Source organism: Pseudomonas sp. PDM20 (assembly GCF_014852575.3).
Classification (GTDB): Bacteria; Pseudomonadota; Gammaproteobacteria; order Pseudomonadales; family Pseudomonadaceae; genus Pseudomonas.
This window is the reverse complement of record NZ_CM181224.1, coordinates 3,951,026-4,178,598: the sequence shown is the minus strand read 5'-3', so window position 1 is coordinate 4,178,598 and position 227,573 is coordinate 3,951,026. Positions and strand designations below refer to the sequence as shown.

Genomic DNA, 227,573 nt, shown 5'->3' with positions numbered 1-227,573 from the left:
ATCCCCTGGAAGTCGCCGTGCTCGCCTACGACGGTCTGTGCACCTTCGAATTCGGCATCGCCGTGGAGATGTTCGGCCTGCCGCGTCCCGAGTTCGACTTCCCCTGGTACAGCCACCGCGTCGTTGCCGTCGATGAAGGGCCCATGCGTGCATTGGGCGGCATCCGCGTGCTCGCCGACGGCGGGCTGGAGTCGCTCGATACGGCAGGCACGATCATCGTGCCGGGCTGGCGTGATCGTACCGAGGCACCGTCCGCCGAGCTGGTGCAGGCACTGCGTAAGGCCCATGACGAAGGCGCGCGGCTCCTGTCGATCTGCTCCGGTGTCTTCGTCCTGGCCGCCACCGGATTGCTGGACGGCCAGCGGGCGACCACGCACTGGCGCTATGCCGAGGAGCTGGCGACGCGCTTCCCGGCCATCGAAGTCGATGCCCAGGTGCTCTATGTAGACGCCGGGCAACTGATCACTTCCGCTGGTAGCGCGGCGGGCATCGATGCCTGCCTGCACCTGGTGGCGCGGGACTTCGGTGCGCAGGTTGCCAATACCGTCGCGCGGCGCCTGGTGATGTCGCCGCAGCGCGGCGGCGGTCAGGCGCAGTTCATCCCCGCGCCGGTGGCGCAGGCGCCCCGGCATGACCTCGCAGGGCTGCTGGACTGGGCCCGGCAACGCCTGGACCGGTCGATCAGCGTCGGCGAACTGGCGAGCCGTGTGGCCATGAGTGAGCGCACCTTTCTGCGCCGCTTCAGCGAAGCGACGGGGATGACGCCCAAGGCCTGGCTGCAGCACGAGCGCATGCTGCGCGCCCGCGAATTGCTCGAAAGCAGCGCTGACAGCATCGAGCGGATCGCCGAGCGATGTGGCTTCGGCACCGTGGAAAGCTTTCGTAATGCCTTCCGTGGTGCGGCTGGCGTAGCGCCTTCGGCTTACCGCGAGCGATTCGGGACGGCACATCTGTCCTAGCCGATGGCGGGTGTCTCGCCTTGAAAACCAAGCAAGCGCTCGGTAAGTTTCAGTCAAACCGTCTGGAGCCTTGCCATGTCCGTGTTCGCCGAATACTTCGATGACAACCACCGCCTGGTCCGCGACAGCGTGCGGCGCTTCGTCGAGCGTGAAATCCTGCCCCACGTTGCCGACTGGGAGGAGGCGGAGGAGTTTCCCCGCGAGCTGTACCGCAAGGCGGGCGAGGCCGGTATCCTCGGCATCGGCTATCCCGAGGCGTTCGGCGGCAGCCACGAGGGCGACCTGTTCGCCAAGGTGGCAGCCAGCGAGGAGCTGATGCGCTGCGGCTCCGGCGGGTTGGTCGCGGGGTTGGGCTCGCTGGATATCGGCCTGCCGCCGCTGATCAAGTGGGGCCGCCCGGAGCTGCGCGAGCGCATCGCCCCGCAGGTGCTGGCCGGCGAGAAGATCATGGCACTGGCCGTCACCGAGCCGTCCGGCGGCTCCGATGTCGCCAGCCTGAAGACCCGCGCCGTGCGCGACGGTGACCACTACCGGGTCAGCGGTAGCAAGACCTTCATCACCAGCGGTGTGCGCGCCGACTACTACACCGTGGCCGTGCGCACCGGCGGCGATGGCTTCGGCGGCGTCAGCCTGCTGCTGGTGGAGAAGGGCACGCCCGGCTTCACCGTCAGCCGCAAGCTGAAGAAGATGGGCTGGTGGGCGTCGGATACCGCCGAGCTGTTCTTCGACGACTGCAAGGTGCCGGTGGAAAACCTGATCGGCGCGGAGAACATGGGCTTCGCCTGCATCATGGCGAACTTCCAGAGCGAGCGTCTGGCCCTGGCGATCATGGCCAACATGACCGCGCAGCTGGCGCTGGACGAGGCGCTGGCCTGGAGCCGCGAGCGCGAGGCGTTCGGCAAGCCGGTCGGCAAGTTCCAGGTGCTCAAGCACCGGCTGGCGGAGATGGCTACCCAGGTCGAAGTGTCCCGCGAGTTCACCTACCGCCAGGCGGCGAAGATGGCCGCCGGCAAGAGCGTGATCAAGGAAATCTCCATGGCCAAGAACTTCGCCACCGACGTGGCCGACCGGGTGACCTACGACGCGGTGCAGGTACTGGGCGGCATGGGCTACATGCGCGAGAGCCTGGTGGAGCGGCTGTACCGCGACAACCGCATTCTCTCCATTGGCGGCGGCACGCGGGAGATCATGAACGAGATCATCGCCAAGCAGATGGGGCTCTGAGCGCCCTTACATCGACGGGCGTGCGCCGGCTGCCTGGCTGCGCCGCCAGGCCGCCGGCGGGCAGCCGTATTCGCGGCGAAAGGCGCGGCTGAAGGCCGTGTCTGTCTGATAGCCGACGTCCTCGGCGATCCGCGCCAGCGGGGCGTTGCTGCCGCGCAGCAGGTTGGCGGCCAGCAGCATTCGCCACTGAGTCAGGTACTGCATTGGCGGGCAGCCCACCAGCCCGAGGAAGCGCTCGGCCAGCACTGAGCGAGAAGTACCGGCGCAGCGCGCCAGTTCCTCCAGGCTCCAGGGATGAGCCGGTGCCTTGTGCAGGGCGCCCAGGGCGCTGCCGACTATGCGGTCGTGCAGCCCGGCCAGCCAGCCGCTGCGGTCCTCGCCCTGTTCCTCCATGTACAGGCGCAGCACCTCGATGAACAACACCTCCGCCAGCTTGGCCAGTACGCCGGCACCGCCGGGACGGGGCGAGCGCGCCTCGGCCAGCGCGTAGCGCACCGAGGACTCCAGCCAGGCGCCAGCGGCCGAGCCGCGCACGTTGACCTTCACCAGCGCCGGCAGCCCGGCGAGCAGCAGCCTCGCCAGCCGTGCGTCGCAGGCGAGGTAGCCGCAGACCAGGCGCGTCGTCGCACCACCGCCGCCATAGGCCAACTGGCGCGGCCGACGGGCCAGCACCGCGTCCAGTCGTGCTCCCGTGGCCGGTGGGACGCCGGGTTGCGAGGCCATGCGATGGGCGTGGCCCTGGGGGAAGATCACTGCATCGCCGGCCACCAGCCGCACTGGCTCGGCTCGGCCCATTTCGACGAAGCATTCTCCCTCGGTGATGAGGTGGAAGATCACCACCTGTTCGGCGCCCGGCTCCAGCAGCTCGACCACCGAATCTGCCCTTGGCGATTGATAGCACCAGGGCGCGGTGAAGCGCGCATTGATGAAAATGGCGCCGACCAACCGGACTACGCGCAGGGTCTCCGACAGTGCGTCCATCAGGGGGTGCCGCTGTCGATGTCCAGGCGCACCGGTACGGCTTCGGCCAGTGCGCTGAGCATCGGGGAGACGCGCATGGCCTGCTCGACCATCTCGCGTACTTCTGCATCCGGGGCACCCGGCACGCTGATGCTGACCTGCACGTGGACGGCCAACGGGCCGGCGGGGACGTGCTGGCCATCTTCGCGGCGCAGCCCGAGCAGGCCGTGCAGGTCGGTGTCGCTGGTGACTTGCGCCTCCAGCCGCTGTGGCTGCATTCCTCGCTCGGCGGCCAGCATGGCGATGCGTGTAACGGCGCAGGAGGCCAACGCGGCGCGCAGCAGCCAGCCGGGGCTGACACGCTCGCCATCGCCACCCAGTTCCTGCGGCAGGTCGGTATGGATCAGGTTGCCGTCCGGATGACGCGTCTGCGTCTTGCCGCCGCCTTCCCAGAGCGCGGTGGCGGGGACGTCGCGGACCTGGGCGACGCCAGGCCGCTGGCGCACCAGGCGCTCCAGGCGCTGCTGGGCGGCGAGGATGCTTTGCGTGCTCATCGAGGGGCGCCTCCGGAGCGGGGTTCTCAGTCGAAGTCTGGGCGCGAAAGCGAAGCCGTGGCGGGCCGCCGGACGATCGGACAGGCAACACCGACGCTGGAGCAGGACGGCGGCCAGGCCGCGGCGCAGCATGAAGGTGCGGGATGTCGCGGTACCCGCATCAGCCCACCCATGGAGAGTGTCATGCCGAAGTTCGTCATAGAGCGCGAGATCCCCGGCGCCGGAGCCCTGACCGACCGCGATTTCCAGGCTATCGCGCAGAAGTCCTGCAAGGTCTTGAACCAGCTGGGGCCGCAGGTGCAGTGGTTGCACAGCTACGTGGTCGCAGACCGCATCTACTGCCTGTACATAGCCCCCGACGAAGCCGCCGTGCGAGAGCACGCGCGACTGGGCGGCTTCCCGGCCAATCGGATATCGCAGGTCGTCACCACCCTCGATCCGACCACCGCCGAATGAGCGCGCCTTGCCCGTCAGGAGAACCACAAATGACTACCGCTGTAGACCTCAATGCCCTGAAACAACGCCAGATGGCCACCTGGGCCAGCGGCGACTACGCCGTGATCGGCACCACCCTGCAGATCGTCGGCGAGCGCCTGGCCGAAGCCTGCGACCTGCTCTGCGACGAGCGGGTGCTGGACGTCGCCGCCGGCAACGGCAACGTCACCCTGGCCGCCGCCCGGCGCGGATGCCGGGTGATATCCACCGACTACGTGCCGCGTTTGCTGGAGCTGGGCGCCGAGCGCGCCCGTGCGGAGCATCTGGCCGTGGAGTTCCGCGAGGCCGATGCCGAGGCGCTGCCCTTCGAAGCCGGCAGCTTCGATGCGGTGGTCTCGACCTTCGGCGTGATGTTCACCCCCGACCAGGCGAAAGCCGCGTCGGAACTGGCGCGGGTCTGCCGTTCCGGCGGACGCATCGGCCTGGCCAACTGGACGCCCGAGGGCTTCATCGGCCAGGTGTTCAAGGTGCTTTCGGGTTACATCCCGCCGGCGGCGGGTGTTCGCCCGCCGTCCGCGTGGGGACGGGAGGAGCATCTGCGCGAGCTGTTCGACGGATCGATCGGCGAGTTGCGTGCGACGCGGCAGGTCTTCAACTTCCGCTATCGCTCCGCCGCGCATTTCATCGAGGTCTTCCGCGACTGGTACGGTCCATTGCACAAGGCTTTCGCCAACCTGCCGGAAGCGGATGGGAAGTTGCTGGAGCGTGATCTGACGCAGCTGCTCGAAGCGAGCAATCGCGCGGGTCCCTCGTCGCTGGTGGTGCCCAGCGAATATCTGGAGGTGGTGCTGACCCGTCGGTGATCGCTGTCCGGCAATGATCCCTGAAAAAAACGGCGCCCATCCGGGGGTAAGGGGGATGGGCGCCGGCCCGACAGGGAAAAAGGGACTCTTTGCCTGGAAACTTCAGATTGGCGCGTTACTTGGCCTCGTAACCCTCGGCGGCGGACTTGCGCTTGGGCTTGGGAGCGAAGCGCCTGGCCAGCTTCATGCTGCCGGTGACCACCTTCTGGTACCAGACCGGCAGCAGGCGCAGCATCACGTCGATGGCGTGGGCGTCCGAGCCGATCAGGATGCGCCGCGAATCGCGCTCCACGCCGCGGATGATCACCTGTGCGGCTTTCTGCGGGGTGGTGCGCAGCAACTGGTCGTTGAACTGGGTGCGCGCCGCTTCCGCGTTCTGCCCGGTGACCTTGACCATGCTGTCGTTCATGCGCGCGGTCTTGGCGATGTTGGTCTTGATCCCGCCGGGGTGCACGCAGCTGGCGGAGACACCGCCACGTTCCATGTCCAGCTCCTGGCGCAGCGATTCGGTGAAGCCGCGCACGGCGAACTTGGTGGCGTTGTAGGCGCTCATGCCAGGCTGGGAGAACAGGCCGAACACGCTGGAGACGTTGACGATGTGGCCGTCACCGGAAGCCTTCAGGTGCGGCAGGAAGGCCTTGGTGCCGTAGACCACGCCCCAGAAGTTGATGTTGGTGATCCACTCGTACTCTTCGTAGTCGCTGGCTTCCACGGTACCGGCATGGGCGACGCCGGCGTTGTTGAACACCAGGTTGACCTTGCCGTGCTCGCGGGCGGCCTTGTCGGCCCAGGCGTGCACCTGCTCGCGGTCGGCGACGTTCACCGTGTCGATGGATACCCGCACGCCGGAGGAGGAGAGCAGTTGGCGGGTTTCCTCCAGGCCTGCGGCATTCACGTCCGCCAGGGCCAGGTGGCAACCACGGGAGGCCAGTTCCACGGCCAGGGCGCGGCCGATGCCGGAGCCTGCGCCGGTGATGGCGGCGACCTTGTTCTCGAAGTTCTTCATGCCGGCACCTCCTCGGCGTGGCGTTGCGGTTGGACGACAGGGCTGCTCAGGGGTTTGGCCTTCAGATGATAGGCGCCGGGATCGAACTGGCTGGTCAGGGCGCGGAAGCGCCAGGTGAAGCCCGGCCACAGGGTGCAGTTGCGCCCGCTCACCGGGTGCAGGTACCAGCTCTTGCAGCCGCCGGTGTTCCATACGCTGTGGTTGAGGCCGCGCTGCAGCTTCTCGTTCCAGCGTTCCTGCACGTCTTCCTTCACTTCGACGCTCTGCAGCTCGCGGCGATCCATCAGCTTGATGGCGCCCAGCACGTAGGCGATCTGCGATTCGATCATGTAGACCATCGAGTTGTGGCCCAGGCCGGTGTTCGGGCCCATGAGGAAGAACAGGTTGGGGAAGCCGCGGGTCATGGTGCCCTTGTAGGCTTCCGGGCCGTTCTTCCAGGTGTCGAGCAGGTCCACGCCGTCCCGGCCGAACACCACGCCGCGCGGGATCGGGTCGTTGGCGGTGAAGCCGGTGCCGAAGATGATCGCGTCCACCTGACGCTCGCGGCCATCGCTGGTGATGATGCTGCCGGCCTTGATCTCGCGGATGCCGTCGACGATCACCGAGGAGTTGGAGGCCGCCAGCGCCGGGTAGTAGTTGTGCGACATGAGCACGCGCTTGCAGCCGATGGTGTAGTCCGGGGTCAGCTTGCGGCGCAGGTCCGGGTCCTTGATCTGCTGGCGGATGAAGCGCTCGGCCAGTTTGCCCACCAGCTTCATTGCCCAGGGTGCGAAGGTGAAGCCCAGTACACGGCCTTCGAGCATGCTGTAGAGGGCGCCGCGCCAGAGTTTCTGCACGGCCGGGAAATGGCGGAAGCGCGCGCGCTCCTTGTCGCTGATGGCACGGTCCGGCTTGGGCAGGATCCACGGCGCGGTGCGCTGGTAGAGGTCGAGCTTGGCCACCAGCGGCTGGATTTCCGGGACGAACTGGATCGCCGAGGCGCCGGTACCGATCACCGCGACGCGCTTGCCCTTGAGGTCGTAGTCATGGTCCCACTGCTGGGAATGGAAGGCCTTGCCCTGGAAGTTCTCCAGGCCCTTGAGCGCGGGGATCGAGGGGATCGACAGTGCGCCCATGCCGGAGACTACCGCCTTGGCGGTGTAGTGGTTGCCGGCGGCGTCGAACAGGTGCCAGAGCTGCTGTTCCTCGTTCCATTCGAAGCGCGCCATCTCGGTGTTGAGCAGCGTCTTGTCTTCCAGGCGGTACTTCGCCCAGCACTTCTCCAGGTACGCGCGGATTTCCGGCTGGCGGGCGAACATGCGCGTCCAGTCCGGGTTCGGCTCGAAGGAGAAGGAGTAGACGTGGGATTGCACGTCGCAGGCGCAGCCCGGGTAGTTGTTGACCCGCCAGGTGCCACCGACGCCGGCATCCTTTTCGAACAGCAGGAAGTCATTCTCGCCTTCCTGCTTCAGGCGTATCGCCATGCCCAGCCCGGAGAACCCGGTGCCGATGATGGCGACCTTGCAGTGTCTGGGGGCAGTCTTTGGTTGGGTACTCACAACCGTACTCATGGCCACGCTCCTGTTATGATTATTGCTGGCGTATACAACTGTCTACGTGATGAAATGTAGACATCTGTATACCGCAGGAACAACCAACCTTAGGTGGGGTCGGGCGCCGGACACATGGAAATCGGACAGGAAGAACGGCCAGCGGAGGCCGCCGGCAAGCGCGCGCTGATCGACGCGGCGCTGCGCCTGGCGGCCAGCCGGCGCAGCCTGAGCAGCCTCGGGCTGCGCGAGCTGGCGCGTGAAGCGGGGCTGAACCCGAATACCTTCTACCGGCACTTCGGTGACGTGGATGATCTGGGCCTGGCGATCATTCGCGACATCGCCACTCAACTGCGCCAGCCATTGCGCGACCTGCGCCGCGAGGCCGCCGAGCGCGCGCAACCGGGGGAGGGCGCGGCCAGCGTGCCTTTCGGCCTGGACCTGGAGCGTGGCCAGCGGGTGACGCGGGAGACCGTGCGGTTGTTCTTCGACTTCGTGGAAGGCAACCCGCAGGCCTTCATCATTGGTGTGCGTGAGCTGCATGGGCCGTCGCCGGTGCTGCGCGAGGCGTTGGCGCGAGTGATGGACGAGTTCGGTGAGGACATGGCCGAGGACATCCGCCAGTTCCACCTGCTGCCGGACATCGACGAGAACGAGTTGAACCAGCTGTCGCGGCTGATCAGCCGGCAATTGTTCCAGCAGTCGCTGGACTATCTCGAGTGCCCGCCGGAGCAGCGCGGGGAAGTCTGCGCCCTGGCCGAACGACAAATCCTGTTGCTCTTCACCGGTGTCGCGGTGCTGCAGACTTTCGGCATGCTCGCTAGGCTGTAAGTCTTCTTGGGTCATAGCGGGAGCGTCAGCATGTTGCCTTTGCCCCTGTTCGGCGGCTGCGCCTGCGGCGCGGTGCGCTACCGGGTGGATGCCCAGCCGGAAGAGACCGGTTACTGCCACTGCCGCATCTGCCAGAAATCCAATGCTGCGCCGGCAGTGCCCTGGGCGGTGATTCCGCTGACGGGCTTCGCGTATACCGCCGGCGAACTGGGGATGTGGCGCTCAAGCCCGGACGGCGAGCGGCGCTTCTGCGTGAAGTGCGGCACGCCGATGGAGTTCCGCGTGCGCGACGGCGAGACGGTGGGGCTCAACACCGTGACCCTGGATGAGCCGGAGCTGATCGAGCCGCAGTGTCATGTCTGGTGTTCGTCGCAGCTTTCGTGGTTCGACACGGTGGATGATCTGCCGCGGAGGCAGGAGGGTTGAGTGTAGGAGCGCGCGCGATCGCGGGCATGGCACGCTCCTACGAGATAGCTCTGTGCTCGGGCCAGCCCTCACCCTAACCCTCTCCCAGGGGGAGAGGGGACCGTTCGGTGCAGGATGAAACCTTGGCGTCAGTCGGCTCGGACTGCCCCCTCTCCCTGAGGGAGAGGGATGGGGTGAGGGGGAAGCGCAGGCGCGGAGTTCCAGAAAAAGACAGTTGCTCCCACAGAGTGTGAAATGAAAACGCCAGGCGATTGCCTGGCGTTTTCGTGGGTACGCGACGGTCAGCCAGCGAAATCCAGCGTTTCCTTCCAGCGGGTTTCCAGCGCCTTGGTGTCATGGTCGAAGGGGTGGAAGCCGGGGCGGAAATAGTCCAGCCACGGGCGGATCAGGTTGACGAAGTAGCCGCGGCGCGGGTGCAGCAGTACGCCCAGGCCATGTTTCCAGCTGCGCCAGTTGAACAGCTGGCCGTCGCGGCGCAGCAGGTTGATCTGGAAGCCGGCGATGACGCCGAGGAAGATCCCGGTGGTCAGCAGCATCACCGCGGTGCGGGTGAAGTAGCCGCCATAGACCTGCTGGTAGACGTCGTAGGCCACCGCCTTGTGCTCGTTTTCCTCGACGGCGTGCCACATCCACAGCTTGTACATCTTGTCGGACTTCATCTGGCTGCTCAGGTCTTCACGCTTGAGCAACTGCTCGGCCATGGTCGCGGTGAAGTGTTCCAGGGCGCAGGTGATCGCCAGCTGGTGCTTCTTGGTGGTGACCTTGCTGATGGATTCGAGCAGCACCTTGATGCGCAGCTCCAGGGTTTCCAGGTCGATGCCGTGCTCGTCGGCGTACTCGTTGTAGGCCGCGTGCTCCTTGGAGTGCATGGCTTCCTGGCCGATGAAGGCGCTGACGTCCTTCTGCAGTTGCGGGTCCTGGATGCGCTCGCGCACGGCGCGCACGCTGTCGACGAAGAACTTTTCGCCATAGGGGAACAGTGAGGACAGGTTGTTCATGAAGTGGGTCATGAAGGGTTGCCCGTCCCACCAGTATTTCGGCGTTTCGCTGAAGCTGAAATCCATGCGGCGGACCGGGAAATTGGCGCGGATCGGCGTGGTGCTGGCGTTCATGACTAACTCCTTCTTGTTGTGCGGGAGGGCGCGCGCGGCAGGGGCGGCGACCCAGGCAAGCCCTGTCGTTAGTTCGCTATGCCACCTCGTAATGTGTCATTAGCTGATGTCATGTTCGGAGTCTTGTCGGACAATCGAAAGGTCATATGTGGCCGTGGCGGGGTCGAATCAGGCCAAGCGGGTCACGACCAGCCATTGGATGGGGCGTCTGAGCGGTGGGGAGGGCGGAAACGAAAACGGGCGCCGAAGCGCCCGTGTTTACCGACAGCGGTCTGTCACTGCTCGTCGAGGGCGAAGGCAGTCAGGCTGTAGGTGGGGATCTGTGCGTCATTGAGCTTGGTCGAACCGCCCAGCTCCGGCAGATCGATGATCGCGGCGGCCTCGAACACGCTGGCGCCCATCCGGCGTACCAGTTGCGCGGCGGCCAGCAGGGTACCGCCGGTGGCGATCAGGTCATCGAAGATCAGCACGCTGTCGCCTTCGCACAGGCTGTCGGCGTGGACTTCCAACAGGGCTTCGCCGTACTCGGTCTCGTAGGCCTGGGCCAGCACGTCAGCCGGCAGCTTGCCACGCTTGCGGAACAGCACCAGGGGCTTGTTCAGCTCGTAGGCGATGATCGAACCGATCAGGAAGCCGCGCGCATCCATGGCGCCGATGTGGGTGAAGTCGGCCTCGACATAACGCTGGATGAAGCTGTCGGCGACGAAGCGCAGGGCTCGCGGCGACTGGAACAGCGGGGTGATGTCGCGGAACATGACGCCGGGCTTGGGAAAGTCGGGAACGGCACGGATCACGGACTTCAGGTCGAGTTGGTTGAGGATCATGCTGGATGTGCACCTGATGCGGTTTTTGCAGAGGCCAAAGTATAACGGGCCCGCCAGTCGGCGAGCCCGTTTTCGATGACTGGAAAGTCAACCAATGGGTCAGCTTTCGTGTCTGTCAGCTTTCCAGCTGGCCGCCGGCCAGTGCGCACAGCTCGATGGAGTCGAGGATGTGCACTTCCTTGCCTTCGGCGGCGATCAGGCCGTTCTGCTGGAAGCGGGTGAACACGCGGGAGACGGTTTCCACCGCCAGGCCCAGGTAGTTGCCGATCTCGTTGCGCGACATGGCCAGGCGGAACTGTTGGGCCGAGAAGCCACGGGCGCGGAAGCGCGCGGAGAGGTTCACCAGGAAGGTGGCGATGCGCTCGTCGGCGGTCTTCTTCGACAGCAGCATCATCATCTGCTGGTCGTCGCGGATTTCACGGCTCATCACGCGCAGCAGCTGGCGGCGCAGTTGCGGCAGTTGCTCGGACAGCTCGTCCAGGCGTTCGAAGGGAATCTCGCAGACCGACGTGGTTTCCAGGGCCTGGGCCGATACCGGGTAGCTCTCGGTGTCCATGCCGGACAGGCCGACCAGTTCGCTGGGCAGGTGGAAGCCGGTGATTTGCTCCTCGCCGCCGTCGGTGATGCTGAAGGTTTTCAGGGCGCCGGAGCGCACGGCGAAGACAGAGCCGAAGGCATCGCCCTGGCGGAACAGGAACTCGCCCTTTTTCAGTGGGCGGCCGCGTTTGACGATTTCATCGAGAGCGTCCATGTCGCTGTGGTTGAGCGACAGGGGCAGGCAGAGGGGAGCCAGGCTGCAATCCTTGCAGTGCGCCTGGGGCAGGGCGCGCACTTTGATGGTTTCGGCCATGAGTGTTCCTTGAATGGGATGGCACACAAAAACCAAGGGTACCGCAGACCGCAAGTCGCGCGCCAGTTGGCGACCTGTCTGAATCGCTGGTTCCAGCGACGGGGATGAGGGTTTCGTAGGGGTTGGAGCGGTCTCGAATCCTTTCGAAAAGTGCCGGTTCAGGGCTGTTCCTACACCCTGGGATGAAGGACATATCCTGTAGCAAAGGGTGCGACAGTTGGCCCCGTACCGTCGGTCGTGCGAAGGGGAACCCGCGGGTCAGATGACCCGCGAGAAGCGTTGCAGGTTCTGCATCGGCAGGTAGCGGTCGAACAGCATGCACAGGGAGCGAACCAGCAGCCGGCCGGAGGCGCTGACATCGATGCCGCGTGGGCCGAGGCTGATCAGGCCGTCGCGGGCGAAGCGTTCGAGGTCGTCCCAGATTTCCACGAAATAGCCACGGAAATCGATGTTGTAGAGGTCCTCGATGTCCTCGAAGTCCAGCTGGAAATGGCAGATCAGCTGCTGGATCACCGCGCGGCGGATCAGGTCGTCCTTGTTGCAGTGCAGGCCCCGGCGAGTGGCGAGCTGGCCCTGGTCGAGGGTGTTCTGGTAGTCGGCGATGTCATTGCTGTTCTGGCAGTAGAGGTCGCCGATCTGGCTGATCGAGGAAACCCCGAGGCCCACCAGGTCGCAGTGACCGTGGGTGGTATAGCCCTGGAAGTTGCGTTGCAGGGTGCCGTCTTCCTGGGCCATGGCCAGTTCGTCGTCCGGCAGGGCGAAGTGGTCCATGCCGATGTAGCGGTACCCGGCGGCTTCCAGTTGCTCGGTGGTGCGTTGCAGCATCTCCAGTTTCTGTCCGGGGGAGGGCAGGTCCTCGGCCTTGATCCGCCGCTGCGGCGGGAAGCGTTCGGGGAGGTGTGCGTAGTTGAACACGGACAATCTGTTGGGCTGCAGGGCGATGACCTGCTCGACGGTGCGGGCGAAGGTGTCCGGGGTCTGCCGGGGCAGGCCGTAGATCAGGTCGATGTTGATCGAGCGGAATTGCAGCGTGCGCGCCGCGTCGATGATGGCGCGGGTCTCGTCGAGGCTTTGCAGGCGGTTGATCGCCTGCTGCACTTCCAGGTTGAAGTCCTGCACGCCAATGCTGGCGCGGTTGAAGCCCAGTTCGCGGAGCAGGCCCATGGTCGACCAGTCGGCCTCGCGCGGGTCGATCTCGATGCCGTAATCGCCGAAGTCGCCCTCGACGAAGTGGAAATGGGTGCGCAATTGCGCCATCAGCTCGCGCAACTGGCCGGGGCTCAGGAAGGTCGGGGTACCTCCACCGAAATGCAGCTGCTCGACTTGCTGCTGGCGACCCAGGTGACGGCTGACGATCTCGATTTCATGGATGAGACGGGCGAGGTAGGGGGCGCTGCGGCCACGATCCTTGGTGATGACCTTGTTGCAGGCGCAGTAGTAGCAGATGTTCGCGCAGAACGGGACGTGCACGTAGAGCGAGAGCGGGCGCTGCGCCTTCTGGCTATCGCGCAGCGCGTGCAGCAGGTCGAAGGGTCCGACTCCTTCGTGGAACTGCACGGCTGTGGGATAGGAGGTGTAGCGCGGGCCGGCCAGATCGTATCGGCGTATCAGATCTGCGTCCCAGCGAATATTGTCGAGCATGCCGATGTTCCCCGGTGGCGAGCTTTTCCTGCGCAGTCTAGGGAGAGTCCGACAGAGGCCTGTTGACCTGTATCAAGCGGCTTTATGGTGGGGAGTGGCGGCGCTGGCGTGCATGTCGTGGCCCATGATCCAGGCCTGGTGCGGGCCGGGGAGGGTCCACAGGCCAAAGAGGATCACCAGGATACCGCCGGCCATGCGTACGCTGCGTTTGCGCAACAGGGCGGTGATGCGCTCGGCGGCGAGCCCGGTGGCGAGCAGTACCGGCCAGGTGCCCAGGCCGAAGGCGAGCATCAGCAGGGCGCTGTCCACCGCCGAGCCCTGGCTGGTGGCCCAGAGCAGGGTGCTGTAGACCAGGCCGCAGGGCAGCCAGCCCCAGAGCGCGCCGAGCAGTAGTGCGCGCGGCAGCGTAGCCACCGGCAGCAGACGGCTGGCAAAGGGCTGTATGTGCTTCCACAGGCCGCGGCCCAGGGCTTCGATGCGGGTCAGGCCGCTCCACCAGCCGGCCAGGTACAGGCCCATGGCGATCAGCAGCAGGCCGGCGATCACCCGCAGCGCCGAGGCGAACGGCGTACGCGCGACGGCCCAGCCGGCGAGGCCGAGCAGAAGGCCGGCACAGGCGTAGCTGAGGATGCGGCCGAGGTTGTAGGCCAGCAGCAGGCGCAGGCGGCGCCCACGCTGCTCTGGCGGAATGGCCATGGTCAGCGCACCCATCAGGCCGCCGCACATGCCCAGGCAGTGACCGCCGCCGAGCAGGCCGAGGATCAGCGCAGACGCCAGCAGCGGCGCCAGGTCAGGCATCGCGCTTGTCCTGCTTCTGGCTGGCGTGCGCGTCGTCACCCTCGGCTTCGTCGATGCCAGCCTGGTGCCTGGGATCTTCGTCGTCGAACAGGATGCTGTGGGCCGGCCCGTCCAGGTCGTCGTACTGGCCGCTGTTCACCGCCCAGAAGAAGATCGCGATGCAGATGCCGACGATTACCACCGCGACCGGGATCATGATGTAGAGAGCGGGCATTTCAACTCCGTGGCAGCGCCTGCGCCGCTTGCGGGGCGACGGGCAGGGCAGTGGACGCTGGGGGGGCGCCGGCGCCCTTGGGCAGCCGTGTCAGGCGCAGGGCGTTGAGCACCACGGTCAGCGAACTGATCGACATGCCCACCGCGGCCCACACGGGCGTGATCCAGCCGAGGGCGGCGAAGGGCAGCATGAGCCCATTGTACAGCCCCGCCCAGATCAGGTTCTCGATGATTACCCGGCGAGTGCGACGGGCCAGGCCGAAGGCCTGTACCACGCTGTCCAGGCGATTGGAAAGCAGCACCGCGTCGGCGCTGGTCTTGGCGAGATCCGTGGCTGAGCCCATGGCGACGCTGATGTCGGCGGCGGCCAGTACCGGCACGTCGTTCACGCCGTCGCCCAGCATCAGCACGCGGCGGCCTTGCTGATGCAGCTGGCGCAGCACTTCGAGCTTGTCGTCCGGGCGCAGGCCGCCGCGGCAGTCGTCGATGCCCAATTCGGCGGCAACGCGGCCGACCATGGGCGAACTGTCGCCGGACAGCAGCAGGGTGCGCCAGCCGCGGGCACGACAGGCGTCGAGCAGGTCGGCGGCGTCATCGCGGATGCGGTCGTCCAGCACCAGCCACGCGAGGGCACCGCTTTCATCGCCCAGCAGCAACCACTGGCCGGGTTCCTGCGGGTGTTCGGGCGCGACGCTGCCGCTGAGGGCACAGACGAAGGACGGTTCGCCAATGCGCAGGCGACGCTCGCTGACCACGCCTTCCAGGCCCAGGCCGGGATGGCTCTCGACACTCTCGGCGGGCTGCGGCGCACGGCCGAAGGCGCGGGCGATGGGGTGTTCGGAGCGGTTCTCCAGCGCGGCGGCCAGGGCCAGACAGGCATCGCTGTCCAGCGCGCCCATCGGCCTTACTGCACGCAGCGTCAGGCGGCCTTCGGTAAGGGTGCCGGTCTTGTCGAAGATGACCGTGTCGATGTGGTTCAGGCCCTCCAGCACGTGGCCGCGGGTCACCAGCAGGCCGAGCTTGTGCAGGCTGCCGGTAGCGGCGGTCAGCGCGGTGGGCGTGGCCAGGGATAGCGCGCAGGGGCAGGTCGCCACCAGCATCGCCAGGACCACCCAGAAGGCGCGGGAAGCGTCGTGCTGCCACCAGAACAGGCCGACCACGGCGGCGAGCACCAGCAGGGCGACGAGGAACCATTGCGCGGCCTTGTCGGCCAGTTCGGCCAGGCGTGGCTTGTCCGACTGGGCGCGTTCGAGCAGGCGGACGATGGCGGACAGCCGGCTGTCGCCGCCCAGCGCCTTGACCTGCACGGTCAGCGGGCCTTCGACGTTGAGGGTGCCGCCGGTGACGCTGTCGCCGCTCTGGCGCGCCTGCGGCAGGTATTCGCCGGTGAGCAGGGACTCATCGACGCTGGACTGGCCCGCGAGGATCAGGCCGTCGGCCGGGATCACCGCGCCGGGCTGCACCAGCACGCGGTCGCCGACGTTCAGTTCACTGAGCAGCACGCGGCTTCCCTGGCCACTCTCATCCAGGCGCAGGCAGGACGCGGGCAACAGGTTGACCAGCTGCGCGGTGGCGGCAGCGGTGCGTTCGCGGGCGCGGCGTTCGAGGTAGCGGCCGGCGAGCAGGAACAGGGCGAACATGCCCACGGCGTCGAAGTACAGGTCGCCATGGCCGGTGACAGCGGTCCAGATGCCGGCCAGGTAGGCGCCGCCGATGGCCAGGGACACCGAGACATCCATGGTCAAGTGGCGGGTGCGCAGGTCGCGCACGGCGCCGCGGAAGAACGGCTGGCAGGAGTAGAAGACGATGGGCGTGGTGAGGAACATCGCCACCCAGCGCAGGATCTCGTGCAGCTCGGGGCTCAGGTCAATGTTGAATTCCGGCCAGGTGGCCATGGTTGCCATCATTGCCTGGAACCACAGGAGGCCGGCGACACCCAGCTGGCGCAGGGACTTGCGGTTTTCCTGGTGCAGCTGCTCGGCGGCGCGGTCCGGTTGGAACGGGTGGGCGGCGTAGCCGATCCTGCGCAGCTCGGCGAGCAGTTCGCTCAGCGGTAGCTCGCTGTCGGACCAGCGCACATGCAGGCGGTGATTGGACAGGTTGAGGCCGGCCTCGGCGACGGCGGGCAGGCCCTTGAGGTGCTTCTCGATCAGCCAGCCGCAGGCGGCGCAGCTGATGCCTTCCATGATCAGCGTGGTCTCGGCCAGTTCGCCCTGGTGCTGGACGAAGGGCTGCTGCACCTCGGGGCGGTCGAACAGCCTCAGCTCGTCGGCGAGCTGTTCGGGGAGGGCATCGGGGTTGGGCGCGGCTTCGGTGCGGTGACGGTAGTAGCCTTCCAGGCCGCCGGCCACAATGGCCTCGGCCACGGCCTGGCAGCCGGGGCAGCAGAATTCGCGGGGCTCGCCCAGGACGGGTGCAACGAAGCGGCTGCCGGGGGGAACCGGCAGCGCGCAGTGGTAACAGAGCAGCGCGGCGCTCATGGGCGCTCGGCTTCATCTCCGCTGAGGGGCTCGTCGCCGAGGTCGAAGGAGCCGCCGGGTGCGACTTTCTCTTCCTCGAACAGACGCCAGGTCTTGCCGTTCTCCTCGCCGAGCAGCTCGACGAAGCGACGACCCTTCACGGCGGCATCCAGGCTGGCGGTGTAGCGGCCCGGCTCGGCTGGGCTGGCGCGCAGCTCCAGGTGCTTGTCCTGCGACTCCAGGGTGGGGGAGAGCAGGTTCAGGGTGAGCGTGGCCGGGCGGCTGTTGCCGGTGAGGCGCAGGTCTACTTCGCCGGTCAGTTCGTCGAAGCTGATCCTGGCGCGCAGCTTGAGTTCCTGGGCCAGGTGCTCGCGGTCGAGGGAACGGTTGATGCCCTTGCCGGCTTCGTAATAGTTGTCGCTGACCAGGGAGTCCTGGTTGTTCACGGCGATGTTGACCATCGTCAGGCTGAGGGCGATCGAGGTGGCCAGCATGGCGATGATGATCCACGGCCAGAGGTGCTTGTACCAGGGTTCCACGGGCGTTTTCATGGCCGATTGCATGGTCTTTTTTCTCTCGCTGGCAGTGCCGCAGGGGCGCTGCCCGGTGAAGGGGCGGGCGAAATTCTACGTGCTTCGTTCGGTACTGGCACCCCATGCGCAACATGGGGTGCCAATTCGTTCAGCGTTGGTTCAACGAACGCGCGGGCCGATGAAGCGGCTGGTGGATTCCTTGCTGATGGACGGGTCGTCCACCGACTGGATGGTGAAGCTGATCTCGTTGGTGGTGGAGGGCAGCTTCTCCGGATCGATGGACAGTTCCACCGGCATGGTGAAGATGTCCCCGGCGGCAACCGAGATTTCCTTCTTGCCTTCCAGGATCAGGCCATCCATGCCCTTGGCGCTGAGCACGTAGGTGTGGTCTTTCTGGTCCTTGTTCATGACCTTCAGGCTGTACACGTTCTCGATGCGGCCTTCGGCGTTCTCGCGGTAGAGCACGCGGTCCTTGCTGACGTCGAAGCCCACCAGCGGGCGGATGACGACGGCGGTGATCAGCAGGCCGATCATGAGGCACAGGGCGATGGCGTAGCCGATCAGGCGCGGGCGCACCAGGTGGGTCTTCTGGCCCGACAGGTTGTGCTCGGTGGTGTAGCTGATCAGGCCGCGCGGGTAGTTCATCTTGTCCATGATGCTGTCGCAGGCGTCGATGCACGCGGCGCAGCCGATGCACTCGATCTGCAGGCCGTCGCGGATGTCGATGCCGGTCGGGCAGACCTGCACGCACATGGTGCAGTCGATGCAGTCGCCCAGGCCCTGGGCCTTGTAGTCGACGGTCTTCTTGCGCGGGCCGCGCTTCTCGCCACGACGCGGGTCGTAGGAGACGATCAGGGTGTCCTTGTCGAACATCACGCTCTGGAAGCGCGCGTAGGGGCACATGTAGATGCACACCTGCTCGCGCAGCCAGCCGGCGTTGCCGTAGGTGGCGAGGGTGAAGAAGCCGACCCAGAAGTAGGCCCAGCCGTCTGCCTGGCCGGTGACCAGATCGCTCAGCAGTTCGCGCATGGGGGCGAAGTAGCCGACGAAGGTCAGGCCGGTCACCAGGCCGATCAGCAGCCAGAGACTGTGCTTGGCGATCTTGCGCAGCAGCTTGTTGCCGCTCATGGGGGCCTTGTCGAGCTTCATGCGCTGGTTGCGGTCACCCTCGGTGACTTTCTCGCACCACATGAAGATCCAGGTCCATACGCTCTGCGGGCAGGTGTAGCCGCACCAGACGCGGCCGGCGAACACGGTGATGAAGAACAGGCCGAACGCGCTGATGATCAGCAGGCCGGAGAGGAGGATGAAGTCCTGCGGCCAGAAGGTCGCGCCAAAGATGTAGAACTTGCGCTCGGGCAGGTCCCAGAGAACCGCCTGGCGACCGTTCCAGGTCAGCCATACGGTACCGAAGTAGAGCAGGAAGAGGAGGGCGCCCCCGGCCATGCGGAGGTTGCGGAAGAACCCGGTAAAGGCTCGGGTGTAGATCTTTTCCCGGGAGGCATAAAGGTCGACGCCTTCACCCTTGCCCTTGGTGGGCGGAGTGACGTCCTGGACCGGAATTTGTTTGCTCATCAGTGCATTCCACGGCAGCGGGAGGGCGCCCTGTCGATACATGCCGAGAGGGTCAGAAATATGCTTGCACGCCTAACAATGATACGGCGTGGTGGGTGTTGCAACCGTGCGACAGTTGGTCGCGCAAGGAATTATGGACCCAGAAATAGAGCGGCGCCGGTGTAGAAACCGGCGCCGCTGGGTGTCGCTATGGGTGTAGGAAAGAGAGGCTTATTCGGCGCTCTTCTCACCTTCGCCATGGGACAGGCTGTACACGTAGGCAGCGAGCAGGTGAACCTGGTCTTTGCCCAGACGCTCCAGCTGAGCCGGCATCTGGCCCTGACGGCCGTAGCGGATGGTCTGCTGCAGCTGAGCGAAGCTCGAGCCGTAGATGAACGCAGCCGGGTGGGTCAGGTTCGGCGCGCCCATGGCGGCGGTGCCTTTGCCTTCAGCGCCGTGGCAAGCCACGCAGTTGGTGGAGAAGATCTTCTGGCCGTTGGCAACCTGCTCGTCAGTCACGCCTTCGGGCAGCTTGCGGCCGTCCAGCTTGGTGGTGACGAAGGCAGCTACGTCATGAACGCCCTGGTCGCCGATGACTTCGCCCCAGGCCGGCATGGCCGCGTGGCGACCGCCTTCGATGGTTGCGATGATGTCCTTCGGCTCGCCGCCCCAGCGCCAGTCGGCGTCGGTGAGGTTCGGGAAGCCGTGGGCACCCTTGGCGTCGGAACCGTGGCAGACGGAGCAGTTGGAAGCGAACAGGCGGTTACCCATTTTCAGGGCCTGCTCGTCCTTGGCCACTTCCTCGATCGGCATGGCGCCGAACTTGGCGTACAGCGGGCCGTACTTCTCATCGGCCTTGGCCATTTCCTTTTCCCACTGGTGCACACCGGTCCAGCCTTGTTCGCCGTTGGCGAATTCGGCCTTGTCCTGGTAGCCCGGCAGCAGGCCCTTCCAGTTGCCCAGGCCCGGGTACAGAACCAGGTAACCGAGGGCGAAGATGAAGGTGGCCACGAACAGCATGAACCACCACTTCGGCAGCGGGTTGTCGTACTCCTCGATGCCATCGAAGGCATGGCCGACGGTTTCATCGGTGGCTTCGTTGCGCTGACCGCGACGGGTGGCGAACAGCAGCCACGCCAGGGCGAAGATGGTGCCCAGGGTAAGTACGGTGACGTACAGACTCCAGAAGGTTGTCATTCTTTGTTGCTCCTAGAAGCTTGCTCTTGCTCGACGTGCTTTTTGGCGACCGGGTCATCCGCGAAGGGCAGCAGGGCGTCTTCGTCGAAGCGCTCCTTGCGTTTGCCGCCATAGGCCCAGAGCAGGACGCCGACGAAGGCGACCATGACTACGACGGTGCCGATACCGCGAATGGTCCCGATATCCATCACTGTCACCGTTTGCTCTTGATGATGGTGCCGAGGCCTTGCAGGTAGGCGACGACAGCGTCCATCTCGGTCTTGCCTTTGACGGCATCACGGGCACCGGCGATGTCTTCATCGGTGTAAGGCACGCCCAGCGTACGCAGGGCTTCCATTTTCTTCGCCGTGTCCTTGCCGTCGAGCTTGTTCTCCACCAGCCAGGGGTAGGAGGGCATCTTCGATTCCGGCACTACGTTGCGCGGGTTGTACAGGTGAGCGCGGTGCCAGTCGTCCGAGTAGCGGCCGCCGACGCGGGCCAGGTCCGGACCGGTACGCTTGGAACCCCACAGGAACGGGTGATCCCAGACGCTTTCACCGGCGACGGAGTAGTGGCCATAGCGCTCGGTCTCGGCGCGGAACGGACGGACCATCTGCGAGTGGCAGCCAACGCAGCCTTCGCGGATGTAGATGTCACGGCCTTCCAGTTCCAGCGCGGTGCGCGGCTTCATGCCCTCGACCGGCTTGTTGGTCACATCCTGGAAGAACAGCGGGACGATCTGGGTCAGACCGCCGATGCTCACCGCAATGACCATGAAGAAGGCCAGAAGGCCGATGTTCTTCTCGACTACTTCGTGCTTCATCAGTGAGCTCCTACAGCGGGGATCTGGGCAGCGGCATCGGCGTCAGCCAGTTTGAAACCGCGCACAGTACGGAAGGTGTTGTAGGCCATCAGCAGCATGCCGGAGGCGAAGAAGGCGCCGCCCAGAGCACGGACGATGAAGCCCGGGTGGCTGGCCTGCAGGGCTTCCACGAAGGAGTAGGTGAGGGTGCCGTCGGCGTTGATCGCGCGCCACATCAGGCCCTGGGTGATGCCGTTGACCCACATCGAGGCGATGTACAGAACGGTACCGATGGTGGCCAGCCAGAAGTGGGCGTTGATCAGGCCGATGCTGTGCATCTGCTCGCGACCGAAGACCTTCGGGATCAGGTGGTACAGGGAGCCGATGGAGATCATCGCAACCCAGCCCAGAGCGCCGGCGTGTACGTGGCCGATGGTCCAGTCGGTGTAGTGCGACAGGGAGTTGACGGTCTTGATCGCCATCATCGGGCCTTCGAAGGTGGACATGCCGTAGAAGGCCAGGGAAACCACCAGGAAGCGCAGGATCGGGTCGGTGCGCAGCTTATGCCAGGCGCCCGAGAGGGTCATCATGCCGTTGATCATGCCGCCCCAGCTCGGAGCCAGCAGGATCAGGGACATCACCATGCCCAGGGACTGGGCCCAGTCCGGCAGTGCGGTGTAGTGCAGGTGGTGCGGACCGGCCCAGATGTACAGGGTGATCAGCGCCCAGAAGTGCACGATGGACAGGCGATAGGAGTAGATCGGACGCTCGGCCTGCTTCGGAACGAAGTAGTACATCATCCCCAGGAAGCCGGTGGTCAGGAAGAAGCCCACGGCGTTGTGGCCGTACCACCACTGGATCATCGCGTCGGTGGCGCCGGCGTAGACCGAGTAGGACTTGAACCAGGTCACCGGCAGTTCCGCGCTGTTCACGATGTGCAGCATGGCGGTGACGAGGATGAAGCCGCCGTAGAACCAGTTGCCCACGTAGATGTGCTTGGTCTGGCGCTTGACGATGGTGCCGAAGAACACCACGGCGTAGGTGACCCAGACGATGGCCAGCAGGATGTCGATCGGCCATTCCAGCTCGGCGTACTCCTTGGAGGAGGTGTAGCCCAGCGGCAGGGTGATGCCGGCCAGCACGATCACCGCTTGCCAACCCCAGAAGGTGAAGGCCGCGAGGCTGTCAGAAATCAGGCGGGTCTGACAGGTGCGCTGTACGACGTAGTAGGAAGTTGCGAAGAGAGCACAGCCGCCGAAGGCGAAGATCACCAGGTTGGTGTGCAGCGGACGCAGGCGCCCGAAACTGGTCCAGGGAAGGTCCAGGTTCAACTGGGGCCAAACCAACTGTGAGGCGATGTAAACACCCACCCCCATTCCAAGTATCCCCCAGACCACCGTCATGATGGCGAACTGGCGGACGACCTTATAGTTATAAGCAGTCGGACTGATTGCTGTGCTCATTCTAAGGTTCCACGGTTTTTGGATTTTATGGACAAAAAAACGGCGGCAAGTATGGAGAAAGCAGGTGGCCATTGCAACGCGCCGGGCCTTGGCACGGTGCCGGTTCGACGCCTGCTCCGAAGCGCTTTGCGCCGCTGTTTGCGCCTGTTTCGAGTCGCCCGTACCAACCTGGGAAGTGGGTCAGGTTAGTCGTATTGCAGGTTTGCGAATGGAATCCAGCTTAGACGTGAACCGGAAGGGTGTGAAGAAAGGAGATAGAGAGGGTGCGACACTTCGTCGCGATATTGCGGGGGTAAGAAACTCGCGCCCGTTTTAGTGGGCGCGAGTTGGGGGCGGGGAGTTTACTTCGCCTGGCCGGAAATGTTGTAGATGTAACCGGCGAGAATGTGCACTTTGTCTTTGCCCAGGTATTGCTCCTGCGCTGGCATCTGGCCCTGGCGGCCGTGGCGGATGGTCTGCTGCAGTTGTGCGTAGCTGGAGCCGTAGATGAAGGCGCCCGGGTGGGTCAGGTCAGGCGCACCCATGATCGGGTTGCCCTTGCCTTCCGGACCATGGCAGGCGACACAGGTGGTAGCGAACAGCTTGCCGCCGTTGTCGACGTTGTCCGCAGTCACACCCTCGGGCAGCTTGCGGCCGTCGAGGTTGGCGGTGACGAACGCGGCGACGTCCTGAACGCCTTTCTCGCCCAGTACTTCGCCCCAGGCCGGCATGGCAGCGTGACGGCCACCGAGGATGGTGGTCTCGATGTCCTGGGCGGTACCGCCCCAGCGCCAGTCGCTGTCGGTCAGGTTCGGGAAACCCTGGGCGCCCTTGGCGTCCGAGCCGTGGCAGATGGAGCAGTAGGTGGCGAAGAGACGCTCGCCCATTTTCATGGCTTGCGGGTCTTTTGCCACTTCTTCCACGGGCATGGCGGCGTATTTGGCGAAGATCGGGCCATATTTTTCCTTGGCCAGGGCTTCTTCGCGCTCCCATTGCTTGTCCTGGGTCCAGCCGCCGTCGTAACCCGGCAGGATGCCTTTCCAGGTGCCCAGGCCCGGGTAGAGGACCAGGTAGCCGGCGGCGAACACGATGGTGCCGACGAACAGCAGGAACCACCACTTGGGCAGCGGGTTGTCGTATTCCTCGATGCCGTCGAAGGCATGGCCCATGGTCTGGTCGGTGGTGTTCGAGGACTGCCCGCTGCGGGTGGCGAATACCAGCCACAGCAGGGCGATCAGCGAGCCGACTGTTAGAACGGTGATGTACAGACTCCAGAAGGTAGTCATGCGTTGTTGCTCCTAGAAGCTTGCTCTTGCTCAGCGTGACGCTTGGCTGCCGGGTCATCCGCGAAGGGCAGTAGCGCGTCTTCGTCGAAGCGCTCCTTGCGTTTGCCGCCGTAAGCCCAGAGCAGTACGCCGACGAAGGCCACCATCACGATGACGGTGCCGAGGCCGCGAATGGTCCCGATATCCATGCTGTCACCGCTTGTTCTTGATGGAGGTGCCGAGGACCTGCAGGTACGCGACCACCGCGTCCATTTCGGTCTTGCCTTTGACGGAATCGCTGGCGCCAGCGATGTCGTCGTCCGTGTAGGGCACGCCCATGACACGCATCACTTCCAGTTTCTTCGCCGTGTCCTTGCCGTCGAGCTTGTTCTCGACCAGCCAGGGGTAGGCGGGCATCTTCGACTCCGGCACCACGTTGCGCGGGTTGTACAGGTGCGCGCGGTGCCAGTCGTCCGAGTAGCGGCCGCCGACGCGGGCCAGGTCCGGACCGGTACGCTTGGAGCCCCAGAGGAACGGGTGGTCCCAGACGCTTTCGCCGGCGACGGAGTAGTGGCCGTAGCGCTCGGTCTCGGCGCGGAACGGACGGATCATCTGCGAGTGGCAACCTACGCAGCCCTCGCGGATGTACACGTCACGGCCTTCCAGTTGCAGCGCGGTGTAGGGCTTCATGCCTTCCACCGGGGTGTTGGTGACGTCCTGGAAGAACAGCGGAACGATCTGGGTCAGGCCGCCGATGCTGACGGCGACGGCCATGCACAGGGCCAGCAGGCCGACGTTTTTCTCGAGTACTTCGTGTTTCATGTCGGTCTCCTCAGGCCATCTGCGCCGCGGCTTGCATTTCAGCCGGCTTGGCGGCAGCGACGGTGCGCCAGACGTTGTAGGCCATGACCAGCATGCCCAGCAGGAAGATGGCACCACCGATCATCCGCACGATGAAGCCGGGGTGGCCAGCGGCCAGGGCTTCGACGAAGGAGTAGGTGAGGGTGCCGTCGGAGTTCACTGCGCGCCACATCAGGCCCTGGGTGATGCCGTTGACCCACATCGAGGCGATGTACAGAACGGTGCCAATGGTGGCCAGCCAGAAGTGGGTGTTGATCAGGCCCACGCTGTGCATCTGCTCGCGACCGAAGACCTTCGGGATCATGTGGTAGAGCGAGCCGATGGAGACCATGGCTACCCAGCCCAGAGCGCCGGCGTGTACGTGGCCGATGGTCCAGTCGGTGTAGTGGGAGAGGGCGTTGACGGTCTTGATGGCCATCATCGGGCCTTCGAAGGTGGACATGCCGTAGAAGGCCAGGGAAACCACCAGGAAGCGCAGGATCGGGTCGGTGCGCAGCTTATGCCAGGCGCCCGAGAGGGTCATCATGCCGTTGATCATGCCACCCCAGCTCGGAGCCAGCAGGATCAGGGACATCACCATGCCCAGGGACTGAGCCCAGTCCGGCAGGGCGGTGTAGTGCAGGTGGTGCGGGCCGGCCCAGATGTAGACGGCGATCAGTGCCCAGAAGTGCACGATGGACAGGCGGTAGGAGTAGACCGGACGCTCGGCCTGCTTGGGCACGAAGTAGTACATCATCCCCAGGAAGCCGGCAGTCAGGAAGAAGCCCACGGCGTTGTGCCCGTACCACCACTGGATCATGGCGTCTGTGGCGCCCGAGTACAGCGAGTAGGACTTGGTCAGGCTGACCGGGATTTCCAGGTTGTTGACCACGTGCAGGATGGCCACGGTCAGGATGAAGCCGCCGAAGAACCAGTTGCCCACATAGATGTGCTTGGTCTTGCGCTTCATCAGCGTGCCGAAGAAGACGATGGCGTAGGAAACCCACACAATGGTGATCAGGATGTCGATCGGCCATTCCAGCTCGGCGTACTCCTTGGAGGAGGTCATGCCCAGCGGCAGGGTGATGGCGGCACACAGGATCACCAGCTGCCAACCCCAGAAGGTGAAGGAAGCGAGGGTGTCGGAGAACAGGCGGGTCTGGCAGGTACGCTGCACCGAGTAGTAGCTGGTGGCGAACAGTGCGCAGCCGCCGAAGGCGAAGATCACCGCGTTGGTATGCAGCGGACGCAGGCGGCCGAAGCTCGTCCACGGTAAGCCGAGGTTAAGGTCCGGCCACACCAGTTGCGCGGCGATCAGGACACCGACGGCCATGCCGACGATCCCCCACACCACTGTCATAATGGCGAACTGGCGGACCACCTTATAGTTATAAGCGGTCTGATTGGTTGTGCTCATTTATGGGCTTCCATCCACGGTTATGGGCTATGCCCATCCCGGCAAGGTTTTTTACGGCTTACGGCGTATGCCGCCCCTCCCCCTTGGGATAGGTACTAATTCGGAATTAGCGGAGTGAAGGATGGATAAAGGCACTTCCCGGAATATTGATTCGGATCAATTGGCACCTGAGACCCCTGTCGCGGGCGCCTGCGGTCCTTTGTCGCTGCTGCGGAACCCGGCACGGCGCGAACTGTCAGCGACGCTGGTTCTGGCGCACGGAGCGGGTGCGCCGATGGACAGTCCGTTCATGGACGACATTGCCGCGCGCCTGGCCGAAAGGGGTATCTCCGTGGTGCGCTTCGAGTTCCCCTATATGGCTATGCGCCGGGAGGATGGAAAGCGCCGTCCGCCAACCCCCCAGAAGCAGTTGCTCGAGTGCTGGCGGCAGGTTTACGCGCAGGTCCGCGCCGAGGTGCAGGGCAGGCTGGCCATTGGCGGCAAGTCCATGGGCGGGCGGATGGCCAGCCTGCTGGCGGACGAGCTTGGCGCTGATGCGCTGGTCTGTCTCGGCTACCCGTTCTACGCCGCCGGCAAGCCGGAGAAGCCTCGGGTTGCCCATCTCGCCGATCTGCAGACGCCGACCCTGATCGTGCAGGGCGAACGTGATGCGCTGGGCGATCGCCCCACGGTCAAGGGCTACTCGCTGTCGCCGGCAATCCAGCTGCAGTGGCTGGCCGCTGCCGACCACGACCTCAAACCGCTCAAGGCTTCCGGGTTGACCCACGAGCAGCATCTGGAAAGCACCGCCGCGAGGATCGAAGCTTTTCTATTGCGCTAATCGGTCCTTAATGCAGGCGTTCCTATCCTCGCCGGCGTCGGCTCTCCGCAGTCGACGCCCCGCTTCCAGAGGACAGGCCGAACGCTGCCATGAACCCCGATTACGCTGAACGCATTGCCACCCAACCCTTCCGATACGCCCCCGGCGCCGCGCGCAGCCTGTTGCTGACTGGCGCTACCGGCTTCCTTGGCGGCTCCGTTGCCGCTCACCTGATCGCCGACGGTCACAGCCTGGCGTTGCTGTTCCTCGTCCGGGCAGAAACTCCGGAGCAGGGCCTGGAGCGGCTGCGCGACAACCTGCGCCTGCACTGCGTGCCGGAGATTGCGCTGGAGGGCCTTCAAGAGAACCAGATTCTCTGCGGCGACCTGCTGGACACCGCATGGATGCAGGGCGAGCGCGCCCGCCTCATGCGTGTGGAGCAGGTGATCAACTGCGCGGCGGTGGCCTCGTTCTCGAAGAACCCGAGCATCTGGCCGGTAAACGTCGAGGGCACCTTTGCGTTTGCCCGCCTGCTCAGCCAGTCGCGCAACCTCAAGCGCTTCCTCCATGTAGGGACCGCCATGTGCTGCGGCCCGCAGCGCGAGTCGCCAGTGTGCGAGTCGTGGGATTTCCCCGACAGCGAAGAGCAACTGGTGGACTACACCGCCTCCAAGGCCGAGATCGAGCGGCGCATGCGCGAGGAACTGCCGTCGTTGCCGCTGGTGGTGGCGCGCCCGTCCATCGTGGTTGGGCACCGCGAACTGGGTTGCCGTGCGTCGGGGAGCATTTTCTGGGTGTTCCGCATGGGCTTCGCCCTGGAGAGCTTCACCTGCGGCCTGGACGAGCAGATCGATGTGATCCCGGTGGACTACTGCGCCGAAGCGCTGGTAGCCCTGGCGCTGAAGCCGACACTGAGCCACAGCCTCTACCACATCTCTGCCGGCCACGGTTCGGCGTGCACCTTCGGCGAGATCGATCGCGCCTATGCCGACGCTCGTGGCGAGGAGCCTGTGGGCGCGCGTTATCGCAAGGTCAGCAGCGAGAACCTGCGCGAATTGGCCGGCAGCTTCGAGAGCCGCATCGGCAAGGCCAATCCACGCCTGGTGCTGCGGGCGTTACGCCTATACAGCGGCTTCGCGGACCTCAACTACCTGTTCGACAACCAGCGTCTGCTGGATGAGGGCATCGCCGCGCCGCCGCGCTTTACCGACTACCTCGACGTGTGCGTGCACTCCTCGCGGGATGTCAGCATCCCGGCTCAGATGCAGTGGGACTTCAAGTAGCTAAATAGGCATCCGCTGCAGGAGCGCGCCATGCCCGCGATCGCGCGCATGGCGCGCTCCTACAAGTCGTCCAGCAGGCCCGTACTCAGCGGTTGAACCGCTCCACCAGCGAGTACTGGCGGTGCGCAGTCTGCGTCAGCTCCTCGCTGAGCAGCGCGGTGCGCTGGGCCTCGCCGGAGGTCTGGTCGGCCAGGTTGGCGATGGTGCTGATGTTGCGGTTGATCTCTTCCGCCACGGCGCTCTGTTCCTCGGCAGCGGCGGCGATCTGGGTGGCCATCTCGGTGATGTTGGCCACCGCGTCGCTGATCCCCACCAGCGCGTTATCCGCCTGCAGCACGCGCTCCACGCCTTCGTCGGCCTGGCGGCGGCCGGAGTCCATGGCGCGCACCGCCTCGGTGGCGGTGTTCTGCAGGTTGGCGATGAGCTGGTGAATCTGCCCGGTGGACTCGGCAGTGCGCTGGGCCAGGGAGCGGACTTCATCGGCGACCACGGCGAAACCGCGGCCCATCTCGCCGGCGCGGGCAGCTTCGATGGCGGCGTTGAGCGCCAGCAGGTTGGTCTGGTCGGCGATGCCCTTGATCACGTCCACCACGCCACCGATCTGCTCGCTGTCGCGGGCCAGTTGGCTGACTGCTTCACCGGTTTCGCCCACGGAGCTGGAAAGACGCTGCATGGCCTCGCGCGTCTCGGCGGCGATCTGCCGGCCTTCGGTGGTCAGGTTGTTGGCCTGGCGAGTGGCGTCGGCGGTGCGCTGCACGTTGTCGGCCACTTCCTGGGTGGTGGCGGCCATCTGGTTGACGGCGGTGGCGACCTGCTCGGTTTCCTGGCGCTGGCGGTCCAGCCCGGCGGAGCTGTGGTGGGCCAGGGAGTCGGCTTCACGGGCCTGCTCGGTGAGCGTTTCGGCGGTGTCCTGCAGGCGGGTCAGACAGGTCTTCAACCGTGCCTCTTGGCTGAGGATCGACATTTCCAGGCGCGCCTGGGCGCCACGGCTGTCGGTGTACATCTGCGCGATAAGCGGGTCGGATGTGGTCTGTTCGGCCAGGCGCAGCAGGCGTTTGAGCCCGCGTTGCTGCCAGCCCAGGCCTGCCAGGCCCAGCGGGATCGAGAGCAGTGCGGCGAGCAGGAAGCCCCAGTGGGAGTTCAGCCAGACGCCGATGAGGAAGCCGATCTGGCCGATCAGGATGAACGGCAGCCAGTCCAGCAGCACCGGCAACCAGCGGTCGCGGGCGGGGATGGCCGACTTGCCGGCATTGATCCGCGCGTACAGCGCTTCGGCGCGGCGTACCTGTTCGGCGGTGGGCTTCACTCGCACCGATTCGTAGCCGACGATCTCGTTGTGCTCGTACATCGGCGTGACGTAGGCGCTGACCCAGTAATGGTCGCCGTTCTTGCAGCGGTTCTTGACGATGCCCATCCAGGGGCGGCCTTTCTTCAGGGTCGTCCACATGTGTGCGAACACCGCCGGCGGCACGTCCGGATGGCGCACCAGGTTGTGCGCGGCACCCACCAGCTCCTCGCGGGAGAAGCCGCTGATGGCGCTGAAGGCATCGTTGACGTAGCTGATGACACCGCGGGCGTTGGTCGTGGAGATCAGCCGCTGTTCGGCGGGGAAGGTGCGTTCACGCTGGGTGATCGGCTGGTTGTTGCGCATCAGGCTGGGATCTCGGAGAAAGGCGAATTGGCACGTCTGTCCAGCTTATCGGCCGCTGGATCGAAAATTTGATGGCGATCACAGAAAAATGTCAGAAGAGTGACGCCGAGAGAATGACGATAGCGTATCGCCATCGGTCACGGAAATGAAACGAAAGAAGGAGGGCGGCGGCCCGTTGCAGGCCGCCGCACCGCTTTAGATCAGGCTGCGCAGCACGTAGTGGAGGATGCCGCCGGCCTTGAAGTACTCGACTTCGTTCTGGGTATCGATGCGGCAGAGCACCTCGAAACTGTCCTGGCTGCCGTCCTCGCGCTTCACCGTGACCTTGAGGTTCATGTGCGGCTTCAGCTCGCCCGACAGGCCGCTGATGCTCAGCACTTCCTTGCCGGTCAGCTTCAGCGCCTTGCGGTCCTGGCCGTCCTTGAACTGCAGCGGCAGCACGCCCATGCCTACCAGGTTGGAGCGGTGGATACGTTCGAAGCTTTCGGCGATCACGGCTTTCACGCCCAGAAGGTTGGTCCCCTTGGCCGCCCAGTCGCGGGACGAACCGGTGCCGTATTCCTTGCCGGCGACGATCACCAGCGGGGTGCCGTCCTGCTGGTAACGCATGGCGGCGTCGTAGATCGCCAGCTTGTCGCCGGTGGGAACGTAGAGCGTGTTGCCGCCTTCCTCGCCGCCGAGCATCTCGTTCTTGATGCGGATGTTGGCGAAGGTGCCGCGCATCATCACCTCATGGTTCCCACGGCGCGAGCCGTAGGAGTTGAAGTCGGCGTAAGCCACGCCGTGCTCGCTGAGGTAGCGGCCGGCGGGGCTGTCCTTCTTGATGTTGCCGGCGGGGGAGATGTGGTCAGTGGTCACCGAGTCGCCCAGTACCGCGAGGATGTTGGCGCCCTGGATATCCGCGACTTTCGGTGGCGCCTCGGCGATGTGCTCGAAGAACGGCGGATGCTGGATGTAGGTGGAATCGTCCTGCCAGGTGTAGGTCTGGGCGTCCGGCACCTGGATCGCACGCCATTTCTCATCGCCCTGGAAGACTTCGGCGTACTCCTTGTGGAACATCGCCGTGTCGACCTTCTGTACGGCGTCGGCGATTTCCTGCTGGGTCGGCCAGATGTCCTTCAGATAGACCGGTTGGCCATCCTTGCCGGTGCCCAGTGGGTCTTTCGTCAGGTCGGTGCGCACGGTGCCGGCCAGTGCATAGGCGACCACCAGCGGCGGCGAGGCCAGCCAGTTGGTCTTCACCAGCGGATGAACGCGGCCCTCGAAGTTGCGGTTGCCGGAGAGCACCGAGGCGACGGTCAGGTCCGCCTGCTGCACGGCCTTCTCGATGGGGTCGAGCAGCGGGCCGGAGTTGCCGATGCAGGTGGTGCAGCCGTAGCCGACCAGATCGAAGCCCAGCTCGTCGAGATAACGGGTCAGGCCGGCGGCGTGGAAGTACTCGGTGACCACCTTGGAGCCGGGAGCCAGCGAGCTCTTCACCCAGGGCTTGCGCTGCAGGCCCTTCTCCAGCGCCTTCTTCGCCAGCAGGCCGGCGGCCATCATCACGCTGGGGTTGGAGGTGTTGGTGCAGGAAGTGATGGCGGCGATCACCACCGCGCCGTTCTTCAGCCGATAGGTGTGGCCGTCGTGCTGGTAGTCAGCCTCGCCGGTCTGGGCTGCCGCGCCCACGGCGGCGCCACCACCACCCTCGCTGAGCAGGCGGCCTTCCTCGGTGGAGGCGGGTTTGATCTGCAGGCCGAGGAAGTCATCGAAGGCCTGGCTGACATGGCCGAGGGCGACGCGGTCCTGCGGGCGCTTGGGCCCGGCGAGGCTGGCCTCGACGTCGCCCATGTCCAGTTGCAGGGAGTCGGTGAATACCGGTTCGTGGCCTGTCTCGCGCCACAGGCCCTGGGCCTTGCTGTAGGCCTCCACCAGTTTGACCGCGTCGTCCGGGCGGCCGGACAGGCGCAGGTAGCCCAGGGTGATCTCGTCCACCGGGAAGAAGCCGCAGGTGGCGCCGTATTCCGGGGCCATGTTGGCGATCGTGGCGCGGTCGGCCAGCGGCAGGTCGGCGAGGCCGTCGCCATAGAACTCGACGAATTTTCCGACGACACCTTTCTTGCGCAGCATCTGGGTGACGGTCAGCACCAGGTCGGTGGCGGTAATGCCTTCCTTCAGCTTGCCGGTGAGCTTGAAGCCGATCACCTCGGGAATCAGCATCGACACCGGCTGGCCGAGCATGGCCGCTTCCGCCTCGATGCCGCCCACGCCCCAGCCGAGTACGCCGAGGCCGTTGATCATGGTGGTGTGCGAGTCGGTGCCGACCAGGGTGTCGGGGAAGGCGTAGGTACGGCCGTCCTCGTCCTTGGTCCAGACGGTGCGCCCCAGGTACTCCAGGTTGACCTGGTGGCAGATGCCGGTGCCCGGCGGCACCACGCGGAAGTTGTCGAAGGCGTTCTGCCCCCAGCGCAGGAAGGCGTAGCGCTCGCCGTTGCGCTCCATCTCGATCTCGACGTTCTGAGCGAAGGCGGACTGGCTGGCGAACTTGTCCACCATCACCGAGTGGTCGATGACCAGGTCGACGGGGGACAGTGGGTTGATCTTCTGCGGGTCGCCGCCGGCCTTGGCCATGGCGTCGCGCATGGCGGCGAGGTCGACCACCGCCGGTACGCCGGTGAAGTCCTGCATCAGCACGCGGGCGGGGCGGTACTGGATCTCGCGCTCGGAGCTGCGGGTCTTCAGCCAGCCGGCCAGGGCTTTGAGGTCGTCGCCGGTGACGGTGTTGCCGTCCTCCCAGCGCAACAGGTTTTCCAGCAGGACTTTCAGGGACATGGGCAGCTTGCCCAGGTCCCCCAGACTCTTCGCCGCTTCAGGCAGGCTGTAGTAGTGATAGGTCTTGCCGGCAACCTCAAGGGTGCGCAGGCTGTTCAGGCTATCCACTGCGGGCATGACATTCTCCTCAGGCTTGGATTCTGCTCGTGATCGGCGGCGCGGCCGAATCAACGGCGCACTGGCGATACTTGGCGAAGGAGGGCGCTAACGTCCTGATCCATCGCAGGCCTACTTCAGACAGGCCGCAATCGGGGGCAATCTTCGCCAGGCAGGGCAATCATCGGGCAGTCTTCTGGCGGGCTGGGCCAGACCACTCAAGCTAGACCGCCCGAAGGGGTATTGCCATCTGTTCTGGACCCCAGGTTCCTGAGTGGGGTTCAGAACAAGTGGCTCAGGTCGTGGGATATTTCCGGCGAATCTGCATGAAACCTTCGTGGCCAGCCTCTATAGTGCGCGGCCAAGGAGACACCCCGATGAATACCCTCTTACTGCATTGCCGTCCGGGCTTCGAGAACGAGGTCTGTGCCGAGCTGTCCGAGCACGCCGCGCGCCTGGACATCCCCGGCTACGCCCGAGCCAAGCCGGCCTCCGCCTACGCCGAGTTCATCTGCATGGACGCCGATGGCGCTGACCGCCTGATGCGCCAGCTGCGTTTCCCTGAGCTGATCTTCCCGCGTCAGTGGGCGCGTGGTAACGGCTTCACTGCGCTGCCGGAAACCGACCGTATCGGCGCGATCCTCGAAGCCCTCGCCGGCTTTGCGCAATGCGGCAGCCTCTGGCTGGAGGTGTTCGACACCAACGATGGCAAGGAACTTTCGACTTTCTGCCGCAAGTTCGAGAAGCCCCTGCGCGCCGCCCTGGTGAAAGCCGGCAAGCTGGTGGAAGACCCCAGCCTGCCGCGCCTGCTGCTGACCTTCCGTTCCGGCCGCGAGGCCTTCATCGGCCTGGCCGAGGCGCGCAACTGCGCCATGTGGCCCATGGGCATCCCGCGGCTGAAGTTCCCCCGCGAGGCGCCCAGCCGTTCGACGCTGAAACTGGAAGAGGCCTGGCACCATTTCATTCCCCGCGCCGACTGGGACCGCCGCCTGGCGCCGGACATGCTTGCCGTGGACCTGGGCGCATCGCCCGGCGGCTGGACCTGGCAGCTGGTGAACCGGGAGATGCGCGTGGTCGCCGTGGACAACGGGCCGATGGCGGAGAACCTGATGTACTCCGGGCTGGTCGAGCACCAGCGCGTTGACGGTTACGCCTTCCGTCCGCGCCAGCGCATGGACTGGATGGTCTGCGACATCGTCGAGAAGCCCGCGCGCACTGGCGCGATGATCGAAACCTGGATCGGCGAGGGGCTGTGCCGCGAGGCCATCGTCAACCTCAAGCTGCCGATGAAGCAGCGTTACGCCGAGGTGCGGCGCATCCTCGACCGCCTGGGGGAGTCCTTCCGCGAGCGCGGGCTCAAGGTGCAGATCGGCTGCAAGCAGCTCTATCACGACCGCGAGGAAGTGACCTGCCACCTGCGCCGCATTGAGAAGGGCGAGCGCTAGCGACGCGCAACTGCCCGGTCACGCCACCCGACCTTCGGTGACTTGCCGCGTCGCCCGGCATTGCCCATGCTGTGCGGCGCGAGATCTTCCGGAGACCTTCGTGAAGCGAAAGTTGCCCTCCCTCCTGGGCAGTTACAGCCGCATGCTGCTGCCACGCCGTGGCCTCGGCCAGGGCGAGCGCGTGCCCTACCTGGCGATGGATAGTCGCACCCTGAAATTCGACCTGCGCCACCTGCGCGCGTACCGCCAGCATTTCGGCCTCGACCCGACGCTGGGCGTGCCGCTGCTCTATCCGCAGGTCATCAGCCTGCCGCTGCACCTGCGCCTGCTCAGCCGCTCGCGCATGCCGCTGTCGGTGGTCGGGCTGATCCACCTGCGCAGCCATATCCAGCGCTACCGTCTGCTCGACGAGAACGAGCCGCTGCAGTTCGACTGCCGCATCCTCACCAGCCGCCGCAGCGAACTGGGCCTGGAGGTGGACGTGGTCACCGAGGCCTGGCACCACGACATGCTCTACTGGCAGTCGATCACCACCTATCTGCGCCGGGGCGACTTCCTCGATGGCGGGAGCGAGCCTGATCCGCTGCCCGAGCGTGCCCAGTGGCACACCCTGGAAGCACCGGTGCATTCCGGCGTGCAGTGGCGCGTGCCGAAGATCGTCGGCTGGCGCTACGCCGGGCTCAGCGGCGACTTCAACCCGCTGCACCTGTCGCGGCTGATGGCCTCGCACTATGGCTTCGGCAAGCCCTTCGCCCACGGCATGTGGGGCCTGGCGCGCAGCCTGACTGGCCGCCGCCTGGCCGAGAACGTGCGCCTGGACGCGCACTTCAAGGCGCCGCTGCCGCTGGGGAGCCAGGTGAAGCAGGTATACCGCCGCCTGGGCAAGAAGGAACAATGGGCGCTGCTGCCCGCCGAGGGCGATGGTCAGCCGATGCTGCTGGCGCAGCTGGACGAAGCGCCGGACGGGCCTTTGCGCTGAGGGTCCGCTCCTACAGGGAGCCCGCGACTCGTGGTTGCAGCGGGATGAGGTTGGGCAGTTGTACTTCGCCCTGCAGCTCTACCGGCGCAATTCGCCAGGAACTGTTGAACAGGTACTGGTCGCTGAACCCGCTCACCAGCAATCCGATTTCATCCCCCGGCGCGAGGCTGGCGCTGACGGCGTTCAGCCGCGTGCTGCCCTGGTTTGCCAGCGGTTTCACCTGTTCGTCCAGGCGTCGGGTGCTGCCATCGGCGCTGCGAATCGCCAGGGCGGCGAACAACTGCGCCTCGGGGCGCTCCGTCAGCGGCTGGTTCAGGCGTACTTCGGCGCTGCCGAGCAGGGCGCTGTGTTCGCTGACGCGCTGCAAGGGGATGAACCGTGAAGGCTGCAGCAGACCGCTCACTGCCGGGCGGATGGCGGTGCCCGGCAATGCCACGGTGGGGCCGGGAGCCGGCAGATCATCCAGCGCCACGCCCTGGTCAAGATCGAGGCTGATGCACAGGTCCGGCACGCCGTCGGCGGCGCCGGGGCGCTTGCGCAGCTTTTCCTCGTACCAGGCGACGATGCCGGTGTAGAGGTTGATCGCCCGCGAGCCGCAGTGGATCACCGGCTCGTTGTTGAACGGTGGCAGTCCGCTCCAGGCCTGCAACGGCGGCGGTAGGATGTGCCCGCCCTGCATGCCCAGCAGGCGCACGTCCGCCGGGCCCTGTTTCAGGCACTGGCGGATCTGCAGGCCCTGGTCCAGCGGGAACAGCGTGTCGCGCAGGCCCTGGATCAACAGGGCGTCAGCGTGGGGCCGGCGACCGGCCGCGCAATAGCTGGCAAGGCTGTTGGCATGCAGCTCCGCCTGCACCGGTGCAGCCATGCGCCCACCGGTGGTATGCAGGTAATCGGCCTGGACGAACTTGCCCAGGTCGTAGCCCGTGGCCAGCCCCAGGCTCACCAGCACGCCGCCCCAGCCGATCTTCAGCTGGCCATCCGGTGCCAGGGCATCGGCCAGGTCGTACCAGGTGGCGATGGGGACGATGGCATCGATGCGCGAGTCTTCTGCGGAGGCCAGCAGTTGCACGGCGCCGCCGTAGCTTTCGCCGAGCATGCCGACGCGCGGATCGTTCGGGCCGTCCATTGTCAGCCGCGCCAGGTGCGTGGCAGCCCAGTCGATCACCGCGCTGGCGTCCTGCACCTCGAACTGCGGGTTCATCATCTCGATGCGCCCGTCGCTGCCGCCCCAGCCGCGCTGGTCGTAGCTGACCACCCAGAAACCGGCCTTCCAGGCGCGCAGCGCGGCGCGGCCGGACATCATGTTCTTGCCGTAGTAACCATCCGGACCGGTCACCCGCCAACCGCCCCAGCCGTGGGTGTGGACGATCAGCGGGGCGTTTTCGCCGGCCTTGAGCGCCGGTTGGAACACGGTGGCGGAGAGCCTGGTGCCGTCGCGGGCGGTGATGACGGCCTCGAACCAGGTGGCCGGCAGGTCTTTGCCTTCGCTGGCGTTGAAGTCGGGGACCTGGTCGCGGGCGGCGCAGCCGGCGAGCAGCGCAAGGCACAGGCAGAGGAGGGCGCGCATCGTCATTCCTGTCGATATGGGAGCTGGGCGAATGCGCCAGCATGCCCGGCGCCCGCAGCGCCCACCCCCAACCAAGGTTCGGTGACCCGGACGGACGCGGGGTGACCGCACGGTGCGCTTTGCGCGACAATGCGCCATTGGTTTTTCTGGAGTTACGCGATGTCCCAGCCTGTCGATGCGATTCTCGACGCCACCGGCCTGAACTGCCCCGAGCCGGTCATGATGCTGCACAACAAGGTGCGCGACCTGCCGGCCGGCGGCCTGCTCAAGGTGATCGCCACCGACCCTTCCACCCGCCGCGACATCCCCAAGTTCTGCGTCTTCCTCGGCCATGAGCTGGTGGAGCAGCAGGAAGAGGCGGGGACCTACCTGTACTGGATTCGCAAGAAAGCGGAGTGATCCGCCGGGCCGCTTCGTTCCCGATTCGCAGGATGAACGCTTTGCAGGATGGGGGAGCGCAGCGATACCCATGCTGTGTGCGCAGGAAATCGATGGGTATCGCTGCACTCCACGCCATCCTACGTAGAGCTTCCCTGCGTGATTTTCGCGAGGCTGGATGGCGTATGACGTTGAGCGTCATACGCTTGGCCTTCAGCTGCCGACCGGGCGCGCGGCGATGCGCTGGGCGATCATCCGCCCGATCAGCGCGACGAAGGTCAGGGCGATCAGCACCACCGAAATGGCCGCCACGGCCGGGTCGATGTTGTCGCGCAGGCCGGACCAGATCTGCCGCGGCAGGGTGTTCACCTCGGTGCTGGTGACGAACAGGGTCACCGCGATCTCCTCCCAGCTCAGCGCGAAGCACAGTAGTGCGGTGCTCGCCACGCCCAGCTTGAGGTTCGGCAGCACCACCATGAAGGTGGTCTGGCCCAGGCTCGCGCCGAGGTTGCGCGCGGCCAGTTCGATGCGCCGGTCCAGTTGGCTCAGCGCTACCAGCATGGTCACCACACCGTAGGGCACCACCATCACGATGTGCGCGATGGTGAGGCCGAACAGGGTGTCGTAGCCCAGGCCGGGAGCGAACTGGCTGACCTTGGTTTCCATGAAGTACAGGACCATCGCCGAGATCATCGGCGGGATCGCCATGGGCAGCAGCACCAGGCCGATCAGCAGGGTCGCCAGGCGCGAGCGCAGGTACCAGATGCCGAGGCTGAAGCTCACCGCCAGCGCGGTCGCGATGATGCAGGTGGCGGTGGCGACCATCAGGCTCTGCCCGATCGCCGAGAGCCATTCCGGGCTGTCCAGCAGCGCCTGGTAATGGCGCAGCGACCAGTTGCCGTTGGGCATCGAGAGGAAGCGCTTGCTGGTGAAGGACACCGGGATCACCGCCAGCAGCGGGAAGACCATGAAGATCATCGCCATGGTCGCCAGCAGGCGGCTGGGGGCTTTGGTTTCGTGTGCGTTCATCGTTGAGTCCTCAGCCGACCAGCTTGTCGACGCGGGTCATGCGCAGCAGCGCCCAGATCATCCCGCTGACCAGCGCCAGCAGCACCACCGATAGCGCGGCACCCAGGCCCCAGTTGCTGGTCTGGAACATCTGCAGGTAGACGTACTCGGCCACCATCACGGTCTGCCCGCCGCCGAGGATCGCCGGGGTGATGAAGAAGCCCAGGCAGAACACGAAGACGATGATGAAGGCGCCGAGGATGCCGGGAATGGTCTGCGGCACGAAGATGCTCCAGAAGGTGCGCATCTGCCCGGCGCCCAGGCCGCGCGCGGCCAGCAGCACGCGCGGGTCCAGGCGGCGCATGGTCGACACCAGCGGGAACAGCGCGAAGGGCACCATGAAGTGCACCATGCCGATCACCACGCCCATCTCGTTGCGGGTGAGCTGCAACGGCTCGCTGGTGATGCCCAGGTACTGCAGCCAGTCGTTGAGCAGGCCGTTGCTGCGCAGCGCGATCAGCCAGCCGAAGGCGCGCACCAGCACCGACAGCCAGAACGGGATGAACACGCAGATTTCCACCACGCGCTGCCAGAACGGCGGGCTGTAGACCCAGCAGTAGGCCATCAGGTAGGCGATCAGCAGGGAGATCACGCTGACCGTGGTGCACAGGCGGAAGGTCCGCCAGAGCACGTCGTGGATCGCCGGGTCCGTCATGATCCGCTGGTACTGCTCGATCCCCGGCTCCGGCAGGGTCACGCTCCAGCCGAGCACGCCGAGGAAGGGCAGTACGTAGAACACGATCAGAACCACCGGCAGCGGCAGCAGCAGGGCGCCCAGCTTGAGCCGCGAGGGGGCGTTATCGGCCATGACCTGCGCTCCGCGTCACTTGGAAATGTGGGTCAGGTACTGCTCCAGGGTCGCCGCGTAGTGGTCGGTGTACCACTCGTGGCTGAGCATCACCTGCTTGGGCAGGTTGGACGGATCGGTGCAGTTCAGGTGCTTGCGGTCGTCCGGGATCAGCGCGGCGGCGGCGGGGTTGGCCGGGCCGTTGCCGAACATCTTGAACAGCTCGACCTGGGACTGCGGGTCCTGGGCGTAGGCGATGAACTTCATGGCCGCCTCGGTGCCGGCCGGGTTGCCCTTGAGCACGCCCCAGTTGCTGCAGCCCAGCAGGGCGTTGTCGAAGGTCCACTTGATGCGGCCTTCGCTGTCCTCGGTGATCACCTGGGCGCGGGTGTTCCAGATGGCGCCCATGGACACTTCGCCCTCGATCAGCAGCTGCTGGGTCTCCGCGCCCGAGCCCCAGAAGGCCAGCACGTGGGGCTTGAGCTCCTCGATCTTCTTCATGGCGCGAGCCACGTCCAGCGGGTAGAGCTTGTCCGGCGCCACGCCGTCGGCCAGCAGCGCGGCCTCGAGCATGCCGTTCATCCACTTGTAGAGGGTGCGCTTGCCGGGGAAGGTCTTCACGTCCCAGAAGTCGGCCCAGGTCTTGGGCACCTTGTCGCCGAAGCGCTCGCTGTCGTAGGCGATCACGTAGCTGAGCATGTAGTCGGCGATGCCGTATTCGTAGGCGAAGCCGGGCAGCACCTTGTCCTTCGAGACGACGTTGTAGTCGATGGCCTGCACCAGCCCTTCCTTGCCCAGGTTCTGCAGGATCGAGCTTTCCGCGTCGACCACGTCCCAGCTCACCCGGCCGCTGGACAGCTGAGTGCGGATGGCGCCTTCGGTGGGGCCGCTGCCGTCGATCTTCACCGGGATGCCGGTGGCCTTGGAGAAGCCCTCGGTCCAGGCCTTGCCGAACGCCTTGATGGCGTCGCCGCCCCAGTTCACCACCACCAGCGGCTTGTCGCCGGCAGCGAAGCTCACGCCGCTGCGCAAGGCCAGCGGCAGGGCCGCCATCAGGCCCATGCCCTTGAGGAAGGTGCGGCGGTCAATCTGCCCGCGGCGGGTCTTTTCGATGAGGACTTCGATGCAGTCTTGCTGGTGAGGATTGAACATGGGTGCAGCTCCCGATCAGGTGGGATGGCGAATAGGGGACGAACGCGTTCGGCGACTCAGGCGATCAGCAGGCTTTTCTCGATGGGCCAGCTCAGCCAGACCTTGGCGCCCTGTTCCAGGCGCGAGGCCTGGTGGTCGGCATGCACGGCCAGGCTCATCGGTTGCTTGCCCTCGCTGCCGGCACCCAGGCACAGCTCGGTGCTGGCGCCCTGGTAGGTCTTGGCGGTGAGCACCGCCTGCACCACGTTGTGGCCGTTCACCTGCGGCGGCACGCTATGCAGCTGCATGTGTTCCGGACGCACGGCCAGCAGCGGTGCTTCGGCCTGCACGGCCGGCGAGTAGCCGGCGCGCAGCTCGGCCTCGCCGAAGCGTCCGCAGGCCAGCTCGCCGGCGCGCCCCACCTGGCTCAGCGGGAACAGGTTCATCTTGCCGAGGAACTCGGCGACGAAGCGGTTGCTGGGCTGGTTGTAGATGGTCTGCGGGTCGTCGACCTGGGCCAGTTGGCCGCGGTTGAAGATGGCGATGCGGGTGGACAGGGCGAGGGCTTCGTTCTGGTCGTGGGTGACGAAGACGAAGGTGGTGCCGACCTGGCGGTGGATGCGCTGCAGTTCGGCCTGCAGCTGCTCGCGCAGGTTCTTGTCCAGTGCCGAAAGGGGTTCGTCGAGCAGCAGCATGTCTGGCTCGAACACCAGCGCCCGGGCGATGGCCACGCGTTGCTGCTGGCCGCCGGAGAGCTCGCCGGGGCGCTTGCCCAGGTGCTCGCCGAGGCCGACCACGTCGAGCATGTGGCGTACGCGGCGGTTCCGCTCCTCGGCCTTCACGCCACGGATCTTCAGCGGGAAGGCGACGTTGTCCTCGATGCTCATGTGCGGGAACAGGGCGTAGCCCTGGAACACCATGCCGAAGTTGCGCTTCTCGGCGGGGCGCCGGGTGATGTCGGCGCCGCCCTCTTCGAGCTTGCCGCGGGACGGGTCCTGGAAGCCGGCGAGGATCATCAGGAAGGTGGTCTTGCCGGAGCCCGAAGGCCCGAGGAGGGTGAGGAACTCGCCCTGCTGGATGTCGATGGACACGTTGTCCAGCGCGTTGAAACTGCCGTAGCTCTTGCCGATGCCGATGGCACGTAGTTGGGGCTGTCGCTCCACTGCACTTACCTCGATTTCTTGTTCTTGTTCGAGCGGCCGCCGGGTGAGGATCGGGGTAAAAATCAGCGGCCTTTTTTTAATGCAGTATTGTTAAATCTCTCTCCGCATCAATCGCGTTTTTTTGCCCTCATTGTTCGAAATCATTCACCTATCACGGCGCTCCGGCCGCTGTGGCGGAACTGCTCGGACATCCGCAGCTCGGCCTTCATCCAGGCCTTGAAGGCCCGCACGTCGGGGCGTTCGGACTTGGCAGGATCGGTGACGAAGTAGTAGCGATTGGGCGGTTCGATGGCGACGTTGAACAACCGCACCAACTGCCCCTTGGCCATGGCGTCGCCGCTGACCAGCGCATCGCCCATGGCCACGCCTTGCCCGGCGATGGCCGCCGACTGCACCAGGTGCGCATCGGAGAAGACGATGCCGTTGCGCACGTTGAGGTTCTTCACCCCGGCGGCGGCGGTCCACAGCAGCCAGTCGGAGTGATCGACCATGTGCAGGAAGGGCAGGCTGGCGAGGTCTTCCGGCGAGTCGAGGCCGCCGACGGAGTTGATCAGCGACGGGCTGCACACGGGAAAGGTGTCCAGGGTGGCGATCAGGTCGACGTGCAGGTCGGTCCAGTCGCCCACGCCGTAGGCGATGAACAGGTCGACGTCGCGGTCGCTGACGTCGTCGGGCACCCGCGGCGAGACCAGGTTCAGCTCCACCTGCGGGTGGGCTCGCTGGAACTTGCCGATCTGGTGGCACAGCCAGTAGGTGGCGAATCCGGGCGTGCAGCTCACGCACAGGCGGCCGGAGACTTCCTCGGCATTGGCGAAGCGCCGCGCCTCGTTGAGGATCGCCAGGGCGCGCTGGGTTTCGCGAGCGAAGCATTCGCCGTGGTAGGTCAGCGCGATGCCGCGGCCAACCCGCTCGGTGAGCGGGATGCCCAGGCAGTCTTCCAGGCTGTGCAACTGGTGGCTGACGGCGCTGCGGGTCAGGCTCAGTTCGCTGGCCGCGCCGGACAGGCTGCCCAGGCGGGCAACGGCGTCCAGCACGCGCAGGGCGGTCATCGAGGGGAAACGCATGGCTCACTCCAATTTCGAAGTGGAGCCTTTATCCCTGAGCGGGGCGGTGGTGTCGAGTGGCTGCGGGTACGGGCGGAGAGGGTGGGTGTTTCAGGGCGTTTCGCTTGGCGCCTGCAGCGGGTGCCCTGCTGCGACAGATGCTCACTTGTAGGAGCGGGCCATGCCCGCGACCAGATTGGCCCCCGCACCTGCTGCACGGCGAAGCGCGAACGTAGGATGGCGTGGAGCGCAGCGATACCCATCGATGACCGGGCACCGGCGGCATGGGTATCGCAAGCTCCACCCATCCTGCTTAGGCGTTTGCCGGCGAAGACACTGGAATGCGGTTCGCGAGCAGGCTCGCTCCTACAGGTTGACCTCGAGGCCTGGTGTCAGCGCAGCTTCTCCATCATCTGGTAGTACCACATGCCCGCGGCCAGCATCGGGTTGCCGAACACGTCGCCCATGGGCACGCGGATGTGCTTGCACTGGGCGAAGGTGTCGAATTTCTCCAGGTCGCCGGTCATCGCCGTGGCCATGATCTCGCCCATGATGTGGGTGGTCGCCACGCCGTGGCCGGAGTAGCCCTGGCAGTACCAGACGTTCTCCGACAGCTTGCCCAGCTGCGGGATGCGGTTCATCACGATGCCCATGGCGCAGCTCCACTGGAACTCGATGTCCACGCCCTTGAGCGCCGGGAAGGTGCGCTCGATGCACGGGCGCAGCTCGCCGGCGATGTCGCGCGAGTCGCGGCCGGAGTAGTTGGCGCCGCCGCCGAACAGCAGGCGGCCGTCGCCGGTCATGCGGTAGTAGTCGAGCACGAAGCGGCAGTCGTAGACCGCCAGGTCCTGCGGGTTGATGCGCTTGGCCAGCTCGCCCAGCGGCTTGGTGGTGACGATGCCGCCCATGGCCGGGAAGATCATGCCCTTGAGCTGCTTGCGCTCCAGCTTGTGGTAGACGTCGCCGGCGAGCATCACCTGCGCTGCGTTGATCCGCCCGCCGGAGGTGACCACCGCCGGGCGCGGGCCGTGGACGATGTCCAGCACTTCGGAGTGCTCGAAGATCAGTGTGCCCAGGCTGGCGGCGGCCTTGGCCTCGCCGATGCACAGGTTGAGCGGGTGCAGGTGCATGTTGCGGGTGTTCTTGATGGCACCGCAGTACAGGTCGCTTTCCAGATGCGCGCGCACGCCAGCGCCGTCCAGCAGGCTGATCTCGTCGCCCATGCCGCGACGCTTGGCGTCGTCGAAGGTGGCGTTCAGTTCGTCCATGTGCGACTGCTTCATCGCCGCGTGCAGGTGGCCGAACTTCAGGTCGCACTGGATGCCGTACTTCTCCACGCGGCTCTTGATGATCTCGTGGCCGCGCCAGCGCAGGTGCCAGATGAAGTCGTCGACGTCGTCGCCCAGCCATTGGCGCATCTGCTTCTCCATGGCGGAGTCGCCCGAGAGGCTGCCGGTGACCTGCCCGCCGTTGCGCCCGCTGGCGCCCCAGCCGACCTTGTTGGTCTCGACGATGGCGACCTTGTAGCCGCGCTCGGCCAGCTCCACGGCGGTGGCGACGCCGGTGAAGCCGCCGCCGATGATGGCGATGTCGACGTTCACCTCGCCCTGCAGCGTGGGGTAGCTGGTCTCTTCGTTGAGGCTCGCGGAGTAGTAGGACTTCGCGCGCTCGGGGGCGGGAGTGGCGGGGTTCAGTGCAGCGTTCATTTCGGTGTTCCTGTTGTTGTTCGGTTGCCCCTGCCCGATGACGGCAAGGGTTTGGCTGAGGTGCGCGGGAGCGCCCTCACGCCTGCGTCAGATACCAGCGCCAGTCCTGCTCGCCGACCTCGCCCATGAACTGGCGGTACTCGGCCTGCTTGACCTTCAGGTAGACGCCGAGGAATTCGTGGCCCAGCGCATCGCGCGCCCAGCTGGAGCGCTCCAGCGCGCGCAGCGAGGTCAGCCAGTCGGTGGGCAGCAGTTCCTTGGCCTGGGCGTAGCCGTTGCCTTCCACCGGTGCGCCCGGGTCGATCTCCTCGCGGATGCCGCGATGGATGCCGGCGAGGATGGCCGCGGCGGCCAGGTAGGGGTTGGCGTCGGCGCCGCAGATGCGGTGCTCCACATGGCGGGTATTGGCCGGGCCGCCAGGTACGCGCAGGCTCACGGTGCGGTTGTCACAGCCCCAGGTCGGCGCCAGCGGTGCGTAGCTGTTGGCCTGGAAGCGGCGGTAGGAGTTGGCGTTGGGGCAGAACAGCAGCAGCGAGTCGAGCAGGCTTTTCAGCATGCCGCCCACGGACTGGCGCAGCAGCGGGGTGCCCGCCGGATCTTCACTGGCGAAGAGGTTGTTGCCCTCGGCGTCGGCCAGGGAAACGTGCATGTGCATGCCGGTGCCGGCCAGGTCGTCGAACGGCTTGGCCATGAAACACGCCTGCATGCCGTGCTTGTGCGCCACGCCCTTCACCAGGCGCTTGTAGCGCACGGCCTGGTCCATGGCGACCAGCGCATCGCCGTGCTCCAGGGTGATTTCCACCTGGCCCGGTGCGTACTCGGAGATGGCCGTGCGCGCCGGAATGCCCTGGGCCTTGCACGCGGCATAAAGGTCGGCGAGGAAGGGTTCGATCTGCTCCAGCTCGCGCAGGCCGTAGACCTGAGTGGCACGCGGGCGGCCACCGTCGGCGTCCAGCGCTGGTTGCGGGCGGCCATGGGCGTCGCGCTTGGCGTCGAGCAGGTAGAACTCCAGCTCGCAGGCCATCACCGGGTGGTAGCCGGCGGCCTTGAGGCCGTCGATCACGTGGATCAGCACATGGCGCGGGTCGGCAATGTCCGCCGGCTTGCCTTGTTCGGGGTGCATGCTGACCTGCACCGCCGCCGTGGGAATCTGCCGCCAGGGCAGGCGCACCAGGCTGCCGGCCAGCGGGTAGGCGCGGCAGTCGATATCGCCGACGTCCCAGACCAGCCCGGAATCCTCCACATCCTCGCCATGCACGGTGAGGCCGAGGATGGTGCTGGGCAGCGGACGGCCGGACTGGTACACGGCGAGCAGCTCCTCGCGGTGCAGTAGCTTGCCGCGCGGCACGCCGTTGGCGTCGAGGATGAACAGCTCGACCATCTCGATATCGGGGTTCTGGGCCAGGAAATACTGGGCTTCTTGCACGGAGGCGAAATTCATGGGGCTCTCGTTAGCATCCACGCGGATGCGCTGACGACCTGCAGGCCAGGGCCGCGCCGACGGGCACGGGATTGAAGGCAGGCAAGCGATGCAACGGGCTACGTCTTGTTCGATGAAAAGCGTTGGCCGTGATGAGCCGAGCTCTTCGATGAATGTAGCTCCGTCGGGCGAAGTCGGGCGGGGTGCCCGGTCAGCGAGAGGTATGGTCGGGCGGGCGCGCGTGGCGGCAATGCCAGAGCGCCCAGAAGGCCAGTTCCAGAGGCAGGGTCAGCGGTTGCAGTTCGAGCCAGCGGGCATGTTTGCGCGGCAGGCGGACGACGCTGCCGGCCTTGCGGGCGGCGACGGGTTCCAGCGGTGCGGGCGAAACGAGCAGGTGCATGTCGAAGTATTTGGCTGACGATTTCCGCAGACTCGCACGGCGTATGGGTTTGTTAAATGTGATTTTCACGACGTTTGGTTTTGCCAAATCGAAACTGAATGCTCTCTCCTGATCACCACGAAGGCCGTTCCAGAGCCTTTGCGTGGCTCTTCGCGCACCTCGTCGAAGCGCCCGGAGCGCCCGCCGCGTCTGCCCTAGACTGGGGCAATCAGCGTCCGCCACGGGCTCGTCCATGTGCCGCATCGTTTTCGCCCCATCGATCCAGCGTCACGTTCCCATCGAAGAGCGCGAGTTGCCGGCGGTGAACCTCGCCGGCGCGCTGGAAGCGGTATTTGTCGAAGCACCGAAATTGCGCGGCTACCTGCTCGACGACCAGGGCGGGTTGCGCCGGCACCTGACGATCTTCATCGACGGCCTGCGCCTGCGTGACCGCGCCCGCCTCAGCGATGCGCTGGCAGCGGACAGCGAGGTCTACGTGGTCCAGGCCCTGAGCGGCGGTTGAGGGCAAGGCGGCATATCAGGAGGGCAAGATGGATGATCGATTGCTGGTGGCGACCCGCAAGGGGCTGTTCACCTTCCAGCGTGGCGCGGACGGCTGGCAGGAAACCCGCCGGGACTTCATTGGCGAGCCGCTGAGCACGGTGCTCGCCGACCCGCGCGATGAAACCCTCTACGCCGCCCTCAACCTCGGCCACTTCGGCTGCAAGCTCTGGCGTCAGCGGGCGAGCGAGGACTGGCAGGAGATCGCCGTGCCGACCTACCCGCCGCAACCCGATCCGCTGCCCGCGCCCCAGGAGGGGGAAGCCCCGCCCGCGCCCTGGGTCCTGCAGCAGATCTGGTGCCTGGAGATTGGCGGCGCCGCCGAGCCCGGCGTGCTCTGGGCCGGGACCATACCCGGCGGCCTGTTCCGCAGCAGCGACGGTGGTGATAGCTGGGAGCTCAATCGCCCGCTCTGGGACCGCCCCGAACGCTCGCACTGGATGGGCGGCGGCTACGACTGGCCGGGCATCCACTCGGTCAGCGTCGACCCGCGCGACAGCCAGCACCTGACCATTGCCGTGTCCTGCGGTGGCGTCTGGCAGAGCGACGATGGTGGTTCCAATTGGCGCCTCACCACCAGCGGCATGTACGCCGACTACATGCCGCCGGAGCTGCGCGATGAGGGCGCCATCCAGGACCCGCACCGCCTGGTGCACTGTCCCGCGCAGCCGCAGCGCCTGTGGGTGCAGCACCACAACGGCATCTTCACCTCCACCGATGGCGGCGCGCGCTGGAGCGATGTGCAGGTCAAGCCGTCGAGCTTCGGCTTCGCCGTCGCCGTCCACCCGACCCAGCCGGACACCGCCTGGTTCGTCCCCGCGGTGAAGGACGTCTGCCGGATTCCGGTGGATGCCCGCTTTGTCGTTACCCGCACCCGTGATGGCGGCGCCAGCTTCGAAGTGCTCGACAGCGGCCTGCCGCAGGGCGCGGCCTTCGACCTGGTGTACCGTCACGGCCTGGCGGTGGACGACGATGGCGTGTGCCTGGCCATGGGGTCCACCACCGGCGGACTGTGGCTGTCGGAGAACGGCGGCGATCACTGGCAATGCCTGTCGATGAACCTGCCGCCGATCTACTGCGTGCGCTTCGGCTGAGCCTTGCGCCTGGCCTGCTCGCGCACCTCGCGCGGCTTCATGCGGCGATCGAAATAGTTGATCGCGGTGCCGAACACGACGATGGCGATCAGGATGGTCAGGCCGATGTGCGTGGCTTCCATGGGGTTCTCCTTGAGGGGGATCACAGCGCCTGGCCGCGCCGCTTGAGTTCCAGGCGGCGGATGAATTCCTCCAGCACCTGGCGGTAGAGGTCGTCCTTGAGGCAGGCGTCTTCGATGCCGGCGTCGAGGTTGGGGTTGTCGTTCACCTCGATCACCACCACCTCACCGTTCGCCTCCTTGAGGTCCACGCCGTACAGGCCGTCGCCGATCAGGCTGGCGGTCTTCAGCGCCAGTTCCACCACGGCCGGCGGTGCGCTTTCCACCGGCAGGGTGCGGCATTCGCCGATCACCTCGCCGCCGGCCTTGTGCTCGACGATCTGCCAGTGCCCGCGGGACATGAAGTACTGGCAGGCGAACACCGGCTTGCGATTGAGAATGCCGATGCGCCAGTCGTACTCGGTGTAGAGGTACTCCTGGGCGAGCAGCAGCACCGAGTGCTCGAAGAGTTCGGCGCTGACGCTGCGCAGTTGCTGGGCGTCCTCGACCTTGTAGACGCCACGGGAGAAGCAGCCGTCGGGAATCTTCAGCACCAGCGGGAAGCCCAGCCGTGCACCGACGCGCTCCAGCTCCTGGGGGTTGTCCTTGTAGAGGATTTCCGTGTCCGGCATGCCCAGGCCCTGGCCGCGCAGCAGGTCGGTCAGGTAGACCTTGTTGGTGCAGCGCAGGATCGAAGCCGGGTCGTCCATCACGATCAGTCCCTCGCGTTCAGCCTTCTTGGCGAAGCGGTAGGTATGGTCGTCGACGCGGGTCGTCTCGCGGATCAGCAGCGCGTCGTACTCGGCCAGGCGCGCGTAGTCCTTCTTCTCGATCAGTTCGACGTCGATGCCCAGCTGCCGGCCGACGCGGACGAAGTTCTGCAGCGCTGCGGCATTGGAGGGCGGCAGGTTCTCCGCCGGGTTGTGCAGGATGGCCAGGTCATAGCGCGCCAGGCGCCGCGAGTTGGGCTGGCGCCAGACGCGGCGGCTGAAGCGGTCGAGGGCGTCGGCGAACTGGTCTTCCTGATTCTCCCGCAGCTTGTGCAGGGCGCCGGGGCGAACGCCGGCGATATGCCAGGCATCGGTGCGGCGGAAGTCCACCAGCAGGATCGGGCAGGGGAAGGCCTCGAACAGCTGGCGGGCGATGGGCTGCAGCGGCTCCAGGTCGGTGCGGCCGAAGTACAGGCGCAGGGTGAAGCCGTCGGTGCTGGCGCAGGGATGCTGGTCGAGGGCTTTCTCCAGGGTTTTTTCCAGGCCGTCCAGGGCCAGCCCGTAGAGGGATTTCTTCGCCAGTTCGCTGATCGTGCGTACCGATGGGATCACCTTGTGCCCGCGCGCCTCGGCGAGCAGGGAACAATAATAACCGTGGCCCAGGTATTTGTAGTTGCGACACAGATTTATCACCTGGAAGCGTTTCCCCGCTTCGAACTGGCGGGAGTCTTCCAGGTATTCCCGCGCGCTCAGCATATCTTCGCTGGGAATATACGAAGCCCAGTCTTCCTTGCGCTCGACGATGATCAGGACTTGGCTGGAGCGGGCTGAAGGCGGCTCCGCAGAGGCTTCGGTGACAGCCTGGAGGGAGCTTGCATTCAACTTTTCATGGAAGTTAGTGTGTAGCGAAGACATTGTTCACGGACCTGTCTGGAAGTTGCCGTGTGTCTATTAAGCAGCAACTTCCAGAAATGTCCCGATTCATGACGAAAGTTTTACGGAGAACCCATGCCACTGTTATACCGCCTTGCCGCCCGTGCCGATTTAGCGGCTCTTGTGGCGTTGGAGGAAGGCACTTTTCACGAGGACCGTCTGAGTGCGCGCAGCTTTCGCCAGATGATCGCCGCACCGAGTACCGAGCTGATCGTGGCGCAGGAGGGCAACGAGTTGCTCGGTTACGCCTTGCTGCTGTTTCGTCGGGGCACGAAGGTGGCGCGCCTGTATTCGCTGGCGACCTCGCAGCAGGCTCGCGGCAGGGGACTGGGCAGCGGATTGCTGGAACAGGCGGAGCGTAGTGCCGCGCGGCACGGTTGCAGGGCGTTGCGGCTCGAGGTGCGCGTCGATAACTGCATCGCCATTGGCCTCTATGAGCGGCGTGGCTATCGCCGCTTCGGCCGGATCGCCAATTTCTACGAAGACGGCGCCGATGCCTGGCGGTACGAGAAACCGCTGATCTGATGAAGGGGGAGGGGCTGGTCAGGGCGCGGAAAACAATCTATAAAAATATAGATTGTATATTGGTAGATCGTTCCCATGACCGCCACCACGCTCGAACCCGCCGACGCCCTGCGCCTGCACCAATCCGCTGAATCCGCCTGCCAGCTGCTCAAGGCGCTAGCCAACACCGACCGCCTGATGCTGCTCTGCCAGTTGGCCCAGGGCGAGCTGAACGTCGGCGAGCTGGAAGCCTGTACCGGCATCACCCAGCCTACCCTGTCGCAGCAACTGGCCGTGCTGCGCCGCGAGGAGCTGGTGGAGACCCGCCGCGATGGCAAGCAGGTCTACTACCGCATTGCCAGCCAGCAGGCACTGGCGGTGATCGAGACCTTGTACCGGCTGTTCTGCGCGGAGCAACCGACATGATCGACTGGGCTCATTTCCCGCCGTGGAGCGCCCTGGCCGGTGGCGCACTGATCGGTCTTTCGGCCGGGCTGTATGCCGCGCTCGATGGCCGTGTCGCCGGCATCAGCGGCCTGCTCGGCGGGTTGTTCAAGAGCGCCGGCTGGAAGGGCGAAGGGCTGTTCTTCCTGCTCGGAATACTGGCTGCGCCGCTGTTGTGGCTGGCGCTGCGCCCGCTGCCGGAGATTCGCTTCGAGGCCGGCTGGATGACGCTGGTGGTGGCGGGCCTGCTGGTCGGTATCGGCAGCCGGTTTGGTTCCGGCTGCACCAGTGGGCATGGCGTCTGCGGTTTGTCGCGGCTCTCCGGTCGCTCGTTGGTGGCGACGTTGTGCTTCATGGGCACCGGCTTTGCCACCGTGTTTGTCGTGCGTCATCTGCTGGGGAGTGGAGCATGAGCCGCATCGTCGCTTTGCTGGCCGGCCTGCTGTTCGGTTTCGGCCTGCTGCTGGCCGGCATGGCCAACCCGGCCAAGGTGCTGGGGTTCCTCGATCTCGCCGGGGCGTGGGACCCGTCGCTGGCGCTGGTGATGTTCGCCGCCATCGCGGTTGGTCTACCGTTTTTCACTTGGGCGCGGCGGCGGCATCGTTCGCTGCTGGGCGGCCTGATGCAGCTGCCGCAGCGCCGTGAACTGGATGGCCGACTGATCGGCGGCAGCCTGCTGTTCGGCGTTGGCTGGGGCATTGCCGGCATCTGTCCGGGGCCGGCTCTGGTGACCTTCGCTGCCGGCTACTGGCAGGGAGCGCTGTTCTGCATCGCCATGCTGGTGGGGATGGCGGGCTACGAATGGAAAATCGAGACCAGGAGGAGACCCACATGAGCGCTACCATCCAGCACTTCTTCGATCCCGCCACATCCACCTACAGCTATGTGGTGGCGGATCACAGCACTGGGCGCTGCGCCATCATCGACCCGGTGCTGGACTACGATGCCGCCGCCGGCCGCGTTGGCAACGCCGGCGCCCGCCAGATACTCGAGTACATTCGCGAGCAGGCGCTGACGGTGGAGTGGCTGCTGGAAACCCATCTGCATGCCGATCACCTGTCCGCCGCCGCCTGGCTCAAGGGCGAACTGGGCGGCCGGCTGGCCATCGGATCGAGCATCGCCCAGGTTCAGCGCACCTTCGCCGGCCTGTTCAACCTGGATGAAGATTTCCCCTGCGACGGCAGCCAGTTCGACCATCTGTTCGAAGATGGCGAGTGCTTCAGCATCGGCGAACTGCAGGCCCAGGCACTGCACACGCCCGGCCACACGCCGGCCTGCATGACCTACCTGGTTGGCGATGCGGCGTTCGTGGGTGACACCCTGTTCATGCCCGACTACGGCACTGCCCGGTGCGACTTTCCCGGCGGCGATGCACGGCAGTTGTACCGCTCGATCCAGCGACTGTTCGCCTTGCCGGACCAGACGCGGCTGTTCATGTGCCACGACTACCTGACTGCCAATCGCGATCACCATGAGTTCGAAACCAGCGTGGCGCGGCAACGCCAGGACAACGTGCACGTGCATGAGGGGGTGAGCGAAGACGCCTTCGTCAGCATGCGTCAGCAGCGCGATGCAGGGCTGCATGCGCCGGCGCTGATCTGGCCGTCGATCCAGGTGAACATGCGTGCGGGCGAGCTGCCGGAGGCGGAAGCCAACGGCGTGCGTTACCTGCGAATTCCGCTGGACCGCCTGTGAAAAAAGCCGCCCCGAAGGGCGGCAAGCACCGAGGAAGATGGTTCCCCGCGCAGGGCACGGGGAGGGTGGATCAGAAGCGCCAGTCCAGCGACAGGTTGCCCGACACCGAGTTGTAGCCGGTGCGGAACAGATCACTGGCAACCCCGGCGCCGATGTCGACGTTCTCGCTGAGCGAGTAGCGGACGTTGCCGCGCACGCCCATGGAGTCGCGGTCCATGACGGTGTTCTTGCTGCGGAACGAGGAGCCCTGGTAGGTGGCGAAGGTCGCGTCCTGGATCAGGTCGGTGTTCAGCAACTCGTGGTTCCAGGTGACCTGGCCCTCGGCCTTGATGGCGCGGCCGCCTTCGAGCGGGAAGTTCATCGCGCTGTTCAGGCCGATGCTGGAGCGCAGCGAATCGAACTGCTGCGATTCCAACTTCAGGGCCGAGCCATCGGCGCCTTTCTCGTGGGTGCCGTCGCGCCACAGGCTGGTGTAGGTCAGGGTGGCGATCGGACCCAGGCTGACGTTCTCGTTCAGCTGGAAGCGATAGCCGCCCCCGCCGACCAGCGACGCGCTGGTGCCGGTCCAGTCGGCCTTGTTGCGCGCGGAGTAGTCGTCGAAGTCGATCTTGCGCTTGAGTTCGCCGCTCTCGTAGCCGACGCGGGCGCTGCCGAGCAGGTAGCTACCCGCCATCGGGTCTGCGGCGTAGCGGGCGTGAACACCCAGCTCCAGCGCCGAGGTGTCGCCACTGCCACGCTGCGGGTCTTTCAGGCTGACGTTCTGCTTGCTGGCAGCACCGTGCAGGCCGACGATCAGCGCGCCGTCGCTGGAGGCGGCGGTTTCCGCACCGAAGATCACGCCGTAGCTGTCGGTGGTGTAGCCCACGGTATCGTGATCGCTGTTCTGCCGGGAATTGCCGCCGAAGGGCTGGATGAAGGTCTGCCACTCATCGTCACGCAGCTTGCCCGGTTCGCGGGCGCTGATGGCGTCGGCCACTTGCTGCTCGCGCTGCAGCGAACTGGCCATCATGGCGCTGTAGGCGGACGGGGAGAGCTGCTCCAGCGCCCTGGCGATGGTGCTGCCGTCGGGGTTGGAGAAGTCCAGGGTGGTGTAGAGCTTCCGGGTGTCGCTGTCGGCGTTGGCGGGGACGTCCCGGCTCAGGGCCTCGCCGACGGCGCGGCCGTTCTGGCTGGTGGCGTACTGGCTGTAGGTGTCGCTGGCGCGCTCGAAGCGCAGCAGGTAGGCGCCGTTGCTCTGCGGGGTCGCCAGCAGGGACAGGGTGGGCGATGGGGACAGGCTTTCCACCTGGTCGAAGGCGCCGCTGGTGGAGGTGGCGGTCAGCAACTGGCGGGAGCTCATCGACCATTGCGGCGAGTACCAGCCGCGCTGCGGCGCGACGCTCAGGCGACCAGCGAGGCTGGCGTTGCCGTTGACCTTCAGGGTGTCGTGCTGGCCCTTGTCGTTGACCTCCGCCAGCAATTGACCGGTGTCGGTCTGCTGGTAATCGCCGTCCACCGTCAGGGTGCCGAAGGAGTTGCCCGGCGCCACGGTGCCACGGTTGGTGAAGGCACCGTTGTCATTGATCGTGTAGGTGCTGTTGCCGGAGAGGGTTGCGCCTTCGCTCACGTTGACGGCGTAGAGCTCCTGCTCGCCGCCGAGGGAGGTCTGGCCGCCGCGCAGGTTCAGCACCAGGTTGTTGCTGCCCTGGATGTCACCGTTGTAGGTCATGCGGAAGTTCGGGTCGGCCTGGTCCAGGGCATGGCCCTGGCCGTCGTTCAGCAGACCGAAGTTCAGTTCTGTGTAGCGCCACTCGACGTTGTTCCAGGTGTTGTAATTCGAGTAGATGCCGCCCTCCAGCTGGGCGCCGGCGAGAATGTTGATCTGGTTGACCAGCGCCGAGTCCTCGATGAGGATCGCGGCGCTCCTGCCCGCCAGGCGGCCGCTGATGTCGACGTTGTTGACCAGTGCGCCCATGAGCTCCGGCAACGGATTGGGGAGCACCCTGCTGTCCTTGAACTGGAAGTAGGAGCCGCGATATTCCGAACCTTCCCCGAGGCTGCCCACCAGGTTCTGGCCGAAGCTGAACTTGGCGGCGACACCGCCTTCCCCCAGGGCCTCGATATCGCCGCGTTGGACGAACTCATGGTTCTTGCCATAGGCGAACAGGACGCCCACCCCGTTCTGGCCGTCAGCATGGATGCGCGTGCCCGGCTCGACCACCAGCGTGTTGCCTTCGCCGTCGACGCGAACACCCGCCGCACCGGCGCCGCGGGTCAGAAGATCGGCCTGCTGGAATATCTGGTTGTAGCTGCCGTAAACGTGCAGGCCCAGGCCGAGCAAGGTCTGGCTGTAACTGCCCACCAGATAGCGGGTGCCGGAAGGGTCGCGCTGGAAGTAACCATTCTGGTTGTAGATCGTCTGGTTATCGCCGTAGACCGAATAACCGAACAGGTCGCGACGGTCGATCTGGTAGCCCAGGTCCTGCAACGCCGCCAGTTCCGCCTCCATGAAGGTGGTGTAGTTGCGGTAATTCTGGTGGCTCATCAGGCTGCTCTTCAGCTCGGGGTGGCTCATGTAGTCGTCATCGACGCTGCCATCGGCGGAGCGTGCGCGGACCGGAAGGCCCGGCATGGCACCGGCCAGGACGTCGGAGACGTTCTTCCCGGTGAAGTAGCCCTGGTCCTTGCGGAGATCGAAGCCGTCCGGATCGTAGTCGTTGTCGCAGCCCGTGCAGAGCACGACCTGGTTCGGGCGGGCCGGGTTGCCATTGTCATCGCGCAGGTGGCTTTCCCAGAGGCTGAGCTGCTTGTCGAAGTAGGGGGTGTCGGAGTTTTCACCGTCCTTGTCGGCGACCGAGGTCATTACGCCTAGAGCGTGAGCCAGTTCGTGAGACGCGGTGGCAGCCAGATCGAAAGCCCCGGTGCGCGGCAATTGAGATGGCTGGTAAGACTGGGTATCGAACTTCAACTTGCCTATCAGGAAGAAGCCGTCGGCCCCGTACTGATCGGGACTGCGGCTTTTACCGGTCAGCGCGGCCTGTAACTGGGTGATGCTGGGGGATTGATCCTCGCTGTTGGGATAACTGGTGCCCGCTGCGTTATCTTCATTGAAGGTGCCAACGTTGATGGTGGCGGGGAGTTGCCCGGCGTTCGGCTTGATTACCGTTGCCCAGTATTTCACTCCCGCTTCGATCTTCGCCTTCTGGTCCGAATTCAGGTTCCAGATCGAGGAGCGGTTGTCCTTTTTCTCCGGGTCGAACATGAACACGCCATCTCCCACATCGTAGAAGTTGATCTTGAATATGGGCGCGCCTTGGGGTGTTTGAATGTCCCTGGTTTCCAGGGCGAGAACAGATGAGCCGGGCAATAAGGCTGCCAGGGATATGGCCAGGGAAATTCTATTTCTCGCAAATGCCTTCTTCATTTTTATCTCCGCTGTTTTTAGAAATACCCCTGTCGAAAAAGTCGTGGCGACTTTTTCGACTGATCAATTGCCCCTTCAAAAGTACCCGCGTCTTTCGAGAGTTGCGGAATAGAGCGGGTGCTCGAATGTGGGAGGTTGATGGGAGTTTCGAAATCACACAGTGGAGTGGCAACTGGAGAGATTGGGTAAGTTCCGTGGGTATTTTCTGATGATATGTGCTTATGGAACTATTGGTGGGGCTGATAATTTGAAGCGCGTGGGAAGTTTCTTTGATTTCTATTGAAAGGTTACTTGTGGGGAGGATAATTCGATGCGGGTGTTTTTACGGGTGAATGGGGGTTGTTGCAGGGAGGCAGAAATATGCGCCCTGATGGCTCGGGCTGAATAGCCAATCGGTTGTTTCACCCAGTTGGCCGGCTGCACACAAGAAGGAGTGGTCAGCCAATCCTGGGCGGGAGACCCGGCACAAGAGCGTGCCGGGTCGATCTGAGGGCCGGTGTGATACTCACCGGATGCGCTTACAGCAACAAGCTTCGAATATCCCCCAGCACTTCCCCCAGTCGCCGGGTGAATCGCGCTGCCGCTGCGCCGTTGATTACCCGGTGGTCGTAGGACAGCGACAGCGGCAGCATCAGCCGGGGCTGGAAGACCTTGCCGTCCCACACCGGCTGGATGGCTGCCTTGCTCACACCGAGGATCGCCACTTCCGGCGCGTTGACGATGGGGGTGAAGCCGGTACCGCCGATGTGCCCGAGGCTGGAGATGGTGAAGCAGGCACCCTGCATGGCGTCGGCGGATAGCTTCTTCGTCCGCGCTTTCTCAGCCAGCTCGGCGGCCTCCAGCGCAAGCTGCAGCAGCCCCTTCCGGTCGACGTCGCGGATAACCGGCACCAGCAGACCGTCCGGCGTGTCCACGGCGAAGCCGATGTGCACGTACTTCTTGCGGATCAACGCCTTGCCACTGGGGGCGAGCGAGCTGTTGAAGTCCGGCAGCTCGCGCAGCAGGTGGGCGCAGGCCTTGAGCAGGATCGGCAGGATGGTCAGCTTGGTACCGGCCTTTTCCGCCGCCGCCTTCTGCGCGATGCGGAAGGCCTCCGCCTCGGTGATGTCGGCGGACTCGAACTGCGTCACATGGGGCACGTTCAGCCAGCTGCGGTGCAGGTTGCTGGCGCCGACCTGCATCAGGCGGGTCATCGCCACTTCCTCGGTTTCGCCGAACTTGCTGAAGTCGATCTCCGGGATCGGCGGGATGCCTGCGCCACCGGTTGCTCCTGCAGCCGCACCGGACTTGCTGCGTTGCAGCTGCTCCTTCACGAACGCCTGCACGTCTTCCTTGAGGATGCGGCCCTTGGGCCCGCTGCCGGTGACTTGCGCCAGCTCGACACCGAACTCGCGGGCGACCATGCGCACGGCGGGGCCCGCATGCACCTTGGTGCCGTCGCGGCTGGGCGCACCCACCGGGGCGACGTCCGGCGCCTTGGGCGGTTCGGCTTTCGCCGCTGGCGCAGCGACTGGTTTTTCTGCGGCGGCTGCGGGAGCCGCCGCTGCGCCCGCCACTTCCAGGTCGAGTATCTCGTCGCCTTCCTTGAGGGTGTCGCCGATCTTCACCTTGATCGCCTTCACCACCCCGGCCTTCGGCGCGGGAATCTCCATGCTGGCCTTGTCGGATTCCAGCGTCAGCAGGCTCTGGTCGGCCTCGATGCGGTCACCCACCTTGACCATCAGTTCGATGACGTTGCCCTGGCCGTTGCCGATATCGGGCACGCGGATGCTCTCCACGCCGCCACTGGCAGTCGGGGCGGGCGTTGGCGTTTCTTCCTTCGCCGGAGCCGGAGCAGAGGCGGGCGCCGCCGCGGCCGGCGTGCTGGCCGTCGCAGCGCCGCCCTCGGTTTCCAGTTCGAGGATGTCGTCGCCTTCCTTGAGGGTGTCGCCGATCTTCACCTTGATCGCCTTCACCACGCCCGCTTTCGGCGCGGGAATCTCCATGCTGGCCTTGTCGGACTCCAGCGTCAGCAGGCTCTGGTCGGCCTCGATGCGGTCACCGACCTTGACCATCAGTTCGATGATCTCGCCCTGGCCATTGCCGATGTCCGGCACCTTGATGGTTTCCACGCCGCCGCCGGAAGGCGCAGGTTGAGGCGCCGGCGCGGCGGCGGGCTGGGGCGCCTCGGCGGCAGGTTGGGTCGGTTCCTCGGCCTTGGCTTCGGCGGCGCCGCCTTCGGCCTCGAGTTCGAGGATTTCATCGCCTTCCTTGAGGGTGTCGCCGACCTTCACCTTGATCGCCTTCACCACGCCCGCTTTCGGCGCGGGGATCTCCATGCTGGCCTTGTCGGACTCCAGCGTCAGCAGGCTCTGGTCGGCTTCGATGCGGTCGCCGACCTTGACCAGCAGTTCGATGACTTCACCCTGGCCGTTGCCGATGTCGGGTACGCGAATGGTTTCGCTCATCGTGCCTCTCCTCAGCAGTCCAGCGGGTTGGTTTTTTCCGGGTCGAGGCCGAACTTCGCGATGGCCTCGGCCACCACTTTCGGCTCGATGTCGCCGCGATCGGCCAGGGCCTCCAGCGCGGCGAGCACCACCCAGTGGCGGTCGACCTCGAAGAAGTGGCGCAGCTTGGCGCGGGTGTCGCTGCGGCCGAAGCCGTCGGTGCCCAGCACCTTGTATTCCTTGGTCGGCACCCACTGGCGAATCTGGTCGGCGTAGACCTTCATGTAGTCGGTGGACGCCACCACCGGCCCGCGCCGTCCGCCCAGGCACTGCTCGACATAGCTGGGCCGTGGCTTCTGTCCTGGATGCAGGCGGTTCCAGCGCTCCACCGCGAGGCCGTCGCGGCGCAGCTCGTTGAAGCTGGGCACCGACCAGACGTCCGCACCGATGCCGAAGTCGTCACGGAGGATTTTCGCCGCCGCTTCCACCTCGCGCAGGATGGTGCCCGAGCCGAGCAACTGCACATGGTGAGCGGCGGCACGCTTGTCCTCGTCGAGCAGGTACATGCCCTTGATGATGCCTTCCTCGGCGCCCTTGGGCAGCGGTGGGTGAGGGTAGTTCTCGTTCATCACGGTGATGTAGTAGAAGACCTCCTGCTGCTCCTGCATCATCTGCCGCACGCCTTCCTGGATGATCACCGCCAGCTCGTAGGAGTAGGTCGGGTCGTAGGTGCGGCAGTTGGGGATGACCGAAGCCAGCACGTGGCTGTGGCCGTCCTCGTGCTGCAGGCCTTCGCCGTTGAGCGTGGTGCGCCCGGCGGTGCCGCCCAGCAGGAAGCCGCGCGTCAGGCTGTCACCGGCCGCCCAGGCCAGGTCGCCGATGCGCTGGAAGCCGAACATCGAATAGAAGATGTAGAACGGCAGCATCGGCTGGCGGTAGTTGCTGTAGGCGGTGCCGGCGGCGATGAACGAGGACATGGCACCGGCCTCGGTAATGCCTTCCTCGAGGATCTGGCCCTTCTTGTCCTCGCGATAGAACATCAGCTGTTCCTTGTCGACCGGCTCGTAGAGCTGGCCCACCGAGGAGTAGATACCGAGCTGGCGGAACATGCCTTCCATGCCGAAGGTGCGTGCCTCGTCGGGAATGATCGGCACGATGCGCTGGCCCAGTTCCTTGTCCTTCACCAACTGCGAGATGATCCGCACGAAGGCCATGGTGGTGGAAATCTCGCGGTCGCCCGAGCCATCGAGCAGCGCCTTGAGCGTCTCCAGCGGCGGTGCCGGGATGCGCTGGCTGTTGCCGTGGCGGTGGGGCATGAAGCCGCCCAGGGAAGCGCGACGCTCCTTCAGGTAGCGCGCCTCGGCGCTGCCTTCGTCGGGGCGGTAGAAGGGCAGCTTGGCCAGGTCCGCGTCCTTGATCGGGATGTCGAAGCGGTCGCGGAAGGCGCGCAGGCTGTCCACGTCGATCTCGTGGATGTTGTGGGCGATGTTCTTCGCCTCGCCGGTGCCGGTGCCGTAGCCCTTGATGGTCTTGGCCAGCACTACGCTGGGCTGGCCCTTGTGGTTCACCGCGGCGTGGTAGGCGGCGTAGACCTTGTAGGGATCGTGGCCGCCGCGGTTGAGCTTCCAGATTTCCTCGTCGGAGAGGTCCTTGACCATCTCCAGCAGCTCCGGCCGCGCGCCGAAGAAGTGCTCGCGGACAAAGGCCCCGTCCTTGGCCTTGTAGTTCTGGTAGTCGCCGTCCACCGCCTCGTCCATGCGCGCCTGCATCAGGCCGGCGGTGTCCTTGGCGAACAGCGGGTCCCAGAAACGGCCCCAGATCACCTTGATCACGTTCCAGTTGGCGCCACGGAACACGCCTTCCAGTTCCTGGATGATCTTGCCGTTGCCGCGCACCGGGCCGTCCAGGCGCTGCAGGTTGCAGTTCACCACGAAGATCAGGTTGTCGAGCTTCTCGCGCCCGGCCAGGGAGATCGCGCCCAGGGATTCCGGCTCGTCGGTCTCGCCATCACCCAGGAAGCACCAGACCTTCTGCTTGCCGGCGGGAATGAAGCCGCGGCTCTCCAGGTACTTCATGAAGCGCGCCTGGTAGATCGCCTGGATCGGCCCCAGGCCCATGGACACCGTCGGGAACTGCCAGAACTTCGGCATCAGGCGTGGGTGCGGATAGGAGGAAATGCCCTTGCCGTCGACCTCCTGGCGGAAGTTCTCCAGTTGCTCGTCGGTAAGCAGGCCCTCGATGTAGGCGCGGGCGTAGAAGCCCGGCGAGGCGTGGCCCTGGAAGTAGATCAGGTCGCCGGCGTGTTCCTCGGTGGGGCCGTTGAAGAAGTAGTTGAAGCCGATGTCGTAGAGGGTCGCCGAGGAAGCGAAGGTGGAAATGTGTCCGCCCAGCGACGGGTCCTTGTGGTTGGCGCGCATCACCATGGCCAGCGCGTTCCAGCGCACCAGCGAGCGGATGCGCCGCTCCATGAACAGGTCGCCCGGCATGCGGGCTTCGTGGCCTACCGGGATGGTGTTGCGGTAAGGCGTGGTGATGGCGTAGGGCAGTTGCGTGCCGGTTCGGCTGGCCAGCTCGCCTAGGCGAGTCATCAGGTAGTGGGCGCGCTCTTCGCCTTCTTTTTCCAGTACGGATTCCAGCGCGTCCAGCCATTCCTGGGTTTCGACGGGGTCGATATCGTGCATGGTCAGGGGTCCTGGTTACGGGGTCGGCTCTACGCAATGCCGGCTCCGGGCCAGGTGATCTATCGATTTGGCGCAGTGGGCGGCAACCCTCGTGAGGCCGCCGCGCTGCCGCCGGCACGCGCGTGTGGCTATAGAGCTTAGACAGCTCTGGCGCCACTGCCCGTCCGGTTGGTCGAGTCAGGACGTCGCAGCGGGGTTAGCGAAGCGAGTCACGCCGCAGATCGTCGCCCCGACTCCAGTGCGCGGCTACCAGCCGGTCGCGCCCGGCCTGCTTGGCCTGGTAGAGCAGGCGATCCACCGCCGCGACAAAGTCCAGCGGACGGTCGCTGGAGGCGGGCACAGCGGTACCGACGCCCAGGCTGATGGTCAGCAGGTCGGAGACGGCAGACTTCTCGTGGGCAATGCGCTGCTCGCGCAGCACGCTGCGGCATCGTTCGGCGATCTGCCGCGCGGCCTCGCTGTCGGTCTCCGGCAGCACCAGCACGAACTCCTCGCCACCGAAGCGTGCGATGAAGTCCCTGGGCCGATGCAGCGCGCCGGCCAGCGCCTTGCCGACGCTGCGCAGGCAGTCGTCGCCCTGGATGTGCCCGTAGTGATCGTTGAACTGCTTGAAGTAGTCGATATCCAGCAGCACCAGCGAGATCGGCTGGCCGCTGCGCTGGGCGCTGCCCCATTCGGTGTCCAGCACCGAGTCGAACATGCGCCGGTTGGCCACGCCGGTCAGACCGTCCTTGTACGAATACTCCTCCAGCTGGCGCTGCAGCATGATCAGCTGCTCTTCGGCGCGCTTGCGCTCGCTGATGTCGAACATGAAGCCGACCAGCGAATCCACCTCGCCATTGTCGTCGCGCACCACATGCACCACGTCGCGGATCCACACGTAGTCACCGGAGGAGGTGAGGGCGCGGTAGTCCGCCTCGTGGTCGGTGCCCTCGCGGGACTGCGACACGCAGAAGTTCACCACGCGCTCGCGATCCTCCGGGTGCATGCGCTCGGCCCAGTCGTTGGCGCTGACCCAGCTGGCCTGGCTCCAGCCCAGAAGGTCTTCGATCTGTGGGCCGATGTAGGCGAAGGTCATGGATCGCCAGTCGATTTTCCAAGGAATGGCACGGGTGGATTCGAGAAGGGTCTGGTAGACGGGATTTTCCGGGGAGGCGTCGTACGGCATGGCGGCGGCTCTCTGATGGCACTGTGCCTTGTTCTACCACAGTGCGATGACCGAAAGCCGGCTGATTGCGTCAGCCGGCAGTATGAAAGCGGTGGGGCGACGGACGGTCGTTTCTGACAGAGACGGATTCTTCAGCAATTCATAACGGGTTCTTCACGAATCCGGCGATAGGGTTTGCTTGCCCGCCATCTGACAACCCCGCAGTGCGATGGTCATCCCAGGGATGGGTCGGGCCTCCCTCCTTCGAAGAGGGAACGGACGCGGACCCTTTTCCAGCTGCACGGCCTGAACCATGCCCATCCCGAAGTTCTTCAGATCACTGTCTCGCGGTTGGTTGTCCTTGCTGGCGATCCTCCCGGTGATCGCCCTGCTCAGCGGCTTCCTGCCCCTGGACTTCTCGCGGCCGACTCCGCTGGTAGGCGATGCCCAGCGCCAGGCGGAATTGCGCGAGCACTGGCAGAACGGCGACCTGATCGTGCTGGTGCGTCACGCCGAACGGTGTGACCGTTCCAGTGCGCCCTGCCTGGGCAATGTCGATGGCATCACCGTGCGTGGCGGCCAGAGTGCTCATGCCATCGGCCAGGACTTCGCCACCCTCGGCCTGGCCAATGCCGACATCCTCAGCAGTGAACAGCTGCGGGCGGTGCAGACCGCCACCTCGATGTTCGGCCGCACGCCGCAGGAGCAGCCCTGGCTGTACAAATGCGAAGGCTCGATGCTGGACCAGGCGCTGCAGCACAAGGTGGCGCACCGCAACCTGATCCTGGTGACCCACAGCGAATGCATCGAAGACCTGGAACACTCGGTGAGCGTCGACGACCCGGCAACCCCGGACTACGCCTCGACGCTCTTCGTGCTCAGTGAAACCGACAAGAGCCCGCGCCTGCTCGGCTACCTCGACGCCGACCAGTGGCCGCTGAACGTCAGCGGGCGCTGATCTGGCTGGGCGTGGCGCCCAGCCGGTAACGTTGCAACTCCTCCGGAGTCAGCACACGCATGCGCTGCGGATCGATGCTCTGCATGGTGTCGGCCAGTTCCAGCGGAATGTCCATGTCGCGGAAATAGGTGCGGGCGTTATAGCTGCCCGCCGCCTGGGACGAATCGCCGGCGGGGTAGTATGGGCGATGCAGGCCCACATAGCCGCGCACCGTGCGGTGCTTGCCGGCGGCCAGCAGGTAGACGCAGGAGCCCTGGCAGACGCTGTTGGTCGGCACCAGGGTCTCGAAGCCGGATTCGCGCAGCAGGCGGCCCATCTTGATCGATTCGGCGGCGCTGCCCCCGATGCTGTCCAGCAGGGCCACCTTGCGGGCGAACTTGCCCGGGTTGGCCATCAGCCCCTTGAACAGGCGCTCGTAGTCGCCCGGAGCGATTTCCTCGCTGATCCGTACCGCCAGCACTTCGCCCACCTTGGAATGCTGCACGGGCTTCACCTCGACCTGGGCGACGGCAAGGCCGGAGGACAGCGCAAGGGTGCAAAGCAGGGCAGCGCGAAGCATGGGGGTAAATCCTGTACGGGCGTCTTATAGGAAGGCGCTGAAGATACCCTGATACGCGGCGTCCGTCAGCCTGTCAGCTGGCCTTCAGGCAGGTGCGCAGCAGGCGGCGTGCCGACTTGTTGACCCGGCGGCGCTCCAGTTCTTCGGGCGCGAACCAGCGGCAGTCGGCGATCTCGTTCAGGGGCGTGGGCTGCTGCGCCGGGTCGACCGGCGTCTCGAACACGTAGTGCAGCGTCTGGTACAGCTCCAGCGGCGCGACGTAGTTCAGCTGTTCGATGGCCAGCCCGGTTTCCTCGATCAGCTCGCGGGTGGCGGCCTGGCCGGGGCGTTCGTCGGCCTCGATGCGGCCGCCGGGGAGGTTCCATTTCGACTTGGATTTGCGCACGAAGAGAATCTTGTCGTCGAGGCGGCAGATAACCGTTGCACGCTCTTTCAGGTTCTTAGCCATACCGGCTGCTCCTCGACATTCTTCCAACAGTATTCAGGGTAGACATTAATCAGAGATTCCCAACCAGATGAACTGGTTACGGCGTTTATGTCGACAAATGGTAAGGATTGGTCGCTGGAAAGGTATGTCAGGGCTTTCTGAAGAAATGCTCGTCCTATTCCCGACTCGTATTTCCTTCAGAGTCGACCCGTGTTCTGGGTTGAAGTGCGAACTTTCTGTCCGGCCTGGAAGACGCCTACTTAGGACATGTCGCTCTTCTCGAACTCCTCGCCCAGAAAATCGAGCAAGGTTCGTACCGATGGCAGCAAGCCGCGCCGCGAAGGGAACACCGCATGGACCACGCCGGTGCGTGGCGCCCAGTCGGGCAGCAGGTTCACCAGCTTGCCGTCATTCAGGTCATCGCAGACCACCACGGCGGGCATGTGCACCGCGCCGGCGCCCGCCAGCGCGGCCTGACGCAGGGCGACCAGATCGTCGGTGACCATTCGCGGCTGGTAGCGCACCTGCGCGCTGGCGCCCTTGGGGCCGTCCAGCAGCCACTGGTATTCGCGCTGCACCACGCCCCAATGCAGCGTCGGCAGGGCGGCCACGTCGGCGGGCGTCGGCCTGGCCGGCAGGCGCTCGCGCAAGGCCGGGGCACCCACCACACGCTGGCGGCTTTCGCCCAGCACCTTCATCACCAGGTCGCTGCTTTCCAGTGGCGGGAAGCGCACCCGCAGGGCGATATCGATGCCTTCCTGGATCAGGTCCACCTGGCGGTTGGTGCTCTGTACATGCAGCTCCACCAGCGGGTACTGCACCATGAAGCGCGCCAGCATCGGGCCGACCCAGAAGTTCAGCAGCGCCGTGGGGCAGCTCAGGTTCACCACCCCGCGCGGTTCGGAACGGTGCTGCTCGACGGCCTCGGTGGCCGCCGCCGCTTCCACCAGCATCGCCACGCAGTGCCGGTAGAACACCTGGCCTATCTCGGTCACCGAGAAGTGCCGCGTCGAACGCTGGATCAGCCTCACGCCCAGACGCTCCTCCAGCGCGGCGATGCGCCGGCTGAGCTTCGACTTGGGCTCGTCCAGGGCACGGCCGGCCGGGGTGAAACCGCCGTGCTCGACCACCTGGGCGAAGTAATAGAGGTCGTTGAGATCGTCCATTCCAGTGTTCCTCTTGTGGAACACTGATACTAATTTTTGCCGTCTACCGAGGCAATTGTTCCATCCGTATCGTGACCTCCATGCACTACAGGAGGCACCCATGAAACAGATTCTTGGCATCTACAGCGCCGCCCGGCCGCACTGGGTCGGTGACGGTTTTCCGGTTCGCACGCTGTTTTCCTACGACAGCCTGGGCGAGCACCTCAGCCCCTTTCTGCTGCTCGACCATGCCGGCCCCCACGCTTTCGGCCCCAGCACGGTGCGCCGTGGCGTCGGCCAGCACCCGCACCGGGGCTTCGAGACCGTGACCCTGGTCTATGACGGAGAACTGGAGCACCGCGACTCCAGCGGCGGTGGCGGCCGCATCGGCCCTGGCGACGTGCAGTGGATGACTGCCGGCGACGGCATCTGCCACGAGGAATACCACTCGCCGGACTTCGCCCGCAGCGGCGGCAACCTGCACATGGCCCAGCTCTGGGTGAACCTGCCGGCCCGCCACAAGCGCACCGCGCCGGCCTACCAGACGCTGCTGGCCGGTGACATCCCGCGCATCGAACTGGCCGACGGCGCCGGCAGCCTGCGGGTGATTACCGGTGACTACGCCGGCCACGCCGGCCCGGCCCACACCTTCAGCCCGCTGGATGTCTGGGACCTGCGCCTGCAGCCCGGCCGCCCGTTGGAACTGGCCGTCAAGGCGGGGCGCAACACCGCCCTGGTGGTGCTGCGCGGCAACGTCCGGCTGGGCGGCGGCGAAACGCTGCGCGAAGGCCAGTTGGCGCTGTTCGACCGGCGCGGCGACAGCCTGCAGCTGGAAGCCGAGAGCGATGCCCTGGTGCTGCTGCTCAGTGGCGAGCCGCTGGACGAGCCCATCGTCGGTTACGGCCCCTTCGTGATGAACAGCGAAAGCGAAATCCAGCAGGCCATTGCGGACGTCCAGAACGGACGTTTCGGACAGATGACCCGCTGATGTCATACCCCCGACTCAGGCCTCGCCTAGTCTGGATGAACGCCCGCGCAGGAGGCGCGGGTTTCTTGGGCCGGACGCCCCTTGTGGAGACCACGACATGAGCCACTTCAACCAGATTGCCAACTTCAACGGCCAGCGCCCGGTTATCGATCCCGACGACACCGCCATGCTGCTAATCGACCACCAGAGCGGGCTGTTCCAGACGGTCAAGGACATGCCCATGACCGAACTGCGCAATAACGCCATCACCCTGGCGAGGATCGCCACCCTGGCGAAAATCCCGGTGATCACCACCGCGTCGGTGCCGCAGGGGCCCAACGGCCCGCTGATACCCGAGATCCACGAGGCCGCGCCGCATGCTCAGTACGTGGCGCGCAAGGGCGAGATCAACGCCTGGGACAACCCCGAATTCGTCGCCGCCGTCGAGGCCACCGGCAAGAAGACCCTGGTCATCGCCGGCACCATCACCAGCGTATGCATGGCCTTCCCGGCGATTGCCGCGGTCAACGCCGGCTACCGGGTCTTCGCCGTGATCGACGCCTCCGGCACCTACTCCAAGGCCGCGCAGGAAATCACCCTGGCGCGTGTCGTCCAGGCTGGCGTGGTGCCCATGGATACCGCCGCCGTCGCCTCGGAAATCCAGCGCACCTGGAACCGCCCCGACGCCGCACAGTGGGCCGAGGCCTACAGCCTGATCTTCCCGCACTACCGCCTGCTGATCGAAAGCTACACCAAGGCCCAGCAGGTGGTGACCGAACACGAAGTGCTGGACTCCCAGCGCTGAACCGACCCTTGCCCGGCTCCGGCCGGGCTTTCACTGCAACGAGGAAACGCCATGAGCAAGCCCTACGTCCGTCTCGACAAGACCCAGGCCGCCGTACTGCTGGTCGATCACCAGGCCGGTCTGCTCTCGCTGGTGCGCGACATCGAACCGGACAAGTTCAAGAACAACGTCCTGGCCCTGGCCGACCTGGCCAAGTACTTCAAGCTGCCGACCATCCTCACCACCAGTTTCGAGAACGGCCCCAACGGCCCGCTGGTTCCCGAGCTGAAAGACCTGTTCCCCGACGCGCCCTACATCGCCCGTCCCGGCAACATCAACGCCTGGGACAACGAGGACTTCGTCAAGGCGGTGAAGGCCACCGGCAAGAAGCAGTTGATCATTGCCGGCGTGGTCACCGAGGTCTGTGTGGCCTTCCCGGCGCTGTCGGCGCTGGAAGAGGGCTTCGAGGTCTTCGTCGTCGCCGATGCCTCCGGCACCTTCAACGAAGTTACCCGCGATGCTGCCTGGCGCCGGATGGAAGCGGCCGGCGCGCAGATGATGACCTGGTTCGGCGTGGCCTGTGAGCTGCACCGCGACTGGCGCAACGACATCGAAGGGCTCGCTGCGCTGTTCTCCAACCACATCCCGGACTACCGCAACCTGATCACCAGCTACAGCACGCTCACCGCCAAGAAGTGAGGCAGCGCCGTCGGGTCGGCGCAGCGAGGCCGACCCGGCGGCGGAGCTTATCGATCCAGCGGCCCCGCCTTGTAGCCGGGGCGCTCCAGGGCCAGTTCGTAGAGTTGGCGGGCTTCGCTGACCAGTGGCGCCAAGGCGGAGGCGAGGCGGGCGGTGGCGCGGATGAGGCCGCTGTCGCTGTCGTCTTCCATCAGTTGCAGCAGGTCTTCGACCGCCGTGATGCGGCGCAGGGCGGCTTCGCGCAGGTGTTCGACCGGGGCCAGGGCGTTGATGAAGAGGACTTCTTCGCCGAATTGGCCGGTCAAGGGGACTGGGAGGAATTCACGCATGGGGCACCTCCGGGGGGAGGGTTGAAGCGTGGTGTGGTGGACGGTGGGGCGCGGGGGAGAAAGGGGGGTAGTTCATATCAGCATTTCCTCTGTCTGACTAAGGAACCGCCTATCGACCTTCCTACGGGTAAAAGAGGCGGACCGTGCAAGGGTAGGAAACCGGGACAGAGCAACCGGCAGGCCGAAGCCTCCTCACACGGGCCGCCATAGAAACACGACGTCGCAAGTCGAACTGCGCCTGCTAATCGTGGCTACGGAGCTACCGTGCCTCTGTTCGGTTGAGCCGGGTTCCTACGCCCGTCCGCGATGAACTGCGGCGAACCAGAGGCTAGGGACGGCGCTCGTAGGCCCGCAAGGCTAATGGCTCGTGGGACTTTTCGGTTGCTGGCGGCGATCCCGAGCCAGGACATTGCCGACAGAATGAAACGGGTCTCATCCGTTCCCCCAGCATGTAGGACCATTCCCCTTGCAGGAGTGGCACCCTGGTGTTCGCCCTTGGAAGACGCATAGCGCTGCAATGGATTTCGCGGAGCTGGCTTCGGGCTAAAGGATGTGCACCACAATTCTGCAATCTCGCCGGCTGTCCCTCCCGCTTCCAGGCTCCGCCCGCAGCTGCGGGGCTTAGCATCCGTGCGGTCTACCGCCACACGTTGCGAGAGGGGGCCTGCGGATGCCCGGTACCGAGTTCCAATGGCTGGCTGTCGTCTTCGGCATGTTGACGGGGCTTGGTGTCACGCGGCTGCTGTCTGGTGTTGTGGCGACGCTGCGTTCACGGGCGACCTCGAAGATCGATTGGTTGCCGCTGATCTGGAGCGCCTCGCTCTTCCTGATGCTGCTCGAATATTGGTGGAGCACCTACTCCCTGAAGTCCTTGATCCATGTCTGGACATACAACGAGTTTCTGCGACTGCTGGTATCGCCGCTGCTGCTGTTCTTCAGTGCGGCGCTCATTCTGCCGGTTCACGAGCTGAAGGCCGGCGAGACTCACCAGGAGGTGTTCGAATCCCACGGGCACTGGGCCCTCCTCGGGTTCAGCGCCTATTACGCCGAATACTTCTGGGAAGCGGCGAGGTACTGGGACAACCAATGGTTCAGCGGCTGGGGCGTCTTCATGGTGGTGATCATCCTGTTGCCGATCATCGCCTTTTTCAGCTCTCGCCGAGTCCATCTGGTCATCGCCACGGCCATTCTCGTCATTCAGGTACTGGGAATCTCAGTGGATTTTGGCGAGCTTCAGGACGTCCGTTTCTAAGGCGAAAGGCGGCCGCGACCGCCCCGCTGACCTGCAGATCAGAGCATCGAGAAGTTGTAGCTGGCGATCAGCCGCACCTCGTCCACATCGCGCGCCGACTGTTCGTAGTTGGTGCGGTAGGTGGCGTTGCGCAGGCGCAGGCTGAGGTCCTTGAAGGTGCCGGTCTGGATCACGTACTTGAACTCCACGTCGCGCTCCCATTCCTTGCCCTCGTCGCCGTTGGCCAGGGCGATGTGGTCGCCGTTGACGTAGCGGGTCATGAAGCTCAGGCCGGGCACACCGACGCTGCGCAGGTCGAAGTCGTAGCGCAGTTGCCAGGAGCGCTCCTGGGCGTTGGCGAAGTCGTTCACCTGCACGTAGTTGGCGAGGTAGGGGTTGCTGCCGTCGAGGTAGGGCATGGAACTGTCGCCGCTCATGCGCTGCCAGCCGGCGCTGAGGATGTGGCCGCCCTGGGCATAGGCCAGCAGCAGGCTCAGTGCGCGGTTGTCGATCTCCCCGGCGCGGGCCGAGCCGTCGTCGTCGCTGTCGAACCAGCGCAGGTCGGCGGTGACCTTGCCGGCACCCAACGCCTGCTTGCCGACGATGCCGACGTAGCGCTGGCGGTAGACGTTCTCCAGCCCGCCCTGGGCGTACTGCAGCAGGAGCTGGTCGTTGACCTGGTAGTCGGCCTGGTAGGAGTCGAAGCGGTTGCCGGTGGTATCGCAGGCGTAGCGCTTGTTCTTGCAGTTCAGGCGCACGTCCTGGGCATCGGTGGAGTCGCGCGCGGTGTAGCGTTCCAGACGCGTGGCGGTGAGCTTGAGGTGGGCGATTTCCTCGCTGGTCAACTGCGCGCCATGGAACATGTTGGGCAGCAGGCGGCCGTCGTTGTACTTGAGCAGCGGCATGTCCGGCAGCATCGCGCCGTACTTGAACTGGGTGTGGGAGACGCGCAGCTTGCCGGTGACGCCGGCCTTGGCGTACTGGTCCTCAGAGTGACGCGGGTCGTGGCCGCTGGAGGGCAGCAGGCCGCTGTTGCTGTCGGCGGGGCTGGAGTCGAGTTTCACGCCGAGCATGGCCAGGGCGTCGACACCGAAGCCGACGGTGCCTTCGGTGTAGCCCGATTGCAGATTGAGAATGAAGCCCTGCGCGGTTTCCTCACGCTTGGAGGCACCCTGCGGGTTGGACGAGCTGCCGTCGCGGAAGTCGCGGTTGAAGTAGAAGGTGCGCGACTCCAGGCGCGCGCTGCTGTCCTCCAGGAAGTCGGCGCTGGCCGGGGCGGCGATGCCACCGAGCAGGGCGAGGGCGCTCAGGCGGGCGAGCGGGCTGGAGGAGAGGGGCGAGGGCATGCGGTGACTCCGGGGGCGCTAAAAAAGCGCGCGAAGGTGTCACAGATGGGCGGTCGGGTCTTTGCGACCATGGTCTAGATCGGGGGTTTTCGCCTGGGCGAATCCACCGGCGGTACCGTCGGACAATCGGCTGAAACCTTCGGCGCAGTCCCGCGTCCACCGTCATGCCATTACCCGAACCGCTGGAGGTGAACATGAAAGGCCACGGTGAAATCACAGAGCGCCCGGGCGTTGCCCCTGAACGCTGGCCGGACAGGTCCGGCCCCGGCGACAAGCGTGGGCTGCCCGGCTACCCGCAGCGCCAGGTGCCCCTTGGCGGTTCGCGGCATATTGATCCGGAACTGGGTTTCGACCCGGATTCGCCGGACCTCGCCGACCCGCAGATCGACCCGCCGCATCCGCCCCACGCTCCCCACGACGGCCCGGACCCACAGCGCCAGCGACGCGTACCGGGGGACAAATATCCGCCGTATTCGGGGCACTAGAGCAACGGCAACGGCCCCTCTCCCCAACGCCGTAGCTCCCTTGAAAGCACTGGTCGGATGGGTGGAGCGCAGCGATACCCATGCTGATGGCGCGTGGACGTGATGGGTTTCGCTGCGCTCCACGCCATCCTACGTCGAGTTCAGCTGGCGAGTGATCAGCAGGCCGGTTTCCGCTGGACGCTCTTTGTAGGATGGGTGGAGCGCAGCGATACCCATGCTGATGGCGCGTGGGCGTGATGGGTATCGCTGCGCTCCACGCCATCCTACGTGGAGTTCAGCTGGTGAGTGATCAGCAGGCCTGCGGCATCTCACCCCGCGCCAGGCGCGCATTGATGTCGGCGATCACCGCCGGCAGTTCGGCGATGGTGTCAATCAGGTAGTGCGGGCGCGAGCCTTCGAACATCTGGCCGATGCGGCGGCGTTCCTGCTCCAGTTTCTCCGCCGGCAGCGCCTTGTACTGCTCATAGGTCAGACCCAGGGCGTTGCCCGAGCAGGTCAGCGCCACGGTCCACATGCCGGCACTGCGGCCTTCGAGGATGCCCGGCCAGGTGTCGTCGACCTTCACGCAGGCCGCCACGTCGTTGATGCCCAGGGCAATCACGTTGGCCAGTGCCTGGGCCGGGTGCGGACGGCCGTTGGGCACTTCATCGGTAGCGACCACATGGTCGGCGACGTAGCCGTTGGTCTTCGCCAGGGCGACGACCTTCTCCATCACCACCGCCGGATAGCCGGAGCAGGAGCCGATCTTCAGCCCTTGCTTGCGCAGTGCGGCGATGGCATCCAGCGCGCCCGGAATCAGCGCCGAGTGCTCGGCGATCTTCTCGATCTGCAGCGGCATGAAGCGCTCGTAGATGGCGGTGACGTCGTCATCGGTGGGCAGGTGGCCGAAGGCGGCGCGGTAGCGTTCGCCGATGGCGGGGATGTCGCACAGGGTGCGGATGTGGTCCCACTTGCCCATGCCCATCGGGCCACGGGCTTCTTCCAGGCTGACCTGGACGCCGAACTCGGCGAAGGCTTCGACGAAGATCTGCGTCGGCGCGAAGGAGCCGAAGTCGACCACGGTGCCGGCCCAGTCGAGGATGGCGGCCTGCAGTTGCTTGGGTTGCTGGTAGTGCATGGTGATGCTCCTGTGAGGGGGTTACTTGTGAAATCGAAGGTGAGCGCAGCCCGCCCGGCGTGGTGGCAGGCTCGCGGTTTCAGGGTTGGTCCGGGTTGAAGGTCAGGCCGTGGAGTCGAACAGCTCGGCGATGATCGGCCGCTTGCGGCGGATGCCCAGGCAGCACAGGTAGTAGCTGATGTGGAACGGGTCCTCGGCGAAGGCGATGGAGCGCGTGCCTGGCCGGTCGGCGTACTCCACCGCCGAGACGAAGCCCACGCCGATGCCGTGTACCACCGCATGCACGATGGCCTCGCGGCTGTTCAGCTGCATCGCGCAGTCCAGTTCCACGCCGTGCTGGCGACAGCCTTCCTCCACCAGCTGGCGGGTACGCGAGGCCGGCTCGCGCAGTACCACACGCTCCTTGGCGATCTCCTGCACGCTGACCGATTCCTGCCGTGCCCAGGGGTGGTCGTCGCGTACCACCGCGAGGATCGGGCAGGTGCGGTACAACTGGGTGCTCAGGCGCTGGTCGAACTCGGAGAGGGCGAGGATCGCCACGTCGATGTCGAAGTTGTACAGCCGCTCCAGGGTGCCGGCCTCGCTGGTGAAGGAAGTCTCCAGTTCGATGTCCGGGTAACGCTGCATCAGCGAGTAGGTCAGGCTCATGGCGATCGGCGGCGACACCGCGCCGAGGCGCAGCATGCCCTGCTTGCGCTGCTGGAAGCTCTGCAGCAGTTGCAGGGCTTCGTCCTCCTGGCCGAACAGGCCCTGGGTGATCGCGTAGAGTTGCTGCCCGGCCGGGCTCAGCTCGATGAAGCGGCCGCGGCGGTGGAACAGCTCCACGCAAAAGCGCTTCTCCAGCCCGCTGACCTGCTCGCTGATGGTCGGCTGGCCGACGCTCAGCAGCGCCGCGGCCTGGGTGAAGCTGCCGGTGCGGGCCACGGCATGAAAGGAGCGCAACCACTTGTGGTACTGGTACATGGCTTCTCTTTTTGTGGGGAGCGTCTGGCATCGGGGCTTGCCACATGGCCGTGCCCTCAGCGCCGGACGAACAGGGCGACCACCGCACTGCACACGCAGGCCGTGGTGACCACGATGAAGATCAGTGAAGTATTGCCGGTCGTGTCCAGCATGCGACCGATCAGGGGTTCGGCCAGACCCGCAAAGAGGTAGGAGGAGAAGTTCATGATCCCGGTGGCGGTGCCGGCGCGGCGCGCGCCGACCAGGTCCGGGCAGAGCGCCCAGAAGCTCGACGCCGGGCCGTAGACGAAGAAGCCGCAGAGGAACAGCGCGAGCAGGCCGACGCCGCTGTGTGCCGGCAGGCTCCACATCCACAGGCTGGTGAGGGCGCCCAACACCATGTAGAGCATGATCGCGCGGTAGCGCTTGCTGCCGAACAGGCGGTCGGATACCCAGCCGTTGCTCAGCGCGCCCACGGCCATGCCGACGGGCAGGGCGATGGTGATCCATTTCGGGTCGATGAAGCTCTGGCCCTTCTGCCAGTCGGCGCCGAGGAAGTGCACCGGCACCCAGACGATCAGCCCGTAGCGCGCGGCGTTCTGGAAGCCCAGCGACAGCGCTGCCACCAGCAGGCGCGGGTTCTTCAGCACGGCGAGGTAGCGTTGCGTCGAGGTCTCTTCCTCGCCGTGGGCGGCTTCGCTGGCGCGGTCCTCGGCGTTGGCCACGCCGGTGTCGGCCAGCGGCTCGAAGCCCATGTCCTGCGGGCGCTCGCGGGCCACCAGGTAGAACACGATGCCGCCAGCGAGCATCAGCAGCACCGGCAGGCGGAAGATCCAGCGCCACTCCAGGTGCATCACGTCGATCACTATCACCGAGGTGACGTAGGACAGCACCGACGCGCAGCCGGCGGCGAACACATAGAAGCCGTAGACCTTGCCGCGCTCAGCGGCGCTCCACCAGTTCGACAGGAGGCGGCTGCCCGGCGCCCAGCCCAAGGCCTGGAAGTAGCCGTTGATGCCCCAAGGCAGCACCAGGCTGACGAAGCCGCCGGCGAAGCTGGTGACCCAGTTGGCCCCGCAGGACAGCGCTGCGCCGAGGCTCATGATGCGCCGGCCGCCGAACTTGTCGGCGAGATTGCCGTTGATGGCCTGGCCGATGGCGTACATCCACAGCATGGCGCTGGAGGCCCAGCCGAGGGTTTCCTTGCTCAGGCCGAACTCGGCCTGGATGCCGGGGATGGCGAAGCCGAAGGTCTGGCGGCCGGTGTAGAAGAACAGGTAGCAGAACATCGCGGCCAGCAGCATGCGCCACTGGGCGAGGCGAAACGGGGTGACGGCGGAGACTGGCCCAGACAGGGTTTGTGCACGGTTCATGGTGTTTTCCTTCTTGTTCGCTCGCGCCGGCTGGAAGCTCGGCGTGTCGGCACTCTTATTCGGTGCAACAGGAAAAGGCGGCCGCCAGGGCCGCCCGGTGAGGAGCGGCGTCAGGCGGCCTGTGAGCCGATGAAGTTGCGGCCGCGGGCACCCTGCATGGCGAAGTCGATCATCGCTTCGGCTTCGGCGGCAGTCACGCCGTAGTCGCCGAACTCGGTCTTGACCCCGAGGCGATGGAGGAATTCACGCAGGCGCTTCTGCGCGCCGGCAAGGTCGTGGCCGAACACCCGCTGCAGGGTGCGGTCGCGGTCGGCGTCGCGGCCCCAGGCCAGGCCCAGAACCAGCGGCAGGGTGAAGGAACAGGCAATGCCGTGGGGCAGACCGTGGCGCAGGGTCATCTCATAGGAGATGGAGTGGGCGAGCGCGGTCTTGGTGTTGGAGAAGGCCATGCCGGCCTTCAGCGCGGCCAGGGCCATGCGCGAGCGCATTTCGCGGTTGGAAAGGTCCTGTTGCAGGCGTGGCAGGCAGTCGAGGATGTCCTCGATGGCGGAGAGGGCGAAGGTGTCGGAGATGGGGTTGGCGTTGTGGTTCCAGATCGATTCCAGCGCGTGGGACAGCGCGTCCAGCCCGGTGGAAACCGTCACCCCGGCGGGCACGCTGAGCATCAGGTCCGGGTCGATCAGCGCGACCTTGGGCCAGGTGCAGTCCAGGTGCAGGGAATACTTCTTCTGCTGCTGCGCGTCCCAGATGGTCGCCCAGGGCGTGACTTCGCTGCCGGTGCCGGCGGTGGTCGGCGCGGCGATCAGTGTCTTGCTGCGCGCCGGAGTGAAGGGCTTGCCGGCGGCCAGCAGATCGAGCAGTTCGTCGAAGTGCCCGGATGCGGTGCCGACGATCAGCGCCTTGGCGGTGTCGATGGCGCTGCCGCCGCCGAGGGCGAAGACGGTGCTGCAGTCCGCTGCCTCACGCCAGAAGCGCTCGTGCACATCGCGCAGCCAAGCCACGTCGGGGTTGGGCTGCACATCGTCGATGACGTAGGCGAGGCGCTCGCCGAGCAGGCTGCGGACGCGGTCGATCAGCCCCAGTTGCGCGGCTTCGGGGAAGGTCACCAGGGCGACCTTGCCTTCGCACAACTCGGCGATGTGGTCCAGGCTGCCGCCGCCGAAAACGGTGGCGACCGGATTATGGAATCGGGCAGGCATGGGCAGTTCCTTGTTGTTGTTTGAACGTGCGGCCATGCTCGGGGCCTCGTCGGTTTCGTTCCAATCGATTGATCGCAGGTGGGCATCGGCCAGACCGATAACGGCGGGTGCGGGCATCTTGGGCAAACTCCGGGCGTGCGCCTGCCCGGCGCGCGCCCGGAAGGCTGAAATAGCAGGCGCACGCGGCAGGGGGTTGGGGCGGAAGGGAGAGGCAGGGGCCGGGCGGTCAGTGCCGCCCGTTACCCTGGATGGCGTGGCGCAGGCGGTTGGACAGCAGGTCGGCAAGCACCACCATGACGGTGATGACGACGATGCAGGTGGCGGTCTCCTGGTACTTGAACAGCTTCAGGCTGCTGACCAGTTCGAAGCCCAGGCCGCCAGCACCGACCATGCCGAGCACGGTGGCCGAGCGCAGGTTGACCTCGAAGCGGTAGAGCACCACCGCGATCCACGCGGTGATCACCTGCGGCAGCACGCCGAACACGATCACCTGCAACGGCCGCGCACCGGTGGCCTGCAGCGCCTCGATGGGGCCCTGGTCGATTTCCTCGATGCTCTCGGCGAAGAACTTGCCGAGCATGCCCACGCCGTGCAGCGCCAGGGCCAGCACGCCGGGAAAGGGCCCCAGGCCCACGGCGGAGACGAACACCAGGGCGAGGATCAGTTCGTTGATGCTGCGGATGACGTTGAGCAGCTGGCGCGTGGCGAGGTACAGCCAGCGGTTGCCGTGCAGGTTGCGTGCGGCGAGAAAACCCAGCGGTACGGCGAGCACGATGCCCAGCAGGGTGCCCCAGAGGGCGATCTGTAGGGTCTCCAGCGCCGGGCCCCAGAGGCTCGGCAGGATGCTCAGGTCCGGCGGCAGCGAGCGGCTGAGGAAGTCGCCGATCTGCGGCAGGCCGCTGGCCAGTTCGCTCCAGCTCAGCTGTGCGCCCTCGGCGCTCCAGTGCAGCAGGTAGAGCACCGCCAGCACGGCGGCGCCGGTGGTCAGCCAGCCGCGCTTGGTGTGCGGCGTCTCGACCATCCACTGGTGGCTGCGCAGGTTCATGCTCCGGCTCCTGTTTCGCTGGCGTAGACCGCGCGCGCGGCCGTCTGGTAGGCAGTTGCCTCGCTGCTCGGGCGTTGCTGGTAGATGCGCCGCAGGGCCGCGTCGTCCAGTTGTTCGCGGCTGCCGTCGAACACCAGGCGGCCGTTGGCCAGGCCGACGATGCGGTCGCCGAATTCCCGCGCCAGGTCCACCTGGTGCAGGTTGCATACCACGGTGATGCCCAGCTTGCGGGTGGCCTCGCGCAGGTAGTGCATGACCAGTTGCGCAGTCTTCGGGTCTAGGCTGGCCACCGGTTCGTCGGCGAGGATCACCTGCGGCCGCTGGGCCAGCGCACGGGCGATGCCCACGCGCTGCATCTGTCCGCCGGAGAGGGAATCGGTGCGCGCTTCCGCCTTGTGTTCCAGCTCCACCCGGCGCAGGCATTCGCGGGCCAGGGCGACGTCGTCGCGGCTGAACAGCTGCAGCACCGAGGCGAGGGTGCCGACGCAGCCCAGGCGCCCGGTGAGCACGTTCTTCAGCACCGACAGGCGCGGCACCACGTTGTGGTGCTGGAAGATCATCGCCACCCGCCGACGTAGTTCGCGTTGGTCGCGCGCCTGCATGGCGTTGACGCCGGCCACCTGCAATTCGCCGCCGTCGGCCTGGGCCAGGCGGTTCATGCAGCGCAGCAGGGTGGACTTGCCGGCGCCGGACTGGCCGAGGATCACCACGAACTCGCCGGCCTCGATGCGCAGGTCGATCCCGCGCAAAACCGGGTTGTCGCCGTAGCCCTTGGTCAGTTGGGCGACGCGGATCATTTCAGGCTCCGCAGGTCGAGGTCGAGCACCTTGGCGGTGTCGCGCACGACGTTGTAGGCGGCGTCGTTGGTGGGCTGGAAGCCATTGAGCTGGCCCTGGTCGCCCCACGGCACGTCCTTGATCGAGGCGAATGCGGCGACCAGTTTCTGTTGCAGTTCCGGGTCGAGGTTCTTGCGCCAGACCATGGGCGATTCGGGGATGTCGTCGGACTTCCAGACGACCTGGATGTCGTCCAGCTTGACCTGCCCCGAGCTGATGGCGCCGGCGAGGATGCGGTCGGCCACGGCGGCGGCGTCCACCTTGCGGTTCGCCACGGCGAGGATGCTGGCGTCGTGGGAGCCGGAGAAGATCACCCGCGAGAACAGCGCCTTCGGGTCATGGCCGGACTGCTCCAGGCCGGCCTTGGGGAACAGGTGGCCGGAGGCGGAACTGGGGTCGACGAAGGCGAAGGTGTGGCCCTTGAGGTCGTCCAGGCTGCGGATGCCGCTGTCCTGACGGGCGATGATCAGGCTGTGGTAAGCGCTGGTGCCGGTCTTCTTGGTCACCGCCACGGCGAAGGCGTCGGCACCGGCGACTTGATGCGCCAGCACGTAGGAGAACGGGCCGAGATAGGCGACGTCGAGCTTGCCGGCGCGCAGCGCTTCGATCACGCCGTTGTAGTCGGTGGCCACGAAGGGCTTCACCGGCATCCCCAGGCGTTCCTGCAACTGGTCGAGCACCAGCTGGCTGCTCTTGATCATGGCCTGGGAGTCCTCGGAGGGAATCAGGCCGACGGTGAGGGCGTCCTGCGCCTGGGCGGTCGGCAGCAGGGCGGAGGCGAAGGCGAGCGGCAGCACGGCGAAGCGGAACAGTCTGGTCAGCGAAGTCATGGCGTTACCCGGAGGTTGTGTTCGGTAGCGCCAAAGCTAGGGCTGTCATGTGACAGTCACGCCATCAAATCAATATGGGTTAAAGCACTAATCCATTGATAGGAGCTATGGATGTCCACCGCCCGCCTGCGCACCTTCCTCGCCGTGGCCCGCCACGCCAGCTTCAGCGCCGGGGCCAGGGCCATCGGCCTCAGCCAGCCGACCGCGACCACGCAGATCCAGGGCCTGGAGCGCGAGTTCAACGTGGAGCTGTTCCACCGCCGTGGCCGGCGCATCGAGCTGACCGCCGTGGGCCGCGCGCTGCTGCCCATCGCCCAGCAGATGTCGATGCTCGAATCGGAAGCGACCAACCTGCTGCGCGATTCCGGCCAGCTCAATCGGGGGCAACTGAAGGTCGGCGCGGTGGGGCCGTTCCATGTGATCGAGATGGTCGACCTGTACCGCCGCGACTACCCGCAGATCGACGTGTCGATCCGCATCGGCAACTCGGCCTCGGTGCTGGCCGACCTGGAAAACTACGTCACCGACGTCGGCGTGCTCGCCGGGCTGCATGACGATCCGGCGTTCGTCGCGCAGCTGTATGCAAGGCACCCGGTGATCCTCTTCGCCCACATCGACCACCCGTTCGCGCGTAACCACGAGGTACGGCTGCAAGCCCTGCAGGGCCAGCCGCTGCTGCGCCGCGAGCAGGGCTCGACTACCCGCGTGGCGCTGGAGCGCGAGCTGGACAAGGCCGACGTGACGCCGCGCATCGCCATGGAGATCGGCAGCCGCGAAGCCCTGCGCGAGGCGGCGATCCGTGGCATCGGCATTGGCGTGGTGTCCGAGGCGGAGTACATCGCCGACCCGCGCCTGAAGGCCATCCGCATCAGCGGCGACCCGGTGTGTACCGAGACCTACCTGTACTACCTCGCCGAGCGCCGCAGCAGCCAGGTGATTGCCTCCTTCCTGCGCTCGCTCGCGCAATAGCACAGCTGCCGGCGCCGGCGTAAGGCTTGTCCTGCGGGGCGGGGCGCGGGTTATCCTGCGGCCCCCGTCGTTGTCACGAGGCTGTCATGTCGTCCGCTTCCGCGCCTGCCCTGCAGCGAGCCGACCGAGATTCGCGCAACTCCGCCCAGGTGCTCAGCCTGTGCCTGCCCAGCGACGTGCTGCTGTACCTGCTGCTGCCGATGTACGCCGCCGATTTCGGTGTGACCCTGGTGGAAGCGGGCATCCTGCTGGCGGCCAACCGGCTGGTGCGCATCGTCGGCTATGGCTGGGTGGTGCGCTTCTACGGCCGCTACGGCGACCGCGCCGCGTGCAGCCTTGCGGCCTTCGCGGCGGCGGCCTGTGCGCTGGGCAATGCGACCCTGTCCGGCTTCGCTGCGCTGCTGGTCCTTAGGCTGGTCTGGGGCCTGTGCTTCGCCACGTTCAACCTCAGTACCCAGACCCTCGCCACCGCTGAAGCACAGGGCGCCGCACGCCGCGCCGGGCGCTCGCGGGCGACTCTCTCCATCGGGCCGATGCTGTTCCTCCCGCTGGGCGCGGTAATGGCCCAGTCGCTGGGCCCGCGCAGTATCTTCTTCGTCCTCTGCGTCAGCGCCCTGTGCGGCCTCTGGCGCGCCCGCGCGCTGCCCGACAAGGCCCACGACATCCCTGCCAACAGCGGCCGCCGCCTGCGCCTGCCGGACAGCATCGCCACCTGGTCCTTCATCGAAGGCGTGACCCTCGACGGCCTGTTCATCTTCGGCCTGTCGCTCTACGCGCAGACTCACCTGGGCGGCACCGGCGTGCTGGTGGCGGGCGTGCTGATGGCGGTGCGGTATCTCAGCGAGATGCTCTTCAGCCCCTTCGGCGGGCGCCTGGCGGATCGCTTCGGCGCACTGCGCATGCTGGTCGTGTTGTCGCTGGCCACCTCGCTGGCGCTGCTGATGTTCGGCAGCTACTGGCTGTTCGTCGGTGCCTTCTTCGTGCTGGTGCTGCGGGCGTTGCAGCTGCCGCTGGTGGTCACGCTGGTGGCGCAACGCAACCCGCAGGCGCGTATCCAGGCGCTGGCGGGCAACGCGGTGTGGCGCGACATCGGCGCGGGGCTCGGGCCGATCCTGGCCGGCGTGCTGTTGCCGCAGGTGCCGGCGCTCTGGGCCTACGCGGGTGCGGCTGCGATACTGGCGCTCAGCGCGCTGGGCTGTGCCTGGCGACGTTGACTGAATCAGGATGGATTGGCACGGCATGGAAGCAGGAAAGTGAAAGCATTGTTCATCGGTCTGACCGGGATTCTGTCGCTCGCGCAGTTAGCGCCAGCCCTGGCGGATAACCTCAACGGCAAGAACCTCTTCACCCAGCGCTGTGCGGTTTGCCACGGCGCGGACATCAAGGCGACCGGGCCTCTGGCCCGCAAGAGCAACCCGCCGACGCCCGATCTCACGACGCCCGCTTTCAGGAAGCGCCTGGGTGATTATCCGGGCGTCATCGTGTCTTCGGTGGTGCTGCGCCCCAACGGCAGCCTGATCCCCCGGACCCTGCGCGAGAATGGCGTGAAGCTACCGCCGCACGCCTGGAGCATCGATGACCTGCGCGATCTGAACCAGTACATGGTCGGGGTGATTTCCAAGAGTCGCTGAGGCTGCCCGTGGGGCACGGAAATCCGCGCGCGATGGCGGCACCGAATGCGCGGATTGTTCAAGCGCGGCTTGTGGCTCGACGGGAACACTGGTGGCTCCCACCGTACTGGAGCTGCCTCATGCGATACCTCTTTGCCCCCGTATTCTTCTTCGGCTTCATCGGCCTGGCCCTGTACCTGGTCGGTGAAGGCGTCGCGCTGCTGTGCCTGCCGGCGCTGTTGCCGCTGGCAATCCTGCTTGCCTTCCTTGCCGAGCGATTCTGGCCCTATCGCGCAGGCTGGAATGAGAGCCACGGCGACGGCGCCCGCGACCTCATCCACGCGCTGGTCAATGAGACGCTGAATGCGCTGGGCATTGCGGCGATTCCGTTGATGGCCCTGTGGCTGCCGCACTTCGGCCTGTGGCCAACGGATTGGCCACTGGCGCTGCAATTGCTGGCGGCGCTGCTGATCGCCGACCTCGGCATCACCCTGGTGCACTACGCCAGCCACCGTTCGCCGCTGTTATGGCGCCTGCATGCGGTGCACCACAGTGTCACGCGCATGTATGGCTTCAACGGGCTGATGAAGCATCCGCTGCACCAGATGCTCGAAGCCCTCGGCGGCACGCTGCCGCTGCTGTTGCTGGGTGTTCCCGTGGAGGTCGCGGCGCTGCTGGCGTTCGCCATCGCTATCCAGCTGTTGCTGCAGCACAGCAACGTGGACATGCGCATCGGTGCTCTGCGCCACCTGTTCGCCTGGGCGCCGCTGCATCGCCTGCACCACTTGAAATACGGCACGGCGGGGGACGTGAATTTCGCGCTGTTCTTCAGCTTCTGGGATCGCCTGCTGGGCACTGCATTGCACCTGCCTGACTACGCGCTGGCGGAGGATGACCTGGGGATCGGCGACCGCCCTGACTACCCGGTGGCTTACTTCGATCAGCTGGCTGAGCCGTTTCGTCGCATCGATACAGCGCACTCCCCGGCACCGTTGCCGACGGAATTGCGTCGCCTGCTAGTCGAGTAGGCGCAGCTTCAGCTGGCGCAGTGTCAGGTCGGCGCGGATGCCGAACTGGCTGCGCACGCTGCGGGAGAAGTGCGCGGAATCGGCGAAGCCCGCGGTGACGGCAGCAGTGGTCAGGCTGTCGCCGGCCATGGCCAGCCGCAGTGCCTGGCGCAGCCGTTGCCAGAGCACCAGTCGGCGCACCGACAGGCCCAGCGTGCCGCTGAACAGCCGTTCCAGCTGGCTCAGTGAGAGCGAGGCTGCCTCGGCCAGCGCCTGGGCGGGCAGGGCGCCGTCGTCCAGCGTGCGGATGCGTTGCAGGGCTTTCTTCAGGCGTGGGTCGAGCTGTCGGCGCGGCAGTTCGCGCAGGCCTGATGCAAGTGCTTGAAGGTCCGGCCCGACCTGCCGGCAAAGCCGCTCCAGCTCGGCCAGCCCGAACGCCAGCGGCTCGGCGAACAGGGTGACGGCGCGCTGGTCGCTGTCGAGGATCGCGTGGCGCTGGTTGGAGGCGATCACCAGCAGCGCAGCGTGCTGCGGCTGTTCGTCGATCAGCGCGTTCACTTCACCTTCGCAGGCCATCAGCAACTGGTGCGCGTAGTGGGCGTGGGGGCGCGCATGGCCTGTGGTGCCGGCCACGAGGCAGAAGTCCGCGCCCAGCCAGAGCTCGCCCTGCCAGGCCTGCTCACGAGCGCTCATGCGCTACGACCGAAAGCGGCGATGGCGAAGTCGAGGAAGCTGCGCAGCTTGGGTGTGAGGCGCCGGTCCGGGGCGTAGAGGATGTGCATCGGCGAGGTCGGCACGCTGTATTGCGGCAGCAGCTGCACCAGCGTGCCGCTGCGCAACGCGTCACTGACCAGCTCCTGGGGTTGCAGCACCACGCCCAGCCCGGCCACCGCCGCTGCCAGCAGCGGGTCACCCTGATTGATCGTCAAACGGCTTGTAATCGGCACCTCGATGCGCCCGTCCGGCCCGTCGAAGGTCCAGCTGGAGCGGCCATCGGAAAAGGCGAAGCCCAGGCATTCGTGCTGGCTCAGGTCCTCGGGCGCGAGGATCGCCGGGCGCCGCGCGAGGTACGCTGGTGCGGCGCACAGCACGAGCCGGTAGGGCGCCAGCGGCACGGCCTTGAGGCGGCTGTCGGCCAGCTCGCCGATGCGGAAAACCACGTCGTAGCCGTCGTTGACCAGGTCCACCAGATCGTTGGAGAGCGTCAGGTCCACCGCCACTTGCGGGTAGCGCACCATGTACTCGAGCAGGCGTGGCGACAGGACGCGCATGCCGAAGGTCACCGGCGCGTTGATTCGCAGCCGCCCGCTGGGCGTGCCACGGGTGACGGCGGCGAGGCTTTCCGCCGCCTCCATGTCCGCCAGGATCAGTTTGGCACGCTGGTAAAAGGCCCGGCCGAAGTCGGTGAGGCTCTGCCGCCGCGTGGTTCGGTTGAGCAGGGACAGGCCCAGGTGCTGCTCGAGCATCTTCACCTGCTTGCCCACCAGTTGCGACGACATCTGCAGTTCTTCGGCCACCGCGCTGAAGGAGCCCAGCTCCACTGCCCTGACGAAGGTGGCCATCTGTTCGAGACGGTCCATTGCAAACCCTGTGTTTCAAGTGTCTGGCCATCCTAGGCCTTTATCCGAGCCCGGCCAACGCCTAGATTTTCCCCCTGTCGCGAACGGTCGAGCACTGCTGCCGTGACTTTCTACACTCCCATTCCGGCCTGCGCTTTCACGCTGGCCCCAGCTCTGAAGAGAGGTTTCCATGGCCCGCATTGTCAGAATCCACCAATACGGTGACGCCAGCGTCCTGAAGCTGGAGGCGGTGGACGTGCCCGCCCCGGCAGCGGACGAGGTGCAGATCGCGGTCAAGGCCATCGGCCTGAACCGCGCCGAAGTGATGTTCCGCAACCACGCCTACCTGCAGGAAGCCGAGTTCCCCAGCCGCCTGGGCTACGAGGCGGCCGGTGTGGTGAGTGCGTTGGGCAGCGCCGTGAAGGACGTCGCGGTGGGCGATGCGGTGAGCCTGATCCCGCCGCTGGATATCGCCCGCTGGGGTACCTACGGAGAAGTGGCCAACGTGCCGGCGCACCTGCTGGTGAAGTACCCGCAGAACCTCAGCTTCGAACAGGCCGCCGCGTCCTGGATGCAGTACGTGACTGCGTGGGGTGCGTTGGTGGAGCAGGCGAAGCTGTCCCGGGGCGAGTTCGTGCTGGTCACGGCGGCATCCAGCAGCGTCGGTCTCGCAGCGTTCCAGATCGCCCGCATGGTCGGCGCCACCTCGATTGCCGTGACCCGCACCCAGGCCAAGAAGCAGGCATTGCTGGACGCTGGCGCGGATCATGTGATCGTCAGCGACGACGAGGACATCGTCGAGCAGGTGATGGCGCTGACCGGCGGGCAGGGCGCCCGCGTGGTGTTCGACCCCATCGGCGGCCCCGGTTTCGAGGTGCTCACCCAGGCCATGGCGCGGGGCGGCATCCTTCTCGAATACGGTGCGCTGAGCCCGGAGCCGACGCCGTTCCCGCTGTTCACGGTGCTGGGCAAGAGCCTGACGCTGAAGGGCTACCTCTACGCCGAGATCGTTGCCGACCCGGCGGCGCTGGAGCGCGCCAAGGCGTTCATCGTCAAGGGGCTGGAGTCCGGCGCACTGAGCCCGGTGATCGCGCGGACCTTCCCGCTGGAGCAGATCCAGGACGCCCATCGCTTCCTCGAAGCCAACCAGCAGGTGGGCAAGATCGTCGTCACGGTCTGAGGTCGGTCGAGAGAAACAGGGCGCCCGGTATTGCGATGCCGGGCGCCCTTTTTTGTGCCCGGTCGATCAGAGCGGTGGCCGCTCCCACGGCGCACCGTCGGCGAACTGTGCCTCGATCCATGCCTTGAACACTTCACTGGTGGCCGAGCTGTAGCACGCCGAAGGGCGCACGAAGTAGATACCGGCAGAGGCGTCCAGTTGCCAGCCCGGCAGCACCCGCACCAGGCGGCCGGCGTCGAGGTCGTGCTTCATCAGCCATTCGCCGCCGGCGAGGATGCCCACGCCCAGGCGCGCTGCCGAGAGCAGGGCCTCGTTGTCGTTGCTGTGCAGGTTGCCGCTGACGCGAACGGTCTGCTGCCGGTTGCCGTTGGCCAGCTTCCAGTCCGGCCAGGTGTGCAGGCCGGTGAAACCCAGGCAATTGTGGGTGGCCAGCTCAGCCGGCGCTCGCGGGGTGCCGTGGCGCCCCAGGTAGTCGGGGGCGGCGCAGAGGATGCGCCGCAGGTCGCAGAGCCGGCGGGCCAGCAGGCGGCTGTCGGCCAGTTCGCCGATGCGGATGGCGGCGTCGAAGCCTTCGGCGACGAGGTCGACGAAGCGCTCCGAGTACTCCACTTCCAGCGTCACCTGCGGGTGAGCGAGGACGAAACGCGAGAGGATCGGGCTCAGCCAGAGCCGGCCCATGGCGGCCGGCACGGCGAGTTTCAGGCGGCCCTGAACCTGCGCCGCGCTGCGGGTAGCCTGATCCTGGGCCTCGGCGATCAGGCTGGCGGCCTGGCGCAGGCGCTCGACCAGGCGCAGGCCTTCGTCGGTGAAGCGCAGCTGGCGGGTGGTGCGCTCCACCAGCCGCACGCCCAGGCGTTGCTCCAGCGCGCCGAGGCGTTTGGACAACACCGATGGGTGGCGTTGCAGGGCGCGGCCGGCGGCGGCGAAGGAGCCGTGCTCGGCCAGCGCCAGGAGGGTGGCGAGTTCGTCGGCCTGGCGACTATCGAACAGATCCATAGGGCTCCTGATTCGGCGAATCCACCAGGGCGGCTCTCGCGGTGGCGGTCATGGCGTGAGTACGAGGGCGCCTTCGGAGCGGCCTTCGTGCAGGTCGGCGTGGGCCTGGACGACTTCCGCCAGCGGGTAACGACGCCACACGCGAGGCTGGATGATACCGTCCGCGACGGCCTGCAGGACGTCCTTTGCACGCTGCTGGTATTCCTCGGCAGAGGCGGTGTGCGCGGCGAGCGAGGGGCGGGTGAGGAACAGCGAGCCCTTGGCGTTCAGCGTGGCGACTTCCACGGCCGGCGGCGCGCCGGAGGCCATGCCGAAGCTCACCAGCAGGCCGCGCGGGCGCAGGCAGTCCAGCGAGGCTTCGAAAGTGGCGCGGCCAATGGGGTCGTAGACCACGTCGACCTTGTGCCCGTCGGTGATCTCGCGGGCCTGATCGGCGAGCGTCGCGGCATCGAACACCAGCACTTCATTGCAGCCGGCGGCGCGGGCGCGTTCGACGCTCTGCGGCTTCGACACCACACCGATGACGAAGGCGCCCAGGTGCCTGGCCCAGGGCACCATCAGTTGCCCCAGCGCGCCGGCGGCGCCATAGATCAGGACGCGGGAGCCGGGGCCGACCGGCCAGGTGGACTTGAGCAGGTATTGCGCGGTGATGCCCTTGAACAGCACGGCGGCGGCGTCCTCGAAGCTGACGCAGTCCGGTAGCTTCACCAGGCGCTCCGCCGGGTACAGGCGGGCGCTGGCATAGGCGCCGAGCGGCCCGGTGGCGTAGGCGACGCGGTCGCCGACCTGCACGTTGGTCACACCTGCGCCGAGGGCGGCCACGGTACCGGCGCCTTCCAGGCCGAGCGAGGAGGGCAGCGGCACCTTCACCGCGCCGGAGCGCTGGCTCAGGTCCAGTGGATTGACGCCGATGGCGGCCTGTTCCAGCCACACTTCGCCGGGGCCGGGTTGTTGCACCGGGGACTGTTCGAAGCGGAGGACTTCCGGGCCGCCGAAGGCTTGCAGTGATACGCGGGTGGGCATGGTGTTCCCCTGACTGGTGATGGTGCCCGCCAGTCTAGGGATGTCCCCGTAATGCACCAGACAGGGCTGATGCAGGACATAGCTGCACGCTGTGCAGTAATCCGCCGGGCCTGCTCAGGCTTTGGCGTGCTGGGCGAAGGCCAGGTGGTAGCCGTTGCAGTCGCGCACGCCGAATTCCTGCGAGCCGTAGGGCATGTCCTGCAGCGGCCAGGCGATCTGCGCCCGGTCCTTCACGGCGGCGAAGTAGCGTGCGACGTCGGCGAGTTGCAGGTAGATCGTGCCCGAGCAACCTGCCTCGCGGCCCCACAGGTCCTGGACGGTGAACAGCAGTCGGCAGTCCTCCAGTTGCACGGTGAGCGTGCCCTCGGCGGAGTCGGTCACGTTGAAGCCGAGCGTGTCGCGGTAATGCTCGCGGGTAAGCTCGAGGTCGTGGCAGCGCAGCAACAGGGTCAGCGGCATGGGAGCTCCGGCGGTGGGCGCGAAGCCGCGATCATGGCACAGGGGTCAGCGCAGAATCACCCGCAGCAGCGAAACCAGCGCCGCGCCGAACACGGGCGAAATCCAGATGCCGAAGGTCTGCAGGACGAACTGCCGGGCGTACGTCAGCAGTTCCATGTTCGGAGAGGGGACACCGAGGCTGTGCCGGCAGTAACCCAGGACGGCGACGATGAAGCAGGTGCCTGCCAGCACGCCAAGCGCTCGCCACATCAGCCCTCGTTCACTGGCATAGGACAGCAGGGCGCCACAGAACGCGCCGCTGAGCGCCACCAGAATCTCGAAGGTGAATTCGGGTTCGGCAAACCATCGGTTACCGTTCAGCCCGATGATATTGCCGATCTGCCAGCCGGCGAGGCTGCCCACCAGCAGCGCCAGGGCGAGCCACGGGAAATAGCGCATTACCGTGTTGTTCTGCATCGGGGAGGCCCCCTGAAAATCTTCGATGATGGCAAAAGAGCAGTATAGCGGGCGCCCCGGCGTGCGCCGGTTCAGCGACGGATGGTGGAAGCGCTCATTTGCGCAGGATATAGACCCGCACGCCGTCCACGCCGGGGACGACGTTGTAATGGCGTATCTGCGAGAAACCCAGGCGCTGGAACTCGCGCTCCAGGGAGCGGGCGCTGGCGAAGTCCGGGCCGCCGGGATGCGGATCCGGGCCGCAGGGGCAGGCCTGGTCCGTCGCGAGGGCAGGGCTGGAGTGGTCGACGCGGGCGAACAGGATCACGCTGTCGCGGGTCACGGGAATCCACTGGTTCAGCAGCCGGATGTTCTGCCGGTTGCAGGCGCTGTGCGGGATTTCCGGGAGCAACAGGCAATCGACCGAACCCTTGCGCAGTTCGGCGTTTTCCTGCGGGGCGGGCAGGTCCCTGATCCGCCGCTTCATCGCCTCGGGCAGTCGCCGGTGGGCGTCGGCCAGCGTGTCGCCGGACGGGCAGGTCGCCACGATGACGCGGTTGCTGTGCTCCAGCAGCACCGGCCAGGCGGCGCCGGGCAATTGCGAGACCTCCAGCACCAGGATCGGCTCCTCGGCCATGCGCAGGGCCAGGCGCAGCAGGCGCTTGAGGCGCCACTGACGGACGCGTTGGCAAACACCTGTGCCGAATGCGCCGTCGGCAACGACACCGTTCTCACGAGGAGTGATGGAGGAAAACACGCGCTGGGGTTCGTTCATGGAGGCGGACTCGTCAGTTGCCTCCATTGTCGAATCGCGCGATCAAGGTCTCGTCAAGGACATGTGAAAAAGACGTGGTCGCCGGGGAATTTCGAACCCTGTAGCGCCGTCGCTGAACGTGACCGGTTTCAGGTCGCCGGTAATTCACGAAACCGGCAGCTCCATTTGACGAATTCTTTTCCTTTCGACTTGTAGAGTCCCGCCCCGACTGCCGCTTTCGGCCACTTCCTGCGCTGCCTTTCGTCCAGTGCGACGGACCTTTACAAGGGACACCCCATGCAACTTTTCCGCTCGGCCCCGACGCGCTTCCTGGCGCTGGTCGCCTTGCTCTGGCTGATCGTCTTCTTCCTGACCCGCCTGGTCCTCCTGGCGAGCCACTTGCCCGAGGTGGGCGCCGGCCATGTCGGGGTCTTCGTCATCGGCCTGCTCTATGACCTGAGCTTCCTGGTCTATGCCCTGTTGCCGATGGGCGTGGTCCTGTTGCTGATGCCTGCGCGGGTCTGGCGCAGCGCTACCTGGCGCTGGTTGCTGACGGCCACGCTGTTCGTCAGCGTCTACGTGATGCTTTTCACCGCGGTGGCCGAATGGCTGTTCTGGGACGAGTTCGGCGTGCGCTTCAACTTCATCGCGGTCGACTACCTGGTGTACTCGGACGAGGTGCTCAACAACATCCTCGAGTCCTACCCGATCGGCCTGCTGCTGAGCATCCTCGCGGCCATTTCGCTGGTCGTGACGCTTGCGCTGTTCAAGGTCGTCGGCCGCCTGCGTGACGTCGAGGTGGCGTCCCTGCCACGCCGTCTGCTGGGTTGCGTTGGCCTGGTGCTGCTGGCGCTGGTGGCCGGCCTGCTGGTGGACCAGGATTCCCCGCGCGGCCAGGGTGGCAATACCTACGCCCGCGAACTCGCGAGCAACGGGCCGTATCAGTTCTTCGCCGCCTTCCGTAACAACGAGCTGGACTACCCGCAGTTCTACGCCACCCTGCCGGCGCAGCAGGTGACCCAGGAGATACGCGCCGAACTGGCCGAGCCCAACGCCCGCTTCATCGGCAATGATCCGATGGATATCCGCCGCACTATCGCCAGCGCAGGCACGCCCAAACGCTACAACATCGTCCTGGTGACCATCGAGAGCCTGAGCGCCAAGTACCTGGGCAGCAACGGCGACGCTCGCAACCTCACCCCCAACCTCGACGAGCTGCGCCGCAACAGCCTCTACTTCAACAACTTCTACGCCACTGGGACCCGCACCGACCGCGGCCTGGAGGCCATTACCCTGTCGATCCCGCCAACGCCGGGCCGTTCCATCGTCAAGCGCGTCGGCCGCGAGAGCGGCTTCGCCAGCCTCGGCCAGCAACTGAAGAGCGTCGGCTACGACGCCGTGTTCCTCTACGGCGGCCGTGGCTATTTCGACAACATGAACGCCTTCTTCGGCGGCAACGGCTACCGCATTGTCGACCAGTCCAGCGTCCAGGAGTCGGACATCCACTTCAAGAACGCCTGGGGCATGAGTGACGAAGACCTCTACGCCCAGGCCATCAAGCTGGCGGACGAGGACCACGCGCGCCAGCAGCCGTTCCTGCTGCAGCTGATGACCACCTCCAACCACCGCCCGTACACCTACCCGGACGGCCGCATCGACATTCCTTCCGGCGAGGGCCGCGAGGGTGCGGTGAAGTACACCGATTACGCCATCGGCCAGTTCCTCAAGGCGGCGAAGGGCAAGCCCTGGTTCGACAACACCCTGTTCGTGTTCGTCGCCGACCACACCGCAGGCAGCGCCGGCAAGGAAGACCTGCCGGTGGCGAACTACCAGATCCCGCTGTTCATCTATGCGCCCAAGCTGCTGGCGACCGGTGAGCGCGGCGAGCTGGCGAGCCAGCTGGACCTGGCGCCGAGCCTGCTGTCGATCCTCAACCTGAGCTACACCTCGACCTTCTACGGGCGCGACCTGATGGTGCCGAACGCCCTGCCGCCGCGTGTGGTGATCGGCAACTACCAGCACCTGGGCCTGTTCGACGGCCAGGACCTGGCGATCCTCAGCCCGCGCGGCGAACTGCGCCGGCACAACCAGGCGCTGGGCGCGAGCACGGAAGTGCCGGCGAAGACCGACGACCCGCTGGTGGATCGGGCGATCAGCTACTACCAGTCGGCGAGCTACGGCTTCACCCACCACCTGCTGGACTGGAAGCCGGCGGCGGCGCAGTAAGCCCCGAGCTGGCAGGTATCGCGCCATGCGATACCTGCCAGCGCGAAATACGCCACTTGCCGGCGCGGCGCTTGGGTATAAGTCGCCCATGCGCTACCGACGTCTGGACCTCAACCTGCTGGTCGCCCTGGATGTGCTGCTCGAAGAGGGCAGCGTCAGCCGGGCGGCGCAGCGTCTCAATCTCGGCCAGTCGGCGACCAGCGCCGCGCTGGGCCGCCTGCGCGAGCATTTCCAGGACCCGCTGCTGGTGCCCCTGGGCCGGGGCCTGGAGCTGACCGCACTGGCGCGCCAGCTGGCGCCGAAGGTGCGCGAGGTGCTGAGCCTGGCCGGGGAGGTGGTGGAGACTTCCGCCGCTTTCGACCCTGCCCGCTGTGATCGGCGGTTCACCCTGGTGGCTTCGGACTATGTGGCGGCCACCCTGCTGCCGGCGGTCAGCCGTGAACTGGCGCGTCAGGCTCCCAATGCCTCGCTGGTGCTGCGTGACCTGCCGCTGCCGCGCGACGGTGATGTGGTGGCCGAGGCGCTGGAGTACCGGCGCAGCGACCTGGTGATAGTCCCGCAGCGGCGGATCAACCCGCGTTACCCCCACGAGGCGCTGCTCAGCGATGAGCTGTGCTGCATCGTCTGCTCTCATTCGGCGCACGATGAGCTGCTGAGCCTTGGCGGTTATTGCGCGGCCGAGCACGTGGTGCGCGAGTTCACCGATGGTCAGAACCTGTCGCTGGATACCCAGCACCTGCGCGAGATCGGTATCGAGCGGCGGGTTGCGGTGGCGGTGCAGAGCTTTGCCCTGATGGCCGAATTCGTCGTCGGCACGCCGCGAATCGCCACGCTGTTCCGCCGCCAGGCCGAGTCGCTGGCGCGGCGTTATCCGCTGCGCGTGTTGCCGGCGCCCATCGAGTTCCCGGCGGCGGCGCAGGTGCTGCAATGGCACCCGCAGCAGGCTTTCGACCCTGCACTGGCCTGGCTCCGCCAGGTGCTGGCGGAGCAGGCCGCGCTGCTCGATCAGGATTGAGTAGCGCCCGTCTCGCCGTGCAGCCCGAGTTCCGCAATGGCCAGCAGGGCGCAGCGCTCGTCGTTGTCCGAGGTATCGCCGCTGACGCCGATGGCGCCCAGCAGCCGGCCTTCGTCATCGCGCAGCAGAATGCCGCCGGCCACCGGGATCACCTCGCCGCCAGTGAGGCTGTTGATCGCATCGAAGAACGCCGGCATGGCCTGGGCGCGGCGCGCCAGTTCGCGGCCGCCGAAGCCCATGCCCAGGCAGCCGCGCGCCTTGCCGGTGGCGATCTGCGGGCGGAGGAAGCTGGCCTGCTCGTCGCGCAGCACGGCCAGCGGGTGACCGGCCGCATCCAGCACGGCGGCGGCCAGCGGACGCACGCCCTCGGCGCGGGCGTGACGGAGGGTGACAGCGGCCAGGCGCGTGGCCAGTTCGAAGTCGAGAATGGTCATGTTTACTGGCTCCATTTGCCCAACTGGGCGACCCGGTCGCGTGTGTAGAGATCGGTCCACTTCAGCGAGTTGAAGTCCGAAACCTGCTTGGGGTTGTAGGGGGTGCGTTGCAGGCGCACCGGCTCGCCGGCCTTGTACACGGCCTGCAGCCGGTTGCGGTCCTGAAGGATGCGGATGTCTTCCAGTGGCGAGCCGTCGAGGATCAGCAGGTCGGCCTGTTTGCCCGGCTCCAGGGTGCCGATGGTTTCGCCGCGGGGCATCAGGCGCGAGCCGACATTGGTGGCGGCATAGAGCGCTTCGGCGGGGGTGAAGTCCAGCCGGCGCACCAGCAGTTCCAGTTCGCGGGCGTGCCATTCGCCATAGGGCGTCACGGCGAAGCCGCTGTCGCTGCCACAGGCGAAGGGAATGCCGGCGGCCTTGGCGCGCTTGAGTACCGGGGTGCCCAGTTCCAGCGTCCGTGCGCAGTAGCCGGCGTAGCCGGTGGCGATGGCCGGGTCGTGGGGCTGGCAGAAGTCCACGGTGTTCTGCGGGAAGGTCATGGTCGGCGCGAGCACGCTGCCGGCTTCGAGCAGCGCCTCGATGCAGGCGTCGTCCATGTAGAAGGCATGGAAGACCAGGTCGACGCCGGCCCTGGCCGCGTACATCACCGCTTCGCGACCGTAGGCGTGGGTCGCCACGCGGCAGCCCAGGCGATGGGCTTCCTCGACCATCTCGCGGGTTTCGTCGGCGGTGAAGGCGGCGATGATCTCGCCATTGGGCCGGCGGTGCGTGCCGTCCATGGCAATCTTGATCAGGTCGACGCCGTCCTTGGCCTGCTTGCGGATTTCCGCGATGGCCTCGGTGCGGCTGGTGACCAGCGCGGCGGTGAAGTATTCCGGTGCGCCGACGCGGCTGGGGAACCAGTCGTTGAGGCTCTGCCGGTTGGTGATCACGCGGCTGCTGGCGGCGATGCGCGGGCCCTCGAAGAGCCCGGCGTTGACCGTGTTGCGCACGGCGATGCTGAGCTGGCCGCTGTCGCCGGGACAGACCATGGAAGTGACGCCGGCGGCGAGTACGTGCTGGGCGAAGAACAGCCCGCGCAGAGCGCGGAATTCGTCGCTGGTCCAGATATCGATGTCTTCCTCGCTCTGGGCGTTGCCGAAGGCCAGGTGGGTGTGCACGTCGACCAGCCCCGGCATGACGAAGTCGCCGTGGACCTCGCGGTCCCCCGGAGCCGGGCGCGGCGCCTCGGCCGTCGGCCCGACGTGGCGGATCACGCCGTTCTCGATGATCAGTGTCTGTCGCTGGCGCGTTTCCAGGCCGGTGCCATCGAACAGGGTGGAGCAGTGCAGGTGCAGGGCGCCCATGGTCGGACTCTCCTCGTCTTGTTGTTTGCCGGCAGGCTAGGGTGGGCGTGCCGGCCGGCACCATCAGATGCTGTCGATGGGCACCCATCGATGCGGTCGATACCTGGCGCAGGCTGCGTGGTTCTTGGGCTTCAGAGGAGGAAGCGGTGCTGTCGGGCGGGTATCGGGAGTGGCGATGCCTGGCATGGCGATCGGCGATTTTTCCTCGGGCGCCGGCGGGGGCGAGGATGCGCCCGCCCATCAACCACCAAGGGAAAATCCCATGAAGGCTATTCGTGATCTGTTGCTGAACCTGGAAGCCGAACGCCAGCGCGCCCTGGTCGAGGAGGACCACACGCGGCTGGACGAACTGTTCGCCGATGAGTTGCTGTACGTGCACACCACCGGGTTGGTGCAGGACAAGGGGCAGTACCTGGACTACGCCCGCCATGCTGTGCGCTACCTGGCGGTGGAGCGTGGCGAGCTGGCGGTTCGTCTGTTCGGCGATGGCCTGGCGCTGATGAGCGGCCCGCAGTGCAACCTGTTGCAGAAGCGTGGCGGCGGCGAGCCGGTGCGTGCCGAGGGTTTTGCCACGCAGCTCTGGGTGAAGGGCGAGGAGGGCTGGCGTATCGCGTCGTTCCATGGCACCCGCGCGCCGGCCTGACCCGGCATTCCCTGTAGGAGCGGGCCATGCCCGCGATCGCGCCCATGGGGCGCTCCTGCAGGGCAGCGAGCAGCAAGAAAACGGCGCCGATGGGCGCCGTGGAGGGCGGGGCCGACACCCCGCGGGAGCAGCGCCGGGTGACCGGCGCAAGGGAGGTCAGGCGGTGTGGCCGCCGAGGGTTTCGGCGATCCAGTCGGCGATGTAGTGACCGGCGTTGATGCTGTTGTCGAAGCTCGAATGCTGCACGCCGCCTTCGCGCTCGGTGAAGATCTTCAGCTCGCGTTTCGGGCTGTTCACCAGCTGTTCGTAGGTACGGTGCGCCCACTTCAGCGGAATCTGCGAGTCCTTCTCGCCGTGGGTGACCAGGAAGGGCACGCGGATGCGCTCGAGCACGCCATCCAGGTGCACGTTCTCGGCGATAGTCATGAACTCGTCCATATCCTTCGCGCCCCAGACCCACTGCACGTGCGCCCAGTAGTGCGGCACCGGGAAGTTGCCTTCCTTCTCCAGGCGGCGCTTCTGCACGTCGCGCCAGTCGTGGTTGGCGCCCCAGACCACGCCGCAGGCGAAGCGCGGCTCGAAGGCCACCGCGCGCGGGCAGTAGTAGCCGCCCAGGGAGACGCCTTCCAGGCCGATGCGCTTGGGGTCGACTTCGGGGTGGGTCTCCAGCCAGTCCACCACGCGGCTGGCCCAGTGTTCGCTGTCGTAGCGCGCGGTCAGGCCATGCAGGCGCAGCGCTTCGCCGGTGCCGGGCTGGTCGATGATCAGCGAGGACACGCCGCGCCTGGCCAGCCACGCCGGCAGGCCGACGCGGTATTTCATTTCCTTGGTCGAATCCAGGCCGTTGACCTGCACCAGCAGCGGCGCCGGGCCGTCGACGCCCTCGGCGCGCACCAGCAGGCCGGAGAGGTGCTTGCCCTCATAGGGGATTTCCACCCGCTCGCAGTTTTCCTTCGACAGGTCGATGCCGCGCGCGAAGGTCTCCAGGAAGCGCTGGTACAGCGCCTCGCGGCCGGCAGCGCCGTGGGCTTGCAGGCGTTCGCAGGTGAGGTAGTAGGTGGCGGCGCGGTTGTATTTCTCCCCGGCGGAGAGGCGGCGGCCGGCGGCCTCGTCTTCTTCGGCGAGGGCGCAGAGCTTGTCGGCCATCTTCGCCCAGGTTTCGCGGAAGGCCTGGGTACCGGCGGCGTCGGGTTGCTTGGCGGCCTCCTGCAGCGGAGCACACATCTCCTCGATTTCGCCCAGGCGGGCGCCCATCTCGATGGCCAGGTCCACCGAGAGATTCCAGACGTAATTGGTGGGGAAGTAACGGAACATTCTTCTTGTCCTTCTGCGGTCGTTGAGTCCGGCGCCCGGAAACAGCGGCAGGCACGCAGGGCGCGGTTCGAAGGCAAGGTACGCAGGCGGGGTGGCGCGGGGCCAATCGCGAGTGGGGATGCGAGGTATCGTGAAACGCGATGCCCCGGCGCCGTTGCGGCGGTCGGGGCGATAACTGGCGTCAGGCGCTGGCGCGCAGAGCGTCCGGTTGCTGGTCGACGCTCTGGATGAAGTCGCGGATGCGTTCGCGCAACCAGCGGTGCATGGGATCGCCCTCCATGCTGCGGTGCCAGAGCATGAATTCGCGCATCACCGGGATCTTCACCGGTGGCGGCAGGATGCGCAGCGGCAGGTAGCGCGCGTACAGCTCGGCCAGGCGACGGTGCATGGTCGCCACGCGCTGGGTGCCCACCAGCAATTGCGGCAGGGTGTTGAAGTCGTTGGTGATCACTTCCAGGCGGCGATTGAAGCCGTACTGGCTCATGAACCAGTCCTCGATGCTCAGGTGCCGGTTGCGCCCGAAGCCCACCGAGATGTGGCCCATCTGCATGTACTGCTCCAGCGTCAGGGCGTCGCCGACCTCGGGGTTGTCGCGCCAGACCACGCAGACGTGATCCTCCTCGAACAGCAGCTGCGCCGGATGGCCGTCGATGACGTAGCGCTCGGGCGCGATCATCAGGTCGAGCTCGCCGCGCATCAGCATCTCGGCGGTGTTGTCGCCGGGGCTGAGCATCTCGAAGGTGATGTGCGGCGCCTCCTGGTGGATCTTCTGGATGACCTGGGCGAACAGCACGCTGATCAGGTAGTCCGAGGTCACCAGGCGGAAGTGGCGCTTGCTGCTGGCGGGGTCGAACACCGGCTTGGAGGTGATCGAGGAGCGGATGGTCAGCAGCACTTCGCGCACCGGCACGGCCAGCTCCAGGGCATAGGGAGTGGGCTGCATCTTGCGCCCGACCTGCACCAGCAGTTCGTCCTCGAAGAAGGTGCGCAGGCGCCCCAGCACGCCGCTGGTGGCCGACTGGGTCATGTGCAGGCGTTCGGCGGCACGGGTGATGTTCTGCTCTTCGAGCAGTACATCCAGCGCCACCAGGAGGTTCAGGTCCAGGTGGTGAAAACGCATGGCGATGGCTCACGGTTCTTGTAGTTATTTTCGCGATACCTTCGGGCCGCATTGCCGATACGTCAATAGCACTCTGCCGTCCCTGCGCGGCTAACGCCCTGCGTCATGGGCCGCGCTGCAGGTATCGCGATTGCCGATGCCTCGCATCCCCACATGCGATTGGTCAGGTTGCCGGGCGAGCCATCAACCTGCGCTCCAGTCGAGCGGCCGACGAGCCGCGGCGACCCACCACCGGCGACCCCCTGCCCGGCGCCGAACATAATTTCAATGGAGTGGTAGCCATGAACATTCTTGGACTCGACGCGCTGGTATTCGGCGTCGACGATATCCAGGCCTGTGCCGATTGCCTGCGTGACTACGGCCTCACGGCCGCCCAACTGGATGCCGACGGCGGCCGTTTCGAGGCGCTGGACGGCACCGCGATCATCATTCGCCGGGGTGACGATCCGAGCCTGCCGCCGGCGCTCGGGCCAACCCCGTCGCTGCGCGAAACCCTCTACGGCGTGGCGTCCACCGCGGACCTGGAAGCCATCGCCGACGAACTGGGGCGTGACCGCGAGGTGCGCCGCGACGAGAACGGCGCGCTGCACAGCGTCGACGACCTGGGCTTCGCCATCGCCTTCCAAGTTTCCTGGCGCCGCACCTTCGAAGCGCCGGCCGACCTGACCAACGCCCCCGGCAGCGCGCCGCAGCGCCCGCTCAACCAGCTGGGCATCACCCCGGACATGCCGGCGCAGCCGCGCACCCTGTCCCACGTTGTCTACTTCGTGCCCGACGCGGCCAAGGGCGAAGCCTTCTACCGCGACCGCCTGGGCTTCGTCACCACCGACAGCTTCGTCGGCGTCGGCCCCTTCATGCGCACCGCCGGCATGGACGACCACCACTGCCTGTTCATGATCCAGACCCCGCCGCACATGCAGGGCTGTGAGCACTTCACCTTCCACATGGGCAGCGGCACCGAAGTGCTGCTGGCCGGCACGCGCTTCCAGCAGAAGGGTTGGACCAGCTTCTGGGGCCCCGGCCGCCACCTGCTGGGCTCCAACTGGTTCTGGTACTTCAACAGCCCGCTGGGTTGCCACATCGAGTACGACGCCGACATGGACAAGCACGACGACGCCTGGGCCGCACGCCAGGCGCCGATGTCGGCGGACAACTCGCAGTTGTTCCTCTTCACCTCGCGGGAGAAATGGGCGCCCGGCGGCCCGCCGCCCAAGCAGGGCTGAACCGTGGATTGCGTGGCGCTGTGCCGGCTCGACGAGCTGGGCGAGGGGCAGTCGCGCGGCTTCGACCCGCAGGGCAGGGGAGCGGACAGCCTGTTCGCTCTCCGTCACCAGGGTCGGGTGCGTGTGTACCGCAACCTCTGCCCGCACCTGTCGGTGCCGCTGGAGTACCGCAAGGACCGCTTCCTCAGCGCCGATGGCCAGTGGGTCATCTGCTACGCCCACGGCGCGCGCTTCCGCCCGGAGGACGGCGCCTGCGTGCACGGCCCCTGTCGCGGGGACGTGCTGCCGGCGCTGCAACACCGCGAGGCCGACGGCTGGCTGCTATTGCCGCTGGCGCAACTGGACGCCTGAGGTATCGCGCCGCGCGATAGGTCGCATCCGCGGACGCGATTGGTCAAAGCCCGGCCCCGCCGGGAAGCTGTGCCCCGGGCACGCAGAACGGCCGCCGCGCAGAACGTGGCGGACAACAAGAACAAGACGTGAGAGATGCCATGAATACTGTGAGCAATGTGCTGATCGTGGGCGGCGGGATTGGCGGGCTGTGCGCCGCCATCGCCCTGCGCCGCAAGGGAGTCGCGGTCGATCTGGTCGAGCTGAAGACCGAGTGGACGGTCTACGGCGTCGGCATCATCCAGCAGAGCAACGTGGTGCGCGAGATGCACCGCCTCGGCCTGCTCGACGCCTACCTGGATGCGGCCTACGCCTTCGAGGACGTGGCCATCTACACCACCGGCGGGCAGCAGTTGGCGCGCATTCCCGGCCAGCGCCTGGCCGGCCCGCAGTACCCGGCCAACGTCGGCATCTCCCGTCGTGCGCTGCACAAGGTGCTGAGCGAGACCGCCATCGAACTGGGCACCCAGGTGCGCCTGGGCACGTCGGTGGAAAGCCTAGAACAGGACGCCAGCGGCGTCGACGTGCTGTTCAGCGACGGCAGCCAGGGCCGCTACGCGCTGGTGGTGGGCGCCGATGGCCTGTTCTCCAGGGTGCGCGGCCTGCTCTTCGGCGATAAGTACCAGCCGCGCTTCACCGGCCAGTCGGTGTGGCGCCACAACTTCCCCCGCGCCGCCGGCATCGATCACCTGGCGAACTACCAGGGCCCGTCGGGCAACGCCGGCCTGGTGCCGCTGGCCGACGACCTGATGTACCTCTTCACCACCTCCCACGAGCCGGGCAACCCCTGGATGGACCCGGCCAGCCTGGCCGACGGCCTGCGCCAGCGCCTGGCCGGCTTCGGCGGGCTGATCGGCGAGCTGCGCGAGCAGATCGGCGACAGCAGCGAGGTCGTCTACAAGCCGCTGGAAGCCGTGTTCGTCGATGAGCCCTGGTACCGCGGCCGCGTGCTGCTGATCGGCGACGCCGCCCACGCCACCACGCCGCACCTGGGCCAGGGCGCCGGCATGGCCATCGAGGATGCCGTGGTGCTGGCCGAGGAACTTACCGCCGGCGGCGAGCTGGAAGACCAGCTGCAGCGCTTCATGGGCCGCCGCTTCGAGCGCTGCAGGTTCATCAGCGAGATGTCCCTGCTGGCCGGCGAGAAGGAAATCCAGCGCGACCCGTCCTTCGACCGCATCGGCCTGGTCAAGCAGATGCTGGAGGTCACCGCACGCCCCATCTGATCTCTCCGCCCGGCGCGCCCTGCCTTGATGGCGCGCCACGGCCCGGGTCACCCACAACCGCCAACACCGACGCACAAGAACAAGAAAGAGGAAACCCCGATGTTGACTCGCACGCGTGCAACCGCGCGGCCGCTGCCGCCGCTCAAGCCCATCACCCTGGCGCTCCTTGCGCTGGCCGCCAGCCACGCCCAGGCCTTCGAATTCGACACCGGCAACCCCGACCTGCGGGCGCGCTGGGACAACACCCTGAAGTACAGCGCCGCCTGGCGCACCCAGGATGCCAGCAGCAAGCTCACCGAAGGCCAGACCGCGCTGAACCTGGACGATGGCGACCGCAACTTCGACAAGGGCCTGATCTCCAACCGCCTGGATCTGCTCTCCGAGCTGGACATCACCTACGGCGATGTCGGTGCGCGGATCAGCGGCGCGGCCTGGTACGACGACGTCTACAACCGCGGCACCGACAACAACGATCCGAGCCGCGCCAACAGCTACTCGGTGGACTACGACGAGTTCACCGACGACACCCGCACCCTCCACGGGCGCAAGGGCGAACTGCTGGATGCCTTCGTCTTCGGCAAGACCGAGATCGGCGAGATGCCGGTGTCCGGGCGCCTGGGCCGCTACGCCATGCAGTGGGGCGAGAGCCTGTTCTACGGCATGAACGGCATCGCCGGCGGCATGGCGCCGATCGACGTGGTCAAGGGCCTGTCGGTGCCCAATACCCAGTTCAAGGAACTGATCCGCCCGGTGCAGCAGGTCTCCGGCCAGCTGCAGCTGACCCCGGATGTGTCGCTGGGCGCCTACTACCAGTTCGAGTGGGAAGCCAACCGCCTGCCCGCCGCCGGCAGCTACTTCTCCAACGACGACTTCTTCGGCGACGGCGGCGAGCGCATGTTCATCGGCGCGCCGGTGATGCCCGGGGGCCAGCCGCTGGCCTTCTACCGTGGCAACGACAAGGAGGCCAAGGACTCGGGGCAGGGCGGCGTGCAGTTGCGCTGGCGCACCGAGACGGTGGACTGGGGCGTCTACGCCATCCGCTTCCACGACAAGAGCCCGCAGCTCAACGTGCGCCCGGACTTCGCCAGCCTCAACCCGGTGACCGGCAAGGCCGGCGAGTTCTACTGGGTCTACCCCGAAGGCATCGAGGCACTGGGTGCGAGCTTCTCCACCACCCTGGGCAACTTCAACGTGGCCGGCGAGCTGTCCACCCGCTGGAACCAGCCGCTGGCCTCCACCAGCCAGCATGCGCTGGCGGTGGGCGAGGCGATCGACAACGACGACGACCCGGTCTACGCCACCGGCCGTACCTTGCACGCCAACTTCTCCTGGCTGGCGAGCCTGGAGCCGAACTTCGTCGCTGCCGAGTCGAGCTTCCTCGGCGAGATCGCCTGGAACCGGGTGATGAGCGTGAGCAAGAACGCCGATGCGGTCGACCCCAACGCTGACCGCGACGCCACCAGCCTGCGCCTGGTGTTCGAACCGATGTACCGGCAGATCTACCCCGGCCTCGACCTCTCGGTGCCCATCGGCGCGAGCTACACCAACGGCGCCTCCGAGGCGCTGGGCACCGGCTTCGGCACCGACCACGGCGGCGACCTGAACATCGGCCTGAAGGGCAACTACCTCAACACCTGGAGCCTGGGCCTGACCTACACGCACTACTACGGCCCGGAGAACACCTTCCTCGACGCCGACAACCACTACACCTTCGAACAGTCGCTGAAAGACCGCGACTTCATCGCCTTCACCGTCAGCCGCACGTTCTGACCGAGGACTGCCCGATGAAACACAACAAGAAAGTCGTTTCCCTGCTCACCGCTTTGAGTGCCTCCCTGCTGTTTGCCCATGGCGCCTTTGGCGCGGTGTCCGCCGAGGAGGCGGGCAAGCTGAAGACCACCCTGACCCCGCTGGGCGGCGAACGCGCCGGCAATGCCGACGGCAGCATCCCGGCCTGGACCGGCGGCTACACCCAGGTCGACCCGGCCTACAAGGACGGCGGCAAGCGCGGCGATCCCTTCGCCAGCGAAAAGCCGCAGCTGACCATCACCGCGCAGAACATGGCGCAGTACGCCGACAAGCTGACCCCCGGCATCCAGGCGATGCTGAAGAAGTACCCGGACAGCTACCGCCTGGAGGTCTATCCGACCCACCGCAGCGCGGCCGCGCCGCAGTCGGTGTACGACGCCACCTTCGCCAACGCCACCAGCGGCAAGCTGGTGGAGGGCCCCGCCGGGCCGATGCCCGAAGGCGCCGCCGGAGGGATTCCGTTCCCGATCCCGGGCAACGGCGTGGAGGCCATCTGGAACCACCTGCTGCGCTGGCGCGGGGCTTCCTGGCACTCGAACTTCAACCAGTACCTGACCACCGCCGACGGCAAGCACGTGCTGACCAACGACTCGCGCGGTGATTTCCAGATGCCCTGGTACCTGCCCGGCGGCAGCGGCGAGAAGGGCGTGTTCTGGTCCATCCGCATGATCAACGACGGCCCGCCGCTGCGCGCCGGCGAGGCCATCACCGGCCTTGAGAACCTCAACGCCGACAAGGCTGCCGTGTGGACCTACCTGCCCGGCCAGCGCCGCGTGCGCCGCCTGCCCAACGCCTGCTGCGATACACCGACGCCGGCCACCGCCGGGGTCATGAGCTTCGACGAGCTGTACGTGTTCAACGGCCGCGTCGACCGCTTCGACTGGAAGCTGGTGGGCAAGAAGGAGATGTACATCCCCTACAACGCCAACAAGGTGTTCACCGCCGCCAGCGCCGAATCGATGCTCGACGCGCACCACCTGAAGTCCGACGCCATCCGCTGGGAACTGCACCGCGTCTGGGTGGTGGAAGCGACGCTCAAGGACGGCCAGCGCCATGTGATGCCGAAGAGCACCTACTACCTGGACGAGGACACCTGGGCCGCCGTGCTCGGCGAGCGCTACGACGCCCGCAACCAGCTGGCCAAGGTGGTCTGGACCTCGCCGGTGGTGATGCCCGACCTGCCCGGCGTGGTGACCCTCACCAACGGCTTCTACGACCTGCTCTCCGGGGCCTGGTTCGCCGGCGACCTGTTCGCCGGCAAGAGCGAGCAGTACCGCATCGTGCCGCCCTACAAGGACTCGGTGTTCACCGCCGACGCCATGGCGGGTGAGGGCGTGCGCTGATCGTCCGCGGGCAGGCCCGACGTCTCGGGCTTCGCCCAGCTGCGGGAACCCTGTAGGAGCGGGCCATGCCCGCGATTCGCGAGCATGGGCTAGGCGCCCCCGCCCGTCCTACAGGGAGCTCCGTAGCGAAACCGTTGTACCGATTACAAGAAAAAAGAAAGGTTGCGTGCGATGAAGAAGAGTCTCTCCGCCTGGCTGCTGGCAGCCTGTTGCGCGGTGCCTGCGGCGTTCGCCGGTGGCAGCGTGGATGTCCTGGCGCAGCCCGCCGTGCATGGCCCGCAGGCCCTGCGCGCGGTGCTGCAGGATGTGGCCCGCGCTGGCGAGCGTCTGGTGGCAGTGGGGGAGCGTGGCGTGGTGCTGCTCTCCGACGATAACGGCACTACCTGGCGCCAGGCCACGGCGGTGCCGGTGAGCGCTGGCCTGAGTGCCGTACAGTTCATCGATGCGCAGAGTGGCTGGGCCATCGGCCACGCCGGCGTGGTGCTGCACAGCGAGGACGGCGGCGAGCACTGGACCCTGCAACTCGACGGCAAGCGTGGCGCTGCCCTGGAGCAGCAGGCCGCCGAGGCTTCCGGAGACGCTGCGCGCGTCGCCGCTGCGCAAAGGTTGGTGGCCGACGGCGCCGACAAACCGCTGCTGGCGCTGAGCTTCGCCGATACCCGCCACGGCCTGGTGGTCGGCGCATACGGCGTGGCCCTGAGCACTGCCGATGGCGGTCGCAGCTGGCAGTCCGAGATGGGCCGGCTGCCGAACCAGCGCGGTCTTCACCTGTACGCCCTGGCACGCGCCGGCAGTGACCTGTACGTCGCCGGCGAGCAAGGCCTGTTGCTGCGTTCGCGCGATGACGGCGCCCACTTCGATGCCCTGCAAAGCCCCTACGACGGCAGCTACTTCGCCGCCGCCGTGCTACCCGGAGGGCGCCTGCTGGTGGGCGGCCTGCGCGGCACCCTGCTGGCTTCCGATGATGCTGGCGAAAGCTTCCAGCCGCTGGCCAATCCGATCCCCGCATCGCTCAACGGCATCCGCGTGACGGGCGGGCAACTGCTGCTCGCCAACCAGGCTGGGATGCTGCTGCGCAGCGGCCTGGACGCTTTCGCCGCGCAGCCGCTGCCGGTCACCGACGGCCTGCCGCTGACTGCCGCGATCACCGCCGCCGATGGCGCCATCGTCGCTGTCGGCATGGCCGGTGCGCGCCGCCTGGCACCTTCTTCCCAACCCCTTCGCGCGGACTGAGCCATGCACGCCACGACTTCCCCTGCGCCGTCCAGCGGCCGCCTCGACGACTTCGACAGTGCTTCCGGCTCGCTGCTGGAACGCGCGCTGTTCAACCACCGCGCACTGGTCCTGCTGCTGTGCCTGGCGGCGACCCTGCTGCTGGGCTGGCAGGCCACCCGCCTGACGCTCAACGCCAGCTTCGAGAAGATGATTCCGCGCGAGCACCCCTTCATCCACAACTACCTGGAGCACCGCCAGGAGCTGGCCGGGCTGGGTAACGCCGTGCGCATCGCCGTGGCCAATCCGCGCGGTAGCATTTACGACAAGGACTACCTGCACAGCCTGCAGCAGCTCAACGATGCGGTGTACCTGCTGCCCGGCGTCGACCGTGCGGCGATGAAGTCGCTGTGGACACCCTCGACCCGCTGGACCGGTGTGACCGAGGACGGCCTGGAAGGCGGCCCGGTGATTCCAGACGGCTACGATGGCAGCGTCGCGAAACTTGAAGAACTCAAGCGCAACGTCGAGCGCTCCAACGAGATCGGCCAGCTGGTGGCCTTCGACCAGCGCTCGAGCATCGTCTACGTGCCGCTGCTGGAGAAGACCCCGGACGGTCAGGCGCTGGACTACACGGCCTTCGCCCATGAGCTGGAAAGCCTGCGCGCGCGCTTCCAGGGGCAGGGCGTGGACATCCACATCACCGGCTTCGCCAAGGTGGTGGGCGACCTGATCGACGGGCTGAAGCAGATCCTGCTGTTCTTCGCCGCCGCCATCGCCATCACCGCCGCGGTGCTCTATTGGTACACCCGCTGCGTGCGCAGCACCGCGCTGGTGGTGATCTGCTCTCTGGTCGCGGTGGTCTGGCAACTCGGCCTGCTGCCGCTGCTGGGCTACGAGCTGGACCCATACTCGGTGCTGGTGCCGTTCCTGGTGTTCGCCATCGGCATGAGCCACGGCGCGCAGAAGATGAACGGCATCATGCAGGACATCGGCCGTGGCATGCATCGCCTGGTGGCGGCGCGCTTCACCTTCCGCCGGCTGTTCCTCGCCGGGCTCACCGCGCTGCTGTGCGACGCCGTGGGTTTCGCCGTGCTGATGATCATCCGTATCCAGGTGATCCAGGACCTGGCGGTGATCGCCAGCCTGGGCGTGGCGGTGCTGATCTTCACCAACCTGATCCTGCTGCCGGTGCTGCTCTCTTACGTGGGCGTCAGTGCCCGCGCGGCGCGGCGCAGCCTGCGCGCCGAGGAGGCCGAGGCGAGCGGGGCGGACAAGCACGCCATGTGGCGCTTCCTCGACCTGTTCACCCGTCGCCGCTGGGCCGCCGCGTGCATCGCCGTGGCCGCGCTGATGGCCGCTGGCGGCTATGCCGTGAGCCTGCACCTGAAGGTCGGCGACCTCGACGCCGGCGCTCCCGAGCTGCGCCCGGATTCGCGCTACAACCGTGACAACGCCTTCGTCACCCGGCACTACGGCGCCAGTAGCGACGTCTTCGCGGTGATGGTGCAGACCCCGGCCGGCGCCTGCTCGGCCTACGACACCCTCAAGCGTGTCGATGACCTCGACTGGCAACTGCGCGGCCTGCCGGGCGTGGATTCGACCAACTCGCTGGCGTTGCTCAACCGCCGGGTGCTGGTCGGCCTCTCCGAGGGCAGCCCGAAGTGGTACGAACTGGTGAACAACCAGGCGACCCTGAACATGGTCACCGCCAACGCCCCGCGCGGGCTGTACAACGACGACTGCAGCCTGCTGACGCTCTACGCCTACCTCACCGACCACAAGGCCGACACCCTGGTGCGGGTGGTCGATAGCGTGCAGGCCTTTGCCCACGACAACGACAGTGAGCAGGCGAAGTTCCTCCTCGCTGCCGGCAGCGCCGGCATCGAAGCAGCCACCAACCAGGTGGTGAAACAGGCCAACCGCGACATGCTCTGGTGGGTCTACGGCGCGGTGATCCTGCTCTGCCTGGTGACCTTCCGCTCCTGGCGCGCGGTGCTCTGCGCAGTGCTGCCGCTGGTGCTCACCTCGATCCTCTGCGAGGCACTGATGGTGGCGCTGGGCATCGGCGTGAAGGTCGCGACCCTGCCGGTGATCGCCCTGGGCGTGGGCATCGGCGTGGACTACGCGCTCTACGTCATGAGCATCGTGCTGGCGCAGCTGCGCCAGGGCGCCAGCCTGTCCGAGGCGTATTACCGCGCGCTGCTGTTCACCGGCAAGGTGGTGATGCTCACCGGCGTGACCCTGGCCATCGGCGTCGGCACCTGGATCTTCTCGCCCATCAAGTTCCAGGCCGACATGGGCGTGCTGCTGGCCTTCATGTTCGTCTGGAACATGGTCGGCGCGCTGATCCTGCTGCCGGCGCTGGCGTATTTCCTCCTGCCGCAGCGCCAGGCACGGGTGGAGGCGCAAGCCACCGTGGCGGCGCACCACCTGCAGGAAGTCCACCACGACCGCGACTGCTGCCAGCAGCACGCCGCCACGCCCCTGGCTTGCAGCCAGGCGCGCTGAGTCCACACAACGAAAACAAGAGGACGACCCCATGCCCTGCCTGAAGACCCTGTGGCGCGAGCTGCGCGCCGGCCTGATCCAGTACGGCGCCACCCATTGCCTGCTGGTGGAGGTGCCCCATGAGCGCTGATCGCCGTGCTGGCAGCGCCCAGGCCCTGTTGCTGCTGTTCGGCAGCTGCCTGCCGGTGCTTGGCGCGGTGCTCATCGCGCCGGTGCTGCCACGCATGCAGGCGCACTTCGCCGAGACTCCCGGCGCCGCCGTGCTGGTGCCGGTGGCGCTGACCCTGCCGGCGCTGGTAATCGCCTTCCTCGCGCCGCTGGCCGGGGTGCTGGCCGACCGCGTGGGACGGCGCTCGCTGCTGCTCGCCAGCATGCTGCTGTACAGCCTCTGCGGCGTGCTGCCGCTGTGGCTGGATTCGCTTGGCCTGATCGTCGCCAGCCGCGCCGGCATCGGCCTGGCGGAAGCGGGGATCATGACCTGCTGCACCACGCTGATGGGCGACTACTTCGACGGCCAGCGCCGCGAGCGCCTGTTCGCCCTGCAGATGGTTGCCACCTCGCTGTCCGCCGCGCTGTTCATGGGCCTGGGCGGCGCGCTGGGGGAGAGCAGCTGGCGCACCCCGTTCGTGCTCTATGCCGTGGGCGTGCTGTGCCTGCCGCTGATGGCCGCCTTGCTCTGGGAGCCGCAGGCACGCCGCGTCGAGCATGCGCCGGCCAGCGCCTCGCGCTTCCCCTGGGCGGCGCTGGCGCCGCTGTACCTGCTCACCGGGCTGGCCGGCATCAGCCTGTTCATCGTGCCGGTGCAGGCGGGCTACCTGCTGCAACTGCTGCACGTCGACGGCCCGCAGCAGATCGGCCTGACCATGGGCGCCAACCAGCTCGGCGTGCTGGCCGGTGCGCTGACCTTCCGCCTGCTCGCCGGGTTACCGGCGCGTCGCCTGCTGGCGCTGGGCTTCGCCACGGCGGGCCTGGGAGGCGGGCTGATGGCGCTGTCATCCAGCCATGCGCCCGTGGTCCTCGCCGTGCTGTTGAACGGGCTGGGCGTGGGCCTGCTGCTGCCGACGCTGATCACCCAGGTGATGCAGCAGGTCGGCTTCGACCAGCGCGGCCGCGCCACCGGTGGCTTCACCGCATCGATCTTCGCCGGCGAATTCGTCAGCCCGTTGCTGGTGCTGGCGCTCACCGGCGGCATCGCCACCCAGCTGCCGCATGCGCTGCTGCTGGTGGCGCTGGCCCAGCTCGCACTGGCTCCGCTGTGCCTGGTGCTGCTGGGGCGACAGATCAAGGCTCAGGCGCTGGCCTGATCACGACAACAAGAACGAGGACATGACCGTGAGCTACTTGCGCAACACCTGGTACGCCGCTGCCTGGGACACCGAGGTCGAGGCCGGGCAACTGTTCCCGCGCACCCTGCTGGACGAACCCGTGCTGCTCTACCGCGACAGCCAGGGCATAGCCCGGGCCATCGGCAACCGCTGCCCGCATCGCTTCGCACCGCTGCACATGGGCTGCCTGAAGGGCGACGAGGTGCAGTGCGCCTACCACGGCCTGCGTTTCGACAGCAGCGGCGCCTGCACCCACAACCCCCACGGCGATGGCGCCATCCCGCGGGCGGCGAAGGTCAGGGCCTATCCCCTGGTGGAGCGCCACAGCCTGCTGTGGATCTGGATGGGCGAGCCGGCGCTGGCCGACCCGCAGCGCATCCCCGACTTCAGCTGCATGGACGCCGGGCACTGGTTCGTCGGCAAGGGCTACCTGCATGCCAAAGCCAACTACGTGCTGGAAACCGACAACATCATGGACCTCAGCCACGTCGAGTTCCTGCACCCCGCGACCCTCGGCGGCGAAGGCGTGAAGAGCGCAATCACCAGCGTCGAGCAGGAGGGCGACAGCGTCTGGTCGAACCGCCAGACCGTGGCCGAGATCATGCCGGACTTCCTCTACCAGGCGATGAACATCCCCCAAGGCACCCCGGTGGACCGCTGGATCGATGTGCGCTGGGACGCCCCCGCCAACATGCTGCTGTACGCCGGCGCGGTGCCCACCGGGCGGCCGCGCAGCGAAGGGGTGAACAACCCGATCCCGCACCTGTTCACGCCGGAAACCGGCAAGACCACCCACTACTGGTTCGCCATGTGCTTCCCCAAAGCCATGGGCCCGATGGGCGAGCAACTGGCCCGCGAACAGGTCGAGGCGATTCGCCGGCCATTCGCCACCGAGGACCTGCCGATGCTCGAAGCGCAGCAGGAGATGATGGGCGACGCCGAGTTCTGGTCGCTCAAGCCGGTGCTGCTGGTCGGCGATGCTGGTGCGATCCGTGCCCGACGCGTGCTCGACCGGCTGATCGCCGAAGAGCGCACGGCTGCCGAAGTGGCGAAGGAGGCCGGCCATGCTTGAGGTCCTCGTCAGCCGCCGCCAGCACGAGGCGCAGGACATCCTCGGCTTCGAGCTGCGCTCGCTGGATGGCGCCAGCCTGCCGCCGTTCAGCGCCGGTTCGCATATCGACGTACACCTGCCCAACGGGCTGGTGCGCCAGTACTCGCTGTGCAACGACCCACGCGAGCACGACCGCTACCAGATCGGCGTGCTCCTCGACCCAGCTTCGCGCGGTGGTTCGCGCTGCCTGCACGAGGCGGTGGAAGAGGGCACGCGGCTGCGCATCAGCGAGCCGCGCAACCTCTTCCCGCTGGCCCACGCAGCCGGCCGCAGCCTGCTGTTCGCCGGCGGCATCGGCATCACGCCGATCCTCTGCATGGCCGAACGACTCGCGCAGAGCGGCGCCGCTTTCGAGCTGCACTACTGCTGTCGCTCGGCCGACCGCGCGGCCTTCCTCGAACGCCTGAGCCGGTCGAGCTTCGCCGACCAGGTACAACTGCATTTTGACGACGGCCTCGCCGAACAGCGCCTGGATGCCGCGAGCCTGCTGGCAGCGCCGGCGAACGACACGCACCTCTACGTCTGCGGGCCCGGCGGCTTCATGGCCCATGTGCTGGACAGTGCGCGCCAGGCCGGCTGGGACGAGTCGCGCCTGCACCGCGAGTACTTCGCGGCGGCGCCCGAGCCCGAGGCCGCCAGCGGCAGCTTCGAGGTGCAACTGGCGAGCAGTGGAGAGTGCTTCCGGATTCCGCCAGAGCGCAGCGTCGCCGACGTGCTGCTGGAGGCCGGCGTGGACATCCCGCTGTCCTGCGAACAGGGCATCTGCGGCACCTGCGTGACCCGCGTGCTGGCCGGCGAGCCGGAGCACCGCGACCTGTTCATGACCGCTGCCGAACACGCCCGCAACGACCAGTTCACGCCCTGCTGCTCGCGCTCGAAGAGCCCGCGCCTGGTACTCGATCTCTGAGGAGCCACTGATGATTCCCAGCCCCATCGCCACCTTCGACCCCGCTGCGCCCACCGGCCAGCCTGATTTCCCGCAGGACCGCTGGTACGTCGCCGGCTTCGCCTGGGAGCTCGGCGACAAGCCACTGGCGCGCACGCTGCTAGGGCAGCCGCTGGTGCTGTTCCGCACCGCTGAAGGCAGCGTCGCCGCACTGGAAGACCGTTGCTGCCACCGCGCCTTGCCGCTGTCACTCGGTACCCTCGAGCAGGACGGCCTGCGCTGCGGCTACCACGGCCTGCTGTTCGGCGCCGATGGCCGCTGCCTGGAGATTCCCGGCCAGGCCAAGGTGCCCGGCAAGGCGCTGGTGAAGGCCTTCGTCCTGCGCGAGCGGGACCAGATCCTCTGGCTCTGGCATGGCAGCGGCGCCCCCGACCGGGAGCCACCGGCCTACCCGCACCACGACAGCGGCCAGTACCGCTTCGGCGGTGACGTCTACCACTATGCGGCGCCGTGGCAGCTCATCCACGACAACCTGCTCGACCTCAGCCACCTGGGCTACGTGCACCTGCGCACCATCGGCGGCAATGCGCGCATCCACATGAACGCGCAGATGCAGGTCAGCGGCGATGAGCAGTCGGTACGGGTGGTGCGCCACATGCTCGACTCCGAGCCGCCGCCCACCTACCGCGACGCCTATCCGTTCAAGGGGCGCATCGACCGCTGGCAGGAGATCGAATTCCAGCCCTCGCACCTGTGTATCTGGACCGGCGCGGTGGACGCCGGCAGCGAGCCCATCGATACGCCCGAGCGGGGTGGCTTCCACCTGCGCGGCTTCCATGGCGTGACCCCGGAGACGAAAGAGACCTGTCACTACTTCTGGACCCAGGCGACCAATCCCCAGGCCGACCCGGAAGAGAACCTGAGCCGGGTGCTGGAGCAGACCCGCCTGACCTTCGACGAGGACAAGCAGGTGATCGAGGCGCAGTACGCCAACCTGCTGCGCTTCGGCGAGCGGCCGATGGTCGATATCCATGTCGATGCCGGCGCCAACCGTGCCCGGCGAATCATTGCCAGCCTGCTGGCGGGCCAGGCATGAGCGCGCTGTTTTCCCTCGCCGGCAAGACTGCTCTGGTCACCGGCGCCACCCGCGGCATCGGCCTGGCCATCGCCCGTGAGTACGGCCTTGCTGGCGCGCGTCTGGTGATCAGCAGTGAGAGTGCCGAGGACTGTGCGCGAGCGTTGGCGTCGCTGGCGGAGGAGGGCATCGACGTGATCGCCGTACCCGCCGACCTGCGTGACGCTCACGCCGTGCAGGCCCTGGCGCAGCAAGCTCTGGAACATCTCGGCCGGCTCGATGCGCTGGTCTGCAATGCCGGCGTCGCGCCGCACCTGGGGCCGCTCGGCACGGCCAGCGATGCCGACTGGGAGCTGACCTTCAGCGTCAACCTGCGCAGCGCGCTGTGGCTGACCAGCGCCTTGCTCCCGGCCATGGCCGAAGGTGGCGGCGGCAGCGTGGTGCTGATGGCCAGCATCGCCGGCGTGCGCGGCAACAAGAGCCTGGGCCTGTACGGGTTGTCCAAGGCCGGGCTGGCGCAGCTGGCGCGCAACCTGGCGGTGGAGTGGGGGCCGGCGAACGTCCGCGTCAACGCCATCAGCCCCGGCGTGATCCACACCGAATTCGCCCGTCCGCTCACCGACAACCCCGACGTCCTGCAGCGCCGCCTGGCGCTCACGCCGCTGCGCCGGGTCGGCCGGCCCGAGGAAGTGGCGGCCCTGGCATTGCTGCTGGCCGCCCCCGGTGGCGCCTTCATCAGCGGACAGAATCTCATCGTCGACGGTGGCACGACCATCGGTGACGGCAATTGAAAGGAGACAGCATGCAACAGCTTCCCACCTTCAAACGCGTGGTCACCGGCCACGATGCCCAGGGCCAGGCGGTGGTCGCCAGCTGCGGCCCGACGCCGAACAACTTCCCGCTCAAGGCGGTGCCCGGCACGCTGTTCTACGAGGTGTGGAACAGCCTCGGCAGTCCCGCGCCGCTGGACAACGGCGACGACCCCACCGCGCAGCCGCTGCAACTCAGCCCCGGCCCGCTGGGCAGCGTCATCCGCGTGGTGGATATCCCGCCGGACAGCGTGCAGAACCAGGTCAGCGCCGAAGACGCCGCCGCGGTCTTCGCCGAAATCGGCGAATCCCATGCCGGCACCGGCAAGGCCGACTCGAAGCACAAGCTGATGCACCGCACCCAGACCCTGGACTACGGCATCGTCACCGAGGGCGAGGTCTGGCTGGTGCTGGACGACGGCGAGGTGCAGCTCAAGCGCGGTGACATCGTGGTGCAGCGCGGCACCAATCACGCGTGGAGCAACCGCACCGAAGCAATGGCGCGGATGGTCTTCATTCTTCTCGATGGTCGTTACGCGGCCGAGTTGAAGGAGCTGCTGCCATGAAGCTTGCTACCCTCGATGACGGCAGCCGCGATGGCCGCCTGCTGGTAGCCTCCCGCGACCTGACGCGGGCGGTGGATGCCAGCGGCATCGCCGCCACCCTGCAGGCCGCGCTGGACAACTGGGAGCTGCTGGAGTCCGACCTGCAGAGGCTGTACCAGCGGCTCAACGCCAATGCCGTCGCCGGCGCCTTCGATCTCGACCCGGCGCAACTCGCCGCGCCGCTGCCACGCGCCTGGCAATGGCTGGACGGCTCCTGCTTCCTCAGCCACGGCGAGCTGATGCAGAAGGCCTTCAACCTGGAGCCCATCGAAGGCGTCGAGCGCATTCCGCTGATCTACCAGGGTGCTGGCGACGACTTCCTCGGTCCCCGCGCGGATATCCCGCTGCCCAGCGAAGCCCACGGCATCGACTTCGAAGGCGAGTTCGCCGTGCTGCTCGACGCGGTGCCCATGGGCTGCCCGGCGGAGCAGGCACTCAACCATGTGCGCCTGGTGCTGCAGCTCAACGACGTCAGCCTTCGCGCGCTGGCGCCTCGCGAGATGAAGACCGGCTTCGGCTTCCTCCAGGCCAAGCCGGCATCCAGCTTCGCCCCGGTGGCGGTGACCCCGGACGAGCTGGGCCATGCCTGGCGCGACGGTCGCGTGCACCTGCCGTTGAAGGTGGAATGGAACGGCGAATGGTTCGGCCATCCCCATGGCGGCGCCATGCACTTCGGCTTCCATGAGCTGATCGCCCATGCCTCCCTGACGCGGCGCCTGAGCGCCGGCACGCTGATCGGCTCGGGCACCGTGTCCAACGCCGATCGCTCGGTGGGCTCGGCCTGCATCGCCGAGCGCCGCGCCATCGAGACCATCGCCCACGGGGCACCGCGCACGGCCTTCATGCACTTCGGCGACCGCGTGCGCATGGAAGCGTGCGGCAGCGAAGGCGAGGTGCTCTTCGGCGCCATCGACCAGTGCGTGGTGCAAGGGGGCTGGCCATGCGCGTGATGGTCAGCGGGGCCAATGGCTTCGTCGGCCGCCTGCTGGTGCGTCGCCTGCTGGAAGTGGGCGAGCTGCGCGGCAGGCGGATCGGAGCCTTGCTGTTGCTGGACCAGAAACTCGACGGCCTGCCTGACGATTCGCGCCTGCGCCGGCATTACGGCAGCGTCACCGATCCGGCCCTGCTGCGCCGTGTGCTGGCCGATGGTGTCGACGTGGTGTTCCACCTGGTGAGCGTGCCCGGCGGTGCCGCCGAAGCGCAGTACGAACTGGGTTACCAGGTCAATCTGCAGGCCAGCCTGGAGCTGCTGCACCAGCTGCGCAATCCCGCGCGGCCGCCGGTGCTGGTGTATGCCAGCAGCGTGGCAGTCTACGGCGGCGAGCTGCCGGCGCGGATGGACGAGGCACAGCCGGCGGCGCCGCAGCTGTCCTACGCGGCGCACAAGCGCATGGTGGAAATTGCCCTGCAGGACCTGTCCCGGCGCGGCGAAGTGGACGGGCGCGCCCTGCGCCTGCCCGGCATAGTCGCCCGGCCGCGCGAGCCCAACGGGCTGCGCTCGGCCTTCATGAGCGACCTGCTGCACGCCTGTGCGGCGGGGGACAGCTACACCTGCCCGGTGTCGCCGCAGGCCAGCGCCTGGTGGATGTCGGCCCGCTGCTGCGTGGACAACCTGCTGCACGCCGCCGAACTCAGGGAGCCCGGCAGCCAGCGGGTGTGGCAACTGCCAGTGCTGCAGCTGTCCATCGCCCAGGTGCTTGCCGGGCTTGCCGCCTGTTTTGGCGAGGCCAACTGCGAGCGCATCGCCTTCGAACCCGATCCGCAACTGGAGGCGCTGTTCGGCGCCTATCCGCCACTGCGCACGCCGCAGGCCCGTGAGCTGGGCTTCTGCCACGACGGCACGGTGGCCGGCCTGCTGCGCAACGCCCTCGACCTCCCGCCGCGTCGCAGCCGCGCCGCCGCCCGCAAAGGAATCTCCGCATGAGCCTGAATCAACGCCGTCTGCTGGACCTGTCCGTGACCCTGGACAACAACCCCTATACCGACCCGCCGCCCCTGCTGCCGAAGATCGACTACATGGACCACCAGCAGGGCTGGCCGGAAATGGCCGCGATGTTCCCCGGCCTGCGCAAGGAAGACCTGCCCGGCGATGAGTCCTGGGCGGCGGAGCGCCTGCAGATCACCACCCACAGTGGCACCCACATGGACGCGCCGTGGCACTACGCTTCCACCACCGACGGTGGCAAACCGGCCTTCGGCATCGACGAGCTGCCGCTGGAGTGGTGCCTGCAGCCGGGGGTGAAGCTGGACTTCCGTCACTTCCCGGACGGCCATGTGGTGACTGCCGCCGAGGTCGAGGCCGAACTGGCGCGCATCGGCCATGCGCTGCAGCCGCTGGACATCGTGCTGGTGAACACCCGCGCCGGCAGCCTGTTCGGCCAGCCGGGCTACCTCGAAGCCGGCGTCGGCATGGGCCGCGAGGCAACGCTTTACCTGCTGGAGCGCGGCGTGCGGGTGGTGGGCACCGATGCCTGGAGCTGGGACGCGCCCTTCAAGTACACCCGCGAACGCTTCGCCGCCTCGGGTGACGCGTCGATCATCTGGGAAGGCCACAAGGCCGGGCGCGACATCGGCTACGGGCAGATGGAGAAGCTCGCCAACCTCGAGCAACTGCCTGACCACGGCTTCCTGGTCAGTTGCTTCCCCTACAAGATCCGCCACGCCTCCGCCGGTTTCGTGCGCGCCGTGGCGATCCTGGAGCCCCTGCCAGCCGTGGGCTGAACGACCCTTTGTCGCCTCGCTTAGAGCGGCGCCATGCAACGTCTTTACTGGCACAGAGAACCTGTCGTCCAGCGAGGCGTGCGCGATGAACAGCCAAGAGGTGGCCCCCGAGACCCGGGGCGTGACGGTGGAGCTGTTGTCCTCGGTCGACCTCGGCCCGGAGATCGAGGGCATGGCCGGCCGGCAATTGCGGATGCGCCGGGTGACCATCGCGCCCGGCGGCGTCTTCGGGCCGGTGCATGACCACGTGGACCGCCCCGGCACGGTGTTCATCCTGCAGGGCACCATCACCGACCATCGCGACGGTATCGCCACCGACTACGGACCGGGCGTCGGCTGGCCCGAGGACCACAACACCACGCACTGGCTGGAGAACCGCGGCAGCGTCACCGCCGTGGAAATTTCGGTCGATATCGTCCGGCTGGGCTAGCCCCGGCCGGACGCGTTGCTTCGATCACCACTTGCAAGCGCTCAGTCAATGGCATGAACGAGGGACGACGAGCCGTGCTCGCCGATCAGGAGGGAGGCGATGGACAAAGCCGAGAAGGGCACCTGGCAGCGGGTGCTGGAACCGATCGACCGCATCACCGAAGTGATTTTCGGCCTGCTGATGGCCATGACCTTCATCGGCTCGCTGAGCGTGGCGACCTCGGGGCGGGAGGAGGTGCGCACCATGCTGATCGCCGCGCTGGGCTGCAACCTCGCCTGGGGCCTGGCCGATGCCGTGATCTTCCTGATGCGCACCTGGACCGAGCGTACTCGCAGCCGCACGCTGCTGGAGCGCCTGCAGGGCGGCACCGAACCGCGGACCGGGCAGAGCCTCATCGCCGCCGAACTGCCACCGCGCATCGCCGCGGCGGCGGGTGCGGAAGGGCTGGAAGTGCTGCGCCTGCGGATGCTGGGCAGCGCCGGCACGCCCATCGAGGCGCGGATCGGCTGGGCAGACATCAAGGGCGCGCTGGCAACGTTCCTGCTGGTGGTGCTGGCGACCTTCCCGTTGGTCATCCCCTTCCTGCTGATCGACCAGACCGGCCCGGCCATCCGCGCTTCCAATGCGGTGGCGCTGGTGATGCTGTTCATCTCCGGCTGGATGCTCGCCCGCTATTCCGGCGGTTCGCCCTGGGCGGGCGGGATTGCATTGGCGGTAGTGGGTACGGCGCTGCTGTTCGCCATCATTGCGCTGGGTGGTTGAGCCCGGTCCAGGTTGAACCCCGGTCGGGTGAAGCGCCCAGCAGCCGCTTGTACCTGCGTCCTGCGTGAGCGCTGGTGGCTCACTGCTACGAGGGGGCGATCGGAAGGCCGAAGGCTTTCAGGTCGTTGCGCAATTGCCGTGCGCTGGCGAACTGGATGGCCTGCAGGCCCAGGGCCTGCGCCGCCTCCACATTCTTGCGGACGTCATCGATGAACAACGTGCGGGACGGCGCAAGACCATAGCGCCGGATCAGCAGCTGGAAGATCTCCGGTTCGGGTTTCATCCAACCTTCCTGGCCGGAGACCAGTACCGCTTCGAACTTGCCGAGGAACTCGAAACGTTCTTCGGCCACCGGAAAGGTCTCCGCCGACCAGTTGGTCAGCGCCAGTAAGCGTACGCCGCTCTGGTGGAGTTCATCGAGGACCTGCACGGTGTCTTCCAGGGCACCGCCGAGCATCTCGTCCCAGCGCTCGCGGTACGCCCGGATATGCGGCTCGTGCGCAGGGTGCAGCGCGATGGCCTCGGCGATCGCTTCGGCCCAGGGCCGCCCGCGGTCCTGGCGTTCGTTCCAGGCCTGGTTGCAGACCTGGGCGAGGAAAGCCTCCATCGCCACTTCGTCGCCGTCGAAGACTTTCCGGTAGAGGTAACGCGGATTCCAATCGACCAGCACGCCGCCAAGATCGAAAACCACTGTGTCCACGCTGGTGCTGTCGTCCTGCACTGGCTGCATCTCCCGAGCTGCTGCTCATTCGCGAATGGTAGGTCTGTCCCTGACCTTATCGAACGCAGTGCTCGCGTCAACCATTGCCTGACCGCTCCCGCGGCGATGCAGCCTGACCGTCAGCTCCGCCGTTATCCTTGCGACGGCGCGAGCGTCCGCTTCAGGCCGGCCTGGCTCCCAGTTCGGCGACTACCTGGTCGACGAAACGGCGCAGCTTCGGCGGCATGCGGCGGTCGCTGGCGTAGAGCAGATGGACCTGCCGCGCCGGTGCCTGAAGGTCGGGGAACAGCTGCACCAGGCGGCCCTGCCGGAGGTCCTCGGCGAGCATCATCTCGGCGCCGAGGATGATGCCCAGGCCATCGCACGCGGCGGCGCGCTGCGCGCGGGCGTCGTTGACCTGAAGGCGGCTGCTCTGGGCCAGCAGTTGCAGGCTTTCACCCCCCAGCATCTGCCACCCCCCGGATACCGATGCAGGCCAGGCGGTAAGCCCCAGGCAGTGGTGCCCTTCGAGATCGTCGGGCGTCTGCGGAGTGCCATGCTCGGCGAGGTAGGCTGGCGCCGCGCAGGCAATCAGCCGATAGGCCGCCAATGGCCGCGCGACCAGGCTGGAGTCGTCCAGCGGTCCTATGCGGATCACCGCTTCGAAGCTCTCGTCGATCAGGTCTACCAGGCGGTCACTGAGCGACAACTCGATCTTCACGTCCGGGTGCTGGCGCAGGTAGCGGCCCAGCAGCGGCATCAGGCAGTAGGTGCCATAGGTGACCGGAGCGCTGATCCGCAATCGTCCCCGGGGGACCGCGAGATGATCCAGGGCCAGGGCATCCGCGGCCTCTGCTTCGGCCAGTACGCGTTTGCAGCTTTCATAGTAGTGCTGGCCGATCTCGGTCAGGCTCTGCCGGCGGGTGGTGCGGTTGAGCAGCTTGACGCCCAGGCGCTCCTCCAGCGCGCTGACATGCTTGCCGGCCATCTGCGAGGACATGCCCAGCGCCGCCCCGGCGGAGGAGAACGAGCCGCTGTCGGCGGCCCTGACGAACACCGCCATGCTTTGCAGTCGATCCATGATTCGCTACCTGTGGTTTCGACACTTCCAAATGAAGGCCGATATTTCAGCTGTCTGATTTCAAATAGCATCCTGACTTCCGGTCTGGCTGGCAAGCGCGGGCCGGTTCCCACTGCACTGCAAGCAAAGGAGTCAGGCGATGCGTATCGGAATCATCGGGGCGGGGTTCATTGGCCGCGCCATGGCGGCACTTGCCGGGAAGAACGGTTGCGAGGTCATGCTCAGCAATTCACGCGGGCCGCACACGCTGGCCAGCACCGCGGCTTCCCTGGGCTGCGAGGTTGGCACCGTGGAGCAGGCGGCGAGCTTCGGCGAGCTGGTGCTGCTGGCGATTCCCTTCTGCCGCTACCCTGAATTGCCGGTGGAAGCCTTCGTCGGGAAGGTCGTGCTGGATGCCGGCAATTACTACCCGCAGCGCGACGGCCAACTCGCCGCGCTGGATGCTCGGCAAACCACCACCAGCGAAATGCTGGCGCAGCATCTGGTTGGCGCCACGGTGGTCAAGGCGTTCAACGCCATCCTCGAGCGTGATCTGGTCGCCGATGCCCGCCCGGCCGGTGCCGCCGATCGTCGGGCTCTACCCATGGCCGGTGACGACCTGCAGGCCAAGCAGGCGGTCAGCGAGTTGCATGAGCGCCTGGGCTACGACGTGGTCGATGCCGGCGCCCTGGGTGAAGGACGGCGGTTCGAGCGCGCCCGCCCGGCTTACTGCAGACGCCTGGACAGCGCCGGCCTGCGCGCCGCACTGGCCGATGAGGGCCCGGACCAGGTTGAAGGCAGCTGGCGTGATTGAACAAGGCATGCGCCGCCGGCAGGCGGTTGCATCGCAAGAGGCGGGATCGATCGCCAACATGACAAGGGAGTGCCATCGCGTGACAAACATTGACCGGAACCTTTTGCGCCTGGGGCTGCTGATTCCATGCTGGCTTTTCGTGGGGGTGGCGCTGACCTCGCTGGGCTACCCCGGCTTCAGCCACCTCGACCAGGCGATGAGTCAGCTGGGTGCAGCAGGTGCGCCGACGCAGGGCTACTCCGCGTGGGTGAACAACTTCCCGCTGGGGGTGCTGTTCGTGCTTTTCGCCGTGGGTGTCGGGCGCAGGTTCGCCGGCTCCCGCCTGGCGTTGCTCGGTGCCGCATTGATAGCACTGCACGGCCTGGCCAGTTTCGCGACCGGCTATTTCTCCTGCGACCAGGGCTGCGCGCCGGCGCAGCCTTCGACGTCCCAGCAGATCCACAACCTGGCGGGACTGGTGATGTTCCTCTCGCTGACGCTGGCCAGCGCGTTGTGGGCGTTCCTGGGCAAGCGACTGTTGTCGTCATCGGGGTTCGGTGGGTTCTCGGGGCTCTGCGTGGTGCTGGCTGTCGCGACGGTGGTGATGATGGCGAGGGCCTTCGCCGACGGGCATGGGTTCGGGCTGTATCAGCGGCTCAATTACGCCGTTTCCGTGATCTGGGTCGCCGGCCTGGCGTGGGTTGCTCTTTGCGATGAGTCACGAGCGCTGGTGAGCGAGACATGAGGGGAGGGGCAGTCCCCCTGACGTGCATCGTCAGGGGGACTGCCGCTGCGACATCCGCTCAGAAGTCCGCCTTCAGGGTGACGGTGTAGTTGCGCGGGTCACCATACTGGTTGCTCGCGTTCAGCCAGCCGATGGAGGAGTAGTACTTCTTGTCGAAGAGGTTGTTGCCGTTCAGGGCGACGCTGAGGTTCCTGTTGATCTGGTAGCCGAGGCGGGCGTTCCAGATGGCGTAGCCGGACTGCTTGATATCGCCGACGCCACCGGTGCCGCCGAAGTTGGTGTTGTAGTTTTCGCTCTGGATGCTGGCGCCCGCGCCGGCGGTCCACTGGTTCAGTTCACCCGGCAGCTTGTAGTCGGCCCAGAAGCGCAGCAGGTGGCGCGGCGTGTAGCTGTTGAAGGTGGAGCCGGAGGACGAGGTGCCGTCACCCGGATCGTTGAGGAACTTGGTCGAGGTGTAGGTGTAGCCGGCGAACAGCTGCAGGTCGCGCAGCACTTCGCCGCTGATCTCTGCGTCGAAGCCCTCGGCGCGAACCTTGCCGCCGGCCACGTAGCAGTTGTCTTCGCCGTTCTGCCCGCACTCCGAGGCGTAGTCGTACTGCGCACGGTTCTCCTGGTCCACGCGGAAGATCGCGAAGCTGGTGTTCACCCGCCCGTCCATCAGCTCGCCTTTCAGGCCCAGCTCGTAGTTGGAGCCTTCGATGGGCTTGAGCGGAGCGCTGTCCTGGGTCAGCTCGGTCTGCGGCTTGAAGATGTCGGTGTAGCTGGCGTAGACCGACCACTGGTTGTTCAGCTCGTAGATCAGGCCGCCGTAGGGAGTGAACTCGCCGGTTTCCTTCGAATGCGCCGGGGCGGGGGAGGAGGTGGTGAAACGGGTAAGTTCGTAGTCGTACTGGTAGTTGCTGGTGCGCCCGCCCAGGACCAGGGTCAGCGGCTCGGCCAGCTTGTAGCGAACCACGCCGTAGAGGCCGTTCTGGCGGATGTGACCTTTGGAGGTGCCGGCGTAGGTAGTGCTGAGCATCTCTTCCTCGGTCGGCTCGCGCGGGGAGACCGGGTCGTAGATATTGATCGGCCCCAGGTTGAGCAAACCGCCCTGCAGGTCGTCGGTCTTCAGATCGCTGGCGTTGGCGCCGACCACCACCTGGTGCTCCAGGTCGAAGGCACGCCACTTGCCGGCGAGGTTGATGTCGGCGCCCTTGTTGATGTTCTCGAAGTCATAGAGATAGGCGCGCGACTGCATGCCGTCGCCGGTGGCCGGGTCTACCGCGCCACGGCCGAAGCTGTAGAGGATGTCGTTGGTTTCGCGGATGTAGCTGCCCGAGGCATTCAGGCGCCAGTCATCGTTGAAGTCATGGGTGACATCGGCGAAGTAGGTGGTCTGCTTGTTGTTCCATTTGTTCCAGTCCGCACCGGTAAAGGTGGAACGCCCCGCGTGCACCGCGCTGCCGTCCTTGTTGCGCGGCAGGCCGCCGAAGGACGGTGTCGAGTGCAGGTCTTCCACGCTGGCCCCGGCGGCCACTCGGGTATCGTCGGTCAGGTCGTACTCGAGAATGCCGTAGAGCACGTTCTTGCGGCTGTCCGCGGTGTCGTAGAAGTAGTCGCGATCCTCATGGCCTGCTACTACCCGACCGCGCAGCCTGCCGTCGGCGGTGAGCGGGGCGCTGCCATCGATTGTCTGCCGGTAGGTGTACCAGGAGCCGGCGCTGGCGGTGAGCGAGAGCGACGGCTCGGCCTTCGGGCGCTTGCGCACGAGGTTGATCGCCGCGCCGGGGTTGCCGCTGCCCTGCAGCAGGCCGTTGGCGCCACGCAGGACTTCCACGCGGTCGTAGAGCAGCGTGTCGGAGGTGAAGCTGCTGCCGATGGCGTAGTAGCGGCGGTCGAGGGGGACGCCGTCGTACTGGATGGTTTCCACCTCGAAGCCGCGCGAGTAGATGTACTTGCCGCCGGACGGGCTCTGGTAGGTGGTGATGCCGGTGGTTTTCTCCAGCACCTGGTCCAGGGTGTCGAGGCGCTGGTCGTCCATCGCCTTGCGGGTGATGACGGTGACCGACTGCGGGATGTCCTTCAGGCGCTGGGTGGATTTGCCGATGGTGGCTTCGTTGGAGGTGTAGGAACCGGAGTCTTCCGTTGTCGGCCCCAGGCCCTGGCCGGTGATGATCGTGTCGCTCATCGCCAGCGCCGCCGGAACTTCCTCCAGCACATAGCTGCCGCCCTGGTCCACCGCCCGCAGCCCGGTGCCGGAGAGGAGGGCGGCGAACCCGGCCTCCCGCGAATAGCTGCCGTGCAGGCCGGCCGACTGCAGGTGCGCGGTCTTGCTGGCATCGAATGAGAGCGCGACCCCGGCTTCGCTGGCGAAGCGGCTGAGCACCTCGGTCAGCGACCCGGCGGCGATGTCGTACTGCCGGATGCTCTGCACTGCGCTGGATGCTGCGGACTCTGAGGACTCTGCGCCCTGAGCGACGGGTACGCCGACGACGGCAACGCTGAAGAGGGCAGCCTGCACGTGAATGGCAAGCCGGTGGCGAACGAACGGATACAGCATGGTCTCTCCCCGGTGGTGGTGACCAAGTGGGTCACTGATGCCGGAGTAGCCGAACCAGGGACGAAGAAAGTGCACGCTGATTGGAAAAATCTTTTTGCGCCTCCAGGCCGGCTCAGCCGCGCGGAACCACGGTTACCCAATACCCCGTGCGATACACCGCCGTGACAGGGAAGCTGCGCTCCAGGGCCCTGAGCGCGAGGTCGGTGTCATCCACCGGGAAGGCGCCGGAAATGCGCAGACCACTGATGCGCGGGTCGCACCTCAACCAGCCGTGGCGGTAGCGTCCCAGTTCCTCCAGCAACTCGCCCAGCGGGCGGTCGATGGCAATCAGGCTGCCTTGCGCCCAGGCACCCACCGAGGCGTCGTTGGCCTGCACAGGCTGGATGACGCCGGAGACGATCCGCGTGTGCTGGCCGGCTTCCAGGCGCAACGGCTTGTCCTGGCCGGGCACCGAGACTTCGACGGCTTTCTCCAGCACTGCCACCTCGGTTCCGTTGCCCCAGTTGCCCACGCTGAAACGAGTACCCAGCGCGCGCACGGTGGCGTCGTTGCTGCGTACGCGGAAGGGCCTGTCGAGTGCATCGGTTGCGGTGCTGATCAGCACCTCGCCGGCGCGCAGGACGATCAGGCGCTGGTTCGCATCGAACAGCACATCCACAGCGCTGTCAGTGCCCAGTTGCATCCGGCTGCCGTCCGCCAGGGTGAAGTGGCGACGTTCGCCGACCGCGGTCCGGTAGCCGGCGGTGTAGCGTTGGCGTACGTCACTGCGCCAACCCAGGGTGGCCAGGCCGCCCAGCGAGGCGAGCACGACGAAGCTGCGCAGCACCTGGCGCCGGGACTGCCCGGCCGAGGCCAGCGTGGCAGCCGCCAGGCGACCCGGCACGCGGGCCATCTGCAGGTTCACCGATTCGATGCGTTGCCAGGCGCGCTGGTTGATCGGGTCGGCCGCCAGCCAGCGTTGCCAGGCCCGCTGATCGCCGTCTCCCGGCGTCGCGTTGGCCAGGCGTGCGTACCAGCGGGCCGCTTCGCTGATGGCTTCCCGTTCATTGGGTTGCAGGGAGTCGTTCACAGGACTCCCGCCATGGCCAGGCAGCAGTGCTCCATGGCCTTGGCCATGTACTTGTTCACCGTGCGCAGGGAGATACCCAGTCGCTCGGCGATCTGGTTGTAGGTCAGCCCTTCGAGCTGGGAAAGGATGAAGGCCTGCCGGACCTTCGGCCCCAGGCCATCGAGCATCCGGTCGATTTCCTGCAGCGCCTCGAGCAGCAGCGCCTGTTCCTCGAGGGACGGCTGTACCGCTTCGGGCAGCAGCGCCAGCGCCTCCAGATAGGCGCGCTCCAGCGAACGGCGGCGGTACAGGTCGATGACCAGGCCCCGGGCGATGGTCTGCAGGTAGTGCCGGGGCTCGCGGATCGCCTCGGCGCTCCGGGCCATCAGCACGCGAACGAAGGTGTCCTGCGCCAGGTCGGCGGCATCGGCGGCATCGTTGAGACGCTTGCGCAGCCAGCCACGCAGCCAGCCATGATGGTCGCGGTAAAGCATCCCTACCGCCTGCAGCGACGAATCCCCCTGCATTGCAATCCCCTAAGAACAATTTGCAAACGACAATCGTTATCAAATATACGGGATGTGGGATTGCTTGAAAACTGCAGGTTGGCGATGGTCCGCTTCTGCCCGATGGCTGGCCGGTGCGGAGGGCAGCTTCCGGCCAGGAGCGGACACCGAACAAGCTGAGTGGAGAGCCTTAGCCGTCAAACCTGCGCCTGACGGCCCGCTCAACGTCTCTAGAACAGATACTTGAATCCGACCGCCGCATCGTAGCCATGACTGTCACCATCGAAGGCCTCGCGGTAGCCGGCGGAGACGGTGAAGGTCACCTTCTCGCTGGCCTGATGGTCGACCCCCAGGTTGATCTCGCCCCAGGTGCCATCGATGTCCGCCTCGAACGGGATGTAGCCTGACTGCGACGAGAATTCGGTCTTCGGCTGGCCCTTGAATTCATGCCAGACGCTGGGACGAATCCACCCTTGAGTGCGACGGCGAGTCTTGTCGCTGCCCTCTGTCTCCCAGTCTTTAGCTAGACGCACGCCCAGTCGGCCGATCAACGATTCCACATCGCGGAAGCGCACGTCGGCCCCCACGTCGTCGCTGTCGTCGAGGTCGACGTAGCTGTAGATCACCTGCGCCTGGGACTCGACCCACAGGTTCTTGCTCGCCTCGTAGGGGTAGCCACCTTCCAGCGACCCGGTATAGCCCCAGCCCTTGGTCTTCAGCTTGGCCAGCTCGTTGGGGCGCGCCTCGATGTCGTATCGGCTGACCTGCAGAACACCGTCCAGGTACCAGCCTTCGCGGCCGAAGTGCGTCCAGTAGCCGCCCAGACTGTACGCCCGCAGCGTGTCATCGCCGGCATTGCTTCCGGTGTAGTGGCTGACGCCGGCGTCCATACTGCCGATGCCCAGCGAGAAACCGGCCTGATCGCGACTGCCGTCGGCCCGCTCTTTCCGGTACAGGTCGGCGCCGACCTGGAAGGCAGTCAGGTCGTAGTTGTACTCCGGGGTCTTGCCGACGGCGTCCTTGCGGTCACCGTCCTGCTTGCCGCTGCGATAGATGACGCGCCCCCAGCCCAGGGAGGGGCCCCAGGTGCTTTCATCCTGGGCCGGTGGCTGTTGCCAGCCTGTCGGTCGCTCCTCGCCCACGCGCTCGTGGAGGGTGTCGACCAGGGTTCGGTTATAGACCAGCGCCAGTGCGGGGAGCGCGCCGTAGAGCGACACCTCGGGACGGAAATTCGGTTGCGGCGATGGCTCTGGGGTGGGATCCGGGGCAGGATCGGGGCCGGGATCCGGATCTGGACCAGGGTCTGGGTCTGGATCGGGGCCCGGATCTGGATCTGGATCTGGATCCGGGTCGGGATCAGGCGCGATGGCGGTGGAGCGCAGGTACCAGGCCTCATCGTTGCTGCCGTCGATGCGCGAGCGGCGCAGCGTGTACTCGTAGGGGCCAGCGACAACGCGGCCAGCCAGGCGAAAGGCATCGAGGGAAGTCGTAGCGCCATTCAGGGTATCCACCACCAGGATACCGTTGCCGGTGGTCAGCGCGCCTTGTCCCACTACGCCGCCGGCATCCCGTGCGTTGCGGATCAGCACGGCGGTATTGCCAGTCGGCAGGGCGGTGGCACTACCGCCATCGATCACCAGTTTGTCTGAAGGCGAATCATCGCCGCCCAGGACTGTGTTGAGCGCAATCGTGCCGTCGCCACTGTAGGTATTGACGGTCAGCGTCTTGAACACACCTCCCACCGGAGCGGAAAAGTCGATCAGGCTGGGATCGTTGACCAGGTTCGTCACATTGGAGTCGCCCGTCATGAGCCACAGGCTGTCAGCCGCCATGGTCAGATTCGAAGTACTGCCTGCCTGGGTGAGAATGCGCCCCTCTATCCGCGTACCGCTCGCGTTGATGTCCGCCGTTGCAGCGGAATCCGCGCCGATATTGATGGCAGCATTGCCGCCCGACACGGACGAGTTGCTCAGATCGATCGTGGCAGGCCCGGTAGTAAGGTGAATACCGTCGGCCAGCGCGGAAGAGATCTCCGTGTCCGTCAGCTCGAAGACCTTCGCTGCTGTCCCCGTGGTGCCGGTCAGATGCAGGCCCTGGGCATTGGCGCCAGTTGTCCGCAACTGCGCGCCCGTGGCACTGAAACCCGTGGCGTTGGGCGAGACGCGTACCGCGTCGGCGGCTTCGCCTTGTGTGGTGACGACTGTGCGGGTCGAGCCATCACGCCCCAGGTTGACCGTCCCCCATCCCTCCACATGCACACCGTGTGAAGCCTGGCCCACGGTCTGCACCTGGGTTCCATCGATGTCCATGATCGAGCCCGACTGGTTGCGTACCGCCACGGACCGATCAGCCTGCGTCCGGATGACACCTCCGGTAACGGTCGCCGGTGCCGAGCCATTGATGAAGATGCCGAAGGTCCCGGGGTCTACGACGGTGATCTCGGTATTCCCCAAGGATAATTGGCCCGCGCCAGTGGCGTAAACGCCATAGCTGTGATCGGACTGTATGTTCATACCGTCCGCTGCAAAGACGCCATTGCTGTTTACATAGACGCCAACGGCTCCCATGCCCTGCGCGTGCACGGAGGTGCCCGAGCCGGAGAATTTTCCACTTGATTGAATGAGAACGGCGTGAGCCTCGGAGCCTTGCGTCGTGATAGATCCGTCCGTGGCCTGGACCTCACTGCTACTTTCGAAAACCTGCACGCCATATGCCCTGAAACCCTGGGTCGAGATGGCGGTATTACGCAAGTCGGCTTTGGCACCTCGCCAGACTTGGGCTCCTATAGAGGTGTCCCGCAGCGTTGTCAGGGTGGAGTCCCGCAAGACCGTCGTGGCCATCGCTCCGTAGGTGCGCAGCGCATCGGAGCCGACGTAGTCCGTGGTGACGTAGACTTCGGCTCCGTCGAACTGCGAGGGCACAGCCGTGCTGATAACGTTATAAATTCCCCGCACGCTGCCGCCGGTTGCATAGACATAGGTTCCGCCGGGATTCACAACGATGCTGCCGCCATTGAGGTACAACCCGTCAATCGCATTCCCACTGACGTTGATATGGATCGGCGTGCCGTCCCCGAGATGGGGGTCAAAAATTGCGGTACCGCCGAGAACCCGCACACCGCTCCCGCCCAACTGGGGTGGGAAAGGAGGGAGGGGGCTTATAACTGTGCCGCCGACGAAAGTCTTTTCTTCGCCGGCGAGAACCTGGAATGGCGTTGTGTAAGTGTCTTCGGGAATCAACACCGCGCTCGCCGGTGAAGCATCGAGACATGCCAATATGGCCAGCGTTACGGAGGTCGGGCGGATCAGCTCGGAGATACCGGGCCGGTGCCTGCTGGGGGCTGTCTCGCCTCGGCGCAGACACGGAAGGGACAGCGGGACGTGCTGGCTGGGTAGGTCTTCCTTTACTGCGCTTGCCAGGCCTGGGGGTTTCATAAGCGCTCCATGCTGGGTCCAACGGCCAAAGGGCGGCGGAATGGAACGCAGAATCCAAGCAGCTCGGTATGAAAGCGCGACCATCCCTGTCAATGCGATTGACCGTAGTACGTATAGGGCCTTTGGGCAAACAACCCACGTGACCCGGCAGGACACTGCACAACCGTAAATCTCTTTCGGCGGGATCAGCTGCGTGACGAACATTCCGTCTAGGTAGGCGGCCGATTGTCTTCACTGACAGCGATTGGCCGTCCGGTTTGAGTCGGTTGCTGTCACCAGCAGAAAGCAAGGCCCTTAGAAGATCTGAACGCGCTCCGGGTGATTCTGAGCCCCGGTTTCCCACAATTTTCGAGTGCTTCCTGAGTTGGTTGTTGTTTGTCGTCAGGCTGAAATGCCGTAATGGCAAGGCCTGCAGGCGATTGATACACCAACCTGGGCCTTGAATCCCCAACCGCCCCTCATCACTGCAAGAAACAAAGCGCCCGATGTGGTGCATCGGGCGCTGGCCAGTGGCATAGGCAGATCGGCGTTGCGTTACGGCGTCATGTTGATGCCATTGGGGTTCTTCGACACCGGCACAGTCTTGACCACCTTGCCTTCCTTGATGTCCACCTTCGATACGGAGTCGGCGAAGGAGTTGGTGACGTAGGCATAACGTCCTTCACGGTCGATCACCACACCATGGGCACCAGCTCCGGTTTCCACGGTACTGGCGACCTTGAAGCTTTCCAGGTCGACCACGCTGACCGAGTTGCCGGGCTTTTCATGTGAGCCCTGATTGGCGACCACCAGGGTGCGCGAGTCCGGGGTGACGAACAGCTGAATGGGCATGTTGCCGACGCTCACCTTGTGCGCCACCTTGCGTGTGGCGGTGTCGATCACGGCGACTGCGTTTTCACCGGCCAGGGAAACGGCAACCAGGCGACCGTCCGGGGTGAAGCCGACCTGTGCGGGCATCTTGCCGACAGGGATCTGCGCCACTTCTTTGCGGCTGGCGGTGTCGACGACCGATACGGTGCCGCCCTTCATGTCTGCGATATAGATCTCCTTGCCATCCGGACTGATGCGCAAGCCATGGGGGAACTTGCCGACCGGGATGGTCGCCAGCGGGCTGCGGGTCGCGGCATCGATCACGCTGATGGTGTTGTCGGCGCTGTTGCTGACGTAAGCCAGGCTGCCGTCGGGGGACACCACCACATGCGCGGGGTGCTTGCCCACTGGCACTTCGGCGACCACCGCCTCGGTGCCGGCATCGATGACCCAGACTGCACCGGGCTTGTCATGGTGCCCACCCTCGCTCTCCTGCTTCGCTCCGTCAGCGGCCATCTTGCCGGGCTCTCCCATGTTGGTCACCCAGACGAACTTGCCGTCGGGCGATACCTGCACGTTGTGCGGCTTTATGCCGACATGGATGCTGGACAGGGGTTTCAGGGAAGCGGCGTCGAGCACGTCGACCACCGCCGCGCCCTCGTTGGCGGTATAGACCTTGTCGGCGGCAAAGGCGCTGCCTGCAAAGGCCAGCAGGCCGATCTGCACGGCGGCCAGAAGCTTGTTCTTGATGCTTTGCATGTCGATCTCCTCGTTGAAAAAGCGTACTCGTCCGCGCCAGGCTCTCGAGCGAGCCAGCGTGGTCATCTGTCATGGGGCATCACCTGGCGGGCTCAGCCCGTCTGCTCATCCCAGCGCCATGGCGCGGCGATAGTCGTCGCGCAGCAGGGAGCTGCCGGCGATGAGCGAAAGTGATGGTTGGTCGCGGCATCCGGCCCCCGTGCGGGGGCAGGGGCTGTGTATGGGGTCTGTGCGCGTTCATCCGAACGCTTTCTGTGTGGCTTATCCATGTCCACCTTCCGGGGAAGTCGGGCGCCGACGGCGAGTCGACGCCTTGTTGCAGTTACCGGCAGCAGCAGCCGCGCTTTTCCTTGGCTTCACCGGCGTTGGCGGTCACCGTCCCCACTGCTGCCGGGCTGTACCCGGCGGCGCGCACGGCGTCGAGAAACTGCACCGGGTCCTCGTCGGACTCGATCTGCAGCCGACGCGCCGACAGGTCGACCTTCACAGCGGCACTGGCGTCCACTGCCGCAATGACCTTGCGCAGAGTGGCTTCGCAGTGGCCGCAGGTCATGTCTTTGACTTCAATGCTGATCATCTCTCGCGACTCCTGTTGCTTGGTGGATGGAGCCACTTTCAACCTTGACATCATGTCAAGGTCAATGCGCATCAAATGCCTTTCAACCTGCCGGACGAACGGTCGTGAAAACCGCGGGACCTTAGCCCGCCTCCGTGGCGGCATGGCGCCGCTGTATTTCGTCCATCTTTCTCGCCAATTCCTCGGGAGTGAGAATCTGCTTCTCGAAGCAGAGGTTGGCGAACGCCACGATCCACCGCTCGTAGTAGCTCAGCGCCGAGATCATCTGCGCACCCAGTGCTTCGACGCCGCGGCGTTTTTCCTCGGTATTGATGATCTTGTGGAAGTCGAGGACATCCGCCAGGGCATGGCAGCGCTTTTCCCAGGGCTCCAGCACATGTTCGGTCCGGTCGATCGGGCCGGCCTCGTCGCCGCCGATATCGTTGGGAAGGCGGCGGACCAGTTGTTCACTCTGAGTCATGGGGCGCTCCTTGCGTCCGGGGCGGTGGCGGGAATGACACCGATCATCGAGTCACGGGTCACCAGAGCGGCCAGTTGTTCCTCGTTGTAACCGTCGGTTCCCTCGGGGCGTTTCGGCACCACCAGGAAGCGCACCATCGCCGTGGAGTCGCTGACACGGATCTCCACATCATCGGGGATCTGTGTGCCGAACTCGGCCAGCACCGCACGCGGCTCGCTGACCGCACGCGCCCGGTAAGGCTTGAGCTTGTACCAGTCCGGCGGAAGCCCCAGGAGCGGTCTCGGGTAGCAGGAACAGAGCGTGCAGACGATAAGGTTGTGGACCTTCTCGGTGTTCTCCAGGGCTATCAGCTGCGTATCGTCATAGAAGCTGATGCCCAGCTCTTCACAGGCCGAACGACCGTTGGCAAGCAGGCGCGCCTTGAATGCCGGGTCGGTCCATGCCCGAGCAACGACTCTGGACCCCAGTGCGGGCGTCCGCGAATCCAGCACTTCGATCTGCCGGCGAATCTCGTCGGCGCCTATGAGCCCCTTGGCCACCAGCAATTCGCGGACGGCCGTCTCCATGATCTCGTAGTAACCCGGCCCGCCGGACTCTGCAATTTCGTCGTGGGTATGGTCATGGTCATGGTCATGATCGTGCTCGTGTCCCTTTTCGCTCATTGATCGACTCTCTCCAGCCAGGTTTCGAAGACCTCGATCCTCAGCCCATCCTGGGCCGAGCCCGCGTACTGCGGCCAGATCTCGGTCATGGGGAATGCCATACGGTAGTAGTGACGCTTTGCACCCGCGTTACGGCCAAAGCCTTCCTGCTCGTTGTCTACAGCAGACGGTTCGACAACGGCCTCGACCGTGCCCACCTTGCCGCGGATATAGATCGGTACTCGGTAATGCCCCACCGGCGAGCGAGTGGCGACGCGTACCCGCTCGCCCGGACGGAAAGCAGGCTGCTCTGCCAGAGCGAAGACGACATCGGGGGCGGGAGCAGAAACGTCCCACGGGCGAACAGTCATGGAATTGTCTCCTCGTTTGCAGCCATCGCGAACCTGTCGCAGGTACTCAGGCCGGACAAGAACTGCGCTGTCGGAACAGACCGGTCTGCGTCAGTCCAAGCCAGCCACGCCGCGCAACAGCGGCCCCACCACAGCCAGCGGTGCTGCGATTTCCGGCGGCAAACCGTACTCCGTAGCAAGGACGCTGGCGGCATCCTGGTAATCGATATGCGCCGCACCCTGCTCGTCTTCCCAGACCACCGCGCGCAGTGGCAACTCCACCGCCGCATGGGCGTTGGCCTGCATGGCCGGAGTGCCGCCTTTGGGATTGCCGAACAGAATCAGTTGCGTCGGGCGCAGCGAGGTCCCGGCCTGCAGAGCAGCCGCTCTTTGATCGATATCCGCAAACACGGTCACCCCGTGCGAGTCCAGTGCCTCGTGGAGGCGCGCCAGCGTGGTGGTAAAATCGAAGCGACTGGTGAGTGTCTGTGTACGGGATGGATGCGCCATCTATAGGTCTCTGTGGTCACGGTTGGAAGGAGCCACGAAGACGATAGACCGTATCTGAAAGACTGCTCTATTAACCTTTGTCGGTATATGTCCGCCCACCCTGGAGAGGGCTGGGCGGACGCAAGCGAGTGGTCTTCGGCGGACAGAGCGCCGGGCTGATCCTGGTATCGGCACGCACCGCGGGTGAGCCGCTGGACGAGGCGGGGATCAGCCTGTTCCTGGTCGACCCCGAAAGCCCCGGCGTGTGCTGCCGGGACTATCCCACGCTGGACGAGCGCATGGCCTGCGAGCTGTACCTGGACCAGGTGGTCGTGCCCACCGCCGCCCTGCTGGGCGCGGAAGGCGGCGCGCTGGCCGCGCTGCGCTACCAGCAGGGACGGGCGATCGCCGCGCAGTGCGCCGAGGCAGTCGGCAGCATGGAGGCGGCCTGTGTGCTGACCCTCGACTACCTGAAGACGCGACAGCAGTTCGGCAACGTCATCGGCAAGTTCCAAGCCCTGCAGCACCGCATGGTCGACCTGCGTATCGAACTGGACCAGGCCAGCTCCATGGCGCTGCTCGCCGCGTGCCTGGCCGATGAACCCGGTAGCATCGAGCGCAGCCGTGCCCTGGCAGCGGCCAAGTACATCGTCAGCCGCGCAGCCCGCATGATCGCCGACGAGAGTGTGCAGCTCCACGGCGGCATCGGCCTGGCCTGGGAATACCAGCTCTCGCACCATGCCAAGCACCTGCTGATGGTGGCCCGCCAGCTGGGTGACGATGACCACCATCTGCAGGTCTTCAGTGACCTGATGTCGCCTGCCTGATCTGCGCGGAACTCGTCGACCGGGCCGCCGAGCACCCGGTGCTGCGGCCTCTCCGAGCGTCTGATGCTGCTGGCTGATTTGCAGAGCTTTGCGACAGTCAGCTAGCGCACCAGCGCGGAGACTCTCTCCGTGGCCGCTACATACCGTTGTGGAAGTCGCGGTGCTCGAGCTGGATGCGCTCCTTCAGGCCCTTCATGCTGTGGGCGTATTCGCTGAGCACGCGCAGGGCCCAGTCGGACCGGCGGCGGATGCGCAGGTCGTCTTCCCCGGCGGGTTCGACGGTGTTCAACACCTGGTCGACCTGGCGGATGACCAACTGCTCGGGCAGGTAGCAGATGCGCGAGTTCTTGTAGCTGGAGGCGCGCAGTTCGGAGAGCGGGTAGGAGCCGCCCAGGCCCGCCGACACGCCCACCAGCAGCGCCGGCTTGTGCGCCAGCTCGGCATAGCCGGCGTAGAGGAACAGGTTCTTCAGCGCCGGGCAGGCCATGCCGTGCCACTCGGGCGAGATCACCACCAGGGCGTCGGCACGCTGCAGTTGCCCGGTCTGCTCTACCCAGGCGTGGTCTTCGATCGGCGCTGGCCAGAGTGGCAGCGGGGTGCGGCCGAGGTCGACGACGCTGGCGCTGCTGCAGATTTCCAGCGCCTGCAGGCGCTCGGCCAGATAGCGGGCGACCTTGGCGGACTGGCTCGATTGCTGGCTGGAGCCGGCGATCAGGGTGACGTTCAGGTTCATCGGGCGATCTCCGTTGCATCCTGGGACTGTGTCTGTGGTTGTGCATCACGCACCAGCGGCCAGAACACTTCCTGCTGCCAGCTCACCGGATGCATGTCCTCGATGCCATAGGCCGGAGGGCGGCGGCGGGTGATCTTCGCGGTGCCGAACAGCACGTCCCAGAAGAACAGCAGGTTGCCGAAGTTGCCCTTGTAGTTCGTCACGCCGTCCTCGGCGTTCAGGCCGTGGTGCGCGGAGTGGGTGGCAGGCGTCGAGATGGTCCGCTCCAGCAGCCACATCAGCGGGCGCAGCACGCGGATGTTGTAGAGCTTGTCGTCCCAGGCGACGCTGCTGTGTGCGCCGAAGATCACCAGCATCTTCACGATCAGGTAGCCGTAGTAGAAGTTGGCCAGCCCCAGGTAGACCAGTGCGCTGGTCAGCCAGATGCCCGGCATCAGCAGGTAGTAGAAGCTGTTGTTGCGATAGACGATGCGGATGCTCATATACGGCGCCGAATGGTGGGCGCGGTGCAGGGCATAGAGGAAGGGAACGCGGTGGGTCAGGCGGTGCCACCAGTACTGCGTCATGTCGTCGAGCACCAGGAACAGGCCGAGGGCGGCGTACCACGGCAGGTCGGCCAGGCGACCCTGCAATTGCGGGGCGAAGTGGCCCAGCAGGTGGTTGGTGGTGAACAGGATCAGCGGGAAGGTGACCAGCAGCAGGATGCCCGAGCCGAAGATTTCCACCAGGGCGTCGCGGCGCCGGGAAGCGGGCTGGCGGAAACACGCGCAGGCCATTTCCAGCAGTATGAAGGCAATGAAGATCGCGACCACCACGGGGGTCGGATTATTGGCGAGCAGTTCAGAGTTCATGGCACTCTCTTCTTGTTGGCTTCTTGGTTGCCCTTCGGGGCGCGGCAAGCACAATAAGAAAACAAGGGCTCGGCCCACGTCAGGCGTGAAATGGACAGAAATCCCCGAGAAGTGGCCAATCCGCAGCGTTACCACCGTGGTTCACTGGGGCTGGTGCTGGAGCGTTACCTGCTGGGCATGCGCCGGCATCGCGAGGGCGACTACAGCATGGTCGCCCTGGAGGAGCTGCTGGCCGAGGCCCAGCAGCACGACCCCGCCATCGGTCTGCACCTGTTCGGCCAGTTCACGGCACAGGACCGCCACATCCTGGCGATCTCCGCCGGCTACTGCGCCAGCATCGGCGAGGCGCTGCAGCTCTGGGCGCGATACGGGCGACTGGCGTCGGACATGGACACCATTGACTACGTCGAGGACGAGAATGGCGCCGGGGTGGAAGTGATGATCGATGCCCCGGCCGATCTCGCGCGTTTCACCGTCGAGCACTACTTCGTCATGAGCCTCACCGTGATGCGTGAGGCCAGCGGCTGCCCGATCACACCTTTGCGCGTGGAGTTCAGCCACCCGCGCCCGGCCTATCACGCCCGGTACGCTGAGGCGTTCGGCGTGCCGGTGACGTTTTCCGGTCGCGGCAATCGCCTGTACTACGCGAAAGAGGACCTGACCAGAGCGCTGGCAAGCCGCCACGCCGGCATGCTGGAGATCATCTGCCAGGAGCTGGAGCGTCGCCTGGGCCGCCAGCGGCAGCTCAGTGGCTGGGCCGGGAAGCTGGCGCGGAACATGCGCCGGGCCCTCGCTGAAGGGCGGGTGCCCGGCCTGGAGGAGCAGGCTGTGGCCCTGCACCAGAGCGCGCGGACCTTGCGCCGACGCCTGGAAGAGCAGGGGCTGAGCTTCCGCCAGTTGCTGGACCTGGTTCGTGGCGAGCTGGAGCAGCACTTCGAGTTGCAGGGGCTGACTGCCGGCGAGATCGCTACACGCCTGGGCTACGGTGACCAGGACGCCTACCAGCACGCCCGCCGTCGGTGGCGCGAGGCCGAGTAAACGGTACTGGGCCAACTGGCCCGGCGCGGACACGGTCCCTGCTTCTACGAGCGCAGTCCAGGCGGCCTTTGTGCTGGCTTGCTCATTTCACGACAGGTGCCAGCATGGCGCGGCGGAAAGCAGTTGCTAGAGTAACGGGCAGGCGGTGGCACGGCAGTGTGTCTGGAGCGCAGCTCCAGCACGCCATCGGCAGGGAATCCGAATCGACGGAACAAGGAACAAACCCGTGTCCACGCGTGAACAGATTGCAGCCCTGGAGGCCGCCGTTTCGGCGCAGGTGCTGGGCCAGGAAGAAACCGTCCGGCACATCCTGCTGGGCCTTCTGGCCAATGGTCATGTCCTTCTGGAAAGTCTCCCGGGCCTGGCCAAGACCCGTACCGTAAAGACCCTGTCGCAGCACCTCGATGCGCGGATGAGCCGGGTCCAGTTCACCCCCGACCTGTTGCCCTCGGACATCACCGGTGCGGAAATCCTTCAGCAGACCGAGCAGGGCAACCAGCTGAAATTCCAGCCCGGGCCACTGTTCGGCAACGTAATCCTCGCCGACGAGATCAACCGCGCCCCGGCCAAGGTCCAGGCGGCACTGCTCGAAGCCATGGAAGAGCGGCAGATCACCGTGGCCGGGCAGACCCACCGCATGCCCGGGCTGTTCATGGTGCTCGCCACGCAGAACCCGATCGAGCAGGAAGGCACCTATCCGCTGCCCGAGGCGCAGATGGACCGCTTCCTGATGAAGCTGCTGATCGACTACCCACGGGGCGAGGACGAATCCCGCGTGCTGCAGCTGGTGCGCGCCGAGGAGCGCAGCCAGCAGTCCGGCACGCCGCCCGAGGCGATCACGCCGCTCGCGCAGGAGGCCGTGTTCGAGGCCCGCAAGGAAGTCGGCGACGTGCATGTTTCCGAGGCCATCGACCGCTACCTCATCGACCTGATCAACGCCACGCGCCGTCCGGCCGACTACGACGCCGACCTGGCCCGTTGGCTGAAGGTGGGCGCCAGCCCGCGCGGCGGCATCAGCCTGGACCGGGTTTCCCGCGCCCACGCCTGGATGGCGGGTAACGACTACGTGACGCCCGACGATGTACGTGCCGTGGTACACCCCGTGCTGCGCCATCGGCTGCTGCTGTCCTATGACGCCGTTGCCGATGGCGTGGCGGCCGATCAGGTGATCGACCGTCTGCTGGACAAAGTGGCGATCCCGGCCTGAGGAGGGTTTCCATGGCCGAATCGCAGCCGGTTGCCGATGGTTTTGTCTATGCGTCGCTGCCGCAGCTGATGCTGCTGGAGCACCGCGTGCGCGGGCTGAGCTTTGTGTCGCGGCAACCGCTTTCCAGCGTGCTCTCCGGCAGCCACGCCGCGCGCCTGCGCGGGCGCGGCCTGAGCTTCGACGAACTGCGCCAGTACAACCCCGGCGATGACCTGCGCCACCTCGACTGGCGCGCCTCGCTGCGCTACGGCAAGCCCTTCGTGCGCAGTTACACCGAGGAGCGCGACCGGCCGACCCTGCTGCTGGTGGACCAGCGCATGAGCATGTACTTCGGCTCCCGGCGCAGCTTCAAGTCGGTGCTCGCCGCAGAGCTTGCAGCGCTCGGCGGCTGGATGTCGCTGCAGGCCGGTGACCGGGTCGGCGGCCTGGTGTTCGGCGACCGACACATCGAGTACATCCGCCCCCTGCGCAGCCGGGCGCGGGTAGAGGCGCTGTGCGCGGCCATCGTCCGCTACAACCACGCGCTGCACGCCACGCACAGCGACGAGGACTCGCCGGGGCAGCTGGACCGTGTGCTGCGCCAGTGCCTGGGCGTGGCCGGACACGACAGCCTGGTGGTGATCATCAGCGACTTCGCCGGCGTCACCGAGCAGACGTTGCAACTGCTGCGACAGCTGAGTGCGCACAACGACGTGCTGGCCCTTCAGGTCTTCGACCCCATCGCCCTGCAGCTGCCCGACAAGGGACGGGTGACGGTCACCCAGGGCGAGCTGCAGGTCGAGCTGGAAGTGGGCCGGCGCCAGGTCCACCGGCCGCTGGGTGAGTTTCTTTCCGGGCGGCTCAAGGATGTCGCGACGCTGCTGCGCCGCAGCCAGGTGCCGCTGATGATGTTCAGCAGCGGCCGCGACGCCCTGGAGCAGCTGCGCGGCGAACTCGGGCGCCTGGCGCGATGAGCATTCCCAGCATCGATCAACTCCAGGAACTGGCGCCGCCGGCTCCGCTGGTCAGCTACTGGCCGCAGACCTGGGCCTGGGTCTGGCTCGCCATCGTGTTGCTGCTGCTCCTGGCGACATGGGGCTTCTGGCGCTACCGGAAATGGCAGCGTGATCGCTACCGGCGCGAGGCGCTGGCCTTGCTCGATGAACTCGGTGCGGCCATCAGAGAGCCTTCCCATCGATTGGCCGCGCTGCGCCAGTTGCCGATTCTGGTCAAGCGTGTCGCGCTGTCGATGCCCGATGGTGCTGCTTCGGCGCCCCTGGGCGGTGCTGACTGGCAGGCCTTTTTGCAGGCACGCACCCCGGCGGCGCTGCCGGCCGATCTGCAGCGGCAACTGACGCTGCTGGCGTACGCACCTGACTCCAGGGTCGCGAATATGGACGAGCAGGAGGTACAGGCGCTGCTGTCGGCCTGCCGGCAATGGGTCGAGGTGCACCATGTGGCAGCTTGAGTACCCCTGGTTGCTGCTCCTGCTGCCCTTGCCCTGGCTCGCCTGGCGCTACCTGCCGGCCTACCGCGAGTCGCGCAGCGCCCTGCGGGTGCCGTTCTTCGCCGCCATGAGCCACGCCGCGGGCCAGGAGCCAAGCCGTGGCGGCACCGCTGGCGGGCGCTGGCAGTTGCCGCTCAACCTGCTGGTCTGGGCACTGGTGCTGCTCGCCTGTGCGCGCCCGGTGCTGGTGGAGAAGCCCATCCAGCGCGTGCAGCCGATCCGCGACCTGATGCTGGCCATCGACATCTCGCAATCCATGGAAACCAGCGACTACCGGGATGCCGCAGGCAATCGCGTGGATCGTCTGAGCATCGTCAAGGGCGTGGTGCGCGACTTCATCGGCCAGCGCAAGGATGACCGCATCGGCTTGATCGTCTTCGGCACCGGCGCCTTCGCGCAATCGCCGCCGACCCAGGACCACGCCAGCCTGCTGATGCTGCTGGACGAAGTGGGCATCGGCATGGCCGGGCCCAACACCGCCCTGGGCGATGCCATCGGGCTGACCCTGAAGCTGCTGGAAAAGGCGCCGGAGCAGCAGAAGGTGCTGATCCTGCTCACCGACGGCAACGACACCGGCAGTGCCATCACGCCGAGCCACGCCGCGGCCATGGCCCATGAGCGCGGTGTGGTGGTGCACACCATCGGCATCGGCGACCCCGAGGCCAGCGGCGAGTCGAAGGTGGACCTGCAGACCCTGCGCGATATCGCCCATACCACCGGCGGACGGTTCTTCCGCGCGGGCGACCGCGAGGCGTTGCAGGAGGTCTACGCGACGCTGGACCAGATCACCCCGCACCAGGTGAAAACCCTCAGCCACCAACCCAAGCGCGACCTGTTCTGGCTGCCGCTGGGCGCTGCCTTGCTGTTGCTGCTGGTGGCGCATGTGCTGGCGGCCATTGCCGGGCGGCTGGCCGTTCCGCGTGCGGCGCAGGTCGGCCAGGAAACGGAGGGCTGATGGATATCGATCTCAGCGCCTTCCATTTCCTCCGCCCGGTATGGCTGTTGCTTCTGCTGCCGGGCATCCTGCTGCCGCTGCTCTGGAGTCGCCGCCACGACCTGGCGCGTCGCCTCGACGGGATCATCGCGCCCCACCTGCTGCAGCACCTGGTGATCACGCCGGTCGACCAGCACCGCGTGCGACCGGTGCAGCTGCTGGGTGCGCTGCTGGTGGTTGGCGGCGTGGCCGCTTCCGGTCCGACCTGGGAGCAGGATCGCCCGGCCTTCATGGAGAACCGCGCGCCGCTGATCCTGGCGCTGGACCTGTCGCCCTCGATGGCCGCCAATGATGTCCCGCCTTCACGCATCGAGGCGGCCAAGCACAAGTTGCACGACCTCATCGCTCGCCGGCCGGGCAGTTCCGCGGCACTGATCGCCTACGCCGGCAGCGCGCACCTGGTGCTGCCCGCAACCCAGGACGCGGCGCTGCTCGACAGCTTCCTGCAGGCGCTTTCGCCCGGCCTGATCCAGAGCGAAGGCAAGGATGCGCTGGGTGCCATCGAGAAAGCCGTGCAGCTGCTGGCCGCCGAGCATTCGCCGGGCACACTGGTATTGCTCACCGATGGCGCCGACAAGGGGCAGTTCGATGCCATCGACAAGGCGCTGCGTGGCAGCGACCTGCAGGTGCTGGTGCTGGCGGTCGGCAGCCAGGACGGCGGCCTGCTCGCCGGTGGGCAGCGGGACTCCGAGGGGCGCCCCTTGCTCGCTACCTTCGATGCGGAAGGCCTCAAGGGCCTGGCGGACGCCGCCGATGCGCCCCTGGGCAGCCTGACCCTCAACGACGATGACCTGGACTGGATCGAGTTGCACGCCCAGCAGCACTTCCAGGCCGCCCAGGGCGATGATCAGCAACTGCACTGGAAGGATGCTGGCTACTGGCTCTGCTGGCCCCTGCTGCTGCTCGTGCTGCTGAGCGTGCGCAAAGGCTGGAAGGTGCACTGGCTGAGCGCGCTGCTGCTCGCCGCCAGCCTGGGCGGCCTGCCTGAGCCGGCGCGCGCGGGAGTGCTCGCCGATGCCTTCTTCACCGCGGATCAGCAGGGGCGCTGGGCATTCGAGCACGGGCACTATCCGCAGGCGGCCGCGCAGTTCCGCGATCCGTTCTGGAAGGGGGTGGCTGCCTATCACGCGGCGGACTACCCGCTGGCCCTGGCCAGCTTCGCCCGGCTGGATACGGCGCAGGCCTACTTCTATCTGGGCAACACCTACGTGCGCCTGTCGAAGTTCGACCAGGCCATCGGCGCCTATCGCCAGGCGCTGAAGCGCCAGGCCGACTTCCCGCAGGCCACGGCCAACCTGGCGCTGGCCCAGGCGCTGGAGAAGGATCGCGAGGACCAGCAGGAGGCCGGCCCGCCGGGCGAGAAGCCCGATCAGGAAGTCTTCGACAATACGGCCGACAAGGGCAAGAACGTGGTGCTCAAGAAAGGCGCGGCCGAGTCGGACGAGCAATGGCTGAACAACCTGAGCACGTCGCCGGCGCAGTTCCTGCGCCGCAAGTTCATGCTGCAGGACGCGGCAAAAGGGGCGGGATCATGAAGCACGTGCTCGCCGCTCTGCTCTTGTGCCTGCCGCTGCTCGGGCTGGCCGCCGAGCCCGAGGTGAGGGTCCGCACCCAGTTGTTGCCGGGGGATTCGGCGATGGTCGGCGGCACGCTCAGCCTGCAGGTCGATCTGCTGGTGGACACCTGGTTCAGCCAGCCGCCGCAACTGCCGCCGCTGAAACTGGCCGGCGCACTGGTCTCCGAACCGGCCAGCGAGGCCACGCACCTCACCGAGAAGATCGATGGCAAGACCTTCTTCGGCCTGCGCTTCCACTACCAGATCACCCCGCAAACGGCACGTGGCTTCGACATCCCGCCGCTGGACATTCAGGTCCAGCCGGGGCAGGGCAGTGGTGCGATCCAGGTGCACAGCGAAGCGCTGCACTTCACGGCACGCCAACCCGCCGGCGCAGGTAGCGAATCGGCGCAGCGCCTGGTGGCGCGCCGGGTGACCATCAGCCAGGAACTCACGAAGTCCCATGAGCCGCTGCGGGTGGGCGACAGCGTGACGCGCAAGGTGCATGTCCGCGCCGAGGGCGCCCAGGCCATGCTGATTCCCGCAGCGGATTTCGCCGAACCGGAAGGGCTGCGTCGCTACCTGCAATCGCCAACCGTGCAGCCCCTCAGCGACGGCCGTGGCGATGTGCTGGGTGGCGAGCGCATGGACGCGGCGACCTATGTGGTCAGCCGGCCGGGTGACTTCCTGCTGCCGGCCATCGAGTTGCACTGGTGGGCGGCGGACACTGGCGAGGAGCAATCGGTCTCGCTTCCCGCATTGAAACTGTCGGCCAGCGGTGCGGCTGTCTACCAGGCGCCATTCTCGATCAGTGACGATCTGCGTGAACTGGGCCGCCGGGCGCAGGTGCGCATCGCCAGTCACTGGCTGGCGCTGGCCGCCGGGTTGGCGCTGCTCGCAACCGTTGCCTACGCCGTACGCGCCTGGGGCGGGCCGCTGCGCGTGGCTGCCCGGGCTGCTATCGAGCGCCGCCGTCAGGCCTGGCGGGACTCGCCAGCCTATGCCTGGCGACAGGTCCGCCAGCAACTCGAAGGCGAGCCGCCGCAAGTGGGGGCGCTTTATCTCTGGCTTCGTCGGACGAACGGTTGTCGTGAAATGAGTGCTGCAATTCCCAATCGCACCATCAAAGCCGTCAATCCTTTGCTAGCGTTCCTAAGGGCCCGCTACGGGCGTCCGGGCGCGCAGCCCGGCGCGGGGCCGCAACCACTGATCCAGGCTTTGCCGGATATCCGCCGGGAACTGGGCCAGGGCAAGCCGACGGACTTGCCGGCCCACGCTCTCAAACCCTTGAATCCGTGATCCAGGGATGTGACATGCATTCGAAACTCGCTCCACCGATGGCCCGCTGGCTGCTCCTGCTGCTCCTGGGCATGCCGTTCCTGGTCCGCGCGGCAGACGCATTGCCCTCATGGAACGACGGCCCCTCGCGGCAGGCCATCGTCGCCTTCGTCGAGGCGGTGACCCAGCAGGGCGGCAAGGACTTCGTGCCGCCGGCCGAGCGCATCGCCGTGTTCGACAACGATGGCACCCTGTGGAGCGAGCAGCCGATGTACTTCCAGGTGCTCTTCGCCCTGGACGAAGTGAAACGGCAGGCGCCGCAGCACCCGGAATGGAAAGAGAAGCAGCCGTTCAAGGCGGTGCTCGAAGGCGACCACAAGGCCCTGGCCGACAGCGGCATGCAGGGCATCCTGGAGATAGTCGCCGCCACCCATGCGGGCGTGAGCACCGACGAGTTCATCGCCAACGCCCGCAGCTGGCTGGCCAGCGCCCGCCATCCGCGCAGCCACAAGCCTTACACCGAGATGGTGTTCCAGCCGATGCTGGAGTTGCTGGATTATCTGCGCGCCAACGGCTTCAGGACCTACATCGTTTCCGGCGGCGAAGTGGCGTTCATGCGTGCCTTCGCCGAGGAGGTCTACGGCATCCCGCCCGAACAGGTGATCGGCACCACCCTGGGCAGCCGCTTCGAGGACCGCAACGGCCAACTGTCGATCCAGCGCCTGCCCAAGCTGGTGCACAACGACGACGGCCCCGGCAAGCCGGAGAGCATCGACAGCATCATTGGCCGTCGGCCGATCCTGGCCTTCGGCAACTCCGACGGCGACCTGCAGATGCTGCAATGGACCACCGCGGGCAAAGGGCTGCGCTTTGCCGGCCTGGTGCACCACACCGATGAAAAACGCGAGTGGGCCTACGATCGGCAGAGCAAGGTCGGGCGCCTGGACAAGGCGCTCGACATGGCCAAGAGCAAGGACTGGGTAGTAGTGGACATGGCAAGGGAGTGGAAGCGGATCTATCCGTTCGATCAATAGCAAGCCAACAGGCGAACCGCAGGGACACGGGGATTTCCAGCCAGGTAGTCGGCATCTCCAGTGACGCAGTCGTGGCAAACGATGAGTAACTGGAAGGGAGAAACACCAATGAAGCGCACGGGAAGATGGATATCGCGGTTCGCCCTCGCGGCGACGGCGATAGTGGGGTGCTCGGTCGCCAGTGCGGCGGACAAGCCGAACATCCTGGTGATATTCGGCGACGATATCGGCCAGACCAACATCAGCGCCTACGCCTTCGGCGTGGTCGGCTACCAGACGCCGAACATCGACCGCATCGCCAAGGAAGGCATGATGTTCACCGACTACTACGCGGAGAACAGCTGCACTGCCGGCCGCTCCACCTTCATCACCGGCCAGGCGGCGCTGCGTACCGGCCTGTCCAAGGTCGGCATGCCCGGCGTGCCGGTGGGCCTGCAGGACCGCGATGTCACCATCGCCCAGGCGCTCAAGGCCCACGGCTACGCCACCGGCCAGTTCGGCAAGAACCACCTGGGCGACCGCGACGAATACCTGCCGACCAAGCACGGCTTCGACGAGTTCTTCGGCAACCTGTACCACCTCAACGCCGAGGAGGAGCCAGAGCGTCCGTACTGGCCCAAGGACGACGAGGCCTTCACCAAGGCCGCCTCGCCCCGCGGTGTGCTGAAGGCGACCGCCGACGGCAAGATCGAGGACACCGGTCCGCTGAACAAGAAGCGCATGGAGACCATCGACGACGACACCACCCAGGCTGCGATCAACTTCATGGACAAGCAGGTGAAGGCGGACAAGCCGTTCTTCGTCTGGATGAATACCACGCGCATGCACGCCTTCACCCACGTGCGCGAGGCCATGCAGGGGCAGAGCGGTATGCCGGGCAACGAGTACGCCGACGGCATGCTCGAGCACGACGGTGATGTCGGCAAGCTGCTCAAGGCGGTGGATGACCTGAAGATTACCGACAACACCATCGTCATCTACACCACCGACAACGGTCCGAACCAATGGTCCTGGCCGGATGCCGCGACCACGCCGTTCCGCAACGAGAAGAACTCCAACTGGGAGGGCGCCTACCGGGTGCCGGCGATGATCCGCTGGCCGAACCATGTGAAGCCGGGCACCGTCTCCACCCAGATGTTCTCGGGGCTGGACTGGTTCCCGACCTTGCTGGCCGCGGTGGGCGACACCGACATCAAGGAGCGCCTGCTCAAGGGCGCCGATGTCGGCGGCAAGAACTTCAAGGTGCACCTGGACGGCTTCAACCAGCTGGATTACCTGACTGGCAAGACCGACAAGGGCGCCCGTGACGAGTTCTACTACTTCAGCGATGACGGCGACCTGGTGGGTATGCGCTTTGGCAACTGGAAGCTGGTGTTCTGCGAGCAGCGCGCGCCGGGCGGCTTCAAGGTCTGGAGCGAGCCCTTCACCTGCCTGCGGGTGCCCAAGCTGTTCAACCTGCGGATGGACCCGTACGAGCGCGCGGACACGGTCTCCGACCAGTACTACGACTGGCTGGCGAAGAACGACTACCTGCTGTTCCAGGGCGAACGCAAGGCGGCCGCCTTCCTGCAGACCTTCGTCGAGTACCCGCCGAGCCAGAAACCGGCCAGCTTCAGCATCGAGTCGGTGCGCAAGGAAGTTGACGCGAAGATCGAAGCGAAGATGAAGCAGGGCGCCAAGTAGTGAGCGACAACCGGGGCGCCCGAATCGGGGCGCCCGACCCATCCCCCGCGATAGCCTGGCTATCGCGGGGGCTTTTCTGTCAGACAAGGTTGATTCGATGCCTCCAGCGGTCAGCTCGTCCCCGATGAACACCCGTCGCGCCACCCCGACGCAGCTCCAATCGAAACCTGGGCTCGCGGCCTGGGTGCCGGCATTGCTGCTGTTCGCCTCGGGCGGAGCGGCGCTGGTGTTCCAGGTGTTGTGGGTCAAGCAGCTGTCCCTGGTGGTGGGAGTGGAGGTGTATGCCGTCACCACCGCAATCAGTGCCTTTTTCGCCGGGCTGGCCCTGGGCGGGTTGGCATTCGGCCGTCTTGCGGATCGCCTGGAGCGACCATTGCGGCTGTACGCCGGTCTGGAATTCCTGGTGGCGCTGCTGGCCGTAGCCGCCACCGTCGCGCTGGCCAATGCCGCCAGCGCCTTTGCCTTCCTGGAAGACGCCTTCGGCGCCCTGGCCTGGGCGCTGCCGTTCGTGCTGGTCGGCGTGCCGGCGTTCTTCATGGGCGGCACGCTACCGGTGCTGGTGCGCGCGCTGGAACCCGCCGAAGGCCAGATGGGCCGCGCCGGCGGTGGCCTGTATGCGGCCAACACCGCAGGCGCGATCGCCGGCACACTGCTGGCTGCCTTCGTGCTGTTGCCCTGGCTGGGTGTGCTGGGCAGCGCCTGCGCGGCGGCTGTGTTCAACCTGTTCGCTGCTGGCGGGGCATTGCTGATTCGCCAGCAGGCGGCACGGACCCAGACGCAGGATGCACCGGCAGCAGGCCCGCGCAGCAGCGCGGCACGCCTGGCCATAGCGCTTTACTGCGTTGCCGGTGGGGTTGCGCTGGGGTACGAGGTGGTCTGGACGCAATCCATCGTCCAGTTCATGAGCACTCGCACCTTCGCTTTCGCCGTGGTCCTGGCCACCTACCTCTGCGGCCTGGTGCTGGGCAGCGCCCTGTATGCCCGGCGCGCCGACCGCATCCGCGATCCCTGGGGCCTGTTCGGCCTGCTCATCGCTGCGGCGGGGCTGCTGGCCATTGCGCAGATCGCCGGTCTCGGCACCTGGCTGATCGGCTTGCAGACCCGCGTCGAATGGCTGGTGATGCAGGCTGGCGGCAGCGAGCTGGCGGGCATGTGCGCGCGCTTCGCGGTGGCGGCGCTGTGCGTGGTGTTCCTGCCGACGACCCTGCTGGGTGCGGCGTTCCCCATCGCCCTGCGCCTGTCGGTGGACCGCGACCACGTTGGCCGCGATGTCGGCGTGGTGGTGGCACTCAATACCCTGGGCGGTATTGCCGGGGTGATGCTGACAGGCTTCGTGCTTGTTCCCGGCCTGGGGCTGGTACGCACCCTGGCCGTGCTGGGCGCGCTGGCCGCCGTCATCGGCCTGCTGGCCGTGTGGCGCGGCGAGGGCGTGAGCAGGAAGCTGCGCCTGGGCGTTGCCGGCGTGGCGGTACTGGCGGTGGGCATCGGCGCCACGACACCGCCGCAACTGCTGGCCGAGCTGATGCCGGGTGCGCGCAACGGCCGCATCGGCTACTACGCCGAAGGCCGTGGCGGCACCGTCGCGGTGGTGGAGCAGGGCCGTGGCGATAACCGCTTCAACCGCCTCTACATCCAGGGCGTTTCCAATACCGGCGATGCCATGCCGTCGCTGCGCTACATGCGCCTGCAGGCGCTGCTGCCCCTGCTGATCCATAACGGCGAGCCGCGTTCGGCGCTGGTGATCGGCTTCGGCACCGGCATCACCGCCGGCGCCATGCTGCGCTACCGCGACCTGCAACATCCGGTGGTGGCCGAGCTGCTGCCGGAAGTGCTGGCCGCCGCGCCGAGCTTCAAGGGCAATTTCGACGCCATCCACGACCCGCGCCTGGACATCCGCCTGCGTGACGGCCGCCGCGAGCTGCTGCGCAGCGCCGAGCGCTACGACATGATCACCCTGGAGCCGCCGCCGCCGTCTGCGGCTGGTGTGGTCAACCTGTACTCCCGCGACTTCTACCAGCTGGCCGCCTCGCGCCTGGAGGAGGGCGGCGTGGTCGCCCAGTGGCTGCCGCTGCCGACGCAGAACGACGAGGAAAGCCGCTCGCTGGTGCGCAGCTTCATCGACGTATTCCCTTACGCCACGCTGTGGACCACCGAGTTCCACGAGATGTTGCTGGTGGGCTCGCTGCAGCCGCTGCACCTGGACGTGACGAACATCCGCCAGCGCTTCGAGCAGCCGGAAGTCGCCGCCGCGCTGGGGGAGGTCGGGGTCGACTCGGTCGAAGCCCTGCTGGCCACCTGGGTCACCGACCGCGCCGGACTGGAACGTTACGCCGGCGATGCATTGCCGGTGACCGACGATCACCCGCGCATCGAGTACGCGCCCTGGGTTCGCCCGAAGGAGATCGCCCGCGTGCTGCCAACCCTGCTCGCCCTGCGCACGGCGCCCCCGCTGGAGAACGCCCTGCCTTCGGTCCAGGCTTCGGTCAACGACAACTGGTTGCGGCTGCGGCGCTTCTACGACCTGAGCCTGAGCGCCTACCGCGGCGACCGCCAGGGCTGGGCGCGGGACGCCCGGCAGGTGGCGCTGGATGATGGCGACAACCCCTATTACCGCTGGTTCCTCGGCGCCCCTTGAGGGGGCGTGGCTGGCAGATTGCGGGTCGTTGCTACTGGCAGCATTCGACCCATAGCGGACGCTGGCTCCACACCGCGCTTAAGGCATCCGAGCAAGATACCCCACTGAGTGGGGTATCTTTCGGCGCTGAGTGGGTGGTTTCTGCCAACCGCGTCTTTTAATTGCTCAGGTGGTTAAAACTCGTAACGCGTACTCAGCATGAAGTTGCGTGGATCGCCCCAGGAGCCGCTGTAGAAGTTCTCGTCGAGTGAACTGATGTACTTCTTGTCGAACAGGTTGTTGACTGTCGCAGTGGCCGACCATTGGCGGGTGATGTCATAACGGCCCATCAGGTTGACGGTGGCGTAGTCACTCTGTTTGACCTTCGCCGGCCCTGGCAGACGCCAGGAATCCACGGTCATGTGGATACCGCTCTGCCAGTTGACCCCGCCACCGATGGTCAGTCTTTCCAGTTCACCGGGCAGTCGGTAGGTGGTGAAGACCTTCACCAGATCAGTGGGAATGGTGGTTTTCACTCGCTCGTGGTCGGCGTCCTTGACCTCGCTATGGCTATAGCTGGCTGCTAGATTCCAGCCCGGCAGCAGCTCTCCACTGGCTTCCAGGTCGATGCCCTTGGTGGTGGTTTTCGAGGCGCGGTAGGCGGTAATGAGGTCATTGCCTTCTACGACACCGTCGGCGATGGCGTCGTTGTCCAGTTTGACCTCGAACAGTGCCGCCGAGGTGTTCAAGCGGCCGTCGTAGAACTCGCTTTTCAGGCCGATCTCGTAGTTGTCGCCCTGACGCGGGTCGAGCAGCTTGCCGGAGCGGTCGCGGTAGGGCTGCGGCTTGAAGATGCTGGTGTAGCTGGCATAAACCGAGTGGTTGTCGTTGAGGTCGTAAACGATGCCGGCGTAGGGCGTGACTTCGCCGTAGACGCGCACCTGATCGTCGGTGCCGTACGGCACCAGACTGGCAACGTGGTAGACCAACTCTGCATCGTAACGGTAATCGGAAACCCGAGAACCGAGGATCACCGAAAGATCGTCGGTGGGCTTGAGCCGCGTCGCCAGGTACACGCCGGTCTGCCACTGATCGATATTGTCATCCTCACGGTTGAAGTTGTAGCTGGCGGTCGGTGCGTAGTTGTCCCAGGTGTAGATGTTGACCGGCTTGCCACTGACTCCGTTATTGCTGGTGCCATTGGGCAACAGATTGCCGAAGCCGTTACGGCGGTTCTCGTAGTCCTGGAGGTTGAAGCCGAAGACCAGTTCGTGTTCGCGACCCAGCCATTGGAAGGGGCCGCTGGCCATTACATCCAGTCCTTTCTGCTCTTGGGTGTTGTCGCCCTTGGTCGCGGTGTAGGTCAGGCCGTTGCCGGTCTGGGCGTTCACGAAACCGGTGGTGGTACCGACAATGATCGAGTCGTAATCGCGGGTGCCGTACAGGTAGTTGGCTGAAACCTTCAGCTTCCAGTCGTAGGCCAACTTGCGCTCCAGCGAGGCGAAGGCATTGACCGACTCCTGCAGGTTGGTGCTGTCGCGACTGGCAGGGTTCGCATGGCGGGATGCCTTGAACTGGTTGCCCTGGCTGTCCACCACGGGCAGGCCGGTGGTGGAGAAACCACGTGGGTCGCTGCGCAGGTAGTCAAGGCCGACGGTCAGCAGGGTGTCTTCGTCCAGATCGGCTTCGAGGACGCCGTAACCGATGGTCTTCTCCTGCTGCAAATAGTCGGTGAAGCTGTTGCCCTGCTGATAAGCCGCCACCGCGCGACCTCGCACTGATGCGCCGGCGTTGAGCGGGCCGGAGACATCGACCTCGCCCCGATACAGATCCCAGGAGCCTGTGCCAGCCTCGATATGTCCCTGGAAGTTGCTGGTGGGTTTCTTGCGCACCAGGTTGACCGTACCGGACGGATCACCACTGCCCGACAACAGGCCGGTCGCCCCGCGCAGTACTTCCACCCTGTCGTAGATGGCCATGTCCGACAGGGCCTGTGGCAACGCCTGGGTAAAGGCGAAGGAAGTTGTCGGCATGCCGTCGTACTGGTAGTTGTCCACCGCCAGGCCACGGGAGAACACATAGAGGCGCTCGCTGCCGGGGCTCTGCACGTTGATACCAGGCGTCTGCTGCAGCACCTGGCCGAGGCTACGCAGGTTCTGGTCGTCCATGCGCTGACGGGTGATTACGCTGACTGTCTGCGGCGTTTCGCGTAGCGAGAGGTTCAGTCCAGTGGCGCTGTTGGAGCTGCCGGTGGTGTACGAGCCTGTCCCCTCGGAGGTCGCGCCGAGTCCTTGGCCGACCACGGTAAGATCGCTCAATTCCAGCGCCGCTTCGGTGGCAGGGGCTCGACGGATGCTCCAGTTCCCGCTGGCATTCCTTTCGGCAATCAGACCAGTGCCTTTCAGCAGGTAGTTCAGGCCCTCCTGAACCTCGAATTCTCCACGCAAGGCAGAAGCCCGCTTGCCCTGGGTCAGCGCGGGATCGAATGGCAGCGTGATGCCGGCAGCCTGGGCGAAGCCGTTCAGCGAGTCTTCCAGAGAGCTGGCAGGCAGGTCATAGCGATGGGTGGAGGATTGCTCGGCTTGCACGTCGAAGCTGGCCAGTGACCCGACCGTGGCGCTACCCAGCAGAATGCTACGAAGGGTGAGGGCGAGGGTGGCACGGCGAAATGCTCGCGGCGGCGAGGGAAGGGATGACATGGACAACGCGCTCCTTGGCAATGACAGTGTGTTTTCCTGTTTGCCGAAGGGCTCGGAAAAACCCGTAATCGTTATCGAGAAGTTTTTGCATTCAGTTCAGCGGGCGACGACACGAGTCCACAGCGGTGTGAAACGCTGGACGCGCAGTGGCATTGAGTCGCTCAGGGCGTCGAGGGCGTTGTCGATGTCGTCGAGTTGGAAGACGCCCGAGACTTCCAGGTTGGCGATGGACGGGTCGCAACTGAGCCATCCCTGGCGGTAGCGTCCGATTTCCTCGATCAGATCGGCCATTCGCATCCGTTTCGCCACCAGTTGGTTGCGCGTCCATGCACTGGCGTTCATGGTGCTGTGTTCGACCTGTCGAGTGCTGGAGTCGAGGATCAGATATTCCTCGCCCGCCATCACCCGGATCGGCTGCGCCTCTGCGCGATGGATGGCGACGATCCCGTCCTCGACCCGCAGGCGAGTTGCGTTGGCTTCATCGCGTACGGAAAAGGCAGTGCCGATAGCCTGCAATCGGGCATGACGGCTCTCTACCCAGAGGCTGCGGTAACCCGCCGGTGCGTCGCTGTCCTTCCCCGAGTCGATGAAGATCTCGCCGCGCAGCAAGGTGATCGTTCGTCGCTGTGCGGTAAATCGCACGTCCACTGCACTGGAGGTATTGAGTTGCAGACGAGTGCCGTCGCCCAGAAAGAACTGCTGATGTTCGCCGACACCGGTGACGTAGTCTGCGCCCCAGGTTGCCAGCGGGCGTTCGCGCATCCCCCAACCACCCAGGCCGCTGATTGCCACGCCGAAACCCAGCATCTTGAGGGCCTGGCGGCGGCCGTGGCGCTTGCCCTGCAGACGCTGCAGGATATCCAGCGCGACCCCGCCGGGTAGTTCGGCCATGCGCCCGAAGGCCGACTCGCTGGACTGCAAGGCTTGCCAGGCGGTTTCGTGAATAGGGTCGGCCTGCCGCCAGAGCAGACAGTCGGCGTGCGTTTGTTCGTCCGCATAGCCTGATTGCAGACGCACCAGCCAGCCGATGGCCTGGTCGAGCACCGCATCCGGCAACTCTCTGCTACTCATCGCTGGGCCAGGAAGCAGTGGCGGATAGCGGTGGCCATGTATTTCTCCACCGAGCTCAGGCTCACGCCCAGACGTTCGGCGATCTCCTTGTAGCCCAGACCCTCCAGCCGCGACAGCAGGAACGCGCTGCGTACCTTCGGTGCCAAGCCATCGAGCAGGGCATCGATGCATGCGAGGGTTTCCAGCAGGATCAGCTGTGTTTCCGGGGAAGGCACCTCCGCCTCGGGCAAGCAGGCGATAGCCTCCAGATAGGCCTGCTCGATGCGTTGGCGGCGCACTCGGTCAATCAGCAGTCCTCTTGCGATGACACTCAGCCAGGCGCGAGGTTGCCGTACCTCCTGCAGTGGTAGCGGCTTGCCGAGGATATGCACAAATGTATCGTGGGCCAGATCGGCAGCGTTATCCGCATGACGCAGCCGCTTGCGCAACCAGCCAAGCAACCAGGCGTGATGATCGAGATACAGGGTCTGGAGCTCGGTGTGCCGGGTGCTGGAGACAGACGGAGAGGACAACGCGAATCCTTGCGTGATAACGACTTGCATATGAGAAGTTATCGCATCTTAAGTGGGCGTTGATGCATCGGCAAGAAAAACGAAAACGGGGCGTGGTGTTTACACCGGTGCGCGATCGAGATTTTCACATGTCTGCTATTGGTCCAGGCTGTGTAAAAACGTGGCTAGTGCTCTTGCTATCCTGCCGTCGGCAGTCATAGCGGGGGCAGTCCATGAAGCGTTTCATCCAAGGCGAGCATCGAGGCCAATGCACACTGCTGCCCGAGAGCCTGGATGATTACGTCGCGGACACCAACCCGGTGCGAGTAGTCGATGTGTTCATCGATGAACTCGATCTCGGGCGGTTGGGCTTCGGCGGCGTGGTTCCCGCCGAAACTGGCCGCCCTGCGTATCACCCGGCCGTCCTGCTGAAGATCTATATCTACGGTTACCTCAACCGCATCCAGTCGAGTCGCCGCCTCGAACGTGAAGCACAACGCAACGTCGAGTTGATGTGGCTGACCGGACGCCTGATGCCGGACTTCAAGACCATCGCCAACTTCCGCAAGGACAACGGCAAAGCCATCCGTGGTGTCTGCCGGCAGTTCGTGGTGCTGTGCCAGCAGCTCGGTTTGTTCTCCGAAGCGCTGGTGGCTATCGACGGCAGCAAGTTCAAGGCGGTCAACAATCGCGACCGCAACTTCACCAGTGCCAAGCTGCAACGGCGAATGGAGGAGATCGAATCCAGCATCAGCCGCTACCTCACCGCGCTGGACACTGCCGACCGACAAGAGCCTGCTGTGGCACGGGCCAAATCCGAGCGTTTGCACAGCAAGATTGCCGCCCTGAAAACCAAGATGCAGGAACTCAGGGATATCGAAGCTCAGCTGGAGGCCACCCCGGACAAACAGATTTCTCTTACTGACCCTGACGCTCGCTCGATGATGACGCGCGGCACAGGCATGGTCGGTTACAACGTCCAGGCTGCGGTTGAGGCGAAGCATCACCTGATCGTGACGCACGAGGTCACCAACAATGGCATCGACCGCGATCAACTGAGTGCGATGGCCAAGCAAGCGCGGGTGGCAATGGGAACGCAATCGCTGTCGGTGGTTGCCGATCGTGGCTACTTCAAGAGCGAGGAAATCCTCGCCTGCCATGCGGCTGGCATCACCGCCTTCGTCCCCAAGGCCAAGACCTCAGGCGCTGCCGCAGCGGGGCGCTTTGGTCGAGATGATTTTATTTACGACACAGCCCAGAACGAGTACCGCTGCCCAGCCGGAGAACGCCTGATCTGGCGTTTTTCGACGGTGGAGAAAGGCCTGAAGCTGCATCGTTACTGGAGTTCGAATTGCCAGGGCTGTGCGTTGAAAGATCAGTGCACACCGAGCGCGCAGCGGCGAGTGAGTCGCTGGGAACACGAGTCGGTGCTCGACGCGATGCAGTCTCGCCTGGATCAGGCACCGGAGATGATGCGCATCCGCCGGCAGACAGTGGAGCATCCTTTCGGCACATTGAAGGCCTGGATGGGCGCCACCCATTTCCTCACCAAGACGCTCAACCGCGTAAGCACGGAAATGAGCCTGCATGTGCTCGCCTATAACTTCAAACGGGTGCTGAACCTGTTGGGCAATAGTGCGCTGATAGCGGCAATGAAGGCCTGAAACCCCATTGGCAGCCATCCGAACGCGTCGCACAGAATCGTGGAAGCAGCACTTGCCGAATCAACTGAATGCCCAGGATGGGCACACCACGCGTCCAGGAGGCCGCTGGATATCGTTAAAACCAATCCATATCTGGCTACCCAGCGCTCGCTGTGTTTTTACACGGCCTGGGCCGAAAGCCGCCGCTGGCAAATGGCAGCTTTCAACGCCGGATGGCTTCCGCCGCACCGTTCGCCGTTTGCAGCTCGACAGAAGCGCCGGAATTCGCCAGACCAGGCCTGTGCGTCAGGCCCGCCTTCTACGGCATCGGGCTCACATTGACCAAAGACGTCTGCGCAGGATGTCATCCAGCGTGCGGCTTATGGCTGTGCAGTTTCGGACCATCTCCATGCGCTCCCAGGTGGCCTGCTCGCCTTTACGCACCAGCTTGCGCAACTCGGCCAGGGGCAGCGGTGCGAGCAGCTTGAGCGGGTTGTGCCAGCGCTTACCGAGGAACAGGTTGATGTCGGCGGTGTAGTCCTGCGCCAGGATGCTGTAGCCCAGGTGCTGCCAGCGAGCGAGGGTGGGGTTGCGCAGGCGCAGGTGGTCGCGGCCCAGGCGCAGCATGTGGGTCGCCACACCTTTGCCGAGGCGGATCTGCCGGTTCACCGCGCTCTGCAGCAGGTTCGGCCGGGTGTCGGGATTGGGCGTGAAGAGCAGCGCCGCCGGGTTGGCCATGCTGGAAATGAAGTGGTTGACCCCGTACAGGCGGCCGAGGCGCTTGGCCGGCAGGTCGTCGAGGAAGGAGCCGTCGATCCACTGCTGTTCCGGCAGGTAGGGAACCTGCAGGCCGGCGGCATTCTTCGCCTGCAGGGTGACCGGTGGGTAGATGCCGGAGATCGCGCAGGACGCCATGATTGCAGAACGCACCAGCACCGTCGGAGCCGTGATGGCGTTGAGCAGGCGCGGTGCCTGTCTGGGCTGCAGGCCGGTGACGGTGATGTTCAGGTGGCGGCCGCTGGCCTTGTACGCTTGGGCGAAGGTCAGGTCTGGAATCAGTCGCTGCAGGTAGCTGGCCAGGTCATTGGCTTCAAGTGTCGTTCGTGCCAGCGGACGTCGCTGGCGTTGCACTTGCATCAGCAGGTGCTCGGCCTGCAGGCGCTCCGGCAGCTCGGCATCGCTGTGGGTGCAGGCAATGGCAGCGAGAATCGAGCCGGCGCTGGAACCGGAGATGATCCGCGGCAGCAGTCCCTGCTCGAGCAGGGCCTTGAGCACGCCGGCGTGGAAGTAACCGAGTACCGCGCCGCCACTGAGCATCAGCGCCGAGCGACCGAAGCAGTGGCTGGCGCGCAGGAAGAAGTCCTTGCGTTCGGCCAGCGGTATGACGTTGTCGTCGAGCGCGTCGATGGCGGCCAGCGCGCGGCAGACTTCCTCGATGTACTGGTGGATCAGGTGCTTGGTGCCCAGGTGCGAATGGCCATACAGGGACGCCTTGCCCATGCCGGCAAGGTTTCCGTGGATACCCTCGTTGAGGGCGAACATCAGGCCGCCATAATCGCTGGCGTTGTGCAGGTCGCGTAGGCGTTCGAAGCGCTGGCGCACGGTGCGGTAGTCGTAGTCCGCGCAGACTTCGTTGCGTCGCCAGTCATCCATGCCGGTGGCCTGGTCATGGGCGGTCGCGTGCTGCGCCCACTCCTGGTAGCTGTGCGCATGGTCCATCCTGTCCTGCCATTGGCGGGCCGCCGACTTCTGCCTGAACATCGTTTCCTTCCTGTGCTGTGCGCGCTGACTTTCGGGTTGGGCCGCTCGGTGGACGGCCCGGACTTCAAGGGTTGCCGGGCTCTGCCTGGCCCCGGGTGGCAGGGCGCCTGCGTGGCGCGGCGGGCTTGTCCTCGGTCGGGCCGGTAGGGTTGTCGCGGGCGAGCGCCAGGTACTCGTCGGTGGACTCCTGCAGGCAGGCCATGTACACGTCCATGTCCGGCAGCATCTGCCGGTCGGCCAGAACCCCGAGGATGATCTGCCCGTAGAGGCTGGTGATGCCGTGGCTCAGGCCCATGCCGTCGAGCACCGGGACGATGGGGTAGGTGGCGAGGATCTCGGCACCGGCGAAGTACTTCTTCTCGGCGCCATTGGTCGGCCCCGGCACGTTGGTGATCAGGGTGTTCTGCAGGTGGAAGCGGCCGACGTAGCGGACCTGGTTCTGCAACCAGCCCCCGAACATGCGCACCGGCGCCGGGAGCATGTCGCCCAGGGAGGTTATCAGCTCGTGCATCACCTCCCTGGCCAGCGGCGCGCCGCGCCGGGTCCGTTCGGTGATGGCCTGCAGGCGCTGCTGCGGGTCCGACAGGTCGGTGCCCACGCCAATGAGCATCATCGAGATCAGGTTGCCCATGTCCCGGCGTGCGCCTTCCGGGCGCATGGCCACCGGGCACAGCGCGACTAGCGACTGGTCCACCGGCAGGGCTTCGCGGCGCAGCAGGTAGCGCCGCAGGGCGCCGGCGATGATCGCGATGATCACGTCATTCAGCGTGGCGCCGGGAGCGCAGCGGCGAATCTGCTTGAGCTCGGCGATCGGCCAGCAGGTGGCGCCGTAGGTGCGGTGTGGCGAAACCGGGGCATTGAACAGGGTGGTCGGCACGCGGTGCTGGTCCGGGCTGGCCTCACCGCGCAACTGGGTGACCAGCTGCACGCTCTTGTGCGCGACGCTGTAGCCGGCGCGGGCGCTGCGCAGCGATTGGCCGAGCAGGCGCGGCATGGTCTTGGCCCACATCTGCGCGCGGGTCGGCATCCGCTCGTTGAGCGGCTGGCGATAGGGGTTCTCGTCGAATTCGACCTGGTCGTCCATCAGCAGGGTGGTGATCTCCACCCCGGACTTGCCGTCGACGTAGGCATGGTGGAAGCGCAGCAGCAGGGCGAAGCTGCCCGGCGGGACACCTTCGACATTGTTCAGCCCCTCGATGATGGTGATGTCCCAGGGCGCGCGCTCCATGTCCAGGCTGCGCGACATCATCCGTGCGGTGAAGATGCACAGCTGGCGCCAGTCGCCGGGCTGCGGCAGGCCGACATGGCGGATGTGGTACTCCAGGTCGAAGTGCTTGTCCTCCAGCCAGTACGGGTCGTCCAGGCGGAACGGCGCGTGCTGCAGGCGCCGGCGGAACAGCGAGGTGCCGCTCAGGCGGCTGTCGATGAAGCGAATGATGTCCTTGTGCCGGACCAGTCCATTGGGCGCGGATCGCTGGTCGCAGATCCACAGGCCGCCGATGACCATCGGCTGGTGCGGGGCGTCGGAGTAGAAGAACTGCGCGTCCATGGGGGTGAGTTGCTTCATGCTGACTGTTCCGGCGCGGGCCGGCCTCGAAGGGGATGTCCCGCACCGGGCAGGCCCGGTGCGGGAGGGCGTCACGGGGTGACGATGTTGAACTGCGGGGCCGGGCTGTCGATCATGCCGAGGAAGGCGCCCAGCGCCTTGGCGTCGCCGTCGAGCTTGATGTCGCCCTGCTTGATGGCGGTGGGGAAGTCCAGCTTGCGCAGGCTGATCTGGTCCAGCGTGCTCTTGGCCAGGGTTACGGTGACGGTCGGGTTGGCGCTCTTCTCGTCGTTGCGATGGGTCAGCACGCCGTTGCGCAGGGTCACTGCGTAGTCCTTGCCGAGGTCGCTGAACACCCAGTTCATCAACATGTCGTGCCCCTGGGCCTTGTCCGAATCCAGGCGGATCGCCAGGAAGTCGAAGAACTGGCCGGGCTCCATGCTCTTCACCACGTCGGCCTTGGTCGCCCCGGCGTCATACACCGGCACGCCGCCGCGCAGCTCCATGGCGCCGGTCAGGTAGATGTTGCGCCAGAGGGCGTTCTCCGCCTGGTAGCCGAGCTGCTCCAGGGCGTCGGCCTGCAGGGCCTTGGCCTGCTGGTTGTCCGGCTGGGCGAAGATCAGGTGATTGCCCAGGGTCGCCGCCCAGCGGTAATCGCCCTTGTCGATGGCCGCGCGAACCAGCTTGAGCACCGCATCGGCGCCACCCAGCGCCTCGACGTAGTGGTTGCCGGTATCCACCGGGGTGAGCGGGTTGAGGTTCGCCGGGTTGCCGTCGTAGAAGCCCAGGTAGCGCTGGTACACGGCGCGCGAGTTGTGGCTGAGGGAGCCGTAGTAGCCGCGGGTGTACCACTTCTTCTCCAGCTCGCCGGGCAGCTTGTCCATCTTCTCGGCGATTTCGGTGGAGGTCAGGCCCTGGTTCATCAGGTGCAGGGTGCGGTCGTTGAGGAAGGCGTACATGTCACGCTGGTCGGCCAGCAGCGTGCGGATGCGCTCGCCGCCCCAGGTCGGCCAGTTGTGCGAGACGAACATCACGTCGGTCTTGTCGCCATAGCGCTCCAGGCTGGCGTCGAGGTACTGCGACCAGGCCTTGGCGTCACGCACCAGTGCGCCGCGCGGGGTGAGGATGTTGTGCATCATCTGCGTGCTGTTCTCTGACATGCACAGCGCGCGCAGCTGCGGGAAGTAGAAGTTCATCTCCGCCGGCGCTTCGGTACCGGGGGTGAGCTGGAACTCGATCTGGATGCCGGCAACGGTGTGGGTTTCATACTCGTTGCGGATCAGGTCGGTCGGCGCGATCAGCGTGAAGGTGCCGCCCGAGGGCAGCGCCTTGCCCATGCCGACGTCCAGCTGCCCGCGCTCGCCGCGCGGCAGGAAGGTGCCGAACTGGAACTGCGAGCGGCGGCTCATGGCGTTGCCGGCGAAGATGTTCTCGCTGATGGCGTGTTCCATGAAGCCGGACGGGGCGAAGATCTTCACCTTGCCACTCTTCACGTCCTCCTCGTCGACCACCCCGCGCACGCCGCCGAAGTGGTCGCCGTGGCTGTGGCTGTAGCCCACGCCGACGATGGGCTTCTTCGGCCGGTGCTGGTAGTACAGCTCCAGCGCCGCGCGGGCGGTTTCGGCATAGGTCAGCGGATCGATGACGAACAGGCCGTCCTTGCCTTCGATGATGGTCATGTTCGACACGTCCATCCCGCGCAGCTGGTAGATGCCGTCCGCGACCTGGAACAGGCCCGCATGGTTGTTCAGTTGGGCAGCGCGCCAGAGGCTCGGGTTGACCGTGTCGGGGGCCTTGTCCGCGTCGAGGAAATCATGCGCCTGGCTGTCCCACACGACCCTTCCGGCGGCGTTGCGAATCTGCCCCTTGAAGGGTGCGACCAGCCCGCGGGTGACCGACTCGTAGTCGCTGCGGTCGCTGAAGGGCAGCACCTTGAGCACCTCGGCATTCTTCGCTGCGGTCAGGCTGCTCGCAGGCTGGCTGGCGTCAGGTTCGGCGGCCAGCAGCGGCAGGTGGAGGCTGGCGGCGATGGCGCCGGCCAGCAGGCTGTGAGGCAGGTAACGACTGATCCGGGACTTCATGCGTGACTCCATGTTCTTGTTCTGGATGCCAAGGCGGGCTATTGGAGGTTGCCGGCCACGGCGATGGTCTGCGCGGTGATGTAGTTGGATTCGGGTGAGCAGAACAGGTACACCGCGTCGGCCGCTTCCTGCACGCTGCCGGGGCGACCCAGCGGGTTGCGCTGGGCGAAGGACTTCGCCGCCTCGGGGCTGATGCCGACGCGGATGTCGCGGCCCTCGATGTTCACCGTCGCGCCAGCATGGGCGTCGGCGCGGGTCATGCGGGTTTCGATGAAGCCGAAGGCCACCGCGTTGACGTTGACCTTGAAGCGGCCCCACTCGCGGGCCAGTGCGCGGGTCATGCCGGCGACACCGGCCTTGGCGCCGCTGTAGTTGATCTGCCCGGCGTTGCCGTTGAGCGCGGACACCGAGGAGATATTCACTACCTTGCGGAACACCTCGCGCCCGGCTTCGGCGTCGGCCTGGGCCTGCGCCTTGATGACCGGGTAGGCGGCGCGGAAGATGCGGAAGGGCGCGGTCATGTGGCAGTCGAGGATGGCGTACCACTGCTCGTCGCTCATCTTCTGCACCACGTCGTCCCAGGTGTAGCCGGCGTTGTTGACGATGATGTCGATGCCCTTGAAGCTCTCCATCGCGGTGCGGATGTAGCGCTCGGCGAAGTCCGGCGCGCTGACGTTGCCGTGGCAGACCGCCGCCGCACCGCCCAGGTCGCGGATCATTGCCGCGGTTTCCTGCGCCGGTGCCAGGTCCAGGTCGTTGAGCACGATGCGTGCGCCTTCGCTGGCCAGCTTGAGTGCGATGGCCTGGCCGATGCCACGGCCGGAACCGGTGACCAGCGCCACCTTGCCGTCGAGTTTTGCCATGTTCTTGCTCCTTACTGCAGGGCGACGATGGCGTCGCCGACGATGCGGGTTTCGCCGTACTGGTTGGTGGTCTGGATTTCCAGCTTCACGCGCTGTTCGCCCTCGGCCTCGAACTTCTCCACCACCTTGCCGCTGCAGGTGATCTGGTGGCCGAGGTGGGTGATGCCGGCGAAGCGCACGGCGAAGCCGCGCAGCTGGCGCTGGTCGACCCAGCCGGTCAGCAGGCGGCCGAGGTAGGCCATGGACAGCATGCCGTGGGCGAACACGTCGACCATGCCGGCCTTGCGCGCGTAGTCGATGTCGATGTGGATCGGGTTGTGGTCGCCCGAGGCGCCGGCGAACAGCGCCAGGGTGGTGCGGTTGATCGGCGCCAGGGTCAGCGGCGGCAGGCTGTCGCCGACCTGCACGGAGTCGAATCGAACGTTGCTCATGGTGGGCCTCCGGATCAGCCGTTGCGGTGGACGAGGGTGGTACGCAGGGTCGCCACGGGCTCGCCGCGCTGGTTGCTGACCTTCGACTCGCGGACCACGAAGCTCAGCGCGCCGCCTTTCTTGTCGTAGATGTCGGTGATGCGCACGTCGAAGTGCAGCGTGTCGCCGGCATAGGCCATGCGCTGGTAGGTGAAGGATTCCTCGCCGTGAAGGATGCGCGAGGAGACGATCCCCAGTTCGTCGCGCCAGGCCTGGTTGGGCATCTGGAAAGCCAGCGAGAAGAGGAAGGTCGGCGGCAGCGGCAGGCCGGGATGGCCGGCGTCGCGGGCGGCCTGCTCGTCGAAGTAGACCGGGTCGGTCTCGCCGATGGCCTTGGCGAAGAAGCGCAGCTGGCCGGCTTCGGCGACGGCGCTGAACGAGGGCAGGACCTTGCCGATGTGTTTGCTATCGATCATCTGGAAACTCCCGCCGTCAGTTCTTCTGGTACACAGTGACCACGCCCGCGCCGCCGAGGCCGAGGTTGTGCTGCACAGCGATGCGCGCCGCTTCGACCTGACGATCCCCGGCCGTGCCGCGCAGCTGGTGGGTCAGCTCGTAGCACTGGGCCAGGCCGGTGGCGCCCAGCGGGTGGCCCTTGGAAAGCAGGCCGCCGGACGGGTTGACCACCCAGCGTCCGCCGTAGGTGTTGTCACCGTCGTTCACCAGCTTCTCGCCTTCGCCCTCGGCGCACAGGCCGAGGCCTTCGTAGGTGAGCAGCTCGTTCTGGGCAAAGCAGTCGTGCAGTTCGATCACGTCGATGTCGTTGACGCCGATGCCGGCCTGTTCGTAGGCCTGCTGTGCGGCCAGGCGGGTGACCTCGAAGCCGACCACGCGGATCATGTCGCGGGTGTCGAAGGACGCCGGAATATCGGTGGCCATCGACTGGCCGGCGATCAGCACGTCGGTGCGCAGGCCGTGCTTCTTCGCGAAGGCTTCGGAAACCACGATGGCCGCCGCCGCGCCGCAGGTGGGCGGGCAGGCCATCAGGCGGGTCAGCACGCCGGGCCAGAGAACCACATCGTTCATCACCTGTTCGGTGGTCACCACGTTGCGGAACACCGCCAGCGGGTTGCGCGCGGCGTGGCGGCTGGCCTTGGCGCGAATGGCGGCGAAGGTTTCCAGCTTGGTGCCGTACTTCTGCATGTGCGCGCGGCCGGCGCCGGCGAACTGGCGAATGGCATTGCTGGGTACGTCGATGCCGGTCACCAGCTCGCTGACCACCGCGTTGGCGCGCTCCAGCGCTGCCGGGCGATCCGGCCAGGCGGACTTCAGCGCGCCCGGGTTCATCTGTTCGAAGCCCACCGCCAGCGCACAGTCCACCGCGCCGCTGGCCACCGCCTGGCGGGCGAGGAAGAGGGCGGAGGAACCGGTGGCGCAGTTGTTGTTGACGTTGAGCACCGGGATGCCGGTCATGCCGGCGTGATACACGGCTTTCTGGCCGCAGCAGGAATCGCCGTAGACGTAGCCGGCGTAGGCCTGCTGCACCAGGCGGTAGTCGATGCCGGCGTCTTCCAGCGCCTGGCGGATCGCCTGGGCCGCCATCACGTCGTAGAAGTCGCTGGTTCCGGGCTTCCTGAACTGGATCATGCCGACGCCGGCGACGAATGCTTTCTGGCTCATGGTTGTTGTCCTTGTGTGATCAGAGCTTGCGCGAGATCAGCTCGCGCATGACTTCGCTGGTGCCGCCGTAGATGCGGTTCACCCGCATGTCGACGAAGGCGCGGGCCACCGGGTACTCGAGCATGTAGCCGTAGCCGCCGTGCAGCTGGACCATTTCGTCCAGCGCCTTGCCCAGGGTTTCGGTGGCGAACAGCTTGGCGATGGCCGCTTCTTCCAGGGTCAGGCGGCGACGCATGTGCTCGGCCAGGTAGTGGTCGATCAACAGGCGCACGGCCGTGGCCTGGGCCTTGATGTCGGCGAGCTTGAAACGGGTGTTCTGGAAGTCCCAGACGGTCTGGCCGAAGGCCTTGCGGTTCTTCACGTAGTCCAGGGTGTGGTCGAGCACCGCCTCCAGTCGCGCGGCGGCGGAAACGGCGATGGAGAAGCGCTCCTGCGGCAGCTCGCCCATCAGGTAGGCGAAGCCCTTGCCTTCCTCGCCCAGGCGGTTGGCCACCGGCACCCGCACGTTGTCGAAGTACAGCTCGGCGGTGTCCTGGGCGTGCTGGCCGACCTTGTCCAGCTTGCGTCCGCGCTGGAAGCCGGTGCGGTCGGTTTCCACGGCAATCAGGCTGATGCCCTTGGCGCCTGCTTCCGGATCGGTCTTGCAGACAACGATCACCAGGTCGGCGGACAGCCCGTTGCTGATGAAGGTCTTGCTGCCGTTGATCACGTACTCGTTGCCGTCGCGGATGGCGGTAGTACGCACCGCTTTGAGGTCGCTGCCGGTGCCCGGTTCGGTCATGGCGATGGCGAGGATCAGCTCGCCCGAGCAGGCGTCGGGCAGCCAGCGGCGCTTCTGTTCTTCGCTGCCGCAGCGGGCGATGTAGGGGGCGATGATGTCCGAGTGCATGCCCATCCCGTTGCCGGACAGGCCGGCACGGTTGAACTCCTCGTTGTACACCGCGCTGTGGCCGAAATCGCCGCCACCACCGCCGTATTCGGTGGGCAGGGTAATGCCCAGCAGGCCTTCGCGGCCGGCTTTCAGCCAGGTCTCGCGGTCCCACTGTCCGGCCTGGTTCCAGGCTTCCTGGCGCGGCACGCACTCACGTTCGAAGAAGCGCCGCACGGTGGTGCGGAAGATTTCATGGTCGTCGCGAAAGACGCTGCGCTCGATGTGCACGGGTGGCTCCTGTTGCCGACCGGCCGGGCCGGTCGTTGGGTGTTGTCGGGTTGTCGCGGCGAGGCGCGAGGGTCTGCTGGTTACGGTAGGGGCGCGCGGGGCGGCGCTACTCCACCCGGGCCGGGTGGTTCAGTCGCGGTCCCAGTCGTAGCGGGAAGGTTCGCCACGCAGGAAGGCGGACACCGCTTCATCGTGATAGGGCGCGGTGGAGGCGACGCCCTGGGCGAGGCCTTCCAGTTCTGCCATGGCCTGCCACGGGGTTTCGTAGCTCTGGTTGAGCAGGCGCTTGCTCATGGCGATGGCGTCGCGCGGTGAAGCGAGGAAGCGCCGGGCCAGCCATTGCGCGGCGGCGGCCAGCTCTTCGGGGCGGTGTATCGAGTGCACGATGCCCAGCTCGCGGGCTTCCTCCACGGCCACCCGGCGAGCGCTGAACAGCAGCTCCTTGGCCTTCTGCAGGCCGACTATCCGCGGCAACGTATAGAGCGCGCCGGAGTCGGGCACCAGGCCGAGCTTGGCGAACGGCAGGCAGAAAGAGGCGCGCTCGGAGGCGAGGATGAAATCCGCCAGCAGGGCGATGGCGAACCCGGCGCCATAGGCCGGGCCATCGACGGCGGCGATCACCGGGATCTCCAGCCCCCGCAGGCGCTCCAGCCAGCCGTGCAGGCGGCGGATGCGCAGGCGCATGGCGTTGGCCGAATTGATCTCCGGATCGCTGCTGAGCTGGCGCTCCTTGAGCGACCGGATATCGCCGCCCGCGCAGAAGCTGCCGCCGGAGCCGGTGATGATCAGCGCGCGGATGCTGCGATCGGCCTCCAGGCGGTCGAGCATGTCCGCGTAGTCCTCACGCAGCTCCAGCGACAACGCATTGCGTGCCGCTGGCTTCAGGTGGGTAAGGGTGGCGATGCCATCGGCGATGGACAGCTGCGACTCGCGCAGCTCGATCAGTTCGGTGCTCATGGTGGACTCCGCAGGAAGAGTCCATCCATGCTCGGCCGCGCGCGGGCCGTCGCCGCCACCCGGAGTGGGTGGCGGCGCAGCTTCAGCGCGGGGTGTTGTTGGCGGTTTCCGCGTCGCGCAGGCGGGCTACCGCTTCGTCCCGGCTGCCGACGCCGAGCTTGCTGTAGATGTGCCGCAGGTGCCACTTCACGGTTTCGTGGGACAGGCCGAGCGCCCGCGCGATCTTCTTGTTCGGCAGGGCCTGGGCCAGCAGGCGCAGCACTTCCAGTTCACGCTCGCTCAGCGGTTCCATGCCGGCCCCCAGCTGCAGGCCGGTGGTGCGGGGAGCTGCTTGCGCCGTCACCGGTTGCAGCACCGTGCGCCGCGTACCGCGCAGGCGCTCGACGTAGAAGGCCAGCACCGGGTCGAGTTGCTGGTCGCGGGTGAGTGTCTCGATCAGTTGCAGGGCGTCCGGGTGCGCATCGACCACGCTACGCAACTGGCCCAAACGCTGGGCCGTGCGCAGCAGCGCCATGACCTTTTCCCGGGCCTGGTCGAGGTGCCCGCGTTGGGCGTCGAACACCGCGCAGAGCATCTTCAGGCGCGTCACGGCGAGCTGCCGGCCGTCCTGCTCGCCGGCCTCGATCATGCGGTTCAGGCGCAGCGTGGCGCTGTGCAGGTCGCCATGGGCGGCGTCCCAGCGCACGTGGGCGTTCTCGACGATGATGAAGATGTCCTTGCGATGGCTGGTGGCGGCGTCGGGGTGGCGTGCGGCGATGGCGTCCAGCCGGGCGAGCTTGGTCTCTGCGGCCACCACCTCGCCCAGTTGCAGGTGCCAGTGCACCTGCCAGACCAGCGCGTGGGCCATCAGCCGGTCGAGCTGGTGCCGGCGCGCGTACTCGTCCAGGTGTTCGAGATAGGCGAATGCCTCGCGGCGGTTTCCGGCCACCCAGTGCGCCTTGCCCAGCACCTCCAGCGCGCGCAGTACCGAGTCGGGAATCGAGATGCGCTCCAGCAGGTCGATCTGCGGCTCCAGCAGTTGCAGGGCATCGTCGATCTCATTGGTTTCATAGAGCGTGTCGCCGAGCAGCGCCGTCGCCAGGTGTCGGGCGTCGGCGCAGGAGCGGCCGTGGAGCTGCGCTTCGTAGATGACCTCGCGGTAGATCCGCTCGGCCTGGGCGATCTGCCCCTCCATGGCCAGGCTCAGGCCGATCAGGCAGCGACCCTGCAGGGTGCCGCCGGCAGTACCGAGCAGCGGCGCGCCATCCACCAGCAGGGGCGGGCGCTCCAGTTGCACCTGGCGTGCGCGTTCGTACTCGCCGCGGTTCATGTACAGCCAGGAGAGGATGTTCAGGCTGCCGCCGATCATCACCGAGTTGACGCCGGGCGGCGGATTCAACAATTGCGGGAGTATCTCCAGCGCCTCGTCGGTGTTGTCCCGTTGCACCGCCAGCACGGCGCGCAGCATGGCGACGCGGAAGCGCGAGTCGCTGTCGTCCGCCGGGACGTCACGGTCAAGTTCGGCGATGCTCTGTTCGCAGGCAGCGAAGTCTCGGGCGAACACCTGCATGCGGGCCAGCAGCAGGCGCAGGCGGATGCTGGTCTGCACCTGTTCCCTGGGCAGCAGGCGGGCCAGCTCCACGAGGATGCGCAGGTCGCCCTGGGCATACAGCGCTTCCAGGCGCTCCTCGACGAGTTGCGCGGCGGCGACAGCCTCGCCACCGGCGACGGCATGGCGCACCGCGTCGATCAGCTGGTCGCGTTCGCGCAGCCAGCTCCAGGCGCGGCTGTGCACGCTGCGCTGGTGTTCGGGGGAACGGCGGGCAAACAGGCCGAGCAGGGTTTCGCGCAGCAGCGGGTGCAGCCGGTACCAGCTTTCCGGGTCGTTGCTGTCCAGGGCGATGAGGAACAGGTTGTCCTGTTCCAGGCGGGCCAGCAGCGCCAACGCTTCGGCCACCGCGTCGGGGCGGTTCACCAGGGCGGCGCAGAGCGCCGGGCAGAAGCGATTGCAGACGGCGGTGTGCACCAGCAGTTCGACTTCATCGGGCTCCAGGCGCGCCAGCACGGCGGATTCGAAGTAGCGCGCAAAGGCCTCATGGTCGCGCAGGGGCGAAGGGGTTTCACCGACCGCTGGGCCGGCGTCGACCGGTTTTCGCCGGCTGGCGGCGAGCAGTTGCAGGCCGGCGATCCAGCCGTCGGTCAGCTCATGGATCTGCTGCACTTCGGTGGCTGGCAACTCGCCCAGCTGCTGCTGGAGAAACTGCCGGGTCTCGTCGTGGGTGAATCCGAGGTCTCGCAGGTCCAGTTCGAGAATCTGCTCCTGGCTGCGCAGCCGGGCCAGCGAGAGCGGCACGGCGCTGCGAGTGCCGAGCACCAGGTGCAGATTGGCCGGGGCATAGTCCAGCAGCCACTGCAGGGCCTGGTGGATACCGACATCGGTGAGGCTGTGCAGGTCGTCGAGCACCAGCACCACTTCCTGGCGGCTGTTGGCGATGCCCTGCACCAGGGTGATGACGGTGCGCTCCACTGATTCGCTGTCGAAGCCGTGCGCCTCCATCAGGGAGGCTTCCTGGACCATCTGCAGGTCGATCTGCGCCAGGCTGCCGAGCAGGTAGTCGATGAAGCGACCCAGTTCGTTGTCTTCCTCGCAGAGGCTCAGCCAGGCGACCTCGAAGCCCAGCGACAGCAGTTGCTGGCGGCAGGCCAGCAGCACGGTGGTCTTGCCCCAGCCGGCGGGGCCCTTGATCACGGTGCAGCGCCGCCGCCGGCTTTCCACCAGGCGCTGGACCAGACGTTCACGCGGGATGATCCGGCCGCCGCTGCGCGGGGGGGCCAGGCGCGAGCGGTCCAGGGTGGTGGTCAGGGCGGGTTCGGCCCGCTCGTCGAGCGGGGCAGGGGCAGTTCTTCTTGTGGTGGTGCTGGGCTTTTCCATGGCATTTCCAGGCAGTCTCGAGCGCCCGCGATTGTTGTCGGTCTGTACGGGCGTCCTTCAGAGAATGCCTACAAGCGATAGCCTTCACCAGTGCCTTTTGCCACCCGGCCCCGAGAGCTGCCACCCGCCACCCGACGCGGGTGGCGGCCACGCCCATCGGGCGTTGCTCCAATGCGGAAAAGCCGCCAATGGGCGGTATCGCTGCGGCAACAGCCGCGCCAGAAAGGCAAGGAACGACGTCAATGGGTGTGTTGAGCGGTATTCGAGTTCTGGAGTTCGAGGCCATCGGCCCGGCACCCTTTGCCACCATGCTGCTGGCGGACATGGGCGCGGATGTGATTCGCATCGACCGGCCCGTGGCACACGGTGATCTGGGGCCGAAGATGGATGGGCCGAAGGTGGAGATCACCGGCCGTGGCCGGCGCTCCGTCACGCTCGACCTGAAGCGCCCGGAGTCTGCGGCGGTCGCCCTGGAATTGATCGAACGCGCCGACGTACTGATCGAAGGCTTCCGTCCGGGCACGCTGGAACGCCTCGGACTCGGCCCGGAGCAGGCGCTGGCGCGCAATCCCGGGCTGGTCTACGGCCGCATGACCGGCTGGGGCCAGCATGGCCCGCTGGCCCAGCGCGCCGGCCACGACATCAACTACATCGCGCTGTCGGGCGTGCTCTCGGGCATCGGCCCGGTGGCCGGGCGCCCGCTGCCGCCGCTGAACCTGGTCGGCGACTACGGTGGTGGCGGCATGTTGCTGGCCATGGGTGTGCTGGCGGCGCTGGTCAACGTCCAGCGCGGCGGCGCCGGGCAGGTGGTGGACGCTGCCATGGCCGAAGGCGCGGCCCAACTCGGTTCGGTGTTCTGGGGGCTGCTGGCATCGGGCAACTGGCGCGAGGAGCGCGGCAGCAACCTGCTCGACGGTGGCGCGCCCTGGTACGACACCTACCGCACCCTGGACGGCGGCTACATGGCCATCGGCCCGGTGGAGTCGCGCTTCTATGCCGAACTGCTGGACAAGCTCGGCCTGGCCGGCGAGAGCCTGCCGCCGCAGCACGACCGCCACGGCTGGCCGCGCCTGCGCGAGGCCTTCATCCGCGCCTTCCTGCAGCGACCACGCGACGAATGGTGCGAAATCTTCGCCGACAGCGATGCCTGCGTGGCGCCGGTGCTCGGCTTCGCCGAAGCCGCCGGGCATCCCCATGCCCAGGCGCGCGGCAGCTTCATGGAAATCGCCGGGGTGGTGCAGCCGGCTCCGGCGCCGCGCTTCCTCGGCACCCCCGGTGCCACTCCGCAGCCAGCGCCCGCGCGTGGGCAGTTCGGCCAGGCGGCGCTGCGCGACTGGGGGCTGGACGCCGGCCTGATCGAGCGCCTGCGTGCCAGCGGTCTGGGCGCCGATGCCTGACTGAACCCTGATCACAGCACAAGAAGAGACCGCCATGTCCAACGCCTACATTCTTTCCCCCGTGCGCACGCCTATCGGCAAGTTCGGCGGCGCGCTCGCCAGCGTGCCGGCGGCGGACCTGGCTGCGCGGGTCCTGCAGGAAGTCCTGCGGCGCAGCGGAGTGCCCGCCGGACAGGTCGACGAAGTGATAGTCGCGCAGTCCTACCAGTCCAGCGAGGCGCCCTGTATGGGCCGCTACGCCGCCGCCCTGGCCGGCCTGCCCGACGAAGTGGCCGGCTACTCGGTGGACCGTCGTTGCGGCTCCGGCCTGCAGGCGGTGATCGATGCGGCCATGCAGGTCCAGACCGGCGCCGCCGACTGCCTGCTGGTGGCTGGCGTCGAGAGCATGAGCAACATCGAGTACTACAGCACCAGCATGCGCTGGGGCGCGCGCCTGGGTGACGTGAAGCTGCATGACCGCCTCGACCGCGGCCGGGTCAACTCGCAGCCGGCAAGCCGCTACGGCGACTGCCCAGGCGGCGCGGTGGAGACCGCCGAGAACCTGGTGCGCGACTACGGCATCAGCCGTGAAGCCTGTGACCACTGGGCGGTCGGCAGCCACCTGAAGGCTGCGGCGGCCTGGAGCCAGGGGCGTTTCGATGCCGAGGTCATGCCGATCGAGGTCCCGCAGCGCAAGGGTGAACCGCTGATCTTCGGCCGCGATGAAGGCATCCGTGAAGACGCCAGCTATGCCGCCATGGCCAGGCTGGCGCCGGTCATCAAGGGCGGCACCGTCACCGCCGGCAGCGCTAGCCAGCAGAACGACGCGGCGGCCGGCTGCCTGGTGGTCTCCGAGCGCTTCGTGATCCAGCACGGCCTGCGCCCGATGGCGCGTTTCGCCGGCTGGGCCTCGGCCGGTTGCCATCCGCTGCGCATGGGCATCGGCCCGGTGCCGGCGGTGGCGAAGCTGCTGCGGCGACTGCAGCTGGAGCTGGCCGACATGGACCTGATCGAGGTGAACGAGGCCTTCGCCGGACAGGTGCTTGCCGTGCTGCGCGAGTGGCAGCTGGAAGACGACCCGCGGGTCAACGTCAATGGCTCGGGCATCTCCCTGGGCCACCCCATCGGCGCCACCGGGCTGCGGATCATGACCTCGCTGCTCCACGAGATGCAGCGCCGCAACGCCCGGTACGGCCTGGAAACCATGTGCATCGGCGGCGGGCAGGGGCTCGCCGCGGTGTTCGAACGCGTCTGAGCCAAGGAGCTCCCATGAGTGCACAAACCGAGGCGGTGCCCGGCATCGCCGAACAACCCTGGCGCGAGCGCGACGGCCGCCTGGTCCTGCTGGCCACGCGCCGCCGGGGCCACGCCGGCCTGCATTTCCCGCCGCTGCCCGAGACTTCGCCGCTGCGTGACGGCAGCGAACTGGTGGAGCTGGATTCAAGCCCGCGGCTGTACAGCTTCACCGTCGTGCATTTCAGCCCGAAGGCCAACAAGCCGCCGCAGCCGCTGGGCCTGGCCGACTTCCCCGAGGGACTGCGGGTGTTCGCACGCCTGGACTATCCCGCCGGTCGCCTGCCGCGCATCGGCGATGCCTTGTGCCTGTGTCTGGTCGACTCCGACAGCGGCCCGATCTACGCCTTCCGTCCGCAGGAGGACGCATGAACAAGCCGGTCTATATCTCTGGCGTGGCGATGACGCCTTTCGGCCGTCACACCGCGTCCCTGCAGGATCTCACCCAGCAGTCGGTGTTGCAGGCGCTGGCCGACGCCGGGATCGAACTGCATGAGCCGCAGGCCTTCTACGCCTGCAACGTGTTCGGCGGCATGGTCCTGGGCCAGGTGCTGCTGCGCGACCTGGGCCTGTCCGGCCTGCCGATCTACAACGTGGAAAACGCCTGCGCCAGTGGCGCCACCGGCGTGCACCTGGCCTGCCATGCGCTGCAGGCCGGCATCTACGAGACCGTGGTGGTGTTCGGCGTGGAGAAGCTCACCAGCCTGGGCGGCGGCACCATCCCGCTGCAGCGCAACGACTACATGACCGAACTCTATGCCCGTGCCGGCATGGCGCTGCCGGCGATCTACGCCATGCGCGCCACCCGCTACCTGCACGAGTTCGGCGTGGGCGCCGAGGTGCTGGCGGAAGTGGCGGTGAAGAACCGTCGTCACGGTGCGCTCAACCCCTACGCGCAGACCCGCACCGAGGTTTCCCTCGACGAGGTGCTGAACTCGCGGACGGTCTTCGACCCGCTGACCCTGCTGCAATGCTGCCCCTCGGCGGTGGATGGCGCCGCCGCGCTGGTGCTGACCACCCGCAAGCCGCAGCAGGCGCGCCCGGTACAGGTACTGGCGTCGGTCATCCAGTCCGGCCGCGCCGAGGAGCCGGACGACGACATCCTGTCCGCCGAGATCACCGCCCGCGCCGCCACGCTGGCCTACCGGCAGGCGGGGGTGAAGCCGGCCGACATCGACGTCATCGAGCTGCACGACGCCTTCAGCATCGCCGAACTCATCTACTACAACGCCCTCGGCCTGTGCGGCCGCGGCGAAGCCCACGAACTGCTGAAGAGCGGGGCTACCGGACTGGGCGGCAAGACCGTGGTCAACCCCTCCGGCGGCTTGCTCGCCAAGGGCCATCCGCTGGGCGCCACCGGCGTCGCGCAGATGGTCGAGGCGGTCTGGCAACTGCAGCAGCGCGCCGGCGAACGCCAGGCCGAGGGCGCCGAGCTGGCGCTGACCCAATGCACCGGCGGCGGCATTGCCGGCGTCGATCACGCGGCTTCCGCCGTACACATCCTGGGCGTCTGAGGAGACCCACATGAGCACGTCATCCCTGAACCAACAGGTCGCCATCGTTACCGGTGGCGCCCAGGGCATCGGCCTGGGCCTGACCCGAGCCTTGCTGGACGCCGGTTACGCCGTCGCCATGTTCGACCTGAACGGCGAAGCCATGGAGCGATTGGTCACCGAAGCGGGTGCCCAGGCGGACAGCCTGATGGGCGTCAAGGTCGACGTCACCAGCGCCGACCAGGTCAATGCCGCGGTGGCCCAGGTCGCCGCGCGCTGGAAGACCCCGGACCTGCTGGTGAACAACGCCGGCCTGACCCGCGACAAACGCCTGGTGAACATGAGCGAGGCGGACTGGGACCTGGTGCTGGACGTCAACCTCAAGTCGCAGTTCCTCTGTGCCAAGGCCGTGGTGCCGGGCATGGTCGAGCAGGGCTTCGGGCGCATCGTCAACATCTCCTCGCGAGCCTGGCTCGGCGGCTTCGGCCAGGCCAACTACTCGGCGGCCAAGGGCGGCGTGATCAGCCTGACGCGCACCCTGGCCATCGAACTGGCCAGGCACGGCATCACCGCCAACGCCATTGCGCCGGGTGCCATCGATACGCCGATCCTCGCGCCGCTCTCCGATGAGCAGCGGGCGAAGATCATGGCGACCATTCCCGTGGGCCGCATCGGCAAGCCCGAGGACATCGCCCATGCGGTGCTGATGTTCGCCGACCCGAAGGCGTCCTATATCACCGGCCAGACCCTCTATGTCTGCGGTGGCCGTTCCCTGTCCAGCCCGAGCGCTTGAGCCATGGCGATCCAGTTCCAGATCATCGGTCACGTGGCGCTCATCACCCTGGATGCGCCGGAGTCCATGAATGCCCTGACCATCGGTGACCTGCGCCACCTGCGCAAGGCCCTGGGTACGGCCCAGGACGAGGACCAGGTGCGCGCCATCGTCCTCACTGGCGCCGGCGACCAGGCGTTCTGCACCGGCGCCAACCTCAAGGCGACCCTGCCGCCGTCCACCGGTTTCGCCAGCGGCAACTTCAAGAGCCGCGCGGCGGAAGCCGAGGAGGGGGGCTACACGCGACTGATCGACCTCGGCGACCTGGAGATCTGGAAACCGATGATCGCCGCCATCCATGGCTACTGCCTGGGTGGCGGGCTGGAGCTGGCGCTGCAATGCGACCTGCGCATCGCCAGCGAACAGGCCTCTTTCGCCCTGCCTGAGGCACGGGTTGCCAGCGTGCCGGCGGTGGGCGGCGTGCAGTACCTGTTGCGCGCCATCCCGGCGGCCCACGCGATGAAGCTTGCCCTGACCGGCGAGCGCATCGACGCCGCCCAGGCCCTGCGCATTGGCCTGATCAGCGACTGCGTGCCGCGCGGGCAGTTGCTGACCCTGGCCATGGAGCTGGCGGAGACCATTGCCGCCAACGGCCCGCTGGCAGTGCAGGCGATCAAGCGCCTGGCGGTGGAAACCAGCCACCTGGCGCCGCGCGATTTCGTCGCCCAGGCCAACCTGCACTGGGGCCTGCTGCGCGACAGCCGCGACCGCATCGAGGGCCGCAAGGCCTTCGCCGAGAAACGTCAGCCGAAATTCACCGGCAACTGAGCCTGAGAGCCCTTCGATGAACTTCGCTCCCAATGAATCCCAGGAAATGATGATCGACGCGGCCCGGCGCATGGTGCGTGACCGTATCGATCCCGTGCTCGCCCGTCACCCCGTGGACAAGCCGCTGCCGCGCAGCGCCATGCTGGAGATCTACGCCGCCCTGGCCGAGCTGGGCATTACCGCGCCGCGCCTGCCCATCGAGGTCGGTGGCGGCGGGCTGAAGATGCTCGACTACGGGCTGATCCTCGAACAGCTGCCGGCCATTGTCGCGCTGTCGCTGATTTCCCACGAAGGCACCGTGGCGCGCATCTATTCCGGCTGCCCGCCGGAGATCGCCGCGCAGTACCTGCCGGACCTGATCGCCGGGCGCAAGATTGCCTGCACCGCCAACTCCGAGGTCAACGCCGGCTCTGACTCCAACGCGGTGAAGACCCGCCTGCGGGTCGAAGGCGACAGCGTCTACATCAGCGGTCGCAAGATCTGGATCACCAACGCCTCGGTCTGCGACCTGCTCAACGTCTCCTGCACTCTGGGCAACGATGAGCGCGGCCGGCCCATCGCCCAGCGCGTCCTGGTGGACCGCAGCCAGTCGACGGTGGAGGTGCGCGAGATTGGCGTCACCGGCCTGCAACAGGGCCACCTGAGCGAAGTGCTGTTCGAAGAAACCCGCATTCCCCGCAGCCACCTGATCGGCGAGGCCGGCGATGCCGCCCGGACTCTTACCGTCGGCTGGAACGGCAACCGCCCGCTGATCGGCCTGATGTGCGTGCACCTGGCGCAGAAGGCCTTCGACATGTGCGTGGAATATGCCGGCGTGCGCGAGCAGTTCGGCAAGCCGCTGGCGGCGCACCAACTGGTGCAGCAGGACCTGGCGGACATGCAGACGCTGATCGTCAGCGCGCGCCTGCTCTGCTACCAGGCGCTGGATGCGATGGACCGTGGCCAGCGCGCCAACGGCAGCTCGGCCATGGCCAAGCGCTACGCCACCCAGGCCTGCGAGCGCGCGCTCGGGCTGGCGATGCAGCTTCATGGCGGCATGGGCATCACCGAGGAACTGGGCATCGAACGCATGTGGCGCGACGCCCGCATGTTCCAGGTGCCCGACGGCATGAACGGCATTCTGGCGCTGATCCAGGGCCGCGAGATCACCGGCGTCAGCGCGTTCCGCTGAGCCGCCCAGAACAAGAATCCGAAGGAGTTACCCATGAGTTCGCAGATGATGGAAGGCAAGGTCGTCATCGTCACCGGTTCCGGCCGTGGCATCGGCCGCGAGATGGCCCTGCAGATGGCCGCGCAGGGTGCGCGGGTGGTGGTCAACGACGTGGGTGTCAGTGTCAGCGGCGAGGCCGATGACGAGGACCCCGGCCGCGAAGTGGTCGAGGCGATCCGCGCCGCCGGTGGCGAAGCGGTACTCAGCCGCGACAGCGTATCGGAGTGGGACAGCGCCCAGCGCATCGTCCAGCAGGCCATGGACAGTTTCGGTCGCCTCGATGCGGTGGTGAACAACGCCGGCATCCTGCGCGACCGGATCTTCCACCAGATGAGCCCGGAGGAATTCGACGCGGTGATCCGCGTGCACCTCTACGGCAGCTTCTACATGAGCCGCGCGGCGATCACCGGGTTCCGCGAGCAGAAGTCCGGCGCCTTCGTGCACATGACCTCCACCTCCGGCCTGGTGGGCAACCTCGGCCAGGCCAATTACGCCGCCGCCAAGCTGGGCATCGTCGGGCTGTCCAAGTCCATCGCCCTGGATGGCGCTCGCTATGGCGTGCGCTCCAACTGCATCGCGCCATTCGCCTGGAGCCGCATGGTCGGCTCGATCCCCGCCAGTGACCCGGCCCAGGCCGCGCGGGTGGAGAAGGTCAAGTCGATGACCCCGGCGCCGATCGCCGCCATGGCGGTGTTTCTCGCCAGCGACGCGGCCAGCGAGGTCAACGGGCAGGTCTTCACCGTGCGCCGCAACGAGGTGTTCCTGATGAGCCAGCCGCGACCGCTGCGTTCGCTGCACCGCGGCGAGGGCTGGACACCGGAGTTGCTGGCCGAACATATGCTGCCGGCGCTCAAGCCGTCGTTCCTGCCATTGGATACCTCGGCCGACGTGTTCGGCTGGGACCCGGTCTGAGGAGAACAAGCCCATGGATTTCAACGTACCTGACGACTGGGTGGCGGTAGGCGACGCGCTGATCCGCTTCATCGAGCAGGAAGTGGTGCCGCTGGAGAAGCAGCACGCTGACCTGCTGCACAACGAACGTCGCCTGTACACCGAGGATGGCCGCTACGCGCCGCAGGTGATGGAGCTGCGCGCGCGGGTGCGCCGGCTCTCCGCCGAAGCCGGCTTCTACACCGCGCTGGGCGACCTGTCGCTGGGTGGTGCCGGCCTCGGCGCCCAGGCGGCGGTCTACCTGCAGGAGCGGCTGAATGCCCATGTCGGGCCGTCCCGGCACCTGATCCAGACGGTGATCCTGCCGTCGCCCTTCACCAACGGCCTGACGCCGGTGCTTCGCCACCTGCAGCCGCAGGTGCTGGAGGAGTATCTGCCGGCCATCGCCAGCGGCGAGCGTACCCTCTGCTTCGGCCTCAGCGAGCCGGATGCCGGCTCCGACGTGCTGGCCATGCGCACCCGCGCGGTGCGCGACGGTGACCACTGGGTGCTCAACGGCAGCAAACAGTGGATCACCAACGCTCCCTACGCCGACTACGCGATGATCTTCGCCGTCACCGACGAGGACAAGGTGAAGGCAGGGAAGGGCGGTATCACCGGCTTCTTCCTGGCCACCGACACCCCCGGCTTCTCGGTGCCCAGCGTGATCCCGATCATGGGCCACCTGGGCGCGGACATCGGCATCATCGCGCTGGACAATGTGCGGGTGCCTGACAGCCAGCGCATCGGCCCGCTCGATCGCGGCCTGCAGGCGGCGCTGGAAGGCGTCAACGCCGGGCGTCTGAGCATGGCCGCGTCCTGCTTGGGGCTGGCGCGCTGGGCGCTGGACCAGGCGCTGGACTACGCCAAGGTGCGCAAGACCTTCGGCCAGCCGATCGCCGAGCACCAGATGGTCCAGGCGATGCTCGCCGAGTGCGCGATGGACATCTATGCGGTGAAGAGCATGGTGCGCCATTGCGCGTGGCTGGTGGACCAGGGCCAGCCGGCGACCAAGGAAGTCTCCATCGTCAAGGCATCCTCCACCGAAGCGCTGTGCCGGGTGATGGACCGCTGCATGCAGGTGCATGGCGGCATGGGCCTGACCAACGAGCTGCGCCTGGAAGAGGGCTTCCGTTTCGCCCGCAGCATGCGCATCCCCGACGGCACCTCGGAAATCCAGCGGCGCACCATCGCCCGCCGCCTGCTCGACGGCGACACCTGCTTCTGACCCATAATTCCAACAAGCGGGCCACAGCCCGTGAACAGGAGGCTTCATGGCCTACAGTCATCCCCACCCGACGCCGCCCGGCGTGGTCGAACGCCCGAGCAGTCCGCTGGCCGCCGATCCGCGCCACGCCGCCAGCCTGCCGGCGCGCCAGGTGCACATCCCGCAAACCAGCATCTTCAACCACCTGGAGACCGCCGCGCGGCGCTATCCGGGCAAGACTGCGGTGCAGTTCTTCGGCAATGCCTACCGTTATGCCGAGCTGCTGCGCGACGTCGAGCGCATGGCCGGCTACCTTCAGAACGTCTGCGGCGTGGAGCGCGGGGACCGGGTGGTGGTGTTCAGCCAGAACTGCCCGCAGTTCATCGCCGCCTACTTCGCCATCCTGCGTGCCGACGCCGTGCTGGTGCCGGCCAACGCCATGCTGCTGCTCGAGGAGATGGAGCACATCGTCCGCGACAGCGGCGCGGTGGCGGCCTTCGTCGCCGAGGAGCTGGTGGAACAGGTCGCCCCGTTGATTGGTCGCACCTCGCTGCGGCACGTGGTCGTGCATGCCTACGGCGATGTGCTGGGTGAGGATGACGCCGGGCTGAACATTCCCGACTGGGTGCGCCAGCGTTCATCGCCCCGGCCGCTGTTCGCCGGCGGCGAGCGCTGGGCCGCGGCACTGGCCCAGGAACACGCGCCGGCGCCGCATCGCGCCGGCCCCGACGACCTCTGCATGCTGCCCTACACCTCGGGCACCACCGGCAAGCCCAAGGCCTGCGTGCACACCCATCGCACCGTCAGCACCTCCTTCGTCGGCTCCTCGGTGTGGCGCCCGACCAATGCCTCCTCGGTGTTCCTCGCGGTAGCGCCGCTGTTCCACCTGCTCGGCCTGCAGACCAACGTCAACGCTGCGATCTTCAATGGCAGCACCATCGTGCTGATGCCGCGCTGGGAGCGCGAAACCGCTGCGACCCTGATCGAGCGCCACGGTGTGACCTTCTGGGCGGCATTGCCGACCATGCTGGTGGACTTCTTCTCGCAGCCCGGCATCGACCAGCGCGACCTCTCCAGCCTGCGCATCATCACCGGCGGCGGGGCGGCCACGCCGCAGCACATCAGCGACCTGCTCAAGCAGCGCTACGGCCTCGACTACATCGAGGGCTACGGCCTGACGGAGACCGCATCCTTTCTCTGCACCAACCCGCTGTACAAGCCAAAGCGCGGTTGCCTGGGTGTCCCGACTTTCGGCGTCGAGCTGCACCTGCTCGATCCGGAGACTCTGGAACCGGTCGCCCAGGGCGAGGTCGGCGAGATCGTCGCTCACGCCGGCCAGGCGATGCTGGGCTACTGGAACAATCCGCAGGCCAACGCCGACAGCTTCATCGTCATCGACGGCAAGCGTTTCCTGCGTACGGGCGATCTGGCGAGCATGGACGAGGACGGCTACCTGTTCATGCGCGACCGCCTCAAGCGAATGATCAACGCCTCGGGATTCAAGGTCTGGCCGGCCGAGGTCGAAGCTTTGCTGCACGGCCATCCGGCTGTCTCCGAGGCTTGCGTGATCGCCGCCCCGGATCGCCACCGCGGCGAAACGGTGAAGGCGGTGGTCACCCTGAAGCCGGGGGCCACCCTGAGCAGCGAGGAGCTGCTCGCCTGGTGCCGCGAGCACATGGCCACCTACAAGGCACCGCGCCTGGCGCAGATCGTCGACAGCCTGCCGAAGAACGCCACGGGAAAGATCGCCTGGCGCGAGCTGCAGGAACAGGAGATGGCCCGGCACGCCTCCTGAGCGCCGGGCCCGACAACAACAATTCCAAGGATTCCCCGCATGTACCTGACCCAAGGCCTGCAGCGTTCGCTGCAGCAGACGCCCGAGAAAGTCATCACCCTGTTCGGCGCCCGTCGCCGCACTTTCCGCGAGTTCGGCGAGCGCGTTGCGCGCCTGGCCGGCGCCTTGCGCAACCTGGGCATGGTCGCCGACGACCGTGTCAGCATGCTCGCGCTCAACTCCGACCGTTACCTGGAATACATGCAGGGCACCTGGTGGGGCGGTGGCGTGCTCAACCCGATCAACATCCGCTGGGCCGTGCCGGAAATCGTCTACTCGCTGGATGACTGCAACACCCGCTTCCTGCTGGTCGACGATTACTTCCTGCCGCTGGTCGAGGGTATCCGCGCCCAGGTGCGCAATGCCCCGGTGTTCATCTACGCCGGCGAGAAGGGCGCTCCGCCGGGGATGCTCGACTACGAGACGCTGCTGGCCGCCGCCACGCCGGTGGAAGACGCCGGCCGTGGCGGCGACGACCTTGCCTGCATCATGTACACCGGCGGCACCACCGGTTTTCCCAAGGGCGTGATGCAGAGCCACTTCAACCTCTGGTCGGCATGCATCCAGCGCATGGCGGAAATCCACCAGGGCGCCGAGCAGCGCGACCTGCACGTCATGCCGCTGTTCCATATCGCCGGGCTGGCGCGGGTGGTCTCCGGCTTCATCGCCGGCGGCTCGCATGTCATCCAGCCGACCTTCGATGCGCCGGCGGTGCTGCGTGCGATTGCAGAGGAGGGCGTGACCGACGCGATCCTGGTGCCGACCATGATCCTCGGCCTGCTGGCCCACCCGGAGTTCGACCAGCACGATCTGTCCTCGCTGCGGCGCCTGACCTATGGCGCCTCGCCGACCGCCGGCGAAATGATCGAGCAGGTGCTGGCGCGCTTGCCGAACCTGCAGCTGTCGCACTCCTACGGGCTGACCGAGGCCTGCCCGATCGTCTCCACCAATCCGCCGCAGAACCATGGCGCAGAGGCCAGGGCCAGCGGCCTGATCCGTTCGGTAGGGCGTGCCGGCCTGGGCGTCAACGTGAAGATCGTTGACGAGCAGGGCGAAGAAGTACCGCGCGGAACGGTCGGCGAGATCATCGTGCGCGGCCCGAACATCATGCTCGGCTACTGGAACAAGCCGGAGGAAACCGCCAGGGCGCTGCGCGACGGCTGGCTGTTCACCGGCGATGGTGCCTACATGGACGAGCAGGGCTACCTGTTCATCGTCGACCGGCTCAAGGACATGATCGTCAGCGGCGGCGAGAACGTGTATTCGGCTGAAGTGGAGAACGTCGTCGCCCGCCATCCGGCAGTGCTGATGTGCGCGGTGATCGGCATTCCCCACGAACAATGGGGCGAGTCGGTGCATGCCATCGTGGTGCGCAAGCCGGGGGCAACGGTGGATGAGGACGACCTGCGGCGCTACTGCCGCGAGTACATCGCCAGCTACAAGTGCCCGAAATCGGTGGAGTTCCGCGATGCGCTGCCGCTCACCGGGGCCGGCAAGATCCTCAAGCGCGACCTGCGCGAACCCTTCTGGGCCGGCAAGAGCCGGGCGGTGAACTGATGACTGCCATCGACCCGTCTCTGCCGGGTGTTCCTGGCGGCTTTTCGCCGCTGCCGACGCCACCCGGGTTCGCCCGCCACTGCGGCGGCTTCTACCTGCACGACGAGCTGCCGGTGCTCGGCGTGCGCATCGGCGAACACCTGCTCAACTCGGTGCGCATCGTCCACGGCGGCTTCCTCGCCACCCTGGCCGACAGTGCCTTCGGCGTGGTGTTCCGGCGTGCGTACGACCTGGAATTTCCGCCGATCACCGTCAGCCTGGGGCTCGACTACCTGGGCGCAGTGCGCGAGGGCGAATGGCTGGAGGCCCATGTGGAGATTCTCAAGTTCGGCGGCAGTCTCGCCAACGCCGAGTGCCGGTTGAAAGTGGGCGATCGCACGGTGCTGCGCGCAAGCGGCATCTTCACCCTGTGGAAGGGCCCCCGCACCGATCAGCGCTGAGCCGCCGCGTCCGCCCCGCGACACCGACGCCCCATCGAACCATCGATGGGGCGTCGGCGTTTCGTCGCTGCGAAAACCCCTCTGTCACCCTTGGTAACGCGGCTTCGCGGCTGGCCTGGCGCGGCCTGCGGGGCGGGTTGGCGGCACTCGGCAGAATTACCCGATCGGGTGAATTGGCGCACTCCACCCCTCGCTAGCATCGGCTCTCCAAACACTGATCCGCTTTCGGAGCGCCGCATGACAAGAACAACAAAACGCGGAGTTTTTCAGCCGCAGCTGCTGGCCGCCGCCGTCGCCCTGGGCGTCGGTTCGCAGGCCTACGCCGTCGACTTCAATATCGGGGAGATCGAAGGCAAGTTCGACTCCTCGTTGTCGATCGGTGCCAGCTGGTCCACCCAGTCTCCCGACAAACAGTTCATCTCCAACTTCAACTCGATGGGCGTGAAGGGCGGCAAGTCGTCGTCGCGCACCGTGGATGACGGCCGCCTGAACTTCAAGAGTGGCGAGAACTTCTCGACCATCTTCAAGGGACTGCACGATCTGGAGCTGAAGTACGGCGACAGCGGTGCATTCGTGCGTGGCAAGTACTGGTACGACTCCGAGCTCAAGGATGGCAGCCAGCACTTCTACGATATCGACGACCATGGCCGCGACCAGGCCGCCAAGTCTTCCGGGGCGATGTTCCTCGACAGCTTCGTCTACCACAACTACGAGCTGGGCGACCTGCCGGGCAACGTGCGGCTGGGCAAGCAGGTGGTGAGCTGGGGCGAGAGCACCTTCATCCAGAACGGCATCAACTCGATCAACCCCATCGACGTCGCCGCGCTGCGCCGCCCGGGTTCCGAGGTGAAGGAAGCGCTGGTGCCGGTGAACATGTTCTACCTGTCCCAGGGGCTGATGGAGAACGTCACCGCCGAAGGCTTCTACCAGATCGAATGGGACAAGTCGGTGGCCGACAACTGCGGGACCTTCTTCGGCAACGATGGTATCCCCAAGGGGTGCGATGACCGCCTGGTGGTGTCCGGGCTGGACCTCGCGCCCGGCCAGGCCACCAACAAGGGCAGCGCCCTGGCCATCGCCCGTGGGCTGGACGATGTCTACATCCCGCGGGTCAAGGACAACGATGCGCGCGACGGCGGCCAGTTCGGCCTGGCCCTGCGCTGGTTCATCCCCGAGCTGAACGACACCGAAGTCGCGGCGTATGCGATGAACTACCACAGCCGCAACCCGTTCCTCAGCACCGTGCGTACCAAGGGCGCCGGCACTCCGCCCAACGCACTGAACGTGCCGCGCAGCGCCGGCTACTTCATCGATTACCCCGAGGACATCCGCCTCTACGGCCTGAGCTTCCAGACCAACATCGGTGGCACCTCGCTGGGTGGCGAGCTGAGCTACCGGCCGAACATGCCGCTGCAGATCAACACCGCCGACCTGCTCAGCGCGACCACCAACGTGCGCGGCACTCCGGGCCTGTCGCCGCTGGTCACCAGTGGCTATATCGCCGATGTGCCCAACGGCGGTGTGATCAACGGCTACAAGCGCATGCCGGTGCTGCAGGCGCAGATGACCGCGACGCAGTTCTTCGACCAGGTGATGGGCGCTGAGCGCCTGACGCTGATCGGCGAGGTGGGCTACAACCGCATCAACGGACTGGGGGACGCCGACGGCACCGACATCCGTTTCGGCCGCAACCCCGCGTTCGGCTCCGGCATCCTGCCCGGCGCCGCCGGAGCGACCACCTGCGCCGGCACCAACGTCGGTCTGGCCAATGCCAGCAACCCCGCGCAGGAGTGCAACAGCCACGGTTTCTACACCAGCGACTCCTGGGGCTACCGGCTGCGCGGCATGCTCGATTATCCCAACGTCTTCGCCGGGGTGAACCTCAAGCCGAACCTCGCCTGGTCCCATGACGTTGAAGGTCGCGGGCCGAACTTCGAAGAGGGCGCCAAGGCCATCAGCCTGGGCCTGGATGCCGACTACCTGAACACCTACACCGCCAGCCTCAGTTACACCAACTACTTCGACGGCAAGTACAACACCCTGACTGACCGCGACTTCGTCTCGCTCAGTTTCGGCGTGAACTTCTGATCCAGCACAGGCAGATACCCGCATGAAAAAGATCGCATTCCTGCAAACCGGCGTCCTCGCGCTGTCGCTGCTGACCACCAGTGTCATGGCCGCCATTTCCGCGGACGAAGCGGCCCGGCTCGGAACCAGCCTGACGCCGCTTGGCGGCGAAATGGCCGCCAATGCCGACGGCAGCATCCCGGCCTGGACCGGCGGGCTGAAGCCCGGCGCGGCGCCGGTGGACGACAACGGCTTCCTCGGCGATCCCTTCGCCGCCGACAAGCCACTGTTCGTCATCACCCGCGCCAACGTCGAGCAGTACAAGGACAAGCTGACCCCCGGCCAGCAGGCGATGTTCCAGCGCTACCCGGACACCTACCGCATCCCGGTCTACCCGACCCGCCGCAGCGCCTCCTCGCCGGACTCGATCTACGCGGCGGCAAAGAAGAGCGCCCAGTCCACCGAGCTGGTCAACGATGGCGACGGCCTGAGCAACTTCGCCGGGCATTACTACCCGTTCCCGATTCCCAAATCCGGTGTGGAAGTGGTGTGGAACCATGAGACACGCTACCGCGGTACCAGCTACACACAGCAGATCGCCCAGGCCACGCCGCAGGTCAACGGTGACTTCACCGTGGTCGAGATGCAGCAGGACGTCGCCATTCCCTTCCTGATGCCCGACGTGGATGCGCAGAAGGCCGCCAATTACCTGTTCCTGGTCAAGCAGGCGGTGACCGCGCCGTCGCGCATGGCCGGCAACGTGCTGCTGGTGCACGAGACCATCGATCAGGTGAAGGAACCGCGCAACGCCTGGTCCTACAACGCTGGTCAGCGCCGTGTGCGCCGCGCCCCTCAGGTGGCTTACGACGGCCCCGGCACCGCTGCCGATGGCCTGCGCACCGCGGACAACGCCGACATGTACAACGGCTCGCCGGACCGCTACCAGTGGAAGCTGATCGGCAAGCGCGAGATGTATGTGCCTTACAACAACTACCGGCTCTGGTCGCCCAAGCTCAAGTACACCGACATCCTCAAGCCCGGCCATATCGACCAGGACCTGACGCGCTACGAGCTGCACCGGGTCTGGGAAGTGGAGGGCACCCTCAAGCCCGGCCAGCGGCATATCTATGCCAAGCGCCACATGTTCTTCGACGAGGACACCTGGTCGCTGCTGGAGGTGGACCACTATGACGGGCGTGGCCAGCTCTGGCGCGTCGGCGAGGGTTACCAGGTCAACGACTACCAGCACGGCGTCAGCCTCTATGCGGCGCAGGCGCTGTACGACCTGATCGCCGGTCGCTACCTGGTGTTCGGCATGACCAACGAATCGAAGAAGGCCACCCAGTACGACCAGAAGTTCAGCATGAACGACTTCACCCCCGCGGCCCTGCGCAACGCTGGTATCCGCTGAGGCAGTCTGCTCCATCGCGGCGATGCGTCGGTCATCGCCGCGCCTGCGCCGGGGCGTTCTGCTCCCGCTCCGGCGCTCTCTGTCCGGGCCACCGGGCATCGCCATCCTGCGGCGGCCACCTGACACGGGTGGCGCCTTTTTCCAAGGTGTCTTGCAGTCTGATTGCAGACTCGGCGGGTTCCCGTGCCTTCGCACCACCCGCTGCTCCCGCCACACCATGGATCGAGGCCCATCATGCAAGGTCTGGGTGTCAGTTCGAACTGGGCGTGCGCGCCCGTTGCCATTCTTCCACGGCTTCCGGAGCACCACGTGCCGCGCGGCGCGCTTGCTGCCGCTGTGCGCGATGGGCGGCAGCGCCTGACGTTGCTGTGTGCACCAGCGGGATACGGCAAGACGGTGCTGCTCTGCGAGAGCTTCGCTGGCGTCGCCGCTGGCGGGAGCTTGCTGTGGCTGAACTGCCGTGGACAAGCGCCGGGGTTGGTCGAACTCTGCTCGAAGATCGCCTTGGCGCTGGGTTTTCCAGCCGCCACCGGCCCGGCGCATCTGCTGCGTCTGCTCGGTCTGCCGGGCCGCCCATTGCGCCTGGTGCTGGATGATCTCGCGGGTGACCTGTGCATTGAACTGAACAACTGGTTCGAGCAGTTGCTGCACCTGCCCGACTGCCGTGTGCGCCTGACCGTCAGCTGCCGGCAGCGACCGGTGTGGGACCTGCCATCGCTGTTGTTGCGAGGAGACCTTGTCGAGCTGGGTGTGGCGCAACTGCGTATGTCGTACCGCGACTATGAGGCGGTCTGTCGCCGTATCGCGGCGGCTGTCGACGAACCGCAGCGCGAGGAAATCTGGCTGAAGTGCGGCGGCTGGTGGGGTGCCGCCTGCCTTCTGCTGGCCGGCAACAGCCAGGGACGGACACTGCTGCGCGACTACCTGCAGCGCGAAGTGCTGGCGCGCCTGGCGGACGGAGAGCGCGGGGTATTCCACGGCCTGTGCCACCTGCCCAGGTTCTCCTCCGAGCTGTGCGCCCAGCTCTGGGAAGGCGGTGCCGGCGCCCAGGCACTGAGTCGTCTGCTGCATCTGCAGGTGTTCATCCAGCCGCTGGACGCGGAAGGGCACTGGTACCGCGTTCAGCCTCTGATCGCCGGCCTCCTGCAGGATGCCATCGCACCGGAGGAACTGGCGCGTCTGCGCCTGCACGCCTGCCGCCTGCTCAGCCTGGCAGGGCAGTTGCACGACGCCATCGACCAGGCTCTGCGGGCGCGGCAACCCGAGGTGGCGGCGACCTATATCGAACGCCTGAAACCCAGCTGGCAACTTGCCGACCGTCACTTGCGGCGCGTGCTGGATTGGCGCCGGCAACTGCCTGGCGACCTTCTCGAGGGCACCCCGCGGCTGATCTACCTCAGTACGCTGGCGCTGTTGCTCAGTGGCCAGGTTACCGAAGCCGAGCGCAGCCTGACCGGCTTGTCGCGCTTTCTGCCGGCAGCCGGAGCGGACGGCAACCGCCTGGTTCTGGCGCACTGGCAAGCCCTGGCCGGCGGCGTTCAGGCGTTTCGTGGCGAACTGGCGGAAGCCGAGCGACATTGCCGTGAGGCGCTGGCCAATCTGGGTGACGAGCCGAGGGATTGGCTGTCGCACCTGCTCTGCCAGTTCACCCTGGGGCGGGTATTGCAGGCCAGCGGTCGCGCTCGCGACGCACAGGCTCACTGGCATGCCGCTCTGGAGCAGGCGCGCCGACAGGGGTGCCAGGACAGCGAGGCGTTGTTGCAGGGCGAGAGCCTGCGCGGGCTGATGCTGGCCGGTGAACTGGAACTGGCCGGGCTGCTGCTCGAAGACGGGCTGCAGGGGCGCGCGCAGGCCGGGCTTGAATGGGACCCGGTGCTGGGGCGTCTGATGCTCATCCGTGCCGATCTGTTGCTGGCGCAGGGCTCCGTGGAGGACGCCGACCTGGCACTGCGGGCCGCCCAACCGCACCTGCGCGATTGCGACGCGCCCTTCGTGCTGGGCAGCTACCTTGGGCTGGCCGAGGTGGCTGGCCGTCGCGGCAACCCTGCCCTGGCGCAGGCCCAAGTCCGGCGCGGCGAGCGGGCCATGCAGTGCGCCGGTATCGACCGGCACTGCTACCAGCCCGCGCTGGCCCTGCAACAACTGAAAGGCCTGGCGCAAGGGTGTGACTGGCGTGGAGTGCTCGACGCCGGCTGCCTGCTCGCCGGGCAGTACCCGCTGGGGGGCGCGCTGTCGACCCTGCTGCCGCCCACCCTGAGCCTGGAGGTGCAATGGCTGGTGGCGCAGGCAGAGCACCACCTGGGGCGGCGCGAGCAGGCGGCGGCGCGATTGCGGGTGATCGTCGAGCACTGCAGCCGGAGCGGGTTTGGCCAGCTGCGCGCGGAGGTGCTGCGCTTCCGGCAACAGCAGGAAATCGAAGAGGAGGGGGCCGACGCCGGCGGCTATCAGGAGGAGCTGACGGCCCGTGAAGCGGCGGTACTCGAGCGGCTCGCCGAGGGCCTGTCGAACCAGGAAATCGCCGATGCCCTGTTCCTCTCGGTGAATACCGTCAAGTACCACGCCAAGAACATCAACGCGAAGCTCGGCACCAGCCGGCGCACCCAGGCGATCGCCTTCGCCAAGGCCCGTGGATTGCTTGCCTGAGGCCGTACCACCTGATCCGGGTGGCGCCCTGGGGCGGGCATAGCCCCAACCATTGCAGCGACTTGCCGGCGCTGTCCGCCGGCCCGATTGCCCAGCTGAGGAGCCTCTGCCATGACCGCCACTGCCCACCCGGATGACGCCGCGATCCGTGCGATCCTGCAGCGCCAGCACGCCGCCAGCCGCGCGGGCGAGCCGTGGAGCGCCGAGCAGCGCATCGAGTTGATCGACCGCGCCATCGACCTGCTGGTCCGTCACGAGTCGGCGCTGATCGAAGCGCTCGACGCGGACTTCGGCCAGCGCAGCCCGACCTTCTCGCGTCATAGCGACGTGCTGTCGCCGCTGGCCACCCTGCGCCAGACCCGTGACGAGTTGCACCAGTGGATGCAGCCGGAGCGCCGCCAGGCACCGCGCGGCGAGGCCTGGGTGCAGTACCAGCCGCTGGGCGTGGTGGGCATCGTCACTGCCTGGAACGTACCGGCCAATATGGTCTTCAAGGGCTTGGCCGGTGCGCTGGCAGCGGGCAACCGGGTCATGATCAAACCTTCGGAGTTCAACCCGCAGACCTCGGCACTGATCGCCCGGATGATCCGTGAGGTCTATGCCGAGGACGAGGTGGCGGTGGTCACTGGCCCGGCGGAAGTCGGCCAGGCTTTCTGCCGCCAGCCCTTCGACCACCTGCTGTTCACCGGCGCCGGCAGCATTGGCCGGCATGTGCTGCGCGCGGCCGCCGAGAACCTGGTGCCGGTGACCCTGGAGCTGGGCGGCAAGTCGCCGGCCATCGTGTCCCGCTCGGCCGACCTGAAGAGTGCGGCCAGCAAGATCATGCTCGGCAAGCTGATGAATGCTGGCCAGTTGTGCGTGGCGCCGGACTACGTATTGGTCCCCGTGGAGTCGCTGGACGCCTTCGTCGAGATTGCCCGCGCTGTCGTCGCCAAGGTCTTCCCGACGCTGGCCGACAACCCCGAGTACACCGCCGTCATCAACGCACGCCATTACCAGCGCCTGTGTGGCTACCTGGACGAGGCTCAGGCCGCCGGCGTCGAACTGGTCGAACTCAACCCTGCCGGCGAAACGCTCGACCCCGCGCGGCGCAAGCTCGCGCCGACCCTTCTGCGCGACCCCGGCGATGGCCTGCAGGTCATGCAGGACGAGATTTTCGGGCCGCTCCTGCCGGTCAAGCCGTATCGCCACTTCGACGAGGCCATCGCCTACGTCAACGCCCATCCGCGCCCGCTCGGCCTGTACTGGTTCGGCAGCGATGCCGGCGAGGAGCGCGCAGTGCTCGAACGCACCTGTTCCGGCGGCGTGACGCTCAACGAAGTGATGCACCACGCCGGGCTGGAAAGCCTGCCCTTCGGCGGCGTCGGCCACAGCGGCATGGGCGCCTACCACGGTATCGATGGCTTCCGCACCTTCAGCCACGCCAGGGCCATCTACCGCGCCGGCTGATCCACGCCGGCTCCCGCCACCGTCGAATTTCCTACTGTCGAGAAGGCACACCATGAAAGCAGCTGTATTCCACCAGGTCGGCGCGCCGCTGAGTATCGAAGAAGTCGGCATCAGCAAGCCCGGTCCGCGCGAAGTGCTGATCCGCACCGTCGCCGTTGGCGTCTGCCATTCGGATCTGCACGTGATCGACGGCTCCTATCCCTATCCCGGCCCTATGGTGCTCGGCCATGAGGCCGCCGGTATCGTCGAGCAGGTCGGTTCCGAGGTGCGCACGGTCAAGCCCGGCGATCACGTGGTGACCTGCCTGACGGTGTTCTGCGGCCACTGCGCACATTGCGTGACGGGCCACCTGTCGCGCTGCGTGTCGCCGGAGACCAAGCGTGACAAGGACGAAGAACCGCGCCTGAGTTATGCGCAGAAGCCCATGCCGCAGTTCGTCAACCTCTCGGCCTTCGCCGAGCAGATGCTGGTGCACGAGAACGCCTGCGTGGCGATCCGCCGCGACATGCCGCTGGACCGCGCCGCATTGCTCGGCTGTGCCGTTACCACCGGCACCGGCGCGGTGTTCAACACCGCCAAGGTGCGGCCTGGCGAAACGGTCGCGGTGATCGGGTGTGGCGGCATCGGCCTGGCGGCCATCAACGGCGCGGCGCTGGCCGGGGCAGGGCGGATCATCGCCATCGACATGCTCGACTCCAAGCTGGAGCTGGCCCGCCAGTTCGGCACCACCGACGTGGTCAACGGCAAGGATGGCGACGCGGTGAAGCAGGTGCTGGAGCTGACCCGTGGCGGCGTGCACCACGCCTTCGAGTGCATCGGCCTCAAGCAGACGGCCGAGCAGGCCTTCAGCATGCTGGCGCGCGGGGGCACCGCCACCATCATCGGCATGCTCAAGCCAGGCCTGAAGATCGAGGTCGACCCGTTCCAGCTGCTCCACGAGCGCCGCCTGCAGGGCTCGTTGATGGGCTCCAACCGCTTCCCGGTGGACTTGCCGGCGCTGGTGGACTTCTACATGGCCGGGCGGCTCAAGCTCGACGAAATGATCTCCCAGCGCATCCGCCTGGAACAGATCAACCAGGCCTTCGATGAATTGCGTCGCGGCGAGCTGGCTCGCTCGGTGATCGTCTTCGACCAATGACTTGCCCGGGGCCGCCCGCTGTCGGCGGCCCGGTACCAGGAGTTCACTGATGGATATCCACTTCACCCCCGAGGAACAGGCGTTCCGCGAAGAGGTGCGCGCGTTCCTGCGCGCCGAGCTGCCCCCGGAGCTGGCGCAACGCATCCTCGCCGGCAAGCGCCTGAGCAAGGAAGATCAGGTGCGCTGGATGCGCATCCTCAACCAGCGCGGCTGGCTGGTGCCGGGCTGGCCCGCGGAGTATGGCGGCCCGGGCTGGGGCGCCGTGCAGAAGCACATTTTCGAGGAAGAGTGCTTCGCCGCTGGCGCGCCACGGGTGGTCGCCTTCGGCGCGAAGATGGTGGCGCCGGTGCTGATCCGCTTCGGCACGCCGGAACAGAAGGCGCGCTTCCTGCCGCGCATCCTCGACAGTTCCGACTGGTGGTGCCAGGGCTATTCCGAACCGGGCGCCGGTTCCGACCTGGCCTCGCTGAAGACCCGCGCCGTGCGCGACGGCGATCACTACGTGGTGAACGGCCAGAAGATCTGGACCACCCTGGCGCATTACGCCGACTGGATGTTCTGCCTGGTCCGTACCGATCCCGATGCGCCGCAGCAGCGGGGCATCAGCTTCCTCCTGATCGACATGCGGACCCCTGGCATCACCGTGCGGCCGATCATCACCCTGGACGGCGAGCACGAGGTCAATGAAGTGTTCTTCGACAACGTGCGCGTGCCGGTAGAGAACCTGGTGGGCCGCGAGAACGAAGGCTGGACCTGCGCCAAGTACCTGCTGACCCACGAACGCACCAGCATCGGCGGCATCAACCAGACCAAGGTGCTGCTGCGCAAGCTCAAGCAGGTCGCCGCGCAGGAACTGCGCAACGGCCGGCCGCTGCTCGACGACCCGCTGTTCCGTGCACAGGTCGCCGCCGTGGAGATGCAACTGATGGCGGCCGACATGAGCAACCTGCGCGCACTGGTGGCAGCCCGCGACGGCGGGGTGCCGGGTGCCGAAAGCTCGATCCTCAAGGTCAAGGGCACCGAGGTACGCCAGCAGATCGTCTACCTGCTGACAAAGGCCGTGGGCAGCTACGCGCTGCCCTTCCTGGAGGACGAACTGGGCCTGGAGGACCGGCCGGGCGAGGTGCTGCACAGCACCGACAGCGCCACCGCCGCCTACCAGTACCTCGACTCGAGAAAGGCCTCGATCTATGGCGGCTCCAACGAGATCCAGAAGAACATCATCGCCAAGATGATCCTTGAGTTGTAAGGAGCCCGCAGCATGGACTTCAAATTGAGCGAAGAGCAGCAGATGCTGCAGGACACCACGGCGCGCCTGGTGCGCGACCACTACAGCTTCGAGCAGCGCGAGGCCAACCGCCTTGAGGCGGACGGTTTCAGCCGGGCCTTCTGGGCGCAACTGGGGGAGCTGGGGCTGTGCGCCGTGCCGTTCGCCGAAGCCCATGGCGGGTTCGTCGGCCAGGGCGTGGAAGTGGGCCTGGTCTGCGCCGAGCTGGGCCGTGGCCTGTGCCTGGAGCCCTACCTGTACTCGGTGGTGTACGCCGGCGGCCTGCTGGCGCAACTGGCCAACCCGGCACAGGGCGCCGAACTGCTGCCGCGAGTCGCCAGCGGCGAGCTGCAACTGGCCCTGGCCGTCGATGAGCCGCAAAGCCATTACCAGCTGCACGATGTACATAGCACTGCCAGCCTGACCTCTGGCGGCTGGTTGCTGGACGGGCGCAAGAGCGTGGTCTTCGGCGGACAGAGTGCCGGGCTGATCCTGGTATCGGCACGAACCGAGGGCGAGCCGCTGGACGAGGCGGGGATCAGCCTGTTCCTGGTCGACCCCGACAGCCCCGGCGTGCGCCGCCGGGACTACCCGACGCTGGACGGGCGCATGGCCTGTGACCTGTACCTGGACCAGGTCTTCGTGCCCACCGCGGCTCTGCTGGGCGCGGAAGGCGGCGCCCTGGCCGCGCTGCGCTACCAGCAGGGGCGGGCGATCGCCGCGCAGTGCGCCGAAGCGGTCGGCAGCATGGAGGCGGCCTGCGCACTGACCCTCGACTACCTGAAGACGCGCCAGCAGTTCGGCAGCGTGATCGGCAAGTTCCAGGCCCTGCAGCACCGCATGGTCGACCTGCGCATCGAACTGGACCAGGCCAGCTCCATGGCGCTGCTCGCCGCTTGCCTGGCCGATGAGCCGGACAGCGCCGAGCGCAGCCGCGCCCTGGCGGCGGCCAAGTACATCGTCAGCCGCGCGGCCCGTCTGATCGCCGACGAGAGCGTGCAGTTGCATGGCGGCATCGGACTGACCTGGGAATACCAGCTCTCGCACCATGCCAAGCACCTGCTGATGGTCGCCCGTCAACTGGGCGACGATGACCATCACCTGCAGGTCTTCAGCGAGCTGATGGCACCAGCCTGATTCGCGCGGAGATCATTCATCGGGTCGACGAGTCCCGGTGTTGCGGCTTTCCCGTAGCGTCTGCTCCGGATTGGTTCGCAGAATTTCGCGTGAGCCCATGGCAGCTAGAAGGTTTGCCGTGTCGGCTCACGGGAAATCTCTGAAATTTGAAATAGATAGTTCCTGGCGATAAGTGGCAGGCCCAGGGCAATGCTCATTTTGGTTTCCCTGCCAGCTGTCTTACCGAGAATCTCCGTGACGCTCTGGAGTGAGCTATGACCATCAATAAACTTCAAATTGCTCGTACTATCCGAAACGCTTCGCATAATGACGGAATGGTTGCCGCGCTATTGCTAGAGCTCAGCGAACTCGTAGCTGACACGCACTTGGCGCGCCTTGCTCTGGGTATGGTCCAACAGATGCAAGATGACTCCAAAGCGCTCGAGGAGGCCGCCACTACCATCATGGGAGGATGCGTAGCAGTCTGCTTCCACTCGGCAGCCTATCGTTCCGATAACTGCATGACCTAGAAAATGTGCGATACCGGGAGCAGCGCCTCTTCCTGAATAGGGCAATTCGTGAGTATTGACTGAATGCGCGTTCGCTTTAGTTCGCTTCCTGTCTGTGGTGAGAGTCTGCTACCGACCCATTGCGGACGCTCGTAGGTGGTTCGCCCAGGGCGGTGTCGGTATATGCCCGCTTCTAGCGGGAAACGGGCGTCCGCAATGTAACCTTCTTTAGCCAGAGTTCACCTGCTCAGCCCAGCCGCCCTAGTCGCCCTAATTCGACCAGCGTCTCGACCACACACTTAACCTTAGGTCGCAAATGTGCCGCCCTAGGCCAGACCGCGTGGACGTCAACCAGATCCTGGGTGAATTCATCCAGTACTGTCACCAGACGCCTTGCGGCGATGTGTTCTCGCACCAGTGACTCCGGAATCTGGCACAGCCCCAGACCGGCAAGCGTTGCGTCGACAATCGCATCTCCGTCACCGAGCTGGTGCGTCGCCGGAGGGCTGAATCGTTGTGCAGCCCCCTCGATTGAAACCCGCCAGGATAAGGGCTGGTCGCGCCGATACCCTACGATACCCTGATGAAGCTCGAGGTCATCGAGAGTGACCGGGGTGCCGCGCTTTTCGAGGTACTTCGGCGCACCGCAGATCACCCAACGCTGACTGGTCAAGCGGCGTGCGATCAATTCAGTCGAGTCCTTCGGCTCCCCGAAACGGATCGCCAGGTCAACGCCTTCCTCGATCGGATCAATGAGGTGATCGGCAAATGTCATCGTGAAATGCAGATCGGGATACCGACACCCGATCTCCAGCAGAATCGGCATCATGACCTTGCGTCCGAAGACCACCGGCATGTCGATGCGCAGGCGACCGGATGGACTCATGGCACGGGCCCCCAGGCTGTTCTCGGCGGCGCCTATTTCCTCCAGGGCAGCGGAGCAGGCCGCGAAGTAAGCCTGACCGTCGGCAGACAATGTCACTCGCCGCGTCGTACGGAGAAACAGCTTTACCCCCAACCGCTCTTCCAGGCGGGCAATCGACTTGCCGACCGCAGATTTGGACACGCCCAACTGCGCAGCGGCGTCCGTGAAGCTGTGTGCGCGAGCCGCCACCACGAAGGTGGTGATTCCGCTCAACGATTCGATGGGGAGCATGGGAAGTCTCTGTAGACCTGAAGTCTACATAGTGACAATAAGTAGCGCGTTTATCGAGCTGAAAGTCATCCATAGAATCTCGAGCACGCGCTGGCCGGCTCTCCATCACCTGGTCGGCTCTCACTCGTTTATGGAGACACTATCAATGCCCCTCGCTATCTGGGCCCTCGCGATCGGAACGTTCGGGATCGGCACCACCGAGTTCGTCATCGCCGGGTTGTTGCCGCAAATGGCGGCCGAATATGGCATCACCATCCCACAAGCCGGGTACCTGGCAACCTCCTATGCACTGGGCGTCTTTCTCGGCGCACCGTTGTTGATCATTCTGGGCGGACGGCTGCCGCGTAAACGGATGCTCGCGATCCTGATGGTTCTCTTCGTCCTGGGAAATCTCATGACGGCCGCCGCGACGAGTTTCCCAATGGCACTGCTCGGCCGAGTGATTACCTCGCTGACCCACGGGGCCTTCATTGGCATAGGTTCGATCCTCGCCGCTGAACTGGTAGCTCCCAACAAACGGGTCAGCGCGATTGCCTTCATGTTTTCGGGTATGGCGCTGGCCACCCTGCTCGGTGTGCCTGCCGGCACCTGGTTGAGCCAGTTCATTTCCTGGCGGGCGACGTTCTACGCTATCACCGCTATCGGCATCATCGGCTTGCTAGCGGTGGTCTACATGATTCCCGATGTCGGCGGGAGCAAAGGTGCAAACGTTCGTCAGGAGCTGGCAGCGTTCAAGAACTCCAGGGTACTGCTGGCAATGGGTATCACCGTTCTCGGCCCAGCTTCGTTCTTCACCTCAATCACCTACATTGCGCCCATGATGACGGAAGTCGCCGGCTTCTCTGAGTCTGCAGTTGTCTGGCTGATGATGGCCTTCGGCATCGGTCTGTTTGCCGGGAATTCTCTCGGCGGGCGCTTTGCAGATCGCTCACTGATGCCGCTGCTCTACATCACACTGCTCGCTCAGGCGATCGTCCTGTTCGTATTCGCCTTTACCGCTCACAGCCAGTGGATGTCCGTCTTGTGCATTTCGCTGATGGCGGGCTTTGGCTTTGCCACCGTGTCGCCCATTCAGAAGCTGGTTCTGGATAAAGCAGCGGCTGCGGGCGCTCCTACCCTTGCCGCCGCTGTGAACATCGGCCTCTTCAACCTGGGCAATGCCATCGGCGCCTGGGTAGGGGGCTGGGTGATCAGCGCGGGTTTCGGCCTGGTTGCCCCGAACTGGGCCGGCGGACTGTTGTCACTCGGCGCTCTGGCACTGGCCCTGATATCTGGCGCACTGGACAGGCGCGAAGCCATGGGCCTTCCGCAGCAGGCTTGAGCGAGGATTAGCGAGGGCCTTCGGCAGACGGGGGACTCTTTACTGCTGAACAAGTGTTCAGCTATAAGGGTGCTCCTGAGCTCATGCCGCGCCGTGCGTCGGCGGAACACCACAGCTTTCTTCCCCGGGGGCGGTTAACTCCGCCTCTTCCCAGCTCTTCGCTGAACCGGAGTGCCCATGCGTAACCAGCTCTTCAGAACTCGCATTACAGAGATGCTCGGGATCCCTCATCCCATTCTTTGTGGCGGTATGGGGCCTGGGGTGTCAGACGCCAACTATGTCGCGTCGGTGGTCAACGCAGGTGGGATGGGATTTGTGGTTGCTGCCGGCTTCCCCGATCTGGACGAATTCCGCGAACAGCTTCGTCGGTGTCGCAGCCTCACCTCGGGCAAAGGGTTCGGGGTGAATCTCTACCTTTCTGGTCAGGCCGGCGCAACCGAGCGCTTGCGTCAGCAGATGAGGATTCTTGCCGAGGAAGAAGTCCTCTGTGTCGAGACATCGGGTGGTAGCCCGGAAGCTGTTCTACCGGCGCTGCAGGAAGCGGGCATAAAGGTTCTGCACAAGGTTCCGGCGGTTCGCTACGCGCGCTCAGCCGCGCGTCTTGGCGTGGATGCGGTGATCGTCGTTGGCAACGACTGCGGCGGGCATCCAGGAACCTACGGCATCAGCAGCATGGTTCAAGCCGCCCATGCACCGAAAGAGGTTTCCATCCCGGTGGTTATCGGTGGAGGGATCGGCACCGGAAGCCAACTGGCGGCGACGCTGTTGATGGGAGCCGAGGCCGTCCTGATGGGGTCGCGGATGCTGGTAGCCGAGGAGCTGTGGATTCACCGCCAGTACAAGGAGCGACTGGTGCAAAGCGATGGCACAGAAAGCATCATCGTGAAGACCGGCCTGCGGCAACATCACCGAGTCCTCAACAATGACAGCGCCAAGGCTGTTGCAGCATTGGACGCAGCGGGAGCGAGCGATTTCGAAAGCTATCGCCCTCACGTCATGGGAGCGCTGACCACTCAAGCCTACAAGACCGGGGATAGCCGCCAAGGCATGCTCGATTACGGCCCGTCGATCGTATTTGCCGACGCTGTGCAAAGCGTGGAAGCCATTTTTGACTCGGTGCTCGATGATGCGCGCCATGCGATGCGGCGCCTTGAAGGTCTGCGTTGCAATGGGTGAGCGAACACATCTCCAATCTGGGGTTTCAAGCTGCCAAGGAGTGGCGGGAGAATCCGACCCATAGCGGACACTGGCAGCTCAGACCGGAAGCCCCATTTTTGGGATTGGCCCGAAGCGGTCAGTGCTTCTGCTCTACAAAATGGTTTGACTGCCACGCAAATCGGCGCTGGACCGAACGTGTATCTCCGTCCGGACAACTCTGTTCAGTGAGTTTGAACTCGAGTGTTGTCTTGGAAGTACCTTCGTTCTCCACGTTGACGGAGTCGATGTTAGCTGCCACACCGTTAAGCACACGTTCACCACACATGCCGACCCCTGGGTCTTGCTTCACGTAGAACAATTCTTCCAGCTCAAACGCTTTCCCTTCCTTTTTGGGCTTGAGGTAGAGCACTTCGTAGATGGCGTCCCAATCTCCTCCATGCAGGCTATCGGTCCGAAGGAGTGCAAAATGTTTCTTGTTAGGGCCGTCAAACTCAAGCGGAACTGAAAGATTTTCCCTGCGATACCGATCTGCGAAGGCGTATGTACCATTGCTGGCGTTGAAATAGTACAAGCCCTGCAAGACCCGGCCGGTGTCGATTAGCGTGACCAGAAACTCTCTATCGTTGAGACGGAAGCAGAGCGTGGGTTGGCGCTCGTCCGAATGGGAGAGGTAGAAGTCATTCAATTTGCGGAAGGGGGGCGTGGTCAGGGCCGTTTCGCACGGTTGAAACCAGGAGCCGGCATTAGCGGTACTTGAAAGCAGCAGCATTGATACGACTACTGCGCGAATAAATCCCTTCATGGTCGTTATCCTTTCTGACCTAAAGTCCCAAGAAGCAGAACATCGACTTCCGCACAGCAAGACGCGTAGCAAGAGATCATAGCCGTGAAAAGGGGGAATCAGTTCCATCTCCGAGCGTCCGCTTCTGGCCGTTATCTGCCTGCTGAACCGGCTATGTATTGTCAGATCAGGACTCTGGAAAGCGCAGCCATGAAGCTCGGTTACTGACATGGACATGCTTCTGTCTGGCCGGTTCGAAGGCGCTGTCCAGCGTGCCAAGGGCTATGGAAATCCAATCGGAAAACTCCCCTTGGCTCGTTGACCAGAACAGCGAAGAACCACAGTTGGAACAGAACTGACGCAGCGTACCGACCGACGACGAATAGGATCGGATGCCCTCCGCACCAGCCAGAATTCGCAGATCCCCGCGCGGCACGCTGCCGTAGCTGGCAAAGGCCGCTCCGTGGCTTTTTCGGCATTGGCTGCAATGGCAATGGCTGACAGCCTTGGGTGCCGTGGTCGCTGCATACCTGACCGAGCCGCACAGGCAGCTCCCCTGGAAAGTTTCATCCATGTTGTTCGTCGTTCCTTGATGAAGGCGGCAGCTGGACTGCGCCATGGGTGCAACAGATGGAATGCCGGTCTGTCGAGGGGCGGCCATACGGGCAGCAGAGGGCGCTCAGTGGAGGGTGGGGAAGCGCACCTTCACCAGCTCCTGCGCCTGCCAGGTCATCTGGTCGAGCAGGCGGTCGCGTTTCTTCTCGGCCTCGCGCATGGCCTTGCTGCCGTTCTGCTTTACCAGGTAGGTGTGGATCTGCCGCACTTCCTTGGACTGGTAGATCGGCGCCAGGTCCTGCACGGCGACCATGCCGTCGGAGCGGTGGTCGCGGGTGTTCATCAGCACATGCGGTCCCTGGGCGGCGAGGACCTGGAAGCCCATCGCCTCGAAGACCGGCACCTTGCCCGCCGCGCAGGCCAGTTCGGCGTGGGGGCGGTGTGCGGTCATCTTCTGCAGCATGGCGCGGGCCATGCCCCGGCGGCGGTGGCTGGCCTGGACAGCGAGGTAGGCCAGGGTGCAGGCCCCGGCGTCGTCCTGGCTCGGCAGGTAGAGGGCGAAGCCGAGCACCTGCGACGGGTCTTCGTCGTCGAGGGCGAGGATCAGGCGTGCGGGACTTTCCGGGGAACCGTCCATGGCCTGCAGGTACAGGTGTACCTCGAAGCCGATCACATACTGGTACAGCTGGAACAGCGGGTTGCTCGGCGTCAGCGGCACCGGACTGATGTCGCTGAAATAATCCACCACCATCTGCAGCACCTGGCTCTTCAGGGATTCGGGAGGAGAGGTGTCGAGGATGGCGAGGGTGAACATCTGCAGCGGGCTCCGGGAAATCGGTGTGGGCGCCATTGTAACCTCCGCAGGCGCCGACCGATTCATCCGCCCGGCATTCAGCCCTGCCAGCCGCCACCGAGGGTCTTGTACAGGGTCACCCGGTTGACCTGCTCGGACAGCTCCAGGGTGATCTGCGTCTGCTGCGCCGAGTACAGCGAGCGTTGTGCATCGAGCACCTCGAGGAAGCTCTGCGAGCCCTGCTTGTACAGCGCCAGCGACAGGTCGTAGCTCTTCCTGGTGGCCTGGGTCAGGCTGCGCTGGGCGTCGAGGCGTTCGCTGATGTGGCCGCGTACCGAGAGGGCGTCGGCGACTTCGCTGAAGGCGGTCTGCAGGGTCTTCTCGTACTTGGCCACGTCGATGTCGCGGGTGATCTTTGCCGCGTCGAGGCTGGCGCGGTTGCTGCCGGCGTTGAAGATCGGCAGGTTGATCGACGGGGCGAAGCTCCAGGCGCGGCTGCCGGACTTGAACAGCCCGGACAGCTCGCTGCTGGCACTGCCGCCGCTGGCGGTCAGGGTCACGCTGGGGAAGAGCGCCGCACGCGCGGCGCCGATGTCGGCGTTGGCGGCCTTGAGCGTGTGCTCGGCGGCCAGTACGTCGGGGCGGCGTTGCAGCAATGTCGAGGGCAGGCCGGCGGGAACATTGACCAGCAGCGCGGCGTCGAGTTTCGCATCGCCCGGCAGCAGGCTGTCGTCGAGGCGCTCGCCCACCAGCAGCTCCAGTGCGTTGCGGTCCTGCTCGACCTGGCTCGCGTAGTTGGCCACGTCGGCGCGCGCCGACTCCACGGTGCTCAGCGACTGCGCCAGGCTCAGTCCGGACTGGCCGCCCAGGCCGTGGCTCTGCTGTGTCAGCTCGTAGGTCTTCTGCTGGCTGGCGTAGGTTTCTTTCGCCAGGCTCAGCAGTTGCTGGTCGGCGGCCAGGGTCATCCAGGCGCTGGCGACTTCGGCCACCAGGCTGATCTGCGTGCTGCGCCGGGTCTGCTCCAGGGACAGGTAGTCCTCCAGCGCGGCGTCCTTAAGGTTGCCCAGGCGACCGAACAGGTCCAGCTCGTAGCTGCTCACGCCGAGGCCGACGCTGTACTGGCTGCTGACCGCGTTGCTGCCATCGGACACGGAACGCTGGCGGGTGCCGTCGGCGGTGGCGGAGACCGCCGGGAACAGCGCCGAACGCTGGATGCGGTACTGCGCCTGCTGGTACTCGACGTTCAGCGCTGCGACGCGCAGGTCGCGGTTGTTGGCCAGGGCGCGGGCGACGGTGTCGCGCAGGCGGGCATCGACGAACAGCTCGCGCCAGGCGATATCGGCGCTGGCCTGGCCGGCCGGGGTAGCGGTGGACCACTGGCTGGCCACCGGGGCGTCCGGGCGTTGATAGTCGGGCGCGAGGTTCACGCAGCCGCCGAGCAACATCGCCAGGACCAGGGGAGTCGGGGAAAGACGCATCAGGCTTCTCCTGCAGCGGTGACGTCGCGGGCGGCTCTGCGGCGCGAGGCCAGGCGCTGCACCAGCACATAGAACAGGGGGATGAAGAACAGGCCGAGCAGGGTGGCGGCGAGCATCCCGCCGAGCACGCCGGTGCCGATGGCCTGGCGTCCGCCGGCACCGGCACCGCTGGAGAGAGCCAGCGGCAGCACGCCGAGGATGAAGGCCAGGGAGGTCATCAGCACCGGGCGCAGGCGTACCCGCACCGCCTCCAGCGTGGCCGCCAGCAGGTCCTGGCCGCGCTCGTGGTTCTCCTTGGCGAACTCGACGATGAGGATGGCATTCTTCGCCGCCAGGCCCACGGTGGTCAGCAGGCCGACCTGGAAGTAGACGTCGTTGGACAAACCGCGCACGCCGGTCAGCAGCAGCGCGCCGAGGATGCCCAGCGGCACCACCAGCATCACCGCGAAGGGCACCGACCAGCTCTCGTACAGCGCCGCCAGGCAGAGGAACACGAAGAGGATGGAGATGGTGTAGAGCAGCGGCGCCTGGTTGCCGGCAAGACGTTCCTGGTAGGACTGGCCGGTCCAGGCGTAGCCGATGCCTTCGGGCAGCTGGGTCATGATCTGCTCCACCGCCGCCATGGCGTCGCCGGAGCTGACGCCGGCTGCCGGTTCGCCCACCAGCTCGTAGGAGCCGAAGCCGTTGTAGCGCTCCAGCAGCGGCGAGGCGGTGCTCCAGCGGGTGCTGGTGAAGGCCGACAGCGGCACCATGGCACTGCTGGAATTGCGCACGTACCAGTCGCCGATGTCCTCGGCCTGCATGCGCTTGTCGGCATCGCCCTGGAGGTAGACCTTCTTCACCCGGCCGGCGTCGAGGAAGTCGTTGACGTAGCTGCCGCCCATGGCTGCGCTCAGGGTGTCGTTGATGTCACCGGAGGCCACGCCCATGGCGCCGGCCTTGCGGTCGTCGATGTCGACGTTGAGCTGCGGGGTGTCCTCCAGGCCCTGGGCGCGCACGTTGGCCAGGCGCGGGTCCTTGGCCGCCAGTTGCAGGAAGGTATCTCGGGCCTTGAGCAGCTCGGCGTGGCCGAGGCCGGCGAGGTCCTGCAGCTGGATGTCGAAGCCGGAGCTTTCGCCCAGGCCCTGGATCGCCGGCGGCGAGATGACGAAGACGTTGGCGTCGAGGATCTTCGACAGCGCCATGTTGGCTCGGCGGGCCACGGCAGCGGCGCTGTGCTCGTCGCCCTGGCGCTCGCTCCAGTCCTTGAGCTTGATGAAGCCGCGCCCGGAGTTCTGCGCGTTGCCGCCGTTGCCCAGGCCGCGCACGGTGAGCACCGAGGCGACTTCCGGCTGCTGCAGCATGTACTGCTGCACCTCGCGGGTGACGTCCTGCAGGCGCTCGTCGGTGCCGCCCACCGGCAGGGTCATCATCATCATGAGCATGCCCTGGTCCTCGTCGGGGAGGAACGCGGTGGGCAGCTTGTGGAACATCACACCCACGCCGCCCAGCACCAGCGCATAGATCAGCAGCGCGCGCAGCGGCCGCGCCAGCACGGCGCCGACGCCGCGCTGGTAGTCACGCGAGCCGCGCTCGAAGGTGCGGTTGAACCAGCCGAAGAAGCCACGGCGTGGTTCGCCGTGCTTCGCATCGGGCTTGAGCAGGGTGGCGCACAGCGCCGGGGTGAGGGTCATGGCGACCAGCACCGAGAGCGCCATGGCGGCGACCATGGTCACCGAGAACTGCCGGTAGATCACGCCGGTGGAGCCGCCGAAAAAGGCCATCGGCACGAACACCGCCGAGAGCACCACGGCGATGCCGATCAGCGCGCCGCTGATCTCGCCCATGGACTGGCGAGTCGCTTCGCGGGGCGACAGACCTTTCTCGGCGATGATCCGCTCCACGTTCTCCACCACCACGATGGCGTCGTCCACCAGCAAGCCGATGGCCAGGACCATGCCGAACATGGTCAGTGTGTTGATCGAGTAGCCCATCAGCGCGAGCACGCCGAAGGTGCCCAGCAGCACCACCGGCACGGCGATGGCCGGGATCAGGGTGGCGCGGATGTTCTGCAGGAACAGGTACATGATGAGCACGACGAGGGCGATGGCCTCGAACAGCGTCTTGACCACTTCCTCGATGGAAATCTTCACGAAGGGCGCGGTGTTGTAAGCCACTTCGCTGCGCAGTTGCAGCTTGCTGGGGAAGAATTTTTCCAGCTCGGCGAGCTTGGCCTGCACGGCTTCGGACACGTCCAGCGCATTGGCGCCGGTGGCCAGGCTCACGGCCAGTCCGCCGGAGGGCCGGCCGTTGTGTTCGGCGACCACGTCGTAGCTTTCGCTACCCAGTTCCACGCGCGCCACGTCGGCCAGAGTCACCACCGCGCCATTGCTGGAGTACTTGAGCACCAGGTCGCGGAACTGCGCGGCGGTCTGCAGTTTGCTGCGCGCGCTGATGGTCGCGTTGAGCTGCTGGCCGGGGCGGGCGGGCAGGGCGCCGAGCTGGCCGGCGGAGGTGTCGACGTTCTGCGCGGTGAGCGCGCTGCTGACGTCCGAGGGCATCAGCGAGTACTGCTTGAGCTTGTCCGGGTCGAGCCAGATGCGCATGGCGTAGCTGGAGCCCAGGGTGGTCACCTCACCCACGCCGTTGACCCGGCTGATCTGGTCGTACAGCGTGCTGGAGATGAAGTCGCTGATGTCGGTGGCGCTGACCTCGGGGTTGTCCGAGACCAGCGAGACGATGATCAGGAAGTCGCTGGCCGAGTTGCGGATCTCGATGCCCTGTTGCTGCACGGTTTCCGGCAGGCGCGCCTTGGCCTGCTCCAGCTTGGTCTGCACCAGCATCTGCGCGGTGTTGACGTCGGTGCCGGCCTCGAAGGTCAGGGTGATGGTGGCGCTGCCCGCCGAGCTGCTGCTGGATGACATATAGGTCAGGCCGTTGAGCCCGGTCATCTGCTGCTCGATGACCTGGGTCACCGAGTCTTCCATGGTCTTGGCCGAGGCGCCGGTGTAGGTGGCGTTGAGGCTGATCTGCGGCGGCGCGATGTTGGGGTACTGCGCCAGCGGCAGCTGGTAGATGGCGAGGATACCGCCGAGCATCACCAGGATGGCGATGACCCAGGCGAAGATCGGCCGGTCGATGAAGAAGCGTGCCATGGCTTGGGCCTCAGTCGGTGCTGTCGTTGCGGGCGGTCAGGCTGGTGTCGCCGGCGTTGCCGCTCTTCCAGTCGATGGCCTGCACCGGCTGGCCGACGCGGACCTTCTGCAGACCCTGGACGATCAACTGATCGCCATCCTCCAGCCCCTTGCTCACCCACCAGCGATTGCCCACGGCGCGGTCCAGAGTCAGCTCGCGCTGCTCGACCTTGCCGTCCACCACCACCAGCGCGGTGGCACCGCCGCGCTCGTCGCGACTGACGCCCTGCTGCGGCACCAGGATAGCGTCCGGTTGCACGCCCTCCTGCAACGTCGCCTTGATGTACATGCCCGGAAGCAGCAGGCCGTCGGGGTTGGGCACCAGGGCGCGCAGGGTCACGCTGCCGGTGCTCTCATCCACACTCACGCCGTTGAAGGTGAGGGTGCCGTCGTGGGCATAGGTGCTGCCGTCCTCCAGCTGCAGGCTGATGCGCGCGGCGTCTTTCTCCTCGGCGCGCGTAAGCTTGCCTTCGGCCAGCTCGCGCTTGAGGCGCAGCAGGGTGGTGCTGGGCTGGGTGAAGTCGACGTAGATCGGGTCGAGCTGCTGCACGGTGGTCAGCGCGGTGGTCTGCTCGGCGGTGACCAGCGCACCGGCGGTGACCGACGAGGTGGACGTGCGACCGGCGATGGGCGCATTGATCTTCGTGTAGCCGAGGTTGATCCGCGCGGTGCGCAGCGCGGCTTGCGCCGATTGCAGGCTGGCGCGGGCTTCGAGCAGCGAGGCCTGGGCGCTTTCGTTGTCCTCGGCGCTGATGGCGTCGATCTTCACCAGCTGCGCGTCGCGCTTGGCTTTCAGCTCGGCCGCCTTGAGCGTGGCGCGTGCCGAAGTGACGCTGGCCTCGGCCTGGGCGAGGGCGGCCTCGTAGGTCTGCGGGTCGATCTGGTAGAGCGCCTGGCCGGCCTTCACCGTCGCGCCTTCCTCGAACAGGCGCTTGAGCAGGATGCCGCCCACCTGCGGGCGAATCTCGGCGACCAGGTGCGCGCTGGCGCGGCCGGGCAGGGTGGTGCTCAGGGCCTGGGGCGCGCTGGCGACGTGGTACACCGCGACTTCCTGCACGGGCAGGGTGGGGGCGGCGCTCTCATCGCGGCAACCGCCGAGGACGAACAGACCGGTGCCCAGCAACAGGGCACGCGACAAGGGGGAAAACGAGGGGAAGAAGGAGGACATCCGTGGGACTCCGGACCGGAATGATTTTCACGATCCAGGCTGCTCGGCAAATGTGCAGCCATTGTGCAGAAAAGTGGGAGATTGCCCGTGCCGCCTTGCCCCATGCGGGGGGCCGCGCTTCAATGACGGCAGTTTCGATTGCCCCGGCGGTGCCATGAAAGTCAGTCTTTCCAGCAAGTTCTTCCTGGCCATGCTCGCGGTGTGCGCCTTCGCCGTACTGGGCATGGTGTTCGCCGCCTACCTGAGCCTGAAGTACGGTTTCCTCGGCTACCTCAACCAGCAGGCCGAGGAACGCATGGAGCGTATCGTCCCGCGCATCGAGCAGGCCTACGCGCAGAACGGCAGCTGGGACTTCATCCGCCGCGACCAGGACCAGTGGTTCGAACTGCTGCGCCCGGACGACATCAAGGACGACAAGACCTTCGACCCCAGCCTGCTGACCGTCTCCGACCTCACCGGTGCCTTTGTCCGCTTCGCCCTGCTGGACGAGCAGCGCAAACCGATCATCGGCTACCGCGCCGCCGCCGGCGACATGCTGCTGCGGTCGATCAACTTTGAAGGGCGCGTGGTCGGCTGGATGGCCCTGGCACCGCTGCAATCGGTGACCAGCGTCGGTGACCGACGCTTCCAGCTCAACCAGCTGCGCTCCAGCCTGCTGGTGGGCCTGGCCTGCCTGCTGGGCACCGCAGTGATCGCCTGGTGGCTGAGCCGCACGCTGTTGCGGCCGATCCGCGAGGTGGCGCGCGCCACCCATGAGCTGGCGGCCGGCGACTATGCGATCCAGGTGCCGGTGCGCTCGCAGGACGAAGCCGGGCAACTGGCCGGCGACTTCAACCGCATGGCCACGACCCTGGCCAGCAACGAGCGCATGCGTCGTGACTTCATGGCCGACATCTCCCACGAACTGCGCACGCCGCTGGCGGTGATGCGCGCCGAGCTGGAGGCAATGGAGGACGGCATTCGCCCGCTGGACGCCACCGCGTTGCGCTCGCTGCAGGGCGAAGTGGGCGCGCTGACCAAGCTGGTGGACGACCTGTTCGACCTGTCCCTGGCCGAAGTCGGCGGGCCGACCTACCGCCGCGAGCGCATCGACCTGCGCGTGCTGCTGCCGGTGGTGGCCGAGGCCTTCCAGGCGAGCTTCGCCGAGCGCGGACTGACCCTGCGCGTGGAGCTGCCGGAACTGCCGTTGTGGGTGCTGGGCGACGAATCGCGCCTTGGTCAGCTGCTGCACAACCTGCTGGAAAACAGCCGCCGCTACACTGACAGCGGCGGCCAGACGGTGCTGCGCGCGGTGCACGACGGCGAGCGGGTGCTGGTGCAGTGCGAGGACAGCGCGCCGGGTGTGGACGCGGCTTCGCTGGAGCGCCTGTTCGAGCGCTTCTACCGTGCCGAACGGTCGCGCAACCGCGCCAGCGGTGGCACCGGGCTCGGGCTGGCGATCTGCCGGGGCATCGCCGAGGTGCATGGCGGCAAGCTGAGCGCAAAGGCCTCGGCGCTGGGCGGATTGCTGCTGACACTGGAACTGCCGGTCGCCGGAGGTGAAGCGTGAGCCAGGGACAGACCCTGCTGGTGGAAGACGAACCCAAGCTGGCCGCGCTGGTGGGCGACTACCTGCGTGCCGCGGGCTTCGAGGTGGAGCACATCGCCGACGGCCTGGAAGTGGTCCCGGCGATTCGCCAGAAACACTACGACCTGATGCTGCTCGACCTGATGCTGCCGGGCCGCGACGGCCTCGACATCTGCCGCGAGCTGCGTGGCTTCAGCCGCCTGCCGATCATCATGATGACCGCCCGTGTCGACGAGATCGACCGTCTGCTCGGCCTGGAGCTGGGCGCCGACGACTACATCTGCAAACCCTTCTCGCCGCGCGAGCTGGTAGCGCGCGTCAAGGCCGTGCTGCGGCGTACCGGCACCCAGGCGTCGAGCTTCGGGCTGGAGCTGGATGCGCGCACCTTCCACGCGCGCTACCAGGGCATCGCGCTGGACCTCACGCCGGTGGAGTTTCGCATGCTTGCCGCGCTGGCGGCGCGGCCGGGGCAGGTGCTGTCGCGCGACCAGCTGATGAACCACATCTACCAGGACCACCGGGTGGTCGCCGACCGCACCGTGGACAGCCACGTGAAGAACCTGCGGCGCAAGCTGACCGCCATCACCCCGGCGGTCGATCCGATCCGCTCGGTGTACGGTGTCGGCTACAGCCTGGAGTGCGAGTAGACCGGCGGGCGGATCGCGACTTGTTTTCCGGCCATCCGGGTCAATGCTCCATCGGGTCGCCAGCGGCCAATCGCCTGGCGGCAGGCAGGCCGATGGGCGAGCTTCCCCGCGCTTGATATGCATCAACCGGCCTTCGCCCCGGCCGAGCACACTGGTCGGGTCGGCCGGTTGCCGCGATCCAGCGGTCCGCGCCGTCTCCGGCCATGTGCACCCATGGCGCATTCCGAGCAAGGAGAAAGAGCGATGGCAATGATGAAAGCGGCGATCTTCGTGGAACCCGGGCGAATCGAACTGGCGGACAAGCCCATCCCGGAAATCGGCCCCAACGACGCGCTGATCCGCATCACCACGACCACCATCTGCGGCACCGACGTGCACATCCTCAAGGGTGAATACCCGGTGGCGAAGGGGCTGACCGTCGGCCACGAACCGGTCGGCATCATCGAGAAGCTCGGCAGCGCCGTGAAGGGCTACCGCGAAGGCCAGCGGGTCATCGCCGGGGCGATCTGCCCGAACTTCAACTCCTATGCCGCACAGGACGGCGTGCCCTCGCAGGACGGCAGCTACCTGATCGAGAGCGGCCGCTGCGCCTGCCACGGCTACAAGGCCACCGCCGGCTGGCGCTTCGGCAACCTGATCGATGGTACCCAGGCCGAGTACGTGCTGGTGCCGGATGCCGAAGGCAACCTCGCGCCGATCCCGGACAGCCTCACCGACGAACAGGTACTGATGTGCCCCGACATCATGTCGACCGGCTTCAAGGGGGCCGAGAACGCCAACATCCGCATCGGTGACACCGTGGTCATCTTCGCCCAGGGGCCGATCGGCCTGTGCGCGACGGCTGGCGCACGCCTGCTGGGGGCCTCGACCATCATCGCGGTGGATGGCAACGCACACCGGCTGGATATCTCCCGCAACATGGGCGCCGACGTCACCCTGGACTTCACGCAGTGCGACGTGGTGGAAGAGGTGATGAAGCTCACCGGCGGTCGCGGCGCGGATTCATCCATCGAGTGCCTGGGCCTGCCGAGTACCTTCGAACAGGCGATGAAAGTGCTCAAGCCGGGCGGGACCCTGTCGAGCCTAGGCGTTTATTCCAAGGACGTGCAGATTCCGCTGTCCGCCTTCGCCGCCGGCCTGGGCGACCACCGCATCAACACCGCGCTGTGTCCCGGCGGCAAGGAGCGCATGCGCCGGCTGATGAGCATCATCGAGTCGAACCGCGCCGACTTCGGTTCGCTGGTGACGCACCACTACGCGCTCGACAACATCGTCGAGGCCTACGACCTGTTCGCCCACCAGCGCGACGGCGTGCTGAAGATCGCCATCAAGCCCTGAAGGGGACACGGGGATGAACTTCTGCACGCAGAGGTCATCCCCTCGGCGTTCAGCCCGAATTGCGCAGGGCAGGGCAAATCCAGTATTGTTGAGAACGATTATCATGTTTAACAAAACTGGACGTTCATGGACAGCGAGCGGGCATTCGAAAGGGATGTTGAGCGGCTTTACATTGCCCACCATGGCTGGCTGAAAGGCTGGCTGCGTCGCCGCCTGGGCGAGCAAGCCGATGCCGAGGACCTGGCCCAGGACACCTTCGTGCGCGTGATGCGTTCGCGCAGCGCCATCGCCGACCTGCGCCAGCCGCTGGCCTACCTCGCCACCATCGCCAACAGCCTGCTGATCAACCGCTGGCGCCGCCAGGCGGTCGAGCGTGCCTATCTGGAAGCGCTGGCTGCGCGGCCTGAGGCGGTAGCCCCTTCGGAGGAAGAGCGCCTGCTGCTGATCGAAGCGCTGGTGGAAATCGACGAACTCCTGCACGGCCTCGCGCCGCAAGTGCGGGAAATCTTCCTGATGTCGCAACTGGACGGCCTGACCTACCCGCAGATCGCCCTGCGCCTGGAGCTGAGCGTCAACCAGGTGCAGAAGGCGATGAGCAAGGCCTTCACCGCCTGCTACGCGTGCCGGTTCGAATGAGCGCCATGTCCCGCGACGGCGATTCCCGGCCGATTTCCGATGTCATCCGCGACCAGGCGATTGCCTGGTTCACCCTGGCCCAGTCGGGCTGCATGAGCGAGGCCGAGCAGCGCCAGTTGCTGCTCTGGCGTGAGGCCGACAGCGAGCACGAGCGTGTCTGGCAGCGCCTGAGCAGCATCCCGCTGGGCCTGCAGCGCCACGCCGGGCGGCTGGCCGACCCGCTGCTGCGGCAACTGGCCGGGCGCCGGCACTACGACGAAATGGACCGGCGCAAGGCGCTCAAGGTGCTGGTCGGCTTCGGCCTGCTCGGTGGCCTGGCCTGGCAGGGGCGCGATACGCCCTGGGTGCAGGGCGCCATGGCGGATTACCACACCGCAACCGGCGAACGTACGCAGCGCACGCTGCCCGATGGTACGCAGCTGTGGCTCAACACGGCCACGGCGGTCGATCTGCATTACACCGACCGCGTTCGTGAGCTGCGCCTGCGTTACGGCGAGATCGAGATTCTCACCGCCCGCGACAGCGCCGGGCGGCCGTTGCGGGTCGTCAGCTGCGACGCCGTGCTGCAACCGCTGGGCACGCGCTTTCGCGTCCGTCGCGAGAACGACGGGCGCGGCACTCTGCTGGCGGTGACCCAGGGCCGTGTCGCCGCCAGTTCCCTGGCCGGCGGCGAGGCGAGGGTGATCGAGGCTGGCTCGCAAGCCCGCATTGGCGCGGCCGGCGTCAGCGCTCCGCAGGCGCTGGACGTGAACGACGGCGCCTGGGTCGACGGCTACCTGGTGGCCGAGCGCATGCGCCTGGCGGACTTTCTCGCCGAGCTGGATCGCTATCGCCCCGGCCTGCTGCGCTGCGACCCCGCCGTTGCGGGCATTCGCCTGAGCGGCTCCTACCCGCTGGGCGACACCGACCAGGTGCTGGCGATGCTGCAGGACAGCCTGCCGGTGCGCATCCAGCGCCGCACGCGTTACTGGGTGACGGTGGGCCCGCGTTAAAGCGGCGAAGACCGCCAGATCGCGCCAATGAAAATAATTCTCGAAAAGTCGGCAGGTTTTTGTTTCTCGCTTGGCCTAGGGAGAAATCCCTGCTCGCACCTGCGGGCCAACAACGAGAAACGGACCCTCTGCCCATGACGCTTCACCCCATCACCCGCGCCCTGCGCCAGTCGCTTGGTCTGGCCCTGCTGTCCTGCTCCACGCTCACCCTGCTGCCGGCCATGCCGGTGCAGGCCGAATCCACCGCTACCCGCACCCAGCAGTACGCCATCCCCGCCGGCCCGCTGGACCAGGTGCTCGGCGAGTTCGGCCGCCGCGCCGGCATCCCGATCTCCGTGAATGCGGGCCTGACCGAAGGCAAGCGCAGTGGCGGGTTGAACGGAGAGTACGGCGTCGAGGACGGCTTCGCCCGCATCCTGTCGGGGACGAAGCTGACGGTGCGGCGCCTGGACAACGGTGGCTACGGCCTGGTGCCGGCGCCGTCGGACGCGGTGCTGGAAATGGATGCCACCACCGTCTCCAGCCAACTGCTGGACCCGACCACCGAGGGCACCAACTCCTACAGCGCCCGCGCGGTGAGCATCGGCAAGGGCGCGCACAGCCTGCGCGAGACGCCGCAGTCGGTCACCGTCCTGACCCGCCGCTACATGGATGACCAGAACATCACCACCATCGATCAGGCGATGGAGAAGACGCCGGGAATCGCCGTGTACGAGTCGCCCATGGGCGGCAAGTATTTCTATTCTCGTGGCTTCATGATGCAGGGGCAGTACCAGTACGACGGCGTGCCGCTGGATGTCGGTGGCGAGTACGTGCAGGCCAACAGCTTTTCCGGGGACATGGCCTTCTACGATCGCGTTGAAGTACTCAAGGGCGCGGCGGGCATGATGAAGGGTTCGGGAAGCTCCACCGGCGGGGTGAACTTCGTCCGCAAGCGTGGCCAGGGTGTGCCGCAAACCAGGCTGTCGCTCTCGGCCGGCTCGTGGGACAACTATCGTGGCCAGGTGGATGTCGGTGGGCCGCTCAACGAGTCCGGTACGCTGCGCGGTCGCACCGTGGTGGCGTTGCAGGATCGCCAGTATTTCTACGATGTCGGCAAGCGCAATGACCAGATTCTCTATGGCGCGCTGGATTACGACGTCAGCCCCGACACGACGCTGGGCCTGGGCGTCGCCTACGAAAAGCTCGACGCGACGCCCTGCTGGCACGGCCTGCCGCGCTACAGCAATGGCAAGGACCTGAAGCTCAGTCGCTCGACCTGCCTGGGCGCATCCTGGAACAACTGGGAGAGCGAGCGCACCACGCTGTTCGCCGATCTGTCCCAGCAGCTGAATGAGGACTGGGCCTTCAAGTTCGCTGGCGTCTGGACGCACAACGACCAGAACATGAAATACGCGCTGTCCGAGACCTCAGGCGGCGTTGCGCCGGGCGCGACCTCGGCGCCTTCCTCGGTGTATTCCGGGCTGTTCGACTACGACCAGACCGACTATGGCTTCGATGCCTACCTGGATGGCAAATTCGATGCCTTCGGCCTGCAGCACGAACTGACAGTCGGCGCCAACGCCAGCCGCGCCAAGACCCATGACCGCTGGGCATTGATCAACATGTCGAGCCTCTTGGGCGCTACCCAGGACCCGTTCCACCCCAACCCGCACATTCCCGAGCCGGCGGATGATTTCTATGCCCCCAACTCCTACCGTGGCGGCCCGATTCCCACCGAGTCGGACACGAGGCAGTTCGGCACCTACGCCACCCTGCGCCTGAAGCTCGCCGAGCCGCTGACCTTCGTCCTTGGCTCGCGTGTCAGCTGGTATCGCAACAGCCGCGATTCCTACACCCAGGCCTGGGACTACTGGCAGCACGACCGCAGCCAGGAAAACGGCCAGGTCACGCCGTTTGCGGCGCTGATCTACGACCTCAACGACCAGTGGTCCGTCTACACCAGCTACGCGGATATCTTCCAGCCGCAGAGCACCTACACCGACGAGTCCGGCAGCCCGCTGCAACCCAAGACCGGGGCCAGCTACGAACTTGGCATCAAGGGGGAGTTGCTGGACGGCCGCGTCAACACGGCACTCAACCTCTTCCGCACGGTCGAGGAGCATCGCGCGGAAGCCAACTACGACACCACCTGCCTCGGCTCCTCCGACGGCTACTGCTACACCGACGTAGGCAAGGTCCGGGCCCAGGGCTTCGAGGCGGAAGTCAGTGGCGAGGTCATCGACCGGCTGCAACTGCTGGCCGGCTACACCTATACCCAGACCAAGTACCTCAACAGCGCTGAGGAGAACCCGCAGGAACCGACCTTCACCACCACCTATTTCCCGCGCCACCTGTTCCGCGCCTGGGCTGACTACCAACTGGCCGGAGAACTGGATCGCTGGAACGTGGGCGCGGGTGTGACGGCCCAGAGCGACGTCTCCGTGCGCAGTGGGAACGTCACGTCGGTGCAGTCGGACTACGCCATCTGGAATGGCCGCCTGGGCTATCGCATCGACGACCACTGGACCGTCGCGCTCAACGGCAACAACCTGTTCGACAAGAAGTACTACCAGAGCGTGGGGGCCGTTTCCTGGGGCAACTTCTACGGCGAGCCGCGCAACTTCATGGTCACGCTGCAGGGGGCTTTCTGACGCGGGGGCTGAACCCGGGTCATGCGCTGTGTTGACCTCAACCTAGGTTGAGGTCCTAGAGTCCGTCCGGGCCTGCCTGCCGCCGCTGTTTCGGGCGGCGGGCCGGCGCATTCGGCACATGACCGCACAAGGACCCGGTATGGACACCCACACTTCACTGATGATTTTCCAGGCCACCTGCTTCCTGGGTTTCAGTCTCTGGCTGAGCATCGCACTGATCAACAACCTGCACGCCTTCTCCAGCTCGGTCGCAGCGGTCGGCGCGACCATGGCGATGGCGCCGCTGCGCCAGCCTCCCGCCATCGACTTCCCCTTGCTCGCGCGCGCACTGGCCTCGCCGGCGCTGCATCGCCTGGCGCTGATCGTCGTCGTCCTGCTGCAGGCGGTTGCGGTGCTGGCTGCCTGGGCTGGCTGCTACGAGCTGCTGCTGGGCGACGGCGTCGACGCCGCCAGGCCCTGGCTGAACCTCGGCCTCAGCGCGGCGCTGGCCTTCCTCTTCGCCATGCTGCTGGGCGGGCTCTGGTTCGGCTACTGGATCCGCCAGGAGGGGCTGCAGCTGACGCACCTGGTGCTGGTCGTCTGGGTGCTGCTGAACTTTCTCGTCCTCAACCTTCGCTGGAACTAGCCGGGACGGCTGCTACGCGAAAGCCCCCTCGACGCGATTGCGCCCGGCAGTCTTGCCACGGTAGAGCGCGCGGTCAGCCTGCTGCAGGTACTCGTCGAGCGCCTGCGTGCCGGTGAAGGCTTCCGAGACGCCGATGGTGGCGGTGCAGCGGATCGGCTGGTCCGGCGTCGCGCCCGGTACTTCGCTTTTTTCGATGGCCGCGCGGGCGCGTTCGGCCAGTTGCAGGGCGCCTGTCCTGTCCATGTCCAGGCCGACGAGGACGAACTCCTCGCCGCCCAGCCGGCACGTCAGGTCGCCTTTGCGAGCGGTGGCCTTGAGCACCTGGGCCACATGAGACAGCACGAGATCGCCGACCTTGTGGCCGTGGTTGTCGTTGATCTGCTTGAAGTGATCGATGTCCACGATCAGCAGGTAGGCAGGCCCGGCGTTGCGGGAGCGGAAGTGCGCTTCCAGCCCCTCGACCAGCCCGCGGCGGTTCAGTAATTGCGTCAGCGGGTCATGGGCGGCCATGGTGCGCAGCTCATCCGTCAGGCGCCGCAGCACCAGCCAGACGGCGCAGGGCGGCAGCACGGTGCCGAGGAATGACATGTAGAGGTAGAAGACTTTCTGGAAGCCGCTGTTCATGTCCAGCGCCGCCAGCCCGCCCTGGAGGATCATCGCGAACTTCGCGGCGTTCAGCGCACAGATGCCGCCAATCAGTACGGCGAACACGATCATCTCGACGCGCAGGTCCCGGGCGACGTTCTGCCGGGCATAGAGCACTGCCACGGCCATGCCCAGGAACAGCAGGGCGCACGAGCCCGCCAGCAGCGCATGGCGCGCTTCACTTCCGAGGGCGGATTGCACCGTGAGCTGCAATGCCGTGTAGAGGGCAGCCAGTGTGAGCAATGGCCGCCACACGGCGGTCGGTCGATCGAAGAAGCGCAGGGCGCCAAGGACGTAGGCGACAGGGGCGCAGAGGGTCATCGTGTGGTTGACGACACTCATCGCCCCCCAGTGCGCCGGGCCGCCGAGCAACTGCAGGATGTAGGCGAGCCCCAGCAGGAAATTGCCCAGGGCGAAGACTTCCATGCCCATTTTCTTGCCGTTCAGCCGGGTGCTGATCAGCAGGAACATGACGCTGAAACAAAGCAGGTGCACGCAGAGCATGCTGAGGATGACAGTGGTGACCATGGGTTCGCGTCAGTGAAGGCGTAGCAAAGGGAGCCGGGCAGCGGAGCTGTGGCGGGCGCGGACCCGGCACTCCAGGCCGCCTCTGACGTACTCGGCGGAGTCGTTGGGGCCAGGGCACCTAACCATATGTGTAGCGGGAAGGCAATCCGCCAGCACGGTATGCCAATGGAGGTGGTTCTCACGAGTCTGTCGACAGTCCGCACCGGGGGCTACAGTTCACTGTCGAGGGCGATACCGGGGGATGGGCCAGGAACCGGGACGTTCCGAGCAGTCAGAGCCACTGACCCTGGAGAAAGGGCATGCCCAAGAAAATCATCATTTCCTTTGACGGGACCTGGAATACCCCGGACGCGAAGTCCGAGATCAAGGGCAGTAAAAGTACCAACGTCTGGAAGCTGCATGCTTCCATCCTTCCCGCGGACAGCAACGGCACCCAGCAGGCCAAGTGGTACGACAAGGGCGTCGGCACCGCGTGGTACGACCGCCTGGCCGGCGGGGCATTCGGCGTGGGGCTTTCAGAGAATATCCTCGACGGCTACCGGCAACTGGTCAGTACCTACGAGGCCGGCGATCAGGTCTATGTGTTCGGCTTCAGCCGGGGCGCCTACACGGCCCGCAGCCTGGTGGGGCTGATCCGCAACGCCGGGCTGCTCAAGCCCGAGCACATCAACCTGACGAACGAGGCCTACGGGCTCTACCGCACCCGCGACGAGGGCGCCGACTCCGAGCGCGCCAGGCTGTTCAGGGGCAGCTTCTCGCGGGAGATCACCATCCACATGCTCGGCATCTGGGACACCGTGGGCGCGCTGGGCGTGCCGCTGGAGTCGTTCGACTGGTTCAACAAGGCCTACTACGAATTCCATGACACCGAGCTCAGCTCGATCGTGCACAACGCCTTCCACGCATTGGCCATCGACGAGTGGCGCAAGAATTACCAGTGCACGCTGTGGGACCCCAAGAGCAAGCCCAACCAGCGGGTGGAGCAGGTGTGGTTCTCCGGCGCCCATGCCAACGTCGGCGGCGGCTATGCGGACAACAGCCTGTCGGATATCGCGCTGGTGTGGATGATCAACAAGGCCATCGAGTGCGGGCTGGCGGTGGACACCGGCAAGACCCCGAGCCTGCCCACCACGACCCTCCCCATCACCAACTCCTACAAGGAGTTTCTCGGCGGCGCCTACAGCCAGTTCACCCAGCCGCATTACCGGGATATCGGCAACACCTCGTTCGGCCAGGAGGCGATCGACCCGAGCGTGGAGGAACGCCTCAAGCACGACGCCCAGTACAAGCCGAAGAACACCGTGGGTGGACATCTCACCGGCAATTTCACGCCGGTGGGCAAGATTCGCTGAGGGAGAGGGCGTACCGGGAAGGTCGCCTCAGCGCTTTACGCAGGCGAACAATGCGTTGCCCGAGGTGCCCTCCCAGGGCGTGATGCGCTCGTAGTCGTGCTCGAAGACCTGCACCTCGAAGAGCGGCTCCAGCAGGCGCTGCAGCTCGGCGAAAGTCAGGGCGACCATGGCGTGTTCGTCCTGCCAGGCCTGGGTCTCGCCGGCGCTGGTCTTCTCGATGCTCAGGCGCAGCGCCTGGCGCTCGCCCGCACCGCCGTAGTGCCAGCCCGAGCCGAAGGTGAACTGGCTACCCTCGTGCTCGACCGAGTGGCGAACGAAGGAGCTGTTGTCGATCAGCGCCTTGTCCACGCTGTTGAAGCAGAACACGCCGCCGTCCCCGAGCGCCTCGTGCACGCTCGCCAGGCATGCCTGCAGCTCTGCCACGCCGGGGTTGTAGTGGATCGAGTAGAGGAAGCAGGTGATCAGGTCCAGCGGCTCGTCGACGCGGAAGCTCGCCATGTCGTGACAGCTGAAGCTTGCCTCGGGGCAGCGCTGCTGGGCGATGTCCAGCATCGGCTGGTTGAGGTCCAGGCCGGCGCTCGCGTAGCCGAAGTCGAGGAAGTGGCGCACGTGCGGCCCGGTCCCGCAGGCGAGGTCCAGGTGCCGGCGCCCCTGGTTGCCGAACAACTGGTGCAGGCGGCGCACGCAGTGGCTCTGCGCCTGGTAGTCGATGTCGGCGCACATCAGGTCGTAGTAGGAGGACAGGTCGGTGTACAGCGCGTTGGAGGACATAGGCAGCCAGACAGGGAGTTTGCCGGAGGTTTCGGCGCGGCATGGTACATCAGCCGTGGGTCTTCTCCGCTGAAATCGGACTGACGCGAAAGCCCCGTCCCGCACGAGCGGGGCGGGGCTGTCCGGCGCTGGCTGTCAGTAATCCCAGAAGCCGGCGATCCAGCGGAAGGCTTCACCGTCGATGGCCACGCGCCCCACCGAGGGGAAGGGCAGGTGGGTGGCTACGAACAGCTCGCCGCTGGCCGCCGCTTCGCGCAGCAGGCGCACCCGCACGTGGACCGACTCTTCCGGGTCGTGTTCGAAGCCGTTGTGCCATTCCGGATGGTCGAAGGCCACCGGGAACAGTGCATCACCGGCAAAGGTCAGGCGCTCGCCGGCAGAGTCGACGTAGACGATGCAGTGGCCGGGGGTGTGGCCGCCGGTGAGCTTCGCCACCACGCCCGGCGCTACCTGGAGCTCGTCCTCGAAGATGTGCAGGCGGCTCTCGTAGTGGGCCATGAACTCGTTGGCGGTGCGCCGCAGGACGTCCGGCACCGGCTGCGGCATCTCGGTCAGGCTGAAGTCGGGGATCTTCCAGAAGTCGACTTCGGTGGCCGTGACGTGGATACGCACCTCGGGGCTCAGGCCGTTCTTCACGGTGTCGGTGAGCAGCCCGCCGATGTGGTCCATGTGCATGTGGGTGATCACGATATCGGTAATCGACGACAGCTCGATGCCGGCATCCTTCAGGCGCTTGGGGAACTGCCCGGCGCGGGGGAAACCGGGGAACTGGTTGCCGAGGCCGGCGTCGACCAGGATGGTCTGCTCACCGCTGCGCACCACCAGCACGTTCAGTGCCCAGTCGAACATGTCCGGGCCCAGATACATTTCCTTGAACCACGCCGCGCGCTCTTCCGGCGTGGCGTTGGTCGACATGGTTTCGGTCGGCAGCGGCAGCACGCCATCGCTGACCACCAGCACGTCGATCTCGCCCACGCGCAAGGCGTAGCGCGAAGGCACCAGTTCCTGGGCCGGGGTGGTGGCATCGGGCTGGGCGAAGGTATTCAGGTGCATGGTCATGGTGGTTCTCCTGTTGCTTGTTAGGTCGAGTCCATCAGGCGAGTGGCACTCCCTCGGAGCGAGGGAGTGCGGGCAGAGCAGCGATCAGGCCACCGGGATCAGCGGGTCGGCGGCGGCCAGGGCGGCGCGGCGGTCGGCGGCCGGAGGGTAGATCCAGACGGTGTTGATCTGCGTCTTGAGTTCCTTGGCCTCGGCCTTCACCAGCTTCAGCTGGCGGTCCCAGCCTTCGGTGTACACGGCGCCCCAGGCGCCCAGGTCGAGGCAGGTGACGTACTTGGGCTGGCGGTACTGGGTCGGGGCGACGCCCAGCAGGTCGGCGGCGGCGTTGTTGCCGGCGTGGCGTCCGAGGCTGATGGCGTGCTGGCAGGACATCGCGGCGAAGTTGCCGACGTCGTCGGTGGCGGCGTAGGCGACGTCGCCGGCGGCGAAGACGTTCTGCAGTCCGCGCACCTTGAGGTTGCCGTCCACGTGCAGGCGGCCCTGACCATCACGTTGGGCAGTCAGCTGTTCGGTCAGCGGGCTGGCGCGGAAACCCACCGTCCAGATCACCGTGTGGCTCTCGATGTGGCGGCCGTCGGCGAGGGTGACGCCGTTGGCGTCCACGGCGGCGACCGTGGCGCCGGTGATCCATTCGATGCCCAGGCTGTCGGAGGCCTCGATGATCGATGGGCGGATGCCTTCGCCCATCACCGCGCCGATGCGCTCGCCGCGATCGACGATGACCACGCGGACGTCCTGGTCCTCACCCAGTACCGCACGCAGGCGGGCCGGCATTTCGGTACCGGTCTCGATACCGGTGAAGCCGCCGCCGGCGATCACCACGGTGTTGCGTGCGCGGCTGGCCGGCTGGTTGCGCAGCGACATCAGGTGGCTTTCCAGGTGCGCCGCCGATTCGATCTGATCGACGTCGAAGGCATGTTCCTTCAGGCCCGGCACCGGCGGGCGGGACAGCTGGCTGCCGCTGGCCAGTACCAGGCGGTCGTAGCTCAGCTCGCCAGTGCGGCCGGTTTCGTCGCGGTAGCCGACCTTGCGGGACTGCTCGTCGATGCTCTCGGCGGTGCCCTTGACGAAGCGCACTCCCACGGCGTCGAACAGCTCGGTCAGCGGAGCGAACATGCTGTGCACATCGGGCTCGTAGAAGCGCGGGCGGATGCGCAGTTCGGCCTGCGGCGCGAGCAGGGTGATCTCCACATCGTTGCGCTCGTGCATGTCCAGCAGTCGGGCGGCGCTCAGTGCGCTCCACAGTCCACCGAAGCCCGCGCCAATAACCAGAAGTTGCTGTTTCATCATGTGCTCCTGACTCGAATGGATGAATTGCCTTGAAGTCACTGCTTCAAGTTCGGCGTGACGCTGACGGGTAGTTGCAAACTTCGGTTTGCGTTGTTCCGTCTGCAGTCGTCCGCTGTGAATCCATGCTAGGGAGGAGAACTTCCGGGCGCACTTCTACATCGGTGTGCGGGAATTACGCATGTGTGGAAGAGAACTATACGAAGGTATCGACGGGGAGCCGCGCGAAGTACTTTGCAGGGCAGTAATCAGGGGGTGGGCAGTAACTTGGCGGGCGAGTTGCGCGTTCAGGATTTCAGCAGCAGGGCAGTCTCGATGCAGTCCAGCAATTGTTCGGCTTCGAACGGCTTGGGCAGGCAGGCGATCACGCCGGGCATGTCCGTGCTGATGCGCGGCCGCTCGCCGGGGTAGGCGGTCATGAAAATCACCGGAAGGTCCAGGCCACGGCTGCGCAGCGCTTCATAGAGTTCCACGCCGCACATGCCCGGCATCTGGATATCGGAGATCAGGCAGCTGGCCAGTTCCGGGCCGTCGGAGCCCAGGAACTCGCGCGCCCCGCCGTAGGTGCGCGCCAGGTAGCCGGTGGCGCGCAGCAGGCCTTCCAGCGCGGTGCGAAGGGATTCATCGTCGTCGACTACTGCAATGACAGCCTTGTTGCGCATTTGCGTCTTTTGCATCCTCTGGGGCGCTCGTGGCGGCGCCTGCCGTACTTGCAAGATACGCCCTCGGACAAGGTGGAGAAGTATACCTAGGTATAGTCGGGCAACACCTGGGTATGGATATTCCGGCTGGCAGTCTGATCTCGATGATATTTGCGTCGACAAGTTTGTCGGAGCAATACCCAGGTATCGGTCCGGATAACCAACGGATGGTGATAGTGCACCCATGTACAACTGACTCAGTGGCTACGCCTGAATAATCTGCAATCACATCGCAAGCCTGGAGAAGTGAACGGGCCCAGCGAAAGGCAGTTCGGATGCAACTTTCACCAGGCGGGCGAAACCATGAACAGAAATGACCTGCGACATGCCGACATCAACTTGCTGGTTGTCTTCGAAACCATGATGCGCGAGCGCAACGTGACCCGGGCGGGCGAACGCCTGTTCCTCTGCCAGACCACCGTCAGCAGTGCGCTGAACCGCTTGCGGACGATGTTCGACGACCCGCTGTTCATCCGCAGCGGGCGGGCGATGGAGCCCACCGCGCGGGCCGAGGAAATCCACGTGCGCCTGGGGCCTGCCCTGGAAGGCATCGCGCTGGCCCTGAGCTGCGCGCGGGAGTTCGACCCGCGCACCAGCGAAGAAACCTTCCACGTCGGGCTCTGCGACGAAGTCGAGTACGCGTTGCTGCCCCGGCTGATGCAGCAACTGCGCGCCGAAGCGCCGAACATCACCCTGGTGGTCCGCCGGGTGGACTCCTGGCAGCTGCCGCAACTGCTGGTCGCCGGGGACATTTCCCTGGGGATCGGTCAGACGCAGGAGCTGCCGGCCAGCGCCCATTGCCGCAGCCTGCGCCCGGTGCAGCCGATGCTGCTGCGGGCGGATGCGGCGGCCGGGCCGGTGAGCCTCGATGAATTCTGCCGGCGGCCCCATGTGGCGGTGTCCGCCCTGGGCAAGGTGACCGACGACGTCGACCGCGCGCTGGCGCGCCATGACCGACAGCGCCGGGTGGTGCTCGCGGTGCCGCAATTCAGTGCCTTGCCGGCGCTGCTGGCCGGTAGCGACATGCTCGCCATTGTGCCCGACTACGTGGCCCAGGCGATGGCGCGGGTGGAAGGCCTGCGTGCCGAGTACGCGCCGCTGCCGCTGTCGAGCCCGGACCTTTCCATGGCCTGGCGCGGCACCAGCCATGCCGACCCGCGCGAACGTTGGCTGCGTGGCTGCTTTGCCCGCCACCTGGAGCTGCAGCCGGAGCGTGCGCTGGCGCTGGCCGTGGCCTGAGCGAGGCTCAGCGGCTGAAGCGGCTGCGGTAGTCGCGCGGGGAGATCGACAGGTGGCGCTGGAAGGTGCTGCGCAGCCGTTCCTCGTCGGCGAAACCGCAGGCGCGGGCGATCTGCCCGATGTTGCGCGAGGAGTTTTCCAGCAGGCGTTTCGCCGCTTCCAGGCGGAACAGTTCGATGGCCTTGGCCGGTGTGCACCCGGTGCGTTCCTTGTACACGCGGGAGAAGTTGCGCAGGCTCATCTTCGCCTGCTCGGCGAGGCGTTCCACAGTCAGTTCCGGATCCCCCAGATTCTCCGCCAGCCACAGGTGCAACTCGTCGAAGGCCGGGCTGTCCTGGGTCTGCAATTGCAGCAGGGTGCTGTACTGCGCCTGCCCGCCAGGGCGCTTGAGGTAGACCACCAGCTCGCGCGCCGCCTGCATGCTGACCTCGCGGCCGCAGTCGGCTTCCACCAGCGCCAGTGCGAGGTCGATGCCGGCGGTAACCCCTGCCGAAGTCCAGACCGCGCCCTGCTGGATGAAGATTGCGTCGGCGTCCACCTCCAGGGCCGGGAAGCGCTGTTGCAGGGTGTCGCACAGGGCCCAGTGGGTCGCCGCACGGCAGCCGTCGAGCAGCCCGGCCTTGGCCAGCAGGAAGGCGCCGCTGCACACGGAGGCCACCCGGCGCACTTTGGGCCCCGCGTGGCTCAGCCAGGCGGCCAGTTCACCGTGGCTGTCGAGGGTTTCGCCGATCTCCGGGGCGCCCGGGACGACCAGGGTGTCGACCTCGGCGAGGTCGAGTTCATCCAGCGTGGTGGTCTCCACCGACAGTCCCTCGACGGTGCTCACCAGCCCGCCGCGCAGGCTTGCCGTCAGCAAGTGATAGCCGGGAAGGCCGCGCTGGGCCAATGCCTTGCTGGCGGCCCAGAACACGGTCTGGGCGCCGCTCAGGTCGAGCAGGCCCATCTGCGGGTAGGCGACGAAGGCGACGGTGATCGGCGTCGTCGCGGGGAGCGGGTAAGGAGGAGTGGAGGCACTTGCCATCGGGGTTCTGCCTGTTCGAGTGGCCGGGTTTCAGCGTTGCGCAGGTGTGGCCGATATTCAGGGGTTTCTGGCCTGGCGGCGCTTCGCTTGGCCAGGCTAGCCTTGCTCGCAGCAGCGTCAGGGCGTGCGCCATGGTGCGCGTTATAGCCAATATCCCGAAGGTACTGTTCCGGCCCCATGACCCCGGCCCCATGATCACTGGGCTGGCACTTTGCCGCGGGCCCCATCATGGACTAGATTTTTTGACCTGCACACCGCGAGTGTCGCGGTCCCCCAAGGAGGCAAGATGAGCTCGTCGGCGCATTCCAATCCGCCGCAAGGCCCGAAGGAGCCGGTGGTCTATGTGGTCGATGACGACGAGTCCATGCGCCTCGCCCTCGATGGCCTGCTGCGCTCCATCGGCCTGCAGGTGCAGACCTTCGATTCCACCCAGGCCTTTCTGTCCTTTGCCCGGCGTGACGTTCCCAGCTGCCTGGTTCTCGACGTGCGCCTGCGCGGCGAGAGCGGCCTGGCCTTCCAGGAGCAGATGGAGAAGAGCGGGGTGCGCATGCCCATCGTGTTCATGACCGGCCACGGCGATATCGCCATGACGGTCAAGGCCATGAAGGCCGGCGCCGTGGACTTCCTCGCCAAGCCCTTCCGCGACCAGGACATGCTCGACGCAGTGGCCAGCGCTCTGGCCCGAGATGGCGAGCGGTTGCAGGCCGAGCAGTCCGGCGCGGCGCTGCGCCAGGCATTCGAGGCGCTGACCCTGCGCGAGCGCGAAGTGCTGCGCTTCGTCGTCGCGGGGTTGATGAACAAGCAGATCGCTGCCGAGCTCAACCTCAGCGAAGTGACCGTGAAGGTGCACCGTGGCCAGGTGATGAAGAAGCTGGCCGCGCGCTCGGTCGCCGATCTGGTGCGCATGGCCGAGGCGTTGGGCGTCGAGCCGTTGCAGCGGACGACCTGAAGGCCGTCTGCAATACAGTCGCTGACCGCCACTCGGGGGCAGCAGAATCCCTTCAGAGGTTGCCGAGCCGATGGCCAGCAAACAGAAGATCCTGTGGGACGACGGTGAGCGGGTGTTCTGCCGCGCTCGCCCATCCGGCGACGAAGGCGCCAGCGTGCTGCTGGTGCGCCCGGCCGCCGAACATCCGTTGCCCGCCACGCTGGAACGGCTGGCCCACGAGTACAGCCTGCGCGATGAACTGCACAGCGCCTGGGCACTGCGCCCGCAGGCGCTGCACCGCGAAGGCGGCAAGACCCGCCTGCTGCTCGATGACCCCGGCGGCGAGCCGCTGTCGCGCCTGCTGCGCCAACCGCTGGAAACCGGCACCTGCCTGCGCCTGGCCGTCGACATCGCCGTGGCGCTGCGCCACCTGCACCAGCGCGGCCTGGTGCACAAGGACCTCAAGCCCAATCACATCCAGGTCAACTGCACCGATGGCCAGGCGCGCCTGACCGGCTTCGGCCTGGCCTCGCGGCTGCCGCGCGAGCGCCAGGCGCCCGAACCGCCGGAGACCATCGCCGGCACCCTGGCCTACATGGCGCCGGAACAGACCGGGCGGATGAACCGCTCCATCGACTCGCGCAGCGACCTCTATGCCTTTGGCGTGGTGCTCTACCAGATGCTCACCGGCACGCTGCCGTTCACCGCCAGCGACCCGATGGAATGGGTGCACTGCCACATCGCGCGCAAGCCGCTGCCGCCCGGCGAACGGGTTACCGGCGTGCCACCGATGCTCTCGCAGATCGTCCTCAAGCTGCTCGCCAAGACCGCCGAGGAGCGTTACCAGAGCGCCGCCGGCGTCGAGCACGACCTGCGTCGCTGCCTGGACGACTGGCAGCGGAGCGGGCGCATCGAAGCCTTCAGCCTGGACGAGCAGGGCACGCCGGATCGCCTGCTGGTGCCCGAGAAGCTCTATGGCCGCGAGCGTGAGGTGGAGGTGCTGGTCGAGGCCTTCGCGCGCATCGTCGCCAGCAGCACGCCGGAGCTGGTGCTGGTGTCGGGCTATTCCGGGATCGGCAAGTCCTCGGTGGTCAACGAGCTGCACAAGGTGCTGGTGCCGCCGCGCGGGTTGTTCGCTTCCGGCAAGTTCGACCAGTACAAGCGCGACATTCCCTACTCGACGCTGGTACAGGCCTTCCAGGGGCTGGTGCGCACGCTGCTGGGCAAGAGCGGCGACGTGCTGGAGGGCTGGCGCGGCGCGCTGCTGGAAGCGCTGGAGCCCAATGCCCGGCTGATTACTGACCTGATTCCCGAGCTGCGGCTGATCATCGGCGACCCGCCGCCGGTGCCCGAGCTGGAGCCGCAACAGGCGCAGCGCCGCTTCCTGCTGGTGTTCCGCCGCTTCATCGGCGTGTTCGCCCGCGCCGATCACCCGTTGGCGCTGTTCCTCGACGACCTGCAATGGCTGGATGCAGCGACCCTCGACCTGCTGGAAGACCTGCTCACCCATTCGGAACTGCGCCACCTGATGCTGGTGGGCGCCTACCGCGACAATGAGGTGGATGCCAGCCATCCGCTGACGCGCAAGCTGCAGGCCATCCGCCAGGCCGGTGTGCGCATCGACGAGATTCGCCTGGCGCCGCTGGCTCGCGCGCACATCGAACAACTGATCGCCGAGGCCCTGCGCTGCCCGCCGCCGAGCATCGTCGCGCTGGCCCGGCTGGTGCAGGACAAGACCGCCGGCAACCCGTTCTTCGTCATCCAGTTCCTCCAGGCACTGGCCGAGGAAGAGCTGCTGACCTACGACCACGAGGCGCGGCGCTGGCGCTGGGAACCGGAGCGCATCCACGCCAAGGGCTTCACCGACAACGTCGTCGACCTGATGGTCGGCAAGCTCGCGCGGCTGCCGCTGGAAACCCGCCAGGCCCTGCAGCAGCTCGCCTGTCTGGGCAACGTGGCGCAGATCGATACCCTGGCGACCGTCCTCGACCTGCCGCCGGCGAAGGTCCATTCGATACTCTGGTCGGCAGTGCGCCAGGAACTGGTGGAGCGCCTGGAAGGCGCCTGCGCGTTCGCCCACGACCGCATCCACGAGGCAGCGTACTCGCTGATCGCCGAAACGGCCCGTGCCGAGGCGCACCTGCGCATCGGCCGACTGCTGGCCGAGCAGACACCGGCGGAGCGGCGCGAAGAAGCGATCTTCGAGATCGTCGGCCAGCTCAACCGCGGCGCCCGGCTGATCGAAGCCCGCGCCGAGCGCGAACAGCTGGCCGAGTACAACCTGCTGGCCGGGCAGCGCGCCAAGGCTTCCAGCGCCTACAGCTCGGCGCTGGCCTATCTGCGCGCCGGCATCGAACTGCTCGACGGTGATTGCTGGCAGCGCCGCCACGACCTGTGCTTCGCCCTGGAGCTCAACCGCGCCGAGTGCGAATTCCTCACAGGCCAGCTGGTGCAGGCCGACGAGCGCCTCACCGCGCTGACGCCACGCGCAGCCACCACGGTGGAGCAGGCGGCGGTGGCCTGCCTGCAGATGGACGTGTGCCTGTTGCAGGACCGCAGCGACAGGGCGGTTGCCGTGTGCCTGGCCTACCTGGAGGCGGTCGGCATCCACTGGTCGGCGCACCCGGACGACGAGCAGGTGCGCGAGGAATACCAGCAGATCTGGACGCAGCTGGGCGAGCGCAGCATCGAACAGCTGATCGACCTGCCGCTGATGGAGGACGCCGCCTCCCTGGCGACCCTCGATGCCCTCGGCAAACTGTTCGCCCCGGCGCTGCAGAGCGACGCCAACCTGGCCAGCCTGACCATCTGCAAGGCCGTCAGCCTGAGCCTGGAACGGGGCAACTGCGACGCCTCCTGCATGCTCTATGCGAATGTCGGGCGCGTCGCCGGCCGCCGCTTCGGTGACTACGAAGCCGGCTATCGCTTCGGCCGCCTGGGCTGCGACCTCGTTGACCGGCGCGGGCTGAATCGCCATGAAGCGCGCACCTACCTGTGCTTCTCGATGTTCGTGGCGCGCTGGATGCGCCCGGTGCGCGAGTGCCGGGAGCTGCTGCGCCGGGCGTTCGTCGCGGCCAATCGCGTCGGCGACCTGGCCTACGCCGCCTACGCCGGCAACGGCCATATCGCTGATGTGCTGTTCCTCGGCGAGCCGCTGGCGCAGGTGCATGAGGAGGCCGGGCAGGGCCTGGCCTATGCGCAGAAGGTGCGCTTCGGCCTGGTGGTGGATTTCATCAGCACGCAGCTGGCGCTGATCCGCACACTGCGCGGGCAGACCCCGACCTTCGGCAGTTTCGACGATGAGCTGTTCGACGAGGCGCGTTTCGAAGCGCACCTGGACAGCACGCCGGGCCTGGCTCTGGCAGCGGCCAAGTACTGGATACGCAAGCTGCAGGCGCGCTGCATGGCGGGCGATCACGCGGCGGCCATGCACTGCGTGGCGCGGGCGAAGGCGCTGTTGTGGGTGGTGGAGACCTTTACCGAGGAGTCCGAGTACCACTTCCACGCGGCGCTGACGCTGGCTGCCACTTTCGATTCCCCGGCTGTCGATGAGCAACCTGAGCGCCTGCGAGAACTGGTCGTGCATCACGCGCAGTTGCAGGAGTGGGCCCGGCAGTGCGGCGAATCCTTCGCCTGTCGGGTGGCGCTGGTGGGCGCGGAAATCGCACGGGTCGAAGGGCGGCTGGTCGATGCCGAGCTGCTTTACGAAGAGGCCATCCGCCAGGCGCAGGACAACGGCTTCGTGCAGATCGAGGCGCTGGCCAACGAGCTGGCGGGGCGCTTCTACGGTGCACGCGGCCTGGCCAAGATCGCTCGCGTCTACCTGCAGGACGCGCGTTACGGCTACCTGCGCTGGGGCGCCGACGGCAAGGTGCGGCAACTGGAGGGGCGCCATCGCTACCTGCGCAACGAGGAGCCCGCGCCCGGCCCGACCGCGACCATCGCCACCCCGGTGGAACACCTGGATTTGGCCACGGTGCTCAAGGTTTCCCAGGCCGCCTCGGGGGAGATCGTCCTCGAGAAGCTGATCGGCATGGTGATGCGCACGGCCATCGAGCAGGCCGGCGCCGAGCGCGGTGTGCTGGTCCTCGCCGAAGCGGGCGAGCCGCGCATAGCGGCGCTGGCGACTGTCGGTGACGGCGCGATGCTGTTGTGCAACGAACCGATCAGCGCCGCCGCGCTGGCGGAAACGGTGCTCTACCAGGTGCTGCGCACCGGCGAGAGCCTGTGCCTGGAAGACGCCACGGTCGATCCGGGATTCACCACCGATCCCTATGTCCGCCAGCACGGCGCGCGTTCGATCCTCTGCATGCCGCTGATGAACCAGGCCAAGCTCACCGGTGCGCTGTACCTGGAGAACAACCTCTCGGCCGGCGTGTTCAGCCCGGCGCGGATCGCCGTGCTGCGACTGCTGGCCTCGCAGGCGGCGATCTCACTGGAGAATGCGCGCCTGTATCGCGATGCCGCCGAGCGCGAGGCGAAGATTCGCCGGCTGGTGGACGCCAACATCATCGGCATCATCGTCTGGAGCGCCGGGGGCGAGATAGCCGAAGCCAACGACGCCTTCCTGCGCATGGTCGGCTACGAGCGTGACGACCTGCTTTCCGGCCGCGTGCGCTGGCACGACATGACCCCGCCCGAATCCCTGGCACTGAGCCAGGCGCACCTTGCCACGGCCATTCGGACCGGGCATGCGCAGCCCTTCGAGAAGGAGTACATCCGCAAGGACGGCAGCCGCGTGCCGGTGATCGTCGGCCTGGCGGCCTTCGAGGCCAGCCTGCAGGAGGGCGTGGCCTTCGTGCTCGACCTCACCGAGCGCAAGCAGGCCGAGGAGCGCGTGCGCGAGGGCGAACGACGCTATCGCGAGGTGCAGACGGAACTGGCCCACGCCAACCGTGTGGCGACCATGGGCCAACTGGCGGCGTCCATCGCCCACGAGGTGAACCAGCCGATTGCCGCCACGGTGACCAATGCCAATGCCGCCTTGCGCTGGCTGGGTGCGCAGCCGCCGGAGCTGGGCGAGGTCAGCCAGGTGCTGGGACGCATCATCAAGGACGCCAACCGCGCCGCCGAGGTGCTGGGGCGCATCCGCCAGCTGATCCGCAAGACCCCGCCGCAGAAGCAGCCGGTGGACGTCAGTGCGGCGCTGCGCGAGATGGTCGAGTTCACCCGTGGCGAGGCGGCCAAGTGCGGCGCCGTGGTGCGCGTCAGACTCGCCGACGGCCTGCCGGAAGTGGAGGGGGACCGGGTCGAGTTGCAGCAGGTGATGCTCAACCTGATCGTCAATGCCCTGGAAGCCATGGGCGGTGTGCCCGCTGGCGAGCGCCACCTGCTGGTCAGCTCCGAGTACGACGAGGGTGGCGTGCGGGTGAGAGTCTGCGACAACGGACCGGGGTTCGCCGAGAACAACGCGGACCTGATCTTCGCGCCGTTCTACACCACCAAGGCCACCGGCATGGGTATGGGCCTGTCGATCTGCCGCTCGATCATCGACAGCCATGGCGGCCGTCTCTGGGCCAGCGCCAACCAGCCTCGCGGCGCGGTGGTGCAGTTCACCTTGCCGGCGCATCCCGCAACGGACGCCTGAAAAAGCGAAAGGGGGCTTGACCTTGACACTAGCGTCAAGCCCCCAGAGTGCTCCCCATCGGAGGTCGACATGCAAATCGGAGAGCTGGCCTTGCGCGCCGGCGTCAGTACACGCGCGCTTCGCCACTACGAGTCGAAGCAGCTGATCGAGTCGTCGCGGCTGGACAATGGCTATCGCGACTACGCCGCGTCCATGGTGCAACGCGTGCTCTGGGTTCGCGAGCTGCTCGAGTGCGGCTTCAGCACCCGGCAGATCCATGGCCTGCTGCAGTACCTGGAGGAGGAAGAGGACAGCGAAGGCTTCCTCGCCTGCCTGCAGCAGCACCTGGAAAAGCTGGTGGCCCTGGATGCACTCCAGGCTCAGCTGGCCGAGCGCCGCGAACGTCTGGCAGAGAAGATCGAACGCTATCTGCCGCTGCAGGACGGCCTGCTGCGCGCTCCCGATCTGCGACCTCCTGAACGAGCCGATTCACAAGCCACGTTGGAGAGATGATGGGAAAGCTAAGCAACAAGGTCGCCCTGGTCACGGGCGGCAACAGCGGTATCGGCCTGGCCACCGCGCAACGATTCGCCCTGGAAGGCGCCGAGGTGGTCATCACCGGGCGCCGTCGGCAAGTGGTGGAGGAGGCGGTCGGGCTCATCGGTGAAAACGCCGTGGGCATCTGCGCCGACGCCAGCCGGCTGGAGGACCTGGACGCCCTGTACCGGCAGATCGGCGAACGCTTCGGCCGCCTCGATGTGCTGGTCGCCAACGCTGGCGTCATCCGTCCGGCACCGGGCGATCAGGTCGATGAGCAGCAGTTCGACGAGCAGTTCGATATCAACGTCAAGGGCGTCTTCTACACCATCCAGAAAGCGCTGCCGCTGCTGCGTGACGGAGGCTCCATCGTGCTGGTGTCGTCCATCGCCCACCTGAAGGCGCTGGAGGCCCACGTGGTCTACGCGGCGACCAAGGCGGCGGTGCGCTCCTTTGCCCGCAGCTGGGCGGCGGAACTCAAGGGCCGCAACATCCGCGTCAACTGCCTGAGCCCCGGCCCGGTGCTGACCCCGATCATCGGCAAGATGGGTATCGGCGAAGCGCAGTTCGGTGAGTTCGAAAAGCAGCTGGCGGGGTTGATTCCGCTGGGTCGGCTCGGTCGCCCGGAAGAGCTGGCAAACGCTGCGCTGTTCCTCGCTTCGGACGACAGCAGCTTCATCACCGGCGTCGACCTGTGCGTCGATGGCGGGCTGTCGCAGCTCTGAATGGAAAAAAAACCGGGGCCCTGTGCCCCGGGGCTTTTCCTTGCAGCGGTGTCAGCCCTTGATGAAGGCCAGCAGGTCTGCGTTGATGGTGTCGGCGTGGGTGGTGCACATGCCGTGGGGCAGGCCGGGATAGGTCTTCAGGGTGCCGTGGCGCAGCAGCTTGATCGAAAGGCGCGCGGAGTCGTCGATGGGGACGATCTGGTCGTCTTCACCATGCAGCACCAGGGTCGGCACGGCGATCTGCTTGAGGTCCTCGGTGAAGTCGGTTTCCGAGAAGGCCTTGATGCAGTCGTAATGGGCCTTGGCGCCGCCATTCATGCCCTGGCGCCACCAGTTGTCGATCACCGCTTCGGAGACCTTGGCGCCCGGCCGGTTGAAACCGTAGAAGGGGCCCGCCGCGACGTCGCGGTAGAAGTTCGAACGGCTGGCGGCGAGTGCCTCGCGGAAGCCGTCGAAGACTTTCAGCGGCAGGCCGCCGGGGTTCTTCGCGGTTTGCAGCATGATCGGCGGCACCGCGCCGATCAGCACCGCCTTGGCGACACGGCCGGCACCATGGCGCGCGACGTAGCGGGCAACCTCGCCACCGCCGGTGGAGTGGCCGATGTGCACGGCGTTCTTCAGGTCCAGGTGCGCCGCCAGTTCCGCAAGGTCCGCGGCGTAGGTGTCCATGTCGTTGCCTTTGTCGGTCTGCGTGGAGCGGCCGTGGCCACGGCGGTCATGGGCAATCACGCGGTAGCCCTTGGCGAGGAAGAACAGCATCTGGTTATCCCAGTCATCCCCCGAGAGTGGCCAGCCGTGGTGGAACACGATGGGCTGCCCGCTGCCCCAATCCTTGTAGAACAGCTCGGTGCCGTCGCGCAGGGTGAGATAGCCCGACCCTTGCTCCTTGCGGCGCGCACCCGTTGCGGCCGGGGCCTGGGCAGCGCTCGCCTGGCCCGCCAGCAGGGGGACGGCCACAGCCAGGGTGGCGGCGGCTACACCGGCGCTCATCAGGGCGCGGCGGGTGGTTCCTTGGGTCTCGTCGGTCATGGTGAAAGCTCTCGTCAGGGGACCGCTCGCGCGGCGAATGGGGACCGGTCCGATGCGGCGCTCGAAGCGACCTGGCGGTCGTTTCGAAGACCGGATTGCCGGTAGACAAACCCTATTCGCTGGCCGGGGACTCTCACCATCGTCCATGGGTATCGCACCACCATACTTAGGTTTCGCGAGACTGCACCGGAGTGTGTCGGAGCCGATCCGAGCGCCTGTTTCGAGAGGTGGCGATAGGGGTTGAGGCAATCTCGCGCGACAGCCGACCGGGTCGTCGGGTGCGTTCCGCACGGCCATTTTTTTCATTGGGCTCGAAGATATTTTTACTAATTTTCCTCGGCGACGAGCTCAAGCACCATGCGCCCCCATTCGAACAACAACGTCCTTCGAGGCGGCCAGCAGGAGTGCCCAGGTGCAAGCGTTCAACGAGTGGCGGCAGTGTTTTGCAGCGCAGACTTTCATCGACGACGCAGTGAACGGCGACTCCGGTTCTGCCGCGCGGGAGGGCGTGCGTTCGGCGCAACGCCTCCCGGTTTGCCCGGCCCCGCAAACCTGCCGGGTCGCCCCGAACGAGCTCCGCTGAATTCCTCCCGCAGCGGCTGCCCGAAGCTTCGCTCCGGCTGAATCGCCGGGCGCCCGTCCGCTGCCCAGGAAGCCTCGACCGGCATCACGCCGTTCCAGTCCAACGAGCGCCCGTCGCTCGCCGTCCATGAGTCAGCCATGAAAAAAACAACAAGCACGTCCGCTACTTCCTTGCCTGCCCATCAACCTCACGAGCCGTCTGCACGGTCCTTCCGCAAATCGCTGGGCATCCCGGCGCTGGTGCTCTTCGGCCTGGCCTACATGGTGCCGCTGGCGGTGTTCACCACCTATGGCCTGGTCACCCGCATGAGCCAGGGCCACCTGCCGACGGCCTATCTCTTCACGCTCGCCGCGATGCTGCTGACCGCCTACAGCTACGGGCGCATGGTGCAGGCGCACCCTTATTCGGGCTCGGTCTACAGCTACACGCGCAAGACCTTCGGCGCGGCATTCGGCTTTCTCGCCGGGTGGACGCTGCTGCTGGACTACATCTTCCTGCCGCTCTTGAGCTATCTGCTGATCGGCATCTACATGACCGACTATTTCCCCTCGGTGCCGCTGTCGGTATGGATTCTCGGGTCCATCGTCCTGGTGACCCTGCTCAACCTCGTCGGCATCGAATCCATCACCCGCGTCAACTGGGT

198 protein-coding genes and 3 pseudogenes (2 of these 201 running past the window's edge) are annotated in these 227,573 nt (G+C 66.3%); 99 read left to right on the top strand and 102 right to left on the bottom strand.

Going from position 1 to position 227,573, the window contains the following annotated elements; all coding sequences use genetic code 11:
• Positions 1–959 carry the 3' portion of a transcriptional regulator FtrA gene (gene ftrA / locus IB261_RS18980; protein ID WP_192381370.1) on the top strand. It extends 10 nt beyond the left edge of the window, so the window shows 959 of its 969 coding nt (coding positions 11–969); the start codon falls outside the window, past its left edge; the stop codon is at positions 957–959.
• A gap of 75 nt (positions 960–1,034) precedes the next feature.
• On the top strand, positions 1,035–2,183 hold the full coding sequence (locus IB261_RS18975) for an acyl-CoA dehydrogenase family protein (protein ID WP_192381371.1): 1,149 nt from the start codon (positions 1,035–1,037) through the stop codon (positions 2,181–2,183).
• A gap of 6 nt (positions 2,184–2,189) precedes the next feature.
• Here the strand turns inward: IB261_RS18975 and IB261_RS18970 are convergent, their stop codons facing one another.
• Positions 2,190–3,164: an AraC family transcriptional regulator gene (locus tag IB261_RS18970; protein ID WP_192381372.1), complete on the bottom strand. Its 975-nt coding sequence runs from the start codon at positions 3,162–3,164 to the stop codon at positions 2,190–2,192.
• On the bottom strand, positions 3,164–3,697 hold the full coding sequence (locus tag IB261_RS18965) for an OsmC family protein (protein ID WP_192381373.1): 534 nt from the start codon (positions 3,695–3,697) through the stop codon (positions 3,164–3,166). The genes IB261_RS18970 and IB261_RS18965 overlap by 1 nt, the downstream gene beginning before the upstream one ends.
• A 183-nt stretch (positions 3,698–3,880) precedes the next feature.
• Here IB261_RS18965 and IB261_RS18960 point away from each other — a divergent pair, with 183 nt between their 5' ends.
• Positions 3,881–4,153 carry a DUF4242 domain-containing protein gene (locus tag IB261_RS18960; protein ID WP_081518561.1) on the top strand — a complete coding sequence of 91 codons (273 nt, stop codon included), beginning with the start codon at positions 3,881–3,883 and terminating at the stop codon, positions 4,151–4,153.
• Between the two features lie 29 nt (positions 4,154–4,182).
• Entirely contained in the window at positions 4,183–4,995 is an 813-nt protein-coding gene (locus tag IB261_RS18955; protein ID WP_192381374.1) for a class I SAM-dependent methyltransferase, read from the top strand.
• Positions 4,996–5,110: 115 nt separating this feature from the next.
• Here IB261_RS18955 and IB261_RS18950 read toward each other — a convergent pair whose 3' ends face one another.
• Positions 5,111–6,001, bottom strand: coding sequence for an SDR family NAD(P)-dependent oxidoreductase (locus tag IB261_RS18950; protein ID WP_192211028.1), 891 nt, complete (start codon positions 5,999–6,001; stop codon positions 5,111–5,113).
• Positions 5,998–7,589, bottom strand: a pseudogene (locus IB261_RS18945) (flavin-containing monooxygenase). Before IB261_RS18945 ends, IB261_RS18950 begins: the two are co-directional and overlap by 4 nt.
• A gap of 76 nt (positions 7,590–7,665) precedes the next feature.
• Here IB261_RS18945 and IB261_RS18940 point away from each other — a divergent pair.
• Both IB261_RS18940 and IB261_RS18935 read left to right on the top strand, forming a co-directional pair.
• A complete protein-coding gene (locus IB261_RS18940) occupies positions 7,666–8,361 on the top strand; it encodes a TetR family transcriptional regulator (protein WP_151187652.1) in 696 nt (231 codons plus the stop codon).
• A gap of 30 nt (positions 8,362–8,391) precedes the next feature.
• Positions 8,392–8,787, top strand: coding sequence for a GFA family protein (locus IB261_RS18935; protein WP_081518557.1), 396 nt, complete (start codon positions 8,392–8,394; stop codon positions 8,785–8,787).
• A gap of 281 nt (positions 8,788–9,068) precedes the next feature.
• Here IB261_RS18935 and IB261_RS18930 read toward each other — a convergent pair whose 3' ends face one another.
• The 17 genes from IB261_RS18930 to ccoN (IB261_RS18850) all read right to left on the bottom strand — a co-directional run bounded on the left by IB261_RS18930 (position 9,069) and on the right by ccoN (IB261_RS18850) (position 25,713).
• The gene (locus IB261_RS18930) at positions 9,069–9,899 is read right to left on the bottom strand and encodes a metal-dependent hydrolase (protein ID WP_081518556.1); all 831 of its coding nucleotides are present in this window, start codon (positions 9,897–9,899) and stop codon (positions 9,069–9,071) included.
• 275 nt (positions 9,900–10,174) lie between these two features.
• The gene (locus tag IB261_RS18925; protein ID WP_045209111.1) at positions 10,175–10,723 is read right to left on the bottom strand and encodes an adenine phosphoribosyltransferase; all 549 of its coding nucleotides are present in this window, start codon (positions 10,721–10,723) and stop codon (positions 10,175–10,177) included.
• A gap of 115 nt (positions 10,724–10,838) precedes the next feature.
• Complete coding sequence (gene anr / locus IB261_RS18920) at positions 10,839–11,573, bottom strand: transcriptional regulator Anr (RefSeq protein WP_024763934.1); 735 nt, start codon at positions 11,571–11,573, stop codon at positions 10,839–10,841.
• Between the two features lie 258 nt (positions 11,574–11,831).
• On the bottom strand, positions 11,832–13,214 hold the full coding sequence (hemN, locus tag IB261_RS18915; protein WP_192381375.1) for an oxygen-independent coproporphyrinogen III oxidase: 1,383 nt from the start codon (positions 13,212–13,214) through the stop codon (positions 11,832–11,834).
• Between the two features lie 72 nt (positions 13,215–13,286).
• Complete coding sequence (locus IB261_RS18910; RefSeq protein ID WP_081518554.1) at positions 13,287–14,012, bottom strand: sulfite exporter TauE/SafE family protein; 726 nt, start codon at positions 14,010–14,012, stop codon at positions 13,287–13,289.
• The gene (ccoS, locus tag IB261_RS18905; RefSeq protein WP_081518553.1) at positions 14,005–14,226 is read right to left on the bottom strand and encodes a cbb3-type cytochrome oxidase assembly protein CcoS; all 222 of its coding nucleotides are present in this window, start codon (positions 14,224–14,226) and stop codon (positions 14,005–14,007) included. Before ccoS ends, IB261_RS18910 begins: the two co-directional genes overlap by 8 nt.
• Before the next feature lies 1 nt (position 14,227).
• Positions 14,228–16,705: a heavy metal translocating P-type ATPase gene (locus IB261_RS18900; RefSeq protein WP_192381376.1), complete on the bottom strand. Its 2,478-nt coding sequence runs from the start codon at positions 16,703–16,705 to the stop codon at positions 14,228–14,230.
• Positions 16,702–17,247, bottom strand: a complete 546-nt coding sequence (locus IB261_RS18895; RefSeq protein WP_192224380.1) for a FixH family protein — start codon at positions 17,245–17,247, stop codon at positions 16,702–16,704. The genes IB261_RS18900 and IB261_RS18895 overlap by 4 nt, the downstream gene beginning before the upstream one ends.
• A 129-nt stretch (positions 17,248–17,376) precedes the next feature.
• Entirely contained in the window at positions 17,377–18,792 is a 1,416-nt protein-coding gene (gene ccoG / locus IB261_RS18890) for a cytochrome c oxidase accessory protein CcoG (protein WP_192381377.1), read from the bottom strand.
• 210 nt (positions 18,793–19,002) lie between these two features.
• Positions 19,003–19,968, bottom strand: a complete 966-nt coding sequence (gene ccoP / locus IB261_RS18885) for a cytochrome-c oxidase, cbb3-type subunit III (RefSeq protein ID WP_081518549.1) — start codon at positions 19,966–19,968, stop codon at positions 19,003–19,005.
• A complete protein-coding gene (locus IB261_RS18880) occupies positions 19,965–20,156 on the bottom strand; it encodes a cbb3-type cytochrome oxidase subunit 3 (protein WP_024763940.1) in 192 nt (63 codons plus the stop codon). The genes ccoP (IB261_RS18885) and IB261_RS18880 overlap by 4 nt, the downstream gene beginning before the upstream one ends.
• Before the next feature lie 5 nt (positions 20,157–20,161).
• Positions 20,162–20,770: a cytochrome-c oxidase, cbb3-type subunit II gene (ccoO, locus tag IB261_RS18875; RefSeq protein ID WP_017516817.1), complete on the bottom strand. Its 609-nt coding sequence runs from the start codon at positions 20,768–20,770 to the stop codon at positions 20,162–20,164.
• A complete protein-coding gene (gene ccoN, locus IB261_RS18870; protein ID WP_081518548.1) occupies positions 20,770–22,212 on the bottom strand; it encodes a cytochrome-c oxidase, cbb3-type subunit I in 1,443 nt (480 codons plus the stop codon). Before ccoN (IB261_RS18870) ends, ccoO (IB261_RS18875) begins: the two co-directional genes overlap by 1 nt.
• 341 nt (positions 22,213–22,553) lie before the next feature.
• Positions 22,554–23,477, bottom strand: coding sequence for a cytochrome-c oxidase, cbb3-type subunit III (gene ccoP / locus IB261_RS18865; RefSeq protein ID WP_138214736.1), 924 nt, complete (start codon positions 23,475–23,477; stop codon positions 22,554–22,556).
• Positions 23,474–23,665 carry a CcoQ/FixQ family Cbb3-type cytochrome c oxidase assembly chaperone gene (locus IB261_RS18860; protein WP_017516305.1) on the bottom strand — a complete coding sequence of 64 codons (192 nt, stop codon included), beginning with the start codon at positions 23,663–23,665 and terminating at the stop codon, positions 23,474–23,476. Before IB261_RS18860 ends, ccoP (IB261_RS18865) begins: the two co-directional genes overlap by 4 nt.
• Positions 23,666–23,669: 4 nt before the next feature.
• Entirely contained in the window at positions 23,670–24,278 is a 609-nt protein-coding gene (gene ccoO / locus IB261_RS18855) for a cytochrome-c oxidase, cbb3-type subunit II (protein ID WP_017516306.1), read from the bottom strand.
• A 10-nt stretch (positions 24,279–24,288) separates the two neighbouring features.
• Positions 24,289–25,713 carry a cytochrome-c oxidase, cbb3-type subunit I gene (gene ccoN / locus IB261_RS18850; protein ID WP_138214734.1) on the bottom strand — a complete coding sequence of 475 codons (1,425 nt, stop codon included), beginning with the start codon at positions 25,711–25,713 and terminating at the stop codon, positions 24,289–24,291.
• A gap of 121 nt (positions 25,714–25,834) precedes the next feature.
• Here ccoN (IB261_RS18850) and IB261_RS18845 point away from each other — a divergent pair, with 121 nt between their 5' ends.
• Together IB261_RS18845 and cprA are read left to right on the top strand one after the other, a co-directional pair.
• A complete protein-coding gene (locus IB261_RS18845) occupies positions 25,835–26,533 on the top strand; it encodes an alpha/beta family hydrolase (protein ID WP_225605923.1) in 699 nt (232 codons plus the stop codon).
• Positions 26,534–26,622: 89 nt separating this feature from the next.
• Positions 26,623–27,795 carry a cationic peptide resistance protein CprA gene (gene cprA / locus IB261_RS18840; protein ID WP_225605924.1) on the top strand — a complete coding sequence of 391 codons (1,173 nt, stop codon included), beginning with the start codon at positions 26,623–26,625 and terminating at the stop codon, positions 27,793–27,795.
• An 85-nt stretch (positions 27,796–27,880) separates the two neighbouring features.
• On the opposite strand, the gene IB261_RS18835 is transcribed toward cprA, so the two are convergent.
• Together IB261_RS18835 and acnA are read right to left on the bottom strand one after the other, a co-directional pair.
• The gene (locus IB261_RS18835) at positions 27,881–29,446 is read right to left on the bottom strand and encodes a methyl-accepting chemotaxis protein (protein WP_081518545.1); all 1,566 of its coding nucleotides are present in this window, start codon (positions 29,444–29,446) and stop codon (positions 27,881–27,883) included.
• A 195-nt stretch (positions 29,447–29,641) separates the two neighbouring features.
• Positions 29,642–32,374, bottom strand: coding sequence for an aconitate hydratase AcnA (gene acnA / locus IB261_RS18830; RefSeq protein ID WP_192381378.1), 2,733 nt, complete (start codon positions 32,372–32,374; stop codon positions 29,642–29,644).
• A gap of 356 nt (positions 32,375–32,730) precedes the next feature.
• On the opposite strand from acnA, the gene rlmM reads away from it, so the two are divergent.
• Together rlmM and IB261_RS18820 are read left to right on the top strand one after the other, a co-directional pair.
• A complete protein-coding gene (rlmM, locus tag IB261_RS18825; RefSeq protein WP_192381379.1) occupies positions 32,731–33,798 on the top strand; it encodes a 23S rRNA (cytidine(2498)-2'-O)-methyltransferase RlmM in 1,068 nt (355 codons plus the stop codon).
• 100 nt (positions 33,799–33,898) lie between these two features.
• Entirely contained in the window at positions 33,899–34,777 is an 879-nt protein-coding gene (locus IB261_RS18820) for a MaoC family dehydratase (RefSeq protein ID WP_081518542.1), read from the top strand.
• Between the two features lie 10 nt (positions 34,778–34,787).
• On the opposite strand, the gene IB261_RS18815 is transcribed toward IB261_RS18820, so the two are convergent.
• Positions 34,788–36,344: an alpha/beta hydrolase gene (locus IB261_RS18815; protein WP_192381380.1), complete on the bottom strand. Its 1,557-nt coding sequence runs from the start codon at positions 36,342–36,344 to the stop codon at positions 34,788–34,790.
• Between the two features lie 159 nt (positions 36,345–36,503).
• Between IB261_RS18815 and tusA the strand changes: the two genes are divergently transcribed.
• Positions 36,504–36,743, top strand: coding sequence for a sulfurtransferase TusA (gene tusA, locus IB261_RS18810; RefSeq protein WP_015477744.1), 240 nt, complete (start codon positions 36,504–36,506; stop codon positions 36,741–36,743).
• Positions 36,744–36,935: 192 nt separating this feature from the next.
• Here the strand turns inward: tusA and IB261_RS18805 are convergent, their stop codons facing one another.
• The 8 genes from IB261_RS18805 to IB261_RS18770 all read right to left on the bottom strand — a co-directional run bounded on the left by IB261_RS18805 (position 36,936) and on the right by IB261_RS18770 (position 45,440).
• Positions 36,936–37,751 (bottom strand): ABC transporter permease, encoded by an 816-nt coding sequence (locus IB261_RS18805; protein WP_151187644.1) that lies wholly within the window; start codon positions 37,749–37,751, stop codon positions 36,936–36,938.
• Between the two features lie 10 nt (positions 37,752–37,761).
• The gene (locus IB261_RS18800) at positions 37,762–38,598 is read right to left on the bottom strand and encodes an ABC transporter permease (protein WP_081518539.1); all 837 of its coding nucleotides are present in this window, start codon (positions 38,596–38,598) and stop codon (positions 37,762–37,764) included.
• 15 nt (positions 38,599–38,613) lie between these two features.
• Positions 38,614–39,729: an ABC transporter substrate-binding protein gene (locus tag IB261_RS18795; protein WP_081518538.1), complete on the bottom strand. Its 1,116-nt coding sequence runs from the start codon at positions 39,727–39,729 to the stop codon at positions 38,614–38,616.
• A 56-nt stretch (positions 39,730–39,785) separates the two neighbouring features.
• Positions 39,786–40,871 carry an ABC transporter ATP-binding protein gene (locus IB261_RS18790; protein ID WP_081518537.1) on the bottom strand — a complete coding sequence of 362 codons (1,086 nt, stop codon included), beginning with the start codon at positions 40,869–40,871 and terminating at the stop codon, positions 39,786–39,788.
• 140 nt (positions 40,872–41,011) lie between these two features.
• A complete protein-coding gene (locus IB261_RS18785; protein WP_081518536.1) occupies positions 41,012–41,935 on the bottom strand; it encodes a LysR substrate-binding domain-containing protein in 924 nt (307 codons plus the stop codon).
• A gap of 371 nt (positions 41,936–42,306) precedes the next feature.
• Complete coding sequence (locus IB261_RS18780; protein ID WP_192381381.1) at positions 42,307–43,620, bottom strand: NAD(P)/FAD-dependent oxidoreductase; 1,314 nt, start codon at positions 43,618–43,620, stop codon at positions 42,307–42,309.
• A gap of 76 nt (positions 43,621–43,696) precedes the next feature.
• The gene (locus IB261_RS18775) at positions 43,697–45,061 is read right to left on the bottom strand and encodes a glutamine synthetase family protein (RefSeq protein ID WP_081518534.1); all 1,365 of its coding nucleotides are present in this window, start codon (positions 45,059–45,061) and stop codon (positions 43,697–43,699) included.
• A 190-nt stretch (positions 45,062–45,251) separates the two neighbouring features.
• Positions 45,252–45,440, bottom strand: a complete 189-nt coding sequence (locus tag IB261_RS18770) for a hypothetical protein (RefSeq protein ID WP_081518533.1) — start codon at positions 45,438–45,440, stop codon at positions 45,252–45,254.
• Between the two features lie 232 nt (positions 45,441–45,672).
• On the opposite strand from IB261_RS18770, the gene IB261_RS18765 reads away from it, so the two are divergent.
• Positions 45,673–45,942, top strand: a complete 270-nt coding sequence (locus IB261_RS18765) for a MoaD/ThiS family protein (RefSeq protein ID WP_081518532.1) — start codon at positions 45,673–45,675, stop codon at positions 45,940–45,942.
• Between the two features lie 28 nt (positions 45,943–45,970).
• Positions 45,971–47,074 (top strand): WD40/YVTN/BNR-like repeat-containing protein, encoded by a 1,104-nt coding sequence (locus IB261_RS18760; protein WP_192381382.1) that lies wholly within the window; start codon positions 45,971–45,973, stop codon positions 47,072–47,074.
• On the opposite strand, the gene IB261_RS18755 is transcribed toward IB261_RS18760, so the two are convergent.
• A complete protein-coding gene (locus tag IB261_RS18755; protein WP_167523213.1) occupies positions 47,053–47,196 on the bottom strand; it encodes a hypothetical protein in 144 nt (47 codons plus the stop codon). The genes IB261_RS18760 and IB261_RS18755 overlap by 22 nt on opposite strands.
• A gap of 20 nt (positions 47,197–47,216) precedes the next feature.
• Positions 47,217–48,710 (bottom strand): annotated as a pseudogene (locus IB261_RS18750) (RimK family ATP-grasp domain-containing protein); the annotation flags it as partial.
• A gap of 180 nt (positions 48,711–48,890) precedes the next feature.
• Here IB261_RS18750 and IB261_RS18745 point away from each other — a divergent pair.
• The 5 genes from IB261_RS18745 to IB261_RS18725 all read left to right on the top strand — a co-directional run bounded on the left by IB261_RS18745 (position 48,891) and on the right by IB261_RS18725 (position 51,458).
• Entirely contained in the window at positions 48,891–49,340 is a 450-nt protein-coding gene (locus IB261_RS18745) for a GNAT family N-acetyltransferase (protein WP_192381384.1), read from the top strand.
• Between the two features lie 75 nt (positions 49,341–49,415).
• Positions 49,416–49,745, top strand: coding sequence for an ArsR/SmtB family transcription factor (locus IB261_RS18740; RefSeq protein WP_192381385.1), 330 nt, complete (start codon positions 49,416–49,418; stop codon positions 49,743–49,745).
• Positions 49,742–50,176 carry a YeeE/YedE family protein gene (locus IB261_RS18735; RefSeq protein WP_192381386.1) on the top strand — a complete coding sequence of 145 codons (435 nt, stop codon included), beginning with the start codon at positions 49,742–49,744 and terminating at the stop codon, positions 50,174–50,176. Before IB261_RS18740 ends, IB261_RS18735 begins: the two co-directional genes overlap by 4 nt.
• Positions 50,173–50,598: a DUF6691 family protein gene (locus tag IB261_RS18730; protein ID WP_192381387.1), complete on the top strand. Its 426-nt coding sequence runs from the start codon at positions 50,173–50,175 to the stop codon at positions 50,596–50,598. The genes IB261_RS18735 and IB261_RS18730 overlap by 4 nt, the downstream gene beginning before the upstream one ends.
• Positions 50,595–51,458, top strand: coding sequence for an MBL fold metallo-hydrolase (locus IB261_RS18725; protein ID WP_192381388.1), 864 nt, complete (start codon positions 50,595–50,597; stop codon positions 51,456–51,458). The genes IB261_RS18730 and IB261_RS18725 overlap by 4 nt, the downstream gene beginning before the upstream one ends.
• A 70-nt stretch (positions 51,459–51,528) precedes the next feature.
• Here the strand turns inward: IB261_RS18725 and IB261_RS18720 are convergent, their stop codons facing one another.
• The 4 genes from IB261_RS18720 to IB261_RS18705 all read right to left on the bottom strand — a co-directional run bounded on the left by IB261_RS18720 (position 51,529) and on the right by IB261_RS18705 (position 61,136).
• Positions 51,529–54,699 (bottom strand): autotransporter outer membrane beta-barrel domain-containing protein, encoded by a 3,171-nt coding sequence (locus tag IB261_RS18720; RefSeq protein WP_225605971.1) that lies wholly within the window; start codon positions 54,697–54,699, stop codon positions 51,529–51,531.
• A 680-nt stretch (positions 54,700–55,379) separates the two neighbouring features.
• Complete coding sequence (gene aceF / locus IB261_RS18715) at positions 55,380–57,308, bottom strand: dihydrolipoyllysine-residue acetyltransferase (RefSeq protein ID WP_192381390.1); 1,929 nt, start codon at positions 57,306–57,308, stop codon at positions 55,380–55,382.
• An 11-nt stretch (positions 57,309–57,319) separates the two neighbouring features.
• Positions 57,320–59,968, bottom strand: a complete 2,649-nt coding sequence (gene aceE, locus IB261_RS18710; RefSeq protein ID WP_192381391.1) for a pyruvate dehydrogenase (acetyl-transferring), homodimeric type — start codon at positions 59,966–59,968, stop codon at positions 57,320–57,322.
• Positions 59,969–60,164: 196 nt separating this feature from the next.
• A complete protein-coding gene (locus IB261_RS18705; RefSeq protein ID WP_081518521.1) occupies positions 60,165–61,136 on the bottom strand; it encodes a sensor domain-containing diguanylate cyclase in 972 nt (323 codons plus the stop codon).
• A 340-nt stretch (positions 61,137–61,476) separates the two neighbouring features.
• Here IB261_RS18705 and pmrG point away from each other — a divergent pair, with 340 nt between their 5' ends.
• Positions 61,477–62,073, top strand: a complete 597-nt coding sequence (gene pmrG / locus IB261_RS18700; protein WP_225605925.1) for a lipopolysaccharide core heptose(II)-phosphate phosphatase PmrG — start codon at positions 61,477–61,479, stop codon at positions 62,071–62,073.
• Here the strand turns inward: pmrG and IB261_RS18695 are convergent.
• From IB261_RS18695 to IB261_RS18685, 3 genes are all read right to left on the bottom strand, one after another.
• Complete coding sequence (locus IB261_RS18695; protein WP_081518520.1) at positions 62,060–62,632, bottom strand: COG3904 family protein; 573 nt, start codon at positions 62,630–62,632, stop codon at positions 62,060–62,062. The genes pmrG and IB261_RS18695 overlap by 14 nt on opposite strands.
• A 73-nt stretch (positions 62,633–62,705) precedes the next feature.
• Positions 62,706–63,080, bottom strand: a complete 375-nt coding sequence (locus IB261_RS18690; RefSeq protein ID WP_081518519.1) for an NUDIX hydrolase — start codon at positions 63,078–63,080, stop codon at positions 62,706–62,708.
• Between the two features lie 239 nt (positions 63,081–63,319).
• Complete coding sequence (locus IB261_RS18685; protein ID WP_081518518.1) at positions 63,320–64,225, bottom strand: LysR family transcriptional regulator; 906 nt, start codon at positions 64,223–64,225, stop codon at positions 63,320–63,322.
• 100 nt (positions 64,226–64,325) lie between these two features.
• On the opposite strand from IB261_RS18685, the gene IB261_RS18680 reads away from it, so the two are divergent.
• From IB261_RS18680 to ycaC, 3 genes are all read left to right on the top strand, one after another.
• On the top strand, positions 64,326–65,192 hold the full coding sequence (locus tag IB261_RS18680; RefSeq protein ID WP_192381392.1) for a pirin family protein: 867 nt from the start codon (positions 64,326–64,328) through the stop codon (positions 65,190–65,192).
• A 97-nt stretch (positions 65,193–65,289) separates the two neighbouring features.
• Entirely contained in the window at positions 65,290–65,976 is a 687-nt protein-coding gene (locus IB261_RS18675) for a hydrolase (RefSeq protein WP_081518516.1), read from the top strand.
• 51 nt (positions 65,977–66,027) lie between these two features.
• Positions 66,028–66,654, top strand: a complete 627-nt coding sequence (gene ycaC / locus IB261_RS18670) for an isochorismate family cysteine hydrolase YcaC (RefSeq protein WP_081518515.1) — start codon at positions 66,028–66,030, stop codon at positions 66,652–66,654.
• A gap of 47 nt (positions 66,655–66,701) precedes the next feature.
• On the opposite strand, the gene IB261_RS18665 is transcribed toward ycaC, so the two are convergent.
• Positions 66,702–66,983: a hypothetical protein gene (locus IB261_RS18665; protein WP_081518514.1), complete on the bottom strand. Its 282-nt coding sequence runs from the start codon at positions 66,981–66,983 to the stop codon at positions 66,702–66,704.
• A gap of 670 nt (positions 66,984–67,653) precedes the next feature.
• On the opposite strand from IB261_RS18665, the gene IB261_RS18660 reads away from it, so the two are divergent.
• Positions 67,654–68,235: a hypothetical protein gene (locus tag IB261_RS18660; protein WP_192381393.1), complete on the top strand. Its 582-nt coding sequence runs from the start codon at positions 67,654–67,656 to the stop codon at positions 68,233–68,235.
• Between the two features lie 38 nt (positions 68,236–68,273).
• On the opposite strand, the gene IB261_RS18655 is transcribed toward IB261_RS18660, so the two are convergent.
• Positions 68,274–69,560: an OprD family porin gene (locus tag IB261_RS18655; protein WP_192224395.1), complete on the bottom strand. Its 1,287-nt coding sequence runs from the start codon at positions 69,558–69,560 to the stop codon at positions 68,274–68,276.
• 194 nt (positions 69,561–69,754) lie between these two features.
• On the opposite strand from IB261_RS18655, the gene IB261_RS18650 reads away from it, so the two are divergent.
• Complete coding sequence (locus IB261_RS18650) at positions 69,755–70,045, top strand: DUF6021 family protein (protein ID WP_139791581.1); 291 nt, start codon at positions 69,755–69,757, stop codon at positions 70,043–70,045.
• Between the two features lie 289 nt (positions 70,046–70,334).
• Here the strand turns inward: IB261_RS18650 and phnX are convergent, their stop codons facing one another.
• The 7 genes from phnX to phnD form a co-directional block, all read right to left on the bottom strand.
• The gene (gene phnX, locus IB261_RS18645; RefSeq protein WP_081518511.1) at positions 70,335–71,162 is read right to left on the bottom strand and encodes a phosphonoacetaldehyde hydrolase; all 828 of its coding nucleotides are present in this window, start codon (positions 71,160–71,162) and stop codon (positions 70,335–70,337) included.
• Between the two features lie 102 nt (positions 71,163–71,264).
• Positions 71,265–72,125, bottom strand: a complete 861-nt coding sequence (locus IB261_RS18640) for a LysR substrate-binding domain-containing protein (RefSeq protein ID WP_081518510.1) — start codon at positions 72,123–72,125, stop codon at positions 71,265–71,267.
• 56 nt (positions 72,126–72,181) lie between these two features.
• A complete protein-coding gene (locus tag IB261_RS18635) occupies positions 72,182–73,477 on the bottom strand; it encodes an MFS transporter (RefSeq protein WP_081518509.1) in 1,296 nt (431 codons plus the stop codon).
• A gap of 110 nt (positions 73,478–73,587) precedes the next feature.
• Positions 73,588–74,676, bottom strand: coding sequence for an iron-containing alcohol dehydrogenase PsrA (psrA, locus tag IB261_RS18630; RefSeq protein WP_192381394.1), 1,089 nt, complete (start codon positions 74,674–74,676; stop codon positions 73,588–73,590).
• A gap of 226 nt (positions 74,677–74,902) precedes the next feature.
• On the bottom strand, positions 74,903–75,721 hold the full coding sequence (gene phnE / locus IB261_RS18625) for a phosphonate ABC transporter, permease protein PhnE (protein WP_081518508.1): 819 nt from the start codon (positions 75,719–75,721) through the stop codon (positions 74,903–74,905).
• Complete coding sequence (gene phnC / locus IB261_RS18620; RefSeq protein ID WP_192381395.1) at positions 75,718–76,518, bottom strand: phosphonate ABC transporter ATP-binding protein; 801 nt, start codon at positions 76,516–76,518, stop codon at positions 75,718–75,720. Before phnC ends, phnE begins: the two co-directional genes overlap by 4 nt.
• Positions 76,515–77,387 (bottom strand): phosphonate ABC transporter substrate-binding protein, encoded by an 873-nt coding sequence (phnD, locus tag IB261_RS18615; RefSeq protein WP_192381396.1) that lies wholly within the window; start codon positions 77,385–77,387, stop codon positions 76,515–76,517. The genes phnC and phnD overlap by 4 nt, the downstream gene beginning before the upstream one ends.
• Positions 77,388–77,498: 111 nt before the next feature.
• On the opposite strand from phnD, the gene IB261_RS18610 reads away from it, so the two are divergent.
• The 4 genes from IB261_RS18610 to IB261_RS18595 all read left to right on the top strand — a co-directional run bounded on the left by IB261_RS18610 (position 77,499) and on the right by IB261_RS18595 (position 80,994).
• The gene (locus IB261_RS18610) at positions 77,499–78,356 is read left to right on the top strand and encodes a LysR substrate-binding domain-containing protein (RefSeq protein ID WP_192294910.1); all 858 of its coding nucleotides are present in this window, start codon (positions 77,499–77,501) and stop codon (positions 78,354–78,356) included.
• 86 nt (positions 78,357–78,442) lie between these two features.
• Positions 78,443–79,570 carry an MFS transporter gene (locus tag IB261_RS18605; RefSeq protein ID WP_192381397.1) on the top strand — a complete coding sequence of 376 codons (1,128 nt, stop codon included), beginning with the start codon at positions 78,443–78,445 and terminating at the stop codon, positions 79,568–79,570.
• 39 nt (positions 79,571–79,609) lie between these two features.
• The gene (locus tag IB261_RS18600; RefSeq protein WP_192381398.1) at positions 79,610–79,987 is read left to right on the top strand and encodes a c-type cytochrome; all 378 of its coding nucleotides are present in this window, start codon (positions 79,610–79,612) and stop codon (positions 79,985–79,987) included.
• A 119-nt stretch (positions 79,988–80,106) separates the two neighbouring features.
• On the top strand, positions 80,107–80,994 hold the full coding sequence (locus IB261_RS18595; protein WP_192381399.1) for a sterol desaturase family protein: 888 nt from the start codon (positions 80,107–80,109) through the stop codon (positions 80,992–80,994).
• Here the strand turns inward: IB261_RS18595 and IB261_RS18590 are convergent.
• Positions 80,983–81,666, bottom strand: coding sequence for a helix-turn-helix transcriptional regulator (locus IB261_RS18590; protein WP_192381400.1), 684 nt, complete (start codon positions 81,664–81,666; stop codon positions 80,983–80,985). The genes IB261_RS18595 and IB261_RS18590 overlap by 12 nt on opposite strands.
• On the bottom strand, positions 81,663–82,553 hold the full coding sequence (locus IB261_RS18585) for a LysR family transcriptional regulator (protein ID WP_192381401.1): 891 nt from the start codon (positions 82,551–82,553) through the stop codon (positions 81,663–81,665). Before IB261_RS18585 ends, IB261_RS18590 begins: the two co-directional genes overlap by 4 nt.
• Before the next feature lie 169 nt (positions 82,554–82,722).
• On the opposite strand from IB261_RS18585, the gene IB261_RS18580 reads away from it, so the two are divergent.
• Positions 82,723–83,712 (top strand): zinc-dependent alcohol dehydrogenase family protein, encoded by a 990-nt coding sequence (locus IB261_RS18580; protein WP_192381402.1) that lies wholly within the window; start codon positions 82,723–82,725, stop codon positions 83,710–83,712.
• Between the two features lie 66 nt (positions 83,713–83,778).
• On the opposite strand, the gene IB261_RS18575 is transcribed toward IB261_RS18580, so the two are convergent.
• From IB261_RS18575 to IB261_RS18555, 5 genes are all read right to left on the bottom strand, one after another.
• Positions 83,779–84,708: a LysR family transcriptional regulator gene (locus tag IB261_RS18575; RefSeq protein ID WP_192381403.1), complete on the bottom strand. Its 930-nt coding sequence runs from the start codon at positions 84,706–84,708 to the stop codon at positions 83,779–83,781.
• A gap of 48 nt (positions 84,709–84,756) precedes the next feature.
• Positions 84,757–85,731 carry a quinone oxidoreductase family protein gene (locus tag IB261_RS18570; RefSeq protein WP_192381404.1) on the bottom strand — a complete coding sequence of 325 codons (975 nt, stop codon included), beginning with the start codon at positions 85,729–85,731 and terminating at the stop codon, positions 84,757–84,759.
• Positions 85,732–85,845: 114 nt separating this feature from the next.
• A complete protein-coding gene (locus tag IB261_RS18565) occupies positions 85,846–86,190 on the bottom strand; it encodes a VOC family protein (protein ID WP_081518496.1) in 345 nt (114 codons plus the stop codon).
• Between the two features lie 45 nt (positions 86,191–86,235).
• Positions 86,236–86,646 (bottom strand): hypothetical protein, encoded by a 411-nt coding sequence (locus IB261_RS18560; protein WP_081518495.1) that lies wholly within the window; start codon positions 86,644–86,646, stop codon positions 86,236–86,238.
• 94 nt (positions 86,647–86,740) lie between these two features.
• The gene (locus tag IB261_RS18555; protein WP_192381405.1) at positions 86,741–87,400 is read right to left on the bottom strand and encodes a hypothetical protein; all 660 of its coding nucleotides are present in this window, start codon (positions 87,398–87,400) and stop codon (positions 86,741–86,743) included.
• A gap of 276 nt (positions 87,401–87,676) precedes the next feature.
• On the opposite strand from IB261_RS18555, the gene IB261_RS18550 reads away from it, so the two are divergent.
• Entirely contained in the window at positions 87,677–89,605 is a 1,929-nt protein-coding gene (locus tag IB261_RS18550; RefSeq protein WP_192381406.1) for an LTA synthase family protein, read from the top strand.
• An 88-nt stretch (positions 89,606–89,693) separates the two neighbouring features.
• On the top strand, positions 89,694–90,620 hold the full coding sequence (locus IB261_RS18545) for a LysR family transcriptional regulator (RefSeq protein WP_081518492.1): 927 nt from the start codon (positions 89,694–89,696) through the stop codon (positions 90,618–90,620).
• Here the strand turns inward: IB261_RS18545 and IB261_RS18540 are convergent.
• Both IB261_RS18540 and IB261_RS18535 read right to left on the bottom strand, forming a co-directional pair.
• Positions 90,611–91,054, bottom strand: a complete 444-nt coding sequence (locus IB261_RS18540) for a GlcG/HbpS family heme-binding protein (protein WP_192381407.1) — start codon at positions 91,052–91,054, stop codon at positions 90,611–90,613. The two genes, IB261_RS18545 and IB261_RS18540, sit on opposite strands and share 10 nt — an antisense overlap.
• Before the next feature lie 2 nt (positions 91,055–91,056).
• Positions 91,057–92,400 (bottom strand): metal-dependent hydrolase family protein, encoded by a 1,344-nt coding sequence (locus tag IB261_RS18535; protein WP_192381408.1) that lies wholly within the window; start codon positions 92,398–92,400, stop codon positions 91,057–91,059.
• A 262-nt stretch (positions 92,401–92,662) separates the two neighbouring features.
• Between IB261_RS18535 and IB261_RS18530 the strand changes: the two genes are divergently transcribed.
• Positions 92,663–93,043: a nuclear transport factor 2 family protein gene (locus IB261_RS18530; RefSeq protein ID WP_081518489.1), complete on the top strand. Its 381-nt coding sequence runs from the start codon at positions 92,663–92,665 to the stop codon at positions 93,041–93,043.
• Positions 93,044–93,199: 156 nt separating this feature from the next.
• Here IB261_RS18530 and IB261_RS18525 read toward each other — a convergent pair whose 3' ends face one another.
• Together IB261_RS18525 and IB261_RS18520 are read right to left on the bottom strand one after the other, a co-directional pair.
• On the bottom strand, positions 93,200–94,357 hold the full coding sequence (locus IB261_RS18525; protein WP_151187602.1) for an alpha/beta hydrolase family protein: 1,158 nt from the start codon (positions 94,355–94,357) through the stop codon (positions 93,200–93,202).
• 181 nt (positions 94,358–94,538) lie between these two features.
• Positions 94,539–95,477, bottom strand: coding sequence for a LysR family transcriptional regulator (locus IB261_RS18520; protein WP_081518487.1), 939 nt, complete (start codon positions 95,475–95,477; stop codon positions 94,539–94,541).
• Between the two features lie 281 nt (positions 95,478–95,758).
• On the opposite strand from IB261_RS18520, the gene IB261_RS18515 reads away from it, so the two are divergent.
• The 18 genes from IB261_RS18515 (at position 95,759) to IB261_RS18430 (ending at position 114,915) form a co-directional block, all read left to right on the top strand.
• Positions 95,759–96,700 (top strand): VOC family protein, encoded by a 942-nt coding sequence (locus tag IB261_RS18515; RefSeq protein WP_081518486.1) that lies wholly within the window; start codon positions 95,759–95,761, stop codon positions 96,698–96,700.
• A 3-nt stretch (positions 96,701–96,703) separates the two neighbouring features.
• On the top strand, positions 96,704–97,051 hold the full coding sequence (locus IB261_RS18510) for a Rieske (2Fe-2S) protein (protein ID WP_081518485.1): 348 nt from the start codon (positions 96,704–96,706) through the stop codon (positions 97,049–97,051).
• Between the two features lie 140 nt (positions 97,052–97,191).
• On the top strand, positions 97,192–98,316 hold the full coding sequence (locus IB261_RS18505) for an FAD-dependent oxidoreductase (RefSeq protein WP_081518484.1): 1,125 nt from the start codon (positions 97,192–97,194) through the stop codon (positions 98,314–98,316).
• Between the two features lie 99 nt (positions 98,317–98,415).
• On the top strand, positions 98,416–100,086 hold the full coding sequence (locus IB261_RS18500) for a DUF1302 domain-containing protein (RefSeq protein WP_192381409.1): 1,671 nt from the start codon (positions 98,416–98,418) through the stop codon (positions 100,084–100,086).
• A 14-nt stretch (positions 100,087–100,100) separates the two neighbouring features.
• Positions 100,101–101,468, top strand: a complete 1,368-nt coding sequence (locus IB261_RS18495) for a DUF1329 domain-containing protein (RefSeq protein ID WP_151187600.1) — start codon at positions 100,101–100,103, stop codon at positions 101,466–101,468.
• A gap of 171 nt (positions 101,469–101,639) precedes the next feature.
• The gene (locus tag IB261_RS18490; protein ID WP_192381410.1) at positions 101,640–102,701 is read left to right on the top strand and encodes a WD40/YVTN/BNR-like repeat-containing protein; all 1,062 of its coding nucleotides are present in this window, start codon (positions 101,640–101,642) and stop codon (positions 102,699–102,701) included.
• 3 nt (positions 102,702–102,704) lie between these two features.
• The gene (locus IB261_RS18485; protein WP_192381411.1) at positions 102,705–105,191 is read left to right on the top strand and encodes an efflux RND transporter permease subunit; all 2,487 of its coding nucleotides are present in this window, start codon (positions 102,705–102,707) and stop codon (positions 105,189–105,191) included.
• 119 nt (positions 105,192–105,310) lie between these two features.
• Complete coding sequence (locus IB261_RS18480; RefSeq protein ID WP_192381412.1) at positions 105,311–106,495, top strand: MFS transporter; 1,185 nt, start codon at positions 105,311–105,313, stop codon at positions 106,493–106,495.
• Positions 106,496–106,523: 28 nt separating this feature from the next.
• Positions 106,524–107,588 carry a Rieske 2Fe-2S domain-containing protein gene (locus IB261_RS18475; RefSeq protein ID WP_192381457.1) on the top strand — a complete coding sequence of 355 codons (1,065 nt, stop codon included), beginning with the start codon at positions 106,524–106,526 and terminating at the stop codon, positions 107,586–107,588.
• Positions 107,581–108,534: a PDR/VanB family oxidoreductase gene (locus tag IB261_RS18470; RefSeq protein ID WP_192381413.1), complete on the top strand. Its 954-nt coding sequence runs from the start codon at positions 107,581–107,583 to the stop codon at positions 108,532–108,534. Before IB261_RS18475 ends, IB261_RS18470 begins: the two co-directional genes overlap by 8 nt.
• 10 nt (positions 108,535–108,544) lie before the next feature.
• The gene (locus IB261_RS18465) at positions 108,545–109,609 is read left to right on the top strand and encodes a Rieske 2Fe-2S domain-containing protein (protein WP_081518477.1); all 1,065 of its coding nucleotides are present in this window, start codon (positions 108,545–108,547) and stop codon (positions 109,607–109,609) included.
• A complete protein-coding gene (locus IB261_RS18460; protein ID WP_192381414.1) occupies positions 109,606–110,379 on the top strand; it encodes an SDR family NAD(P)-dependent oxidoreductase in 774 nt (257 codons plus the stop codon). Before IB261_RS18465 ends, IB261_RS18460 begins: the two co-directional genes overlap by 4 nt.
• An 11-nt stretch (positions 110,380–110,390) precedes the next feature.
• Positions 110,391–110,963, top strand: coding sequence for a cupin domain-containing protein (locus IB261_RS18455; RefSeq protein WP_081518475.1), 573 nt, complete (start codon positions 110,391–110,393; stop codon positions 110,961–110,963).
• The gene (locus IB261_RS18450) at positions 110,960–111,952 is read left to right on the top strand and encodes a fumarylacetoacetate hydrolase family protein (RefSeq protein WP_192381415.1); all 993 of its coding nucleotides are present in this window, start codon (positions 110,960–110,962) and stop codon (positions 111,950–111,952) included. The genes IB261_RS18455 and IB261_RS18450 overlap by 4 nt, the downstream gene beginning before the upstream one ends.
• Entirely contained in the window at positions 111,943–112,926 is a 984-nt protein-coding gene (locus IB261_RS18445) for an NAD-dependent epimerase/dehydratase family protein (protein ID WP_081518473.1), read from the top strand. Before IB261_RS18450 ends, IB261_RS18445 begins: the two co-directional genes overlap by 10 nt.
• Positions 112,923–113,723: a cyclase family protein gene (locus tag IB261_RS18440; protein WP_081518472.1), complete on the top strand. Its 801-nt coding sequence runs from the start codon at positions 112,923–112,925 to the stop codon at positions 113,721–113,723. Before IB261_RS18445 ends, IB261_RS18440 begins: the two co-directional genes overlap by 4 nt.
• 85 nt (positions 113,724–113,808) lie before the next feature.
• The gene (locus IB261_RS18435) at positions 113,809–114,153 is read left to right on the top strand and encodes a cupin domain-containing protein (RefSeq protein ID WP_151187590.1); all 345 of its coding nucleotides are present in this window, start codon (positions 113,809–113,811) and stop codon (positions 114,151–114,153) included.
• A gap of 99 nt (positions 114,154–114,252) precedes the next feature.
• Complete coding sequence (locus IB261_RS18430; protein ID WP_192381416.1) at positions 114,253–114,915, top strand: VIT1/CCC1 transporter family protein; 663 nt, start codon at positions 114,253–114,255, stop codon at positions 114,913–114,915.
• Positions 114,916–115,000: 85 nt separating this feature from the next.
• On the opposite strand, the gene IB261_RS18425 is transcribed toward IB261_RS18430, so the two are convergent.
• Both IB261_RS18425 and IB261_RS18420 read right to left on the bottom strand, forming a co-directional pair.
• Entirely contained in the window at positions 115,001–115,645 is a 645-nt protein-coding gene (locus IB261_RS18425; RefSeq protein WP_192381417.1) for an HAD family hydrolase, read from the bottom strand.
• A gap of 151 nt (positions 115,646–115,796) precedes the next feature.
• Complete coding sequence (locus IB261_RS18420) at positions 115,797–116,696, bottom strand: LysR family transcriptional regulator (RefSeq protein ID WP_081518469.1); 900 nt, start codon at positions 116,694–116,696, stop codon at positions 115,797–115,799.
• 139 nt (positions 116,697–116,835) lie between these two features.
• Here IB261_RS18420 and IB261_RS18415 point away from each other — a divergent pair, with 139 nt between their 5' ends.
• Together IB261_RS18415 and IB261_RS18410 are read left to right on the top strand one after the other, a co-directional pair.
• Positions 116,836–117,489: an NADPH-dependent F420 reductase gene (locus IB261_RS18415; RefSeq protein WP_192211060.1), complete on the top strand. Its 654-nt coding sequence runs from the start codon at positions 116,836–116,838 to the stop codon at positions 117,487–117,489.
• Between the two features lie 79 nt (positions 117,490–117,568).
• On the top strand, positions 117,569–118,213 hold the full coding sequence (locus IB261_RS18410; RefSeq protein WP_192381458.1) for a DUF998 domain-containing protein: 645 nt from the start codon (positions 117,569–117,571) through the stop codon (positions 118,211–118,213).
• 58 nt (positions 118,214–118,271) lie between these two features.
• Here IB261_RS18410 and IB261_RS18405 read toward each other — a convergent pair whose 3' ends face one another.
• The 10 genes from IB261_RS18405 to IB261_RS18360 form a co-directional block, all read right to left on the bottom strand.
• Positions 118,272–120,752: a TonB-dependent siderophore receptor gene (locus IB261_RS18405; RefSeq protein WP_192381418.1), complete on the bottom strand. Its 2,481-nt coding sequence runs from the start codon at positions 120,750–120,752 to the stop codon at positions 118,272–118,274.
• Positions 120,753–120,864: 112 nt separating this feature from the next.
• The gene (locus tag IB261_RS18400) at positions 120,865–121,821 is read right to left on the bottom strand and encodes a FecR domain-containing protein (protein ID WP_318653036.1); all 957 of its coding nucleotides are present in this window, start codon (positions 121,819–121,821) and stop codon (positions 120,865–120,867) included.
• Entirely contained in the window at positions 121,818–122,327 is a 510-nt protein-coding gene (locus IB261_RS18395; RefSeq protein WP_151187586.1) for a sigma-70 family RNA polymerase sigma factor, read from the bottom strand. Before IB261_RS18395 ends, IB261_RS18400 begins: the two co-directional genes overlap by 4 nt.
• Positions 122,328–122,536: 209 nt before the next feature.
• Positions 122,537–125,740 (bottom strand): autotransporter family protein, encoded by a 3,204-nt coding sequence (locus IB261_RS18390; protein ID WP_192381419.1) that lies wholly within the window; start codon positions 125,738–125,740, stop codon positions 122,537–122,539.
• A gap of 534 nt (positions 125,741–126,274) precedes the next feature.
• On the bottom strand, positions 126,275–127,309 hold the full coding sequence (locus tag IB261_RS18385) for a YVTN family beta-propeller repeat protein (RefSeq protein WP_192381420.1): 1,035 nt from the start codon (positions 127,307–127,309) through the stop codon (positions 126,275–126,277).
• A 322-nt stretch (positions 127,310–127,631) separates the two neighbouring features.
• Entirely contained in the window at positions 127,632–127,886 is a 255-nt protein-coding gene (locus IB261_RS18380) for a heavy-metal-associated domain-containing protein (RefSeq protein WP_192381421.1), read from the bottom strand.
• Positions 127,887–128,007: 121 nt separating this feature from the next.
• Positions 128,008–128,346 (bottom strand): SH3-like domain-containing protein, encoded by a 339-nt coding sequence (locus tag IB261_RS18375; RefSeq protein WP_081518461.1) that lies wholly within the window; start codon positions 128,344–128,346, stop codon positions 128,008–128,010.
• Positions 128,343–129,008, bottom strand: coding sequence for a nitrile hydratase subunit alpha (gene nthA, locus IB261_RS18370; RefSeq protein ID WP_192381422.1), 666 nt, complete (start codon positions 129,006–129,008; stop codon positions 128,343–128,345). Before nthA ends, IB261_RS18375 begins: the two co-directional genes overlap by 4 nt.
• On the bottom strand, positions 129,005–129,358 hold the full coding sequence (locus tag IB261_RS18365; protein ID WP_081518459.1) for an SH3-like domain-containing protein: 354 nt from the start codon (positions 129,356–129,358) through the stop codon (positions 129,005–129,007). The genes nthA and IB261_RS18365 overlap by 4 nt, the downstream gene beginning before the upstream one ends.
• Positions 129,359–129,448: 90 nt before the next feature.
• Positions 129,449–129,847: a DUF302 domain-containing protein gene (locus tag IB261_RS18360; RefSeq protein ID WP_192381423.1), complete on the bottom strand. Its 399-nt coding sequence runs from the start codon at positions 129,845–129,847 to the stop codon at positions 129,449–129,451.
• A gap of 110 nt (positions 129,848–129,957) precedes the next feature.
• Here IB261_RS18360 and IB261_RS18355 point away from each other — a divergent pair.
• Positions 129,958–130,653 (top strand): annotated as a pseudogene (locus tag IB261_RS18355) (acyl-CoA dehydrogenase family protein); the annotation flags it as partial.
• A gap of 136 nt (positions 130,654–130,789) precedes the next feature.
• On the opposite strand, the gene IB261_RS18350 reads toward IB261_RS18355, so the two are convergent.
• Entirely contained in the window at positions 130,790–131,386 is a 597-nt protein-coding gene (locus IB261_RS18350) for an NADPH-dependent FMN reductase (RefSeq protein ID WP_081518456.1), read from the bottom strand.
• Positions 131,383–132,237: a sterol desaturase family protein gene (locus IB261_RS18345; RefSeq protein ID WP_151187579.1), complete on the bottom strand. Its 855-nt coding sequence runs from the start codon at positions 132,235–132,237 to the stop codon at positions 131,383–131,385. The genes IB261_RS18350 and IB261_RS18345 overlap by 4 nt, the downstream gene beginning before the upstream one ends.
• Before the next feature lie 90 nt (positions 132,238–132,327).
• Here IB261_RS18345 and IB261_RS18340 point away from each other — a divergent pair, with 90 nt between their 5' ends.
• The 10 genes from IB261_RS18340 (at position 132,328) to IB261_RS18295 (ending at position 145,147) form a co-directional block, all read left to right on the top strand.
• On the top strand, positions 132,328–133,275 hold the full coding sequence (locus IB261_RS18340; RefSeq protein ID WP_192381425.1) for an AraC family transcriptional regulator ligand-binding domain-containing protein: 948 nt from the start codon (positions 132,328–132,330) through the stop codon (positions 133,273–133,275).
• Positions 133,276–133,501: 226 nt separating this feature from the next.
• Entirely contained in the window at positions 133,502–134,482 is a 981-nt protein-coding gene (locus IB261_RS18335) for an AAA family ATPase (protein ID WP_192381426.1), read from the top strand.
• Between the two features lie 11 nt (positions 134,483–134,493).
• Positions 134,494–135,435 (top strand): DUF58 domain-containing protein, encoded by a 942-nt coding sequence (locus IB261_RS18330; RefSeq protein ID WP_192381427.1) that lies wholly within the window; start codon positions 134,494–134,496, stop codon positions 135,433–135,435.
• Positions 135,432–135,929, top strand: coding sequence for a DUF4381 domain-containing protein (locus tag IB261_RS18325; protein WP_081518451.1), 498 nt, complete (start codon positions 135,432–135,434; stop codon positions 135,927–135,929). Before IB261_RS18330 ends, IB261_RS18325 begins: the two co-directional genes overlap by 4 nt.
• The gene (locus tag IB261_RS18320) at positions 135,916–136,923 is read left to right on the top strand and encodes a VWA domain-containing protein (protein ID WP_081518450.1); all 1,008 of its coding nucleotides are present in this window, start codon (positions 135,916–135,918) and stop codon (positions 136,921–136,923) included. The genes IB261_RS18325 and IB261_RS18320 overlap by 14 nt, the downstream gene beginning before the upstream one ends.
• Positions 136,923–138,497, top strand: a complete 1,575-nt coding sequence (locus IB261_RS18315; RefSeq protein ID WP_192381428.1) for a VWA domain-containing protein — start codon at positions 136,923–136,925, stop codon at positions 138,495–138,497. The genes IB261_RS18320 and IB261_RS18315 overlap by 1 nt, the downstream gene beginning before the upstream one ends.
• Positions 138,494–139,816, top strand: coding sequence for a BatD family protein (locus IB261_RS18310; RefSeq protein WP_192381429.1), 1,323 nt, complete (start codon positions 138,494–138,496; stop codon positions 139,814–139,816). Before IB261_RS18315 ends, IB261_RS18310 begins: the two co-directional genes overlap by 4 nt.
• Positions 139,817–139,830: 14 nt before the next feature.
• Positions 139,831–140,829: an HAD family hydrolase gene (locus IB261_RS18305; RefSeq protein WP_151187572.1), complete on the top strand. Its 999-nt coding sequence runs from the start codon at positions 139,831–139,833 to the stop codon at positions 140,827–140,829.
• Positions 140,830–140,937: 108 nt separating this feature from the next.
• Positions 140,938–142,512 (top strand): arylsulfatase, encoded by a 1,575-nt coding sequence (locus IB261_RS18300; protein ID WP_081518446.1) that lies wholly within the window; start codon positions 140,938–140,940, stop codon positions 142,510–142,512.
• Between the two features lie 124 nt (positions 142,513–142,636).
• Positions 142,637–145,147, top strand: coding sequence for a fused MFS/spermidine synthase (locus tag IB261_RS18295; protein ID WP_192381460.1), 2,511 nt, complete (start codon positions 142,637–142,639; stop codon positions 145,145–145,147).
• A gap of 173 nt (positions 145,148–145,320) precedes the next feature.
• On the opposite strand, the gene IB261_RS18290 is transcribed toward IB261_RS18295, so the two are convergent.
• From IB261_RS18290 to IB261_RS18280, 3 genes are all read right to left on the bottom strand, one after another.
• Positions 145,321–147,825: a TonB-dependent siderophore receptor gene (locus IB261_RS18290; protein ID WP_192381430.1), complete on the bottom strand. Its 2,505-nt coding sequence runs from the start codon at positions 147,823–147,825 to the stop codon at positions 145,321–145,323.
• A 96-nt stretch (positions 147,826–147,921) separates the two neighbouring features.
• On the bottom strand, positions 147,922–148,896 hold the full coding sequence (locus IB261_RS18285; protein ID WP_192381431.1) for a FecR domain-containing protein: 975 nt from the start codon (positions 148,894–148,896) through the stop codon (positions 147,922–147,924).
• Positions 148,893–149,438, bottom strand: coding sequence for a sigma-70 family RNA polymerase sigma factor (locus IB261_RS18280; RefSeq protein WP_151187540.1), 546 nt, complete (start codon positions 149,436–149,438; stop codon positions 148,893–148,895). The genes IB261_RS18285 and IB261_RS18280 overlap by 4 nt, the downstream gene beginning before the upstream one ends.
• A 182-nt stretch (positions 149,439–149,620) precedes the next feature.
• Here IB261_RS18280 and IB261_RS18275 point away from each other — a divergent pair, with 182 nt between their 5' ends.
• Positions 149,621–151,051 carry an IS1182 family transposase gene (locus IB261_RS18275; protein ID WP_192383925.1) on the top strand — a complete coding sequence of 477 codons (1,431 nt, stop codon included), beginning with the start codon at positions 149,621–149,623 and terminating at the stop codon, positions 151,049–151,051.
• A gap of 312 nt (positions 151,052–151,363) precedes the next feature.
• On the opposite strand, the gene IB261_RS18270 is transcribed toward IB261_RS18275, so the two are convergent.
• From IB261_RS18270 to IB261_RS18225, 10 genes are all read right to left on the bottom strand, one after another.
• Positions 151,364–152,791 carry a DUF3336 domain-containing protein gene (locus tag IB261_RS18270; protein ID WP_192382792.1) on the bottom strand — a complete coding sequence of 476 codons (1,428 nt, stop codon included), beginning with the start codon at positions 152,789–152,791 and terminating at the stop codon, positions 151,364–151,366.
• Positions 152,792–152,855: 64 nt separating this feature from the next.
• On the bottom strand, positions 152,856–154,358 hold the full coding sequence (locus IB261_RS18265) for a wax ester/triacylglycerol synthase family O-acyltransferase (protein WP_192382791.1): 1,503 nt from the start codon (positions 154,356–154,358) through the stop codon (positions 152,856–152,858).
• Between the two features lie 71 nt (positions 154,359–154,429).
• Positions 154,430–156,418 carry an alkyl/aryl-sulfatase gene (locus IB261_RS18260; RefSeq protein ID WP_192382790.1) on the bottom strand — a complete coding sequence of 663 codons (1,989 nt, stop codon included), beginning with the start codon at positions 156,416–156,418 and terminating at the stop codon, positions 154,430–154,432.
• Between the two features lie 38 nt (positions 156,419–156,456).
• Positions 156,457–157,281: an SDR family NAD(P)-dependent oxidoreductase gene (locus IB261_RS18255; RefSeq protein WP_192382789.1), complete on the bottom strand. Its 825-nt coding sequence runs from the start codon at positions 157,279–157,281 to the stop codon at positions 156,457–156,459.
• Positions 157,282–157,292: 11 nt separating this feature from the next.
• Positions 157,293–157,712, bottom strand: coding sequence for a MaoC family dehydratase (locus IB261_RS18250; RefSeq protein WP_192382788.1), 420 nt, complete (start codon positions 157,710–157,712; stop codon positions 157,293–157,295).
• A gap of 14 nt (positions 157,713–157,726) precedes the next feature.
• A complete protein-coding gene (locus IB261_RS18245) occupies positions 157,727–158,167 on the bottom strand; it encodes a MaoC family dehydratase N-terminal domain-containing protein (RefSeq protein WP_192382787.1) in 441 nt (146 codons plus the stop codon).
• 16 nt (positions 158,168–158,183) lie between these two features.
• Positions 158,184–159,371: a lipid-transfer protein gene (locus tag IB261_RS18240; RefSeq protein WP_192382786.1), complete on the bottom strand. Its 1,188-nt coding sequence runs from the start codon at positions 159,369–159,371 to the stop codon at positions 158,184–158,186.
• A 19-nt stretch (positions 159,372–159,390) separates the two neighbouring features.
• Positions 159,391–160,530: an acyl-CoA dehydrogenase family protein gene (locus IB261_RS18235; RefSeq protein WP_192382785.1), complete on the bottom strand. Its 1,140-nt coding sequence runs from the start codon at positions 160,528–160,530 to the stop codon at positions 159,391–159,393.
• Positions 160,531–160,659: 129 nt separating this feature from the next.
• On the bottom strand, positions 160,660–161,487 hold the full coding sequence (locus IB261_RS18230; protein WP_192382784.1) for an enoyl-CoA hydratase/isomerase family protein: 828 nt from the start codon (positions 161,485–161,487) through the stop codon (positions 160,660–160,662).
• A gap of 82 nt (positions 161,488–161,569) precedes the next feature.
• Positions 161,570–164,398: a winged helix-turn-helix domain-containing protein gene (locus IB261_RS18225; RefSeq protein WP_192382783.1), complete on the bottom strand. Its 2,829-nt coding sequence runs from the start codon at positions 164,396–164,398 to the stop codon at positions 161,570–161,572.
• Between the two features lie 242 nt (positions 164,399–164,640).
• On the opposite strand from IB261_RS18225, the gene IB261_RS18220 reads away from it, so the two are divergent.
• The 19 genes from IB261_RS18220 to IB261_RS18130 all read left to right on the top strand — a co-directional run bounded on the left by IB261_RS18220 (position 164,641) and on the right by IB261_RS18130 (position 188,450).
• Positions 164,641–165,795, top strand: a complete 1,155-nt coding sequence (locus tag IB261_RS18220; RefSeq protein ID WP_151187562.1) for a CaiB/BaiF CoA transferase family protein — start codon at positions 164,641–164,643, stop codon at positions 165,793–165,795.
• A gap of 34 nt (positions 165,796–165,829) precedes the next feature.
• Positions 165,830–167,029, top strand: a complete 1,200-nt coding sequence (locus IB261_RS18215) for an acetyl-CoA C-acetyltransferase (protein ID WP_192382782.1) — start codon at positions 165,830–165,832, stop codon at positions 167,027–167,029.
• A gap of 14 nt (positions 167,030–167,043) precedes the next feature.
• Complete coding sequence (locus IB261_RS18210) at positions 167,044–167,439, top strand: Zn-ribbon domain-containing OB-fold protein (protein WP_151187560.1); 396 nt, start codon at positions 167,044–167,046, stop codon at positions 167,437–167,439.
• Positions 167,436–168,581, top strand: a complete 1,146-nt coding sequence (locus IB261_RS18205; protein WP_192382781.1) for a thiolase family protein — start codon at positions 167,436–167,438, stop codon at positions 168,579–168,581. The genes IB261_RS18210 and IB261_RS18205 overlap by 4 nt, the downstream gene beginning before the upstream one ends.
• A 10-nt stretch (positions 168,582–168,591) precedes the next feature.
• The gene (gene fabG / locus IB261_RS18200; RefSeq protein WP_151187558.1) at positions 168,592–169,353 is read left to right on the top strand and encodes a 3-oxoacyl-ACP reductase FabG; all 762 of its coding nucleotides are present in this window, start codon (positions 168,592–168,594) and stop codon (positions 169,351–169,353) included.
• Between the two features lie 3 nt (positions 169,354–169,356).
• A complete protein-coding gene (locus IB261_RS18195; protein WP_192382780.1) occupies positions 169,357–170,160 on the top strand; it encodes an enoyl-CoA hydratase/isomerase family protein in 804 nt (267 codons plus the stop codon).
• A 16-nt stretch (positions 170,161–170,176) separates the two neighbouring features.
• Positions 170,177–171,331 (top strand): acyl-CoA dehydrogenase family protein, encoded by a 1,155-nt coding sequence (locus IB261_RS18190; RefSeq protein WP_192382779.1) that lies wholly within the window; start codon positions 170,177–170,179, stop codon positions 171,329–171,331.
• 33 nt (positions 171,332–171,364) lie between these two features.
• On the top strand, positions 171,365–172,282 hold the full coding sequence (locus IB261_RS18185) for an SDR family oxidoreductase (protein WP_192382778.1): 918 nt from the start codon (positions 171,365–171,367) through the stop codon (positions 172,280–172,282).
• A gap of 13 nt (positions 172,283–172,295) precedes the next feature.
• Positions 172,296–173,528 carry an acyl-CoA dehydrogenase family protein gene (locus IB261_RS18180; protein ID WP_192382777.1) on the top strand — a complete coding sequence of 411 codons (1,233 nt, stop codon included), beginning with the start codon at positions 172,296–172,298 and terminating at the stop codon, positions 173,526–173,528.
• A gap of 46 nt (positions 173,529–173,574) precedes the next feature.
• Positions 173,575–175,302 (top strand): long-chain fatty acid--CoA ligase, encoded by a 1,728-nt coding sequence (locus IB261_RS18175; protein WP_192382776.1) that lies wholly within the window; start codon positions 173,575–173,577, stop codon positions 175,300–175,302.
• A gap of 39 nt (positions 175,303–175,341) precedes the next feature.
• Entirely contained in the window at positions 175,342–176,898 is a 1,557-nt protein-coding gene (locus IB261_RS18170; protein ID WP_192382775.1) for a long-chain-fatty-acid--CoA ligase, read from the top strand.
• Positions 176,898–177,338, top strand: coding sequence for a PaaI family thioesterase (locus tag IB261_RS18165; RefSeq protein ID WP_151187552.1), 441 nt, complete (start codon positions 176,898–176,900; stop codon positions 177,336–177,338). Before IB261_RS18170 ends, IB261_RS18165 begins: the two co-directional genes overlap by 1 nt.
• A gap of 237 nt (positions 177,339–177,575) precedes the next feature.
• The gene (locus IB261_RS18160) at positions 177,576–179,426 is read left to right on the top strand and encodes a DUF1302 domain-containing protein (protein WP_192382774.1); all 1,851 of its coding nucleotides are present in this window, start codon (positions 177,576–177,578) and stop codon (positions 179,424–179,426) included.
• 22 nt (positions 179,427–179,448) lie between these two features.
• Complete coding sequence (locus IB261_RS18155; RefSeq protein ID WP_192382773.1) at positions 179,449–180,816, top strand: DUF1329 domain-containing protein; 1,368 nt, start codon at positions 179,449–179,451, stop codon at positions 180,814–180,816.
• Positions 180,817–181,125: 309 nt separating this feature from the next.
• Positions 181,126–183,459, top strand: coding sequence for a helix-turn-helix transcriptional regulator (locus IB261_RS18150; protein WP_192382772.1), 2,334 nt, complete (start codon positions 181,126–181,128; stop codon positions 183,457–183,459).
• A gap of 111 nt (positions 183,460–183,570) precedes the next feature.
• Entirely contained in the window at positions 183,571–184,908 is a 1,338-nt protein-coding gene (locus IB261_RS18145; RefSeq protein ID WP_192382771.1) for a coniferyl aldehyde dehydrogenase, read from the top strand.
• Positions 184,909–184,960: 52 nt separating this feature from the next.
• On the top strand, positions 184,961–186,046 hold the full coding sequence (locus IB261_RS18140; RefSeq protein ID WP_192382770.1) for a Zn-dependent alcohol dehydrogenase: 1,086 nt from the start codon (positions 184,961–184,963) through the stop codon (positions 186,044–186,046).
• A 49-nt stretch (positions 186,047–186,095) separates the two neighbouring features.
• Positions 186,096–187,295: an acyl-CoA dehydrogenase family protein gene (locus IB261_RS18135; protein ID WP_192382769.1), complete on the top strand. Its 1,200-nt coding sequence runs from the start codon at positions 186,096–186,098 to the stop codon at positions 187,293–187,295.
• 12 nt (positions 187,296–187,307) lie between these two features.
• Positions 187,308–188,450: an acyl-CoA dehydrogenase family protein gene (locus IB261_RS18130; RefSeq protein WP_192382768.1), complete on the top strand. Its 1,143-nt coding sequence runs from the start codon at positions 187,308–187,310 to the stop codon at positions 188,448–188,450.
• A gap of 735 nt (positions 188,451–189,185) precedes the next feature.
• On the opposite strand, the gene IB261_RS18125 is transcribed toward IB261_RS18130, so the two are convergent.
• Positions 189,186–190,094, bottom strand: coding sequence for a LysR family transcriptional regulator (locus IB261_RS18125; RefSeq protein WP_192382766.1), 909 nt, complete (start codon positions 190,092–190,094; stop codon positions 189,186–189,188).
• A 145-nt stretch (positions 190,095–190,239) separates the two neighbouring features.
• Here IB261_RS18125 and IB261_RS18120 point away from each other — a divergent pair, with 145 nt between their 5' ends.
• Both IB261_RS18120 and IB261_RS18115 read left to right on the top strand, forming a co-directional pair.
• Positions 190,240–191,415 (top strand): MFS transporter, encoded by a 1,176-nt coding sequence (locus IB261_RS18120; protein WP_192382765.1) that lies wholly within the window; start codon positions 190,240–190,242, stop codon positions 191,413–191,415.
• 177 nt (positions 191,416–191,592) lie between these two features.
• On the top strand, positions 191,593–192,591 hold the full coding sequence (locus tag IB261_RS18115; RefSeq protein WP_192382764.1) for an NAD(P)H-dependent flavin oxidoreductase: 999 nt from the start codon (positions 191,593–191,595) through the stop codon (positions 192,589–192,591).
• 118 nt (positions 192,592–192,709) lie between these two features.
• On the opposite strand, the gene IB261_RS18110 is transcribed toward IB261_RS18115, so the two are convergent.
• From IB261_RS18110 to IB261_RS18085, 6 genes are all read right to left on the bottom strand, one after another.
• Positions 192,710–193,375, bottom strand: a complete 666-nt coding sequence (locus IB261_RS18110) for a hypothetical protein (RefSeq protein ID WP_192382763.1) — start codon at positions 193,373–193,375, stop codon at positions 192,710–192,712.
• Between the two features lie 166 nt (positions 193,376–193,541).
• Positions 193,542–193,928, bottom strand: coding sequence for a GFA family protein (locus tag IB261_RS18105; RefSeq protein WP_192382762.1), 387 nt, complete (start codon positions 193,926–193,928; stop codon positions 193,542–193,544).
• 105 nt (positions 193,929–194,033) lie between these two features.
• Complete coding sequence (locus tag IB261_RS18100) at positions 194,034–194,723, bottom strand: GNAT family N-acetyltransferase (protein WP_192382761.1); 690 nt, start codon at positions 194,721–194,723, stop codon at positions 194,034–194,036.
• A 77-nt stretch (positions 194,724–194,800) separates the two neighbouring features.
• Complete coding sequence (locus tag IB261_RS18095) at positions 194,801–196,180, bottom strand: efflux transporter outer membrane subunit (protein WP_192382760.1); 1,380 nt, start codon at positions 196,178–196,180, stop codon at positions 194,801–194,803.
• A complete protein-coding gene (locus IB261_RS18090; RefSeq protein WP_192382759.1) occupies positions 196,180–199,314 on the bottom strand; it encodes an efflux RND transporter permease subunit in 3,135 nt (1,044 codons plus the stop codon). The genes IB261_RS18095 and IB261_RS18090 overlap by 1 nt, the downstream gene beginning before the upstream one ends.
• 10 nt (positions 199,315–199,324) lie before the next feature.
• Positions 199,325–200,521 (bottom strand): efflux RND transporter periplasmic adaptor subunit, encoded by a 1,197-nt coding sequence (locus tag IB261_RS18085; RefSeq protein ID WP_192224446.1) that lies wholly within the window; start codon positions 200,519–200,521, stop codon positions 199,325–199,327.
• Positions 200,522–200,675: 154 nt separating this feature from the next.
• On the opposite strand from IB261_RS18085, the gene IB261_RS18080 reads away from it, so the two are divergent.
• The 7 genes from IB261_RS18080 to IB261_RS18050 all read left to right on the top strand — a co-directional run bounded on the left by IB261_RS18080 (position 200,676) and on the right by IB261_RS18050 (position 208,959).
• Positions 200,676–202,070, top strand: coding sequence for an ATP-binding protein (locus IB261_RS18080; RefSeq protein ID WP_192382758.1), 1,395 nt, complete (start codon positions 200,676–200,678; stop codon positions 202,068–202,070).
• On the top strand, positions 202,067–202,735 hold the full coding sequence (locus tag IB261_RS18075; protein WP_192382757.1) for a response regulator: 669 nt from the start codon (positions 202,067–202,069) through the stop codon (positions 202,733–202,735). Before IB261_RS18080 ends, IB261_RS18075 begins: the two co-directional genes overlap by 4 nt.
• A gap of 243 nt (positions 202,736–202,978) precedes the next feature.
• Positions 202,979–204,073 carry an NAD(P)-dependent alcohol dehydrogenase gene (locus IB261_RS18070; protein WP_081518434.1) on the top strand — a complete coding sequence of 365 codons (1,095 nt, stop codon included), beginning with the start codon at positions 202,979–202,981 and terminating at the stop codon, positions 204,071–204,073.
• A 126-nt stretch (positions 204,074–204,199) separates the two neighbouring features.
• Entirely contained in the window at positions 204,200–204,709 is a 510-nt protein-coding gene (locus tag IB261_RS18065; protein WP_081518433.1) for a sigma-70 family RNA polymerase sigma factor, read from the top strand.
• Positions 204,706–205,701, top strand: a complete 996-nt coding sequence (locus IB261_RS18060; protein ID WP_192382756.1) for a FecR domain-containing protein — start codon at positions 204,706–204,708, stop codon at positions 205,699–205,701. Before IB261_RS18065 ends, IB261_RS18060 begins: the two co-directional genes overlap by 4 nt.
• 134 nt (positions 205,702–205,835) lie before the next feature.
• On the top strand, positions 205,836–208,334 hold the full coding sequence (locus IB261_RS18055; protein WP_192382755.1) for a TonB-dependent siderophore receptor: 2,499 nt from the start codon (positions 205,836–205,838) through the stop codon (positions 208,332–208,334).
• A gap of 139 nt (positions 208,335–208,473) precedes the next feature.
• Complete coding sequence (locus tag IB261_RS18050) at positions 208,474–208,959, top strand: DUF2165 family protein (protein ID WP_081518430.1); 486 nt, start codon at positions 208,474–208,476, stop codon at positions 208,957–208,959.
• 12 nt (positions 208,960–208,971) lie between these two features.
• Here the strand turns inward: IB261_RS18050 and IB261_RS18045 are convergent, their stop codons facing one another.
• On the bottom strand, positions 208,972–210,132 hold the full coding sequence (locus IB261_RS18045; RefSeq protein ID WP_151187523.1) for a GGDEF domain-containing protein: 1,161 nt from the start codon (positions 210,130–210,132) through the stop codon (positions 208,972–208,974).
• Positions 210,133–210,431: 299 nt separating this feature from the next.
• Here IB261_RS18045 and IB261_RS18040 point away from each other — a divergent pair, with 299 nt between their 5' ends.
• Positions 210,432–211,484 (top strand): T6SS phospholipase effector Tle1-like catalytic domain-containing protein, encoded by a 1,053-nt coding sequence (locus tag IB261_RS18040; protein ID WP_151187522.1) that lies wholly within the window; start codon positions 210,432–210,434, stop codon positions 211,482–211,484.
• Positions 211,485–211,511: 27 nt separating this feature from the next.
• Here the strand turns inward: IB261_RS18040 and IB261_RS18035 are convergent, their stop codons facing one another.
• The 4 genes from IB261_RS18035 to IB261_RS18020 all read right to left on the bottom strand — a co-directional run bounded on the left by IB261_RS18035 (position 211,512) and on the right by IB261_RS18020 (position 215,278).
• Positions 211,512–212,255, bottom strand: coding sequence for a class I SAM-dependent DNA methyltransferase (locus IB261_RS18035; protein ID WP_192382754.1), 744 nt, complete (start codon positions 212,253–212,255; stop codon positions 211,512–211,514).
• Positions 212,256–212,390: 135 nt separating this feature from the next.
• The gene (locus IB261_RS18030) at positions 212,391–213,314 is read right to left on the bottom strand and encodes an MBL fold metallo-hydrolase (protein ID WP_151187520.1); all 924 of its coding nucleotides are present in this window, start codon (positions 213,312–213,314) and stop codon (positions 212,391–212,393) included.
• A gap of 84 nt (positions 213,315–213,398) precedes the next feature.
• On the bottom strand, positions 213,399–214,601 hold the full coding sequence (locus IB261_RS18025; protein ID WP_192382753.1) for an NAD(P)/FAD-dependent oxidoreductase: 1,203 nt from the start codon (positions 214,599–214,601) through the stop codon (positions 213,399–213,401).
• Between the two features lie 287 nt (positions 214,602–214,888).
• Positions 214,889–215,278, bottom strand: coding sequence for a response regulator transcription factor (locus tag IB261_RS18020; RefSeq protein ID WP_167523207.1), 390 nt, complete (start codon positions 215,276–215,278; stop codon positions 214,889–214,891).
• Between the two features lie 327 nt (positions 215,279–215,605).
• Between IB261_RS18020 and IB261_RS18015 the strand changes: the two genes are divergently transcribed.
• A complete protein-coding gene (locus tag IB261_RS18015; protein WP_192382752.1) occupies positions 215,606–216,541 on the top strand; it encodes a LysR family transcriptional regulator in 936 nt (311 codons plus the stop codon).
• Positions 216,542–216,548: 7 nt separating this feature from the next.
• Here the strand turns inward: IB261_RS18015 and IB261_RS18010 are convergent, their stop codons facing one another.
• Entirely contained in the window at positions 216,549–217,562 is a 1,014-nt protein-coding gene (locus IB261_RS18010) for a GlxA family transcriptional regulator (RefSeq protein ID WP_192382751.1), read from the bottom strand.
• 286 nt (positions 217,563–217,848) lie between these two features.
• Between IB261_RS18010 and IB261_RS18005 the strand changes: the two genes are divergently transcribed.
• The 4 genes from IB261_RS18005 (at position 217,849) to IB261_RS17990 (ending at position 225,318) form a co-directional block, all read left to right on the top strand.
• A complete protein-coding gene (locus tag IB261_RS18005) occupies positions 217,849–218,511 on the top strand; it encodes a response regulator transcription factor (protein ID WP_151187517.1) in 663 nt (220 codons plus the stop codon).
• 70 nt (positions 218,512–218,581) lie between these two features.
• Positions 218,582–224,077, top strand: coding sequence for a trifunctional serine/threonine-protein kinase/ATP-binding protein/sensor histidine kinase (locus IB261_RS18000; protein ID WP_192382750.1), 5,496 nt, complete (start codon positions 218,582–218,584; stop codon positions 224,075–224,077).
• A gap of 69 nt (positions 224,078–224,146) precedes the next feature.
• The gene (locus IB261_RS17995) at positions 224,147–224,569 is read left to right on the top strand and encodes a MerR family transcriptional regulator (protein ID WP_081518419.1); all 423 of its coding nucleotides are present in this window, start codon (positions 224,147–224,149) and stop codon (positions 224,567–224,569) included.
• Positions 224,569–225,318, top strand: coding sequence for an SDR family NAD(P)-dependent oxidoreductase (locus IB261_RS17990; protein WP_151187514.1), 750 nt, complete (start codon positions 224,569–224,571; stop codon positions 225,316–225,318). Before IB261_RS17995 ends, IB261_RS17990 begins: the two co-directional genes overlap by 1 nt.
• 51 nt (positions 225,319–225,369) lie before the next feature.
• On the opposite strand, the gene IB261_RS17985 is transcribed toward IB261_RS17990, so the two are convergent.
• Positions 225,370–226,347: an alpha/beta fold hydrolase gene (locus IB261_RS17985; RefSeq protein ID WP_192382749.1), complete on the bottom strand. Its 978-nt coding sequence runs from the start codon at positions 226,345–226,347 to the stop codon at positions 225,370–225,372.
• Positions 226,348–227,067: 720 nt separating this feature from the next.
• Here IB261_RS17985 and IB261_RS17980 point away from each other — a divergent pair.
• Positions 227,068–227,573 carry the 5' end (the start) of an APC family permease gene (locus tag IB261_RS17980; protein ID WP_151187512.1) on the top strand. The gene runs 874 nt beyond the window's last position, so the window shows 506 of its 1,380 coding nt (coding positions 1–506); it begins with the start codon at positions 227,068–227,070; its stop codon lies off the right edge, out of view.

Excerpts from the sequence above, each read along its gene's own strand:
- IB261_RS18035 (WP_192382754.1), bottom strand. The coding sequence starts at position 212,255 with ATGTCCTCCAACGCGCTGTACACCGACCTGTCCTCCTACTACGACCTG.
- IB261_RS18115 (WP_192382764.1), top strand. The coding sequence starts at position 191,593 with ATGCGTAACCAGCTCTTCAGAACTCGCATTACAGAGATGCTCGGGATC.
- IB261_RS18015 (WP_192382752.1), top strand. The coding sequence starts at position 215,606 with ATGAACAGAAATGACCTGCGACATGCCGACATCAACTTGCTGGTTGTC.
- IB261_RS18930 (WP_081518556.1), bottom strand. The coding sequence starts at position 9,899 with ATGAACGCCAGCACCACGCCGATCCGCGCCAATTTCCCGGTCCGCCGC.
- IB261_RS18085 (WP_192224446.1), bottom strand. The coding sequence starts at position 200,521 with ATGTCCTCCTTCTTCCCCTCGTTTTCCCCCTTGTCGCGTGCCCTGTTG.
- IB261_RS18785 (WP_081518536.1), bottom strand. The coding sequence starts at position 41,935 with ATGCGTTTCCCCTCGATGACCGCCCTGCGCGTGCTGGACGCCGTTGCC.
- IB261_RS18935 (WP_081518557.1), top strand. The coding sequence starts at position 8,392 with ATGTTGCCTTTGCCCCTGTTCGGCGGCTGCGCCTGCGGCGCGGTGCGC.
- IB261_RS18340 (WP_192381425.1), top strand. The coding sequence starts at position 132,328 with ATGGACAGAAATCCCCGAGAAGTGGCCAATCCGCAGCGTTACCACCGT.
- IB261_RS18660 (WP_192381393.1), top strand. The coding sequence starts at position 67,654 with ATGCCCGGTACCGAGTTCCAATGGCTGGCTGTCGTCTTCGGCATGTTG.
- IB261_RS18675 (WP_081518516.1), top strand. The coding sequence starts at position 65,290 with ATGAGCCACTTCAACCAGATTGCCAACTTCAACGGCCAGCGCCCGGTT.
- IB261_RS18215 (WP_192382782.1), top strand. The coding sequence starts at position 165,830 with ATGTCCAACGCCTACATTCTTTCCCCCGTGCGCACGCCTATCGGCAAG.
- IB261_RS18225 (WP_192382783.1), bottom strand. The coding sequence starts at position 164,398 with ATGGAAAAGCCCAGCACCACCACAAGAAGAACTGCCCCTGCCCCGCTC.
- IB261_RS18135 (WP_192382769.1), top strand. The coding sequence starts at position 186,096 with ATGGATATCCACTTCACCCCCGAGGAACAGGCGTTCCGCGAAGAGGTG.
- IB261_RS18205 (WP_192382781.1), top strand. The coding sequence starts at position 167,436 with ATGAACAAGCCGGTCTATATCTCTGGCGTGGCGATGACGCCTTTCGGC.
- IB261_RS18430 (WP_192381416.1), top strand. The coding sequence starts at position 114,253 with ATGGACAAAGCCGAGAAGGGCACCTGGCAGCGGGTGCTGGAACCGATC.
- IB261_RS18470 (WP_192381413.1), top strand. The coding sequence starts at position 107,581 with ATGCTTGAGGTCCTCGTCAGCCGCCGCCAGCACGAGGCGCAGGACATC.
- IB261_RS18515 (WP_081518486.1), top strand. The coding sequence starts at position 95,759 with ATGAACATTCTTGGACTCGACGCGCTGGTATTCGGCGTCGACGATATC.
- IB261_RS18160 (WP_192382774.1), top strand. The coding sequence starts at position 177,576 with ATGACAAGAACAACAAAACGCGGAGTTTTTCAGCCGCAGCTGCTGGCC.
- IB261_RS18125 (WP_192382766.1), bottom strand. The coding sequence starts at position 190,094 with ATGCTCCCCATCGAATCGTTGAGCGGAATCACCACCTTCGTGGTGGCG.
- IB261_RS18300 (WP_081518446.1), top strand. The coding sequence starts at position 140,938 with ATGAAGCGCACGGGAAGATGGATATCGCGGTTCGCCCTCGCGGCGACG.
- IB261_RS18310 (WP_192381429.1), top strand. The coding sequence starts at position 138,494 with ATGAAGCACGTGCTCGCCGCTCTGCTCTTGTGCCTGCCGCTGCTCGGG.
- IB261_RS18560 (WP_081518495.1), bottom strand. The coding sequence starts at position 86,646 with ATGCAGAACAACACGGTAATGCGCTATTTCCCGTGGCTCGCCCTGGCG.
- ccoP (WP_081518549.1), bottom strand. The coding sequence starts at position 19,968 with ATGACAACCTTCTGGAGTCTGTACGTCACCGTACTTACCCTGGGCACC.
- IB261_RS18720 (WP_225605971.1), bottom strand. The coding sequence starts at position 54,699 with ATGTTCGACCCGGAGAAAAAGGACAACCGCTCCTCGATCTGGAACCTG.
- IB261_RS18740 (WP_192381385.1), top strand. The coding sequence starts at position 49,416 with ATGACCGCCACCACGCTCGAACCCGCCGACGCCCTGCGCCTGCACCAA.
- IB261_RS18770 (WP_081518533.1), bottom strand. The coding sequence starts at position 45,440 with ATGCACCTGCTCGTTTCGCCCGCACCGCTGGAACCCGTCGCCGCCCGC.
- IB261_RS18520 (WP_081518487.1), bottom strand. The coding sequence starts at position 95,477 with ATGCGTTTTCACCACCTGGACCTGAACCTCCTGGTGGCGCTGGATGTA.
- IB261_RS18445 (WP_081518473.1), top strand. The coding sequence starts at position 111,943 with ATGCGCGTGATGGTCAGCGGGGCCAATGGCTTCGTCGGCCGCCTGCTG.
- IB261_RS18465 (WP_081518477.1), top strand. The coding sequence starts at position 108,545 with ATGATTCCCAGCCCCATCGCCACCTTCGACCCCGCTGCGCCCACCGGC.
- cprA (WP_225605924.1), top strand. The coding sequence starts at position 26,623 with ATGAACCCCGATTACGCTGAACGCATTGCCACCCAACCCTTCCGATAC.
- IB261_RS18595 (WP_192381399.1), top strand. The coding sequence starts at position 80,107 with ATGCGATACCTCTTTGCCCCCGTATTCTTCTTCGGCTTCATCGGCCTG.
- IB261_RS18080 (WP_192382758.1), top strand. The coding sequence starts at position 200,676 with ATGAAAGTCAGTCTTTCCAGCAAGTTCTTCCTGGCCATGCTCGCGGTG.
- ccoG (WP_192381377.1), bottom strand. The coding sequence starts at position 18,792 with ATGAGCAAACAAATTCCGGTCCAGGACGTCACTCCGCCCACCAAGGGC.
- IB261_RS18695 (WP_081518520.1), bottom strand. The coding sequence starts at position 62,632 with ATGCTTCGCGCTGCCCTGCTTTGCACCCTTGCGCTGTCCTCCGGCCTT.
- IB261_RS18895 (WP_192224380.1), bottom strand. The coding sequence starts at position 17,247 with ATGCAATCGGCCATGAAAACGCCCGTGGAACCCTGGTACAAGCACCTC.
- IB261_RS18505 (WP_081518484.1), top strand. The coding sequence starts at position 97,192 with ATGAATACTGTGAGCAATGTGCTGATCGTGGGCGGCGGGATTGGCGGG.
- IB261_RS18255 (WP_192382789.1), bottom strand. The coding sequence starts at position 157,281 with ATGGCAAAACTCGACGGCAAGGTGGCGCTGGTCACCGGTTCCGGCCGT.
- IB261_RS18530 (WP_081518489.1), top strand. The coding sequence starts at position 92,663 with ATGAAGGCTATTCGTGATCTGTTGCTGAACCTGGAAGCCGAACGCCAG.
- IB261_RS18025 (WP_192382753.1), bottom strand. The coding sequence starts at position 214,601 with ATGAAACAGCAACTTCTGGTTATTGGCGCGGGCTTCGGTGGACTGTGG.
- IB261_RS18195 (WP_192382780.1), top strand. The coding sequence starts at position 169,357 with ATGGCGATCCAGTTCCAGATCATCGGTCACGTGGCGCTCATCACCCTG.
- phnD (WP_192381396.1), bottom strand. The coding sequence starts at position 77,387 with ATGACTTCGCTGACCAGACTGTTCCGCTTCGCCGTGCTGCCGCTCGCC.
- IB261_RS18800 (WP_081518539.1), bottom strand. The coding sequence starts at position 38,598 with ATGGCCGATAACGCCCCCTCGCGGCTCAAGCTGGGCGCCCTGCTGCTG.
- IB261_RS18925 (WP_045209111.1), bottom strand. The coding sequence starts at position 10,723 with ATGATCCTCAACCAACTCGACCTGAAGTCCGTGATCCGTGCCGTTCCC.
- IB261_RS18535 (WP_192381408.1), bottom strand. The coding sequence starts at position 92,400 with ATGGGCGCCCTGCACCTGCACTGCTCCACCCTGTTCGATGGCACCGGC.
- IB261_RS18110 (WP_192382763.1), bottom strand. The coding sequence starts at position 193,375 with ATGAAGGGATTTATTCGCGCAGTAGTCGTATCAATGCTGCTGCTTTCA.
- IB261_RS18050 (WP_081518430.1), top strand. The coding sequence starts at position 208,474 with ATGGACACCCACACTTCACTGATGATTTTCCAGGCCACCTGCTTCCTG.
- IB261_RS18320 (WP_081518450.1), top strand. The coding sequence starts at position 135,916 with ATGTGGCAGCTTGAGTACCCCTGGTTGCTGCTCCTGCTGCCCTTGCCC.
- IB261_RS18525 (WP_151187602.1), bottom strand. The coding sequence starts at position 94,357 with ATGTTCCGTTACTTCCCCACCAATTACGTCTGGAATCTCTCGGTGGAC.
- psrA (WP_192381394.1), bottom strand. The coding sequence starts at position 74,676 with ATGCCTGCCCGATTCCATAATCCGGTCGCCACCGTTTTCGGCGGCGGC.
- IB261_RS18940 (WP_151187652.1), top strand. The coding sequence starts at position 7,666 with ATGGAAATCGGACAGGAAGAACGGCCAGCGGAGGCCGCCGGCAAGCGC.
- IB261_RS18420 (WP_081518469.1), bottom strand. The coding sequence starts at position 116,696 with ATGGATCGACTGCAAAGCATGGCGGTGTTCGTCAGGGCCGCCGACAGC.
- IB261_RS18405 (WP_192381418.1), bottom strand. The coding sequence starts at position 120,752 with ATGCTGTATCCGTTCGTTCGCCACCGGCTTGCCATTCACGTGCAGGCT.
- IB261_RS18415 (WP_192211060.1), top strand. The coding sequence starts at position 116,836 with ATGCGTATCGGAATCATCGGGGCGGGGTTCATTGGCCGCGCCATGGCG.
- tusA (WP_015477744.1), top strand. The coding sequence starts at position 36,504 with ATGTCCCAGCCTGTCGATGCGATTCTCGACGCCACCGGCCTGAACTGC.
- ccoO (WP_017516817.1), bottom strand. The coding sequence starts at position 20,770 with ATGAAGCACGAAGTAGTCGAGAAGAACATCGGCCTTCTGGCCTTCTTC.
- IB261_RS18230 (WP_192382784.1), bottom strand. The coding sequence starts at position 161,487 with ATGAGCACCGAACTGATCGAGCTGCGCGAGTCGCAGCTGTCCATCGCC.
- IB261_RS18795 (WP_081518538.1), bottom strand. The coding sequence starts at position 39,729 with ATGTTCAATCCTCACCAGCAAGACTGCATCGAAGTCCTCATCGAAAAG.
- IB261_RS18490 (WP_192381410.1), top strand. The coding sequence starts at position 101,640 with ATGAAGAAGAGTCTCTCCGCCTGGCTGCTGGCAGCCTGTTGCGCGGTG.
- IB261_RS18045 (WP_151187523.1), bottom strand. The coding sequence starts at position 210,132 with ATGGTCACCACTGTCATCCTCAGCATGCTCTGCGTGCACCTGCTTTGT.
- IB261_RS18175 (WP_192382776.1), top strand. The coding sequence starts at position 173,575 with ATGGCCTACAGTCATCCCCACCCGACGCCGCCCGGCGTGGTCGAACGC.
- IB261_RS18950 (WP_192211028.1), bottom strand. The coding sequence starts at position 6,001 with ATGAAGAACTTCGAGAACAAGGTCGCCGCCATCACCGGCGCAGGCTCC.
- IB261_RS18275 (WP_192383925.1), top strand. The coding sequence starts at position 149,621 with ATGAAGCGTTTCATCCAAGGCGAGCATCGAGGCCAATGCACACTGCTG.
- IB261_RS18580 (WP_192381402.1), top strand. The coding sequence starts at position 82,723 with ATGGCCCGCATTGTCAGAATCCACCAATACGGTGACGCCAGCGTCCTG.
- IB261_RS18880 (WP_024763940.1), bottom strand. The coding sequence starts at position 20,156 with ATGGATATCGGGACCATTCGCGGTATCGGCACCGTCGTAGTCATGGTC.
- IB261_RS18315 (WP_192381428.1), top strand. The coding sequence starts at position 136,923 with ATGGATATCGATCTCAGCGCCTTCCATTTCCTCCGCCCGGTATGGCTG.
- IB261_RS17985 (WP_192382749.1), bottom strand. The coding sequence starts at position 226,347 with ATGACCGACGAGACCCAAGGAACCACCCGCCGCGCCCTGATGAGCGCC.
- IB261_RS18180 (WP_192382777.1), top strand. The coding sequence starts at position 172,296 with ATGGATTTCAACGTACCTGACGACTGGGTGGCGGTAGGCGACGCGCTG.
- IB261_RS18190 (WP_192382779.1), top strand. The coding sequence starts at position 170,177 with ATGAACTTCGCTCCCAATGAATCCCAGGAAATGATGATCGACGCGGCC.
- fabG (WP_151187558.1), top strand. The coding sequence starts at position 168,592 with ATGAGCACGTCATCCCTGAACCAACAGGTCGCCATCGTTACCGGTGGC.
- IB261_RS18210 (WP_151187560.1), top strand. The coding sequence starts at position 167,044 with ATGAGTGCACAAACCGAGGCGGTGCCCGGCATCGCCGAACAACCCTGG.
- IB261_RS18845 (WP_225605923.1), top strand. The coding sequence starts at position 25,835 with ATGGATAAAGGCACTTCCCGGAATATTGATTCGGATCAATTGGCACCT.
- IB261_RS18495 (WP_151187600.1), top strand. The coding sequence starts at position 100,101 with ATGAAACACAACAAGAAAGTCGTTTCCCTGCTCACCGCTTTGAGTGCC.
- IB261_RS18250 (WP_192382788.1), bottom strand. The coding sequence starts at position 157,712 with ATGAGCAACGTTCGATTCGACTCCGTGCAGGTCGGCGACAGCCTGCCG.
- IB261_RS18485 (WP_192381411.1), top strand. The coding sequence starts at position 102,705 with ATGCACGCCACGACTTCCCCTGCGCCGTCCAGCGGCCGCCTCGACGAC.
- IB261_RS18090 (WP_192382759.1), bottom strand. The coding sequence starts at position 199,314 with ATGGCACGCTTCTTCATCGACCGGCCGATCTTCGCCTGGGTCATCGCC.
- IB261_RS18705 (WP_081518521.1), bottom strand. The coding sequence starts at position 61,136 with ATGCCGTACGACGCCTCCCCGGAAAATCCCGTCTACCAGACCCTTCTC.
- IB261_RS18005 (WP_151187517.1), top strand. The coding sequence starts at position 217,849 with ATGAGCTCGTCGGCGCATTCCAATCCGCCGCAAGGCCCGAAGGAGCCG.
- ccoS (WP_081518553.1), bottom strand. The coding sequence starts at position 14,226 with ATGCCCGCTCTCTACATCATGATCCCGGTCGCGGTGGTAATCGTCGGC.
- IB261_RS18775 (WP_081518534.1), bottom strand. The coding sequence starts at position 45,061 with ATGAATTTCGCCTCCGTGCAAGAAGCCCAGTATTTCCTGGCCCAGAAC.
- IB261_RS18725 (WP_192381388.1), top strand. The coding sequence starts at position 50,595 with ATGAGCGCTACCATCCAGCACTTCTTCGATCCCGCCACATCCACCTAC.
- IB261_RS18425 (WP_192381417.1), bottom strand. The coding sequence starts at position 115,645 with ATGCAGCCAGTGCAGGACGACAGCACCAGCGTGGACACAGTGGTTTTC.
- IB261_RS18815 (WP_192381380.1), bottom strand. The coding sequence starts at position 36,344 with ATGCGCGCCCTCCTCTGCCTGTGCCTTGCGCTGCTCGCCGGCTGCGCC.
- IB261_RS18065 (WP_081518433.1), top strand. The coding sequence starts at position 204,200 with ATGGACAGCGAGCGGGCATTCGAAAGGGATGTTGAGCGGCTTTACATT.
- IB261_RS18165 (WP_151187552.1), top strand. The coding sequence starts at position 176,898 with ATGACTGCCATCGACCCGTCTCTGCCGGGTGTTCCTGGCGGCTTTTCG.
- IB261_RS18295 (WP_192381460.1), top strand. The coding sequence starts at position 142,637 with ATGAACACCCGTCGCGCCACCCCGACGCAGCTCCAATCGAAACCTGGG.
- hemN (WP_192381375.1), bottom strand. The coding sequence starts at position 13,214 with ATGCTCGACAATATTCGCTGGGACGCAGATCTGATACGCCGATACGAT.
- IB261_RS18305 (WP_151187572.1), top strand. The coding sequence starts at position 139,831 with ATGCATTCGAAACTCGCTCCACCGATGGCCCGCTGGCTGCTCCTGCTG.
- IB261_RS18610 (WP_192294910.1), top strand. The coding sequence starts at position 77,499 with ATGTCCACCGCCCGCCTGCGCACCTTCCTCGCCGTGGCCCGCCACGCC.
- IB261_RS18685 (WP_081518518.1), bottom strand. The coding sequence starts at position 64,225 with ATGGACGATCTCAACGACCTCTATTACTTCGCCCAGGTGGTCGAGCAC.
- ycaC (WP_081518515.1), top strand. The coding sequence starts at position 66,028 with ATGAGCAAGCCCTACGTCCGTCTCGACAAGACCCAGGCCGCCGTACTG.
- nthA (WP_192381422.1), bottom strand. The coding sequence starts at position 129,008 with ATGAGCGAAAAGGGACACGAGCACGATCATGACCATGACCATGACCAT.
- IB261_RS18105 (WP_192382762.1), bottom strand. The coding sequence starts at position 193,928 with ATGGATGAAACTTTCCAGGGGAGCTGCCTGTGCGGCTCGGTCAGGTAT.
- IB261_RS18245 (WP_192382787.1), bottom strand. The coding sequence starts at position 158,167 with ATGATCGATAGCAAACACATCGGCAAGGTCCTGCCCTCGTTCAGCGCC.
- IB261_RS18000 (WP_192382750.1), top strand. The coding sequence starts at position 218,582 with ATGGCCAGCAAACAGAAGATCCTGTGGGACGACGGTGAGCGGGTGTTC.
- IB261_RS18030 (WP_151187520.1), bottom strand. The coding sequence starts at position 213,314 with ATGACCATGCACCTGAATACCTTCGCCCAGCCCGATGCCACCACCCCG.
- IB261_RS18440 (WP_081518472.1), top strand. The coding sequence starts at position 112,923 with ATGAGCCTGAATCAACGCCGTCTGCTGGACCTGTCCGTGACCCTGGAC.
- IB261_RS18280 (WP_151187540.1), bottom strand. The coding sequence starts at position 149,438 with ATGCAAGTCGTTATCACGCAAGGATTCGCGTTGTCCTCTCCGTCTGTC.
- IB261_RS18360 (WP_192381423.1), bottom strand. The coding sequence starts at position 129,847 with ATGGCGCATCCATCCCGTACACAGACACTCACCAGTCGCTTCGATTTT.
- IB261_RS18835 (WP_081518545.1), bottom strand. The coding sequence starts at position 29,446 with ATGCGCAACAACCAGCCGATCACCCAGCGTGAACGCACCTTCCCCGCC.
- IB261_RS18390 (WP_192381419.1), bottom strand. The coding sequence starts at position 125,740 with ATGAAACCCCCAGGCCTGGCAAGCGCAGTAAAGGAAGACCTACCCAGC.
- IB261_RS18435 (WP_151187590.1), top strand. The coding sequence starts at position 113,809 with ATGAACAGCCAAGAGGTGGCCCCCGAGACCCGGGGCGTGACGGTGGAG.
- IB261_RS18285 (WP_192381431.1), bottom strand. The coding sequence starts at position 148,896 with ATGAGTAGCAGAGAGTTGCCGGATGCGGTGCTCGACCAGGCCATCGGC.
- IB261_RS18365 (WP_081518459.1), bottom strand. The coding sequence starts at position 129,358 with ATGACTGTTCGCCCGTGGGACGTTTCTGCTCCCGCCCCCGATGTCGTC.
- IB261_RS18170 (WP_192382775.1), top strand. The coding sequence starts at position 175,342 with ATGTACCTGACCCAAGGCCTGCAGCGTTCGCTGCAGCAGACGCCCGAG.
- IB261_RS18345 (WP_151187579.1), bottom strand. The coding sequence starts at position 132,237 with ATGAACTCTGAACTGCTCGCCAATAATCCGACCCCCGTGGTGGTCGCG.
- IB261_RS18765 (WP_081518532.1), top strand. The coding sequence starts at position 45,673 with ATGTGCCGCATCGTTTTCGCCCCATCGATCCAGCGTCACGTTCCCATC.
- ccoP (WP_138214736.1), bottom strand. The coding sequence starts at position 23,477 with ATGACTACCTTCTGGAGTCTGTACATCACCGTTCTAACAGTCGGCTCG.
- IB261_RS18780 (WP_192381381.1), bottom strand. The coding sequence starts at position 43,620 with ATGAACGCTGCACTGAACCCCGCCACTCCCGCCCCCGAGCGCGCGAAG.
- IB261_RS18655 (WP_192224395.1), bottom strand. The coding sequence starts at position 69,560 with ATGCCCTCGCCCCTCTCCTCCAGCCCGCTCGCCCGCCTGAGCGCCCTC.
- IB261_RS18450 (WP_192381415.1), top strand. The coding sequence starts at position 110,960 with ATGAAGCTTGCTACCCTCGATGACGGCAGCCGCGATGGCCGCCTGCTG.
- IB261_RS18690 (WP_081518519.1), bottom strand. The coding sequence starts at position 63,080 with ATGGCTAAGAACCTGAAAGAGCGTGCAACGGTTATCTGCCGCCTCGAC.
- IB261_RS18540 (WP_192381407.1), bottom strand. The coding sequence starts at position 91,054 with ATGACCATTCTCGACTTCGAACTGGCCACGCGCCTGGCCGCTGTCACC.
- IB261_RS18565 (WP_081518496.1), bottom strand. The coding sequence starts at position 86,190 with ATGCCGCTGACCCTGTTGCTGCGCTGCCACGACCTCGAGCTTACCCGC.
- IB261_RS18545 (WP_081518492.1), top strand. The coding sequence starts at position 89,694 with ATGCGCTACCGACGTCTGGACCTCAACCTGCTGGTCGCCCTGGATGTG.
- IB261_RS18130 (WP_192382768.1), top strand. The coding sequence starts at position 187,308 with ATGGACTTCAAATTGAGCGAAGAGCAGCAGATGCTGCAGGACACCACG.
- ccoN (WP_138214734.1), bottom strand. The coding sequence starts at position 25,713 with ATGAGCACAACCAATCAGACCGCTTATAACTATAAGGTGGTCCGCCAG.
- IB261_RS18455 (WP_081518475.1), top strand. The coding sequence starts at position 110,391 with ATGCAACAGCTTCCCACCTTCAAACGCGTGGTCACCGGCCACGATGCC.
- IB261_RS18460 (WP_192381414.1), top strand. The coding sequence starts at position 109,606 with ATGAGCGCGCTGTTTTCCCTCGCCGGCAAGACTGCTCTGGTCACCGGC.
- aceE (WP_192381391.1), bottom strand. The coding sequence starts at position 59,968 with ATGCACGATATCGACCCCGTCGAAACCCAGGAATGGCTGGACGCGCTG.
- IB261_RS18550 (WP_192381406.1), top strand. The coding sequence starts at position 87,677 with ATGCAACTTTTCCGCTCGGCCCCGACGCGCTTCCTGGCGCTGGTCGCC.
- ccoN (WP_081518548.1), bottom strand. The coding sequence starts at position 22,212 with ATGAGCACAGCAATCAGTCCGACTGCTTATAACTATAAGGTCGTCCGC.
- IB261_RS18070 (WP_081518434.1), top strand. The coding sequence starts at position 202,979 with ATGGCAATGATGAAAGCGGCGATCTTCGTGGAACCCGGGCGAATCGAA.
- IB261_RS18735 (WP_192381386.1), top strand. The coding sequence starts at position 49,742 with ATGATCGACTGGGCTCATTTCCCGCCGTGGAGCGCCCTGGCCGGTGGC.
- IB261_RS18635 (WP_081518509.1), bottom strand. The coding sequence starts at position 73,477 with ATGAACCGTGCACAAACCCTGTCTGGGCCAGTCTCCGCCGTCACCCCG.
- IB261_RS18395 (WP_151187586.1), bottom strand. The coding sequence starts at position 122,327 with ATGCAGGGGGATTCGTCGCTGCAGGCGGTAGGGATGCTTTACCGCGAC.
- IB261_RS18265 (WP_192382791.1), bottom strand. The coding sequence starts at position 154,358 with ATGAAGCAACTCACCCCCATGGACGCGCAGTTCTTCTACTCCGACGCC.
- aceF (WP_192381390.1), bottom strand. The coding sequence starts at position 57,308 with ATGAGCGAAACCATTCGCGTACCCGACATCGGCAACGGCCAGGGTGAA.
- IB261_RS18220 (WP_151187562.1), top strand. The coding sequence starts at position 164,641 with ATGGGTGTGTTGAGCGGTATTCGAGTTCTGGAGTTCGAGGCCATCGGC.
- IB261_RS18060 (WP_192382756.1), top strand. The coding sequence starts at position 204,706 with ATGAGCGCCATGTCCCGCGACGGCGATTCCCGGCCGATTTCCGATGTC.
- IB261_RS18330 (WP_192381427.1), top strand. The coding sequence starts at position 134,494 with ATGGCCGAATCGCAGCCGGTTGCCGATGGTTTTGTCTATGCGTCGCTG.
- IB261_RS18380 (WP_192381421.1), bottom strand. The coding sequence starts at position 127,886 with ATGATCAGCATTGAAGTCAAAGACATGACCTGCGGCCACTGCGAAGCC.
- IB261_RS18500 (WP_192381409.1), top strand. The coding sequence starts at position 98,416 with ATGTTGACTCGCACGCGTGCAACCGCGCGGCCGCTGCCGCCGCTCAAG.
- IB261_RS17995 (WP_081518419.1), top strand. The coding sequence starts at position 224,147 with ATGCAAATCGGAGAGCTGGCCTTGCGCGCCGGCGTCAGTACACGCGCG.
- IB261_RS18900 (WP_192381376.1), bottom strand. The coding sequence starts at position 16,705 with ATGAGCGCCGCGCTGCTCTGTTACCACTGCGCGCTGCCGGTTCCCCCC.
- IB261_RS18375 (WP_081518461.1), bottom strand. The coding sequence starts at position 128,346 with ATGACTCAGAGTGAACAACTGGTCCGCCGCCTTCCCAACGATATCGGC.
- IB261_RS18040 (WP_151187522.1), top strand. The coding sequence starts at position 210,432 with ATGCCCAAGAAAATCATCATTTCCTTTGACGGGACCTGGAATACCCCG.
- IB261_RS18605 (WP_192381397.1), top strand. The coding sequence starts at position 78,443 with ATGTCGTCCGCTTCCGCGCCTGCCCTGCAGCGAGCCGACCGAGATTCG.
- IB261_RS18805 (WP_151187644.1), bottom strand. The coding sequence starts at position 37,751 with ATGAACGCACACGAAACCAAAGCCCCCAGCCGCCTGCTGGCGACCATG.
- IB261_RS18650 (WP_139791581.1), top strand. The coding sequence starts at position 69,755 with ATGAAAGGCCACGGTGAAATCACAGAGCGCCCGGGCGTTGCCCCTGAA.
- IB261_RS18020 (WP_167523207.1), bottom strand. The coding sequence starts at position 215,278 with ATGCAAAAGACGCAAATGCGCAACAAGGCTGTCATTGCAGTAGTCGAC.
- IB261_RS18590 (WP_192381400.1), bottom strand. The coding sequence starts at position 81,666 with ATGAGCGCTCGTGAGCAGGCCTGGCAGGGCGAGCTCTGGCTGGGCGCG.
- IB261_RS18260 (WP_192382790.1), bottom strand. The coding sequence starts at position 156,418 with ATGAAGTCCCGGATCAGTCGTTACCTGCCTCACAGCCTGCTGGCCGGC.
- IB261_RS18480 (WP_192381412.1), top strand. The coding sequence starts at position 105,311 with ATGAGCGCTGATCGCCGTGCTGGCAGCGCCCAGGCCCTGTTGCTGCTG.
- IB261_RS18975 (WP_192381371.1), top strand. The coding sequence starts at position 1,035 with ATGTCCGTGTTCGCCGAATACTTCGATGACAACCACCGCCTGGTCCGC.
- IB261_RS18325 (WP_081518451.1), top strand. The coding sequence starts at position 135,432 with ATGAGCATTCCCAGCATCGATCAACTCCAGGAACTGGCGCCGCCGGCT.
- IB261_RS18910 (WP_081518554.1), bottom strand. The coding sequence starts at position 14,012 with ATGCCTGACCTGGCGCCGCTGCTGGCGTCTGCGCTGATCCTCGGCCTG.
- IB261_RS18350 (WP_081518456.1), bottom strand. The coding sequence starts at position 131,386 with ATGAACCTGAACGTCACCCTGATCGCCGGCTCCAGCCAGCAATCGAGC.
- IB261_RS18760 (WP_192381382.1), top strand. The coding sequence starts at position 45,971 with ATGGATGATCGATTGCTGGTGGCGACCCGCAAGGGGCTGTTCACCTTC.
- IB261_RS18665 (WP_081518514.1), bottom strand. The coding sequence starts at position 66,983 with ATGCGTGAATTCCTCCCAGTCCCCTTGACCGGCCAATTCGGCGAAGAA.
- IB261_RS18290 (WP_192381430.1), bottom strand. The coding sequence starts at position 147,825 with ATGTCATCCCTTCCCTCGCCGCCGCGAGCATTTCGCCGTGCCACCCTC.
- IB261_RS18270 (WP_192382792.1), bottom strand. The coding sequence starts at position 152,791 with ATGTTCAGGCAGAAGTCGGCGGCCCGCCAATGGCAGGACAGGATGGAC.
- IB261_RS18120 (WP_192382765.1), top strand. The coding sequence starts at position 190,240 with ATGCCCCTCGCTATCTGGGCCCTCGCGATCGGAACGTTCGGGATCGGC.
- IB261_RS18140 (WP_192382770.1), top strand. The coding sequence starts at position 184,961 with ATGAAAGCAGCTGTATTCCACCAGGTCGGCGCGCCGCTGAGTATCGAA.
- IB261_RS18055 (WP_192382755.1), top strand. The coding sequence starts at position 205,836 with ATGACGCTTCACCCCATCACCCGCGCCCTGCGCCAGTCGCTTGGTCTG.
- rlmM (WP_192381379.1), top strand. The coding sequence starts at position 32,731 with ATGAATACCCTCTTACTGCATTGCCGTCCGGGCTTCGAGAACGAGGTC.
- IB261_RS18755 (WP_167523213.1), bottom strand. The coding sequence starts at position 47,196 with ATGGAAGCCACGCACATCGGCCTGACCATCCTGATCGCCATCGTCGTG.
- phnX (WP_081518511.1), bottom strand. The coding sequence starts at position 71,162 with ATGCACTACCAGCAACCCAAGCAACTGCAGGCCGCCATCCTCGACTGG.
- IB261_RS18155 (WP_192382773.1), top strand. The coding sequence starts at position 179,449 with ATGAAAAAGATCGCATTCCTGCAAACCGGCGTCCTCGCGCTGTCGCTG.
- anr (WP_024763934.1), bottom strand. The coding sequence starts at position 11,573 with ATGGCCGAAACCATCAAAGTGCGCGCCCTGCCCCAGGCGCACTGCAAG.
- IB261_RS18730 (WP_192381387.1), top strand. The coding sequence starts at position 50,173 with ATGAGCCGCATCGTCGCTTTGCTGGCCGGCCTGCTGTTCGGTTTCGGC.
- IB261_RS18970 (WP_192381372.1), bottom strand. The coding sequence starts at position 3,164 with ATGGACGCACTGTCGGAGACCCTGCGCGTAGTCCGGTTGGTCGGCGCC.
- IB261_RS18095 (WP_192382760.1), bottom strand. The coding sequence starts at position 196,180 with ATGCGTCTTTCCCCGACTCCCCTGGTCCTGGCGATGTTGCTCGGCGGC.
- IB261_RS18955 (WP_192381374.1), top strand. The coding sequence starts at position 4,183 with ATGACTACCGCTGTAGACCTCAATGCCCTGAAACAACGCCAGATGGCC.
- IB261_RS17990 (WP_151187514.1), top strand. The coding sequence starts at position 224,569 with ATGGGAAAGCTAAGCAACAAGGTCGCCCTGGTCACGGGCGGCAACAGC.
- IB261_RS18860 (WP_017516305.1), bottom strand. The coding sequence starts at position 23,665 with ATGGATATCGGGACCATTCGCGGCCTCGGCACCGTCATCGTGATGGTG.
- IB261_RS18185 (WP_192382778.1), top strand. The coding sequence starts at position 171,365 with ATGAGTTCGCAGATGATGGAAGGCAAGGTCGTCATCGTCACCGGTTCC.
- IB261_RS18575 (WP_192381403.1), bottom strand. The coding sequence starts at position 84,708 with ATGGATCTGTTCGATAGTCGCCAGGCCGACGAACTCGCCACCCTCCTG.
- IB261_RS18240 (WP_192382786.1), bottom strand. The coding sequence starts at position 159,371 with ATGAGCCAGAAAGCATTCGTCGCCGGCGTCGGCATGATCCAGTTCAGG.
- phnC (WP_192381395.1), bottom strand. The coding sequence starts at position 76,518 with ATGATCCGCGTCGCCCAACTGACCAAGGGCTACGGCGACAACCCGGTT.
- IB261_RS18570 (WP_192381404.1), bottom strand. The coding sequence starts at position 85,731 with ATGCCCACCCGCGTATCACTGCAAGCCTTCGGCGGCCCGGAAGTCCTC.
- IB261_RS18960 (WP_081518561.1), top strand. The coding sequence starts at position 3,881 with ATGCCGAAGTTCGTCATAGAGCGCGAGATCCCCGGCGCCGGAGCCCTG.
- IB261_RS18680 (WP_192381392.1), top strand. The coding sequence starts at position 64,326 with ATGAAACAGATTCTTGGCATCTACAGCGCCGCCCGGCCGCACTGGGTC.
- acnA (WP_192381378.1), bottom strand. The coding sequence starts at position 32,374 with ATGCCCGCAGTGGATAGCCTGAACAGCCTGCGCACCCTTGAGGTTGCC.
- ccoO (WP_017516306.1), bottom strand. The coding sequence starts at position 24,278 with ATGAAACACGAAGTACTCGAGAAAAACGTCGGCCTGCTGGCCCTGTGC.
- phnE (WP_081518508.1), bottom strand. The coding sequence starts at position 75,721 with ATGAACCTGCGCAGCCACCAGTGGATGGTCGAGACGCCGCACACCAAG.
- IB261_RS18145 (WP_192382771.1), top strand. The coding sequence starts at position 183,571 with ATGACCGCCACTGCCCACCCGGATGACGCCGCGATCCGTGCGATCCTG.
- IB261_RS18100 (WP_192382761.1), bottom strand. The coding sequence starts at position 194,723 with ATGTTCACCCTCGCCATCCTCGACACCTCTCCTCCCGAATCCCTGAAG.
- IB261_RS18010 (WP_192382751.1), bottom strand. The coding sequence starts at position 217,562 with ATGGCAAGTGCCTCCACTCCTCCTTACCCGCTCCCCGCGACGACGCCG.
- IB261_RS18385 (WP_192381420.1), bottom strand. The coding sequence starts at position 127,309 with ATGCAAAGCATCAAGAACAAGCTTCTGGCCGCCGTGCAGATCGGCCTG.
- IB261_RS18585 (WP_192381401.1), bottom strand. The coding sequence starts at position 82,553 with ATGGACCGTCTCGAACAGATGGCCACCTTCGTCAGGGCAGTGGAGCTG.
- IB261_RS18555 (WP_192381405.1), bottom strand. The coding sequence starts at position 87,400 with ATGAACGAACCCCAGCGCGTGTTTTCCTCCATCACTCCTCGTGAGAAC.
- IB261_RS18745 (WP_192381384.1), top strand. The coding sequence starts at position 48,891 with ATGCCACTGTTATACCGCCTTGCCGCCCGTGCCGATTTAGCGGCTCTT.
- IB261_RS18965 (WP_192381373.1), bottom strand. The coding sequence starts at position 3,697 with ATGAGCACGCAAAGCATCCTCGCCGCCCAGCAGCGCCTGGAGCGCCTG.
- IB261_RS18640 (WP_081518510.1), bottom strand. The coding sequence starts at position 72,125 with ATGTACCAGTACCACAAGTGGTTGCGCTCCTTTCATGCCGTGGCCCGC.